This window comes from Leucobacter komagatae, assembly GCF_000834055.1.
GTDB classification, from domain to species: domain Bacteria; phylum Actinomycetota; class Actinomycetes; order Actinomycetales; family Microbacteriaceae; genus Leucobacter; species Leucobacter komagatae_A.
In genome coordinates, this window is record NZ_JXSQ01000003.1 from 56,707 (window position 1) to 264,831 (window position 208,125).

Consider the following 208,125-nt stretch of genomic DNA (forward strand, 5'->3'; position numbering starts at 1 on the left):
CGCCGCGGGTAACAAGTGCGGCTACGACTCGACGAGCGCCTTCTCGGCTGCATTCAAGGGGCGCTTCGGGATGACCCCACGGCAGTACGCGGCGCGCGCCAAGGCCGACGACGCGCACCGCGCGTACTGGCGGTAAATCGGATGTTTGGCGGTTTTGCGGTAGAAGTCGTCCGCTCGGCAACACACGGGGGAGTCCTTCGCTCCTAACGTTGATGTGTTAGGTAAGGCTTGCCTAACTTGCTGCCGCGGGTTCGCGGCCACGACCACCCCTCTTCCCGCAAGGAGAATCATGTTGCACGCCTCTTCGCGTTCACACACCAGGCGCCTCTTGGGCGTAGCTGCGCTCGTCGCTGCCGCCGCGATCGCCCTCGCAGGCTGCTCTGCCCCGGCAGACACAGCCCAGGACACGGGCGCAGAAACCGGCGTCACGATCGAGCACGCGCACGGCTCAACGAACATCCCCGAAAAGCCGAAGCGGATCGTCGCCCTCGGCTGGATGACGCCAGACATTGTTGCCGCGCTCGGTGAGAACCCGGTCGGTATCGAAGAGGTGTGGGGAGCGGACGAGAGCGGCTACCAGCCCTGGTTCAAAGACTTCGTCATGGAAAACTACGGCGAGACCCCCGAGATCATCCCCTACGCAAAGGAAGGCCCGAACTACGAGGGCATCAAGGAGCTCAAGCCCGACCTCATCCTCAGCCTGTACTCGGGAGTGACCGACGTTGAGTACGAGCGGTTGAGCGAGATCGCTCCGACCGTGCCCTACATCAAGGGCCCGTGGGATCCGAGCACCTGGGAAGACATGACGCGCACCGTCGGCAAGGCGATGTGGGAGGACGAAAAGGCGGAGGAGCTCGTCGCTGAGACCGACGAACTCGTCACCTCGCTCGCAGCAGAGCACCCGGAGTTCGAAGACAAGGTGTTTGTTTGGGGCCTCACCCTCAACGAGGGCGGAACTGATCTCGGCGTCTACCTCGAATACGATCCCCGCGTGCGCATCACCGAATCGCTCGGCTTCAAGTCGACGAGCGCGATGGACAGCTTCCTCGCGACCGCCGAGGGTGACAACTGGTACACGGGCGTGAGCCTCGAGAACCTCTACGACGTCGAGGCTGACCTCTTCGCCGCGTGGGGCGGAAGCAAGGCCGAGGGCACCTACACGGTCGAGAACAAGATCGTCTCGCGCTGGAACCCCATCGCCAACAACGCCTACGTCATCTACAGCGACCAGGCGGAGGCCTCAGCGATCAGCGCACCCACGGTGCTCTCGCTGCAGTACATGCTGCCGAAGTACGTCGACGACCTTGCCGCTGCGCTGCAGGGCAAGCCGACAATCAACGGCGAGTGACACCCACTCTCTCGGAGCGGGGCCGCGTCGCGGCCCCGCTCCCGGCGGTTCGCCGCCCGATCGCCCGCCGCAGACACTGGGCCCTTGTGCTCGGTCTCGTGGTCTGCGTCGCCCTGCTTGCACTCACCGCGGTCGCCTCGCTCGCGGTTGGCAGCAAGTCCATCGACCCGGCGACGGTGCTCGCCGCCCTCACCTCGTATGACGACGAGAACGCGCTGCACCTCATGGTGCGGGAACTGCGTGTGCCGCGCACGGTGTACGCGATCCTCATTGGGGCGGCGCTCGCGGTCTGCGGCGCGCTCATTCAGGCATTTACCCGCAACCCGCTCGCGGATCCTGGCATCCTCGGCGTGAACGCTGGCGCATCGTTCGCCGTGACCTTTGCGGTTGGCGTGCTCGGCTTCAGCGAGCCAGGAGCATATGTGCCGTTCGCGCTCGCGGGCGCGTTCGTGCTCACCGTGCTCGTCTACGCCCTCGGCTCCTTCGGCCCGACGGGCGCGACCCCGATGAAGCTCACGCTCTCGGGCGTCGCCCTCGGCGCAGCCTTCACGGGCTTCACGACCGCGATCGTACTGCAGAACAACAGCACCCTCCAGATCATGCGGTTCTGGGGTGTCGGGTCCGTCGCCGGGCGCGAACTCGAGCAGCTCGCGTGGGCGGCCCCCCTCATCTTTGCCGGGCTCCTGCTTGGCCTGCTCAGTGCTCGCTCGCTCAACGCACTCGCCCTCGGCGACGACCTCGCCCAGGCGCTCGGCGCCAGGATCAGAGTCACACGCATCTGCGTCATCATCGCCGTCACGCTCCTCGCCGGGACCGCGGTCGCGGCCGTTGGGCCGATCGGGTTCGTTGGCATCATGATCCCGCACGCGGTGCGCTGGTTCACGGGCCCTGACCAGCGCTGGGTGATTGCGTACTCGCTCGTCGTCGGCGCGATCTTCCTGCTCCTCGCAGACATCCTTGGCCGCGTCGTGCTCCCGAACGGCGAGCTCCGCGTCGGCATCGTGACGGGGCTGCTCGGCGCTCCCGTGCTCATCGCGCTCGTGCGCCGCAGGCAGGTGAGTGGACTGTGAACACCCAACACAACGTCGTTGATTTCGGCAGGCGTGAGTTCCGCGTCGAAGCCAGCCGCTTCGCATTCGCCGTCCGCGCCCGCAGCGTGTGGGTGAGTATCGCGCTCGTCGCCGTCATCATCGTCTTCGGCGTGACCTCCATGACAATCGGGGCGTATGACGTGAGTTTCGGCGAGGTACTGCGCGCGCTCTTCGACCCAACCACCGACCCAGACACGCGACAGGTCGTCTTCGAGTGGCGCTTCCCGCGCGTCCTCTTCGCGATCCTCTGCGGCGGCGCGCTCGCGCTCTCCGGCGGCATCTTCCAGTCGCTCACCCGCAATCCGCTCGGCTCGCCAGACATCATCGGCTTCGGTGTTGGCGCGCAGTTCGGCGTGACCCTCATGATGGTCGCGCTCGGTCTGAACACCTACATGTACAAGGCGGCAGGAGCCCTCGTTGGCGGTCTCATCACCGCGCTGCTCGTCTACGTGCTCGCGATGAAACGCACCGTTTCCTCGTTCCGGCTCATCATCGTCGGCATCGGCGTCTCCGCAGGTCTCGGCTCGCTCACCTCGTGGATCCTCATCTCGGTGAGCGTCGAAAAGGCGATGATGGCGGCGACCTGGGGTGCCGGATCGCTCGCATCGCTCGGCTTCGACCAGCTCCTCCCCGCCGCCGGGGTGTTCGTGCTCGTCGCCCTCGCGGCGCTGCCGCTCAACCGCACGCTGCCCGTGCTCGAGATGGGTGACGACGCCGCAACGGCGCTCGGCGTGCACACGGGGCGCACCCGCTTCACCGCGATGGTGCTCGGCGTCGCGCTCGTCGCCCTCGTGACCGCCGCCGCCGGCCCGATCTCGTTCATCGCGCTCGCGGCCCCCCAAATCAGTCAGCGGCTGCTGCGCACCAACACCCCAATGGGGACAGTGCCGCTCATGCTCACCGGGTCGGCGCTCGTCGTCGTTTCTGACACCGTCGCGCAGTTCATGATGGTGCCAGTTGGCGTCGTCACCGTATCCGTCGGCGGGCTGTATCTCGCCTGGCTGCTTGCCACACAGTACGCGCGCCGCGCGTGAAAGGAATGCTATGACTGCCACGCTCATCGCACGCGATGTTGCCCTCGGCTACAGCGACGAGCCCGTCATCAACGACCTCACACTCGAGGTGCCTGACGGTTCGTTCACGATCATCATCGGACCGAATGCCTGCGGTAAGTCGACGCTGTTGCGCGGGCTCGCAAGGCTCCTCAAGCCGAGCGCCGGCAGCGTGCTGCTCGACGGCTCCGAGATCCACTCGCTGAAATCGAAGGAGGTTGCGAAGCGGCTCGGTCTGCTCCCGCAATCCTCGATCGCCCCCGACGGGATCACGGTCGCCGATCTCGTCTCGCGCGGCCGGTTTCCCCACCAGAACGCGATGCGCACCTGGAGCCGCGCCGACGAGGCCGCTGTCGCGGCAGCGATGGAGGCGACGGGCGTCACGGAGCTGTCGCGACGCCTTGTCGACGAGCTCTCGGGCGGGCAGCGGCAGCGGGTGTGGGTGGCGATGGCGCTCGCTCAGGAGACCGGGCACCTGCTGCTCGACGAGCCGACGACCTTCCTCGACATCGCACACCAGATCGATCTGCTTGAGCTGTTCGCAGGGTTGCACCGCGACGGCGCGACGCTTGTCGCCGTGCTCCACGACCTCAATCACGCTGCACGCTACGCCTCGCACCTCGTAGCGATGCGCGAGGGCGAGATAGTCGCGCAGGGTGAGCCGCGCGAGATCATCACCGAGGAGATCGTCGAGGCGGTCTACGACCTGCCGTGCAGGGTCATCACGGACCCGGTTTCTGGGACGCCGCTCGTGCTGCCGCTCGGCGGTAAGCGGCGGTAGTGCCGCTGCTACTGGGGGCGAAGCGGCGCGCGCTCTTGCCGCGCTGGTGACGCCCCCAGGCCCCGCCGATGAGCCACAGCAGCACGCCGGTGACAAACGCACCTCCGCCGGCTACGTACATCCAGTCCATGTCTCCACCGTATCCGCGGCACGGGCGCACTGAACACCCGCGCCGACAGATTGTCAGCGGACTCGGGGAGGGAGCGTGAGCGCGAATACGGCACCAGCGACGCTCACGACCGCGCCGATCACGAACAGGGCGGAGAAGGATCCGAGCGTGCTCGCCCCGCTCGCTGCGACCGCGACGCTCGTGAGCACGGCCGTGGAGATCGGTGCCCCGAGCGCTGAGCCGACCGTGCGGAGCACGCCGTTCACACCGAGCGCCGCGGCGATCTCGTCGCGCGGTGCGAGGCCCGCGACGAGATCCGAGACGACAGCGAAGCCGATGCCGTTGCCGAGACCGACGAGCGAGAAGAACGCGACGATGGCCCACAGGCTGTCGGGCATGACGGCGATCCCGATGCTGCCGATGCCCATCACGGAGAGCGCGAGCAACGCGGTGAGCTTCGAGCTCGTGCGTGCGATGAGCCAGGGGGCGAAGCGTCCGCCGAGGAACACGAGGATCGCGCCTGGCAAGAGCGCGAGGCCCGTCTGCGTGACCGTGAATCCCTGACCGAAGCCGGCGGCCGGGTCTCCCTGTAGCAGCACGGGGAGGCCAACGTAGAACAGGTAGGGGATGAATCCGAGGAACAGGGTGAGCCCGTTCGTCACTGCGAGCGCAGGCCGCGCGAGCGTGCGCACGTCGATGAGCGGAGCCGCTGTGCGCCGCTCGACGAGCACGAGTGCTGTCAGCGCGACGGCGGCCAGCAGGAACAATCCGAGCACGGCTGCCGACGCCCAGCCCCAGGATGCGCCCTGCGAGATCGCGAGTAGAAGCGCGAGCAGCCCGACTGTGAGCAGCGCGGTCCCCGGCCAGTCCGTGCGTGCGGCATGACCGCGCGTCGATGCCGGCACGAAGAACAGTACGAGCGCGATCGAGAGGACGCCCATCGCAGCACCGGCGACGAACAGGTAGTGCCACGACGTGTGCTCGACGATGACGCCGCCGATGACCAGCGCGGCACCGGCGCCGAGGCCGAGCGTGCCGCTGAGCCAGCCTGTTGCGCTGCGCTGACGCTGACCGTCGGTGTGGCGGCGCACGATCGCGAGCGCGAGCGGGAACGTCGCAGTGCTCGCACCCTGGAGTACGCGGCCGACGAGCAGCGCGGGGAGCGACCAGGCGAGTGCGGCGAGCACGCCGCCGGCTACGAAGATCGCGAGCGTGAGGAGCAGGATCCTCCTGTGCCCGTAGCGGTCGCCGAGGGATCCGAGGATAGGGGCCGCGACCGCGCCGCAGAGCAGGTAGCTCGTGAGTATCCATCCGGCGAGGGAGGCGTCGATGTCGAACTCGCGCATGAATGTCGGGAGCGCGGGAACGAGCAGCGTCTGCATCATCGAGAAGCCGAGCACCGCAATCGCGAGCGAGAAGACGAGGCCGCGCGACGTGGGCACGGGCCCTACCCTCTTGGGCGCAGGCTGGCGCGTGCCGCCGCCGACCGTTGGGGTGGGCGCGGTGCTGGGGGAGTGTGCTTGGGTGTTCTGCATGGCTGCTCAACTTCTCTTCGCGGGCAGCGACGCCCTTAGTTATCGGAACGGAATGCTTCGTTCCGATAGAAGTGTATGGCAAATCGCGGTAGCTTGGAAGCGTGAGTTCCCCCGACACCGAAGCAGACGCGACACCGCTGCGCGGACGCGCCCGCGAGGCGCAGAGCAACGACGGCGCGATCCTGCGCGCAGCGCGCGAGGTGTTCAGCGAATGGGGGTGGGGTGCGCCCATGTCTGAGGTCGCTGCACGCGCGAACACCGGTGTCGCCAGCATCTACCGCCGCTACCCAAGCAAGACCGAACTCGTCAACGCGATCCGCGTGATTGCGCTGGAAAAGATCTGCGAACTCGCCGAGGACTGCGCCGCGACGGCTGGCACCAACGACAACCCTGCGTCTGCGGTCGAGCACTTCCTGCGCAGGCACATCTCCGAGGCAAACGGGCCCCTGATGCCGCTCCTCGGCAGGCGGGTGGGATCGACAGACGAGATCGACGCGCTCTCAGACAGGCTCGAGGTCGCGCTCGCCGCAGTCATCGCGATCGACCGCAGGCTGGGGCTCGCCCCAGACCATTACGGGCCTGGCGACCTCATGCTCACCGTCACCCACCTCAGGCCAGCGCTCACGCTCGACCGCGAACGGGCAAACGAGATCCACCTCCGCGAGCTCGACTATGTGCTCGCAGGCATCCGCGCGTTTGCTGCGAGCGGCGCGGAGCCCAGTGGCCGCGCCTCTGACTGGGACGAATGGCTGCGGATGAACAACGCAGATGAACGAGCATAGCCATTCCTGTGAAGACGTCCAGTGTGGATATTGGAGATCAGTGTCGGGGTGAGGGGAAGCTTGCCCAGGCGTGAGGTCGCTGTCGACGTAACCCGGTAGTGTCCTGGCCTGCATCGCAGGCGTTGCTCGCAATGACAGGGGAGAAGCTTGACAACCAGTTGGTCGGCCACCGAAACTCGTCAGGGCGGACGCAGGGTTTCTCCGTTTCGCACAGTGAGGAACAACCGGGGCTCGAAACTGAGTCGCCGCGCTCAGCGCGGCCGTAGCTCTCGTCGCGGGATCACTCGTCGTCGCTGCGCCACTGCTCACCCCCGACCCTGCGCAGGCGGTGTTCGCCGAGGGCGGCGAGGGCAAGTACCGCTCATCGATCGACTGGTTCTCCTTCGGGCAGGAGGGGCCGATCGTGCCAGCCGCGGACGGCACCGTGAGCTACTCGAACGACCGCGTCGTCGGGCACCACACGCTCCGCACCACCTGCACCATCGGCAACATCGTCGAGGCGGCACCCACGCCAGGCGCGCAGGCGCTGTCGACTTACCGCTCTGGCTGGTACCAGGGCGACGGACTCTCGCAGCTCTACAACATCGGCGGAGCTGGGTGGAGTAACCAGCTCGTCAACGGCATCACGAACACCACGAGCGGAGCGAACGTCACGTTCCGCATCCTCTGCGGCGCCGAGATCATCGACGAACAAGGTGGAAGAAGCACCCCGATTCAGCTGCAGGGCCCCGTCGTCGCAGACGCGGAGTCCAGCAACGAGGTCTCGGGGGAGTACATCGAGGTCTCCCCGATCACGAACACCGCAATGGCAGGCGCTGCGGAGCCAGCACTGGACGCAACCTGGCGCGTCATCGACCGCTATCGCCCAGCGGCGTGCGCCACAAACGTCTACGCCGTCGTGACCGAAGGCACGAACGGGCTCCGCTTCCAGCCGTCAGGAAACGAGTGCATCGGGTTGCCAGAGGGCAACCCCGGCAGGGGCCCAGGGCCCATGGCGATGGGGTTCATGGAGGGCGCGACGAGTGCTGACGTGATCCTCCAGGGCGGCGGCGCAAGCGCCGTGGCGATCGGCATGGTCATCGACACCGACTTCGCTGACGCCCCCGAGAGCTACGGTGAAGCCGGCGCACTGTTCTCACCAACGTGGTCGGGCGGGGAAATCCCCGTCGGTACCGGGCAATACGTCTCAGGTGACGACTTCGTGCTCGGCACGCCGGGAGACCCAGCACAGATGCTCGGCACCCGCATCGACTCCGAGGTTGAGCACGTATTCAGCTGGGACGCCCTGCTCGACGACGAGAGCCCGGCCGGGAGCGAATCCGACGAGGATGCGCTCGACGTCGACAACCCGCCAACCGTGAACTACGGCGCGGGAGAGACCACTCAGATTACGCTGGCGTGCACGGTCGCCGAAGGTGCCGAGGGGCATATTGCCGGCTGGATCGACTGGGCGCGGGACGGCGTATTCTCGGACGGCGACAAGTCTGACCCTGTGCAGTGTGTCGGTGGCTCGGCGACACTCACGTGGGTCGCCCCGGAAGGGTCCACCGCGCCGGTCGCAGGCGAACAGACGTTCCTCCGCCTCCGCATCGCCGCGGACCCCGGAGAACTCCTCCCCGTCGGAATGAGCAGCACTGGTGAGGTGGAAGACTACGCGCTCGATGCGCCGCTCATCACCGCAGTGAAGACCTCGGACCCGGTGCAGGGAAGCGTGCTGTACCCCGGCAGCGAGGTCACCTACAGGCTCACCTTCCATAACGAGAGCGAGGTGGCAGGCCCGATCCTCTACAGCGACCAGCTCGCCCAGGTCTTCGACAACGCCACCCTCATCGCCGGGCCAACGGTTTCGGGCCCGCCGGGCGTCACCGCGACGCTTGCTGGGACCCAAATCGACGTGGCAGGTACGCTCGCGAAGGGCGAAATTGCCACGGTGAGCTACACCGTGCGCGTCGATGAGACGGCAGAGCACGGCCAGCGTCTCACCAACCACCTGCTCCTCAACGATGGTGCTGGCGGCATCATCGAGGAGCCACAGCCGGTGTGCCTCCCAGAGAACCCGCGGTGCACGGATCATCCGATCGCAATCCCGGAGCTCGAGGTCACCAAGATTGCCAACCCGCCGAGCGGTGAATCCGTCAGCGAAGGCCAGCGGATCACCTACCAGGTGCTCTTCCATAACTGGGGCACTGCCGCGGCGCAGATCGACTGGGTTGATAACCTCAGCGACGTCCTTGACGATGCCGACTGGGGCGACAGCCTGAAGCTAAGCGGCGGTCTCAACGCAAACTTCGACCCGGCCGCGAAGGAGATTGCGGTCACCGGCACGCTCGGTGCGGGGGAGTACTCCGTCATGCGCTACACCGTGATCGTGAAAGATGACGACGCCCGCGACGGCAACAACCACCTCGCAAACTACGTGCTTGAGGCCGGGGAAACCCCGCCGGAGGTGTGCGATCCAGCAACGCGTACCTGCACCGAACACGAGATCCTCGTCGACGACATCACGGCCGTGAAATCCGCAGACCCGGCAACCGGCGAAGCTGTCGTCGCGGGGCAGGAACTCACGTACTCGCTCGAGTTCACGAACAACGGCGCCACGGGCGGCGAAGTCTCCTACATTGACAACCTCACCGCCGTGCTCGACGACGCAGACTTCGTCGCCGGCTCGGTCACTGCCCCAGACAACTGGACGATCGCTGGGCCGGAAGACGGCAAGCTCGCCATTGCGGGGTCGCTCGCAGCGGGCGAGACGGCGACCGTCAGCTACAGGGTAAAGGTCAAGGCGGAGGGCGAGCGTGGCGATGACACGCTCGCGAACTTCCTGTTCGAGGAAGGCGTCGAACCTCCGACGACGTGTGAGCCTGGAGACGACAGTTGCACCACGCACCCGGTCGGCAAGCCAGCACTGGTGATCTCGAAGCAGACCGACCCTGCGAACGGCAGCGTCGTCGCTGCGGGAGACAAACTCACCTACACGCTGACCTTCGACAATTCAGCCGGTGGCGCCCCCGCCCCGGTCGCGCACGTCGACGACCTGTCGGGCGTGCTTGACGACGCAACGCTCGACACCGGGTCAATTGTCGCCGGCGACGGGCTCACCACCACTGGCCCCGCTGCTGACGGGCTGTTGCACGTTAGCGGCGAGGTCCCAGCGGGCGAGACCGTCACGGTGACCTACGAGGTCACGGTGAACGCAGATGGCGCGGGCGAGGGTGACCACCTGCTCGCGAACTTCCTGTTTGAAGAGGGTGTGGATCCGCCAACCACGTGCGAGCCGGGCGACGACACGTGCACGACGCATCCGGTCGCTGAACTCGTCGTGACGAAGACGTCGAACCCGGATTCGGGTGAGGCCGTCGCGGCAGGTGACGAGATCACGTAAGAGCTGACGTTTGAGAACCGTGGCGGAGCAGCAGCGGCGGTGGACTACACGGATGACCTGTCTGGTGTGCTCGACGATGCTGACCTCGTTGGTGACCCGACGGTGACGCCAGCGGGTTCTCTCACGGGCAACGTCGTTGACGGAAAGCTCGGGATCACCGGCAGTGTTCCGGCCGGTGTGACGGCCGTCGTTTCGTACCCCCTGAAGGTGAAGGCGGACGGGGAGCGCGGCGATAACACTCTCGCGAACTTCCTGCTCGCGGGCGACGAGGAACCCCCGACGACGTGTGAGCCCGGCAGCGACCTCTGCACGGTCCACCCCGTGCCAGAGCTGACGGTGACGAAGACCTCGAACCCGAACTCGGGTGAACCGGTCATCGCGGGCCAGGAGCTCAGCTACACGCTGACCTTCACGAACGCGGGAACCGCTCCCGCGACCGTCGACCACCTCGACGACCTCACGGGCGTGCTCGACGACGCGGCGGTGAGCGCGGAGCCCGCCTCCGACCTCGCATCGGTCGAAGCGAAACGTGACGGTGCGAAGCTCACGATCACGGGCTCCGTGCCTGCCGGGGCAACCGCGAAGGTCACCTACTCCGTGACCGTCGGGGCCGACGGCGAACGCGGAGACGACGTGCTCGCGAACTTCGTGATCGGTGACGGTGAGACACCGCCGACCGAGTGCCTCCCCGGCGACGACAACTGCACAACCCACCCCGTGCTCCCAGCCGACGTCGGCGTCGTGAAGACCGCGACACCCGGCTCGGGCGAGGAAGTCGTCGCAGGCCAGGCCGTTAACTACACGCTCACGTTCCACAACGCGGGCGAGGCCCCCGGTGACGTTGACTACACCGACGACCTTTCTGACGTCCTCGACGACGCCGGCCTCACGATCCAGCCAGCCGCCTCCGACGCGGCGCTCACCCCCGCACTGACGGGCAGCGACCTCAGGGTCATCGGCAGGCTCCAGGCCGGTCAGACCGTCACGGTGACCTACCAGGTGACCGTGAACGCCGACGGTGAGCGCGGCAACGACCAGCTCGGCAACGTCGTCGTCGTGACGGGTGAGGATCCGCCGACAACGTGTGAGCCGGGAGACGATTTCTGCACAACGCACCCCGTCGTTGCCCCCGACATCAGCGTCGAGAAGTCGGCGAACCCCGAAAGCGGCACCGTGCTGCTCGCGGGCGACGCGGTCGAGTACACGCTCACGTTCCGCAACGACGGCGACGGTGCGGGCGACGTGAACTTCACGGACATTCTCGCCTCGGGCGGCAACAACGCTGACCTGCAGGGGAGCATCGCGGTCTCTGATCCGTCGCTCACCGCAACGGCGGGCCAGGGCACGGCAGGTCAACCGGAAGTGATCGTGACCGGCACCCTCGCCCCTGGCGCGGAGGTCACGGTGACGTACACGTACCGCCTGCACGCAGACCTGCCGCACGGCGCGCGACTCACGAACTTCCTCATAGAGGAGGGCGAGACGCTGCCGGGGCTGTGCCTGCCGGAGAACCCGCGCTGCACCGATCACCCGACCGTGATGCCTGGCCTGGAAACGGGCAAGTCCTCGACGCCGGCCTCGACCGAGGCGGTCGCAGCTGGCGACGAGATCACCTACACGCTCACGTTCTCGAGCTGGGGCCCAGCCGACAGCTTCGTCGACTTCCGTGACTCGCTGAGCGACGTGCTCGACGATGCCGATCTCACGGCCGGGCCGACGGTTTCTGGCACCGAGCTGCGCGCAACGGTTGAGGGTGGCACCATCAGGGTGCTCGGCACCGTACTGGCCGGTCAGACGGTGACCGTGAGCTACACGGTGACCGTGAAGAGCGACGCGGATCGTTTGGAGGGCGGCAACAACCTCCTCGCGAACTACCTCATTGCCGACGGCGAAACGCCGCCGACCGAGTGCCTCCCCGAGGACTGGAACTGCACCGTGCACTCCGCGCCGAACGTGCAGGCGAAGAAGAGCTCGGACCCCGCAAACGGTGAGGCCGTGACCGAGGGGCAGGAGCTGAGTTACACGCTCACCTTCGAGAACTTGGGAACCGCGCCTGGCCCGGTCGCCTACCGCGACTCGCTCGCCGATGTGCTCGACGACGCGAACTACGTCGCCGGCTCGCTCACCGCGACCGGCGGCCTGACCGCAACGGGCCCGACGGGCGAGGAGATCGTCGTCACCGGCGAGCTTGCCCCCGGGGCGACCGCGCAGGTCACGTACCGCGTCACGGTCAAGCCAGACGCGGAGCGCGAGAGCGAGGGCAACAGCTCGCTCGCGAACTACCTGTTCGAGGACGGCGGGGAACCGCCGACGACGTGTGAGCCGGGCGACGACAACTGCACGGTGCACCCGACACCCGACCTCGTCGTCGAGAAGAGCGCCGACCCGGCAACGGGATCCGCGGTCATCGCCGGCCAGGAGCTCAGCTACACGCTGACCTTTGAGAACCGCGGGACCGCGGCGGGCGCCGTCGCCTACGAGGATCGCCTCGCCGGCGTGCTCGACGACGCGGACCTCGTCGGTGAGCCGCAGGTCGACGCTGACGCGCTGAGCGCGACGATCTCGGGCGACGTGCTCGCGGTCGCTGGCACCCTCGAACCCGGCGCGAAGGTGCACGTCACCTACACGGTGCGCGTGAAGGCAGACGGTGAGCGCGGCGACGACCTGCTTGCGAACTTCTTGCTGCGGCCCGGCCAGGATCCGCCACCCGTGTGTGACCCTGCGGTCACCGCGTGCACGGAACACCCCGTCGGGCAGATCGTCGCGAAGAAGAGCGTCGACCCCGCGAGTGGCACCGAGGTTGTTGCGGGGCAGAAGCTCACCTACACGCTGAGCTTCGAGAACGTGGGGCGCGGCGACGCCGCCGTCGCGTTCGTTGACGACCTCAGCGACGTGCTCGATGATGCGACGCTCACCGGCGGGCCGACCGCAACGGGCGGGCTCACCGCCTCCGGGCCCGAGGGTGACGCGCTGACGGTCTCTGGCACGCTCGCGGCTGGCGAGCGCGCGACGGTGCAGTACGAGGTGACCGTCTCCGCGGCCTCCGACGCTGGGAACGGGAAGCTCGCGAACTTCCTCGTCACCGACGGCCAGCAGCCGCCGACGACGTGCGAGCCAGGCAGCGACACCTGCACGGAGAACCCCGTGCGGCCGCCCGTCACGCCTGGCAAGCCCAGCCCGCCCGTCATCGGTGAGACGGGCGGCGCAAGTCAGCTGCCGTGGCTCCTCGGCGGGGGAGCGGTGGTGCTCCTCGGCGCCGCGCTGCTCACGATCCGGGCCATGCGCAAGCGTTCGGCAACGACCGCCGGCAGCAACGACGCGGAAGAGAGCACCGAGCTCTAACGACCACGACAACCGACGAGGGGTGGGGCGGATAACCGCCGCACCCCTCGTCGTCGTTGCTGCGCGGCATGGGTATGTTCGCCGCTCCAAATACTTGTCCTGAACTTGGCCGTCAGAGCAGTGGTCTTTCACTACTGGCCGCGATAGTGTGAGGCCTGCAAGTGATCCTTGCACGTGCTTCGACGGCGAAGACAACCACTCTTTGTTGCCGCGGCGCAGAGCGCCGACGGGTGCTCTAACTCCACACAAGCATTCCAAACAAGGAGCGTGAGCGAAAATGGGGATCAACATCAGTGATCCAGAACCCATTCAGTTTCTCGATGCAGACGGCGCATTTGCGCCCAACGAAAGTGCTGCAGAGTATCTGAGCGAGATAGAAGATCTCACACTCGAAGAAGTCCAGGAATGGTACCGCTCGATGGCGCGCAGTCGCGCATTCGACACCGAGTGCACCAACCTCCAGCGACAGGGTCAGCTGGCCCTGTGGGCGCCGAACCTCGGGCAGGAGGGCTGCCAGGTTGGGCTCGCGTACGCGACCGAACCGGAAGACCACCTGTTCCCGACGTACCGCGAACACGCTGTCGCCGATGTGCGCGGCGTACCCCTGCTTGACCTCGCAGCACAGTTCCGTGGGCTCACCCACGGCGGCTGGGACGTCAACGACCCCAAAAACGGCAACTTCCACCTGTACACGGTTGTACTGGGTGCGCAGGCGCAGCACGCGCAGGGCTTCGCGCTCGGCATGCTGCTCGACGCGAAGCGGAAGGCTGGCAACACCGCGCTCGACCCGAACGAGCCGGGCACCGCGACCGATCGCGCCGTCATGTGCTTCTACGGTGACGGCACCACGAGCCAGGGCGAGGCCAACGAGGCCCTCGTCTTCGCGCAGAGCTACCAGTCGCCCGTCGTGTTCGTCGTGCAGAACAACCAGTACGCGATCTCCGTGCCCGTCGCACGCCAAAGCCGCACCCCGCTGTACAGGCGTGCCCTCGGTTTCGGCATCCAGTCGGTGCAGATCGACGGCAACGACGCGCTCGCAGCGTACGCCGTCGGCCGTCGCTTCATGCGCGACGCCCGTGCTGGCCGCGGCCCCGGCTACATCGAGGCCCTCACCTACCGCATCGGCGCGCACACGACGAGTGACGACCCGACCCGCTACCGCGAGAACGAAGAGCTCGAGCAGTGGAAACTGAAGGATCCGCTTCGGCGCATCGCCGGCTACCTGCGCTCGCGCGGCGTCTCAGACGACACGATCTCCGAGATCGACGCTGAGGCCGCAGCGCACGCCCGCGTCGTGCGCGAGCAGATCCTCGCGCTGCCAGCATCGCAGCCGGACGAAATGTTCGACTACGTCTATGCGGAGCAGCACCCGCGCATCGAAGAGCAGCAGACCTGGTTGCACGCATACGAAGCATCGTTCGCAGAGGAGGTGGCTTCATGAGCCAGTCGCACGAAACCACATCACTCGCCATCGCGCGCGCCATCAACGCTGGGCTCCGCGAGGCGCTCTCTGGCGACGACAACGTCGTGTTGCTTGGGCAGGACATCGCCTCGCTCGGCGGTGTCTTCCGCGTCACGGAGGGGCTCGCGAAGGACTACGGCACCGCCCGTGTGCTCGACACCCCGCTCGCTGAGGCTGCCATCCTCGGCTCAGCCGTTGGCCTCGCCATGAGCGGGTTCCGCCCGGTCGCCGAGATCCAGTTCGACGGCTTCGTGTTCCCCGCGATGAACCAGATCGTCACGCAGCTCGCGAAGCTCCGCAACCGCTCGGCCGGCACCATGAACATGCCCGTCGTGCTGCGGCTGCCATACGGCGGCCACATCGGCGCCGTCGAGCACCACCAGGAGAGCCCCGAGGCTTACTTCGCGCACACCGCGGGTCTGCGTGTCGTCAGCCCGGCGAACGCGAACGACGCGTACTGGATGATTCAGCAGGCGATCAAGTCTGACGACCCGGTCATCTTCCTCGAACCGAAGGCGAAGTATTGGCAGAAGGGTGAGGTTCGCCTCGATCGCCCCGCAGCAGCGCTCCACGAGACGCTCGTCGCGCGCGAGGGCAGCGATGTCACCCTCATCGGTTTCGGTGCGATGGTGACGACGCTGCTGCAGGCGGCGGAGATCGCTGGCGGCGAGGGTGTGAGCGCCGAGGTCATCGACCTCCGCACGGTCTCGCCGATCGACTACGGCCCGATTGTCGCGTCGGTGCGCAAGACCGGCCGCGTCGTCGTCGCACAGGAGGCCCCGGAGAACGCGAGCGTCGGCTCGGAGATCGCCGCGACCCTCAGCGAACGCTGCTTCCACTCCCTCGAAGCGCCGGTGCTGCGCGTGTCAGGCTACGACACTCCGTTCCCGCCGGCCGGCAACGAGGCACACTACCTACCCGACGCCGATCGCGTGCTTGCAGCCGTCGACCGCGCAATGAACTACTAAGCGGCGCGCAGGCGCTGAGAGGGTAAGACATGAGTAACAACGAATTCGCGCTCCCCGACGTGGGAGAGGGCCTCACCGAGGCCGAAATCGTGAGCTGGGCCGTGAAGCCCGGCGACACCGTTGAGCTGAACCAGGTGATCTGCGAGATTGAGACAGCGAAGTCGCTCGTCGAGATCCCGTCGCCGTTCGAGGGCGAGATCGCAGAGCTCCTCGTCGAAACCGGGACGACGGTGCCGGTTGGTACGGCGATCCTCAGGATGGTCGGCGACGGCGATGGCGGCGACGCTGCGCCAGCAGGCGGAACGGAGCGGGCTACGGCGCCCGCTGACGCCCAGGCGGCAGACTCAGCCACGGGCCAGGTAGCCGACACAGCAGCGGCGCCGGCAGCGCCCGCTGCGGACGATGAGGAGAACTCCGGCGCGGTACTCGTCGGCTACGGCACTGGCGGCGCTGTCAAGAGCAGGCGCCGGCCTGGCGGGCAGCCGGTGATCAGCGTTGGTAAGGCCGAGACCGAGGAGCCCCCGGTTGCCGGCAAAGTGTATGTGAAGCCTCCGGTGCGCAAGCTCGCGAAGGATCTCGGGGTGGACCTCGCGCGCGTGCCGGGCTCCGGCGCTGGCGGCGAGATCCTCCGCGACGACGTGCTCGCAGCCGCGAACGGCAGCGCTGCACCGAGCGCCGCGGGGGGCGCGGCCGCAGCCACGATCCACACCCCTGCGAGCGGCTTCGGCGCCGGCCAGCCGCGCGAAGAGCGGATCCCAGTGAAGGGCATCCGCAAGGTCGTCGCGCAGGCGATGGTCGCGAGCAAGTTCTCCGCGCCGCACACCTCAGTGTTCGTCGAGGTCGATGCGACGCGCACCATGAAGCTCGTGCGACGCATGAAGGCGTCTGACACGTTCGCGGGGGTCCGCGTATCTCCGATGCTCATCATGGCGAAGGCCATCATCTGGGCGCTCGCGCGCAACCCAGAGGTGAACTCGGCATGGGGTGGCGACGAGATCATTCGCCGCAACTACGTGAACCTCGGTATCGCGGCCGCAACGCCGCGCGGGCTCGTCGTTCCCAACATTCGTGACGCACACCAGCTCTCCCTCGTCGAGCTCGCCGAGGCCATCGGCACGCTCACACAGCGCGCACGCGACGGGCTCACGCAGCCCGCCGAGATGCAGCAGGGCACGATCACGCTCACTAACGTCGGCGTCTTCGGCGTCGACTTCGGCCTGCCCATTCTCAACCCGGGCGAGACGGCAATCGTCGCGATGGGCTCGATCAAGGAGAAGCCGTGGGTGGTGAAGGGCAAGGTGAAGCCGCGCATGGTCACCACCGTTGGCGGATCGTTCGATCACCGCGTCATCGACGGCGACGTCATCAGCCGCTTCGTGTCCGATATTGCGGCCGCACTTGAACGGCCGGAACTACTCATCGGCTAATTTCGGGCAGCGGTCAAGAGGATGTGTACATTCCTGTTGACCGCTGCGCGGGTCGCTCTCGTAGGATCGCAGTATGACTGATGCAGTGTTGCTCACTATCGACAGCGGGATTGCCCGAATCACCCTGAACCGGCCCGAGCGGCTGAACGCGTTCAACGACGAGATGGCCGAGGGGTGGACGCGCGCAGCTGAGGCTGCCGTGCAGTCCGACGAGGTGCAAGCGATCATCATTGATGCGGCGGGGCGCGCGTTCTGCGCCGGCGGCGATGTTCAGGCGATGGCCACCATGGACGATCGCGGCGACATGATCCAGCGCCTGGCGCACCGCATCAACGTCGGCATCCTTGCCCTCACCGAATCGGCGAAGCCCGTCGTCGCGGCCGCGCACGGCACCACTGCCGGAGGCGGCCTCGGGATACTGCTCTGCAGCGACTACGCGGTGATCGGTGAATCGTCGCGTGTTGGCAGCGTGTACGGCGGCGTCGGGCTCACCCCCGACCTCTCGGTCTCGGCGCAGCTCGCAGCCGCGGTCGGGCAGCGCAGGGCACTGCAGCTGTTGTTGCAGGAGCGTCTCCTCTCCGCAGAGGAGGCGGTCGCCTGGGGGATCGCAGCGGAGAAGGTCGCCGACGACGACGTGCGCGGTCGAGCTGAGGCCATCGCGGCGTTCTGGGTGCAGAACGCGCACGCGTACGGTGAGGCGAAGCGGCTCATCCGCTCCCGCCCCGAGCGCAGCTTCACCGAGCAGCTCGCGGAGGAGGCCCGCACCATTGGGATCGCTTCGCAGAGCCCTGAGGGCGACAAGCGCATCAGGGCGTTCGCGGCGCGCTAGCTTCTGCCGTTGGCGCCGGCTGCTCGCGGCTGGCACCTCCCGGCGTCAGACGATGCTGTGCTCGGTGACCTGGCTCGCGAATGACGAACCGTTGCAGTCGACGTAGAGCTGCCCCTCGGTGAGGGAAACGGTCATCGTGTTGCGGCGGGCGAGCGTGCCGACGATGCCGTCGATGAACCCGGCGTCGAACGACCGCACGACAATTCGCTCCGCCTCGTGGATTGTCTTGCCCGCCCACGCGGTGAGGAGCTTCTCTGGCTCGCGATGCGTGTAGACGGCGGTGCGGTCTGCAAGCTTGCTGCCGTAGTGCAGCCGGTCGGCGTCTGGCGCACCGATCTCGATCCACGCGGTGATGGTTCCGGTGAGATCGCGCACCAGCACAGCGGGCTCGTCCGTCGAAGACACTCCCGCGCTGAACGCGATGCCCTCCTCGTATTCGAGGCAGTAGGCGAGCAGGCGCGTGACCATGAAGCGGTCGGTCTCGGACGGGTGGCGGGCTACGCGGAGCGACAGCTCGTCGTAGACCCCGCGATCCACATCTGCCAGCTGTATTTCGAAGGTGTGGATCGTTGCGCCTATTGCCATGGTTCCCGAGCTTAGCGGGCGGAGGGGCGCCGCAACTCGGCGACGAGCCGCGGCAGCTCACGCATATCCGTGAAAACCCGCACGCGGTCGCCCGAAGGAAAGTCCTTAGCGGTGAACTGGTCGGCGAATGCGAGCACGAACATTCCCGCGCGCTGCGCGGCGAGCACACCGGTCGGGCTGTCGTCCACCGCGATGCAGCGCCCCGGCGCAACACCGAGGAGGCGCGCGGCCGACAGGTAGACGTCGGGGGCCGGCTTGCCGTTCGCCTCGTCCTCCGCGCTGCAGATGCGACCCTCGAACCGGTCGAGCAGGCCGACGGTGGCGAGGCTCGACCGAATGCGTGCGGTGCGGCTGTTTGACGCGACCGCCCACGGGAGATCAATCCCGTCGAGCGCCGCAACGATCCCGGGGATCACCTCGAGGCGCCCAGCGAACGCGTCCTCGCGCCAGCCAGCGTAGGGCGCATCCCAGCCGGGCTCAAGCTTCCTGCCGAGGTGCTCTTCGAGCGTCGCAAGGAAGAACTCCGACGAGCAGCCGATGAGGAGCCGGCCAAGGCTCTCGACGTCGGTCTCCCACCCGAGGTCGGCGACAATGCGGTGCGTGACCTCGACCGCGAGTCGCTCGCTGTCGACCAGCACGCCGTCGCAGTCGAACACGACCGCGTCGTAGGCTGGCTTAGCAAGAAGCGTCATAGCTGCCACCCTAGGCCTCCCCGCTGGGCGCCCGGTAGGGGCACCCGGTAGGGGCACCCGGTAGGTGCACCCGATACGTGCACCCGCAGTGGGGCGAGGGAGGAAGGGCTACCGCGGCCGGGCGACGCCCGCGTGCGCGAGCGCCGCCGCGACCGCCAACCTGCCTGCCGGCTCGATCCCGCGCACCGGGTGCGGCAGCGTCCCCGGTGCGACGAGCCCCAGATCCTCAGCGACCGCTGCGGCCACCCGGTAGCTCCCATAGCGGGCGAACAGCGCGAAGAGCGGATCGAAGCGTGCCGAGAGCGTGCTCGCCGTCCCCGCGTCGCCAGCGAGGGCCGCCCGAGTGAGCGCGAGGCTCTCAGCCGGGAGGAGGCCCCCGAGCACGCTGTACCAGGCGTCGCAGCCGGCGGTAAGTCCCGCCGCCGCAGTGCCGTCGCCGCTGACGCCGAGGGTGACGGAATCAGGCAGGTGCGCACGGTAGGACGCCACCCGCGCCCGCGCCTCCGCCGGCGCGGTCGGCACGGCAGGAATCTTGATCGACGCGACGCTCGGGAGCGCGGCGACGCGTGCGTGGAGCTCACGCTCGAACGTGAAGCCGGTCGTGACGGGGTTGTCGTAGACGACGAGCGGCACCGAGAGCTCCGCGTCAACCGCCTCGAACAGCCCAAACGCCTCGTCCTGCGTGAGCGGCTGGTACGTCATCGGGGCGAGGAGCACGGCCGCCGCACCGGCAGATTGCGCTGCGGCGACGTTCGCGAGCACCTCACGGGTGCGGATCGCGCTCACCCCGACGATGACGGGAACCGGGCCCGCGTGCGCGACGGTGAGCGCTGCGGCGCGTGCGCGCTCCGCCGCTGAGAGATACGCGTAGCCGCCAGTGGATCCGAGGGCGCAGATCGAATCGACCCCGGCCGCCGCGCTGCGCTCGACAATGCGCGCGTAGTCGGACTCGTCGACCCCGGACGCGGTGATCGGGGTGAACGGAAAGGCGCTGAGGCCGGTGAACTCCACGCTTACCCCCGTCCAGCCGCGCCGCGGCCCCTGGTGCGTACGGCGATGGCCGCGCACGCGATCACGGCGAGCGCGCCGACCACGGTGCCCCAGCTGAAGGGCTCCCGCAGCATGAGGGCTGCCCAAGCGAGCGTGAGTACTGGTTGCACGAGCTGCACCTGGCTCACCTGCGCCATCGGCCCGATCTGGAGCCCGCGGTACCACGCGAAGAAGCCGAGGAACATGCTCACGACGCCGAGGTACGCGAACGCGGCCCACTGCGCTGGCGTCGCGCTCGGCGGCTGCTGGGCAACGGCGACGGCCGTGAGCACCGCCATGAGTGGGGCGGCGGCGACAAGTGCCCACGAGATCGTCTGCCATGCCCCGAGCTCGCGCGCGAGCAGGCCACCCTCCGCGTAACCGAACGCGGCCGCAATGACCGCGGCGAACAGCAGGAGGTCGTGCCAGGAGAGGCCCTCGAAGCCGCCGCCCTGGATCGCGACGAACGCGACGGTGACAGCGGCGCCGGCACAGGCCGCCACCCAGAATCCGGTGCCGGGCCGCTCGCCCGATCGCAGCACCGTCACCACGGCCGTGGCCGCGGGCAGCAGCGCGATGACCACGGCGCCGTGGCTCGCCGACGCGGTCTGCAGCGCGAATGAGGTGAGCAGCGGGAAGCCAGCGACGACGCCCGCAGCAACGACGGCCACCTTGAGCCATTGCCTGCCGCGCGGGAACTGCTGCCGGGTGAGCGCGAGCGCCGCGGCCGCGAGGAGCGCAGCGAGCACCGCGCGCCCCGAGGCGATGAACAGGGGAGAGAGCGCTTCGACGGCGATGCGGGTGAACGGCACCGTGAACGAAAACGCGAACACGCCAAGCAGTCCCCAGAGGAGGCCCGCACGAGAGCGTGATATCGCAGGCCGTTCAAGGACAGTAGCGCTACTATGTTGTCTCATGAATGATGATAGCAGTTCGCGGATCGTCGCCGGCCTGCTCGACTGGATCTCCGCGGCGCCCGCGGGGGCTCGCCTGCCGGCAACGCGCGCCCTCGTCGCCGAATACGAGGCGAGCCCCGTCACCGTGCAGAAGGCGCTCCGCACGCTCAGCGCTCGCGGACTCATCGAGACCAGGCCAGGAGTCGGCACCTTCGTTCGCGCCGTCCGCACCGCTCGACCACTCGACTACAGCTGGCAGACCGTCGCGCTGCGCTCGCCGCAGCACCGGCTCACAGAACCATCGGCGACGATGCGATCGGCGACGCCGGGCGCGATCGCGCTCCACGCCGGCTACCCCGACCGTGAACTCCTCCCCGAGCGGCTCATTCGCGCGGCGCTCACCCGTGCTGGCAGGAGCGAGGTCGCCGTCACCCGATCGCCCGTGGCTGGGCTGCCCGAGCTGCAGTCCTGGTTCGCCAGCGAACTCGCCGCTGCGATGCCGGTCGGCGTGACGCCCCCAACGGCGAACGACGTGATCGTGTTGCCCGGCAGCCAGAGCGGACTGAGCTCGACGTTTCGCGCGCTCGTCACCGCTGGCCAGCCGCTGCTCATCGAGTCGCCAACCTACTGGGGCGCGACCCTCGCCGCGGCACAGGCCGGCGTGCAGCTCGTGCCGGTGTCGAGCGGGCCGCACGGCCCCGATCCCGACACGCTCGCCCGAGCGTTTGAAGAGACAGGCGCGCGCGCCTTCTACGCGCAGCCCAACTACGCCAACCCGACGGGCGCACAGTGGCCGAAGGCGCGGGCGAAGGAGATCCTTGACGTCGTGCGCGCGCACGGCGCCTTCCTCATCGAAGACGATTGGGCGCACGACTTCGGCATCACGTCGGACCCGACCCCCGTCGCGGCGCAGGATGACGCCGGCCACGTCGTCTATTTGCGGTCGCTCACCAAGAGCGTGTCACCCTCGCTCCGGGTTGCGGGCGTGATCGCGCGCGGCCCAGCGCGTGAGCGGATTCTTGCCGACAGGAGCGCCTCGTCAATGTATGTGAGCGGAATCTTGCAGGCCGCGGCGCTCGACGTGGTCACCCAGCCTGGCTGGGGAACGCACCTGCGCGGCCTGCGGCAGCAGCTGCTTGCGCGACGAGACCTGCTCGTCGACAGCATTCGCAAGCACGCACCGGCGGCGCACATCACGGCGATCCCACACGGTGGCCTGAACCTCTGGGCGCAGCTCGCCGACGGGGTGGATCTTCCGCGCCTCGTGCGCGAGTGCGAGGATGCGGGCGTGCTCATCGCGTCGGGGAGTGAGTGGTTCCCCGCTGAGCCATCCGGAACGTTCGTGCGGCTGAACTACTCCGGCCCGAACCCGGGAGCGTTCCCCGAGGCCGCGAGGATCATCGGGCAGGTACTCGAGCGCCTGGAGTAGCGCACGCGCGCGTGTTACGCTACATCTGATGAATAGCGTATCGTGGTCGGCCCCTCGCTCGTTCCTCGGTGGCCGGTGCGAAACGACCCCGCCGCACGGGCCCGTTCGTCCGGGGATCGTCGCTTCGAACGAGACGAGGCAAGCGAATGGACCCGACACCCGCATCCCCAGGCGAGGGGCGGACACAGGTTCCACTGCTGCTCGCGATCGTCTTCCTCGTGTACCTCGCCCAGATGACGCTCAATCCCATCATCGCACCGCTTGCGCGCGAAGCGGGGCTCGCTGAGTGGCAGATCGGCGTCACGATCAGCACCGCGGCGGTGATGGTCGTGCTCGCGAGCCAGTGCTGGGGACGGCGCTCCCAGCGGCGCGGCGCGAAGTCGGTGCTGACGTCGGCACTCGTGCTCGGCGCGACAACCATGGGGCTCTTCGCGTGGATCGCCGCGCTCGGCATGCGCGGTGCTCTCGTCGGAGCCACCCTGTTCGCCCTCTTCGTCGTGCTCCGCGGCGTGGGTTTTGGCATTGCGATCTCTGCAGTCGCGCCGACCGCGCAAACCTACATCGCACGCGTGACGACGAGCGAGGAGACTCGCGTGCGCGGCATGGCCGGCGTCGGCGCGGTGCAGGGTGTCGCGATGATCGCGGGTGCGGTCGCCGGGGGAGCACTCGCGGTGTTCGGGCTGCTCGTGCCGCTCGTTGTCATCCCCGCACTGCTTGCCCTTGGGGCTGTGCTCGTCGCGGCAAGGCTGCGACCAGAACCGCGAAGCGATCTCATTGAAAACCCGGCGCGCATCCGCCCGAGCGATGGTCGCGTCTGGCCGTTTCTCCTCGCGGGGTTCGGCATGTTCACTGCGCTCGGGTTCTTCCAGATCATCGCCGGCTTTCTCGTGCAGGACAGGTTGGGGCTCAACGCGAACGAGACCGGCCTCACAACGGGCGCCGTGCTCCTCGCAGCCGGTGTCGGCATGGTGCTCGCGCAGGGCGTCATCGTGCCGCGCTCCGGGTGGGCCCCTGCGGTGCTGCTGCGCGTTGGCACGGTGATCGCCGCGCTCGGCTTCGCGGCGCTCGTGCCCGACGCCGGGCTTGCGCTCCTGATCGTCGGGACCTTTCTCATCGGCCTCGGTGTTGGCATCGCCATGCCCGGCTACACCGCAGGCCCGACGCTCCTCATGCGCCGCGACGAACAGGGCGGGCTCGCGGGGCTCATCGGGGCGACCAATGGGCTGACGTTCGTGCTCGCGCCGACGCTGAGCACGCTGCTCTACGGCGTCTGGCCGCTCCTGCCCGTGCTCGTGGCTGGGGCGATCATGGTGCTCGTCGCCGTCTTCGTCTTCACGCACCGCAGGTTTAGGCTGCTGCCGGAAGTCGCCGCTGCCACGTGAGCCTCGGCAGCTCGGCGAGGGGCACTGCGTTGGTGCCCCTCGCCGCTGGCTGCATGCTCAGCTTCCGGCGCCCGGTTCGCCGTCGGCCGCCGTGCCGGGCTCGGTGCCGGTTTCGGCACCGCGGGAGAGTTTCGACGGCCACCAGATCTTCTTGCCGATGTCGTAGGTCAGCGCTGGCACGAGTAGCGAGCGCACGATGAACGTGTCGATGAGTACGCCGAAGGCGACGATGAATGCGATCTGCACGAGGAACAGGATCGGGATCACCGCGAGCGCCGCAAAGGTCGCTGCGAGCACAAGCCCAGCCGAGGTGATCACGCCGCCCGTGATGGTGAGGCCGCGGACAATCCCGTCCCTGGTGCCGTGCTTCACCGATTCCTCCCGCACGCGGGTCATGAGGAAGATGTTGTAGTCGATGCCGAGCGCGACGAGGAAGATGAACCCGAACAGCGGCACAGCCGGGTCTGCGCCGGGGAACTGGAAGATGCCGTTGAACACGAGCGCGGAGACGCCGAGCGCCGTGCCGAACGAGAGCACTGTGGTGAGCACGAGCAGGATCGGCGCGACGACCGAGCGCAGCAGCAGCATGAGGATCACGAGGATCACCGCGAGCACGACGGGGATGATGAGGTTGCGGTCGTGGATCGATGCCGTGTTCGTGTCGATCGCTGTCGCGGTCACGCCGCCAACCAGGGCGCCCGGCACGGTGTCGGCGAGCTCGGTACGCAGCTCGCGCACGGTGTCTGCCGCAGCGTCGGAGTCTGCCGCTGCGGTGAGGGTTGCCTGCAGCATGACGTCGCCTTCGACAACGGTCGGCGCGGGCGCCGGCGTTCCCGGAGGGCCGAACGCGGAGATACCTTCGGCCGTCACCGGCGCGGATCCGCTCGGCGAATCCTTAGACACGACAGAGACACCGTCGATGCCCGAGTGGGCGAGCAGCGTATCGGCTGCGGCCTGCAGGTCGCCCTCGGGCACGACGACCTGGGCGGGGCTGCCCGACCCGCCAGGGAAGTGCTCGCCGAGCGCTGCCTGGCCGTCACGCGCCTCAGAGGAGCCGATGACGAGATCGGACTGCGGAACACCAACCGCGTTGAGCTGCGTGACGCCGAGGGCGCCGACGGCGAGCACGATCGCGGTGGTCACCCAGATCGCGCGCGGCCGTTTGCGGATGAGGCCTGCGAGCTTTGCCCACACGCCGTGCTTCGGCACCCCGTGCTCTTCGGCGACGACCGCGGGTTCGTACTTCGGTCGGCGCGGCCAGAATGCTGCGCGGCCAAACGCAAACAGCAACGCTGGGAGGAGGGTGAGGGCCGCGAGCATCGCGAAGACGATGCCGATCGCGGCGACTGGGCCGAGCGTGCTGTTCGACTTCAGGTCGCTGAGCAGCAGGCACAGGAGGCCCGCGATGACCGTGCCGCCCGAAGCGGCGATCGGTTCGAGAGAGGCGCGGACGGCGCGCATCGTCGCCTGCCACTTGTCGGTGGTGATCCGCAGCTCCTCGCGGAAGCGCGCAACGTACAGCAGTGAGTAGTCGGTTGCGGCGCCGATGACGAGGATGAACAGGATGCCCTGCGTCTGCCCGCTGAGCAGGATCACTCCCGCCTTCGCGAGCCACCAGACCGTGAGGAGTGCCACGCAGAGCGCGAACATGCTCGTCGAGAGCACCGCAACGGGCAGCAGGAGCGAGCGGTAAACGATGATGAGGATGACGAACACGGCGATGAGGGCAACACCGAGCAGCAGGCCGTCGATGCCCGAGAACGCGGCAGAGAGATCGGCGCTGAAGCCCGCCGGGCCGGTGACGTACACGGAGACCCCTGGTGGGGCCGCAGAGCGCAGCGAATCCCCGAGCGCGCCGACGACGTCGCTGAGTTCTGCGTTCGAGTCGATCGGTACGAACGCCTGCACCGCCTTGCCGTCCTTCGACGGGAGAGCGGGGGAGATGCCGTCTGCGATGCCGTCCGTGCCTGCGAGGTCGGTGAGCTGGGCCGAGATGCCGTCGAGTTCAGTGGTGGAGAGCTGCGCCTCGCCGGCGAATACGACAATCGCGGGGATCGTGTCGCTGTCACTGAACTCGGTGAGGAGCTTGCGTACCTGGGTCGCGTCTGCCGACTCGGGGAGGTAGGCCGTCGGGTCGTTCGATGAGACCTCGCTCACCTTGCCAAAGTACGGGCCGCCGATGCCCGCGCCGGCGAACCAGACGAGGATGAGGAGCGCAGGGAGCAAGATCCGCAGCCAGCGTGGGACGCGGCTGCGGTGCGCCGGGGTTGTGTCGGCGCGACGCTCGGTTGCCGGGCCGGCGTTAGGCTCGCCCTCGCCGGTCGCTGGCTTGAATGAGTGCTTCGGCCGCATGCTGCATCCTCTCTCACGGAACACGATATTGCTAGCTTAGCAAGAAACATGAAAGGGTTGTAGATAGGACAGCTTGAAGTATTCGCGCTGGGCTAGAATCGTGTTATGCAAGAGAGCCAAGGAAACGCCGAGGCGACGTCGTCGAACATCTACGACCTCGACTCGAGCGATCCCGACGGCAGGCTCGTCGACCGCGGGGGCCTTGATCAGGCTCACGTCCAACAAATCGGGCTGCTCATGGGAGCGCTCGGTCGGCTACGCAACGCAGAGCAGGAGCTCTCCGACGCTTCGCTCAAGTACATGAAGCTCAACGAGACCGATATGCGCGCGCTGCACTTCCTCATCGTGCTTGGCAACCGCAGTGAGATCGCGACGCCCGGGGCCATCGCCGGACACCTGAAAATCTCAAGCGCCTCCACAACGAAACTCCTCGACCGCCTCGAGCGCGGCGGTCATATCCAGCGCCGCCCCCACCCAACCGACCGCAGGGCGCTCGCGATCTCCATCACGCCGGAGACCCACGAGGCCGCCATGAACACGGTCGGCAAGCAGCACGCCAAGCGGTTCCACGCGGCTGCCAGGCTCACGCCGGAGGAGCGCGAAGTGGTGATCCGCTTCCTCGACGACATGGCCGCCGAGATCAAGATCGAGCCAGGGGATTGGCCCCAGCTCGGCTGACTGGCGTGGCCAACGCCGGGGCTGGCAGGGCCATGGCGCTGCCTGGGGCACCGATCGGCTAGCTCGGGGAAGGAAACGCGGGGATTCGGGCGGGCCGCGCCGCGCGGCCGATCCGTGCCGCGCGCAGCCCGTTTGCGATCACCGCGACCTCCGCGAGCTCGTGCACGAACACCACAGCCGCGAGGCTGAGCACCCCGGTGATCGCGAGCGGCACGAGGACCGCAATGATCGCGAGCGAGAGGCCGATGTTCTGGGTGATGATGCGGTGACCGGCCCGTGCGTGCGCGAGGGCCTCAGGGATGCGCCTGAGGTCGTGCCCCGTGAAGGCGACGTCCGCCGACTCGATCGCGGCGTCGGAGCCGGTCGCGCCCATCGCGATCCCGACGCTCGCAGCCGCGAGGGCTGGCGCGTCATTGATCCCGTCACCGATCATCGCGGTCGGGGCGGTGCTCGCGAGCTCCTCGACGAGCCGCGCCTTGTCTTCCGGCCGAAGCTCGGCGTGCACGCTGCTGATGCCTGCCTGCTCGGCGAGCGCACGCGCGGTGCGGGCGTTGTCGCCGGTGAGCATCGTGACGTCGATGCCCGCTGAGCGCAGCGCGCTCACCATGTCCTTGGCCTCGTCACGCAGTTCGTCGCGGATGCCGACCGCGCCGATCACCGTGCCGTCGCGCGACACCACGACGACGGTCTGCCCGAGCGCTTCAAGCTCGGCGACGCCCGCCGAGAGCGCGCCGGGAGCGATCCAGCGCGGGCTCCCCGCGGCGATGCGTTGCCCGCCGAGGAGCCCGGTCATGCCCTTCCCCGGAAGCTCCGCGACATCGTAAGCGCCAGGGGTGCTGTCCGCGATCCCGGGCGCCGCGGCGCGAATGGCCGCGGCAAGCGGGTGGGTCGAGTGCCGCTCGACCGCGGCAACCGCGGTGAGCACCTCAGCCTCCGTTGCGCCCGCGCTCGTGAGCACAGCCGTCACCGATGGTGCGTTGCGGGTGAGCGTGCCGGTCTTGTCGAGTGCGACGCGGCGGATCGTGCCCATCCGCTCGAATGCCGCACCGCTCTTCACAATCACCCCGAAGCGACTCGCGCCGCCAATCGCCGAGACGACCGTGACTGGCACCGAGATCGCGAGCGCGCACGGCGAAGCGGCGACGAGGACAACGAGGGCGCGCGTGATCCACATCTCGGGGTCGCCGAAGAGTGCGCCGAACACGACAACCGCGAGCGCGAGCAGCAGTACGCCTGGCACGAGCGGTCGTGCGATGCGATCGGCGAGCCGCGCGCGCTCGCCCTTCACCGCCTGCGCCTGCTCGACGAGCGCGACGATCTGGGTGAGCGAGTTGTCCGTGCCGGCGGCCGTCACGGTGATCTCGAGGACGGAGGACGTGTTGATCGATCCGGCGGCAACCCGGTCGCCCACACCAACGGAGACGGGGATCGACTCGCCTGTCACGGCGGAGGTGTCGAGGGCGGACGAGCCCGTCGCAACGATGCCATCGGTCGCGAGCCGCTCGCCTGGGCCGAGTATGAGCAGTTGGCCTGGTTGCAGTTCGGTCGCGGGGATGCGCGAGTGGGTGGAACCGGCGGGTCCGCCGGTTGCAATGGTTGCGGTCTCGGGGACGAGGTCGAGGAGGGCGCGCAGGCCGCCGCGCGCTCGGTCCATCGCGCGGTCTTCAAGGGCCTCGGCGAGTGAGTAGAGGAAGGCGAGCGCCGCAGCCTCCTGCACGTAGCCGAGGAGCACTGCGCCGATCGCGCTGATCGTCATGAGGAGCCCGATGCCGAGTGCGCGGCGCACAAACAGGCGTCGCACGGCGCCGGGAACGAACGTCGCTGCCCCAGTGAGGAGGCCGGCCCAGTAGGCGACGACCGCGACGGCGGGGAGCGCGAGCGCGTCGAACGACAGGCCGGCGAGAAATAGCACGCCCGAGGCTGCGGGCACGATGATCTGCGCATCGCGCCACCACGGCGTTGGCCGGTGCGGCGCGAGGGCTTGGCTCCCTTCGGGGGGAGCGGCGCCAGCTGCCGTGGCCGTTGCGGTATCGGGGGCGCAGCACTCGACGCTCACGTGTGGCTCGCCGGTGTTGGTGAAGCGTCCGAGCGTGCGGTTTCCGCGGCAGGCACACGCTCGCCCCCGAGCTCAGCGGGTTCAGTGTCGCAGCACCCGGGAACGGCGCACCCTGGGTCGACGCACGTCGCGCCTTCGTCAATGGCGAGGGTGACGTCGACGAGCGCAGTCAGCGCCGCAGTCAGGTGTGGATCCGCGATCTCGTACCGCGTCTTTCGGCCCTCGGGCTCAGCGACGACGATGCCGCAACCGCGCAGGCACGCGAGGTGATTGGACACGTTAGTGCGGGTGAGGCCGAGCGCTGCCGCGAGTTCGGCCGGGTAGCCTGGCCTGCCGGTGAGGGCGAGGAGGATCTGCGAGCGGGTCGGGTCGGCAAGGGCCCGCCCGAGCCGGTTCATGGCGTCGAGACGAGAGCTATTAGTCAGCATGTGCTGACTATACAGTGAATGCTGACCAAATATCAAGAGGGGGTTTGCGCCCGCGACTCGCCCGTGCCGGGAGGTCGAGCGCCCACCGCGTCGAGCAGCATCGCCTCGTCGAGCGTTGCCTCGGCCGCGGTGATGTGGACCGGCTCGGTGAGCCTGTCGAGCGCCGCAGCGACGTCGCTGCGAGAGACGCCAGGGACGCGGAGGGTGCGCCCGTCGAGGAGCACGGGAAAATCCGCCGCCCGCAGTAGTGTGAAGGCGCGCTCCCAGTGTGCGCTCTCAACGGTGAGCGATGTGTGCTTTTTGGTGATCTCTTCGACGGTGCCCGCCGCGGTCACGGTGCCGGCAGTGAGGATCACCAGACGATCGCACTGCGCAGCCTCCTGCATGTAGTGCGTGGTGACGAGGATCCCGGCGCCGGTATCCGCCTGAGTGCGCAGCTCTCGCCACAGCCTGGCGCGAGCGAGCGCGTCCATGCCCGAGGTCGGCTCGTCGAGGACGAGCAGTTCGGGGGCGTGCCCGGCGGCCGCGAGGTAGGCGAGGATGCGTTGGGCGCCGAGGGGAAGCGCCGAGATTGGAGCCTTTCCGAAGCGTTCGGCGAAGCGCCTGGACGCTGGAACGACCGGGGCACCGTTCACGGCGGCAGCAAACTCGAGGTTTTCCACAGCGGAGAGCGCCGCATAGAGTCCGAGGCCCTGTGCGACGTACCCGATCCGCCGGCGGGTTTCGAGCTCGGGGCGTGCGCCGAAGAGCTTCGCGCTGCCAGCAGAGGGCACCTCGAGTCCAAGCAGGATGCGCATGAGCGTCGTCTTGCCAGCCCCGTTGCCGCCGAGCAGCCCGACGACCTCGCCAGGCGAGACGTGGAGTGAGACCCCGGAGAGCGCCGCGAACGCGCCGTAGCTGCGTCGAATGTCGCTGCCCTCGACGAGCCGGTGCCGAGGTGCTGCGGCCGTGCCACGTGCTCGGAGCTTAGCGGGCGCGGACCCGCTGCCCGTCGCGGCGAGCGTCGTCGGAGCATCGGCCGCGAGCAGCGCGATGCTCGTGTTCTCGAGGTCGTCCGGTGCCGACCGGAACCCTGGGGGAGCTGCGGCGTCTGCCGAGGGGTCCCAGGCGTACACGGTGTCGCCGCGCCGCCACGCCTGTCGTGTTTCGAGCGCGAGTCTCGCCGACTGGTGCGACGCCGGGGCCTGCCAGATGCGTCCGGGCGTCTGCGTAACCACGGCCTCCGGCGTCCCCGCCGCGATGAGGGTGCCGCCGCTCAAGAGAAAGAGCTTGCTCGCGCGCTCCGCCTCGTCGAGGTACGTGGTCGCAAACACCACGGTTGCGCCGTCTGCGGCGGTCGCGGCGATCAGCGTCCACAATTCTGCGCGACTGATCGGATCGACCCCGGTCGTCGGCTCGTCGAGCAGCACCAGGCTCGGCCGGTGGAGCGTCGCGAGCACGACGCCGAGCTTCTGGCGCATGCCGCCAGAGAGCTTGCCCGCGACGCGATCGGTCACGCCCCCGAGGCCGGCGCGCTCAAGCAGGCGGCGCGTGTGTTCGGTCGCTTCTGCCCCCGTTGCGCCGTACGTACGGGAGACGAACTCGACGTTCTCCGCGACCGAGAGGTTTCGCCACACGCCGGCGTCTGCGGGCTGGTACCCGACGCGACGCTGGTCGACGGGGAGGCCCTCGGCCCTGGTCGCGTGAAGCGGGACCCGGCCAGCGAGCCCGCGCAGCAGCGTCGACTTGCCCGCCCCGTCGCCGCCGATGAGCGCACTCACTGTGCCTGGCGCGAATGCGCCGGTGAACTCGCGGAGCGCCTCGGCCGGCCCGAAACGCACCGCCGCGTGCTCGAGTGAGATGTGCACCCCGGCGCTCATCGCGCGCCCCCGTGAGAGAGTGAGCGGCGCATTCGCCAGGTCGCGGCGCCGAAGGCGAGGACCGCCATGATTGTGAGGATGACGAGCGGGAACCAGAGGCTGTCGATCTCAGCCCCGCGCACCATGACACCCTGGGTGATCTCGCGGAACCAGGTGAGCGGAAGGATGTACCCGATCCAGCGGACCCCGATGGGCATCGAATCGAGCGGGAAGATGAGCCCCGAGAGGAGCACCTGTGGCACGACGAAGAGGATCGCGAGTTGGATCGCTTGCCCGGTGTTGTGGGAGACCGAAGAGATGAGCACCCCGATCCCGAGCACGACAAAGAGGAACACGATGCCGGCGAGGCTGAACAGGAGCCAGCTCCCGGCGAACGGCACGCTGAAGAGCCACCAACCGAGGGCTGTGATGACGGCCATGTCGATGAGGGCGAGGAGAAAGTACGGGGTGATCTTGCCGAAGATGATTGCTGAGGGGGGCAGCGGCATGACCGCGAGTTGTTCGAGGGTGCCCGTCTCGCGCTCCCTGACAAGCCCGATGCTCGTGATGAGTGCGCCGATGAATAGCAGGATGAGGCCGATGAGGCCAGGAACCATCACCCACGACGTCTTCAGGTCTGGGTTGAAGAGCACGGTGACAAACTCGTCTGGGGCGAGGTCTGGCGCGGTGAGCTCTGGAGGGGAACCGGTCGCGAAGGCCTCGGCGATCCGATCGCCGAGGTCGTCGAACTGCTGCTGCATGTCCTCCGCAGCGAGGGCGACGAACATGCCCTGCGCGGTCTGGGTGGTGAAGAGGCTGCTGCCGTCGAGGTAGACGCGCATGCGCTCGCTGAGCGGGGCGCCGCTGTCGCTGTAATCCGCGAGGATTACCGCGTTAGCCTCCCTGTCGCGAAGCAGCACTTCGGCGTCGGCTGCCCCGAGTTCGGTGTCGACGACTTCGATGTCGAGATCCTCGGCTGCCTCGTAGCCTGCTAGGTCATCGACGAGCTCTTGCGCGTTCGGGCCGACGGCGATCGCTGTGACGCGATCCACCGAAAAGTTCGCCGCGTAGCCGAAGATGACGAGCAGCAGGATTGGCAGCACGACGAGCATCGCAAGCGTGCGGTGGTCGCGCGCAAGCTCGCGAAACTCCTTAATGATCAGTGCCCGCATGGACACACCTCCCTATTTCATCGTTTGATGAATTGGAGTGTACGCGAAAAGCAACAGGTGTGGAAGAGTAAAGTTAGATTGGTAGGCTTTTCGTGTTGAGGTGACCAAGGAGGGGCCTATGGCTGGCGCTGACACCGGTGGTTCGGAGTCCCATTCCGCGGGGCGCGGACGACGGCCTGGCCCGCCGCGCGGAAGGCACCTCGTGCTCGCCGCTGCGCACACGCAGTTCGGGGAGCACGGCTACCAGGGGACAACGATCCGTGGGATCGCTGCAGCCGCCGGCGTCGACCCGAAACTGGTCCACTACTACTACGGCACGAAAGCCGAACTGTTCACCGCGGTCATCGCCGAGACCTTCAGCACCAGGGGCCTGCCAGACATCCTCGCGGAGCAGGTGAACGACGGCCATGGGTCCGTTGGCATACGTTACGTGAACACGGTGCTCACCGCGCTTGAGCACTCCGACATGGGGCCGGCCTTCATCGGCCTCGTCCGCAACATCGGCACCCACGAGGAGTCACGGCAGATCTTTCTCAACTTCGTCTCCCGCGAACTCATCAGCAAGCTCGCACCGCGGCTCGACGCGGATCGGCCGGAGACGCGGGTGTCGGTTGCTGGCTCGCAGATGCTCGGCTTCGTCATCGCCCGCTACGTGCTCAGAGTCCCGCACGTCGCGGAGATGAGCATTGCCGAAGCCGCGAACGCGATCGGGCCAACCATGGACCGCTACATTGTTGGCGACATTGCCTGGGGTGGCCAGAACGGCGCTGCTCCACCACCCTGACCCTGCGCGAGCGGGGGCGGGTGGCGGAGCAGCGACGAGCTTGGTTCACCTACACCGTGGTGAGCGTGATCTCTCGTTTGAGAATCTTGCCCGTCGCGCCCTTGGGGAGCGCCGCGACGATCTCCACGACGCGCGGGTACTTGTAGGCGGCGAGGCGTTCCTTCACGAACTCCCGAAGCTCGGAAGCCGCAACCTCCGAGCCAGGCTTGAGCGCGACAACCGCCGCAATCTCGTCGCCGAACTCCGCGTGCGGAAACCCGATGACGGCGGCCTCGGCAACCGCTGGGTGCTCGTAGAGCACCTCTTCGACCTCGCGTGGATACACGTTGTAGCCGGAGCGGATGATGAGATCCTTCTTCCGGTCCACGATATACAGGAAGCCGTCCTCGTCGTGCTTCGCAAGATCGCCGGTGCGGAACCAGCCATCGGGAATCGCCTTCTCGGTCTCCTCCGGCTTGCCCCAGTAAGCCTTCATGACGTTGTGGCCGCGCACGATGAGCTCGCCGATATCGCCTACCGCAACGTCAACGGATGATTCGTCAACGATGCGCACGTCGACGCCGGAGACGGGCAAGCCGATCGATCCGGCGCGGCGCTGATCCAGCCGGTTGATGGCGACAACGGGAGACGTCTCCGACAGCCCGTACCCCTCGAGCACGATGCACGTGTAGGCAGCCTCGAAGGCCCCAAGCACCTCGACGGGAAGCGCGGCTCCGCCCGAGACGCAGACGCGTAGCGAGGTGGTGTCGTAGCTTTCACGGTCGGGGTAGCTCGCGAGCACCGTGAACATCGTGGGGACCCCCTCGAAGACGGTTACCCGGTCGCGCTGCACGGTTTCGAGTGCGCCCTGCGGGTCGAACTTTGGCAGGAGCGTGAGGCAGGCGCCGGCATAGACGGATGCGTTCAGGCTGGCCGTCTGCCCAAACACGTGGAAGAGCGGCAATCCGCCGAAGAGCACATCCTCTTCGGTGAGGAAGATGAGTTCGTCAGCGCAGATTTCCACGTTGCGTGCGATGTTTGCGTGGGTGAGCTCCGCGCCCTTTGGCTTGCCCGTTGTGCCAGAGGTGTAGAGGATGACCGCGGTGTCACCGGCCGCGCTGTCGATGACCTCGGCGACCGGTGCGAGGCCAGCGAGGAGACCGGGCCAGGTCGCCGGGTCGACGACGATCGCTTCAGCGCCGGCGAGGGCGGCTCCGGCTTCGCCTGCCTGGTCGAATCCCGTCCATACGAACAATAGCTTCGCGCCGGAGTCACTCAGGTGATAGCTCACCTCGCGCTCCTTCAGCAGCGGGTTCATTGGCACCACGACGGCGCCGATCCGCAGTGCCCCGTAGTAGAGCAAGGCGAAGTGCGGCACGTTGGGGAGCATGAGCGCGACCCTGTCGCCCGGCCCGACGCCGTGCTTGTGGAACAGTGCTGCGACGAGTTGGGTGGCCTGTTCGAATTGGCCGTAGTTGAGAACCGCGTCTCCGAGGCGAATCGCCGGGCGATCCGCGTGCAGTTCGGTGGTGTTGACGAGATTCATCGCAAGGTTGGTCATGCATCTCTCCTATGAGCTGTAAGCGAAGCCTTGGTTACTCCGCGTTGAGTTACCAATTCATTATCGCCGCAATGTGCTGAAAGGGCGTACAGCTACCTCGCGCAGTGCGAAGACCGTGCGTCGGCACATCGAAGGCACATCGCCCGCGCGAATTCGCTCTGGCCGAGCCCGCAATCTGAAGCCACGATCTAACTATGAATACTTCATCAGAGGCGGAACCGGTGGCTCACGGCGGCGGAGCGGATGCGCAAGGGCGCGACAACGTGCTGCAAATTCGGTGGATCGCGCAGTCGGACAGGCCGGCCCCGGTCGCAGCAGCCTCGGCGGCGGAGGCCCTCGAGCTGCTCAACCGTGGCAGCGAGGCCTTTGGTGCGCTCGGCACAACGGGCGGTGACGTCGAAATGCGGCCCGACCCCGAGGCCTTCGGCTTCGTGAACTCGTCCGACGAGGACGGGATTCTCAACCAGGACCCCTTCGCTGCGGTGCTGAGCTGTTCGGATGCACGCGTGCCCATCGAGCTCGCGCTTGGTCGCGGCGCGAACGACCTGTTCGTCGTGCGGATTGCGGGCAACGTGCCCGGCGCCGAGTGCTTGGCAGCCTGCACTATGCGTCTGATCATCTGCCGCGCGTGCAGCTGTTCTCGGTGATCGGGCACTCGCAGTGCGGGGCGGTCACGGCAGCCGTCGACGCGTTCCTCGATCCCGGCAGCTACCTCCCCGTCGCGCAGCTCGCGCCGCTGCGCGAGATCGTCGATTCGCTGTTTGGGAGCGTGCGACTTGCGGCCAACGCCCTGCAGCAGATCACCGGCAGGGCGGTGCTCCCAGCCGCAGCAGAGTCGGCTGAGCTGCGCGATGCGCTTATCGGCGTGAGCGCCGTCGCAAACGCCGCGCTGAGCGCAAACGTCGTGGCGCGCAACCTCGAGCGGGAGGCGGCGTTCGGGGTATACGACCTCGCGCAGCACACCGTGGGCACGATGACCGCAACGGGCTGGAAAACAGGGTTGCAGCCCGCTCCGAAAGACGACGAGGAGCTGCAGGCGGTACTCGCTGACGCTGCTGCGGGGTACTTCTCACCCGCAGCTGGATAGCTGTCCTGCCGACACTGTTTGCTTGACGCCCCCTGTCTTCCGACATAGTGTGAGGCAAGGCGTAAATTGGCGGAATCAATGATTAAGACGTCAATTCGCAATGGAGCGATTGGACTGGCGACCGTTGCACTGCTCGTCGCCGCGCCCGCGGCCGCGCTCGCGAACCCTGCTCCGGATTCGGGGCCCATCGACGGGGGAACCACCGTGACGGTGCCGGCTCCGGAGGGGGTGACGTTCACCGAACTGTATGCCGGAGGCTTCCACACACTCGCCACTGGATCCGACGGCAACACCTATGCGTGGGGGTACAACGAGGAGGGTCAGCTCGGCATCGGCGACAAAAGCGCCGCGAACCGGGTCAAGCTACTCCCCGTCCCCGTTGCCCAACCGGACGGCGTGAAGTTCACCGATATCCAGCCGGGCGGCTACCACACGCTCGCGCTCGGCGACGACGGCAGCCTCTACTCCTGGGGCAGAATGAGAAAGGGCAGCTTGGCACGGGCGACACCACAGCGTTGAACCTGCCGACGAAGCTCGCCGTACCCGGCGACCCGAAGTTCACCGAGATCAGCGGCGGTGAGTTCTACTCGCTCGCGCTCACCGACGCGGGTGTCGCCTACGGTTGGGGATTCAACCGTTCCGGCCAGACGGGCACGGGACTCGCGGCACAGTCCGTGCTTGAGCCGGCGCCCATCGCCGCACCCGACGGCGCCAAGTTCACACAGCTCAGCGCGGGCTCGCACCACTCGCTCGGCATCGCCGACAACGGCAAGGCGTACGGTTGGGGCAGCAACTCGAACGGTGCGCTCGGGAACGGCACGCCGATTCCCTCACCGACCCCGGTTGCCGTGCAACTCCCGGAGAACGTGGAGTTCACCATGATCGACGCCGGCGGGCAGCACTCGCTTGCCCTGGGCAACGATGGCCTTGTCTACGCCTGGGGCGGTGGCTCGCTCGGCCAAATTGGCAACGGCACCGGCACCGGGAGCCTGATCCCTGGGCCGGTCGACCTGCCGAGGGGGCTGCAACTTGTTGCGCTCGCGGCGAGCGGGTTCCAAAACACCGACGATGAGACACGCATCGACGACGCAACGCTCGGCGGCTACCACTCGCTCGTAATCACGGCCGACGGCAAGACCTGGGCTTGGGGCGGGAACCAGAACGGCCAGCTGGGCGATGGGAGCGTCGGCACGGCCGCGCTGGCCCCCGTCGAGGTGACGTTGCCAGCTGGCGTCGCCTTCACCTCGGTGTGGGCCGGCATATTCCATTCGCTCGCGCTCGGCGACGACGGGAAGACCTACGGGTGGGGCCACAACAGCTTCGGCCAACTCGCGCTCGGCGGAAACCAGGATGCCTATGTTCCAACGGAGATGCGGACCGCCCCGACGGTGACGGAGATCGACTTCGACGGAGTCGCTGGCACCGACCTCACACAGGCCGAAGACGGCTCGTGGTCGGTTGTCACCCCGGCACACGCCGCTGGCCCAGTCGACGTCACGGTCGCGTGGGAGCAGTTTGGTGTCGCGCAGGAGCCCATTGTCTACGCTGACGGCTTCACCTATGTCGCTGATGGGCCGACCGTGTCTGATCCGGCTGACGTCACCGTCACAGCAGGCAGCTCCGCAAGCTTCACCGTCGAGGTGACAGGGTCGCCGCAGCCCGTGGTGAGCTGGGAAGTATCGACCGATGGTGGCGAGACGTGGGGTCCGGCCCCGGACGAGTGGAGCGTTGTCGTTGACGGAAGTTCATCGACCCTGAGCTTTCCCGCCTCTGTGACACAGTCGGGGATGCTCGTGCGCGCCGTCGCAGACGACGGAGTGAACGAACCTGTCATCAGTGCCACGGCGAAGCTGACAGTGACTGAGGTTCCCGGTGAAGGGGGCAACGGAAACGGTAACGGAAACGGAAACGGAAACGGCAACGGGAACGGGGCTGGCGGCGGCGGTGGCTTGGCCGAAACGGGCAACACAAGCACTCCGTGGGCAACGATGCTCGCCGGGCTCCTCGTGGCGCTGGGTGCAGGCGCTGCGGCGCTGAGCGTCGTGCGTTCGAAACGAAACCGAGCGTAAACTACGGTGTTGCGCGCTGCGGCACCGAGAGACCTCGGTGCCGCAGCGGGACACGCACCGATCGCATACGAAGGAGCAGAATGCGCGAATACTCATTTGTTCGTGTCGCGGTGAAACGACGCCGCGAAGGGTCCGTCATGCAGAAGGACTACCGGGAGATCATCACCGAGCAGGCCGCAGCAGGCTGGAAATTTGTTCAGGCTATCCCGCTCGAGTCGCACTCAGAACCGCGACTCGACCTCGTGTTCACGCGAAAGGTAAAAAAATGAAGCATCCCCTCCGCCTGCTCCAGGCGTTTACTCTCTTCCTCGCCGGCCTCTTCGGCTTCTTCGTGTTCCTCGGCAACCTCATGGACTACGACTCGAACTTTCAGTTCGTGAAGCACGTGCTCTCCATGGACACCACGTTTGAAGGAAACGCCCTCATGTGGCGATCCATCACCACACCGTGGGTGTGGACGGTCGGCTACATCGGGATCATCATCGCCGAGGGCGCCTTTGCGGCGATCGCGATCACCGGCGCCGTCAAGCTCTTCCTCCGCCGCGACGCGAGCATCGCGAGCTACGACCGCGCACGCGGCTGGGGCTACACGGCATACGGTCTGGGATTTGCGATCTGGTTCATCGGCTTCATCATCATCGGCTCGGAGTGGTTCGCGATGTGGCAGTCGAGCACGTGGAACGGCAAGGAGACCGCGATGGGCATCGTGACGCTCTGGGCTGGCTTCGCCGTGCTCCTCGCGATGAACGAGCCCGCGCGTGAGGCCGAAACGCGGGTATGATCGCACAGTGAGCTCAGATCGGGAAGCGGCGGAACAGCCCGCGCCCGAGCACATTTCCAAGCGCCGTTTCGCGCTGCAGATGCAGCAGCCGCTGCCGCGCTCAACGGTGTTCGATCGCCTCGCCTTCCTCGTTGGCGCGGTCGCGGCTGGCTGGCTCGCCGTCATCATCTCGATCCAGAGCGTGCGCTCGCCTTGGGCGCTGTTCCTCTTCATCCCGGTGTGGGCGATCACCGCGTACTTGGTGCTGCCTCGGCTGCACAAGATGCTGTCTGACCTGTACGTTCCCGACTACTTTTTTGGTCGAACGCGCACGGGTGACGGGCTGCTCGGCGACCCGGTCAACCTCGGGGTTGACGGCGGCGCGGAGCAGCTCGACACCGTGATGCGGCGCGCGGGGTGGCACAGGGCCGACGAGATCACGCTCCGCTCAACGTGGGGAATCATCTCGTCGACGCTCACCCGCAAGAGCTATCCGACGGCACCGGTCTCACCGCTCATGCTCTTCGGCAGGCGGCACGACGTTGCCTACCAGCAGGAGGTTGCCGGGAACCCGAAGCAGCGCCACCACGTGCGCTTCTGGCACTGCCCGCCCGGCTGGCTGCTGCCAGGTGGCGCCCGCACCGACTGGCTCGGCGCAGGAACATACGACACCGATGTTGGCCTGTCGCTGTTCACCCTGCAGGTCACGCACCGCATCGACGAGAACACGGACGAGGAGCGTGACTTCGTCGTGTCGAGCGTGCGTGAGGCATCGCCGGAGATCACGGTGCGCACGCTGCGCGATTTCACGACGGGCTACCACTCGCGCAACGGCGGGGGCGACCAGTTCATCACCGACGGCCACTTGCCAGTGATCAACGTTGGCGAGGTGCAGCCAGACGGCGAGGAGCCCGACCGCACGCCCATCGCGCCGCAGACGGCGCAGGAAGTGGTGGATCGGGCACCGCTCAGCATCGCGCTCGCCGTGTTGCTCATCGGCGTCGGCGCGATCGTCGACGTGTTCGCGCTCATCTTCGAGCCCGAGCTGCGCAAGCTCTGGGGCGCCGAGGCCGGCAGTTTCGAGCAGATCTTCGCGGTCGGCCTGACGGGCGTTGGTGGGCTGCTGACCCTCGGGCAGCTCTTCCTCGCATGGCGGCTGCTCAGGCGCGGGCATCGCGCCCGCGTGCTACTCATCGTGTTGCTCGTGTTCACGATCCTTGGCACAGCCGTCGGCTACGTGCAGGGGCTTGAAGCGATCGGTTTGAACGGCACGCTGTTCTCGGCCTCCCTCATGTGCCTCGCGCTGCTCGCGCTGACGAGCGAGTCAGCCGCGGCGTGGACGCGCAGGCACAGTAAGCGCAGGCGCCGCCGCGACACCAGACTGCACACCCCCAACGGCGAAAGCGAGTCCACCCATGACTGACACGAATGAGTTCGGTCAGCCGGTCGGGGAGGCCGTCGACCTCGCGCTCCCCAGGCCAGCTCCGGGCCGCGTCACGCTGCGCGGGGAGTTCTGCACGCTGCAGCCGCTCGATGCCTCCGAGCACGCTGCCGCGCTGTTCGCGGCCTACGATGCGGCGGCCGACGACAGCGCTTGGACGTACATCGGCGTTGGGCCGTTCGGCACCCCAGCGGAGTATCGCGCGTGGGCCGATGGGGCTGCGGCGTCGGCGGATCCGCTGCACTTTGCAGTCATCGACAACGCGAGCGGAGCTCCCCTCGGAACGCTTTCTCTCATGCGGATCGACAGCGCGAACGCAGTGATCGAGGTCGGCTTCGTCGTGTTCTCTCCCGCAATGCAGCGCACGGCGCTCTCGACCGAGGCGCATGCGTTACTCATGCGATACGCCTTCGACGAGCTGGGATACCGGCGCTACGAGTGGAAGTGCGACGCGCTGAACGAACCGTCTCGCCGCGCTGCGGAGCGGCTCGGGTTCAGCTACGAGGGCACCTTCCGCCAAGCGGCCGTCGTGAAGGGCCGCTCGCGCGACACCGCGTGGTTCTCGATCGTCGATGCCGAGTGGCCTGCGCTCAGCGCGGCGTTCGATCGCTGGCTCGATCCCGCGAATTTCGGGCCGGCTGGCGAGCAGCTCAGCCCGCTGCGCGCTCGCTGATTCGCAGGTAGTCCCGGACGCCACGCGCCGCGGTGCGGCCCGCGCGGTTCGCGCCGATCGTGCTCGACGACGGGCCGTAGCCGACGAGTTGCACGCGCGGGTCGGCAACGGCCGCGGTGCCGCGGCCAGCGCTGTCCAACTGGATTCCACCGGCAGGGCTGCGCAGGTGCAGCGGCGCGAGGTGCGCGATGGCCGGCCGAAACCCCGTCGCCCAGATGATGGCGTCGACCTGCTCGAAGTCGCCGTTTGGCCAGCGCACGCCGGTTTCTTCGATCGCCTCGAACATGGGCATGCGGGCGCTGTAGGCGCCGAGTCGTTCCGCCTCGCGCTCCTGTTCGCGCAGCGCGAGGCCGGTGACGCTCACGACGCTCTCGGGTGGGAGCCCGACGGCGACGCGCTGTTCGACGAGCGCGACGGCCGCAGCCCCCGCCTCGGGCGTGAAGTCGTCCGTGCGCCAGACTGGCTCGCGGCGCGTCACCCAGAGCGTGTCGGTGATGGGTGCGAGCGCGCCGAGAAACTGCACGGCGGAGGCGCCCCCGCCGACAATGATGGTGCGCTTGCCGACGAAGTGCTCTGGCCCGGGGTACGCGCTGGTGTGGAACTGCTCGCCGCGGAACCGGGCAGCGCCTGGATAGTGGGGGAGGAATGGCTGCGTCCACGTGCCCGTCGCGTTCACGATCGTGCGCGTGCGCCACAGCCTGTCGCCTGCGTGTACCGCAAGCATCCCGCCGTCGTCCTCAACACGGTCGACCCTGACGGGGCGGAGAACGGGGAGCTCGTGCGCGCGCTCATACTCCGCGAAGTACGCTGGCACGGCCGCGTTTGCGCGGGCCTTCGTGAGCGGCGGCGGTGTCGATCCTGGCAGCTCAGCGACACCGTGGACGTCGCGCATCGTGAGCGCGTCCCACCGGTGCTGCCACGCGCCGCCCGGAGCGCTGTTCGCGTCGAGCACGACGTGGTGCACGCCGAGCCGGCGAAGATGAAAGGAGGCGGACAGTCCTGCCTGGCCAGCGCCTATTACGACGCTGTCGAACACCTCGGCTTGAGTCATTTGACAGTTATGCCTTGCGCTGGCGAACGGGGTGTTCGCTGAGGATCGAGATTCGGTTGAACAGGTTGATTGTTGCCGCCACCCACTCCGCGGCCACGAAGGCGTCGTCACCGAGTACGGTGCGTGCGCCGAACAGATCGGCCTGTGACTCCTCGCTCAGCGGAAGCAGCGTTGCCGCCTCGGCAACCGCGAGTGCTGCCCGCTCCCGCTCGGTGAAGAGTGACGTTTCTCGCCACGCGGCGAGGAGGTCGAGCTGTTGCTGGGAGACCCCAGCCTCGCGTGCCTCGTTCGTGTGAAGATCGAGACAAAACGCGCAGCCGTTGAGCTGCGATGCGCGCACTTTGATGAGCTCGCCCTCTGTCGCGAGCAGTCCACCGTCTGCCGCTGCCTTCGCTATGGCCTGGGAGTAGGCTCCCGCTGCCTTCCAGGCTTGGGGGGCGGCTTTGTCAAGATACGGGCGCATGGTGCTCCTCACTCTGGGTGGCGGTGCTCTCCAGTTAACCAGAGCCGCGCGCGATCCATGCTGGGCGGCTGCTGGGTGGGGACTTGGATGCTGCTGTGTTAGGCGCTGTGCTCGTGCGAGTGCACGCGCGCCCGTGGGGTTCTCGCGAGCCAGCGTCCCGCCGTGCGCTCGATGGCGATCGGGTAGTCGAAGCTCTGCGACACGAGTTCGGTGGTGAGCGTCTCAGCGACATCCCCGGCCGCGAGAACCGCGCCATCGCGCAGCAGCATCGCGTGCGTTGTCGTCTCGGGGAGTTCCTCGAAGTGGTGGGTGACGAGCACCGTGGCGAGCTCGGGGTGGGAATCGTGGAGGTCGTCGAGCGTGGCGAGGAGCTGCTCGCGGGCGGCAACGTCGAGGCCTGTTGACGGCTCGTCGAGCAGCAGCAAGGGAGGGTCGGGCAGCAGCGCCCTTGCGATGAGCGCGCGACCGCGTTCGCCCTGCGACATGGTCGGCCAGCGTGCCTCGCTGCGGTCGCCGAGCCCGAGGGTGTGGATCAGGGCGTCTGCCCGCGCGACGAGCGCTGAGTCTGCCTGCCAGCCCATCATGAGTTCCGTTGTGCCGGTCGCGCCAGTGAGCACGACCTCACGCACCGTGAGTGGCGAACGCAGCGGGTGTCTCGGGTTGACGTGGCCGATCTGTTCGCGGAGCTTGCGGATCTCGACTCGGCCGAGCTGCTGACCGAGCACGTATACGGCACCGCGGGTCGGGTGCCGTTCGGCGCCGCAGAAACTCAGAATCGTGCTCTTGCCAGCGCCGTTTGGCCCGATGAGTGCCCAGTGCTCGCCCGCGCCGATGGTGAATGACACGTCGCTGAGGATCGCGCGACCCTCGCGCACGAAGTTCACCTGCTCGAGCCGCAGCACCTCGCGCGCGGTCACGCTTTCGCCTCGGCGCCGTGTGCGGTGTGCGGGGCTGCGATCGCCTCGCCGAGGGATCTGAGGTGAGCGCGGCTGAGCGCCGCGGCGCCGGACGCATCGCGGTCCGCGATTGCCTGCGCGAGCTCAACGTGGTGGCCGTGATCGCGCGAGCCACTGAAGTCGTTGCTGCCGAACGTGCCGCGGAGCCTGAGCATCTCGATCATCGCGGGGCGGATGCGCGGGGTGAAACCGTCGAACAGTTCGAGCAGAATTGGATTGCCAGCGGCCTGAACGACCGCGCGGTGGAACGCGGTGTCTGCGTCGACGTGGGCTGCGATATCGTCGCGGTGGACGCCGCGGCCCTCGAGCGCGCGGCGGATCGCGCGGAGGTCTGCCGGGGTGCGCCTCGACGCCGCGAGCTCGGCGCTCTCCGCCTCGATCGCGGTGCGCGCCTCGATCACCGCGAGAATGTCTGAGCGGCGCAGCACGAGATCCCAGTCGTCGCGGGCGTCGAGGGCGGTCACGAAGACGCCCGATCCCTGGCGAGAGCTGAGCACGCCGAGACCGGCGAGCTGTCGTATTGCTTCGCGAGCGGTCGATCGGCCGACGCCGAGCTGTGCGCGCGAGCGTCGTCTCGCCCGGCAGTTTTGCGCCGAGTACCCACTCGCCCGCACGGATGCGGTCGAGCAGCACGTCGGCTGCCTGGTCGGCGAGCGAGGAGCGTTGCACCTGGGCCATGAGCGTCTCGTTTCGGTCTGGTCGTTGCGCGCATCTCGGTGGCAGAGTGCCGACCGAAGTGCGCTACTTGTCTGAGGAGTTGTGTTACAGTCTACGCATGTTCTTCCACGGACTCCTTCTTCGCCGCCACGGCGGGGCGTAGCCAGACCGGCTCCCCGGCGTGGGGAGCTGTCGTGCCGGTCACCGTTTGCTTCGCAGAACAGGAACCGACCTCATGACCACGCCCACCGCCCCAGCAGCAGCCCCATTCTGGAACCGGCAGCGCCCCTCCGGCATGCCCTCGAATCGCTACCGCGACGCCCACGCCCGCGTCGACCTGCCGCTCACCGAGCGCGAGTGGCCCACCAAGCGGCTCACCCAGGCGCCGCTCTGGGTGCCCGTCGACCTCCGCGACGGCAACCAGGCGCTCGCCGAGCCCATGGACCCCGAACGCAAGCGCCGCTTCTTCGAGCGCATGGTCGCGATGGGCTACACAGAGATCGAGGTCGGCTACCCGTCGGCATCGCAGACCGACTTCGACTTCGTGCGGCTCATCGCAGAAACCGACATCGCGCCAGACGACGTCACAATCGTCGTGTTCACGGCCGCAAGGCGCGACCTCATCGAGCGCACGGTCGCCTCGATCGCTGGGATCTCGAACCCGGTCGTGATCCACATGTACACCGCGACCGCCCCCATGTGGCGCGACGCCGTCCTCGGGCACAGCCGCGAGTCGCTCAAGGAGCTCATCCTCGCAGGCGGCCGCGACATGCTCGAGCTCGCCGGGCACCTGCCGAACGTGCGCTTCCAGTTCAGCCCGGAGGTCTTCAACCTCACCGAACCCGACTACGTGCTCGACGTGTGCGACGCGATGACCGAGCTGTGGGATGCGCGGCCAGAGCGCCCCGTGATCCTCAACCTGCCGGCGACCGTCGAGATCGCCACCCCGAACATCTACGCCGACCAGATCGAGTACATGCACAAACGGCTTGCGCGCCGCGACGGCGTGATCCTCTCGGTGCACCCGCACAACGACCGCGGCACCGGAATCGCGTGCGCGGAGCTCGCCGTGCTCGCCGGAGCGCAGCGCGTCGAGGGCTGCATCTTCGGCAACGGCGAGCGCACGGGCAACGTCGACATCGCAACCCTCGCCCTCAACCTCCACGCGCAGGGCATCGATCCACAGATCGACTTCTCCGACATCGACGAGATCCGCCGAACCGTCGAGTACTGCAACCGCATCGAGGTGCACCCGCGGCACCCCTACGTCGGCGACCTCGTGCACACCGCGTTTAGCGGCACGCATCAGGACGCGATCAAGAAGGGCTTCGCCGAGCACCGCTCGCGCGCTGCTGCAGCGGGGCTTCCCGAGAGCGACATCGAGTGGCGGGTGCCGTACCTGCCGATCGACCCGGCAGACATCGGGCGCAGCTACGACGCTGTCATCCGCGTGAACTCGCAGTCGGGCAAGGGCGGCATCGCCTACCTGCTCGAAAGCGAGTACGGGATCGAGCTGCCACGCAGGCTGCAGATCGACCTTGCGCGTCGCGTCCAGCAGCACACCGACGCGAGCGGCGAGGAGGTGACCGCGGCAGCGATCTGGGAGATCTTCACCGAGGCCTACCTTGGCCGCGCCGCCGGTGCTCGCCCGAGCGGAAGCGCGGAACCTGCCCCGATCGCGCTTGCCGCGTTCGCGAGCTCAGAGGCCGGCGGAAAGCCCAGCACATCCCTCACGCTGAGCGTCTCTGGCGAAGCGGTCTCGAGCGAACACGAGGGCGTCGGCCCCGTCGAGGCCCTCACAGCGGCCCTCACGGCCTGCGGCGTCGCGATCGAAGTGCTCGAGCTCCATCAGAGCAGCGTCGGCGCGGGCAACGCGAGCGAGGCGATCACGCTCATCGAATACCGCACCCAGCGCGGGGACGCTTGGGCGGCCGGGCGCGACCGGTCAACGCTCGCGGCGACGCTTGCAGCGGTCGTTGCGGCCGCGAACCGCGCGAGCGCGAACCGCGGGAGCGCGGGCACCGTCTCCTAGCCTGCGCGCGTGCGACGCGGGTGGCTCCGGAGCGCACGGGGTGCACGCGGGGTGTGAGCGGGGCGTAATGAACGCCCCGCTGGCGCCCTGCGCCGCTACAGTGGAAAGCACACCCAGCAACGAAGTGGAGACGACGCCATGAGTGACGCCGCACGTATTGGTCTCGGTATGATGCGCATCGAGACCCTCAGCCCCGACGAGATCCGTGAGCTCTACGCAGGAGCGCGCGAGGCCGGCGTGACGCTGTTCGACCACGCAGACATCTACGGCGGCGGCGAGCACGGGTGCGAGCGCCGCTTCGGCGAAGCGCTGCGGCTCACCCCAGCGGAGCGCGAGGAGATCGTGCTGCAGTCGAAGTGCGGCATTCGCCCAGGCAAGCACGGCTTCGACTTTTCCGCTGAGTACATTGTTCGGCGTGCGGAGGAATCGCTCGAGGCGCTCGGCACCGAATACCTCGACGTACTCATGCTCCACAGGCCCGACACGCTCGTCGAGCCAGAGGAGGTCGCCTCGGCGTTTGACCAGCTCGAGCGCGCGGGCAAGGTGCGCGCGTTTGGGGTGTCAAACCACACCTCGCGACAGATCGAGCTATTGAAGACGAGCGTGACGCAGCCCATCGAGGTGAACCAGGTGCAGTTCGGTCTGGGGCACGCGGCGCTCGTTGCGCAGGGCATCGCTGCAAACATGGAGGGCCTGAAGCAGTCAGCCGACCGCGACGGCGGCCTCCTCGAGTACGCCCGCATCAACGGGATCACGCTTGAGGCGTGGTCGCCGTTCCAGCGCGGGTTCTTCAGCGGATCGATTTTCGAGCAGGGCGGGCTGCGCGACCTGCAGACAGTGCTCGGCAGGATTGCTGCGGAGCGCGGCACCACGCCAACCGCGATCGCGACGGCGTGGATCACCAGGCACCCGGCACGCATGCGCGTGGTGCTCGGCACGACGAAGGTACACAGAGTGGCCGAGGCCGTCGCCGGCGCGCAGATCGTGCTCACCCGTGCGGAGTGGTACGAACTCTTCGTCTCGGCTGGCTACGAGGTTCCCTAGGGTTCCGCCCGCTGCCGGGGTGCGCGTGCCGCGCCGTGGCCGCCCGTTGAAGTACACTTGACCCCCGAGACAGCGCACGCTGTCACCCGTGTTCGTCCAAGGGGGATCCCGCATGACCGCTGACCGTGAAGTACTCACCTGGGACGGGTTCGGAGCTGCCACACGCGAGCTTTCGCGTCAGATCGTCGCCGACGGTTTCGCGCCGGAGGTCGTCGTGGCCATCGCCCGCGGAGGGCTGCTCCCCGGGGGCGCGATCGCCTACGGCCTCGGCGCCAAGAACTGCGGCGCGCTCAACGTCGAGTTCTACACGGGCATCGGCACCGTACTCGAGAACCCAGAGGTGCTGCCTCCGGCGCTCGACATGGGGTACCTCAAGGGGCGGCGCGTGCTGCTCGTTGACGACGTAGCCGACTCGGGCCGCACGCTCAAGCTCGCGGTTGAACTGCTCACGGCAGAGGGCGCTGACGTGCGCTCCGTGACGATCTACACGAAGCCTTCGACGGTGATTTACCCTGACTACGCGTGGAAGGACACCGACGCGTGGATCGACTTCCCGTGGTCGGCCGAGGGATCCGTCATCGAAGAGGACGCGAACGCCGCAACCCGCAGCGCCTAAGCAAGCTCCTCAGCGCGCAACGCGAACCAGAGTTCCGCGCGATCCGCCGCGCTTGCGAGCGACCTCCCGGTCAGGCGCTCGATGCGGGTGACGCGGTCGCGCAGGGTGTTGCGGTGGATCCCGAGCGCCGCCGCCGCGGGGCCGCGCTGACCGTCTGAGGCGAACAGCGCGGCAAGCGTGTCGCACAGCAGGTCGCGGTCGGGCTCCGCCGCGGCATCGCCACCCGCTGCGGCTGCCGACAGCGGGCCGAGCACCTCGCGGCTGAGCGCGACGGCCCCGTGCTCACGCGAGTGGCCGAGCGCGAGCACCGCCTCCAGAAACGGGGAATCCCTGTCGGCCCAGATGGCGTGTGCTCTGCGCGGTTCGGCGTAGAGCGACGCCCGGCCTGGGAGATCGCGCAGCCGAGAAACGGCGGAGCGCACGCTCAGTGGGAGGCCGCTCGGGGCGACCGCCCGACCCACGACGAGGTCAAGCCCGTGCTGTTCGATCCTGGTGACGGCTGGCTCAGGGAGCTCCCCGTCGACAATCTGCCAGGCGCGCGCGAGGCCGCCCGCGAGTTCCTCGGTCGACCCGATGAGCCTGTCGATGCCGAGCCGTGGCTCACGTCGCCAGGCCGAGATGTCCTCAGGGGCTCCCTGCACGGCAACGGCCCGGACGGTCGCGGGGAGGGAGAGTCCGGGGGAGAGGACTTCGGCGGTCTCCGCTGGGAAGGTTCCGTCGAGGATCCGCCCGGTGAGAAGCTCCCACCGTGCGCGTTCGGCGCGGTCCGACGCCCGGTCGCTGCGGACGCTGAAGCCGAGCGCCATCGCGCCAGCTGCGATCACTGAGCTCCCCTCCGGCGTCAGCGGGCCCGATCCAGCGATCGCGAGTCGCAGCGAGCCGTCCGTGTCGAGCGCGACGAGCTCGGCGCCGTCCCGCTCGAAGCCCTGCGTGCTTGCGAGGACCCGGTCCGGGCCAGAGAGGAGCGCGAGCTGTCGCCCGGTCGCCTGCGAGATGCTCGCGAGCACCTCGGCCGGGTCCTGGGTGCCGCGCGCGCTGTCGAGCAGCCGTAGCTGCACCTGCAGTGCGGATCGAGCCGCGCGGAGCTCGTCAGAGCGGAGGAGGCCCGCGACGGCCTTGCTCACCGCAATGAAGGGCACGGGCAGCGGGATCTCGAAGAGCGCGACGCGGTATGCACTTGCGGCGTGCAAGAGTGGCGCTGGCACGGTGTCGTGGTTCACTCCAACCCCGAAGCCGATGGCCGCGACCCGCGCACGGCTGAGGCCCGCGACAAAGTCGCGCCAGCCGGGATCGTCCGCGCCGAGTGAGAGCCCCGTTGTCATGATGATCTCGCCGCCCTCGAGATAGTCGCTCAGGCTGAGGAGCTCGGTGATGGAGACCCAGCTGAGCTCGGGATCTCCCGGGCCGGCCTGCAGGAGCGAGAGCCCGAGCGAGGGAACTTCGAGCAGTTGAGAGAGCGTCGCCATGATTGCATTCTCGCACAGTCTCGAAGAATTCGGCTGTGCAACTCTTGCGGAATATTGCGCCCCAAACCCGCATACAGTTGAGCTATGACAACACCAGGTCCGCTCGCGGGAATTCGCGTCGCTGACTTCTCGCGCGTGCTCGCTGGCCCTCACGCCACGATGCTGCTCGCAGACTTCGGCGCCGACGTTATTAAGATCGAGAGCCCCGAGGGCGACGGCACAAGGCAGTGGTCGCCACCGGAGAACGCAATCGGCCAGAGCACGTACTTCGCTGGAGTGAACCGGGGCAAGCGCTCGGTCGTCTGCGACCTGCGCAGCGAGGACGGCCTCGCCAGCGCCCGCGAGCTTGCCGCGACCGCCGACGTCGTCATCGAGAACTTCAAGCCGGGCACCATGGACAAGTTCGGCCTGAGCTATGAGGCACTCGCCGAGCAAAACCCCGGCGTCATCTACTGCTCCATCTCGGGCTTCGGTGACGCAGAAGGCCGCGACCTGCCCGGCTACGACCTGCTCGTGCAGGCCGTCGGCGGGCTCATGAGCATCACCGGACAGGCCGACGATGCTGGCGGTGAGCCGACCAAGGTTGGCGTCGCGCTCGTCGACATCCTCACCGGCCTCAACGCGGTCATCGGCATCCAGGCCGCCCTGCGCGCCCGCGACGGCGAGGGCGGGACGGGCCGCGGCCAGCACGTCAAGGTCACCCTGCTCGGGTCGCTGCTGTCGGCGCTCGCGAACCAGGCCTCGTCAACGCTCGAGACCGGCGCTTCGCCTGGCCGCATGGGCAACGCGCACCCATCGATCGCGCCCTACGAAACGTTCCACGCCGCCGACCAGTCCGTCGCGCTTGCTGTCGGCACCGACGGCCAGTTTGCGAGGCTCTGCGAGGTGCTCGGCATTGCCGAGCTCGCGACTGATGCGCGCTTCACTAACAACCCGGCACGCGTCGCAAACCGCGTCGAGCTTCGCTCGGCGCTCGAGGAGCGCCTGCGCACCCGTAACGCAGACGAATGGATCACCGCGTTCACCGCCGCAAATATTCCGGCAGGGCGGGTGAACACCATCGCACAGGCGATCGAACTCGCCGAGTCCCTCGGCATCGACGCCGTCGCAGAAACGACCGGCATCGCCGCGGACGGCAGTGAGCACACGCTGCGCTCGATTGCGGCCCCGATCCACTTCTCTGCAACCCCAGCACGTTACACGTCGCCGCCTCCCGGCGTCGGCGAGCACCAGGGCGCAACCTGGCTTCCCCGCTCAACCCGCTAGACCCGCTGCACACCCCGAACAAAGGAAACTCATGACCACCACGATCGACCAACTGTTCAACGTCGCCGACTTCGTAACCGAAGAAGAGCGCGAGTGGCAGCTACGGGCCCGCGAGTTCGCACAGACCAAGATCAACCCGATCATCGACGAGGCGTTCGAAGACCGCCGCCTCCCCGTCGAACTGCTGCCCGCCGTCGGCGAGTTCGGCGCGTTCGGCATGTACATGGAGGGCTACGGCCTGCGCGGCGCGTCCTCGGTCGCGTACGGCCTCGTCGCGATGGAGTTCGAGGCGGCAGACTCCGGCTTCCGCACCGCGCTCTCCGTGCAGGGCTCGCTCGCAATGGGCGCGATCTACAAGTTCGGCTCCGAAGAGCAGAAGCAGCAGTGGCTGCCAGCAATGGGCCGCGGCGAGGCCATCGGCTTCTTCGGCCTCACCGAGCCGCAGGGCGGCTCCGACCCCAACACGATGCTCACCTCGGCACGCCGCGACGGCGACCAGTGGGTACTCAACGGCAAGAAGCGCTGGATCGGCCTCGCAACCATCGCGCAGGTCGGCGTCATCTGGGCGAAGGACGAGGAGGGCGTCGTCCGCGGCTTCGTCGTGCCGACCGAGACCGAGGGCTTTAAGGCGACCGCTATCGAGAACAAGCTCTCGATGCGTGCCTCGCTGCAGACCGAGATTGAGCTCACCGACGTGCGCCTGCCAGCAGACGCGATCCTCCCCGGAGCGAAGGGCCTCTCGGCTCCGTTCAAGTGCCTGAACGAGGCGCGCTACGGCATCGCCTGGGGCGTCATGGGCGCCGCGCGCTCGTGCCTCGAGGCCGCTGTTGAACGCTCGCAGACCCGCGAGGTCTTCGGGGCTCCGATCGGTTCGAAGCAGATCATCCAGGCGCAGCTCGCCGACATGTTCGTCGAGTACGAGAAGGGCATGCTGCTCGCACTGCACCTCGGCCGGCTCAAGGACGCGGGCCAGCTGACCTACGGCCAGATCTCGGTCGGCAAGCTGAACAACGTGCGCGAGGCTATCAAGATCGCCGGCAACTGCCGCTCGATCCTCGGTGGCGACGGCATCACGAGCGATTTCCCCGTGATGCGCCACATGGCGAACCTCGAGTCGGTCCGCACCTACGAGGGCACCGACGAGGTCCACCAGCTCGTCATCGGCCGCGAACTCACCGGCATCGCAGCCTTCTAAGCTGTCACGCGAAGTGCCCGTTGCCCCTCGGGGTGGCGGGCACTTCTGCTGTTCCTGGGCGCAGCTGCGCTGCGCGCTGCGCGCTGCGCGCTGCGTGGACAATTTGGCCTGCTCGGCGGCGATATCTCTGAAATCTGCGATTCCAAGGCAAAACTTCCGGATTTTTGGGTGAGTAATCGCAGATCCCCTATGAATTGCCGCGAGGACCGGGTGCTCCGCCGCCTCAGCCCGCTTCCGAGACCACCGCTGACGCCGCCCACACTCCGCCCGCCCGCCGCCCACGGAGCTTCCACAAACAACCCACGGAGCTTCCACAAAGAACCCACAAAGAACCAACAAACCTCCCACAAACCGCCCACGGAGCACCCAAAGACGCGTCGCGCATCGTCCGCGGGCACACCCTTTGGCAGCCCGCAGGCGTTTCCTTCGGCGACCCGTGGCCAGCCGAGGGCGTTCTACTCGGGGGGGGGGGGGGGGGGGGTAGGGTGCTCTCTACTCGATGAGGCCGGAATCGATAAAGCGGTCGTCGTTCTCGCGCGGGTCCACCCTGCCGTCGGTGTTGTTGCTCAACAGCCAGAGCTTCCCGTCAGGCGACACCACGACGTCGCGGATGCGGCCGTACTCCTCGACGAAGTGGTCCTGGCTCGCTGTGAGGTCGGCGAGCGGAACGGTGCGCACCCGCTGCCCACGTAGGTTCGCGATGTAGATCGTGTCTCCCGCGATCGCGATGCCGCTCGGGCTCGCGTCTGCCGGCCGCCACTGCTGCACGGGGTCGACGAAGCGCTCGTCGCCCGCGATGCCCTCGACCGTCGGCCAGCCGTAGTTCGCGCCGGCCGTGATGACGTTGAGTTCGTCCCAGGTGTCCTGGCCGAACTCGCTCGAGTACATGGTGCCGTCTTTCGCCCACGCGATGCCCTGCGGGTTGCGGTGCCCGTAGCTGTACACGGGCGAATCGTCGAACGGGTTGTCGGACGGGATCTCGCCTTCCGGTGTGAGCCTGAGGATCTTGCCAGCTGGGCTGGAGAGATCCTGGGAGAGCTCGGGCTGCGAAGCGTCGCCAGCTGTGACGTAGAGCATCCCGTCTGGGCCGAAGGCGATGCGGCCGCCGTTATGCGAGGACGCGCTCGGGATCCCCTGGATGATCGACGTCGGTTCTCCGATCGCGAGGCTTCCTGGCTCACCCGTGATGGGGAAGCGCTGCACGCGGTTGCCCTCGGCCGCGGTCGAATACGCGTAGAGGAACTCGGGTTGCTCGCCATCGGTCGCCGGGGAGACGGCGAGCCCGAGCAGCCCGCCCTCGCCGCCGTGGACGACGCCGGCGATGGTCGCAACCTCGCGCACCTCCCCGTCTTCCGTGAGTTCGAGGAGACGCGCGCTGTCGCGCTCGCTCACGAGTGCGGAGTTGCGCACGAACGCGACAGACCACGGCGCTCCGAGGTTGAGTGAGGGCTCGCGCGGGCCGAGAGGCTCGGGCGTCGCCGGTGCTTCCTCGCTCGGTGATGGCGTAGTCGTCGGTGTCTCCGCGGGCGGCGGAGTGGGCGTAGCCGTGCACGCGCTGAGCGCGAGAAGCAGGCCGGCCGAGGCTGCGATGAGCCCGAGTGTGCGTCGCGAAGTAGTCATAGTGTCCTCCAACAACACACGGTACTTCATCGGGGTGTGATCCCACGCAGGATTAGTTATAGTTGAAATAGAATTACTGGCGTAGGGAGGGTGCATGCTCATCAGAATCGACGAGGCGAGCGACCGCGATATCTACGCGCAGATCGCCGACTCCGTGCGCGCTGACATTGCGAGCGGAAGGATGGTTGCGGGCGCGACGCTCCCCGCAGCCAAGCGGCTCGCGGAGGCGCTCGACATCAACGTGCACACCGTGCTGCGTGCTTACCAACAGCTCCGCGACGAGCGGCTCATCGATTTGCGCCGCGGCCGGGGCGCGGTTGTCACACAACTAGCCGGCACGCTCGTCGAGCTGTCTGGCGAGGTGCGCGCGCTCGTCTCCCGCGCCCAGTCGCTCGGCGTGAGCCAGGAGACCGTCGCCGCGATGGTTGCCCACGTCGGCCCTGACGCGCCACCGCCCGCTGGCAACGAACCCGTCCCACTCCGCCTCGCCGAGGGGCTGGCCGCCGCATGAGCGCACAGGCATCATCGCCCGCCGAGCCCGCCGAGCCCGCCGAGCACCCGGAGCTGCCGCGTGCCCGCACGGCCGCGCGAGTCATTGGCCTCTACATCCCGCTCGGGCTCGTCGTCACCGAGGTCATGGTGTTTCTCCTCTGGCTGCCCCGGCTGCCCGACGAAGTCGCGGTGCACTGGAACGGCGCGGGCGTCGCAGACGGCTTCGCGAGCCCGATCCTTTCGCTCGTCATGTTCCCGCTCAGCGGCCTCATCATCGCGTCGCTGTTCTTCACGACGAAGGTGTTCGACCTGCAGGCGAAGCTGTCGCCGAGCCGGGGCCGCGACGTGTGGGGGCCCATAAACAGGATCCTGCCAGCGATCATCCTGAGCTCTGCCGTGGGGATCTTCCTCCTCGGGATGATCACCACCTGGCTGCAGCTCGACCTTGCCGACGGCCGCGACCTCGCGCCGAACGCGGCCGCCATGATCGTGCCCTGGGCTATCGCCGTCCCCGTCGGCGCGCTCGCGTATTTCGCGCAGCCCAAGCTCGTGGTGCGCGCAGACGTCGCAGCTGACCGGGGCGAGCCGCTCGAGCTCGCCAGGCAAGAACGCGTCGCCTGGCTTGGCACGGTGGCCGCCTCGAAGCCCTACCTGTGGGTGATGGCCTCGGCGCTCGTCGTTGTGGTGGCGAGCCTCATTTTCTCACTGTCCCTCCGGCCGCTGAGCCTGGCCGTACTAGTGGTGAACATCGCGGCGCTCGTGCTCGTGCTCGTGCTCACGGTGACGGGCCTGCGCTTCAACGTGCGGATCGACGAGCGTGGCTTCGAGGCCCGATCGTTCATCGGCTGGCCGGTGGTTCGCGCGACAGCGGCGAACGTCGCCGACGTGGCCGTCGGTGACGTGGACCCCTTCGGGGAGTTCGGCGGCTGGGGGCTCAGGCTCTCGGTCGACGGAAAGGTCGGCATTGTGATGCGCAGGGGAGAGGGGCTGCGGATCGAACGGCGCACGGGGCGCCCGATCGTCGTAACGCTCGACGACGCCGATACCGCAGCCGCGGCGCTCGCGACCGCCGCACAGTCCGCGCACACGCAGCACACGCAGCAAACGCAGAACCCAGGAGATCACCATGAGTCTTAGTCCACAGCTTGCGACCGCGAAGCGTGCGGCCCTCATCGTCGGCACCGCCCTGCCGCTCCTCATCCTGCTGGTCTCGGCGGCGCTGCAGCTTGCCTGGCTCCCGCGGATGCCGAGCCCTGCCGCCGTGCACTGGGGAGCGTCCGGGCTGCCTGACGGCTTCGGCTCTCCGTGGCAGAATCTGGGGCTTTTTGTGGGTGTGAACGTGATGATGCTGGCGCTGCCGCTTGTCGGGCGCTTCCAGGCGAGCCGTCCGTCGACCGGGCTCCCGAAGGCGACCTGGGCGTCGGGGAGCAGGTTCTTGCCAGCGTTTGTACTTGGCATGACGGTTTCGTTGCAGACGCAGGCCATCGGGGTCTCCCTCGCGCAGCTCGACGCCGCAGACGCCCGCGACACGGGTTCGACGCTGTGGGCCCTCATCGGCGGCTTCGCGGGCGGCGCAATCGTTGGTGTTGTCGCGTATCTGTTGCAGCCGAAGCTGCAGCTCGACCCTGAGACGGGTGAGCCGGCCGCAGAGCCCCTCCCGCTCAGCGGCGCAGAGCGCGCGGTGTGGGTGGGGGACGTCACCCCGTCGCGCACAATGTCGCTGGTCGTCACGAGCATCCTTGTGCTGCTCGTAGCGCTCAGCGTCTGGATGTTCACGATCGAGGCCGTCGCAGGGTGGATCACGCTCGGCACGCTCGTGTTCTTCGCCGCACTCATGCTCATGGGAATGCGCTTCAGGGTGCGGATCGGACCGCAGGGCTTCGAGGCGAAGTCGGTGATCGGCTTCCCAGTGTTCCGGGTGCCGGCGGCGGACGTCGCCGGCGTCGTTACCGCCGAGATCAACCCACTCGGCGAGTTCGGCGGCTGGGGGCTGAGGTTCTCTGGCAACCGCACGGGCATCGTGCCTCGCGGTGGTGAGGGGATTGTCATCACCAGGCGCGACGGCCGCGTGCTCGTCGCCACGCTCGCGGGGGCAGAGGAGGCAGCCGCCGTGCTGAGCGCCGCAGCCGCCGGCGCGAGCACACAGCAGACAGGACCCGCGCCAGGTCCGCGCGGGGTACTCAGCATCGCACCAGAAATCGAAGGAGATTCGCAATGAGTTTGGATCCACACGCCGCGCAGCAGGTGCCGCCGGTGCACACCCAGGTGCCGCCCGTGCACCAGCCAGCACAGCCAGCGCCCGAACCGCTCACGCGGGTGCCCTGGGGGAGCGTTGGGCTCTTCGTTGCCCTCGCGCTCGGCCTCGCGTGGATCGTCGCGCTGCCGATCTGGCTCCTCGACCTGAGCAACCCCGCTGGCATAAGCATGGGCACGCAGCTGCTCATCCAGTTCACCCCCGTTGCGATGATGTTCACCCCGGCGATCGCGATGCTCGTTGTCGTGTTCCTCGCGCAGACCCCGCGAACCGGGCGGGCGCGCTTCCTCGGACTGTGGCCGCTGCGGCCGGCGAAGCGTGTGGTCTGGTTTATCGTGCTTGGCGCGCTCGCGCCCGCCCTGCTCGTCGCCCTCGCGCTGCTTGTCGCGACCCTGTTCGGATGGTTCACCCCAGATTTCGAGAACCTCTCGGGGTTCACGGCGGCGCTCGGGCCAGCTGCGACGTCTCCGGAGGCTGTGCGAACGATCCTTTACGTGCAGCTCGCGATGCTTCCGATAGCCGGACTCCTCAACCTGCTGCCCGCCTTCGGTGAGGAGATCGGCTGGCGCGGCTGGCTCCTCCCCGCGCTGCGGCCGCTCGGCACCTGGCGCGCGCTGGTGCTCAGCGGAGTGATCTGGGGTGTGTGGCACGCGCCGCTCACCCTCATGGGCCACAACTTCCAGCTCTTCGACTGGCGAGGCGTCGCGCTCATGACCGTCGGCAGCGTGATCTTTGGCGTGCTGTTCGGGTGGCTGCGCCTGCGCAGCGGCTCGGTGTGGCCTGCCGTCCTCGCGCACGGAGCCCTCAACGGGGCTGGGGCGCTGTTCGCGCTGTTCGCAATGGCTGGCGTCGAGCAGCCGCTCTGGCTCGTGAACCCGCTCGGGGTGTCCGGGTGGATCGCTGGCGCGATCGTTATTCTCGTGCTGTTCGTCACCAAGCAGTTCGGCAAGGAGCCTGGGCTCGCGCCGCCGCGTCGCTAGGGAATCCTCGCGGTAGCGCACACAACAGCAGGAGCCCCGACGAATTCGTCGGGGCTCCTGCTGTTCGTGGTGGCTGTGCGGCTGCCTAGCCGTTGTCTGAGGCGAGGAACCAGGCAGGAAGCAGCTGCGGGAGGTTCTCGAAGAAGCGCTCGCGCGACATGTCGCCCTCGAGGATCCACACGCGGATCGCTCCCGTTGCGCCGTTCGCGAGGAACGCGGCCGCGACGTCGAGGTCGATGTCGGGAACCGCTGGCTTCCGCTTGCGGCGCTTCGTGAGGTACGTCTCAGCGATGTTCGTGAGGAAGCGCGAGAGCATCATGGGCACGGTGCCGTCGACCTGATCGTTGAACGCGATCGTGTACAGCTCGCGTCGCGCCTCGAGGTGATCGAGCGCGGTGTAGATGCAGTGCGTGAACGGATCGACCGAACCGTTCGGAGCCGCAGCGTCGCAGGTCTCCTTGAGTTCTGTTTGCAGGGCGTCAGCGAGGGCCTCGGCCGGGGTCGTGTAGTGCTTGTAGAAGGTCACACGGTTAATTCCCGCGGTTTCCGCGAGTTCGGAGACGGTGATTTCTCCGACAGGCTTTTGGGTGGCAAGATCGGTGATCGCCCCATGGAGAGCGGCACGGGTCCGCAGGATGCGCGCGTCAGTCATAGCCTTAGCCTAGCGGGGATTCATGGAGGAATTGCAATACAGGAAAACTTTTCTGTTGTCGGATATGTAGGAAATCTACGAACAAGTCCGGTTACGGTTGTTGAGTTCTCATGTTGCCACTGTTGTTGCCTTGTGAAGGCGGGCCCCCAAGTGGCGCGCCACAGCGCACCGGCGCTGCGTAGACAGTGCGCCGCGTGTCGCCGCCGCTCAACGCCTTACCCCCTCGTCAGCGTGTCGACAGCTCCCATTTACCTTCGAAGCGTACCGTGTGCTGTACCGGGCACCGTGCCCGGTTGAGGAGGCCGCAGCCACCCTCGTAAGCTACGGCCGACTCGTTTCGCCGGGGCCGCCCCGGCAGAACGAAGGAGCCGCCGTGGCAGATATCCGAGAAACTATCCAGCAGCCTTCGGTCGGCCTGAGCGATTCGCTCGCGCAGGCAGAGCGCACGTACGTGCTTGACACGTCGGTGCTGCTCAGCGATCCAGCTGCGATCTTCCGGTTCGCGGAGCACAGCATTGTGCTTCCCGTCGTCGTGGTCACCGAACTGGAAAAGAAACGGCACGACCCCGAGATCGGGTACTTCGCGCGGCGGGCGCTTCGCCTGCTCGATGGGCTCCGCGAGAAACACGAGCGCCTCGATTTCCCCGTGCCGGTCGGTGAGCTCGGCGGTACGCTGCGAGTTGAGCTGAACCACTCGAGCGCAGAGGTGCTCCCCAGCGGGATGCGACTCGGCGACAACGACACCCGCATTCTCGCGGTCGCGCAGAGCCTCGCGGACGAGGGGCTCGCGGTCACCGTGATCTCCAAGGATCTCCCGATGCGGGTGAAGGCCGCAGCCCTCGGCCTTGGAGCTGAGGAATACCGCAACGACCAGACCGGCGATGACAGCTATCTCGGCACTGCCGCGGTGGAGCTTACCGACGCGCAGATGGACGCGCTCTGGGAGGACGAGCAGCTCGATGACGTGCTCGCGGTGCGGGAGCTCACCCCGGGTATCGGGCTCATCATGAGCTCGCCGGGTGGTGGATCGGCGCTCGGTCGCGTCGATGGCGAGACGTCGCTCCGGCTCGTCCGCGGAGACCGCGACGTATTCGGGTTGCACGGCAGAAGCGCAGAACAGCGATTGGCCATCGACCTGCTCCTCGACCCAGACGTTGGGATCGTCTCGCTTGGTGGGCGCGCAGGGACCGGCAAATCGGCGCTCGCGCTCGCCGCCGGCCTCGAGGCGGTGCTCGAGCGGCAGCAGCATCGCAAGGTGATGGTGTTCCGGCCGATGTACGCGGTGGGTGGCCAGGAGCTCGGGTACCTGCCTGGCGACCAGCAGGACAAGATGAACCCCTGGGGTCAGGCGGTGTTCGACACGCTGGGCTCGATCGTCTCGCAGAATGTGCTTGATGAGGTCGTCGCACGCAACCTGGTTGAGGTGCTGCCACTCACGCACATCCGCGGGCGTTCGCTGCACGATGCCTTCGTGATCGTTGACGAGGCGCAGTCGCTCGAGCGCAACGTGTTGCTCACCATGCTCAGCCGGATCGGTCAGCGATCGCGCGTCGTGCTCACCCACGATGTTGGGCAGCGTGACAACCTGCGGGTCGGTCGCCACGATGGCATCGCCGCCGTGATCGAGAAGCTCAAGGGACACTCGCTGTTTGGTCACGTGACGCTGACTCGCAGCGAGCGAAGCGACATCGCGGCGCTCGTGACGGAGTTGCTCGACTTCTAAGGAGTGCGCCGCCGCGATCCGTTCGCGGCGGCGGTAGCTGCCCTGCGGGCCAGCGTTAGCGTAAAGCTGCGCTGGCCCGCTCCGTTTCATCCCAGCGTTCGGTTGCCGCAAGGTTGGCAGCGGCGCTCTCTCCCGCTGCGTCGCTGTCGCGTCTGCGGATCGCATCGAGCACTTCTTCGTGGCCGCGAGGGTCGTTGCGGGAGAAGCCGTCACGGGTGATCGCGGCGCGAACGGACTCCTGGAGGCGGGGGAGGAGTGCGGTGTAGACCTCGAAGAGGATCGGGTTGTGGGCCGCGCGCGCGATCTCCTCGTGCACAGCTGAGTCTGCGGCTGCCCAGAGCGCGGCTGAGGCTGGGGTGGGGTGCTCCGAGGTGACCCGCGCGCGGTGTTCGAGTGCTGCCTTGATGCGCGCGATGTCTGCTGCGTCGGCGCGCTCCGCAGCGAGCCTCGCGAGCTGCGGTTCGATTGCTGCGCGTGCCTCGAGTACGTCGCCGATGGTGCCTCCCGAGCGTGCGAGTGCGCCGGGGACTTCACTGCGCGCGCTCACGAAGGTCCCGTCACCGCGGCGGATGTCGAGCATGCCGCTGTACTGGAGTGCGCGGAGCGCTTCCCTGAGGGTGCCGCGGGCGATGCCGAGCTTGGCGATGAGTTCGGGTTCGGGTGGGATCCGTTCGCCGACCGCCCAGCGCCCCTCGACGATCTCCGCGCGGAGGCGTTCGACGACCTGATCGCTGAGTGACGACTGGCGTACCGGTTCGAGGCTCATGTATGCAATGATAGTACGGCCCAAAGGTTAGACGTTAGATGTTTGGATGAATATGCCCCTCTCCACCCGTGCCCGCAGTCAACGCGGGCGCAGCGCGCTCATGATCCTCGCGCTGATCCTCGTCGCGCTCAATTTGCGCCTCGCGATCACCAGCGCGGCTGCGCTCCTCACGCTCCTCACCCAGGCCGGAGCGCTCAGCCCGGCAACGGTGGTGCTCATCCCTGCCATCCCCACAGCGGTGTTTGCGATCGCCGGCGTGAGCACCGCACGTATCGCCGCTCGCTGGGGCGCGGAGCGTACCGTCGCCGTCGGGATGGCCATGCTCGTCGCGGGCCTCATCATCCGGGCGATCCCGCTGCCGGCCGTCGTGGTGCTCGGCACCGTGATCGCGACCGGCGGACTCGCAGTCGTGAACATCCTGCTCCCCGCCGTGGTCCGCGCCCATTTCGGCAGAAACATCAGCGCCATCACCACCGTCTACTCGACATCCATGTCGCTCGGAGCGGCGACCGCGGCCGCGACCGCCGTTCCGATCGCGCAGGCGATCGGAAGCCCATCGCTCGGCCTCGCAGCGTGGGCACTGCCAGCGCTCGCGGGCCTCGCAGTCTGGGTGCTCGTCATGCCGCTCGCTCGGCCGAAAACCGTGCGGGAAACACCGCTCGATTCCGGGAACGCACCCGGCGCGGCGGAGGCTCCCAAAACACAGCCGCTGCCCGCAGGCACCTGGCTTCTTGCCGGATTCTTCTCGATCCAATCCCTGCTGAGCTACGTCATCATGGGGTGGCTGCCGAGCATCGCAACAGGTGCCGGGCTCACCGCTGAGCGCGCGGGCCTCCTGCTCGGTATCGCGATGGCCGTCGGGGTTCCCGCGACCGTGCTGATCGTGCCACTGACACGCGGCCCGCACCGGATGCGGGCAGGCTTCGCGCTTGTCGGTGCGGCGAGCATCACGGGTGTGCTCGGGTTCCTCATCGCCCCCGCAGCCATTCCCGAGGTGTGGGCAGCGTTCCTCGGGCTCGGCATGTGCGCGTTCCCGCTCGCGCTCGCGCTCATCGCGAGCCTCGGTAGTAACGCCGCGGAGGCAGCTCGCGTCTCCACGACGGTGCAGTCCATCGGGTATACGGTCGCGACGCTCGGCCCCCTCGGCGCCGGCGCCATGCATCAGGCGACGGGGACGTGGACTCCGGTGCTGGTGCTGCTGCTCGTCGGCGCGACCGCGCAGGTTGCGGTCGGCGTGGTACTCACGGGTGTGGTCTGGCGGCAGCGCTCCGCGTAAGAAACACGCGGAGCGCGCAGACGCCAATGGGCGGGGGCACCGGCAAATTCGCCGACACCCCCGCCCATCGCTGTCGGGTTAGACGCCGTGGTCGTCCGACGCCGCAGCGTTCGCGAGGATCCTGCGTCGCGACACGAGCAACGCCGCACCGGCGGTGAGGAGCACGGCAGCAGCGATCCCGATCGGCAGGAACATGCTCACGCCGGTCTGCGCGAGCGGTGTCCCGTCGCTGCCTGAGCCCTTGCCGCTTTCGGCGCCGGTTCCGGCATCCGGCGTGGGGGAACCCTCGCCCGGCTTGGTTCCGCCCTCGCCCGGGTTGGTTCCGCCTTCGCCCGGGTTGGTTCCGCCTTCGCCCGGTTCAGGCTCTCCTGTGCCAGCTGCGGTCACCGTAAGCGGCGTCGAAAGTGACTTCCCATTCGGGAGCACAACGACAAGAGCGTGCTCGGTGTCTGTCGCTGTGTCGGCTGGAATGGTCACGCGCGCAGTGAACGCGCGATCCGCTCCCACCTCGACGGTCCCAAGCGACACTGGGTCGGAGTGCAGCTCGATGGCGAGCTTCGATCCCGGGGCGAAGCCGGAGCCGGAGAGCTCAAGCGTCTCTCCCTGCTTCACCGAGGCAGCGCCGAGGGTGAGCGACGGACCCGCGGGGGCGACGAGGCCAGCCTCGGTGACCCACTTCTCGCCGGTGTCGTACTTGGTGACAGTGAATTCGTCGTACAGGTCGCCGACGTTTGGCACGTCCTGCGCTGCATACACTGGCCGCTCGCCGCTCGCGTCAGCGAGCTTGAAGCTCTTCGCGCCGTTCCCCTTCTCCGCGACATACGAACGGTAGACAAGCTGGTCGCCCGACACATCGATGACCTGGTACGTCGTCACCTTTTCGCCGCGCAGCACCTGCGTCGCGCCGTTGTTTGTCCACACGTTCTTCTGCTCGGTCTCGAGGTTGTAGTGCTTCGCGCCCGAGTTCGAGACGGCGTAGACGGGGCCGACGGTCTGGCCGACCGTATCGGTCGTATCGGCGTTGTTGTAGCCGCGGCCGTAGGTGTGATCGTGGCCCATGAGCACGAGGTCGATGTTGTTCTCCTCGAACACGGGGACCCAGTGCTTGCGCAGCACAGCCTCGTCGCGGCCCTCCGACGTCGAGTAGACCGGCTGGTGGAAGGTCACAACGTTCCACTTCGATGGGCTCTGCTTGAGCACGAAGTCGAGCCAGGCGGCCTGGTACTCGGTCCACAGCTCCTGCACCTTCGCGCTTGGGCAGGCGCCGCCGGTGCAGCCCGGGAGATCATTCGGCTTGAGGAACGCGGTGTCGCGCGTGGCGTTGAGCGTGATGAAACGCACGCCCTGGTAGTCCGTGTAGTAGACGGTCTCGGCCGCGAACTCTGCCCAGTGCGCGAAGTAGGACGCGTACTGGCGCGCCTCGTCGGTGTCGCCCTGCGCGAGCTTCGCGAGCTCGCCGATGGTCTCGGTCGACGGCTGGTTCAGCGGGTACTCGAAGTGCGCCTTCCAAGCGGCGAGTGTCTTGTCGCCGGAGTATTCGTGGTTCCCTGGGGCGGCCATGACGTTCGTGCTCGTCGCCGACTTCTCCATACCCTTGAACCAGTTCCTCCACTGGGTGTCGTCGTTGCTCTTATCGATGAGGTCGCCAGCGTGCACCGAACCGATCGAACGCGTCGCGCGCTCCTCGGCCTGCTTCACGACCGCCGGCCACGTGCTGTCGAGGCCGATCTGGGCGTCACCGTAGTAGACGAACTGGAAGTCGGTCGCGCCCGGAGTCTCCGTCGTGAAGGTAAACCATTCGCTCCAGCTGCCGGACAGGCCGACGCGGTAGCGGTACGCCGTCGCGGGCGTGAGCTCGGTCACTGTGGCGGAGAAGTGCTGGTTCGGGTTGCTGCCAGCGGTGCCCGCAGAATACGCGTCGACGGTGCGAGTGTCGCCGCCTGCTGCGAGGCCGATCTCGACCTTGCGTTCGCCGTGCGACGTGTCACCAGCGAGCCAGGAGAACGACTGCGACACGGACGGCGTCTCGGTCGGGGTGAGGATCACGCGGGTCGGCGCGGCAACAACCGGGCCGGTCTCTCCCGGCTGCGAACCGGGGTCGCTCTTCGCGGTGAGCGCGAACCGCGTCATATCGAAGTAGATGTCCGATGAGCTCGCACGATCCTGGTAGAGCGCAACAGCGATGGTGTTGGTGCCGTCCTTCAGCAGCGACGGGTCAATGGTGAAGTCGCTGACCACTGGGTCGCCCTTCGACTCGCCTGCGTACTGCAGATTCGTTGACAGCGTGTCGTCGACGCGCGAGTCGAGGAAGTTCGCGGCGAGCGTTCCGTTGACGAAGACGCGCAGCGCATCATCGTGGATCGCGGTCGAGGCGACAGCAGCGACCTGGTCGGCGACGCCCTCCGCCAAATCGAATGAGGTGCGGAAGAAGTAGGTTGGTACCGTGTTCTTCGAGTCGCCGTCGATGTAGTGAGCGAGCTTCGTGACGGGCATGTTTGGCCCCACAGCGATGAGCTGGTTCTGCTTCGCGCCGAACCCACTCGGCGCGGACGGCCACGTTGAGTCGTCAAACGCGGGGGCTGCCCACGCGTTCCGATCAGCTGCCCCTGCGGCAGGGTCAACGTTCGTGTCGAGATACTTCCACTTTGTACCGGTGCTCACGAGCGAGTTCTTCGGCACCTCGGGTGGCTGGGCAGCGGCGGTTTCCGCCGGCTCCGCAGCGTTTTGGGGCGCCAATGTGGCTGGAGTTTCTGTCGTAGTCGCGGTCGCTGGGCTGGCCATGGGAATGGCCAATCCGCTTCCGACGAGGGCGGCAAGCGCAATGGCGGTGGATCCCCGCCGCAGCCGCGATACGCGGGCTGGGTTCGTCATTTCGTTCCTTTGGAATTCGCAGGCGTCGTGTTCGGGCGGCCCAACAGGGCGGCCCCACCTATTCCATCGAGCCCAGGTGGCTCTGCGATCTCCGACAGGTAGCGGCGTGCTGTCTCGGAGGTGCCTCCTGGGTGAACGAGCCTTCGCGAGCGTGCGTCGCTTGCCCGCAGCTGGCTAGCGTGCCGGGCTGGGGGCCCCGTCCGCGTCCGCGTCGTCTTCGTCTTCGTCTTCGTCAGCTTCGTGCGATCCGCCAAGGTCTGGGAGCACGATGACGCCCGTCTGCAGCGCCTCATCGATGACCGCCTCGACCTGGCGCTGGCGGCGCAGCTGCACACGGCTGAGCGCTCGCTGCTCGGGGAGGCTCCAGCCGAATCGCACGGCGAGCAACCGGAGGAGCGTGGTGACGACGACGCAGGCGATGCCGGCGATGAGCACTGGAACGTCGAACGCGAGGAGCCCAAGCATCACCACGATGCCGCCCATCGACGCAACGGCGTAGAAGGAGCCGACGTGCATGAGTGCGATCGGGATGTTGAGGATGAGGTCGCGGAGTACGCCACCACCGACCGCGGATACGGTACCGATAAACAGCGCTGGGATGACGGGCAGCCCGAACGACAACGCCTTGGTTGCGCCGATCGCGCCAAACATGCCGATGCTCACGGCGTCGAGCAGCGAGACGACCGGGTCAACCTTGCGAAACAGTCGCGGCACGAGCATGCCAACGAAGGCCGCGAGTGTTGCGGTGATGAGGTACCAGTCGATCGAGAACGCGGCGGGGGTGGTGCTCAACAGAATGTCGCGGAGGAAGCCGCCGCCGATACCTGACGCGATCCCGAGGATCGCTACGCCGAGCAGGTCGAGCCGCTTGAATCCGGCGGCAAATAGCGCGCCCTGGAGGCTTCCAACGCCGACCGCGGTGAGCTCTGCCCAGAGTGGCAGCGTGAATGTTTCGTCGAGCACACCACCATTCTCCCGCATTGCCGGGGCGGCTCTGGGTATGCGTTGCCGATCGAGCTACGCGCCTGCGGCGCTGGCGCCGCGCTCGCGCCTGTCCTCGTCGAGCCTGAGCTCGGCCGCGTAGCCGGTGAGCGAGCGGTGGTACTTCGGGAGGAACGGAATGAGCGCCTCAAGCGCCACGGCAAGCGCATCTCCTGGCCGGCCCGCCGAGTGGAGTGCGAGCGCGAGGAACGCGTCGGGGGCGGCGCCCAGTTCTGGAGTCCTGTGCGACCCCTCGAGGACGGCAATTGCCTCGGCCATGCGCCCGAGGTTGCGCAGCGTCGACGCGTACTGAATGTCGAGTTCGGCGCGAGAGACTCCAGAGAGTCCGAGCTCGATGGCGCGTTCATAGAGTTCGGCGGCGGCTGCCTCGTTTCCCGCTGAGTCGTTCGCACCGCCAAGCTCGAATGGGCCGCGCGGGTCGTCTGCCGGGAGCTCGGCCACGAGCGCGAAGATGCGATCGAGCACCTCCTGCTCATTCGCCGCGGGATCCGCCCACACCGCGTCCACCCTGGACTGCCACGTGCTTTCCGCTGCGCTATCGCCGCCTGTGCTTTCCATCCCTCAAGCGTAATGGAGTGTGCTGGCGTGACGCGAAGGCCAACACGCGCTGCTGCGGCATGCCGCTCCAGGCCGTGGCAGCAGAAAAGGGGTGCCGGGCATAAGCCCGACACCCCTCCTGCGACGACTCAGTGCGTCGAATGAACTACTTTGCGACGCCCGGGTGGGTCATCGAGAGCAGGTCGAGTGCCTTGTCGAGGTCGGCTTCGGTGACCTCGCCGCGCTCCACGTAGCCGAGGTCGATGACTGCCTCGCGCACGGTGATGCCAGCAGCAACCGAGTGCTTGGCGATCTTCGCCGCGGCCTCGTAGCCGATGAGGCGGTTGAGCGGGGTGACCGTCGACGGGCTCATGCCAGCAAGCGTCGCCATGCGCTCAGTGTTCGCTTCGAGTCCGGCGATCGTCTTGTCGGCGAAGACGCGCGACACGTTCGACAGCAGGCGGATCGACTCGAGCAGCGCGGTGCCCATGACGGGGATCATCACGTTGAGCTCGAAGTTCCCGCGTGCGCCGCCCCAGGCGATGGTTGCGTCGTTGCCGATGACCCGAGCGCAGACCATGAGGGTTGCCTCTGGGATGACCGGGTTGACCTTGCCCGGCATGATCGATGAGCCGGGCTGCAGGTCGGGGATGTGGAGCTCACCGAAGCCGGTGTTCGGGCCTGAACCCATCCAGCGGACGTCCTCGGCGATCTTCGTGAGCGACACCGCGATGGTGCGCAGCGCGCCCGACGCCTCGACGAGGCCGTCACGGTTCGCCTGTGCCTCGAAGTGGTTGCGTGCCTCGGTGATCGGGAGGCCGCTCGAGGCGGCGATCTCAGCGATGACCTTCTCGGGGAAGCCGAGGGGCGTGTTGATGCCGGTGCCGACGGCGGTTCCGCCCTGCGGAACCTCTGCGACGCGGGGGAGTGCTGCGTCGATGCGCTCGATGCCGTAGCGGATCTGCGCTGCGTAGCCACCGAACTCCTGGCCGAGGGTGACCGGGGTCGCATCCATGAGGTGTGTGCGGCCGGGCTTCACGGCCGACTTCCACAGCTCCGCCTTCTCCTCGAGCGCCTCAGCGAGGTGTGCGAGTGAGGGCTTCAGCTGCTCAATGAGCGCACCGGTCACGGCGACGTGAACCGAGGTCGGGAAGACGTCGTTTGACGACTGCGACGCGTTCACGTGGTCGTTCGGGTGCACGGGGGCGCCGAGGTGCTTCGTCGCGAGCGCGGCGAGAACCTCGTTCGTGTTCATGTTCGACGAGGTGCCAGAGCCGGTCTGGTAGGTGTCGACGGGGAACTGGTCGTGGTGCGCGCCGCCGATGACCTCGTCGGCTGCGGCCTCGATCGCCTTTGCGATGTCGGCTTCGAGGATGCCGAGCTCAGCGTTCGCCATCGCAGCTGCGCGCTTGATGCGAGCGAGTGCGACGATCTGGGCTGCCTCGAGGCCCGAGCCCGAGATGGGGAAGTTCTCGACGGCACGCTGCGTCTGCGCCGCGTAGAGCGCGTTCTTCGGCACTCGTACCTCGCCCATCGTGTCGTGCTCGATGCGGTACTCGATCTCTTCGGTCACAATTGTCCTTTGCTTGTCGTGCTTCGGTGTATGGAGAACTAGTTCAGGGGTGCGAGCTCAAGCTCGACGGGTCCAACGACGGTGTACGGGACGGCGCGCCCCTCAGTAAGCCGGTACTGGCAGCCGACGATGGCGAGCTTGCCGGAGTCGACAGCGTCGCTGATCGCCCGCGAGGTCCGCAGCAGCTCGTTCACGGTCGCGGAAAGGTGGAGCCTGCCGACGGCGTTCGCATCGATCTTCGCTGCGTCGGCGTACGGTGTGTCGGTGTTGTCACGCAGCCACAGCTGCTGCACGGCTGGCTGTATCGGGGCGAGCGTGTGCTTCACCGACTTTGTCGTCGCGGCGGGGGTGCGGCTCGACTGGTCGATCGCCGCCGCAACCGCGCCGCACGAATCGTGGGCGAGGACGACGATGAGTGACGCGCCGAGCTCGGTGACGGCGTACTCCATCGAGGCGGTGATCGACTCTGCGACAACGTGGCCCATGTTGCGGGCAATGAAGAGGTCGCCGAGGCCACAGTCGAAGATGATTTCGGCCGCGAGACGTGAGTCGGAGCAGCCAAAGAGTGCGACGTCTGGGGTCTGCTGGTTTACGAGCTCGCTGCGGCGCTCAACGTTTTGGTTCGGGTGGGCTGAGCCCCCCGTGATGAAGCGTTCGTTTCCGGAGATCAGTGTGTCCCACGCCTGCTGGGGTGTGACACGAGGTGACTTGTCGCTCATGCTGCTCCCTCACTCGTTTCGGTACTGTTCTTGTGTTCGAAGTCGGCGAGCGAGTCACCAACTTGCGTTGCGAGGACGCGGATCGTTGCCGCGTCGTCGGTGCCGTAGACGAGCACCGAGTTCGTCTCGACCGTGCCCGCGAGGCCGAAGCGCATGTTCACCTGATCCGCCTTGCGGTTCTGGTGGTCGTAGACCTGCCAGTCGATACCGCCGAGCTGTTCGGTGCCCGTGGCCTGCTGCTCCTCAAGCTTGCCTGCGATCCACTTCGCGGGAACCGGGTCCCCGTTCACGGTGTAGGCCTGCACGACAGTGGCGTAGGCGTTGTTGTCGGTGGTGTAGTGGATCTGCCAGAAGGTCACTCCACCGTTGATGGAGAGCGATGCCTGCTTGGCTTTCCACGTGTCTGGCACCGCAGGAACCGCGAGCGTGTAGTCGGCCCCTGCTGTGGCTGCGGCCTGCGCAACATCGACGGATCGTTCGGCGTAGTCGCCGACGCCGCGTGGCACCATGAGGTAGATCACGAAGACGAGCCCCACGGTCACGAGCAGTGAGAACACCAGGTTGTTCACCGTCTTGCGCGACCGGTACAGGCGGCTACCCTCCGCCTTGCGCGCGGCCGTCTCTGCCGCCGTCTCTGGCCGGCCGAGCTCCGCGACAATGTTCCGACGTTTCTGTTTCGCCATAGTTAGAATTCTTCGCCGTTCTCGGGCTGGGTTGCGGTGCGCTCTGCACCGGAAGCTGCGCCGCCCTGGCGCGCGTCTTCGAGTCGTTTGCGGGCGCCAATGAGCCACTCTTCGCAGCGGGTGGCGAGGGCTTCGCCTCGCTCCCACAGTTGGAGCGATTCCTCGAGCGTGGCGCCACCCTGTTCCAGGCGGCTTACCACCTGGATGAGTTCGTCGCGGGCCTGCTCATAGGAGAGCGAGGCGACGTCTGCATCGTGCTGGGCAGTCATGCATGCAAGTCTACCCGCAGCGCTTGGGGGCTCGTGATACGTCGATTGCGGGCGTGATCGCGGTACAGTGGGAGCTAGCATTGCGCCGCACTCCGTCCCGCCTACTGCTTCTGCACCCCAGGGCTCCACAACTGACCGCGCCAGGGGGTCTTCAGCGAGCCGGCCAAGGACCTGGGTGATCCCGGCCTCGGTGTTTGGCAGTGGTCGGTCGTAGAGTTTTTCACGTGACGGGTGAGCGCGACTGCGGGGTGTTCGTGTTTCCCGACGTCGAGACCGATGAAGACAGCGACAATGTTATCGTGAGTGATGCTGTCCAAAGCGTGTTCCTCCGTCCTGGTGCTGGGGTGGCAGTCAGGTGGTGGTGGGCGTCGGTATCCATGTCACGAGCAGCCGTGCCACTGTGGTGCGGCGTGGGTTTTGCCACTATGAGCGAAAACTCACATCCAGGCCGGGCCCGGTGACAACTCCGCCTCCGGATCATATCTGCGACAGGGGCAACAATCATGCCCGCCCCGGCCGGCTGCCTTGCCCTTCATTTTGACGGAATACTGGCTACCGACAAAGTAACGGGTCAGCGCCCGCTTCCTTCGACAGCGGTTATATCGGGATCAAGCGCGCTGGAGAGGGCGCGGGGCTGCGCACCTCCGCCGAGACTCACGACCGCGTTCATCGATAGCGCTACCAGCGCGTTTGCAGAGGGCACTGGGTGGAGCACGCCTTGGTGCCAAATGGTGCTTGAATCAATCACGAATCCGGTTTAAAATCATACAAATGTTTGTTTAAGGCGAAATCACAAGAAGGGAAAATGGCATGTTTGAACACAACGAAGTGGTCACCGAGGTGTCTGAGGTTCTGCTGGAAGAACTTGAGGCCGAAGCGCCGGCTCTTATTCAAATGGGAAACGTCATGCGGTAGTCAACTACCAAAGCTGATACTAGGTCATGGAAGACAAGTCAGTTGGGGAAGGTGGAGTTTCAGGGCAGGTGCTATCGACCGCAGCTCAGGTGAGAGTCACTTTCAGTGATGCTCGAGGGTGGGTGATTGCCGACCTTGGAACACGAAAAAGCTACCGTATTGATGCGCGACAGGCTGCGATTGCGGTCGCCTTTATGTCCCCGTGCACTCGAGCGGAGGTGAAGTCGTTTCTGCAGGACCTCGTGGGTGTTCGTGAGCTTGACGAGAGGATTGACGCCTTGATCGCGGAGCACCTTGTGCAGGACGCTTCGGCTTCCGCGATCGCCTTCTCGACGTATCGCAAGTGGAACGAACTGGGCTGGTCCGAGGCACACGACTATCTTGTGGCCACGTCGAACTTTCCCTTCGTTGACTACTCGAAGGGTGGGCAAGAGGTTGACAAATCTCGAATGCGTGGCTTCGCGCTCGAAAGTCCAGATGAGACCCGGTCCCTTGCCCGCAAGGGGGCCAAGGTCGCCACGTTGCCTACAGTTCGCTCGGCCTTAGAAGAGCTTTCATTGACATCTGAGGGTGGGGCTCTGAAGGAGAAGCTCCTTCGTACCGCGGCGGTTGCAGTCCTTCCGCTGGAGTGGAGGCGGTCTAGAACTCCGGGACGAAGTCATATGCGGCGGACGAGTCCCTCGGGAGGATCGAGACATCCAACGGAGCTCTACCTCCTTGCGCTCGATGTTCCAGATCTTGCACGGGGAATATATCATTTCTCGATCGAATCTGGCGACATTGGATTTGTTGCGGAGGCTCCTTCCGACGAGATCCTGAGCCGAAATATGATTGGTGCGTTTCGGCTGGCAGCACCGCCGCGTGCCGTGTTCATCTTGACCACGCATTTCCAAAGAAACATGTACCGATATAGGGAGCCGAGAACTTTTCGCACGCTCTACCTAGACGCGGGACATCTTGGTGGCTTGATCGAATCTGTATGTGAGGCCCAGGGGTTGATGGCGCACGGGCACCATGGCTTTCAGGATAGTTTCGTCGCTGATCTCGTGAAATCGGACGGCCTTGCGATTGAGTCACCGACGTATCTCGTCTCCGTGGGTCTTGCCTCAGAAGTAAGGGATGGCGTGAGAATCATTGGCGAGTCGAGGCTGCGACCGTGAAAAGGATCCGTTTTCGGCCAGTCATGCGTCGTGGGGAACGTGCCGTCGAGGTGCGAAACATTGGAATTGGAAGAGCCTTCACTGCTTCGAGCAAGCACATGGCGCGGGCGGTCCTGCAAGACTCACTCGGCGAGGTCGCGAGTACTCCTGGGCAGGATCTTTCGGCCTATCAAGAATGGATTGAGAACGGATGGGAACGGTCCTTGGACTACTACCAATCCACTCTCGACCAAAGATACGCCGATGAAAGAGCGGACTTCCTTCAGCAACAAGCCTCAATGCTCGACCATTACCATGCTGTCAGTCCGATGGCGCGAGAGCACTACCCTTCGAACCTGCAGTGGGAGAAGCTTCCTGAGCCAGCAACGCCGGAACAAAAGACGGTGTCACAGATCCTGTCGGCCAGGAGAACAACATTGGTCCCTGCAGCGCATTCTCTCTCGATGCCTGACCTGTCTGCGATCCTCTGGGAAGGGTTCAGGAAAATTGCCAGTTTTCGTGTTCCTGAGCTCCAAACTGACCATAGGCAAGCGATGGTTAACTTCGGGTCTTCACTCGACATCTACGTTGTAGTATTCGCCATTTCTGAACTGGAGTCGGGCGTATACCGATATAACGTTACGTCCCACAGTCTCGGCCTAGTTGCTGCAGGAGACTATAGGGGGGAGACGCAAGCCGCGCTCGTCGGACAACCGGCACCACGAACGGCGGCCGTCACACTGTTCTACGTGTCGGATGTCTATCGACACCAGTGGCGCTACCGTCACGAGAGAGCTCTCCGAGGGCTGTGGATCGACACAGGCAAGGCCGTAAACGAGATGCTGTGGACACTTGCCTTGCGAAACATCTCTCCGCACATCTCGCCCGCCCTTGGCGACGACGTAGCGTTGAAGCTTCTTGGGCTCCCGGTCGGGATTGACCGACAAGTTATCTATGCCGTGAGTTTCGCTGGAGCTCTCCCCGATGCTTCGTGATCAGCTCTCCTACAGTAGCCTGTTTCGATACGCTGGTCCGGCTGCACTTGCATCAGTGGGAAGTATCGTGGTGAGCATCACCGATACAGTGATCGTTGGCTACTACTCGTCAGAGGCACTAGCGGGAGTAGCTTTCGGGAGTGCGCTGTACGAGCTCCCCTTGAACTGTTTACTGGGGGGCCTAATGGCCTATCGTATCCTTGCCCCTCGTGTCGCAGGAAATTACCCGGGGACTAGGCCCACGGGTGGGATCGTGCTCATGCTTAGAGGACTTCTTCCATGGGCGGTGCTCGCCTCGATACTTCTCTTCGGAGCGGCGATATTGCTTCGATCATCTGGTTTCTTCGATGCATTCCAAGCCTCACAAGCGTCCAGTCAGTACGTCGCGGGCCGGGCATGGTCGATCTTGCCTGAGATCGCTACGACAGCGATCGTCGTTACTCTCGTCACCTGGGGCCGGACGAAGACGCCTCTCATAGTGCTCCTGGTGGCTTCGGCGGTGAACCTCGTACTGGACTATTTTTTGGTGTATGGCGTCTGGGTGTTTCCGGAACTCGGCGCGTTTGGGGCCGGCCTTGCTGGGACTATCGGCATGTTTGCGGTCGTGCCCGTGGTTCTCGCCGTCTTACTGAAAGAAAAAGCAGCAGAGACGGACCACGTTGAACAACAAACAGTGCTCGCGCAGTTTTCTGGCTGGACACGGCTCACCCTCCCCGCGGTCGGATCGGCGGCAGTTGACTATGCGGGAAACCTTGTCTTTTTCGCGATCGTTTCTTTGGGAGGCGTGAGTGGCTTGGCCGCCACGAGAATCGCGTCCAACGCACATCTGCTGGCTTTTGTGCTGGCCTCGTCGCTGAGTTCTGCCCTGCTTTACGTTGTGGGGGGCGGGGATATTTCCGTTGCCCAAAGCCGTAATGCCCGGTTAGAGCTGAGACGGAAATTCCTGCGCATTGGGATGCTCCTCGGCGGTGGGATAGCTATTCTCGCGTGGCCAGTCTCGTTTGCCGCAAGTCCAGATCAAGAGGTGCGGCGGTTCTCGTTGGTCTTAGTCTTGGTTGTTGCTGCGATGTGCCCAGTGATCACTTGGGCCTACGTCAATGTCTCGTTCCTGCGAGCGATGGAACGAACTGGCTCGGATTTCTTGAGCAACACTGCGGGAGTCTGGGGGGCTCAAATCCCGGTTGCTTACGTCGGTTTGCTCATGTTTCAAGCTCCGGGCGCATTTTTGGGTCTGGCTGCGTACTGGTTGTGTCGGGGGGCGATTGCTTCATTTCAAGTCAAACTGGCGTTGCAGATCGAGGCTGACCGTGACTAGACGCCTGCTGGACGAAATAGTATTCGGAAGATGGTGGGAGATTTCCGATCTCGAAGAGCAAATTGAGATGGCGACTCCTGCCGAACGAGGGTTCCTTCTCAAAATGGCAACTGCCTACCGAGTCAATGGGCCCCCATATGTTCGTGCCCTTGCGGGACGGCTCGTCAAACTCAGCCTGGAAACGCCCGAGGTAGTACCTACGTCTGAGTTCGCAGACGGCCACCCAAGCGATAGGCGTAGCGCGAGGACGCAGCCACGCGTGAGACGCTTGCATGCGTCTTCCCAAGACGGTGTCGAGTATGTGATCTCGCTGTTCCGGAGGGCAGCAGCAGTTGCGAGAGGCGATTTGGGGCAACTGTCAACGCGCATTATTCGAAAGTGGAACGTCGAAGACCCGTTTGAAACGAGTTTTCTGCAGGCGACTGTTGAACGGCTACTTCACCGCCCACTCCGGCTCGCCTTGGGGAGGATGCCCTCCGTGCTGGAACAGGACGTCGATCAAGCGATGTTTTTACCATTACCCCTTACTGAGCCAGCAACCGTTTTGTTCTCGGAGCGGTTCCGCCAGCTAACGTACACAGATCCGGGCGCACGTGCTCGGATTTTGCTAGCTATCGCCCATGAAATCGTTGGTCATGCACATGACTACGCCGTGGTTTCTGAAGTGAGGTTGGATTCGAGGAAGCTGGATAGAAGTGCCATGGAAGGCTGGGGCATATTTGCGGAGCGGCGCCTTGAAGCGCTGGGCAGTGAAGAAGGAGCCCTTGCCGACCTTTACCAGGTCAAAAGACTTCTGCCTCTCATACGTGGAACGATGGATGACGCCCGTTGGGGCACTGTGCGACGCCGAATCGAAGCAGTCTGGCCGGGATTCTTCTCGGATCCGGCTACGCTCATCCTGAGGCGCACGACAGGCACACACGCGCGAGGCTTCGCCCGGGTGCTCCACGAAGTACACACTGAGGGTGAATCTGCAGCAAGGCAAACAATGCCAATTTGGCGCTAGCTGAGCCCTCAACACTCACGGCACGTCGACTGCGGGTAGGCGCGAGGTCGAGGCGTTAGGCTTTTTGGTGCTTCGCTCGGCCTTGCGCGCTACGGTCTCGGCCGCCGTCTCGGGCCTGCCAGGCTCGGCGACAATGCTGCGACGTTGCTGCTTCGCCATACCTAGGACGCTTCGCCCATCTCGGACCCGGAGGTCTCGTCGGTTGCTGTGTCGGACGCGGTGGATCCGCCCTTGCGGGCGTCCTCGAGCCGCTTCCTTGCCCCAATGAGCCACTCTTCGCAGCGGGTGGCGAGGGCTTCGCCTCGCTCCCACAGTTGGAGCGATTCCTCGAGCGTGGCGCCACCCTGTTCCAGGCGGCTTACCACCTGGATGAGTTCGTCGCGGGCCTGCTCATAGGAGAGCGAGGCGACGTCTGCATCGTGCTGGGCAGTCATAGCTTTCAGTCTAGCCGTTGCGTGCTGCACGATCACGGCACGCCCACAGCTCTGGCACGGGCGCACCGCGGGAATCTACGAATCACCGCTGCCGCGGGGCGGCGCATTCATCGGGAAGGTTAGGATTTTCCAGTGCTTCGACTGCTTTTCTTCATTGGCGCCGGGATTGTACTCGGCGGGATTGTTGCTGTGATCGTTGGCCCGCCAGGCGCAGCTACGTGGGCGTTCCCCGTCGGGATGCCTGCGATGATCATCGCAGCGACGCTCGTGCTCGTCGGCCGGTCGTTGCGCGGCGTGAGCTTGCCACCACGAGAGCTCGTTGACGGTGCGCTCGGCGACGGCCGTGTCGGGCTCGCCCGCGTCGACAAGCTCACCCAGACGGGTACCTACATCAACGAACAGCCAGTGTGCGACATCGAGATCACGGTCCGCCCGGTCGGCGGCGGCGTGTACCGCACCGTCGTGCGACGCATCGTGCAGCTCACCGAGATCCCTCGGTTCCAACCGGGCACCAGGCACGTCGTCGCGATCGTGACCGAGGGCAAGCCAGATGTGATCTTCACTGACGAGAACGCGCACGCCGATATTTGGGCGGACACCGAGTTCCCGCCAGCAGTGGCAGCCGGGGACGTGTTGCCCCCGGGCGCAGGGAACCTTCGGGCAGACGGCAGCAGGCGCACCCCGCTCATCGGGGTGGGGAAGCGTGGCAGGCCCGTGCGGATCGCCGCCTTCGTGCTCGCCGGGGTGCTTGCTGCCGCGGCCGTCGTGCTCCCGTACCGGACTGGCCTCAGTGAGACGCTTGCGGCGATCCCCGAGGGGCGCCTCCACGCTGACCTGCGCGACGCTGCTTCCCTTGATCGGGCGCTGTCGGCCCTCGCGGCCGAAATTGGCCACGACCGGGTCGTGAGCGTCACTGTCGCCGACGATCTCGTGAACGTCGACGCTCCGCTCACCCCGGAGAGCCTCAACGTTGACGCGTGGACGTACCGGCGCGGGGCGGTGACGCACCGCGGCCCCGCGTCACCACAGCCGGAGACGCTCAGCGAACAGTTTGCGATGACTGAGATCGACGGAGCAGCGATCCTTGGGCAGGTGCGCGTAGCTGCGACCGAGGCGGGTGCCACGAACCTCGACGGCGTGATGTACCACGTGAGTCGGGCGCGCGGCGTCACCGAAGACGACCCCTGGAACATGGAGCGTTCGGGCCCCGTGTCGGTGTCGTTCATGATCGACGACGGCTACCGAAGCGCATCCTTCAGCGTGCTCGCGGACGGCAGCGGGCTCGAGCGAACGGGCTAGCGCCTCCTGCGGGCACTTCCGGCAGCGAGCGCTACTGCGCCTCACCCGTAGAGGTCGCCCCGATCCGCCCGCCGACAACACTCACCCGCAGCGACGTGCCATCGGGAGCGTCGGCCGGGTCCCGCAGTACGTCGCCAGATGGCAGCTGCACGATCGCGTAGCCGCGCTCGAGCGTCGCCTTGGGTGAGAGCGCCCGGAGGTGTGCGCGGGTCTCGGCGAGCGCGCTCGCACGATCCACGATGGCGCGATCGGCGAGCTCTGAGCCGCGGGCGACCCAGCGCACGAGCTCCTCTGCGCGGTCGTCGACGATGCGCTCTGGGGTCGCAAGCACTGGCCGCTGGCGGAGCTGTGAGATGCGGTCTGCCTCGTACGAGAAGAGCTGGCTGACGCGACTCGACATCCGGCTGCGCGCCTGGTCGATGCCAGCGAGCTCCTCGCCGACGTCGGGGACGACGCGCTTCGCCGCGTCCGTTGGGGTGGACGCGCGGAGGTCTGCGACCTCGTCAAGCAGTGGGCGATCCGCCTCGTGCCCGATCGCGCTCACGATCGGGGTCTGCGCTTCGGCCGCTGCACGCACAACCGCCTCGTCCGAGAACGGTAGGAGGTTCTGGAAGTCGCCGCCGCCGCGCGCGACGATGATGACGTCGACCTCAGGGTCGGCATCGAGCGCGCGAATACCAGCGGTTACCTCCTTCGCGGCCCGGTCGCCCTGCACCGCGGCGTAGTGGACCGCGAACTGCACGCCGGGCCAGCGCAGCGTCGCGTTGCGCACGACATCCTTTTCGGCGTCGGAGTCGCGGCCCGTGACGAGCCCGATCTTGCCGGGGAGGAAGGGGAGCGGCCGCTTGCGCTCGGCGGCGAACAGCCCCTCGCTCTGGAGCTGGCGCCGCAGCCGCTCGAGCCGCTCAAGCAGCTCGCCGAGGCCGACGTGCGAGAGGTCGAAGACCTGCATCGTGAGCGATCCGCCCTTGACCCAGAAGTTCGGCTTCACGAGCGCGATGACGCGGTCGCCCTGCTTGAACTCTGCGGTGAGGCGCTGCGCGACTGAACGCCAGACGGTGAAGCTCACTGTCGCGTCCTGCGTGAGGTCGCGGAGCTTGCCGTAGACGTGACCGCCGCGCATCTGCCACTGCGTGACCTCGCCCTCGACCCAGACCTGCCCGAGCTTGTCGATCCACCCGGCGACTTTCTCGCTCATGAGGGCGACCGGCCACGGGGCGTCACGGGTTGCTGGTGCGTCAGATGCCATGCATTCGAGCCTACTCGGGCGGACCGACGCCGTGTCGCGATGTCCCCGCAAGCCGGCACAGCGCTCGGACTGATTGCTCAGCGATGCAGCGTAGACTTATGCGCATGACTCAGCAGGCTTCCGTTGTGAATCAGCGCACTATTGGCGCACCGGTTGTGAGCCTGGCGATGCCGCGTATGCGCCGCCTGGGTGGCAGGCTCAAGAACATGCCGGTCGAGGGCGAAAAGCGCGTGCTGCTCGCCGCTCCGCGTGGGTACTGCGCCGGGGTGGATCGCGCGGTCGTCGCCGTCGAGAAGGCACTCGAGCGCTACGGCGCCCCCGTCTACGTGCGCAAGCAGATCGTGCACAACGTGCACGTCGTGCAGACGCTCGAAAAGCTCGGTGCGATCTTCGTCGAGGAGGTCGAGGAGGTGCCGGAGGGCGCGAATGTCGTCTTCTCGGCGCACGGCGTCTCACCCGCTGTCGTGCAGGAGGCAGCGGATCGCCACCTCCACGCGATCGACGCGACCTGCCCGCTCGTGACGAAGGTGCACCGCGAGGCCGTGCGCTTCGCGAAACAGGACATGGAGATCCTGCTCATCGGCCACACCGGCCACGAAGAGGTTGAGGGTACCGCCGGTCAGGCCCCGGAGCTCATCACCGTCGTGAATTCGCCAGACGATGTCGATGACCTCGTGGTGAAGGATCCGGATCGCCTCGTCTGGCTCTCGCAGACCACGCTCTCGGTTGACGAGACGATGGAGACGGTGCGGCGCCTGCGCGAGCGCTTCCCGAACCTGCAGGATCCGCCCTCCGACGACATCTGCTACGCGACGCAGAACCGCCAGGTCGCGATCAAGAAGATCGCGCCCGAGGCAGACCTCGTGCTCGTTGTTGGCTCGACGAACTCGTCAAACTCGGTGCGCCTCGTTGAGGTCGCGCTCGAGTACGGCGCGAAGGCCGCGTACCTCGTCGACTTCGCCGAAGAGGTGAAGCAGGAGTGGCTCGAGGGCGTACAGACGATCGGCATCTCGAGTGGCGCATCGGTCCCCGAGGTGCTCGTGCAGGAGCTCCTCGACGACCTCGGCGAGGCCGGCTACGAGGATGTTCGCGCCGTGGTCACCGCGGAAGAGGATCTCGTGTTCTCGCTGCCGAAGGAGCTCCGCCAGGACGCCTCCGGCAAGCGCGACGCGCGCGCCCTCGGCGGTCGCGTCAGGTAGTGACCGCTCGGAGGCCATGCCTCCGGTGCCAACGGCAGGCGACGGCGCGCACGCAACGCCCTGCGCTTACGGCTCACTCACCCGCGCGAGCAACTCGCTGAGGATCGCCTCGGCGACCGGAGCTGGCAGCTTCTCGGCGAGCGCCATGAGCGGCGCGAGCCTGCCGGGCAGCGAGGACCCCTTGCCGCCCGCGCTGCCCCCGGCCCCGGCAATCTTCAGGATCCGCCACGCCATATCCGGCGACGGCACGCGGAAGGGGCCGCCCTCGCGCTTCGGGGCGTAGCCGAGCGCCTGGAGCGCGCCGTACTCGATGCGCGGGTTCGCGCGCGGCTTCCCGCGCACCGCGTCCGCGGCGGCCTTGAGCGCGGGAACGAGCTCGGGGAGCGTCTGCTCGGTCACTGGGGTGATCGTGAGGTGCGCGGTGTGGGGGAGTCGCACGCCGTTTGCCTGCGTGAAACCCGGCTGGTGCTGGATCCGGAAGCCCGATCGCGCAAGCTCGTCGGCGAGGTGGTGCGGATCAACCTGGTCGGCCTCGGGGAGGCCCGTGTCGGTGACGAGCGCGACCGACGGCCCGGTGGGTGCGCCCCACACGTTCAACCCGCGAATCGTCGAGGTTTCTCGGATGATGGTGTCCGCGGAGCGAACGCACGACGCGGTGAGCCTTGCGTAGCCGCCGTCGCCGAGCCGCTTCGTGATCGCCCACGCTGCGGCGAGGGGTGAGGCGGGCTTCGAACCGAGCAGCGTCGGGTTCACGACGGGGTAGCCCGGCCAGCTCGTCGTCGCGAAGAACTGCGCGCGGTGCCGCCTGCGGCCGCGGTGCAGGAGCACGGAGACGCCCTTTGGTGCGTACCCGAACTTGTGTAGGTCAGCAGAGATGCTCGTGACGCCGGCGACGCGGAAGTCCCACGGGTCAACCGCAGGCCACCAGGGCAGCACGAGGCCGCCGAAGCAGGCGTCAACATGGCAGGACAGCCCGAACTCTTTCGCCGCGCCAGCGACCTGCGCGATGGGGTCGATCGCTCCCGTCGGGTAGGCGGGCGCGGAGACCACGACGAGGGCGACGTCTGCCCCGAGCCGCTGCTCGAAGGCCGCGGCCCGCACCGATCCATCCGCCTCGCACGGCACCGGATCCCAGTCGAGGTCGAAGAGCCGCGCCGCCTTCTGGAAGGCGGCGTGCGCCGTCGCCGCCGTCACGAGCCGCGGCCGCTTGCCTGCCCGGGCGAGCTGTGCGGCGAGCTCGGGGTGCTCCGCCCGCCAGAGATCCCTCGCTGTCTTCACCGCGAGCAGGCAGCTCTCGGTGCCGCCGCTCGTGACGCTGCCAACGACGGGCCCGCCGCCGAGCTTCGTCGCCGAGCCGTTGAGCGCCTTGCGCATGAAAGCGATGAGTTCGCGCTCCATCGCAGCAACCGACGGAAACGTGGTCGGGTCGAGCGCGTTGAGGGGGCGTGTGAGCTCGGCGGCGTCGCGCGCGAGCTCGTCGAGCTCCGCGAGGCCTGAGTCGTAGACGTAGGAGAGTACGCGCCCGCCGTGTGTCGGGGCGTCGCCCGCGCGCAGCTCAGCGAGGGCGGCGAGGATCTCAGTGGCCGCAGGCCCGGCAAACGGAGACGCCGTCGCAGCCGTGCTCACGCGCGCCTCCCCGCTGCGGCCTCAACATCGTTTTCGCCCAGCCGGTAGCCGCGGAGGGTCGCGAGACTCGCGAGCATGAGCAGTGCGGGGAACAGGCTGAACGCGAGCGCGATGCCAGATACGGCGGTCGCAGGCTGGGTGACCGTCACTGATGCCACCGATTCGATGTACCCAGTCGCGGCGAGCACGAGGGCGAGAGTAGTGGAACCGAGGGCCATTCCAGCGGTCTCACCGGCGGTCCACACCCCGCCGAACACTCCTGCGCGCCCCTCGGGGTCGCCCGTGGTGGCCGCGTCGTGGCCCATCACGTCGGGGAGCATCGCCATCGGCATGGTCTGCATGCCGGCGTAGGCTGCGCCCGCAACCGCGACGGGCCCAAGGATCCACATCCCAGGCCACATGAGCATCCCTATGAGCGCGATCGTTGCGACGAGGAACACGAGGCTCGCGATGCGGAACGTGCGCACTTTGCCGAAGCGATCCGCGATCCACCGCCACACGGGGGCGAAGAGCAGCGCAGGGGCGATGAGCGAGACGAACAGGATCGTGACGGCTCCCTGCTCACGCAACACCCACGTCGCAACGTACTGTGCGCCAGCGAGCATGAGCCCGGTTGCGAGGCCCTGCAGCATGAACGTCGCGAGCAGTGCGCGGAAGGGCTGGCTGTCGCGCAGTACCCGCAGGCCCTCGCGGTAGTGGGTGAGGGAGAGTGCTCGCCTGCCGGAGGACGCCGTGGCGATCGGGATGCCGCGCGGCGCAACGGACGACCCGATCCACAAACTCACCCCGATGACTCCGGCCGCCACGATCGCCATCAGGAGGTAACCGAGCAGCGGATTTGTGGGGAACAGATCGCGGATCTCTGGGCCGCCTGCGCCGAAGAGAAGGATCGCAACGGTGAGCACGACAACCCGCCAGGTGAGTAGCCTGGTGCGCTCCTTGTAGCCGTCGGTGAGCTCAGCCGGGAGCGAGATGTATGGAATCTGGAACATGCTGAAGAACGTCGCGGCGGCGACGAACGCAATGAGCACCCACGTTGCTGCCGCCGCCGGGGAGAGGCCTGGCGGCACGGAGAACATGAGCACGAACGTGATCGGCAACCCGATGGCGCCGATGAGCATGGGACCTCGCCGCGTGCCGGTGCGGGCGAGGGTGCGGTCGCTCAGGCCGCCGATGATGGGGTCGATGAGCACGTCCCAGATCTTCGCGAGCGTCACGATGAGCCCGGCAGCGAGCGCGGTCACCCCGAGCGAATCGGTGAGGTAGTAGACCAGCACGAGTCCCGGAAGGGTTGCGAATCCACCGGTCGCGAGTGAGCCTGCGGCGTAGCGGGCGACGGTGCTGGCGGGGAGTGCGGCTGCGGTCTCCGCCCGTTGGCTCCCCGGAAGGGAGGGCACGGCGGCAGGCTCAGAACTCGGCGGTGAACTCATGGGCTTATCGTAGCCGACTCGGAGGATCGCGGCGGGCTGCTGGTGGGCGTGGGTGAGCGTGGGCGGGGATGATGGGCGCTGGTGGGCGCGAGTGACCGCTGGTGGGCGCGGGTGACCGCTGGTGGTGCCCGGCGGTCGCCGCGGAAATGCGTCGCGCCGCCTGGCAGGGAAGCCAGGCGGCGCGACCGCGGGGGTATTCGGGGTTACGCCCCGGGTGCACCCTGCAAATACTTCAGTAGCTTCGTTGAGGCCTCTGGATCCTGCATGATGGTCATGAGCTCCGGGGTCTGGAGCATCGCAGCGGAAACGATCACCACGACGGTGATGAACGCAACAATGCCCGCAGCGAGCGGCGCCCAAAACGCGATCTTTCTGGCGCGAAGCCTGCGCAGTGAGAACACGAGCACCAACACATACATCAGCATGAGCGCCAAGCCGGCGAGCTTGCCCGTGAGGTCGAGCCAGCCCGGAGGCGTGAGCGTCGTCACCCCCGGGGCGTCTTCCAGCACCGTGAACATCGACTTCAGGCCAACGAGCGCGAGCATCGAATACAGCGCCCCTGCAGCACCGAAGACGAGCAGCAGGATGGTGATGACTCGATCAGCCGTGTTCGCTGGCTTCTGCTGCAGGGCAGGAGCCCCACCCTGCTGCGCCTGGCCCTGCTGCGCCTGGACTGCGGACGCTGCGGCTGGCGCTGCGGCCCGATAGGGTGCGCCGCTGCCACCCTGCGAAGCCCCCTTGCGGGACGGCCGAGGCAGGTCAGCGCCGAGATTGTGCGGAACTCCCTGGACGTTGGGTGACGCTGCCCCAACGGCTGCGCCGCCCTGGCGGACTCCCGAGCCCTGCGCTGCTGGGGTTGCCGGGGACTCCTCGCCCTCGGGCTTCCACTCCCAGCCCTCAGGCGCGTACTCACCGTACTCAGGACGAGGGCGCGTGTCCGGCTTGGCCGCCTGCGCAGTCTCCTGGGCGGGCAGGGGTAGCGTTGACGATTCCTGCGCTGCGGGGTCGACCGGCGCCGGGTGCTCCTCGCTCGCTGGCTGCGGCGCCCCCGGGGCAGCCGCGGGCTGTTCCGAATCCGTTGGCTGCTCGGGCGTCGTTGGCTGCTCGGGCGTTTCGCCGGGTGTCGCAGCCACTAGGCGCTCACCGACTTCCCGGCGGAGCCGAGTTGCTCGGCAGCGAGCGCAATGCGGGCAGCCATGCCGCTCTCAGCAACCTTGCCCCAAGCGCGCGGGTCGTACACCTTCTTGTTGCCGACCTCGCCGTCGATCTTGAGGATCTCGTCGTAGTTCTTGAGCATGTAGTCGACGACGGGGCGCGTGAAAGCGTACTGCGTGTCCGTGTCGATGTTCATCTTGATCACGCCGTTACGCACCGCCTCGGCAATCTCCTCGGCAGACGATCCCGACCCGCCGTGGAAGACAAGGTCGAGGGGGTTCTTGCCCGTGCCGTACTTCGCCTGCAGGCCGTCCTGGATGACCGCGAGCAGTTCCGGGCGCAGCTTCACTCCACCGGGCTTGTAGACGCCGTGGACGTTGCCGAAGGTGAGCGCGGTGAGGTAGCGGCCCTGATCGCCGAGGCCAAGCGCCTCAACCGTCGCGATGCCGTCCTCGACTGTTGAGTACAGGCTGTCGTTGATTTCGTGGCTGATGCCATCTTCTTCGCCGCCAACGATGCCGATCTCGACCTCGAGAATCACGTCGATGGCCGCGAGGCGGGGGAGCAGTTCCTTCGCGATGTCAAGGTTTTCCGCCAGCGGCACGGCCGAACCGTCCCACATGTGTGACTGGAAGTAGGGCAGACCGCCTTCGCGCACGCGCTCCTCGCTCGCGGCGACCAGCGGCAATACAAAGCTCTCAAGGTGCTGCTTCGGGCAGTGATCCGTGTGCAGCGCAACGGTGACGTCGTATGCTTTCGCGACCTCCTCCGCGTACTTCGCGAAGGCAATCGCGCCGCCGGCACGGTTCTTGACGGTGTGCCCGGCGAGGTAGTCGGCGCCGCCGAAGCTCACCTGAATAATCCCGTCGGAGCCAGCCTCAGCGAAGCCCTGGATCGCGGAGTTGATGGTCTGTGAACTCGAGACGTTGACAGCGGGGAACGCGAATCCACCAGCCTTGGCGGCGTCAAGCATCGCTGCGTACTGTTCCGGAGTTGCGACTGGCATGTGTGCTCCTTGGAGTCTGTGGTGGTTGCGCGCTGTATGAACGGCAACGAACGGTGAGTCTTGGCAGTGCCGCCGCTGGGTTCCACGAACCGTCACCGAGCCGCACTGCGACCCCCAGTCTACGCGGTAGTCTTATGGGTATGACTGATCCTCTTTCGCTCGACGAGTGGCAGCCCGACCGGAACCTCGCGATGGAGCTTGTCCGCGCGACCGAAGCTGCAGCAATGCGTTCTACTCCGTGGATTGGCCGCGGCGACAAGAACGCGGCTGACGGCGCTGCCGTTGACGCGATGCGACGCTTCCTCGCAACCGTGAACATGAACGGCACCGTCGTCATTGGTGAGGGCGAGAAGGATGATGCGCCCTGGCTGTACAACGGCGAGCGCGTAGGCAACGGCCTCGGCGCTGACTGCGACGTCGCGGTGGATCCGATCGACGGCACCCGCCTGACCGCTGAGGGTCGCCCCGGCGCGCTGTCGGTGATCGCGGTTGCGGATCGCGGCAGCATGTACGACCCCTCTGCTGTGTTCTACATGGACAAGCTCGTCGCGGGGCCCGAGGGCGTCGGCGTCGTCGACATTCGTAAGCCCATTGGCGAAAACATTCGCGCACTCGCGAAGGTGAAGGGCGTTGACGTCTCTGACATTCGCGTCGCCGTGCTCGATCGCCCGCGCCACGACCAGCTCATCTCAGACATTCGCGAGGCCGGCGCTGGCACGCGCCTCATCATGGACGGCGACGTCGCAGGCGGCGTGAACGCTGCTCGCTGGGACTCCGGCATCGACCTGTGTGTCGGCATCGGTGGCACGCCAGAGGGCATCATCACCGCGTGCGCAGTGAAGGCTCTCGGCGGCGTTATCCAGGGTCGCCTTTGGTCGCAGGACGCCGAGGAGCGCGAGCGCGCCCTCGCCGCGGGACACGATTTCGACCGCGTGCTCGAGGCAAACGATCTCGTATCGAGCGACAACTGCTACTTCGTGGCGACCGGCATCACCGACGCAGACTTCGTATCCGGTGTGGAGCGGCGCGGGCCGTTCGTCCGCGCTGAGAGCATCGTCATGCGCTCGCACTCGGGCACGATCCGCCACATCATTAGCGATATGGATCCGAACCGCTGGGACTAATCCCGGCACAGCAGTGAGGAGTTTCACATGGGTTTCATGACACGTACTGCGCGTCTGGTCGCGTGGACTGGACTGACAGCAGCCGGAGCGCTTCACGCGGTCTGGGCGGCAGGCTCTCCGTGGCCGGAACGAAACCACAAGCGCCTCGGTGACGCGGTCATCGGAAACTCCAAGCAGCTGCCGGACAGTCAGACGACCGCAATCATCTCTGGTGCCGCCTTTGCCGGCGGCGCGGTTGCCGCTGGCGGCCTTGGAGAGGGCAAGTTCATCGTGGGTGTCAGGCGGATCGCCGGGCTCACGTTCATCGCGCGCGCCGCTTTCGGCGGAGGCGCTGCGCTGAAGGTGCTCGGTCTGCCCGAGCCGGGAAAGCAGTTCGAGGAGCTCGACCGACGCTACTACCGGCCACTGTTTGGCGTGCTCGGCGCGGCGATGCTCATCGGCGCCAAGGACAAGAAGAAGCGCGCGCGGAAGCTTTCGGCGTAGCCCGGGAGGCGGCTCCCCGCGCCGATGCGAGGGAGCTCCCTTCGGAGCGCGCGTCAGCGGGGCCTGGCCTTGTCCGGCCCGGCCTCAGCCCAGCCTGGCGGCCTTGCCCGGCCTCAGCCCGCGCCGGGCACCGTTTGCGGTTGGGGTAGCGTGGGGAGCATGCTCAAAGTCATCGCCCAGGACTTCATTCGCCTCGACGCCATTGACCTCGTGATGCCGCTCTACCGGGAGCTTGTCGAGCTCACACGCCTCGAGCCGCTGAACATCGACTACGAGCTGTGCATCGATCGCGAGGATCCAGGGCACTTTATCTTCCTGGAGACCTGGCCCGATCGCGCGGCCCTCGACGCACACTGCGAGACGGAACACTTCAGGCGTCTCGTCCCGCAGATCGATGCGTTCCAACGCTCAGCTGACACGTACATTCAGATGCGACCCGCGTTTGCCTAGCGAGGGTCTTTGGTAGGTGCAGGGCAGCCCGTCAGGCTGTGACCAGTTGCGCGCTCGTCCGCAGCGCGTGGAGGAACGCCTCCGACAGCGGGCTGGTATCGCTCTCCCGAAGCGCCGCGATGATGCGTCGGCTTGGCGGTGGGTCGACGAGCTTGAGCACCGCTACCGCCTCGCTCCGCCCCTGCAGCGATATCCGCGGCATGAGGGCGATCGCGAGACCTGAATCGACAAGGCCGAGGATGGTGCCGGGATTGTTGCTGTGAAACGCCACTTCGGGCGTAAACCCAGCTGTTGCCGTGAACGTGTGGAGGCACCGGTTCGCCGGCGTATCGGAGAGATGTGCTGCCCAGGTCTCATCACGCAGCTCAGCTAGGTGCACGCTCTGTTTCGCGCTCAGGCGATGCTTTGCTGGAGCCACGATCAGCAAGTCCTCGGTCGCTACCTCTTCAAGCCGCAGGCCGGGAGGAAAAGACGCGGGGACGAGCTCGTATTCGAAGCCAAGCGCAATGTCGATTGAGCCGTCGGCGACCTTCGGAAACAGCTCGTGCGGTTCGCCCTCGTCGAGGGTGATCTCGGTGTCTCGTCGCCGCACCAAGAATTGTGCGATGGCTTTCCCGAGCAGCCTGCCGCCCGCACTGTGAAAGCTTCCGATGCGGAGGCGGCCCGCCTGGCCTGCGCCGAGCCTGCCAACGTCGAGGTCGATCTGGCGGAGCAGCGCGAACAGCTCTGCGGAGCGTTGGACGAGGTACTCGGCAGCCTCCGTTGGCACAATGCGCTTGGCCTCGCGCTCGAAGAGTTGAATACCCAACGAACGTTCGAGCCCGGAGATCTGCTGCGAGAGAGCGGAGGCGGTGTACCCGAGTTCCCGCGCTGCTGCGGCAAAGGAGCCGTGGCGCATGACCTCGCGCAGCGTGGACAGCGTTCTGACGTCGATCGGCATCTGAAGAGAACCTCCTCGTTCGCATCGTTGCGGTTCGTAAGTGATATTAATGCATAGCCCAGAAAAGTGTCGCTCTAGCCGTAATTTCGGGGTCTGAGTCCTCGATAACGTTAATGCTAGTTGCAGTGCACCGAACCTCTGGCTTGAGGAACAAAGGAGTTTTTCAAATGTCTACTGACGTGAACCCGTCCACAGTGATTGTGTTTGTGGTGTATCTCGCCGCAGTGCTCGCAATCGGAATCTGGGCCTATAAGCGAAACAACACCATGGGTGACTTCGCGATCGGAGGCCGCACGCTTGGAACCTTTGTTACCGCGGTAAGCGCGAAGGCGACGGACTCCAGCCAGTGGGTGTTCTTCGGATTGCCCGGCGCGTTTTACATCAGCGGTATGCGCAACGTCTGGATGATCATCGGCCTCACCGCCGGCTTCTACCTCAGCTGGCGCTTCCTCGCCGCGCGGCTCCGCACCTACTCGGAGCGACTGAACGACTGGCGCGACGCCACCGATACGAACGAGTCGGTAACGCTGCCTGGCTTCTTCGCCAACCGCTTCCACAGCAATTCACTTCGCTCAGTGACAGCGATCTTCATCATCGTCTTCTACATCATCTACCTCGGCTCTGCCTTCATCGCGACCGGCGTGATCTTCTCGCAGATTTTCGGTTCGACGATCCTTGTCGGAACCATCGTCGGGGCGATTGTCGTCACCGTCTACTCGTCGCTCGGCGGATACCTGGCCAGCAGCTACACGGACCTCGTCCAGGGCTTCCTGATGTTTGGCAGCCTTGTTGCGATCTCGATCGCGGCGGTGATTCGGCTCGGAGGCCCCGGTGGGTTCTTCGCTGCGGTGACGGATCACAACCCCGACCTCCTCAACCCGTTCAAGGGTGTCGAACTGGTCGGCGACAGCTGGATGACGACGAGTTCGGTGCCGTTCGTCGCGATCATCTCGGCGCTCGCCTGGGCCGTTGGCTACTTCGGCTCGCCACACATCCTCGCAAGGTTCATGGGCATGCGTTCCGCGAAGTCTGCCCGTGGCGGCGCCCGCATCGGCATCGTGCTGTCGATCACGCTGCTCGGCTCAGCAGGCATTATCGGTTTCGCAGCGATCGCACTCTTCGGCCCAGGGCTCGAAAACCCCGAGGACGCCTACATGCTCCTCGTTGGAGAACTCTTCCCAAGTTGGGTCGCGGGCATCTTCCTCGCAGGGGTGCTCTCGGCGGTGATGAGTACTGCCGATTCGCAGCTCGTTGTCGCGTCGGCGACCCTCACCGAAGACTTCTACCGCGCATTCATCAACAAAGATGCGCCGGCGAAGACGCTCGTCTGGATGAGTCGACTGGGCGTCTTGCTGTGCGCAGGCGTCGGCCTGTTCGTCGCGCTCCAGGGCGGATCGATCCTTGACCTCGTCGGGTACGCATGGGCCGGGTTCGGCGCAGCGTTCGGCCCCGCCATCCTCGCCGCCCTGTATTCGAAGAAGGCGACCTGGTTCGGGGTAATGCTCAGCATCATCGCTGGCGGGCTGACCGTCATTCTCTACCGCGAGTTCGACACGATCGGCCTGTATGAGCTTGTGCCGGGATTCCTCGCAGGTCTCCTCGCCCTCTGGCTCGGCAGTGCGTTTGGCCCGAAGCAGCGGGCCCCGGTCGGCGCGGCATTCGACACGCTGACCGGAAAGACACCGGTCGTATCGCCGTAACCACGTTCGTTTGACCCCCTCATTCACTCATCACAAAGGAGATTCCATGGCCCAGCTCGATATCGCGAAGAACGACGGCATCGCTATCCTCACCATCAACAACCCGGCTGCGATGAACGCCTGGACTCAGGCGATGCAGCGCGACATGAAGGTGAAGCTCGATGAACTCGATCGTGATCCCGAGGTTGAGGCGATCGTCCTCACCGGGGCGGGGGATCGCGCGTTCTGCGCTGGGCAAGACCTGAACGAGGTCGCCGATTTCACTGCCTCAGATGTCGGGGAGTGGCTCGACACGTTCTACGAGGTGTACGACGCCGTGCTCTCCAACTCGAAGCCCGTGATTGCCGCGCTGAACGGCGTGACAGCGGGGTCGGGCTACCAGCTGTCGCTGCTCTGTGACGTGCGGATCGCGCACGCAGGGGTGCGCATCGGCCAGCCCGAAGTGAAGTCTGGAATTCCGAGCATCACCGGCATGTACCTGACCTGGCAGTCCGTCGGATACAGCAAGACCGCCGAAATGATGCTCACCGGCGAGCTGCTCACCGCCGAGGCAGCGGCAGCGCTCGGCATGATTGCGGAGGTCGTGCCGGAAGATCAGGTGCTGTCGCGCAGCGTCGAACTCGCGCGCAGCCTCGCGAACCTTCCGAAGCAGGCTTTCGCGTTGACGAAGCAGCGCGTCCGCGCGACTCTCATGCCCGGGCTCACCGAGGCGTTTGCGGCCGCGCTGGAAGCCGACAAGCAGGCCTACGGTGACGGCGAACCGCAGCGCACCGCACACAGCTTCGTTGCGAAGAAGAGCAATTGACGGCAGCGGAACGGGCTGACGGCAGCAGCGACGCCGTCGCCCGCGCGGCAGCGTTCGTACACGGTCCGGCACTGCCTGATGCCCTGCGGGCGCTCGCCTCTCGGGAGCCCGACCGGGTCTACCTGAAGGATGCTGGCGCCCCCGTCACGGCCGCCGAGCTACTCCGCCGGGTCCAGCACATGGCGGATCAGCTCCGCGCCCGCGGAGTGACAGCGGACTCGCGTGTCGCGCTGTCACTCCCGGTCGGGGCTGACCATGTGGTCTCGATCTTTGCCCTACTCGAGCTCGGGGCGCTGTGGATCCCGCTCAACACGCAACTCATTGGTGCGCCGCTTGCGCACCAGCTCGAGGACTCGGGCGCAACGCACATCGTCGCGGACCCGGCGGCAGCTCTGACGCAGGACCCCGTGGTTCGGGACGCTGGCAGCGTCGCAGATTTTCCCGGGGCGCTCTCGCAACAGGTGTGCTTCGTTGTGCTGGCCGGCGCGCATCGGTTGCAGCAGGAACCTGATGAGCGTGCTGGGGCGTGCCTGCTCATGTACACGTCAGGCACGACGGGCCCGCCGAAGGGGGCACTCGTCACTGAGGCGATGCTCCGCGCCGCGGTGCTTGGCGCGCTCGAGGTGTCGGCACCGATCGCTGGCGACGTGTTTTTTGTGTGGGAGCCGCTGTTCCACATCGGCGGCGCGCAGGTCGTATTCCTCCCGCTCTTCGCGGAGGTCTCTCTCGCGCTCGTGCCAAGGTTCAGTGCTTCACGCTTCTGGAACGACGTCCAGGCATACGACGCGACCCACATTCACTACCTGGGGGGCGTATTGCAGATATTGCTCCAGCTCCCGGTTGACCCCGCCGAGCGGGACAACCGAGTGCGGGTTGCGTGGGGCGCCGGGGCGACGCCCGAGGTACAGACGGCCTGCCGTGAGCGTTACTCATTCGCGCTGCACGAGTGCTACGGGATGACCGAAGCCTCAAGCATCATCACGGTGAACGCTGACGACCAGGAGGGTGGCGTCGGTGTGCCACTCCCGTGGGTCGAGGTGGCGATCCGGCCACACGCAGGAACGAGCCAGACAAGCACAGCGCCAGGCAGCGTCGGCGAGATCGTGGTGCGCGGGCGCATCGGGGGAATCGTCACTCCCGGGTATCTCGGGAACGCGGAGGCGTCCGCCAAGATTCGTGACGGTGAGTGGTTCTGCACCGGCGATCTGGGGTCCCTCGACGCAGCAGGAAGGTTGCACTTCAGGGGCCGCGCGAGCGACAGTATCCGGGTCCGCGGGGAGAACATTTCTGCATGGCAGATTGAGAGCGTCTTTGGCCTGCACCCTGCGATTGACCGGTGCGCGGTGATCGGGGTCGACGCAGCTGTGGGTGAGCAAGAGATGGTGCTCTGCTACACGGTTGACGCTGGCGCCTCAGCTACTCCGCAAGAGATCCTCGAATGGGGTGCCGCGCGGCTGGCGAAATTCCAAGTCCCGCGCTACGCGCGGCGCGTGGAAGCAATGCCACTCACCCCGAGTCAGCGCGTCGCGAAGCACAAGCTGTCGCACACGCTTGAGGGTGCCACCGACCGAGCACGGTGACCCGAACGCCGTGGGCGCGCGTCAACGGCCGAGCGAGGGATCGCTCGGCCGTTGGGTCTCCGGCTCAGGGGAAGACCACAGGTCTGGCGTGAGTTCGGGGGCGGTGAGCGGGCGCACCGCGTCCTCGAGTTGCACCGGCGGGCTTTCGAGCGCGTCGCCGTTGAGCGCGCTGATCTTGCGCGCGGTCGGCAGCACCTGGCGTTCGAGCGAGCCGACGTAGGCGTTGTAGCCCTGCACACTGCGGGAGAGCGTGCGTCCGAGCTTGTCGAGGTGCGTCGCGCTCACTCCGAGCCGCTTGTGGAGTTCGCGGCCGAGGTCGAAGAGTGTCCGCGCCTCGCTCGTGAGGGTGTCCTGGCGCCAGCTGAAGGCGACCGACTTGAGGATCGCCCACAGACTCACGGGCGATGCGAGCGCGACCCGGCGCTCGAACGCGAACTCGAGGAGCACGGGGTCGGTGTCGAGCGCTGCGGAGAGCAGCGACTCGCTCGGGACGAAGGCGATCACGAACTCGGGGGAGTCTCCGAGCGCGTCAGCGTAGTCGCGGCTGCTGAGCTCGATGACGTGATCGCGGAGCGCCCGCGCGTGCCGAGCGAGTAGCTCCTGCTGCCTGACACCGCGGTCGGGGTCCCCGTCGACTGGTCGCTGGGTGGCGAGGTGCTGTGCCTCAAGGTACGCGTCGAACGGCACCTTCGCATCGATCGCGATGGACTTGCCGCCCGGCAGCTTCACGACCATGTCTGGCCGCACGGCACCGGTCGCGGTCGCAATGTGCTGCTGCACCTCGAAGTCGACGTGCTCGAGCATGCCGGAAGCCTCGATGATGCGCTTGAGCTGGGTCTCGCCCCAAATGCCGCGGGTGTTGTTCGAGCGCAGCGCTGAGGCGAGACTCTCCGCAGTCCCGCGGAGCTTCTCCTCTGCCCGCGCCGCCTGCCTGAGCTGTTCTGCAAGTTCGCCGTGTTGCACCGCCCGCTGCTGCTCAATGCCGACAACGGTGCGCTCGAGCTTGCCAAGGGTGTCGCGCAGGGGAGTGAGCTGTTGCAGCACACGCTGCTCTTCGCGGTCGAGCTCGATGCGCCGTTCGGTGTTTGCCTGAGCGTCGCGCAGCCGCTCGTTGAGCCCCTGGGCCCGAGTCTCGGCGACCGCGAGCTCCTCGCGCAGCCGCCCGGATCGCCTGGACGTGACGAACGCGCCGACCAGGGCGCCGACTGCAAGGGCGGCAAGAATGATCGCGGTGAGTGCGAGGGCGGGAATGGTCATGTATCTATGGTGTCAGGAGCCACAGACATTTGCGGCTGGGCCACGGTTAAGCCCCGCCAAGCGGCGCACCATGGCGTCGCGGGCGCTAGGTCTCGCGGCGTGGTGCCTTCGGACTGCTGGGTAGCGTGACGGAGACGTGCGTTAGGAGGAAGCAGCGGTTGCGATCCGCCACAGCGCCGTTCGTAGCACGGCGCCCTCGTCAGCGGGCAGCGCGTTGAGCCTGTCGGCAACCGCGCGATCCCGCGCTTCCATCACTCTGTCGAGCACCGCAGTGCCAGTCGGAGTGATCGAGGGAATTCGAACCCTTCTATCAGTGAGGAGGTGCTCGCGCGTCAAGAGCCCCTGTTTCTCGAGCCGATCGAGGATCGCTACCAGCGTGGTCTTGTCGATCCCGAGCGAGCGAGAAATCTCGAGCTGAGTTCGTTCGGCGCCGTCGCCAACGACGGCCAAGACGAGGCAGTCGCGAAGATCGGATAGCCCTTCATTGCGCGCCAACTCGTCAAAGTCGTCGCTGAGCACTCGCGTTGCTCGTTGCATGAGCCATGTGAGGTCGGCTGTCACTGGATCATCGATTGTGGCACACGGCTTTACCGCGTCCGATTCGGGGTCCATTTGAGGTAGCACGCTGTCAGTCTACAGCACTCAATCCGGATCATCCGAAAGTATTTGATCCGAACTCGGATGATCCGGTAGTGTGTGTATCTCCCGTCCTGTTCGGCCGGGCTACTGGATGGAGTTGGCAATGCAAGTCGATATGTGGGCGGACGTAGTCTGCTCGTGGTGCGGGATCGCGAACCGCAGAGTCAAACAGGCGATCGCTGCCTTCGAACACGCGGATCAGGTGACGCTCGTGCACCACTCGTTTAGGTTGCTCGACAGCGCCGAAGAGGGGACCTCGTTGTCCTTCGGTGAGTATTTCGCAACGCTTGGCATGACGCAGGCCCAGATGAGGCAGGCCGCAGGGCAGGTGGAGCGAGTTGCTGCGAGCGATGGGATTGACGAGTATCACGTCTCCGACAACACCATCGGAAACACCACGCTGGCGCACGAGTTCTTGGCATTTGCGAGTGAACACGGTGACCACAATGCGGCCTGGGATCTCATGCTTGAGTCTCACTTTGCAGTTCGTGCGCCGCTGTGGTCCATCGCTGATCTCACTGCCTTCGCTGCTCCGCTTGGACTCGATCCCGTGGCGGCGCGCACTGCACTCGAAGCTCGGACCTACCGCGATCGTGTGGTCGCGGAGCACCAACAGCTGGTGTCGTTTGGCGCCAACGGAGTGCCGTTCCTTGTGATCGACAACAAGTATGCCGTCGCCGGCGCCCAGCCGGTGTCGGTGATCACCGCCGCCCTTGAGCGGGCGTGGAACGAAGGAGTGCAGGCATGAGCGCATCGGCCCAGGCACCAACACCCGAACCTTCCACGCTCACGATGATCGGCGCACCCGCCGATGATATGTGCGGCGTCGACGGCTGCGCCCTGCCGCAGTACCAGCCCGCCGAATCCAACCCCACCACCAATCAGGAGTAATCACACATGGCAAACATCGGCATCATCATTGGCAGCACCCGGCCGGGGCGCGTCGGACCTCAGGTCGCGGCATGGGTACACGAGCTCGCGGCGAAACGCTCAAGCGCAAACTACGAAGTCATCGACATTCAGGAGTTCGAGCTCCCGCTCTATGCAGAGGCAGTTCCCGCTGCGATGTCTCAGGGATATGAGTTGGCTCAGGTGCGACAGTGGTCGGAACGCATCAACGCACTCGACGGCTTCGTCTTCGTCACTCCTGAGTACAACCGAAGCATCCCAGGATCCCTGAAGAACGCGATCGATTATCTTGCCGGAGAGTTCGCCAACAAGGCCGCAGGCATTGTGAGCTACGGCTCCTCAGGTGGCGTGACCGCGGCAGAGCATCTGCGCATTTCGCTCTCGACGTTGCAGGTAGCAACCGTGCAGTCGGCACCGGCGTTCAACCTGTTTACTGACTTCGAGAATTTCAGCACATTCACCCCTTCTGCAGTTCACGAGCCCGCGGTAAGCCGGCTCCTGGACCAGGTCGAAGGGTGGACGCACGGGCTATCCCACGTCAGAGCGCTCTCGGCGCTCGCGGCTTGAAAGCCGTATTTCACACCACAACGCGCTCGTGGCTACCACCAGCGCACATCCGAAACACTGAAAGGCGCCCCATTATGAGCGCATATGCCATTATCAATGCCCGCGTCCTCGATGAGGAAGCAGGCGCCGCGTACGTTCCGCTCGCTGCGCAGTCCATCGCCGCGCACGGCGGCCGGTACCTCGTCGCGGGCCCCACACCGGTTCCTATCGAGGGGTCTTGGGACGCACCGCAGATCATCATCGTGGAGTTCGACAGCATGCAGCAGCTTCGTGACTGGTATGACTCTGCCGAGTATCGAGTGGCTCGTGAGCTTCGGGCAGGCAAGATTCAGGTAGACATGCTCTTCGCAGACGGCGTACCGGGGGCTTGAGCGTGAGCAACGTCGCCGTACCGACACATATGCGCGCGCTCACCACTACGCCGCCCGCACTGGCCCGTGTGGCTGAGGTGCCCGTGCCCCGCCCAACTGACGGCGAGGTGCTCGTGAGGGTCATCCTGTCTGCGGTCTGCCCACACGATCGCCCGGTCATGAGCGGCAGCTATCACGACGCCGGTCTGATCACGTTGCCGACCGTCGGGCTCGGGTGGGATGTTTTAGGTGAGGTAGTTTCGGCGAACGGCTCCAGGCAGTTCCTCGTTGGCGACCGCGTGGCAGGCACGGTATCCTCCTACGATCTGCCTAGCCGCGCCATCGCCGAATACGTTTCGCTACCCGCTGACTCGCTCGCGCACGTCCCTGAGAGCGTGGCCGATGAGGACGCAGTGGTGTCATTGATCAGCGGAATTACTGCGATTCAAGCTCTCGAGATATTCGGTGACACGCGGGGCCGTCTGTTGATCACTGCTGCGGCAGGCAACGTTGGTTCCTTCGCGATCCCGGTCGCTTTGGGCCTCGGATTCGCGGTCACCGGACAGGGTCGTGACACGGACAGGGAGTTCATCGAGGGACTCGGGGCGACGTTCACAGCCTCGGTTCACGGCGAGTACGACGCGGTCTTTGATGCAGCGGCTCTGGGGGCTGAGCTGTTGGGGGTGCTCGCAGATGGGGGCACGTATGTAGGGGTGCACCCGGGTGGCGAGCCAGTCGCACAGCGAGGCATTCGTGTCTCCGCGGTCGACGCGAAGCCGAGCGGCAGCGACATCGCCGAGATCCTTGACCTGATCGCGGTAGGCCGTGCGCAGCCACGCATCATCGAGCGGGTGTCGATGGAGGAGTCTGCACAGCTGCTCAATGGGCCGGCACCGCGGGGCGCGCGCGGGCGGGTTATCGTCACAATCTGACGGCTGTGGCTGTGGCTGTGGCTGCGGCCGCGGCCGCCTGACAGGGGTGCGTCCGGCAACTCGATGTCAGTTTGGGCGGAGGAGCGGCTTTATAGGCGGAGCTTCGCGCCCAAAGTGACACGAAGATGGTGCGGGGACGTTGCGGGGATGGTGCGGGGACGGTGACGAGGACGGGGTGGTGCGGGGGATAGGTCGTCGGTCGGTGAACGGGGCCGGGCGGCGGGTCAGCTGCCGGCCGGGTCCTTCGGGATAGGGGTGACGATGACCTGGTTGAACAGTTCCGTGTCGCGCCCGAGGCCAGAGATCGGCTCGAGGATCGCACGCACCTCTTGCATGTCGGCAAAGCTCGTATCCGGGAGATAGCGCGCTGAGAGGGTCAGCTCATCGCCCCTGATATTCATTCGGAGGGTTCCGCCCTCCGGGAGCTCGGCGTGCGCCCGTTCGGCCGCGGCGTATGCGGCGGCGGGGAACGCGCTGAGCGCGCCGACCGACGGACCAGCGGGGGAGAAGGAGACGGCGAAGCCGTCGGGCTCGGGAGACCAGACCTCGAAACTGGCTTTGAAGTCGCTGCTTGCGAAGAGGAGTTCGGCGGCAGCGCGCGTGCCCTCCAGGGTATACGTCTGCACGACGAGGTCGGTCTCACGGGTGGCGCTTACGGCAACGCCGCCTGGAACCGCGCGCACTGCGTCAAGCAGCTCCCGTTCTCCCGAAGGATCCCCGGATTTCAGCAGGATCGGGCTCACGCCAGCTGCGATCCCTGCCGCGTCTGCCGCAGCGAGGAACGCGGCTGCCTCCGGCGAGCTGAAGTTGGCGTCGGCTGCCAATCGTACGGTGATGGAGTCGTCTGTCGCGAGGATCCCTGTGTATGGCAGGGCGAGGGCCGCAGCCAGCGCCGGAGCGATGCGCTCGAAATCTGCGTCGGGTGTGAGCCACACATCCACCCGCGCCCCGCCGTCGTTCCAGAGGTCACCGTCGGACACCTCTGTGCCGCGAACGCTCAGCGGCACGTCGGTGATGCGGGCGGTGAGTTCCCTGATCGCATCGATGAGCATGGCGCCTTCGGTGACGGGCACGTTGACGCTGTAGCTAGCCGCGGGAAAGTTCCAATCTCGGCTCATATCCGCAGGATCGATTTCAGACCAGCCCGCCTGCTCGAAGTTCCCCACAAAGTCAGGCCCGAGCGCGGCCATGGCCGCCATGGCGTGTGAGAACCGTGCGAGTTCGTCGGCGTCGATACACGCCCTCGTCGCGATTTCGTACTTGTCGACGCGTCGCTCGCCGACCACGCTGCCGCTCGTTGAGACGCTGATGGAGGTAATCGTGGGATCCGACTCGCAGCTCACCGCTGCGATCTTGCGTGCCTCAGCCTCGGAAATACCGGGAGCCAGGACGAGCGTGACGTCGTGCTTGACACCGCCGTTTGGCCAGGTGTTCGCATAGATGAGCTTGAGAGATTCGACGCCGGGGAGCGCCTCGACCCTGTCTGCCCAGGCACGCTGCTTGATCTGCCAGCTCGCGCAACCACTCAGCACAAGCGCGGCGGCTGTGAGCAAGGTCACAGCTGCTCCTGCGCGGGCCATCCGTAGAATCATAGGAACAGCCTACGCAGCACCCGCATCCCGCGTCTCCATACGCCGCGTCACAGCTTCAGCGGAATCGCCTTGAGTTGGTTGAGTCGCACGCCAGTGGCTTTCGCGAGGGAGACCACGTCGGGCGCCTCGTGCCGCCGCGCCGAGTCGATGATGATCGACGCGCAGGCCTCAGCGTCGGCGAGGGCCTCGTGGTGCGAAAAGTCCCCGTAGCCGGCAGCCGCTGCTGAGAGGGGGAGCCGGTGAGACGGAATGTCGTAGGTCTTTCGCGACACCTGCACGCTGCACAGATACTTCAACCGTGGCGTCGGGAGTACCGCCTCCGCACACGCGGCGCGGATCACACCCATGTCGAACGATGCGTTGTGCGCGACGGTGACGTCATCACCGATGAACGCGAGGAGATCGTCGAACTGCTCACTCCACGTCGGAGCGTTCGCGACCATATCGGCTGTGATGTTGTGGATCTTCACGTTGAAGGAGAGGAACCTCGGGTGGCTCGCTGGCGGCTTGATGAGCCACTCTGTGCGATCCACCACGACACCATCTCGCACCCGCGCGAGCCCGACGGAGCAGGCGGAAGACGGGTGTCCGTTGGCGGTCTCGAAGTCGATCGCGGTGAAGTCAATTGGCACCGAATGATCCTCCCACACCCCGCTGACATCCTCCGGCGATGACCGCGCACCGCCTGGGCGGGTAGACTTAACCCCCGTGGCTCTAACTATCGGAATCGTGGGTCTGCCCAATGTTGGCAAGTCGACCCTCTTCAACGCTCTCACGCACAACGACGCGCTCGCAGCGAACTACCCGTTCGCGACGATCGAGCCGAACGTTGGCGTCGTCAACCTCCCTGATCCGCGGCTGGACAAGCTCGCCGAGATCTTCGGCAGCGAGCGGATCCTCCCCGCCCCCGTCAGCTTCGTCGACATCGCCGGCATTGTGCGCGGCGCGAGCGAGGGCGAGGGGCTCGGCAACCAATTCCTCGCGAACATTCGCGAATCTGACGCGATCGCTCAGGTTGTTCGTGGCTTCTCCGACCCCGACGTGATCCACGTCGACGGCGGCGTGAACCCCGCGAGCGACATGGAGACGATCAATACCGAGCTGATCCTCGCCGACATGCAGACCATCGAGAAGGCGCTTCCGCGCTACGAGAAGGAACTCAAGGGCAAGAAGATTGACGCGGCCGTCGTCGATTCAGCGAAGGCCGCGATGGCGGCACTGAACGATGGCACGCCGCTGTCGCTCGCCGGTGTGGATCTCGAGCCGATCCGCGAGCTCGGGCTGCTCACCGCGAAGCCCTTCCTCTACGTCTTCAACGTCGACGAGGGTGTGCTGCAGGACAAGGCGAAGCTCGCTGAGCTCGCGGACCTCGTTGCGCCAGCGAAGGCGATCTTCCTCGACGCGAAGCTCGAGAGCGAGCTCATCGAGCTCGACGACGATGACGCTGCGGAGCTCCTCGCCTCGATCGGCCAGGAGGAGAGCGGCCTCGACCAGCTCGCCCGCATCGGCTTCGAGACGCTCGGGCTGCAGACCTACCTCACAGCTGGCCCCAAGGAGGCGCGCGCCTGGACCATCCCGAAGGGCGCAACCGCACCGCAGGCCGCAGGCGTGATCCACGGCGACTTCGAGAAGGGCTTCATCAAGGGCGAGATCATCTCGTTCGAAGACCTCGTCGAGACCGGCTCGGTTGCCGAGGCCCGCGCGAAGGGCAAGGCCCGCATGGAGGGCAAGGACTACGTTATGCAGGACGGTGACGTCTGCGAGTGGCGGTTTAACGTCTAGTCGCATTGCGATAGCCCGTCACAACGGGTGACACAGGCGCCGGATCCCACAGCGGGGTCCGGCGCTTGTGCGTTCTGCCGCGGCCGCCTCCGTGGCCGCGGAGCCGGAAATCCACTCATGCGAGAAGAAACTCCGGCGTTTGACCGTTCGGCTTCATTCATTGCGGAGGGCGGCACGATGGTGCAGCAGCAAAGTGCAAGCTCCCTCGAAGCAGCTCCCGCCGATCTCAATCTATAGTCGAGCCATGGCCGACATGACGAATTGCGTTACTGCACCGATGACATGTAAACATCCATGAGCTTGCCTGCCCACTCCTCATACGTTGCCATCTGGCCTTCGGTGCCCTTGGCCTTGAACATGTACTCAGCCATCTTGCTGACACCCTCATTTGAGAGTTCTGCACACTCTGTCATCGAAAGGACTTGGCATTCCTCAGTTAGCCTTGCAGAATACTCGTCATAAATCGCTTGGTAGCCCTCTGGCGAGGCTTCAGGCTGGACTACCTCTTCTTCAGCCTCTTCTTCAACTGCTTCGGCGGTCGGCGTAGTCGGTTCAACTTCCTCCACTGAGTCTTTGACCGGGGGTGCTTCGGTGCTGGGAGAGCTACAGCCCACGAGGAGCAACGCAGAGGCTGCGGCCATCGTGGCCAGCGTGCTTAACTTCAGAGTGTTCGTCATAGTTTCATGCCGCTGAAGACCAGCGACCTCCTTTTTCTCTCACGCACGGACTGTGCAGTTGGGTGCCAGGCTTACCCGGCATTTATCTCCACGAGTGGCTTTCCTGACGAGGTGATGCGAAAAGACAACTATGGTGGAGCTTTAATCTTCACATGTAATGGCTATGCGAACAAGGCAAGCAAGCTCCTTGGAGGCAAGCGCAGAATTGAGGCGGGTCTTCACGGTATCTGGATCGAACGTTGTGTGTCTTCGCGGGGCGGGTAGTGCAGCTTTGGTTCCACGAGCGCTCTCACCAGTGCCCTCTCGACGTCGAGATTTTGCCCCTGAAGCGTTTGCCAGCGCTGGAAGCCGCCTCCGCCGCCAGTAGCGGGCAGGTGAGTCGCGGCGCATTGCCGACCGCCGCGGGCGACTCAGTGACCGGCGATCCGATTGAGCGTGGCCACAAGAGTGCTAAAAGTCTGCACGCCCTCAGGGGTGAGCCTCACGACGGTTGCTCCGTAGCGGGACCGGCGCTCCTTCGACATCTGGACTAGGCCGCGCTCCTCGAGATCACGAAGGATCTTCGAGAGATCTGGCATCGATAGGCCCGTCGACTCCTGCAAGGCAGGGTAGTCTGCCTGCTCCACCTTGCTGAGGTGAGACAGCGTGACGAAGCGCTTGGGTGCGACAAGGTGCGCATCTATTTCCGCGTAGGACATCGCAGTTAGCGGCGAATCAACAGCACGATGTAGAAGATCAACCAGGCGACCGGGGCGAAGCTCGCGGCGAGAATCGCTTCGGGGAAGGGGACTGTGTCGCCGTACATGATGCCGCGCCACACAGGGATCAATACCCAGACGGTGAATACCGTCAACACCACCCTCCCCTTCAAGCGCGGTTCGTTGGGGCGGGTGACCCTGTTGTTCAGCCACCAGTGAGACGAAAGAATCGCCGCCAGTGCAGGGGTGAGTGCCCACCAAGGAAATCCGCCAACTGCCAGGAGTCCAGCTGCGAAAGAGAGCGCGATCGTGGCGGCCGCGCTGACGCGGTCACCGATTCCGAATGCTCTCCGTGGCCGGTCCGGCACTGAGTTGAGCAGGTGCTGCGCTTCGGCAGCAGAAATGGGATGCTGCCCACTGTGCTCTGTGTTGATCATAATGCGAGACTAGCAACTGGTTGCAAATAATGAAAGTAGGCCTTTGGTCATGTGATCGATCGGCCGCAGGGAAGCGGTGGATCGGCGAAGCCGCTCGTGCGAGTGTCAGACTGGTTGCATGACGAGCTCACCGACCCAGGTCGACATTCGTTCCTACGGGAGCGCCGCCGCGGCGTATCAATGAGATCGTTCATGGCAAGCGTGGGGTCAGCGCTGACACCGCGTTGCGGTTGTCAAAGTACTTCGGTACGTCGCCCGAGTTTTGGATCAATCTGCAAAGTCACTATGAACTCGATCGCGCAGAGGACGCAGCTGGGAGCGAGATTGCCGCGATTGTGCCGTTGCGAGCGGCGTGAGTAATCCCACCGGCGAAGCCGCGCGGTCCGCACCGCGTATGCGCTGCGTGCGAAGGAATATATTGAGGTGCTCGGAACCCTCGAAGTGATGTCTGCGGTGGATCGACTTGCGATTGCAACATGGGCTCGTCAGGTAGACGGCCGAATTATTGACGCAGGCTGCGGGCCGGGGCACTGGACTGATTACCTGCGTGATCTCGGAACGGGGATCGTGGGTGTCGACATCGTGCCTGCGTTCATCGAAAGCGCTCGAAGTCGGTTTCCAGACACGACGTTCAAACTCGGGGAGCTGAACTCGTTGCCGGCAGAGTCGGCTAGCCTGGGCGGGATCCTCGCCTGGTACTCCGTGATCCATCTGTCGCCGACTCTACTGCCCGCGACCTTCCAAGAGTTCGCCCGTTGTCTTGCGCCGGGGGGAAAGTTGCTCCTCGGATTCTTCGAAGGACATCGGGTTGAGGAATTCGATCACGCGGTCGCCACTGCTTATTTTTGGTCGGTGGATGAGATGACTCGGCTCCTTGCTGATGCAGGTTTCGAGGTCACCGAGGTGCAGACGCGGATCGACCCCGGTGCTCGACCGCACGCCGCGATAGCTGCGCAGCGCGCGCATGGACCATCCCGAAGGGTGCAACCGAACCGCAGGCCGTAGGCCTGATCCACGGCGACTTCGCGGAGGGCTTTATCAGGGGCGAGCGGCTTTTGCGTTCGTGGGGTGTGCCTCCCGAACTCTTCAGGGCCCTACCGCGAGGCCGCAGCTGGTGATATTTCCGCACTGAGGCGGGGTATTTGGTGCGCGCGAACGAAAATGTGACTCAGTGTTACGGGCCGCAACCCATGCGTCTGGCTTATTCAATATATTAGCTACGCCTATGTGGCGGGTTTTGTTTGCGACTACCGACTGTCGTGCGCCCGCGCAGGGAACGTATGGAGCGAACGACCCAAGTGATAGAGATCAGAGACGCCAGAAAGTCGTTCGGGAGCCACACGGTACTCGACGGAATTAACCTCTCGATAGCCCGCAACGATATCTTCGGTCTGATTGGCGTAAGCGGCGCGGGGAAGTCAACCCTGCTGCGCTGCCTGAACAGACTCGAAGAGCTCGACTCTGGGCAAATCATTGTTGACGGCGTCGACATTGGTGGGCTTCGCAAAGCTGAACTACTTGAGTTCCGCCGCAGCATCGGCATGGTATTTCAGCAGTTCTCGCTGCTCGAACGTAAGAGCGTATACGACAACGTTTACTTCCCGCTGAAGTGCACGGGAGCGAAGCGCCAACGTGTGGACTCCCGGATCAAGGACATCCTTGATCTTGTGGGTCTTGGCGACAAGATGCACGCACTACCGAGGGAGCTCAGCGGCGGTCAAAAGCAGCGTGTCGCCATCGCTCGTGCGCTTGTCAGTGAGCCGTCGATCCTGCTGAGTGACGAGGCCACCTCCGCTTTGGACCCCAACATCACCGAAAGCGTGCTCGGGCTGCTGCGGCGCATCAACAGGGAGCTGGGCCTCACGATCGTTGTCGTAACGCACGAAGTGTCCGTGATGAAAGCGGTATGCACACGGATGGGGTTGCTCAACCACGGGCAACTGCAAGCACTTGGAACCTCGGAGGAGTTCTTTCTCGAGCGCCCCGAACTGCTCACCGAGTTCACCCGTGATGCCGGTTGGCTCCCCAACGTGTCGTCGGACGAGGCGCTGCTGCGAGTTGTGCTTCGTGGCGACCGCGATGCGTCCCTTATCTCCGAGCTGGCGATCCGCACCGGTGTGCGATTTGAAGTTTCGTGGGGCGGGCTAGATCGTTACGGTGAGTCGGTCGCGGGGTCGTTCGTGCTCAAGGCCCCTCGGCCGCAGCTCGGTGAAATTACGCGCGGGCTCGAAGCCCTCGGCGCACAGTGGCGGGAAGTCTGAACATGTACGACTATTCATTCTGGGATCTCTGGGAAAACATCATTTTCCCCGGCCTCATCGACACGCTCATCATGCTTGCCGGCTCCGCCATCACTTGCGGGATCGTCGGGTTCATCGTCGCGCTTGTGCTCGTCACCACTGATCCACGAGGGCTGCGACCGAATCGCGCTGTCTACGAGGCAACGAGCACGATTGTCGGACTCCTGTGGTCGCTACCGTTCATCATTCTTGCGATCTCGATCATCCCGCTCACCCGGTTCGTTGTGGGGACTTCCATCGGGGTCTGGGCTGCGGTATTCGCGATTACGTTCGCTGGCAGCCCTTTCATCGCCAGGCTCCTCGAATCCGCGTTTAAAGAGGTTAATCCGAGCCTCATTGAGGCCGCCCGCTCCCTCGGCGCGAGTGACTGGCAGATCACACTCAGAGTGATCGTGCCGGAGGCGGTTCCCGCAATGGTCTCCCAAATGACGCTCGGCGTGATTACGCTGCTCGGGTTCACGGCTATTGCCGGCACGATCGGGGCCGGTGGCCTTGGCGCCGTCGCACTCACATACGGCTACCAAAACTTCAATGACCAGGTGATGTACGGAACGGCGCTGCTGCTGGTGCTCATAGTCGTGATCATTCAGCTCGCCGGCAACGCGCTTTACCGCAAGATCAAATAACACCCAGCTCGGTCACGAGCATGACATCAGAAGGACCCCTTGTGAAGAAGAATCTACGCGCCATCGCCGCAATCACGGCGGCGCTCGGCCTCGCCGCGTCACTCGCGGCATGCTCCTCGGATGGGGCCGGCGACGCCGGCGCTGCCGACGAGCAAGACGTTACAGTGCAGGTCGGAATTCTCTCCCGCGAGCAACCCGAAATCGAGTTCCTCGCGAAGCACCTGAAGGAAGAGGGGATCACGCTCGAATTCAAGAGCTTCGATGACAACATCGCCTTGAACCGTGCCACGGCGGAGGGGAGCCTTGACGCGAACTTCTTCCAGAACGCAACGTACCTCAAGGCGCAAAACGAGAGCACAGGGCAGAACCTCCAGGCATATGGGGACTGGCTGCAGACGAGCGCAGTGCAGTTTGTCTCGAGTAAGTACGACTCCATCGACGCGCTCCCTGATGGTGCCTCGATCGGCATTGCGAACGACCAGGCCAACCGCGCGCGCGAGCTCCAGCTCCTCGAGAGCAACGGACTGATCGAACTTAAGGCCGGCGTCGAGTTGCCGTCCACGCTCGACATCACCGCGAATCCGAAAAACATCAAGTGGGTTGAGGTCGACCCGCGTAGCCGCGTTGGTGCGTTCCCTGACCTCGACGCAATGACAGCCCCGGCGATCACCGTGTATCTGATGGAGGATCCGTCGGTGAACGCGCTCGCGGAGGAGACCCCAGAGGTCTACGAAACCTACGGCGGGGTGCTCTGGGTCGTCGCAGAGGGAACTACGGATCTGCCGTGGCTCGACACCGCGATCGAGTTCATGCAGTCGGACACCTACAAGGACTGGCTTGCAGACCACTACAAGAACATCAAGAAGACGCCGCAGGCTTCCTAACCTGCACTCACGATAGGAATTCATCATGGTATCCGTAGTCGCAACAACCGACCTCCCACTTGAGCGAGTTGACATTCCGCAATTCGTTGATCGTCTTGGGGAGGCTGCACGCATCGGGCTGGGTCTCCCGCCAGGACTGCGCAGCGTCTATCTTGTGCCCCTCACGAAGGAGTACACGACAGCGAAGGACGGGTTCGAAGCTACGATTGTGCTCTACAGTGCTCCCGGAAAGACGCTCGAGCAGAAGCGCGCGGCGATCGCTGACCTGAACAGTGTGGTGCAGTCATACGACTGGGGCGGGGACGCAAAAGTTGTCGTGATCATCAAGGAACATGAGCCAGAAAACGTTGGCGTCAACGGGGTGCTGCGCTGGGACACGCTGAACCAACCGAGCGAATAGCACACCAGAGCAACGTAGGCGGGCGGCGGGGATTCCCGCCGTCCGCTCCGACGAGGAACGAGGAGAATGATGAAGTACCGCCAGATCGGTCACAGTGGGAAGCAAGCGTCGGCAGTTACGTTCGGTGCCATGGGCATTGGTGGGGGATTCCGCTACCCGGATGCTGACGACACCACCTCGATCGCCGCAGTGCACGCGGCACTCGATGCGGGAATCACGACGTTCGATACCGCGCCTGTCTACGGCTTTGGACACAGCGAGGAGGTACTCGGTCGCGCGCTCGCTGGGCGGCGCGATGACGTGGTGATCTCGACGAAGTGCGGCCTCTGGTGGGGCGATGATGAGGGCACCTACCGCTTCACGTGGGACGGTAACGAAGTGAAGCGTAACCTCAGCCCGCGCACGATCCGCATCGAAGTAGAAGAGAGTCTGCGTCGGCTCGACACCGACCACATCGATATCTACTACACCCACAATCCCACTGCGCCTCCGTTTGTGACACCCATTGAAGACACGATCGAAGTGCTCACGGAACTGCGCGACGAGGGCAAGATTCTCGAGATCGGCGCTTCGAACTGCCCGCGCTCCGACGTTGAAGCCTATCTCGCCCGCGATGCGATCCAGATCGTGCAGCGCAAATTCAGCCTGTTCGACCGTGGAGTGCGCACGGAACTGTTGCCGTTCCTCGAAAAACAGCAGCTCTCGCTCCACGCCTACTCGCCGCTTGGCAACGGGCTGCTTGGTGGTGGGTTCACAGTCGAAAGCGGAGCAGCGCCGGCAGGTTCGCGCGATACCGATCCACTCTTTGGCGAACACTTCGAGCGCTCTCTCGCGTTCGTTGACGGAGTGCGCGGTATCGCGAATGAGCTCGGCTCGACAGTTCCTGCGCTCTCAATCGCCTATCTGCTTGCCGTGTCAGAACGGGTCAACGTGATCACGGGTATTCGGAAGCCTTCGCACATCGCCGACGCGGTCTCTGGCGCTCAACTCGAGCTGCCTGAGGGCACCGTTGCTCGGCTCGATGCCCTCGCTGATGCTTTCGACGCCAGCATTGAGGCAGCCTAACGTGTCCGCCCCAACGCTGCGTGAGGCCTGGACGGCGGATCGCCTCGATACTGCGGTGCGAGACTACATCCACTTTCATCGCCATCCCGAACTGTCCGGCCAAGAGGAACGAACGGCGGCGGCGATCCGTGAGCGGCTCGTCGCGCTCGGGCTCGAGGTGCACGACGTCGGAACGCACGGTGTGGTGGGAGTGCTCCGAAACGGCGACGGCCCCGTCGTTGCCTACCGGGCAGATATAGACGGACTGCCGATCAGCGAGGACACAGGCCTTGACTACGCGAGCACGGACACTGCCGTACTCGACGGAACACAGGTTCCTACTATGCACGCCTGTGGGCACGATACTCACATCGCGGTCGCCCTCGCCCTCCTCGGGGCGCTTGCGGAATCACCAGCAGCGTGGTCCGGCACGGTTGTCTGGATCTTCCAACCCGCGGAGGAGACAGCAGCTGGTGCAGCAGGCATGATCGCGGACGGGCTCTGGGATCGTGTGCCGCGTCCGACGGTGGTACTCGGCCAGCACGTCACGGCGATCGCCGCCGGGCAGGTGAGCATTGGCGCGGGCAACATCATGAATCTGGGCGATTCTTGGCGGATCACGATCCGCGGTCGAGGTGCGCACGGTGCGAAGCCGCAGGACTCCATTGACCCGATTGTGATCGCTGCGCACACTATTGTGCGGCTGCAGACGATTGTCTCGCGTGAGACCGATCCGGCTCATCCTGTTGTGGTCACGGTCGGTCAGATACACGCTGGGCTCAAGGAAAACATCATCCCAGACGAAGCCGTCTTTGCGCTCAACGTGCGAACTCCAGACACTGTTGTGCGTGAGCGCGTACTCGATGCGGTGCGCCGCATCGTTGACGCCGAAGCGGCAGCCGGGGGCGCTGAGCCACCACGCTTCGAGAGCATTAGTCACTTCCCCCGTTGCTACAACGACCCTGAACACGCTGAGGTCGCTGCGCTTGCGCTCGACGAAGAATTCGGCGGTGCATCGGTGAGCAGGTCGCTTCGCGCGACCGGGAGCGAAGACGTCGGCGCTCTCGCCGACGCGATCGGCGTTCCGCTGGTGTTCTGGATGTTTGGTGCGTACGCTCCGGGCCGCGAGACGATGCCTGCGAACCACAGCCCGCACTTCGCGCCTGACGGGCGTGAAGCTGTTGATACTGGGGCGCGGGCTGGGCTGGCCGTACTCGGACGGTTCCTCGCAACCTGACTGTGGGCGTTCAAGCTCGTGGCGGCGTTCTCTCGCCACGAGCTTGAAGGCCTGGCGGCGCGCGTTTGCGGCGCCTGCTGGTACCAGCGACGGGGGCCAGCTCAAATACTGCTTTGCGTCTCCCGCTGCGCCGTCTGGCGGCGCGCGTCAGCGGTGTCGGGCCCGTAAAACTCCGGGTGCTGCGCTTTATACGCGATGAGGTCGCGCACGTTCTTCTGCACAACGACGACAGCGAACACGGCCATCGCGAAGGTCATGCCGTACAGGCCGTTTTCGCTTGGCAGCAGTGGGCTATTCCAGAGCCCCCACGCGAGCATTCCGAGGCTGATGCCGAGGCCGAGCCACGAGACTCCGAGATAGATCGAGGTCACCGGCACTCCCTCGTGGCGATCGCGCACCGACTTTTGTAGCCCGACCGCGCTGACGAGGCCGAAGAAGAAGGAGCCAAGGAAGAAGCCCTTCTCGAAGGGATCCATGTCGGCGCGCCAGAGGCTGACGAAGTAGACGATCACCGAGAGTGCGAGTGCGGCCCAGGCCGCCCCAACGAAGGCTCCTGTTGGCTTGCCGAATTGTTCGCGGCGGTTGGGTGTTGCCTCTTGATCCATGGTGATGCTCCTTTGCGTGAGATTAGGGAAACCGTAGCGAACACCATATGTACGCGGAGGAACATATGGGCGGACGGCGGTCCTGTGCCAAGGGCTTGCTACGCTGACGGGGTGCCATCACCTCAGCATTCAAAACGCCAGCAGATCTGCCTGCGGCGTGACGATCACAGCCCCCGCAGTGTGGTGCTACTCATCGAGACGCCCGTTGCCGCGCCGGCGGAACGCTGCTTTGAACTCAGCCTCTCGATCGACGCGCACTCGCTGTCGATGCACGACTCCCGTGAGCGCGCAGTCGCGGGAGTCACCTCCGGCGTCATCGGGGAGGGGGAAGAGGTCACCTGGAGTGCGCGACACTTCGGGATTCGCTTCCGGATGACGTCTCGAATCGTGGCCTTCGCTCCACCCACAAGCTTTGTTGACGCGCAGACCCGCGGTCCATTCGCCCACTGGTGGCACGAGCACGAATTTGTGGAGACGACCGAGGGCACCCTCATGATCGACCGGATCTCGTTTGCCTCACCGTGTGGTTTCATCGGGCGAGCGGTGGATCGGTGGATCCTGGCGCGCTACATGGCGAACCTCATCACCCGCCGCAACGACTGGCTCGTCGAAGAGCTGGAGTCCGAATCCGCTGGTGCATAAACCGGCCGTTACGGAATGCGCGTGTTCCCTGGGACCCCGTCGAAGCGCTGGACACAAGTCGGCGCGACCCACCCGCGGCAGTCCCGCCTGCAAGGGGGCCGCTGGCCGCGGAGGCTGCCCCGCACGGGCTACGCGGCCGGCAGGTCTTTCGCTTCAGCGACGAGTGCGCGAAGCAGCGCATTGACCTGATCAATGTCGTAACCCGACCGCCAGCGGCGCTGCGTCAGCGCTGCGTTGGTGACGAGCGCTTCAAGTTCGCTTCCGTCCGCGCCGGAGTTCAGCAGCGCGACCACCTCATCGAGGAGCAGGTCGATGGCATCCATGTCGTAGACCGGCCGAAAACTCGAGACCGTGAACTTATATGCCACAACCCGCATGGCGAGGTCGGTGCGCAGAGTGTTTGTCTGAGTCACATTGAACCTCCGGTTGGCGGAGCTGGCCGCAGCCTGCGGCCAGCCCAGCTGCCCCGCGTGCTTCGGTCCGGTTGGGGTGCTTGAACTATGGTCTGCGCGCCCGGATAATGCGGGGCACTGCAAGGGCCACAGATCCCGCGAGGAGGAGTGCAGCAGCCGCCAGGGTGGGCGTACTCAGTGAGCTTGGCTCCGCTCCGGACGCGGCAAGGTGCGTGTGCGGCTTGGCTGGGGTGGTGGGGAGCGGCTGCTCCGGTCCATCGCCGCCTGGATCCACAACCGCCGGCTGCTGCACAGTGAGGGTCGCGGGAGCTGTCGCGTGCGTCTCCCCGTATGCGTCATTCGTCCACACCGCGCGCACCTGGAGCCCGGACAGGCTCGCAGGTGCAGACGGAATGGCAAGCGACGCATCGTTTGCGGAGGCACCCGACACTGCTGTGCCGACCTCCGCGGGGGCCCAAGCATCAGCCTCGCTGGCGCGCGTCTCCCACTGCACTGCATTCACGCCGGTGTCGGAGGTTGCTGTCGAATGGAACGCGGCGTCGGCGCCAGCGGTGACCGTCAGCGAGGTCGGATCGGTTGCGCCGAGGTTTGCGGTCTCCGGGTCGACGGTAGGTTCTACACCCGCTCCGCTGAGCACTCGGTAGGGATCCTGCACCATCGCGACCGCATTCATCGTCGTAAAGATTGGCACGAAGGAACCTGTGTATGCCGCAACCGCCGGAGGAGTGAAGGTGACGTCGGCAGACCCCGAGTCCCCGGGGGCCAGTTCGAAGTAGGTCTCGGTTCCGGGCGCGAGCGTAAACTCCGGGCTGAGCGGGAGCGCGAACTTCAGATCGATCGCGAGTCGCCCGTCCGCTCGGGAGTTGGTGAAGGTCACGGTCTTGGTGAGGCTCTCACCGATCGGAACGTCCCCGAAGTCCACGGGGGTCACCTCGATGCCATTCCCGTGATAGTTGTAGGCCGTCTGATGGGGTGTCCACTCGCCGGGGGTCACTGGCTCGCCCGCCTCGGTTGCGGCGGTGCCCTCAAAAGTGATGCTCGTGAACGACGAGGGCAGCGCGGTGGTCGGGGAGAGCGTTGCGGTGAGCAGGCAGGTGTCACCGGGCTGCATGAGCGTGACCGAATCCGGTTCGCAACTGCCCGACGGGGTGACGATGAACCCTGGTGAAGTCGGGATGCTCGTCGTGAACCGGAACAGCATCCGTTCGTTTGCGGTGATGACGGTTTCGGAGATCGCCGTCTCGCCAACGAAAGCGGTGAGGGCCTGGTCTCCGGCGCTCACGGAGAACGGGGGAGCTGCCGCTGTCGCCGGGCTTGGGAGCAGCACGGCCGTCGGGAGGAGAAAGCAGGTTGCTGCCAGCAGGAGTGAGCCTCTGCTAGCGGCAACGCGAGTGCGTCGTGTGCGGAACCGAAGTGGGCTCTGGAGCGGGGAGGTCGACATGCTTGTTCCAATCGATACGAGATACGCAAGATTGCTAACTTCAGTATGCGACGCCTGGAGTTTATATGCGAAAACCCTGAGGCTTCCTACATCTTCATCACCGCAAAGTTGTGACTTTCCTATTAGAAGAGATGAACCGGCCGCCCCGCGCCTCCTGGCACCGGCCGGATCGACATCCAACTGGTGGTCGAAGAACGGAGCATCACGAGCGAGCAGGCCGTCGGCGAGTGCGCAGCGGAGCTGCCGCCATGGACAGAGCGCGCGAGCGAGTTCAGCTGAGCGGCTGGGGCGCTGATGACCTGTCAGATGTGGGGAGTGCGACGGGGTCCAACTGCTTGATCGAGCGCAGCTCGCTCGCCCAAAACTTCGCGACCGAGTTGCGGCGGCGCGAGTCGTCGCGGAGCACATCGGCGACGCCGAGTCCGCGTGACAGGTCGAGCGTTGTCTGAATCATCCGGTGCGTGCGGAGGTCGCTCGTGTCTGCGTTCAGTGCTGCGACGACCCTGTCGTAGACGGCGCGGGCAAGGCGGTCACCGTGCAACTGGAGCTGCTCGCTGAACTCAGGATCGCCAATGGCAGCCGTCCACATTTGCAGTGCCGCCTTGAAGTGATCGGACGCGTAATAGTGGAGCACCTGCTCGGCGATGTAGTCGAAGCGATCGACGCCAGCTGGCACCTCGGAATTGATCGAGAACTCGCTCGTGTTTCTGCTCTCGTACATGTACTCGAGCACCCCGCGCATCAGCGCTTCCTTCGTGGGGAAGTGGTGCTGGATTGCGCCTCGACTCACACCACTCTCGACAGCAACGACCGTGGTCGTCGTGGCGTTCCAACCGACGCGGGCGAGCGCCCGCAGCGTGGTCTCGAGAATGAGGTCGCGAGTGTCTCGGCTGCGGTCTTGCTGCGGGGCACGCGCGTTCTCAGTCAGGGTCATGGCCATTCAGTCGGGGTGTACGGAAGGGTGCTGCACTGCTAGCTATCAAGGTTCCACGGCGGGGCCGTGCGCTGTAGGAAGGATTGTATCCCGGCCTGCCCCTCCGCGCTCGAAAAGCCGGCAGCTGAGAGGTCGAGCATCTCCTCGGTCTCGGCATCGAGTCGCGCGAGCATCCCGCGGTTCACGAGCCGCTTCGACGCTGCGAGCGCCCCCGGCGCGGCCCGCCGCAGGTCGGCGAGGATCTCCCCGACCGCGCTATCTACCGACGTACCTTCGTCGCCTACTGCCCTGGTGATAAAGCCCGCGGCAGCTGCCTCGCCGGCGCTCACCGGCCCACCGCGGAGCAGCCACTCTGCAGCGACGCGATCGCCAATGCGGCTGAGCACGGGCGGTGAGATGATCGCCGCGACCACGCCGATTCGCACCTCGCTCAGCCCGAACGTCGCGCGCGGGCCGGCGACGACGAAGTCGCAGCTCGCGACGAATCCCATGCCGCCGGCCCGCACGTGCCCATTCACCGCAGCGATGATCGGCCGGGGGCTCTCGGCGAGCAGTCGCATCACCGCGGCGGCGCTTTCACCGCTCGCGCGCAGACGGGCGACGGGGTCGTCGGTCGCAGTCGCCTCCGACGTGCGCTGGGCGGTGAGATCCGCCCCCGCACAGAACGTGTTGCCCGTGTGAGTGAGCACGATCGCGCGCACCGCAGTGTTTGCCTCGGCGGCGGCGAGTCCGCTGGTGATCCCAGCGAGGAGCTCGGGCGTGATCGCGTTCCGCTTCTCCGGGTTGTCGAGGGTGATCGTCGCGGTGGATCCGGCAACCTCGTACCGAACCGCACTCATGCTGCGCTCCCCGCGGTAGCTGCGGTAGCCGCGGCACCTGAGGAACCCGCGGCACCGGCATCGCCGGACCCGCTCCCGCCGGCTCCGCTCTCATCCTCGCCCGCGATGACCGCGAGCAGCATGCCAACGTCGACCTGATCGCCAACGCCCACTCGCAGCTCGGCGACCACGCCGGCAGCATCCGAGCTGATGGTGTGGAGCATCTTCATCGCCTCAAGCCAGATGATGCCCTGTCCGGCGGCGACGGTCGCGCCGAGCTCAGCCTCAACCCGCACGACGGTACCCGGCATTGGGGCGAGCAGACTGCCAGGGGCCGCGATCGCGCTCGGGTCGGTGTAGTGGGGCAGCTCCCTGAGCGTGAGCGACCCCGCCGGTGAGCTTACGACGACGCTCGTGCCGCGGCGTTCGACCGCGAAGCGTTGCTCGACGCCTCCGATGCTCAGCCGCACAAGCGCCGGACTCGCAGCGACGACGTCGATGGCGGGCCCGCCTGCGATCGTCGCGGGGGAGAACTCCCACGCGCCCCGGCGCTCGCGGTACTCGACGGTCACTTCCGCACCGCCGGTGGCGAAGCTTCTGCTGCGGTAGTCGGGGTGGAAGAGTCGCCAGCCGCCGATGGCCGGCCGCGGATTGCGTTCGCGGATCGCGACAGCAAGCGCGTCCTGCGCGGTCGCGGCGCCAGCGCCAACCGGAGTGCCTCCGCCTGCGCCCACGGCGGCACCGCCTACGACAGCACCGCTCACGACCGTGCCGTCTGGGCCAGCCGGTGCGCCTCCCGCTACCGCTGCTGCCGTTGCGACCGCGGCCGCGACGGCAGCTGCACGCACCCGGGCGGCGTCCGCCCCCTTGGCGAATACTTCGGGGTGCTCGGTGAAATAAGCGGTGCTCGTCGCTCCCGCGAGGAAGTCCGCCTCACGGAGCACGTTGGCGAGCAGTTGCGCGTTCGTTGTGGGGCCGTCCCACGCCATCCGATCGAGCGCCGAGGCCAGGGCAAGTGCGGTCTGTGACCGGTCGCGCCCCACCCCGATGACCTTCGCGATCATCGGGTCGTAGAACGTCGAGATGCTCTCGCCAGGTGCGATGCCGGCGTCGAGGCGCACGCTTGGTGTCGCCGCTGGCGCACCGCCCGGGATCGAGAAGGCGCTCGCCGCCGATGGCATCGAGAACGCGTGCACGACCCCTGATTGGGGCTGCCAGTTCTCTGCTGGATCCTCGGCGTACAGCCGCACCTCGATCGCGTGGCCTGTCGTCACGGGCGGCTCGCCAACGAGCGCTGCCCCGGCTGCAACATCGAGCTGCAATCCGACGAGGTCGATGCCAGTGGTGCACTCGGTGACGGGGTGCTCGACCTGCAGCCTGGTGTTCATCTCGAGGAAGAAGAATTCGCCGCCTGCATCGGCGAGAAACTCGACGGTGCCAGCGCCAACGTAGCCGATCTGCATGGCGGCTGCGCGCGCAGCAGCGTAGAGCCGCTCGCGCATCTCGGCGCCGTGCCGTTCGACGAGCGGCGCTGGTGCCTCCTCGACGACCTTCTGGTGGCGGCGTTGGATGGAGCATTCGCGCTCGCCGAGCACCCACACGTTGCCGTGGTGATCGCCGAACACCTGCACCTCGATGTGGTGGCCGTCTAGAATGTACCGCTCGCAGAACACGGTGGGGTCGCCGAAGGCGCTCGCCGCCTCCTCCGCCGCGGTGCGGAAGGTCTCAGCGAGGTCTTCGACGCGCTCCACGACACGCATGCCGCGCCCGCCGCCGCCTGCGGAGGCCTTCACGAGCACGGGGAGCTGCGCGGCCGAGACGCTCGCTGGGTCGAACTCGCCGAGTACGGGCACACCAGCGGCCGCCATGAGGCGTTTTGACTCGACCTTCGAGCCCATCTCGTCGATGTTTTCGGGGTTCGGCCCGATCCACACGAGCCCGGCGGCGAGCACGGCACGTGCGAACGCCGCGTTCTCGCTGAGAAACCCGTAGCCGGGGTGGATCGCGTCTGCGCCCGCCAGCTTCGCTGCCTCGATGATGAGGTCGCCCCGGAGATACGTGTCGGCGGGGGCGGATCCGGGGAGCCGCACGGCGCTGTCTGCCTCGGCGACGAACGCGGCGTGCTCGTCGGCGTCGGAGAAGACCGCGACGGTGGTGAGGCCGCGATCGCGGCAGGTCGCGAACACGCGCCTGGCGATCTCGCCGCGGTTCGCAACGAGGACCCGCGAGAAGGGGCGGGGGTGAATGCGGTGGTCATGGCGCTTGTCACATCCTGAAGATTCCGAAGGATCGATCGGACTCAACTGGTCCGCTCGAGATTGCTGAAAGGGAGAGCCCCAACACGGTTCGTGTATCGCGGGGGTCGATGATGCCGTCGTCGTAGCCCATGCCAGAGAGGAACAGTGGGAGCGATTCGGCTTCGATCTGGTGCTCGATCGCCTGGCGGCGCAGCTCGTTTGCGTCGTCATCGAATGCCAGGCCGCGGGCCGTCGCCGAGGCCTTCGCGACCGAGGTGACGACATCGGCGAGTTGGGCCCCGCCCATCACGGCCGACTTTGAAGACGGCCATGCGAAGAGAAACCGGGGGTCGAATGCGCGGCCGCACATGCCGTAGTGCCCCGCCCCGTATGACGAGCCGATGAGCACGGATATGTGGGGAACCGTCGACGTTGAAACCGCGTTGACCATCGCGGAGCCGTGCTTGATGATGCCACCCTCCTCGTACTTCTTCCCGACCATGTACCCGGTCGTGTTGTGGAGGAAGAGCAGGGGAGTGGCCTGCCGGTTCGCGATCTGAATGAACTGCGTCACCTTCTGCGCTTCCTCGCTGAAGATCACGCCCTTCGAGTTCGCGATGATGCCGACGGGGTAGCCGTGGATCATGGCCCAGCCCGTAACCATCCCGGAGCCGTACAGTGGCTTGAACTCGTCGAAATCTGAGCCGTCGACGACGCGGGCGATGACCTCGCGAGGATCGAAGGGGATCTTCAGGTCGGGGGGCACGATCCCAACAAGCTCGTCCTCGTCGTAGAGCGGGGCGACCGCGGCAGCGGGCCGCGGCCCGTGCTTTTCGGAGTTGAGCCGTGCGACGATGCGCCTGCCGATGCGGATCGCGTCTTGTTCGTCGCGCGCGAAGTGGTCGGCGAGACCGCTCGTGCGCGCGTGCATCTCGGCGCCGCCGAGCGATTCCTCGTCGCTGATTTCGCCGGTTGCGGCCTTCACGAGCGGCGGGCCGCCGAGGAACACCATCGACTGCTTCTCGATCATGATGATGTGATCGCTCATGCCGGGGATGTACGCGCCGCCTGCCGTCGAGTTACCGAACACGATCGCGATCGTCGGAATGCCCGCCTTCGACAGCTCAGCGAGCCTGCGGAAGCTGTCGCCGCCGGGGATGAAGATCTCGCTCTGTGTTGGCAGGTTCGCCCCGCCTGACTCGACGAGCGAGATGAGCGGCAAACGGTTCTTCAGGGCGACGTCCATGATGCGCAGCTGCTTCTTGAGCGTGACCGGGTTTGAGGTGCCGCCCGCGATCGTCGGGTCGTTTGCGAGGATCACGCACTCGACGCCAGAGACCACACCGATCCCGCCGACGACGCTGCCGCCAACGGGGAAGTCACTGCCCCAGCCGGCGAACGCGCCGAGCTCGAGGAACGCGGTGTCGCGGTCGAGCAGCAGCTCGATGCGGTCGCGGGCGGTGAGCTTTCCGCGGCCCCTGTGCCGCGCGACGGCCTTCTCGCCGCCGGCGGCAGCGAGCTGCTCGAAGACGCCGTCGAGCTCGGTGAGCTTGTCGCGCATGGCAGCCGCGGCGTCGGCGAACTCCCGAGATCCGCTATCGAGCGCTGATGTGATGACGGTCATTGTGCGTTCCCCAGTCTCTCTGCAGTGCGTGTCGGTGGTTCGTGTGGCAGCGGCTCGGGATGAAGTCCGCGTTGCGCCGCAAGCCGCCTCGGCACGGAGACGTGCCTGCTGCGCAGCCACTCGCCGAGGCCCTTCGCCTGCGGGTCGAAGCGGGCGCCGTATGCGACGCCCTCGCCGAGAATGTCCTCGATGACGAAGTTCACGGCACGCAGGTTCGCGAGCTCGACCCTGGTGATCGGCAGCGCTGCGGCCTCGGGCAGCAGTTCGCGCAGCCGATCGATCGTGAGTTCCGTGCGCAACCACTCCCAGCCGGCCGCGCTGCGCGCCCAGACGCCGACGTTAGCCGTCGCGCCCTTGTCGCCGCTGCGCGCTCCGAAGAGTTCCCCGAGCGCGAGCGTGACGCCGTCGGGGGCCGCCGGGGAGGGGCGCACGGCTGTCTCGGGGGCGGCTGCGCCCGCGCTCCGCGTGTCGAGTTCGGTCGGGGCAAGCGCTAGGGCCTCGTCTGGCGGGGGAATTCGCAGCTCGCTCCCGTCGGCGAGGTGCGCGGTGTGCGCGGGCACGCGCTGCGGCACGAAGCCTGGCCGGAAGCGTCCGTAGACGGTGGCGTCTGCCGGTGGCCCGTCGGTGAAGAAACCCGGGATAGAGCCGAGCGCGAACTCGACTGCGAGGTTCGCGAAGGCGCGTCCGACAACCTTCGGGTTGGGATCGCGGGCGACGAGCGTGAGCCTGGCCGCTGCGGTCTCCTCGGTCGCTGCGTCCGGGTGATCGGTGCGGGCGAGGAACCACTCCATGCGTTCGGGGGAGGGGAGACCCGACTGCTCGAGGCCGTGGGCGTACTGCCTGGCAATGAGCTCGGCCTTCTCTGCAATGCGCAGCCCGACGAGCGGAAAAGTGAGCTGTTGCCGGAAGCCGCCGATCTCGGTCACGGATACCTTCAGATCGGGCGGCGGCGCCTCGCCGATCGCGCCGCTAATGCGTACGCGGTCGGGCCCGTCGGCAGCGAGGCTGAGTGAGTCGAGCCTGAGCGTAGCGTCGGGCCCCGGGTAGCGTGCCCCCGCTATCTCGTAGAGCAGCTGGGAGAGGACGGTCTCGGCGGTGACAGCGCCGCCGGTCCCGGCGGGTTTAGTGATGACGCTGTCGCCGTCTGCCGAGATCTCGGCGATGGGAAAGCCTGGGCGTAGCAGGTCGGTGATTTCCTCGAAGAAGGCAAAGTTGCCGCCCGTGGCCTGCATGCCGCACTCGATCACGTGGCCGGCGGCCATGGCTCCCGCGAGCCTGTCGTAGTCGGTGCGCCCCCACGCGTGAAACCATGCCGCTGCCCCCGTGATCACGGCCGCGTCCGTGACGCGCCCGGTCACGACAATCTGCGCTCCGCGCCGGAGAGCCTCGGTGATCCCCCACCCGCCGAGATAGGCGTTCGCCGCGAGCGGTGAGCCGAGGCCGAGCGCCTGGGCGCTGTCAGTGAGATCGTCGCCGTCGACGTAGGCAATGTCGAGGTCGACGTCGCGCTCGGCCGCGAGGTCCCGGAGCGCAGCGGCGAGGCCTGCGGGGTTCATGCCCCCGGCGTTCGCGACGACCCTGGTGCCCGCCGCGACAACGCGGTCGAGGGATCGGCCCAGCTGGGTGAGGAAGGTCTTCGCGTACCCGAGCGTCGGGTCTTGCTGCTTTTGCCGCGCGAGGATGAGCATTGTGAGCTCGGCGAGGTAATCGCCCGTGATGACATCGACGCCCGCCGCGACCATTTCATCGAAGCCGCTGAGCCTGTCGCCGTAGAAGCCAGAGGCGTTGCCGATCCGCACCGCTCGGCCCGCTCCGCCATCCGGGGCGGGGGTGTCGGCGCCAGTCCCGGCAGATTCCTCTTCGAATGTCATGCCAGCGGTCCTCTCCTGAACGAGTCGAGATTGGTGAGTTGGTTCACTATTCCACAGACTCTCAGGATAAACAATCAAGCATGAATGATTTTTAATTGGAAACCGGCTAGTGTGTCTCCAAAGCTCATGCGAATGGGAACTCGTGGGGTGGGGAGCAGGTCTTGCGATCCACCGTCCGACTCCATTCTCACCCGATCCACAACCGCCAGCAGCGCCGCTCGCGGGGTGCCGGGCAGGGCTCACTTATCACTCGCGCAAAGGAGCACACGAGGACAATGCAGAGCGAACTCGAGCAATTCCGGGCCATGGTGCGCTCGGTCGTATCCACCGAAATTGAGCCGCACATCGACGCGTGGGAGGCCGAAGGCATCTTCCCGGCGCACGAGCTGTTTCCCAAACTTGCCGCTCACGGGCTGCTCGGGCTCGGCTTCGGGCCGGAAGACGGTGGAGAGGGCGCCCCGCTCGAATACCAAATGGTGTTCTCGGAAGAGCTGGGGCGCGGCAATGCCGCCGGAGTGACCATGGCGATCAACGTGCAGATGCACATGGCGACGCCCTCCCTTGCACAGTTCGGCACCCCAGCGCTCAAAGCGAAATATCTCGCGCCGGCGATCCGGGGCGAACACGTTGCGGCAATCGCGGTGACCGAGCCTGACGCCGGATCCGACGTCGCGGGCATCACCACGAAGGCCGAGCGCGACGGCGACGATTGGGTCATTAGCGGCGCGAAGACGTTCATCACCAACGCGACGCAGGCCGACTGGTTCTGCATGCTCGTGCGTACCAGCGACGAGGGTGGGTACAGGGGGATGTCACAAATCATCGTCCCGGCCGACACCCCGGGCTTCGAGGTTGTGCGCAAGCTCGACAAGGTGGGCAACCGGTCGAGCGATACCGCGGAGCTTCGGCTCGATGGCGCGCGCGTGCCAGTGTCGAACACGATCGGCGAGATCGGGCGCGGATTCCAGCAGCAGATGAGCCAGTTCGTGATCGAGCGGCTCTCGGCCTGCTTCTCGATCGCCGGCAGCGCGGAGTGGGCGCTCGCGAAGACCAGGGACTATCTGAAGCTCCGCGAAGTTTTCGGGGAACCGCTCGAACGGCGGCAGTACCCGGTATTCAAACTCACCGAGCTGTCCGCAGACGTCGAGCTACTCAAAGCGCTCAACGAGAAGATGTGCCGCATGCTCAACAACGGCGAGGACATCACCCGCGAGGCGACCGTCGGCAAGCTCCACGCTGGCCGCACCTACCGCAATGTCGCCGATGCGGCGATGCAGTTCCACGGCGGCATCGGCTACATGGAGGAGAGCTGGACCGCCAGGTACTACCGCGACGCTCGCCTGAGCTCGATCGGCGGCGGCGCAGACGAGGTCATGCTTCAGGTGCTCGCTCGCATGGACGGCTACACCGTTTAACCCACACCCACCAGCCCAGTCAAAGGAGACAGGACGATGCAACCAGACACGAGTACCGTCGACCCGCAAGACCTCAACATGGCCGTGCGCAACACCGTGGGTGACATGCTCACGCGAGCCGCCGACGTCTCACCGCGCAAGACCGCCGTGATCGACGGCGAACGACGGATCAGCTACGAGACGCTTGAACGCGACGCCGAGGCCGTCGCGCACGCGATCGTCGGCATGCCGCACGCCTCCCAGCAGCGCGAGCCCGTCGCGCTCATCATGCCCAACTCGTACGAATTCCTCGCAACCTACTTCGGGATCGCGAAATCGGGTCGCGTTGTGCTGCCAATCAACTATGGGCTCGCGCCGGATTCAGTTGCGTGGATTCTCGGAGACGCCGAGGCGCGTCTCGTGTTCGTCCACGAAACGCTGCTCCCCATCGTGCAGGGCGCCGTCGCGGCTGGGGCGGTGATCGACACGCTCGTGGTGCACAGGGTGAGCGACGCCGAGATCGAGCTCGACGGGGTCACCGTATTGGCGCTTGCAGACATGCTCGCGACGGATGCGCAGGACGAGCTGCGCCTCATCATTCACAGCGACGACGTGGTGCAGTGTCTGTACACGTCTGGCACCACGGCCACGCCGAAAAGCGCGCTCGCTACGCACAACGCCGTTGTTACGGGGGTCATGTCGAACGCGCTCACCGTCGGCGACTCGTGGGTGCGGCAACCTCCCACAGCGCTCGTCGTGCTCCCGCTTTTCCACGTCACCGCCCTGAACGCTGTGACGAAGCCTGTGCTCGCCGTTGGCGGCACCGTCGTGCTGCACAACGGCTTCAATCCCGTCGCGGTGCTCGACGGCATGGAAGCGGAGAAGGTCACCATTTTCACCGGCCTCCCAATGATGTGGGCGGCGATGATCGCAGAATACGCACGAAAGGCCCGCGACCTCAGCAGCATGGCGATGGCCATGTACGCGATGGCGCAGATGCCGGAGCGCGTGCTCACGGGAATGGACGAGATGATGCCGAACGCGCTCAAGCTCCTCGGCTCGGGCCAGACCGAAGTGATTCCCGCGACGACGTTTCAACGCCCCGAGCACCGCCACGGAAAGAACGCGTCGTGGGGGATGTCTGCATCGACCGTGCGCACGCGCATCATGGACGAGGAAGGCAACATTCTCCCGCCAGGGGAAACCGGGGAGATCGTCTATCGGGGACCCCACGTCACCGCCGGCTACTGGAAACGGCCCGAAGCGAACGAGGAGGCATTCCGGCACGGGTGGTTCCACAGCGGCGACCTCGGCTACATGGACGAAGAAGGCGTTATCTGGTTCACTGACCGCTCGAAAGACATCATCAAGTCGGGAGGGGAGAATGTCTCCTCGATGAAGGTCGAGCGGATCATGTCTGACGGCCCAGGCGTGCTGGAGTGCTGCGTCGTCGGCACGAGCCACGACTACTGGGGCGAGGCGGTGACGCTCGTCGCGGTGACGGACTCGTTGCCAGATGAGGGCGAGGTCGGCGAGGCCGCGTACCGAGAGGCGCGGCAGACGCTCGAGAACAACCTCGTCGCCCACGCGAAGCAGCACCTGGGCACATTCGAGGTGCCGAAGCGCTTCGAGTTCGTCTCCGAGCTGCCGAAGACGACTACGGGCAAGGTGCGCAAGAACGTTGTGCGCGACCTCGTGAGCGGGTAGCGGCGGCGCGGCCGGGGCGGGGCGGCGGACTGCGCGGCCGCCCCGCCCCGGCCTCGGTGGCCCCTGGCCTAGGCTGGATCGAGATCCAACTGTTGGTCGAAGAACGGAGCATCATGAGCGAGCAGGCCATCGGCGAGAGCGCAGCGGAGTTGCCGCCGTGCCCAGAGTGCGCGAGCGAGTTCACCTACGAGTCAGGGGCGCTGCTGACCTGTCCGATGTGCGGTCACGAGTGGGCCCCCAATGAGTCGCGAGGCGACGCGGACGGCGATAGCGCGGACGGAGACGAGGGGATCCGTGACGCGGTCGGTAACCTTCTCAGCGACGGCGACACCGTCACGCTCGTGAAGACGGTGAAGGTCTCTGGCGGGGGTGGCGGCACTATTAAGGTCGGCACGAAGGTCGCGGGCATTCGGCTCGTGCCAGGCGGCGCCGGCGGCCACGACATCGATGCAAAGGTTCCCGGCTTCGGCAAGATGCAGCTCAAATCGAGCGTCGTGAAGCGCGCGTGACGACGGCGGCCACAGCCGAAGACTGACCGCGCCAGCTCGGCTGCCTCCCATGGCCGCTCACGCGTTGCGTGCCAGGGCGCTCAGCGCGTCGCTTCCGAACCGGCGGTTGCGGCGTAACGGTTGCTGAGGGCTGCGCCGATTGTCGCCAGGTGCTCGCGCACGCTGTCTGGACTGGTGATGTCGAGCCACTCGACGAGGCCGGCGAGGTGGCCAGCGATCCCATAGGCGCTCGGGGTATGGATCACGACCGGAACGCGACCATCGTGCGCGGCAGGCCCAATCTGGAGGTTGTCGCCGACAGCCGTTTGGAGAAAGCTGAGCCCTTCTGGGGCGCAGGTCGCGTGCACCTCGACGACGGTGCGGTGCCGCTCGGCCTCGTCGGTGAGCTCGCGCCAGCTTGCGGTGAGATCGAAGTTCTCGGGTCTGTCAACGGGATCGTCACTCGGGAGAACACCAGTCACGCGGTCGAGACGGAACGTGCGCCGGCCGGCCTCCGTGTGCGTCACGAGATACCAGTGAGGCCCCTTCGCCACGAGGCCAAGCGGGTGCATGACCCTCTGAGTCTCTGTGCCGGCGCCATCGACGTAGCTGAGTCGCGCTTGCACGCCACGGATCACCGCGTCCTGCAGCGGGTCGAGAAACTGTGGGGGTGGTTGCGTTGGACCTGTGGCGCCCCACGGTTGCGCGTCAACGATCAGTGACGAAGCTGCGGCCTCGGCCTGCGTGCGGAACGTCTCAGGCAGGGCCCTGACGAGCTTTCGCAGCGCCGCTTTGAGCTCAGGCCCCGCAGCTGCCGAGGTCGCCGCTGGACCGGCCACGAGGAACAGGGCGCGGGTTTCGCTCGCGGTCAGGCCCGAAAGGTCTGTGCGTCCGCCACCAAGCAGCCGCCATCCACCCGAGCGCCCCTGAACCGAGTAGATGGGAACCCCCGCGACGCCGAGCGCGTCGAGGTCGCGGCGAGCCGTTCGCTCAGAAACCTCAAGCTCTTTGGCAACCTCCGCGGCGGTGACCTGCTCGCGCCGTTGCAGCATCAGCAGGACGGCAACCAGGCGATCAGATTTCATGATTCGTATCTTGACATAAAACCGGTCAATAGGTGTCCTATTAATGTCATTACCGTTGAATTATGCACCCAAACACCCATGAAATCCCCTTCCCGAACGCCACCATGATTTCCGTGAACGGCGTCGATCTCGAAGTATTCGAAGCCGGCCAAGAACACGCAGGAAACCCGGTTGTGCTCTGCCACGGCTGGCCCGACCTTGCGTACACCTGGCGCTATCAAATCCCAGCGCTTGTCGCCGCCGGGTATCACGTGATCGCTCCCAACCAGCGGGGCTTCGGCAACTCGGCCAGGCCAGACGATGTCGTCGAGTACGACATCGAACACCTGACGGGCGATCTCGCTGCCCTGCTCGACCACTTCGGGTACGAGCGCGCCACGTTCGTCGGCCACGACTGGGGCGCCTTCGTCGTGTGGAGCTTCACCCTGCTCAACCCGCAGCGGGTCGACAGGGTCGTGGCGATGAGCTTGGCCTACCTCGAGCGTGGCGAAATACCCTGGCTCGACTTCATGGAGGCCGTGCTCGGGAGCGACTATTACTTCGTGCACTTCAACAAGCAGCCCGGTGTTGCAGACGCGGTATTCGATGCGGATCCAGCACGATTCATCAACAACCTCTACCGCCGTGACGAGCCGCTCCTGCCACCCAAGCCGGGCATGGCGCTCATTCAGATCGCCGAGGACGACGCCCCTCCCGGTGAGCCGCTGCTTACCCAGCAGGAGCTGGCGGTCTACGACGCAGCGTTCACACGCTCAGGGTTCACCGGCGGCATCAACTGGTACCGCAACCTCAACCGCAACTGGCACCGGCTCGCCGATGCCGATCCCGTCATCCAACAGCCCGCGCTCATGATCTACGGCCTTCGCGATGCTGTCGCCCGCTCGGAAAGCCTGTCGACATTCGTGCCGAATGTCGAGGAGCTGAGCTTGGACAGCGGCCACTGGGTGCAGCAGGAACGACACAGCGAGACGACAGGTGCGATCCTTGAGTGGTTAGCCCAGCACCCGAGCAGCTAGGAGACGGCGATGGTCGACACGCTCTTTTTCGACGACGCGGACGCGTTCAGCGAGTGGCTCGAGGTACATCACAAGCACACACCCGAGGTGTGGGTGCTGTTCCACAAGAAGGGCTCAGGCAAGACCAGCCAATCGTGGTCGGAAGCCGTGGACATTGCGCTGTGCTTCGGGTGGATTGACGGGCTCAGAAAAAGCGTCGACGGCGACAGCTACCGGGTGCGCTTTACGCCACGCAAGCGAAATAGCGTGTGGAGCGCCGTCAACGTTAAGAAAGTCGAGGCGTTGACCCAGCTGGGCAAGATGCGTCCCGAGGGGCTTGAACTGTTCAACTGCCGAACGGACGCTGAGGGCTACTCCTCCGACACTCGAACGGCTGAGCTCGACCCCGCGTACGAGAAGCAGTTCAGGGAACACCAGGAGGCGTGGGAGCGCTTCTCGGCGTTCGCCCCGTCGTATCGGCGCGACGCAGCGTGGTGGGTGATGAGCGCGAAGAGAGAAGAGACGCGCGTCAAACGGCTCGACACGCTGATTTCTTCGTCGCGCGAGGGGCTGCGGGTCCCCGCGTTCAGAGCACAGCGTGCCTCGACGGTCTGACGCGCGGGCAGCCAGCCCTGCTAGCCCGGCTGGCTGCCCGACGCCTCGGCGGTGAGCTGCGCGAGCTTGGCGCGCATCCGGGCGAGGGTGCGCTCGCGGTCGCGGAGTACGTACGCAGGCCAGGCGGAACGCCTGAGGGTCAGTGGGCTCGCGATCCAGGCGGCCCCGATGAACCCGAGTGCGTACCCGATCGGCACGATAATCGGGCGGATCTCGGCGAGCACGAACCACAGGTTGTAGAGCACGAGCAGCCCGACTCCCACCGCGAGGATGACGCCGCCGACGAGTTCGAGCTTGCTCCGCACTTCGTGGCCAGCAAGCTTCGCAAGCCGCGAGGCGATGAGCTCGAGCTGGATCATCGAGATGACGAGGAACACGAGCGCCCCGACGGCAGCAACGTAGATCGCCTCGAGCACTGCCGTCGATACAGGCTCGTCGTGCAGCAACCAGAACGCGAAGAACACGACAACGGCGAGGCAGCCCTGCACTAGGAGCGGGCGCTTCCATGGCGACCGAACAGTGTGCTCAGTGACCCGCGGGTCCCCATAGAAGCGGCCCGTGTCTGCGAGGTGCTCGTGCTCGCGTTCCAGCCGTTCGATTGCCGCCTGCAGCAGCTGCGCCCGCTTCGCGACCGGGCGGAAGTCGAGCCGACCGAGCACGAGAGCCAGCACCACGGAGACCGGGGTGATGAACAGCAGCCCCCACAGCTGCTGCCCGCCCTCACTTGTCGCTGTGGGGCCGTGCGTCGACAGGACGACGACCGCGAGCACCGTCCACGCCAGCATGAAGCCGCCGATGAGCGCGGCGACAAACGGTAGCGGGCGGAGCACCGACTGGCTATCGATGTCGGCGTTGGGGGTCACGAGAAACCCGAGCCCAACGAGCAATGCGAGCAGCGACGGCGCGACCCAGCCGACGTAGCTCCCCGAGATCGCGACGATTTCGATCGTCTCCTGCCACGCCCCGCCGTAGTGCGGCACGCTTGAATTCTCCGCGGCGAGCATTGCCGCGCGGGCGAAGAAGGCAAGGAAGAACACGAGCGGCCAGAGTAACGAACCCGCGCCGAACAACACTGCCGAGGCGCCCCAGCTGTCTGACATCGCCTGCGTGCTCGTCGAGACAGCGGGCGGCGGCACGGCCGAAGCCGATCCGGTGGTGGCCGCTCCGACGGGCGCGGGCGCGGGCACCGCTCCGGGCGGGGGATCAGCAGGGAAGTGTTGCGTCATAGCTCTCTAGAGCGATAGTACCCAGAGCCGGGCGAGGCTGCGCAACACCGGCCGACGCCAGCTCGCTAGTTGCTGTCGGCACACAGGCAGAACGGGTGTCCAGCCGGGTCGGTAAAGACGATGAACGAGCCGCTCTCGCTCGGCTGAACGGCATGCCGGTGGGCGCCGAGGCTCGCCGCGGTCGCCGCTGCCTCCTGCAGATCGGCGACGTAGAAGTCGAGGTGGGCCTGCTGGGGTGTTGCGCCATTCGGCCACTCTGGCACGCGATAGTCGGCCACACGCTGGAACGCGAGAAAGTGTGTCGCGCCTTCGCCTCCGGGCGGGTGCACCTCGACCCATTCGGGGTCGCTCTCGCTCGCTTCATCGACGACGACGTCCCAGCCGAGGAGCGCCGCGTAAAACGTGGCGAGTCCGAGGGCGTCGGGGCAGTCGACTGCGAAGGTCATCCGGGTTGCCGCGATCGATGCGTTCATGCGAAAAGTGTAGGCGCCATGCTGCATTCGGTCTAGGCCTGAAAATCCTCTGAGGAATCTTCAACGCGGGGCTGCGCGCGTCGGCGTTTCCGGGGATACTGAGAGGGATCCAGTCACCGTCGAAGGAACCGCCCATGGCACACATGCTCGCGACATACATTGCTCTTCCAGGAACAACCGCAGAAGCGATGGAGCACTGGCAGGAGGTCTTTGGTGGCGACCTTGAGATCATCCGCTATGGCGAGGCCCAGCTGAAGGATCTGCCGTTCGATCCGCCACCGAACGCCGTCGCGCACGCCTCTCTGACCCTTCCCGCTGGCATCATCACGGGCGGCGACGCGATGGACGTGGGCACCGACCATCCCATCCGCGGAACCGCGTACTCGCTGCTCTACACAACCGACACCCCCGAGGAGGCGCAGGGGTACATCGACCGCCTCACCGCTGGCGGCGGTTCGCTCGGCATGCCCTTCGAGCAGGCGCCATGGGGCGACTGGTACGGGCAGGTGTTCGACCGCTTCGGCGTGATGTGGGCGTTCTCCTGCGCGGTGACGTAGAGCCGTGTCGTTTGAAGACTCCTACCTGGGGAAGCTGCGCAAGCACGTTGGCAACGCCGAGCTACTCGTGCCCGGTGCGCAGGTCCTGCTCCTCACAGACGAGGATCACGCGATCTTTCAGCGGCGGGCCGACTCCGGCCTGTGGGAGATACCGGCAGGCAGTGCGGAACCGGGTCAGAGCTTCCTAGACACCGCCGTTGCGGAGGTCGCCGAGGAGCTCGGGCTGATCCTGGACGGCGAAGCCCTGACTGCGTTCGCGACGTTCTCGGACCCCGTCGAGCATCGGCTCGTCTACCCGAACGGGGACATCGTGCACGCCTTCGCGCTGTGCTTCGTCGCGCGAGACTGGAGCGGGGACATCCGGCCGGACCCGAGCGAGGTGCGCGAGTGGGGCGTCTACCCGCTGACTGCCCCGCCGGACGGGCTGCAGCGCGCGACGCGCCTCGTGCTCGACCTGTATCTCGCGTTCCGGGGGACAGGCCGTTTCCAAGCGATGTAGCGGCGTGCTACCTTCAGACTCCGAAACGAGTGCAACAAGGAGCCAGCATGACCGAGCAGGTGAAGGGCCCAAAGTCGTACTTCCCGGCGATTGAGGCGAAGTACGGCAGATCGATTGACGAGTGGATCGCGCTGCTGCGCCCGCACGCCGGTGAAAAGCACATGGATCAGGTCGCGGTGCTCAAGGAACTCGGCATGGGGCACGGCCACGCGAATGCGCTCGTGCACGTGTTCCGCGCAGAATTCGACGGTGCCTGATGGCCGAGAAGCAACCCGCAATGTCGCCGTCAGAGATGCCGGTGGCCGAGGTGCTCGACCGGGTCTCCGGGCCGCGCCGGGCCGAGGCGGATGAACTGCTGGCGATCCACCGCGAGATCAGCGGCTCCGAGCCCGTGGTGTGGGCGGGGAGAATTATCGGCTTCGGCGAGCACGAGTACCGCTACGAGAGCGGGCGAGGCGGCCGGGTGCCTGAGCTTGCCTTCGCAACGGGCGCGCAACGCCACACGCTCTATCTCACGGAGGACTTTGCTGAGCGCTGGCCCGAGCTGCTCGCAGCGCTCGGGCCGCACCGCTCCAGCAAGGTGTGCCTGTACCTCACGCGTCTCTCGAACATCGACCGCGGCGTTCTTCGGCAGATACTCGAACGCACGTTCGCGGCGACACGCGGGGCGCGGGAGATCACAGGCGAAGGCGAAGCCACCTAGAAACCGAGCCGGCGCCTCGCGAGCGGTGGGACGCGAACCCCAGCGAAAAGAAACGCCAACGAAGTCACAGGTGATTCAAAAGGCCCGGAGTTAGCCTCAGATTATGAGCACCTCCGCACCCGTACCGCGAGCTCCACTCTCCGCAGTTGGAGACGAGATTACGATTTCGCCGAGCGCCCTGCGTTCCCTTGGCGGTGAGCTCCAACGATTCATGCTCGAGTACCGCTTCGCGATGCAAGAGATCGAGACGAAGCTCGCGATCCTCCGCGAAGAATTCGTGCACATGCACGAGTACAACCCCATCGAGCACGTCTCCAGCCGGGTCAAGAGCGCAGACAGCCTGCTGTCGAAAGTTGAGCGCCGCGGAGTGACCCCGGAGATCTCCGAGATCCGCCGCGAAATTCAAGACATTGCTGGGGTGCGCGTTACCTGTGCGTTCATCCGCGACGTATACCGACTGTTCGGCCTCCTCACGCAGCAGGACGACATTACGGTGCTCGAAGTCGAGGACTACATCGAGCACCCAAAGGACAACGGCTACAAGAGCCTGCATGCGATTCTCTCGGTTCCGGTCTATCTCTCCAGCGGACGCGTCGACGTTCCGGTCGAGGTGCAGTTCCGTACGATCGCGATGGACTTCTGGGCAAGTCTCGAGCACAAGATTTACTACAAGTACCAGCGGCAGGTGCCAGAGGAGATGATGGCCGAGCTGAAGCAGGCCGCGGACTCGGCCGCCGAGCTCGACACGCGCATGCAGAGCCTGCACGTGCAGATGCACGGCGAACCGCCGCCGACCTCGCCGATCAACCTGCAAGAGATCCGCGAGGTGCGCGAGCGCATCAGACGCGTCTGAGATCGCCGCCACCGCTCAGGCGACGAACCACGCAATCACGCACGTGCGCGCACGCGAAGGCCGTAGGCTCGACGTGTGGAACACAGTGAACATTTGCCAGGCGGGTCAGGCGGCGTGTGGCGCATACGCGATGCGCACGGTGCGGTGAGGATCCACCGACCAACCGGGCCGTGGACGCCGGCCGTGCACGAACTTCTGCGCCACCTCGCAGCGAAGGGCCTCGACGGCATTCCTCAGGTGCTCGGGTTCGACAGCGAAGGGCGTGAGGTACTGAGCTACCTCCCGGGGGACACGCTGAACCCCGAAACGGCGCAGGTGAGCGACGGCGCGCTCGCCGCAGCTGCGGCGTGGTTGCGGCGCTTCCACGAAGCCGTCGCCGATTTCTCACCCACGAGCGACGAGTGGCGGCAGGGCGAGCACCGCGTCGACCGCGCACGCGGAGAGATCATCTGCCACAACGACCCAGGACTCTACAACTGGGTGGTCGTTGAAGACGAGTTTGCCGGGATGATCGACTGGGACAGGGCGGGCCCCGGGCTGCCGATCGACGACCTCGCCTTCCTCGTGTGGTCAGGGGTGCCGCTCCTGCGCGAGATTCCCGTTGCCGACGCCGCGCGGCGCATCAGCGTGGCCGCCGCGGCGTACGGGGGTGTCGATGGATCGACACTCCTCGACGCAGTCACGCGGCGCATGGGCCTCATCGCCGAACGCTGGCGGGCGGGCATTGAACGCGGGGACCCAGGCACCCTCGCGCTTCGCGACGCCGGGATTATGGACACGCACACGGCCAGGGTTGCAGGTTTCGCTGCACGCAAGGAACACGTTCGGGCGATGTTGGGCACATCCCGTTAGCCGCCGCATCGCTCGGCAGAATGGCCGCTGCGCAAGCGCAAGACGCGCGGTGGGGGACGCGTTAGATAGGTACTGGATCCTGGATTTCAGCCACTTTCGTTTAGGCTGTTCATGTGAGTAGAGACCCCCTGGAAGAACTCTTCGGTCCTTTGGACTCGGACGAACCTGAAACCGGCTCCTTCGAAACCGGAGCGGACGCTGCCTCAGGCGAAGCAAATAGCGAGGCCGCGACGCAGGCTTTTGAGCCGGCGCCGGCCGTTCGCCCGCGCGCTGGGCGCGCGGCCGCAGATCCACGAAGCGATGCTGATGCGCCAACCGCCGCGTTTGACGCGGCAGTGACCGGTGCCGCTCCGACGGCCGCCGCTCCGACCGCTGCCGCACCAGTCGGCGCAGCTCCGACGCGCGCCCAGTCACAGCCGCTCACCCCTGGCGGGTCACCCGCTGGGGCGCCGGCGCCGGCACCGGTCAGGCCGCGTATTCAGCGCCCCCAGGGTGCTGAGCCGCCGACGCAGCCCGTCCCCGCGGACGCAAAGCGCTCGAACAGCGCGCTGCCATGGATCATCGTCGCCGTCGTCGCCGTGCTCGCACTCGTGGGATCCCTGCTCGTGGTGAACGCCATCGGCAAGGACGATCCCAAGCCAGAAGAGACCACTGAGGCGCCAGCGCCAACTCCCTCCGAGACGGACGGGCAGGAAACCGAAACCGCACCACCAGAGGTGGAGGAGCCAGAAGAGGAAAAGGCTCCCGTTGTTGACGTCGGCGCGGATCCGCTCTCGCTCCCGATCTCCTTCGCGAACATCACCGTTGAGACGTCGCGCAAGCTGACGAACCCGCAGTGGTTCTATCACGCTGGCCCGCCAGAGCGCGTCATGTTTGAGTCTGGGCTCATGAACTCCTTCCCTGACTCCTGCGCTGCGATGCGCAGCCCTGTCGGGCAGAGCCCGTGGGGCATTGAGAAGGGCGAGGGTGACACGTGGGAAGTCGTTCGGCCAGAGGGCACGTGCGCTGCTGATCCGGATCTCTACAACGAGGTCTGGGGACTGATGCAGGCAGTCGCCGACAGTGTGAAGCCGCTGTAGCGCTCACCTGCCGCACTTCCGTGGGGGCCGCACCGCCGTTTGGCGGTGCGGCCCCCACGTTGTTGCTGGGCGAGCTGCGCGGCCAGTAGCCCCGCCCGCGCCGCTGCGTTAGCCGAACAGCGACGGCCAGAGGGCCAATGCGAGGGGGTACCCCACGAAGCTCACGATGTCGAGGAGCAGGTGCGCGACGATGAGGGGGAGTGCGCGACCCCAGCGCTGGTACGCCCACCCGAACACGACGCCCATGACGACGTTGCCGATGAAGCCTCCGAAGCCCTGGTACAGGTGGTAGCTGCCGCGCAGCAGCGCGCTCGCGATGATGGTCGCCCATGGGCCGACCCCGAGCCGCTTGAGCCTGTCGAACAGGTAGGCGACAACGATGAGTTCTTCGCTGAGTGCGGCGCGCAGCGCTTGCAGGATGAGCACAGGAACGGTCCACCAAAACGCGTCGAGGGTCGTCGGAACAACGGTGGTGTTGATGCCGATCCACTTTGCGAACAGGTAGAACCCGAGGCCGGGGATACCGATCACCGCCGCGAGGACGAACCCGTTGCCGGTCTCGCTGAGCCAGGGCCAGCCGCGCCCTGAGCGCATCGGGGCAAACGATGAGGGGTCCGCTGGCCTCGTGCCCGCGTCGCGGCGGGCGCCGAGGCCGAGGTCGCCGAGGTGCGGTCGCTGCGTGCGCCAGAGCAGGAAGACGACGAGCGCGACTGGCGCTAGGCCACCGATGATCCCGAGCAGTTGGTAGGCGAGGTCGAAGTACTGCTGGCTCGACAGCGGGCGGTGGATCGTTGCCGTCTGATTCTCGAGCGCGGTGTCCTGCGCGAGGCGTTCGAGGATCGTGATGATGGCTCGCGCGCCCGCGTACCCGAAGGACAGCGCGAGCACGATCGCGAGCTCCCAGCGGAGCCTTGCGCGCTGGGGGAGGGGCACGGTGTCGCGGCGGTGTTCGTTCACGAACTCAGCGTAGCGGGGCTTTACGGGTCGCAACCTGAAACTTTTGGTCAGAAATCGAGCGTTCGTTCGCAAGACCGCATATTGAGGTCGGTAGGCGCTGTATGGTGCAAAAACTGCGTGAATCCCACAAACCCGTGATCAGCGGGGGCTATTTCCCTGACGAAAGGCTCGTTGCGGTCACGAGTGAGTCACGGGCAACCAGGCGATTCGTTGTGGGGAACGAGGTTGCCCTAAACTGATCCCCGGAAATACCTAGATACCCTGCCAGCCTTTTCCGGCGTGCTTCTCGCGTCTTTCATGATCTCGGCAGGGTCAATACAAGGAGGAAACCAGTGAAGCGTTCACGCATTGGGCTGGGCATTGTTGCTCTAGCCGCAGCGAGCTCCCTGGCGCTCGTCGGGTGCTCAACCGGCGGCGGCGACAATGGTGGCAACAAGGGTGGCGACGGAATCGTCACCGTAAACAGCACTGAGCCACAGAAGGGCCTCGTCCCGGCCGACACGACCGAGGTTGGCGGCGGCAAGGTCGTCGACGCACTCTGGGAAGGCCTCGTCTACTACGACGCAGACGGCGCAACTCAGATGGGTGTTGCTGAATCAATCGAGTCCGACAACGGAACGACCTGGACCGTGAAGCTCCGCGACGACGCAGTCTTCTCGGACGGCACGCCAGTGCTCGCCAAGAACTTCGTTGACGCATGGAACTACGCGGCGAACGTGGACAACGCGCTCGGCAACCAGTACTTCTTCTCGGCGATCAAGGGCTGGAGCGAGGACGAAGCTGTCGAGTCACTCGAGGGCCTCAAGATCGTTGACGATCACACCTTCACCATCGAGGCAACCCCGGACTTCCCGGACCGCCTTGGCTACTCGGCTTACTACCCGCTTCCTGACGTTGCGTTCGAGGACATGAACGCATTCGGTCAGAACCCGGTTGGTAACGGCCTGTACAAGTTTGCTGACGACGGAGCGTGGAAGCACGACGTCGAGATCAAGCTCGTGAAGAACGACACCTACGTCGGCCCCCGCGAGGTTGCCAACGCAGGCGTTGACTTCAAGATCTACGCATCGCTCGATGCTGCCTACACGGACCTCCGTTCGGGCAACCTCGACGTTCTCGACCAGATCCCGGACACCTCGTTCGCGGTATTCCAGGACGAGCTCGGCGACCGTGCGATCAACCAGGCTGGCGCGCTCATGACGACGCTGACGGTATCGGCAAACCTCGACCACTTCACCGGTGAAGAGGGCAAGCTGCGCCGTCAGGCACTGTCGATGGCTGTTGACCGCGAAGAGATCATCGACGTGATCTTCGAAGGCACCAACCTCCCGGCAAAGGACTTCACGTCGCCGATCGTTGACGGCTACACCGAAGACCTCAAGGGCGCTGACAAGCTTGAGTTCAACCCCGAAGAGGCTCAGAAGCTTTGGGCAGAGGCTGACGCGATCAGCCCGTACGAGGGAACCCTCGAGGTTGCGACCAACTCGGACGGCCCGCACCAGGTGTGGATCGAAGCTGTTGCGAACCAGTGGGCAAACACCCTTGGCGTGACCGCTGCTCCGAAGCTCTACCCGACCTTCCAGGCATTCCTCGACGACCGTGAGTCGGACACCGTTGGTGGCCCGTTCCGTGCAGGTTGGCAGGCAGACTACCCGGGTGCGTACAACTACCTGCAGCCGCTCTACTACACGGGCGCAAGCTCGAACCACGGCTACTACAGCAACGCCGAGTTCGACAAGCTCCTCGACGAGGCAGTGCAGGAAGCAGATCACGACAAGTCGATCGAGAAGCTGCACGCGGCTCAGGAGATCCTCCTCGACGAAATGCCGTCGATCCCGCTCTGGTACCAGGGCACGACCGGTGGCTTCGGTGAGAACGTTGAGAACGTGAAGTTCGGCTGGAACTCCGTGCCGATCTTCAACGAGATCACCAAGAAGTAACCCTTCAGTAGCAGGCCCCGGAGCACGCTCCGGGGCCTGCTCCTTGTCGCGGCAACACCGAGCCGCGGCAGGGTACCCAAATCGTAGGCAGGAACACCGAAGTTCTTAGCCCGCTGCGCACCACAACTGCGAGAGAATTACAACATGCATAGCCTCATCAACAGGGAAGGGATCAGCCGATGCTGAGATACATCCTCTTCCGCGTATTGCAAGTGATCCCCGTGCTGCTTGGCACGACGTTCCTTATCTACTTCATGGTATTTGCCATGCCGGGCGATCCGATCGCTGCGATGTTCGGGGAAAAGGTTCCGAGCCAGGCAGTGCTCGACCGACTCCGCGAGCAATACAACCTGGATAAGCCATTCTTTATCCAGTACCTGCTGTACCTCAAGGGAATCCTCACCGGCGACTTCGGTGTGAGCTTCTCAGGTGAGCCCGTCTCAGAGGTACTCGCGCGCGCGTTCCCTGTAACGATCCAGCTCGCCATCATGGCGATCATCATCTCGCTCGTCCTCGCTATCGTGATCGGCCTCTTCTCGGGTCTGCGCAAGGGCAAGATGTTTGACAACGTCAACCTCATCATCGGCCTCGTGTTCATGAGTGTCCCGATCTTCGTGATCGCCTTCATCGCGCAATACGGACTCGGGCTCAAACTCGGACTGTTCAGCCCGACCGTTGGCACGGGTGCACCCCTGAAAGACATGCTGCTCCCAGCCATTGTGCTCGGTGTCAGCCTCTACGCGACGAGCATGCGGCTCACGCGATCGTCGGTCATCGACACGCTCAACCAGGACTTCGTTCGTACCGCGTACGCAAAGGGCCTGAGCCGGAACCGGGTGATCCCCGTGCACGTGCTCCGTAACTCGCTTATCCCAACGATCACGAACACTGCGACCGACTTCGGTACGCTCATGGTCGGTGCGACCGTCACCGAGGGAATCTTCAACGTTCCCGGCGTCGGTAACGTCCTCTTCAAGGCGATCCTCAAGGGAGAGAACACCACAGTGGTCTCTTTCGTCACCGTCATGGTGCTCATCTATCTCGGCGTCAACCTCGTCGTCGATCTCCTCTACGCCGTTCTCGATCCGAGGATTCGTTATGCCTGACACTCAGCACACCCCACCACACGGTGCTCGCCCCGTCATCGAACATTTTGTTGCCCCGGTAGACGAGACACCTGTAGCGTCCGTCGACGCAGTTCGCATCTCCGAGAAGAAGTCCTCGCTGTGGCGTGATGCCTGGCGCGACATGCGCCGCAGGCCCATGTTCTGGATCGCGGCCGTGATCCTGTTCTTCGTGATCATCATCTCGGCGTTCCCCACCCTGTTTACCCAGATCGATCCGCGCGCGTGCTCGTTGGCATTCTCGAACGGTGCGTCTGCAGCAGGGCACCCGCTCGGCTTTAACAAGCAGGGTTGCGACGTCTACTCGCGAATCATGCACGGTACCTCGACGTCTGTCTCAGTCGGGCTCATTGTTATCGCCCTGACCTTCGTTGTCGGAACCGCTGTTGGCGCGATCGCAGGCTTCTTCGGTGGGACCACCGACGCTGTCCTGTCACGAATCGGCGATGTCTTCTTCTCGATTCCGTACATCCTTGCCGCTGTTGTTGTGATGAGCGTGCTCTCGGACCACCGGAACCCACTCGTGATTGCGCTGGCGATCGGCGGGTTCTCCTGGCCGATTACCGCGAGAATCGTGCGAAGCGAGATCCTTCGTGTGAAGAACGCGGACTTCGTTATGGCCGCGGAGGCCCTGGGTCTTTCGCGCATGGCGACCATGATGAAGCACGTGATCCCGAACGCGATCGCACCCGCGATCGTGGTGACGACCATCTCGCTTTCTTCGGCGATCGTCGCGGAATCGGTGCTGTCGTTCCTTGGCGTCGGCTTGCCTCCGGGGGACTTCATCAGCTGGGGTAACGACATCAGTGCGGCTCAGCTGTCGCTGAGAACCGACCCCATGCCGCTTATTTACCCCTCGCTCGCGCTGACCATCACCGTGCTGGGATTCATCCTGCTCGGTGAGGTTGTCCGCGACGCACTCGATCCGAAGGCGAGGGCGAGGCGATGAGCGACGTGTCCGCAGGAAAAGAAGAACAGACCATGAAACCAGTGCTCAGCGTGCGCGACCTCAAGGTGGCGTTTAACGTAGACAAGAACCTCAAAGAGGTTGTGCACGGCGTCAACTTCGATGTCTTCCCGGGGGAAACCGTCGCCATCGTTGGCGAGTCCGGCTCCGGTAAGTCGACGACGATGCACGCCGTCATGAACCTGCTCCCGGGAACCGGACGCATTACTGACGGCTCTGTCCTGTGGCAGGGGCGTGAGCTGGTTGGCATTGGACGACGCGACATGGAGACAATCCGTGGCCGCGAAATCGGGCTCGTTCCGCAGGACCCGATGTCGAACCTCAACCCGGTGTGGTCTGTCGGGTTCCAGGTGGAAGAGGCGATCCGCGCGAACGGGCTTGCCTCGAACAAGAAGGATGTTCGCGCGCGCGCGATCGAGGTCCTCGAGCAGGCGGGTCTGAGCGACGCCGAGAAGCGGATGAAGCAGTATCCGCACCAGTTCTCCGGCGGTATGAAGCAGCGCGCGCTCATCGGTATCGGCCTATCAGCGAAGCCCGATCTGCTCATCGCAGACGAGCCGACAAGCGCGCTGGACGTTACCGTGCAGCGGGTTGTTCTCGACCACCTCGCCCAGCTCACCAGTGAGCTTGGCACCGCTGTGGTGTTCATCACTCACGATCTGGGGCTCGCTGCCGAGCGCGCTGAGAAGCTCATCGTGATGTACCAGGGCAACATCGTGGAGTCTGGACCGAGTCGTGAGATTCTCCAGCACCCGCAGCACCCGTACACGAAGCGTCTCGTTTCGGCAGCTCCGAGCCTTGCGTCGCGGCGTATTGGTTCGGACGCTGGCATGCCTGCCGCCCCTACGGGAACGTTTGACGTCGCGGCTCTCGCCGATGCGGAAAGCCGCGGCGGCAAGGTAGGTGAGCCGCTCATCGAGGTGGAAAACCTGCGCAAGGTCTACAAGCTGCGCAAGGGCAACTTCCGCAGCGAGGATTTTGTCGCCGTCGAGGGGGCCTCCTTCACGATCAACCGCGGTGAGACACTCGCGCTTGTTGGCGAGTCGGGCTCGGGCAAGTCCACCATCGCAAAGATGGTGCTCCAGCTCGAGGAGCCGACCGGTGGCAAGGTGACGATCGCGGGGAAGGACACTGCGAAGCTCAACAGTCGTGAGCTTTTCGACCTCAGGCGTACGCTGCAGCCGGTCTTCCAGGACCCGTACGGCTCGCTTGACCCGCTGCACAACATCGGCAACACCATCATGGAGCCGTTGAACATTCACAAGGTGGGCGATACCGCCAGCCGCAAGCGCCGCGTGCACGAACTCCTCGACCAGGTGTCGTTGCCGCGTGAACTTGCGACGCGATACCCGAACGAGCTCTCGGGTGGTCAGCGGCAGCGCGTCGCCGTTGCGCGTGGTCTCGCGCTCAAGCCCGACATCCTCGTCCTTGACGAAGCGGTGTCTGCGCTTGACGTGCTCGTTCAGGCGCAGATTCTCGATCTGCTCGCCGAGTTGCAACGCGACCTCGGGCTGACGTATCTCTTCATCACGCACGACCTCGCTGTTGTGCGCCTGATTGCGGATCGCGTCTGTGTCATGCAGCAGGGCAAGATCCTCGAGCAGGCGACCACGGAAGAGGTCTTCGAGAACCCGCAGATGGAGTACACGAAGAATCTCCTTGCGGCGATTCCCGGAGCCTCCATCGAGCTCGGTATTAGCTGAGGCAAGGTCGGCTGAGCTCCTCGGCTCACCGCAGATGGGCGGCGCACGTCGGTGCGCCGCCCATCCGCGTATCATCCGCTTGTAGCCGTGGTTTCCATACCGGGTGTCAAGGGGTGGCCTATACGGTTACTTTCCACATTATTCGACCACGCAGCAGTCACCCTTGTGTAACTTTTCTTCAAGCCTATTTAACCTTGCCCCTCACGGGCCTAGCCTTGATCCCAATCACATACGCCTGCGGCCTGCTCCAACGTCGGAGCAACGTCCTCGGGTGGTTTATCAAGGAGGAAATGTGACTAGAGTCTCATCGCGCAGATCGCGCATAGCCGTCGCTGTCGCCATGACAGGCGCCGTCGGACTGTTGCTCGCCGGTTGCTCAACAGGCAATAACGGCGACGCAACGAATAGTGGCGGGGAGGGCGGCACCATCTCCATTGCCGTGACTAACGCCGTAACGTCGTTCAACGGGGACACCCCACAGGGCAACCTCGACAGCAACGGCATGGTCGGCTACCTCACCGGTGTGTCGGGCAGCCTCGGTCTCGGAAGCTTCTTCACGCTCGACCCTGAGTTCAATGTCGTGCCAGAAGAGGGCTTCGGCTCGATCGAGAAGCTCTCTGATGACCCGCTGAAGGTTGAGTACAAACTCAACGAGGGCCTGAAATGGTCTGACGGCGAGCCCATCACCGCCGACGACATGCTCTTCGCTTGGGTGCAGAGCTCCGGCTGGTTCGACGATGCCACAATCGACCCCGAGACGGGCGAGCCAACATCGGGCAACCAGTACTTCTCGCTCGCGGGAAGCACGTCTGGCCTCGATATGACGGCATTCCCAGAGATCAGCGACGACAACCTGTCCATGACGCTGACCTACTCGGAGCCGTTCGTTGACTGGCAGTACGTCAACCCCGTGAGCAAGCCGGCCCACATCATGGCTAAGCAGGCCGACCTCACAGTTGAGGAGCTCCGCGCGCTGTTCACCGACTCGCCACAGGGCGACCCAGCTAAGCCAGCGGCCGAGCCAATCCCAGAGCTCAAGCAGATCGCAGACTTCTGGAACTCCGGATACGACACCGCCTCCATGCCTGAGAACGAGGACCTGCTGGTGGCCTCGGGGCCGTTCGTCGTCACCGACTTCGTCCCAGAGCAGTCACTGACGCTCTCGAAGAACCCCGAGTACCAGGGCGATCACGAGATCGGCTACGACAACCTGATTTTCCGATTCATCGGCGACTCCAACGCGCAGATCACCGCGCTGCAGAACGGCGAGGTCAACGCCGTCTACCCTCAGCCCTCAGCTGACACGAATGCCGCGCTCGAGAAGATCGGCGCAACGCTCTACCCCGGCGACCAGATGGCGTACGATCACCTCGACCTGAACATGGGCGGCGACACCTTCAAGGATCCGAAGGTCCGTGAGGCATTCATGAAGACGGTGCCGCGCCAGCAGATCCTCGATTCGATCATCACGCCGATGAACCCCGAGGCTGAGGTGCTCAACTCGCAGATCTGGGTGTCAGCGAACCCCGAGTACGAGAACACGATTAAGGAGAACGGCTACGACGCGTTCACCGAGCCCGATATCGATGGCGCGAAGGCGCTGCTGAACGGCGCAACCCCAACGGTAAGGATTCTCTACAACAACGAGAACCCGAACCGTGTCGACACGTTCCAGCTCATCAAGTCCAGTGCTGAAGAGGCCGGCTTCGTTGTCGAGGATCTCGGCGACCCGAACTGGGGCGCGCTGCTCTCCGGTGGCGAGTATGACGCATCGATCTTTGGGTGGGTATCGCCAGGCGTTGGTAACTCGGCGCTCGCACAGATCTTCAAGACTGGCGGCGGAGGCAACTACAACGGTTACAGCAACGCTGAGTCCGACAAGCTCGTAGATGAGGCTCAGACCACGCTGGACGAGGCAGAGCTCGAGAAGAAGAAGATGCGAATCGACGCGATTACCGCCGAGGAGTTCTACGGACTGCCCCTGTTCCAGACGCCCGGTCTGTTTGCAGACAACGGCACGATCACCGGAGTCGAGTACTTCGGTGGCCAGACGGGAATCGTCTGGAACGCGCAGGACTGGAAGCTGAACTAGCAGCAACCGGCAACACCGCGCGGGGGCGAGACGGTCAACAGCCCGTCTCGTCCCCGCCGGTGGCTCCACTTCTAACGGAGAGCCGGTGGAGCCCCTACCCGGGGCCGAGCTGGCTTTAGCCTCTCGAGAATCGAAGCCATGACCAGTTTTATTGTGAGACGAATCCTCGTCTCCGTCCTCATCCTCATCGCCGCATCGTTCGTGATGTATATGCTCGCCGCATACTCGGGCGACCCACTCAAAGACCTTCGGGGCTCCAACGCCCCAAACATCGATCAACTGATCGCCGCCAGGACTGCAGCGTTGCACCTGGACGTTCCCCCGCCAGCGCGCTGGCTCATTTGGCTCGGCGGTGCAGCCGGTTGCCTCGTCCCATTTGCTGACACTTGCAACCTCGGGTTGAGCGTGACCAACGCCTCGGTCACCAGCCTGGTACCGATGGCGATGGCCTCAACAGTGCAACTTGTCACCGTCGCGCTCGTCGTCGCTGTACTCCTCGGAGTCGTTGTCGGAATCGCAACAGCGTTGCGGCAATACAGCGGGTTCGACTTCAGCGTCACGTTTATCAGTTTCTTTCTCTTCTCACTCCCGTCGTTCCTGATCGCGGTGCTGTTGAAGGAGTTCGTCGCCATCGGCTTCAACAACTTCCTGCAGAAGGACCCGACGATAGGCATCGTCGCCCTGCTCGGGATAGCGATCGTCAGTGGCCTCATTTGGCAGGTATTCATCGGCGGAGACGGACGACGTCGGCTCATCGTGTTCGCCGTATCAGCCCTGGCGACGGGCGGTCTGCTCGCCTTCCTCTCCGCGACGAACTGGTTCATCAACCCGGGTCTCGGACCGGTCGGCATCTTGCTGCTCATTGCTGCGACGGTGGCCGCAACGGTCGGGGTGCTTGCCGGCCTGCGTAATCGCCGCTCGCTGCTCATCGGGTCAATCGTTGGCGCCCTGGGTCTTGTCTCGTATTTTGCGCTGCAGGGTGTGCTGAACAACGCGAGCCTCGGGCTCATCATTGGGCTCGCCCTCGTCGCGATTCTCGTCGGCTGCGCCGTTGGCTTCGGGCTTGGCGGCTTTGATAAGGGCCAGGGGATGCGAATCGGTGCGATCGTCGCGTTCTTCTCCGGAGCGTTTGTGCTCATCGACCGTTTCATGCAGGCGTGGCCAAGCTACATCAACCACTCCCGCATTAACGGGCGGCCAATTGCCACGGTGGGTTCTGAGACGCCAGGCTTCACAGGCGACTTCTGGCAACTGTCCATCGACAGCTTCGCCCACCTCCTGCTGCCGACAATCGCGCTGCTCCTCATCTCGTTCGCGGGGTACACACGATACGCGCGCGCTGGGCTGCTCGAAGTGATGAACCAGGACTACATCCGCACGGCTCGCGCGAAGGGACTGCCCGAACGGGTGGTCATCGTCCGGCACGCGCTGCGGAACATGCTGATCCCGATTGCGACGCTCGTCGCTACGGATGTTGGCGCGCTGCTTGGCGGCGCAGTGATCACGGAATCGGTCTTCGCGATTCCCGGCATGGGGCAACTCTTCAATGCCTCGCTCAAGCGGGTCGACCTCAACCCGATCATGGGGTATTTCCTTGTGATCGCGATCATGGCGATTCTCTTCAACTTCCTCGCGGACCTCGCGTACGCGGCACTCGACCCGAGGGTGAGGGTGAAGTGATGCGCGAATTCTCGAAGTACCCGACCGCTGCACCAATCACAGCAGTACCCGTCTCCACCGAGAGGACGAGCCGATGAGCCTCACGAATACGCCGGAAACTCCGGCCCCAACGCAAGCTCCGTTGCGGGTGAAGGGTGAGAAGCAGGGCACGCTGGTGTTGCGCAGGTTCCTGAGCAACAAACTCGCGCTCGTGTGCATGGTGCTCTTCGTCGCACTCATCGTGTTTGCCGGCTCGGCGACTGGCTTTGGTCCGTTCCCCGGCTGGTGGAAGCACGGCTACACTGCGGTGAATCCGCAGTTCCAGGGCGGCGCGGCAACGATCTCGATCATCCCGAAGTGGTTGGGCGGCGAAGGCGTTCACCTGGGTGAACACCCCTTCGGCCAAAGCCGAATCGGCGTCGACTACTTTGCGATGACGATGCGGGGGATCAGTAACTCGGTGCTCGTGATGGTCGTCATTGGCGGTTTGGGAACCATCGTTGGAACCGTGATCGGCGCCATCGCCGGGTATTACCGCGGCTGGGTTGATGCCGTGCTGATGCGCATTACAGACGTGTTCATCGTGATCCCAGCGATCGTGATTGGCTCGGTCGTCGGTAACACGGCTGGCGGGCTCGGAATCTGGTTCCTCGCCGCGCTGCTTGCGCTGGTGTCGTGGATGGGGATCGCACGACTGGTTCGCGCCGAGTTCCTCTCATTGCGCGAGCGCGAATTCGTCGAGGCGGCCCGCGTAGCTGGTGCGAGCGATGCGCGCATCATTTTCAAGCACATTCTGCCCAACGCCGTCGGCGTCGTCATCGTCTCCGCAACGCTGCTCGCAGCCTCTGCAATCCTGCTCGAGACCGGGTTGAGCTACCTTGGCTACGGTATCCAGCCGCCAGAGGTTTCGCTCGGCAGGCTCATCTCTGACAATCAGTCAGCGTTCAGCACGCGGCCGTGGCTGTACTGGTGGCCGGCGGTGTTTATCGTGTCGCTTGCGCTGCTCGTGAACTTCGTCGGCGATGGTCTGCGCGACGCGTTCGACCCGAGACAGAAGCGGTTCAAGTTGCGGAAGATGCGCGAGATGGATGCTGGGGCGTAGCGTGATGTCGTCTTCTGTGCGGCAGCGGGCGGTCGCGGGTCGCCAACTCACGACGGCGCGCTCACCAGAGCAGCAGCGCTGCCGCAGACAGCACGACGCCGCCGACGATCACGGCGAGCGTGCCAGTGTTCCACTGGCTGATCACCGGCGTGGTGTCGGCGACGCCTGCGGCTACGCGCTCGCTGTGCTGCAACTCAGCCCAGCGAGTGCGAACGAGCGCCGCGGCGTCACCGGAGTCGGTGCCAGACAGGTCGCCGGGCCGGGGCGCGTCCAAGCTGCGGCCCTCACGCTTACTGCGGCGTGCCAGCCGGGCCGCGGTGACGGTGCCCGGGGCTGGGGCAACAAACACGTTCACCGTGCGCCCCGGAACGTGCAGGGTGAGGTTGTACTTGGTGTCGACGTGCACGAGAGCATTCCACGGGATGGTGACGGTGCGCAGTACGTTGCGAACGGTGATGCTGTCGTCACCAACGCGCAGGTAGGGCAGCCAAAGCCCAACGTAGCTCAGGGCTGCAAGCGCGGCGAGTGGGACGAGCCCCACGAACCGCTCTGGCCCGCCTGGCAGCCACACCGTACTGATCGCGAACACGAGCAGCACCGCACATATGGCGACGCTCATTCCCCTGTTGAAGCGGGACACGAACACACTGGAGCGGGGGGTATCGGTGGGCACACCCCCATCGTGTCACCGCGCAGGATGCAAACACAACCGGCGCGGCAACCCCGCACGCGGTATATCGAAAGGGAAGACGGATGACGACGAGCACGGAGGCGGGCACACAGTCCGTCCTAGAGTTGAACGGGCTCTCGGTTGACTTCGCGGTGGACGGGGTGTGGAACCCCGCCGCAATCGACCTGAACTACCGGATCCGACCGGGCGAGATCGTCGCTGTTGTCGGGGAGTCCGGCTCTGGCAAGAGCGCGAGCTCGATGGCGATTCTCGATCTGCTGCCAAAGTCGGCGAGGATCAGGGGTAGCGTGACGCTGAACGGGGAGGAGCTTGTTGGAGCGAGTCCCAGGCGCATGCGCGAACTGCGTGGCTCGGCGATTGCCGCGATTTTCCAGGAGCCGATGACCGCATTAAACCCGGTGCTGACGATCGGGTCGCAGATTGTCGAGGCGATCCGCACCCACACCGACCAGAGCCCAAGCGGGGCAAAGCAGCGCGCAATCGAACTGCTGACGCTCGTGGAGCTTCCCGATCCGGAGAAGGCGTTCAATTCCTACCCGCACCAGCTCTCCGGCGGGCAGCGCCAGCGCGCGATGATTGCGCAGGCGCTCGTGCTCGACCCACAGCTCCTTATTGCAGATGAGCCGACCACAGCGCTCGATGTGACGGTGCAAGCGGAAATACTCGAGCTGATCCGCTCGCTGCGTGACAAGTTGCAGAGTGCGGTGCTGCTCATCACCCACGACATGGGCGTCGTTGCGGATCTTGCCGACTGGATCGTTGTGATGCAGCAGGGCCGGATCGTTGAGCAGGGTGAGGTACTGCAGATCTTCCAGGATCCGCAGCACCCGTACACGAGGGCGCTCCTCGCGGCGGTGCCGCACCTTGGCGGGGACAGCGAAGTCGACCTGTCGGAGAGCCTCGAGCGAGTCGTCGAGGATCGCGTGCACGAGGCCGTCCACACGGAGGCCGTTGCCGTGACGCCTGGCACCGCGGTGCTGTCGTTCGAGGACGTGTCCATTGAGTACGGTCGCGCTGGCAAACTCGGAACGTTCAAAGCCGTGGACAGTGTCAGCTTTGAGATCAATCCGGGAGAGATTGTTGGGCTCGTTGGCGAGTCAGGCTCGGGTAAGTCGACGATCGGCCGTGCGGCTATCGGGTTGCAGCCCGTCTCGGCTGGCCGGCTTGACGTCGCTGGGACGGACCTCTCGAAGTGGAGCAGGAAGACCGTGCGCGAACTGCGCAACCGGGTGGGGATCGTCTTCCAGGATCCATCGTCGTCGTTGAACCCGAGGCTCCCAATCGGGGAGTCGATCGGTGAGCCGCTGCTGCTCGCTGGGGAAGCGAAGGGTGCCGCGCTCGACCGGCGGGTCGAGGCCCTGCTTGACAGCGTGAATCTTCCGGTCGCGTATCGCAATCGGTTCCCGCACGAGCTCTCTGGCGGTCAGAAGCAGCGTGTCGGAATTGCCCGCGCTCTGTCCCTGAAACCGGAGCTCCTCATCGCCGATGAGCCGACGAGCGCACTCGATGTGTCCGTGCAGGCGAAGGTGCTTGAGCTGCTCAGGGACCTGCAAGCGGAGATGGGCTTTGCGTGCCTGTTCATTAGTCACGACCTCGCGGTCGTCGACGCGCTCGCCGACCGGGTGATCGTGCTCCACAGGGGGAAGATCGCTGAGCAGGGTACGCGCAACCAGATCCTGCGCGCCCCGAAGGACCCGTATACGCAGCGCCTGATCGCCGCGATCCCGGTCCCCGATCCCATCGAGCAGCGCTCGCGTCGCGAGCTGCGTCAGCGCATCCTGCAAGACACCGAGGGGGCGTAGCCGCCCGCGAAGGTCACGATTGGATAGGACATTGCGCACGAGACTTTTCGCTCGGCGCGGTGGCCTACTAGTGTGTGGAGTGTTCTGAAGACAATTTCCGCGGGCAGCGTTGCACGCGTGTGTTTCCAATGGAGGAAGAATTGAAGAAGAGACAGCTTTTTACCTCGGTAGCTCTCGCCGGAACAGCCGCGCTGCTGCTCAGCTCATGCGCATCGGGCAACGGGTCTGAGGGCGGTTCGGGTAACGCCGGGGGTGCCATTACCATCGGGACGACCGAAGTGGTCACGTCCCTTGACCCAGCAGGGGCCTATGACAACGGCTCGTTCGCAGTGATGACGAACGTCTACCCGTTCCTGCTCAATAACCCCGTGGGGGAGTCCACCGTCGAGGGCGATATCGCGGAGTCAGCTGAGTTCACCGCCCCAACGGAGTACACGGTCAAGCTCAAGCCTGGCCTGAAGTTCGCGAACGGCAACGACCTCACGAGCTCGGACGTGAAGTTCACGTTTGACAGGCAGGTAGCTATTGGCGACCCGAACGGCCCCTCAAGCCTGCTCGCGAACCTCGACAGCGTCGACGCGCCAGACGACACCACTGTGGTGTTCAACCTCAACTCGGAAAACGACCAGACCTTCCCGCAGGTGCTCTCGAGCCCCGTTGGTCCCATCGTTGATGAGGACGTGTTCCCCGCAGACGCAATTCTCGACGACCAGGAGCTCGTGAAGGCCAACCCCTTCGCCGGGCCGTACGCCGTCACTAACTTCGATAAGGGCAACCTCATCGCGTACAAGGCCTTCGACGGGTATCAGGGCCTCTGGGGCGCACCAAAGAGCGACTCCATCAACGTGAAGTACTTCGCGAACGAATCCAACCTCAGCCAGGCCATCGAAACCAAGGCCGTCGACGTCGCGTTCCGAAACATCTCGGCGACCGATGTCGAGAAGTTCGAGGGAACTGACGGCCTCAACGTCGTCAAGGGGCCAGGCGGCGAGATCCGCTACATCGTCTTCAACTTCAACACCATGCCGTTCGGTATCTCCACTGAGGACGCCGACGCGGCGAAGGCCCTCGCGGTGCGGCAGGCGGTCGCTGATTCAATCGACCGCGAGAAGATCTCAAGCGAGGTCTTCAAGGACACGTACACGCCGCTCTACTCGTACATCCCTGAGGGGTTGCTCGGCGCGAATGAGTCGCTCATGGGCCTCTACGGCGATGGTGAGGGCGGCCCGGACGCCGAGCGTGCGGCAAAGCGCCTCGCGGATGCTGGCGTTGAGACGCCGGTCAAGATCAACCTGCAGTACGCGGGGGAGCGTTACGGCGCAGCCTCCGCCGAGGAATACGCGCAGATCAAGTCGCAGCTCGAGGCCGATGGGCTCTTCACGATCGAGCTGCAGTCCACCGAGTGGGGTCAGTACACGGAAGACCGCGTCAAGGACCTCTACCCGGCACACCAGCTCGGCTGGTTCCCCGACTACTCGGATCCGGACAACTACCTCACGCCGTTCTTCTCGCCTGACAACTTCCTCGTGAACCACTTCGAGAACGCTGAAGCAGTCAAGCTCATTGACGAACAGCGCGTCACCGGCGACGAGGGACAGCGGGCGGCACTGCTCGAAGAGGTGCAGGACCTCCTCGCTGCGGATCTGTCGACGCTGCCAATGCAGCAGGGCTCGCAGGTTGCTATCGCGGTCGATGGTGTGGACGGTGTGACGCTTGACGCGTCATTCAAGTTCCGCTTCGGCTCGCTGACAAAGTAATTCTGGGTGTGCAGCGGGCGGGCGCGTGACGTCCGCCCGCTGTCACCGTGTCTGAGGACCCACACATGGCTATTATTGAGGCCGTTCCGGCGGCAACCGCTCAAGCAAAAGCGAAGGGCGGCGGGCTCGGCAGATTCATTCTCTGGCGGGCCATCCTGATCATCCCAACCGTCTTCATTCTCGTGACGATGGTGTTTCTTCTGATGCGGACGCTCGGCAACCCGATCACCTCGGCTGTCGGCGACCGCTTGCCCCCTGCGGAGCTCGCGAAGCGCGTCGCTGAGGCCGGCTATGACCGGCCCATTCTCGTCCAATACTTCGAGTACTTGGGGCAGATCTTCACCGGCAACTTCGGTGTCACTTTCAGTGACCGCCGCCCGGTGACCGAGGTGCTCGTCACGTTCGGTGCAGCGACGCTCGAGCTTGCGGTGTACACCCTGATCGTCGCGCTTCTCGTCGGTATCCCGCTCGGGATGCTCGCGGCGTACTACCGCGACCGCGGCCCCGACGCGTTTTTGCGGGTGTTCGCCATTTTCACCTACGCCACCCCAGTGTTCTTCTCCGGCCTGATCATGAAACTGATCTTCGGGGTATGGCTCGGCTGGCTCCCGGTCTCCGGGCGCGCATCCATCGCCACCGAGCTGCAGCTGCAAACGCTAGCGAATCCCACGGGAATGTATCTCATTGATGCGATCAGAACGGGAAGCGCCGCGAACGTTGTCGACGTGCTCATGCACGCGGTACTGCCGGCGCTGACGCTCGGCATGATGACCGCAGGGATCTTCTTGCGGCTCGTGCGAACAAACATGATCGGCACTATCGGTCGAGAATACGTCGACTCTGCGCGGTCGCGCGGTGTTCGTGAATTCCGCCTGGTCAGCAAGCACGCGTTTCGTCCCGCGTTGATTCCGATCATCACCGTCATCGGGCTCCAGATCGCGATGCTGCTCGGAGGGGCAGTGCTCACCGAGACCACGTTCGAGTGGAAGGGGCTCGGGTTCCAACTCGCGCACTACCTGAGCGCGCGCGACTTTGTCGCCGTGCAGGGCATCGTTGCCCTGCTCGCCGTGATCGTCGCGCTGAGTAACTTCATCGTCGACGTTGTCGCCGCCCTCATCGATCCACGAGTGAGGTACTAACCATGACTACTCAGCTCATTCCTACCGTCGCCCCGCGTGAGCGCGGCTGGCACAACCTGCCGCTCATCAAGCAGTTCCGGCAGAGCGTCGGGCTGCAGCGCGGCATGCTCATTGCCGGGCTCGTGCTCGTCGCACTGTTCGCGATCGTAGCGCTGTTCGCGCCGCTCATCGCGCCCTACTCGTACTCGGCGCTCAGCGGTCCAGACGGCGGATTTGGTTCGCTGTCTGCACCCTCGCTGGCGCACCCGCTCGGCACGACCATCGCGGGATACGACGTGCTGTCGCGCGTCATCTGGGGCGCGCGGACAGCGTTCCTCGTCATTGTGATCGCGGTGCTGAGCTCGATCTTCGCTGGCACCCTCCTCGGGCTCCTGTCTGGCTACGTCGGCGGTGCGCTCGACCGGGTCCTCGTGATGATCGCCGACGCGATCTACGCGTTTCCCTCGCTGCTGCTCGCCATCGTGCTGTCCATCGTGATCTCCGGGGGCCAGTCAAGCCTGTGGGGAGGCATTTGGGCGGCGTCACTGTCGATCACCGTCGTGTTCATCCCCCAGTACTTCCGCGTTGTCCGCTCCGAGGTGGTGCGTGTGAAGGCCGAGGCCTTCGTCGAGTCCGCCCGCGTGGTCGGCGCGAGCCGCTCGCGCATCATGTTCCGACACGTGCTGCGAAACTCGACCAGGTCGCTCCCGCTCGTGTTCACGCTGAACGCGTCCGAAGCGATTCTTACGCTCGCGGGGCTCGGCTTCCTCGGTTTCGGCATCGAACCGAACTCCGCGGCGGAGTGGGGCTACGACCTGAACAAGGCGATCGCAGATGTCACGAACGGTGTCTGGTGGACGAGTGTCTGGCCAGGCCTCGCGATCGTGCTCGTGGTCATGGGGCTCACCCTCACTGGTGAGAGCCTGAATGACCTCTCCGATCCACGGCTGCGCAGCCGCAGGCGGGCGACGGCAGGCGGCGGCGTTGTCGCAGACACTGCGACGCTCCGCACCATCGAAGCTGGCAACGACGAAGCGCCGGAGGTTGGGGACACCCCGCCGACCGGCGGTGCTGCAGAAGAGGGGGACAACCGATGACGAACGTGCTCGATATTCGTGCGCTCGAAGTGACATTCTCCACCGACCACGGCGACGTCAAAGCCGTGGACGGTGTGTCCCTCGCCGTGCAGCCGGGCCGCGTGCTCGCGGTCGTCGGCGAGTCAGGCTCGGGCAAGACAGTGTCTGCGCGCACCGTGCTCGGGTTGCTGCCAGACACCGCGGTTGCTCGGGGCTCGGTGCTCCTGACCTCGCGCGACGGCGGGGAGACGAACGATCTGCTGCACCTCAGCGGCGACCAGCTCAGGGCGGTGCGCGGGCGCGACGTCGCGATGGTGTTCCAGGAGCCGTCAACGGCGCTCAACCCCGTCTACACGATCGGGTGGCAGATTGCGGAGGGGTTGCGCGCTCACGAGAAGCTGTCGAAGCAGGCGATGCGGCAGCGCGTCGTCGAGATGCTCGAGCTCGTTGGCCTGCCAGACCCGGCCGAGCGAGTTGACTACTACCCGCACCAGCTCTCTGGCGGCCAGAAGCAGCGCGTGATGATTGCGATGGCGCTCGCGCTGAAGCCCGGCCTGATCGTTGCGGACGAGCCAACAACGGCGCTCGACGTGACCGTGCAGGCCGAGATCCTCGACCTGTTGCGCTCGCTCCGCGATGAGCTCGGCACCGCGATCCTGCTCATCACGCACAACATGGGAGTGGTGGCGGATCTCGCTGACGATGTTGCCGTGATGTATCAGGGCGAGGTCGTTGAGCAGGCGACCGTTGCTGAGATCTTCGCGAACCCGCGCGAGGAGTACACGAAGCGGCTGCTCGGGGCCGTGCTGAAGCTCGGTGACGGCAGGATTCAGCCGCGCGATCGCGGGCAGGATCCCGCTGGTGCGAGCGGGCCTGGTACCGCCGCGATCGCCGTGGTGGATCGTGATGGCGCACCGATCGTGAGCGCACGCGGGCTGGAGATCCAATACCCTGGCAGGCTCGGCCGTCCGGGGTTCACCGCAGTTCGCGGGGTCGACTTCGATATTCGACCGGGCGAAGTGTTTGGCTTGGTGGGGGAGTCTGGGTCAGGCAAGTCCACCATCGGCCGCGCCATCGCGGGGCTCACCGACGCAACGGGCGGATCGCTCACGGTGCTCGGCCACGAGATGGTCGGGTTCAAGGAGCGCAGCTTCAAACCGCTGCGCAAGCAGATCGGTTTCGTGTTCCAGGATCCCGCTTCGAGTTTCAATCCGCTGCTCACCATCGCCGAGAACGTCGCTGAGCCCCTCATCGTGCACGGTCTCGCCCGCAACGTTCGTGGCGCGCAGCAGCGCGTCGATGAACTGCTCGAGGCGGTGCAGTTGCCGCGGGCCTACGGGGAACGCTTCCCGCACGAGCTCTCCGGCGGGCAGCGACAGCGGGCCTCGCTCGCGCGCGCACTCGCGCTGGATCCGATGCTGCTCATTGCAGACGAGCCGACGAGCGCGCTTGACGTGTCCGTGCAGGCGAGGGTGCTCGAGCTGTTTACGGAGTTGCAGGCAGAGCTGGGATTCGCCGCGCTGTTCATCACTCACGATCTCGCGGTCGTCGATGCCCTGGCCGATCGTGTTGGGGTGCTGTACCGGGGGGAGCTCGTCGAGACGGGCCCGACGAGCGAGGTGCTGCTTGCGCCCCGCGAGCGGTACACGCAACGGCTGCTCGCATCGCTGCCCGTTCCCGAGCCAGCGGAGCAGGCGGATCGACGCGAGCTTGCGCGCGCGCTCAGGGAAGCGGAATCCGCCGTATAGAGTTACTCATAAGGCGCGCTCGACGCGCACCCGCACGCCGGGGTCGGAGGCCGAAAAATTTGGCATCGACCTCGGCGTGTTCTGCGGGTATGATAGAACGTTCGCTAATTTATGATCGTGAGGATCCACCCATATGGCTCTCGCCACACGCGAAGACATTCGTAACGTCGCCATCGTCGCACACGTCGACCACGGCAAGACCACCCTCGTTGACGCCATGTTGCGTCAGACGAACTCCTTCGATGCTCACGCCGACGTCGACGACCGCGTCATGGACTCCAACGACCTTGAGCGCGAAAAAGGCATCACCATTCTCGCGAAGAACACCGCCATCAGCTATGAGGGCGAGCACGCGAAGAACGGTCCGATCACGATTAACGTGGTCGACACCCCCGGCCACGCCGACTTCGGTGGCGAGGTTGAGCGCGCACTGTCGATGGTTGACGGTGTCGTGCTGCTCGTTGACTCCTCTGAGGGGCCACTGCCGCAGACGCGCTTCGTGCTGCGTAAGGCCCTCGAAGCCAAGCACCCGGTGATTCTCGCGGTCAACAAGACTGACCGCCCCGACTCGCGCATCCCCGAGGTTGTCGGCGAGGCGCAGGATCTCCTGCTCGGCCTTGCTTCCGACATCGCTGAGGAGCACCCAGACCTCGACGTCGACGCGATCCTTGACGTTCCCGTCGTTTACCTCTCGGGCCGCGCTGGCGCGTCGAGCCTCACGGAGCCCGCAAACGGTACGCTGCCTGACGGCGACACCCTCGAGGCACTCTTCGGCGTGATCCTCGAGCAGGTTCCCGCCCCGAAGTACGACGACGAGCACCCGCTGCAGGCGCACGTCACGAACCTCGACTCGTCGCCGTTCCTCGGTCGTATCGCGCTGCTGCGCGTGCACAACGGATGGATCCACAAGGGCGAGACCGTCGCTTGGGTGAAGAGCGACGGCACGCAGCAGAACGTGCGCATCACCGAGCTCATGCTCACCAAGGCGCTCACCCGTTTCCCGGCTGAGAAGGCTGGCCCCGGCGACATCGTCGCGATCGCCGGCATCGAGAACATCACCATTGGTGAGACCATCGCTGATGCTGAAGATACGCGTCCGCTGCCGCTCATCGAGATCGACGAGCCAGCAATCTCGATGACCATCGGTGCAAACACGTCGCCGCTCGTCGGCAAGGTGAAGGGCCACAAGCTCACCGCCCGCATGATCAAGGATCGCCTCGATCGCGAGCTCATCGGTAACGTTTCGCTGAAGGTCGTCGACACCGGTCGCCCCGACGCGTGGGAAGTTCAGGGTCGTGGCGAGCTCGCCCTCTCGATCCTCGTCGAGAACATGCGCCGCGAGGGCTTCGAGCTCACCGTCGGCAAGCCGCAGGTTGTGACGAAGGAAGTCAACGGCAAGACGCACGAGCCGTACGAGCACCTCACCATCGATACGCCAGAGGAGCACCTCGGCGCGATCACCCAGCTCCTCGCTGCTCGTAAGGGTCGCATGGAGAACATGGTGAACAACGGCACCGGCTGGGTACGCATGGAGTTCATCGTTCCCGCTCGTGGCCTCATCGGCTTCCGCTCGGAGTTCATGACCACGACTCGTGGCACCGGCATCGCCAACGCGATCTCGCACGGCTACGCCGAGTGGGCCGGCCCGATCGTCACGCGTAACAACGGCTCGATCGTCGCAGACCGCTCCGGCGTAGTCACCCCGTTCTCGATGATCAACCTGCAGGAGCGCATGAGCTTCTTCGTGCAGCCGACCCAAGAGGTCTACGAGGGCATGGTCATCGGCGAGAACTCGCGCTCCGAGGACATGGACGTGAACATCACCAAGGAAAAGAAGCTCACCAACATGCGTGCTGCGAGCTCCGACACCTTCGAGTCGATGACGCCGCCGCGTATCCTCACGCTCGAGGAGAGCCTGGAATTCGCTCGCGAAGACGAGTGCGTTGAGGTCACCCCTGAGGTTGTCCGCATCCGCAAGGTTGAGCTTGACGCGTCGCTGCGCGCGCGCTCGGTCTCACGCCTGAAGAACCAGAAGTAACCTTCTCGCGTTGCTGCGCGAACGCCCGCCCCTGAGCCGTGCTCGGGAGGCGGGCGTTCGTCATTGGGGGCGCGTATGATCAGGGCATGGCACTCATCTACGCTGACACGACACTTGTCCCATCAAAGCTTGAGCTCCTCGCCGAGTGGTTGCCGACGCAGCCCTGGTTCACGGGGGACCCAACGAAGCTCACCCGCGTCTCCGGCTACCGGCTCGACGACCCTGAGGGTGAGGTGGGGATCGACGGCATCCTCGTCTCGGCCGGCGATGACAGGGTGTACCACGTGCCCATCACCTACCGTGGCGCACCGCTCGACGGCGGCGAGGCCCACCTCATCGGCACGATGGAGCACGGCGTGCTCGGCACGCGCTGGGTGACGGAAGCAGCGGGCGATCCCGTGTTCCGCGCGGTTGTCGCGCAGGTCATCGCGCAGGGCGGATCGGGCAGCGAAGAGCTCATACACCAGCCCGACGGGGGCACTATTGCCCGCGAGCAGCAGATGCCGATCCACGGGTCAGGGCAGCCTGGAGCGCAGGTGCCTGAGCTCTGGGCCGCGGAGGTGTCGCTCGGTGACGGCGCGAGCGTCGCGGCTACCGGCTTGGCAACGATGCGAGTGATTCACGCGGTCGACGCTGGGTCTGCCGCTGCGCGCGGTGCCGCGGGCACGCTCACCGCGACGTGGCCCGGCCAAGATACTCCGGTAGTTATCGCCACCCTCGACTAGCCGGTGGCGCGCTGGGGCCTGTCGTTTTCGTTTTTCCCGGACGAAGCGATAGAGTAGACCCTGCGCGAAAGCGTAAATCGGGATGTGGCGCAGCTTGGTAGCGCACGTCGTTCGGGACGACGGGGTCGCAGGTTCAAATCCTGTCATCCCGACGAAATGGCCCGGAACATCGTTGAAATCTCAACGAAGTTCCGGGCCTTTATCGTTCCGGGGTGCGGTGACGCCGCGGAGCGACGGAAGCGCCGCTACAGGTTGTACGGTGCGGCGTTCTTGTCGCCCTTGTCTGGGTGCCGAATGAGGGCTGGGTCTGCTTGGCCTTTGCGTGGGTCAACACCGGCCTCGGCGTCCTCCCCAGCGCCGTCCATCACGGGCTCGTCGATGGTCTCCCCGTGGCGTTCATCGTCCTGGTGCTTCTCGTTACTCATTGAATGCTCCAATCCGTGTGTTGGCTGCCTACGATATTCCCCAAAGCTCAACGGGGCATGTGTGGCGAGCAAGGTGCCTGGGAGTGAGCCGTCTTCGCGGAGTTCCCGTTGTTGCTTGGTCAATTGAAAAGAAACATATCTTTTATTGATACCCAAGGCTAAGGTTCGACATATGAACAGCAACGTCGATGTGCCATTTCCGCCCCGCAGGCGCTCTGCCGCCCTCGGGCTCATGGCTGGTGTGCTGTTTGCCGCACTTGCCGCGCCAACTGCCGCCCTCGCCGGGCCGGCCGACCCTGTGGCCTTTTCGGATGCGGCCCTCGAATCGTGTGTGTTGGACACGCTGGAACTCCCCGAAGGTACTCCTGTGACGGAGGCAGACCTTGCGCAGCTCACGAATCTCAGTTGTCGGTCAATGGGTATCTCGGATATCGGGCCGCTCGTCTTTGCGACAGGTCTGACCCGGATAGATCTCGCAGACAATAGCGTCTCGGATCTTCGACCGGTCTCGGGGCTGAGCTCGCTCGTCACGCTGCTCCTCGTTAGCAACCAGGTGTCAGACGTCACGCCCCTGAGCGGTCTCCCGGCGCTCAGCGACCTGTACCTGAATCGGAACCAAGTCAGCGACATCACCCCGCTCGCGAGTATTCCGACGCTGCGTGCATTGCTGATCCACTCGAATCAGATATCTGACGTGACCGCTCTCGCCGGGCTCTCGAACTTGGAAATCGTGTACGTGGCGAACAACGCGATTCGTGATATCTCGCCGCTTGGTGCGCTCCCGCGCTTGCTGACCGTGGACGCGACGCTCCAGCAACTCCCAACCGTTGAACTCTCAACCGGAATACCGACACCATCACCGATAGTCGCGGAGAACGGCGAGCTCATCCCGGTACGGATCACTGCCGGCGACGGAGTCGCATCCGGCACCGATATCACCTGGAACACCGACGGCAGCGGATTGGCAGCGTGGGAATACACGTACCCCATCGGCACATCCCGCGGCCAATTCTCAGGGGTCGTCGGTGTGAACGCAACGACACAGCCGGAGGTGTCGCTCGCTGGCAGTCCGGTGGACGGCGTCGTCGGCTCCGCCTACAGTTTCGACTTCGCGCTTACCGGAAAGCCCACAGCTCCGCAGTCCACGATCGTCGGCGGCAGGCTCCCTGCTGGGGTGTCGCTCTCGGCAGACGGGAAGCTCACGGGCACGCCTACTGAGTCGGGAGTATTCAGTTTTGATATTGCAGTGTCGAACGGGGCTGCCGAGCAGACCTACAGCCGGACGTTGACGGTCGCGGCGGCAGCGGTGCCACCGAAGGAGGAAGAGGGTGGGGGCGTCGTCGATGGTGGTGTAATCGGCGGCAAGGTCCCCGGAAGCGGAACGCTCCAACTCGCTGATAGCGGCGCGGGTGCGCCTCACTCCGGCGCCTGGGTGACCGCAGTGTCTCTCCTGGCCCTTGGCGGTGCCGCTGTGGCGTTCGCACGCCACGGCAGGCCGAAGCGCGCTGGCATACGCCAGCGTTGACGGCGCTGTTCGTTCGCGGGATCATCGGCCAAAGACACCAAGGGTCAGCGTCGCCCGTTCGCGGGCCCCGCGTTCGCGAGCGACGTCTGTGTGACCGTCGAGGTGTCCCAAAGCACTGACCCGTTCGCCTCCTCGAGTGTGTCGTGTTGCGACACCACTCGGCGCTTGGAGGGTTCGGGGTGCCACGTCATGACGAAGAACAGCGGCACGTTGTCGCGGTTTGCGAGGCCCTGAATCATGGCGACCGGTCGGTCCTTTGGGTAGCGCATGACCGCCCACAGGTTCGTGTCGACCTGCACGTACGGCATGCGTTCACGCTCGGTTTCTTTCTCTCGATCGTTTCGATACATGTCCACTACCCCCATTCGAATGTATGTTCGAGTAGTGTAAGAGCTTGTTCCGACATTCAGGAGATAGGGTCGTGACTGCTATGAAAATCCGGGCAAGTAACAATATTGGGGGAGCGTCGCGCTACGACGCGGCCGCCGCCGAGGAGACCCTGCGTGAACTCGACGAACAGTACGCGCGCGGTGAGATCGAGCGGCACGCGTACTTCGAGAAGAAGCGCTCGCTCGTGCGCCTGTTTCTGAAGGCGACAACTTCGCCGCAGCGCAAGCCGCGCGGGGATTTCGACTACTAGCCCGACCGCGCTGCGAGCGCGATCCAGCAGGGTGCGCAGTCCTGAGTCTGAGCTTTGAATATTTCTCTCATAGCGGATACACCGTTTATTCACTTGACCATCAGGGCCAGAGCGGGCAGATTAGAAGCCCACTCGAAAGGAGCAACACCATGGGTTTCCTGGAAGATGCAAAAGAGACGGCAGAGGCTGCGGCACAGAAAGTCGGTCGGGCTGTCGAGGACGGTGTCGACCGCGCGAAGGACAAGCTCGACGAGGTGAAGGCTGAGGCCGAGGTCAAGAAGGCCGAGGCTGAGCGCGACGCGACCAAGGCGCGCAACGACGCGAAGGAAGACCTCCGCGACAACTAACCGCGGTTCTCTCGGCCCCGTGCCAGCCCCGAAACGGGCAGGCACGGGGCCGTTTGCGTGTCCGCACCGGGTCCGGGCTCCCCGGTGATCGCCGCGTCCCAGGCCGCGATGAGGTCGGCCGTCTCAGCCGGGGCCTCGTAGGGGAGCAGGTGGCCGTAGTCGGAGAACACGTGAACCGCGGCGTCGCGCATTCCGCTCGCCGCTGGCGCGAACGCCCGCGCGGGGCTCAGCGGGTCGCGGCCTGCCCCAACGAGCAGCGTCGGCCCCCTGAGCCCGCCCGCGAAGTGCGCAACCGTCGAGGTCGTCGACGCGCGGTACGTGTCGAACACCACTTCGCGCGACGCGAAAGCCGAGGCCTGTCGGCGGTGCTCCAGCCTGATTACCCGCCTCATGCCCCGGTCGGGACTCGACGTCATGAACATGCCGCTGATCTCCGCAATCGTTCGGCTGCCGAGCAGCGCGAGCCCGAGCGGGGCGGGCAAGCGCCGTGCGAGCGCGTAGTAGCCACGTGCGAGCGCGGTCGCCGCCCACTTTGGGCCGGAGAGCGGTGGCGTGAGGATCGGGTTGAGCAGCACCGTCCCCCGCGCTGTGGCCCCACCAGCAATCGCTGCGGCGACGATCACGGTGCCGTAGGAATGCCCGAGCAGGGTCGGGGCTCGATCGCACCGGTCGACGAGCTCGCTCAGCCACGCAGCGTAGCCAGCGGTGTCGTGCGGAGATCCGAGCGCGGCGGATGCGCCCGAGCCAGGGAGATCTGGTGCGAGCACCCGGTACCCGAGAGAGGCGAGCGCCTGCGCGAGCGGCTCGAGGCCCGCGTGGGTGCCGCGGAAGCCGTGGACGGCGATGATCACTTGCCCCGTTCGCGGGCCGTACTCGAAGACGGCCGTCGCACTGCCAGCGGCGAGCACCGTCAGCCGTCTGGGGGTTCCGGCAGCCGCGGCCGTTCCGCCCCCGCGAGCCACCCCATCATGCGGCACGGCGCCTCACCGCCATCGACGCAGAGCCCGCGGCGTGACGCCCCCTGGCGAGCGCGTACAGCTCCTCTGCGCGCTCGGTGAGCACGCTCTGCAAAAAGGCATCGTTTGCTGGCTGCGGTTCACGCTGCGCGGTGAGCTCGCGCACACCCGTCGCGAGCGTCTCCGCGAATGCCGTCACGGACGGATCCGCAGCCGTGTACCGCAGGCGCGGCGGTAGCTCCCGGCTCACCGCACTGTCGCGGAGGATCACGGGGGTGCCGAGGCTCACCGCCTCATACGCGGTGAGCCCCTGCGTCTCATACCCGCGCGAGCTCAGCACGACGGCGTCGGCCTGCCTGATAGCGTGCAGCACCTCCAAGTGCCCAACGGGGCCGTGAAACGTGAATTGGTCGCCCACCCCGAGCGCGGTTGTGAGTCGCTTGCTGCGCGCCAGGTCGCTCCCGGTACCGTAGACGTCGACGTCGACGTCGAGCCTCGCCCGCGCAAGCGCCTCAACGAACGTGCCGAGGTGTTTCTCCGGGCTCACCCGGCCCGGCCACACGAGCCTCGGACGCTCGCGCGGCCACCGCGGCGTCGCCCGCACGGCGGCCAGCGCGTCGTCGTCGACGCCCGTCGGCAGCACGAAAAACTCACCGGGCACACCGGAGCGCGCAAGCCGGTCAGCGAAGTGTGCGCTCGGTGCGATCAGCAGGTCGGCGCGCTCCACAAACGCTCGCGTGTATGCGGCGAGCGTGCGCACCTGGCCACAGTGCAGATACCGCTGCTGCGCCGCGAAGAGCAGCCGGGTTGCGGTGCGCGGAAACGGGAGGATCGCCGGGAGCCCAACCTCAATGTTCGTGTGCATCGTGTGCGCGACGGGGAGGCCGTGTCGCGCGGCGAAGCGGTACCCGTTCCATGCGCCCCACACGTCGGCCTGGATGTGCACGATGTCGACGGGCGGCTTCGACGCGAACGCTGCGTCAATGATTCTGTCGAAGCGCTCACCCGCGAGACAGAACGCGTGCTCACCGAACTGCGTCGACGGCAGCAGCACATCGCCGTCCCTGGCGTATTCGGGGGTCGGCACGCGCCGAGAGCCGGGGGCGCACACCGTGACCGTGTGCCCGCGATGCTCGAGGTGTGAGCGTTGGGTGCCGAGCGACACCTGCAACCCGCCGAGCGTGCCAGGGTGTTGATCGCTGAAGAATGCGACGTGCATGATCCTCCTAGAGATGAGCGGTGCTGTCGGTGGTCGAGTGGGGTGGCCGTGGTTCGCGTTGCCCGGCGCTCGCCGCAGGCGGCACGGCAGGAGGCTGCGCCGCCCGGCGGATCTTCGTGAGCGCGAGCACCCCAGAGCAGGCGAACGCCCCGAAGGCCGCCAGCCCGGCGGTGAGCCAAGGGGTGAGGTCGACCTCGCCGAGCACGCTGATACCGATGACGGCCGCGGTGAGGGGATCCACAATCGTGATCGCGGCGACCACCACGGGCGCCGCGAAGCGGTGGTGCGAGCGCTGCAACAGCACGTTCGCGATGATGCCGCCCGCGGCGACCGTCGCGAGCGCGAGAAACGGGCCTGACCCTGCCGCGAGCGCCGAAACGCCGTCTTGGAGTACGAGGGCGACGAGCACCTTGAACACCGTCGTGATGCTCCCGAAGACGAGTGGGGCGGTGATGAGGCCGAGCCCCAATGCCCAGCGCGGCGCCTGAGTAGCGCGCCTGCTCGCGCCAGCCGCGACGGCGAACAATCCGAGCGTCGCCAGGGCGGCGAGGATCGCGGTCACCGCGCTGAGATCCGCGACCGGATCGCCGCCGGGATCGTCGGCGACGGCGCCTCCGACGAGCACCACAAAGCCGACGATCCCGATCGCGCACAGCCCAGCCGCCCCCGCACCGGCAAGCCCGACCCTGGCCCGGCCCGACACGTGGGCGAACGCGACGGAGATCGCGAGCGCGACGATGCTCACCGACTGCACGACGGTCACGGGCGCGAGCGCGAGGGCAAGAAAGTTGCTGGAGACGGCGGTGCCGAGCAGGAGGAGCCCGATCCACCACCGCGGCGAGCGCGCAAACACCCGCCAGCGGCCGCCGGCCTCGAAGACCGCCCGCGACTGCATCTCCGATCCGCCGGCGAGCAGCAGCGCGCCGCCGAGCGCAACCGCGAGGCCGAAGACAAACCCCTGTGTCACCGCGATCCACCGCCGTCTCGCGCAAGCTCCTGGCGCAGCACGGGCGCCGTCGCCGCGACGCAGACGGCGACCAGCGCCAGCCCGCACAGAAGCACCGCGGCCACGGTGAGCGTGAAGAGTGGCGAGGTGACCGCCCCGGCGAATATCACCGGCGCGGTGAGCGCCGCCGTCGCAGCGAGCGCGATCGTCACCGCCGCCACCGCTGGCAGCGTGGCGCTGCGCAGACGGGAACGCTGCATCGTCGGAAGCTGCATCCCGATGCGGTGCAGCGCGATGAACAGCTCGCGGCGTTCGATGATGCTTGCCACCTGCGCCATCGCGAGCTGGCACGTCGCGACGAGAAATGCGACAGCCGCAAGCACAACGAGGAGCGACCTCGCGTCGCGCAGCAGGAACAGCTGCTCTTGTGTGAGGAGCGCGCCGCTCTCAGAACGCTGGATCGCGTCAAGGTACCCGAGCAAGCTACCGACGGGGACGACGATGAACGTCGCGAGCGCGATCACTGAGACGCCGCGCCAGGCTGCGCGCGGAGCATCCGCTACGGTGCGAAAGGCGATGAGCTTCGCTGGATCGGCCGCGCGCGCGGCCCGCCGCCTGGCGAACCACAACAGCACGAAGGGGCCGAGCGCGCTCAGCGCCGCCATGCTCGCCAGCAGCGCCAGGCTCAGCGCCGCAACCGCCGCCGGCAGCCCCCAGCCCGGTGACACCGCGCGGGTGACCGCAACGGCGGCGCCGACGGCCCCGACCGTGAGGAACACCCGCGCCCAACTCATCCGCGGAGCATCCGTCCGCGCGCTCACACCGAGCGGGGAGAGGATCACCTTGCGGAGGCCAAGCAGGCCGCTGAGCGCCGCGACGCCGATGAGCGCAAGCGGGATCACGAGGGTGAGCCACCAGGGAAGCGCGAGATCTGCGGGGCCCAAACGGCTGCCGTGAACGGGAAAGAACTGCAGCGCGAAGGGCAACAGCGACCCGAGCGCCGTGCCGACAGCGACACCGATCGCGGCGACGGCCGTCGACTCCGCGACGGCGAGCCGCCGCACGCGGGGAGCCGACACCCCAAGCAGCCGGAGTGTCGCGAGCCGCTCCTCCCTGCTCCTCGCCGACAACCGCGCTGCGGCCGAACTGAGTGCGGTGAGCGGTAGCGCGAGCAGTACCGCGAGCGCAAGCGCGAGCACACGGTACGCGGGCTCCGCTGCTGGGACACGCCAGAACGTGAGCGCGACGATCGCAACGGCGAAACTCAGGAGCGTCGCGACGGCCGCCGCGACGACCTGCATCGCGAACACCGCAGTCGAGCCGCCCCGCGGGCGCACGAGCAGCCACGTCGCCGAAGGATACCGGTCGCCCCTCACAGCGTGCTCGCGATCCGGCCGTCCACCAGGCGAAGCGTGCGATCGCACCTCGCGGCAACCCGGTCGTCGTGGGTGACGATGATGAGCCCGGATTCCGGTCGCGCTGCCCCCGCGATGAGCGCATCAAGCACGGCCGAAGCGGTGTCTGAATCGAGTGCGCCAGTCGGCTCATCAGCAAAGACCAGTGTCGGCTCCGTCGCGAGCGCGCGGGCGATCGCGACGCGCTGCGCCTCACCGCCGGAGAGCTCGCCAACTCTGCGGGCGCCAGAGCCCAGCAGCCCGAGCGCGCTGAGGCCCGCATCAGCAGCCCGAAACGCCGCTGCCCGATCGTGGCCGAGCAGCAGCAGCGGCAGCGCGACGTTCTCGCCGGCGCTGAGCTCGGGGATGAGCATGCTCTGCTGAAACACGAAACCGAAGCGGGCAAGGCGCAGCGCTGAACGCGCTGCATCGCCGAGCTGCCCCAGATCGCTCGTCGCCTCGCCAGCGCGGCCCCTGAGCAGCACGCTGCCGGAATCGGGGGCGGAAATGCCTGCGAGCGTGTGCAGCAGAGTCGACTTCCCCGACCCGCTCGGCCCCATGATCGCAAGCGATTCGCCAGGGGTGAGGTCGACGCTCACATCGATGAGGGCGCGGCGCTCGCCGAAGGCCTTGCAGAGGTTCGTCGCGCGCAGCAGCCACTTCGGGGGAGCGGCGGCGGAATCGTTGCCTGCGCTGCCTGGGCTGCCTGCGCTGTCTGGGCTGTTGGCCGCAGAGGGGGTGGTGAGAGTTGGCATGGTTCCACGCTAGATTTTGCCGAGGTGGCGCGGCACCACCCACGGTTTGAAAACCGTTGGGCGAGCGGGCGGCCCCGCGCCGCAACCATTTCCAACCCAGGGTGGTAGTCGAATGCGCGACAACCGCCTATCGTCGTAGGAAAGAACGTTCCGCACCGGGTGCCTAGCGCGGCGTCGGCGAAAGGAAGAGGCGGAAGAGCCAAGTGAGCTACAACACCGCGCACGCTGAACCACTCGTGCGACGATCGCGGATCCACGGGTGGTTTGCCGCGCGCCCGAGGGTGCTCGACGTTGCGGTGATCCTCATGAGCACCGTCCCGCAGAGCATCGGCGTCGTGCTGCAGCAGGAGGCGAACGGGTGGATCGCCGGTCTCTGCCTCGTCGCGGTAGCGATTGCGCTCTGGTGGCGCAGATCGCATCCCCTCGCGGTGTTCCTCGTTCTCAGCTGCCTTGTCGCGATCAACCCGTTGTATTTCGGGACTCTGACCTCGGGCGCCCCGGAACTCTGGTTCGCCGCATACGCGCTCGCGGTGCACACGCCACTGCGCGTCACTATCCTCGGGTTCCTTGGCGGCATACTCATCGTCTCCCTGCTCGGGGGAAGCGTGACCGCACTGATGGGCGCTCGCCCGCCTTCGATGGCGGGACTCGACCTTTTCGGCTTCGTTGCGCTCGCGATGGGGGTTGCGGTGCGCGCGAGCAACTCGCGGCGAGACGCGCTCGAGGAGCTCGCGGCACTGAGAGAGGAACGCGCGGTCGCCGCCGAGCGGGCGCGGATCACCGCCGAAATGCACGACGTTGTCGCGCACTCGGCGACCGTGATGATCGCCCTCGCAGGGGGAGCACGTGCAGGCTGGGAGAAGCACCCGGAGCGCGCTCGGGAAGCGCTCGAACAGTTGGGCACGGTCGCGGCGCAGGCGCTCGAGGACATGCAACGAACGCTGCGGCTGATGCGGGAGGGTGACGAGAAGCTCGACGCGGATCTCGCGCACTCAGGCCACAACATTCCGCCGCTCGACGAACTTGTCGGAGGGTTCAGGGCCGCGGGCATGCCGGTCACCCTCAACGCCCCAGCGGTGCTTCCGGAAGACCAGGCGCTCCGCACCACGCTCTATCGCATTGTGCAGGAGTCGCTTACGAACGCGCTACGACACGCGTCTGGCGCGACGCACGTCGAGGTGAACGTCGACTGGCAGGGCGACGCGCTCACGGTCACCGTGACGGACGACGGCGGGCCGCACCCGGCCCGCGCAGGCGAGCCCGCGTCGACTGGCTTCGGGCTCCTCGCGATGCGTGAGCGCACGGCGGCGTTCGGCGGCGTCCTCGAAGCCGGGCCGCTGCGCGCGAGGAGCTGGGCGCCCCCGAGGCGGCTGGCGCACGCGTGCGACGCTGCCGCTCGCCCCAACGGGAGGTCAGGATGAATGACACGGTTCGCGCGAACAAGGTTCGGGTGGTGGTCGCAGACGACCAGCGCTACGAGCGGACAGGGATCTCGCTGATCCTCGACTCTGATGACGGCATTGAGGTCGTCGGCGAGGCCGCTAGCGGCGAGGAGGCGGTCGCGGTCGTCGCTCAGCAGGTTCCAGACGTTGTACTCATGGACGTGCGGATGCCAGGCATGGGCGGGATCGCGGCGACGGCGATCATCACCGAACGGCACCCCGAAACGCGAGTCATCGTCTTCACCACCTTCGACCTCGACGACTACGCCTTCGGCGGGCTGCGCGCGGGGGCGAGCGCGTTTCTGCTGAAAAGCGCGACCCCGGAGGCCCTCGTCGAGGCCGTGCGAACGGTCGCGGCTGGCGCGGCCGTCGTCGAGCCCCGAGTGACCTCCCGGCTCATCGAGCACTACCTGCGCTCCGGGGACAGCCCGGCTACGGGCATGCCTCAGGGAAAAGTCGGGGCCTGGGCTGGCGGCGGTGCCGGTGACTCGCCGGCGGATGGGGGTCGCGCCGCGAAGCGCGCCGGGGCAGCGGGGCTGGACGGCGCGGGCGCTGCCGCCGAGGCGAGACTTTCCGTGCTCAGCCAGCGGGAGCGCGTCGTCTTCGCGGGGATGGTGCGGGGGCTCACGAACGCGGAGATTGCGGCTGAGCTTCACCTCGCACAGTCCACGGTGAAGTCATACATCAACTCCATCTTTGCGAAGCTCGGCCTCCGCGACCGCGTGCACGCGGTGATCCTCGGCTACGAGCTCGGGCAGCCACGAGGCCGGTCTGCGAGCGCGATCACGGCGCAGCACGACACGCAAAGACGCGCGGGCCCGCAGTAACTCTGAAATCTGCAGAAGAAAGGTGCCTAGGCTTCGCTGGCGTCCTTGGAAGTGCAGATCTCCGAGTTATCGCCGCGATTCCAGCCGCGAGCCAGCGCGAGAGCAAGCGCGAGCCCCGGCCCGCCTAGCTTGCCGGCTGCCCGAACGTCGAGGGATCCACTGGGCGCTGCGCGCGTGGCAGCGTCTCGACGACGAGCAGGTATGACTCGGTCACGAGGTCGCGCACGAGCGCCTCTTCGAGCGTTCCGCCCGTCGTCAAGCTAATCCAGTGCCGCTTGTTCATGTGGTATCCGGGGGAGACGTCGTCGAACGCTTCGCGGAGCGTATTCGCGTCGGCCGGGCGCGCCTTGAGCGTCACGTACGGCCCGCCAGGGGCGTTGGAAAACAGGAGGAACATCTTGCCGCGCACCTTGTACACGGTGTGGTCGGGGCCGAACGGCTGCTCGGCACCGGCCCCAGGGAGTTCTTCGGCGCGTTCGGCTGCCCACTCCCGTAGCGTGCGGGTCGACATGTGCTGCTCCCTCCTGCCTGCGTGACGGTCGCACCGGCGTTCCGAGCATAGTGCACCGGTGCTTGGGCGGTGACGGCTACCCGAGGCCGGTCGCGAGGAACGCGGCGGCCTCGGATGCGGTGGCGATCCGCCCGTCCTGCACCACGACTGTTCTGTCGCTCACCGCGGAGAGCGCTGCGAGGTCGTGCGACACGAAGACCACGGCGACGTCGCCGCGCAGCGACCGCAGCAGGTCGAGGATCCCGGCCTGGGTGACGGTGTCCAGCGCTGACACGGCCTCGTCGCAGACGAGCACGTCGGGCCGGGCGGCGAGCGCTCGGGCGATGGCGACCCGCTGCCGTTCACCGCCTGAGAGCGTCGCAGGTTTGCGCTCGAGCAGGGCAGGGTCGAGCCCAACCCGGCGCAGCAGGGTTGCGGGGGTCGGGGCGCCATCGGTGGTTCGCCCTGCGGGGTAGGCGCGGCGGATCGTCGCCTCAAGGATCCGCCCGACCCGCCAGCGCGGGTCGAAGGTTGCGAGCGGGTCCTGGGGGATGAGTCGCACCCTGCTCCCGCCGCGAACGTGAGGGATCCGGAGTCTGGTCGTTCCGCCCCGGCGAGCAGGCGGGCGAGCGTCGTTTTTCCCGCACCGGATTCGCCGGCGACGCCGAGGATCTCGCCGCGGTGGATCTCGAGATCGACGTCGCGGATGCCGGTGAAGCGGCCGCCGCGGTCGCCGTAGCTGCGGGTTGCAGACGCGAAGGTTGCGACGGGGGTGCCACCGGGCCGTTCGGGTTCGCGCTCCCGGAGAGCGGGGCTCGCCCCCGGCCGGCTCACCTGGGGGATGGCCGCGACGAGGGCGCGGGTCGCCGGCTGCTCAGGTGAGGCGAGGAGCCGGGCGGCGGGGCCTGTCTCTACGATGCGGCCGCGATCGAGCACCGCGATGCGGTCGGCGATGCTTGCGACGGCGCCGAGGTCGTGGCTGACGACGATCAGGGCGACCCCCGAGTCGCGGAGCCTACCGAATTCGGTGAGCACCTGCCGTGAGGTTGCCGGATCGAGTGCTGTCGTCGGTTCGTCTGCGACGAGCACGGCGGGGGAGCCGATGAGCGCCGACGCGATGAGGGCGCGCTGTCGCATGCCCCCCGAGAGTGCGTCTGAGGTTAACCCCAGCAGGGACTCGGGGTCTCGCAGGCCCGCGGCAGTGAGGGCTGAGATCACCGCGGAACGCCGCGCCCTGCGCGGAACGCCGCGGAGGGCGACTGCCTCGCCGACCTCGGCTTCGATTGTGCGGAGCGGGTCGAGTGACTGCAGCGCGTCCTGCAGCACCAGCGCGATCTTGCTGCCGCGCAGTGCGCGCCAGCTCCGCCCGCTCGCGTGACTCATGTCGTGACCGGCGATCTCGAACCTCTCGGCCGCTGAGCGCCAGCCAGAGTTCCCCGCGGGGTCTGCGAGCCCGAGGAGCGATCTGGCGAGCACCGATTTGCCTGCGCCTGACGAGCCGACGATCGCGAGGCATTCGCCCGGCGCGACGCGAACGCTGACGCGGTCGAGCACGGTGATGCGCGAGCCTGAGCGTCCGCGGCCCGGCATGGTGACCGTGAGATCCGCGACCGTGAGCGCGGGATCCGCAGCGGTGCTCTGCGCTGCAGTTGGGGGTGCGGAATTCACTTGGATCCTCCTGCTGCGAGGCGTCGGCCGATGACGGTGAGCGCGGTCGCGGTAGCTACGATCGCGAGCCCGGGGAAGAACGTCATCCACCAGGCGTTCCCCAGGTACACGCGCCCGGCGTCGAGCATTGCACCCCACTCTGGGGCTGGCGGCTCGGTGCCGAGGCCGAGGAAGCCGAGGGCCGCGACCCAGACGATGGACTGGCCGACGCCTAGGGTTGCGGCCGAAACGAGTGGCCACAGCGAGTTCGGGGCAATGTGTCTGGTGAACACGGAGACCCGCGGTGCGCCGTCGAGGCGGGCCCACTCGACGTAGCTGCTCGCGGCGATGCCGCGGACGCGCGCGCGAATCATGCGGGCGTAGCCGGGGATCGTCGCGAGGCCGATCGCGAGCGTCGCCGACCAGGCGCCGCCGCCCATCACGGCGACGAACAGCAGCGCAATGACGAGCGTTGGGAGCGCGAACAGCACCTCGAAGACGCGGGCGAGCGCGCGGTCGACGAGCGGCGGGCCGAGTGCGGCGACGAAGCCGAGGAAGCCGCCGAGGATGACACCGATCGCCGTTGCGGCAACGCCGATGCCAACTGAGGCCGCTGCGCCGTGCGTGACACGGGTGAGGAGGTCGCGCCCGGACTCGTCGGTGCCGAAAGGGTGCGCGAGCGACGGCGGCTGGAAAGCGGATGCCGGTGCGATGGCGAGCGGATCGCCCGGGGCGAGCCACGCGGGGACGAGGGCTGCGAGGAGCACGAGTCCGAGTGTTGCTGCTGCGAGCGTTGGCGGGAGCCAGCGGAGCCTCATGCGATGACCTCCGCTGCTGTGGCGGTTCCGCGTGCGGCCGCTGTGGCGGTGCCGCGCGGATCCACGAACCGTTCGACGAGCTCTGCCGCGATCATCACCACGACGTAGAGCAGCGCGATGATCACCACCGCCCCGATCACGACGGGTACGTCGCGCACGGTTGCGGCCTCGAGCAGTAGCCTGCCGAGGCCCTGCCTTGCGAACAGCACCTCGACGACGACCGCGCCGGAAAGGAGCGAGCCGTATGCCCAGCCGGAGAGCGCGACAGCTGGCAGCGCTGCGTGCCTGAGGGTGTGCCTGAGGAGCACGCGTGACTCGCCCGCACCGCGTGCGCGGGCCGTCGTTGCAAAGGGCGCCCGATCCGCCTCGGCGAGGGGGCCGTGGATCACGTGGGCGAGGTACCCCGCGACGGGAACGGCGAGGGTGATCACCGGGAGCACGAGCGCACGCGCCCCGCCGGCCGCTGCGCCCGTCGCTGGGAGCCAGTGCAGTCCGGTCGCGAACACGAGGATGAGGATCGCGCCGAGGAAGAACTGGGGGATAACGCTCGCGACGGTCTCCACCCCGGTGAGTAGTGACCGCATGGCCGCACCGAAGGCGCCGCGGGCGTTCGCCGCGATGAGCGTCCCGACGAGGGCGAGGACCCAGGCGAGGATGAACGCCAGCGTGGCAAGCACGAGCGTTGGGGGCACGTTCGCGGCGAGCAGGTCAGCGACCGGCTGCTTCCGCGAGTATGAGTCGCCGAACTGGAGCGTCGCGATGCGCCAGAGCTGCTGCAGGTACTGCACGAGCAGGGGCTGGTCGAGGCCGTACTCCGCGGTCGCTCGCGCCGCAGCTTCCGGGCCTGCCTGCGAGCCTGGGCCCCCAAGGATCGCCTCAAGCGGGTCGCCAGAGGCGCGGAGGGCGAGGAACACGACGGTTGCCGTGATCCACACGACGAGCGCCGCCGCGCCGAGCTTTCGCAGCACGGCAACGGCGGCGCTGGACAGTCGTGACACCCGCGGCCTACGCTACGAGCTTGGCGTTCACGAACGTCGGCGTTGCCACGGTGCCGAGTGTGACGACGCCGGTGACGCCGCGAGTGAGGAAGTGGTTCTGCTGATCGTACAGCGGCAGGACGGTGAAGCTCTCGAGAATGCGCTGCTGCGCGTCTGCGTAGAGCTTGGCGCGCTCCGACTCGTTCGTGGTTGTCGCAGCCTCTTCGAGGATCGCGTCGAGTTCAGGGCTTGAGAGCTGCGCGTGGTTCGCGAAGTAGCCTGAGGGCGCCGGAACCATGCCGCTCGAGTGGTACAGCGTGCGCAGCACGTCTGGGCCGACCTTCGTGTACGGCGCGCTCACGGCCTCGTACGCGTTCGCGCCGAGCCGCTTGTGCCAGGTGCTCAGGTCGACAGGCTCAAGCTGCACATCGAACCCGACTGCGGCGGTGTTTGCCTGGATCTGCTCGAACAGCGACTGCTCGGCAGCCGTTGACTGGTTCGTGCTCACGGGGAAACGGACGGTGAGCCGCTCGCCGTCTTTCTCGCGGATGCCGTCGCTCCCGACCGCCCAGCCGGCCTCGTCGAGGAGTGCTGCTGCCTGCTTCGGGTCGGTCCGCAGGGTCTCATCGTTTCCCGCAGCGAGCGGCTCGACGCTTGCCAGTGGTGAGGTCGCACGCTTCGCGGTTCCGAGGAACAGCGTTTCGATACCGGGTGCGGGGTCGGCGGCGCGAATGAACGCCTCGCGCACCTTCGCGTCATCGAAGGGGGCCTGCCCGGCGTTGAGCTCGATCCGGTTGACGGAGCCGGGGCGCGGGGCGTCGATGTGTTCGCCGTCGCCGGACTGCTCGACCGCGACGATGTCTGAGGGGAGTGGGTTGTCAATCACGTGCACCTCGCCAGACTGCAGCGCGGCGAAGCGGGTCGCGGAGTCTGGGATGAAGCGCCACTCGATGCGGTCGAGGTAGGCGCCGCCGTCGTGGTCGTTTTCGGGGCCTGGGGTCTGGTAGTTCTCGTTGCGCACGAGCGTGACGTGATCCTGCGGCACCCACTCCTCGACGATGAACGGCCCCGTGCCGATGGGCAGCTGGCAGTTCGCTTCCATGCCGCGGGCGATGCCAGCCGGTGACTGGATCGCGGTCCACTGCTGGCTGAGGGACTCGAGCAGCGCCGAGTCTGGTTCTGACAGGTGGAAGCGGGCGTGGGTGTCGTCGACGACCTCAACTTCGCGCACCTTCTGCAGGGCGATGAAGCCCGTTGACGACTGCGTCTCTGGGTCTTGGAGGTGGTCGATGTTGGCCTTGATCGCGGCGGCGTCGAGCGGGGTGCCGTCGGTGAAGGTGATGCCGTCTGCGAGCGTAAAGTTCCAGGTCAGGCCGTCTTCGCTCGCCGCCCAGTCCGTGGCGAGCCACGGCACAATTTTGCCGGTTGCGTCCCTGCCTACGAGCGGCTCGATGTACTGGGTGCTGATGAGCGCCTGCGGGTAGTTGCCGCCGACGTGCGGATCGAGGCATGCCGGCTCGGCGTCCCCTGTCGCATAGACGAGTGTTCCGCCGTCGCGGGTTTCCGCCTGCTCTTGGGGGCCGGTCTCACCCGCGGCGCATCCCGCGAGGGTGAGTGCGGCGACGGTGGCGACGCCCAGCGTGAGCAGTCTTGGTGTGCGCATAGTGAGTGATCCTCGGTTCCTTGGGTTGGGGCGTGGATCCGGCGGAGATTTCGCCGAACAACGGTTAATTGGACGCCGTGCAACAAAGAGAGCCTAGCCTATTCTCGCGTCCGGTTCCAACGCGCCAATGCACGGTAAACTTGCCCCATGACATCGGTATCGCGTGGGCGGCCCCCGGCCTCGTCGCGGGAGACGCTCGCCGACGCCGCAAGCGAGCTGTTTCTCGAGCAGGGCTACGACGCGACGACGGTGGCCGACATTACGCGGCGCGCCGGCGTGAGCCGCTCGTCGTTCTTCAACTACTTCGACGGCAAGGCCGCGACGTTCTGGTACGCCCTCGACGAGCAACTCGACCGCTTCATCGAGCGCGGCCACGGCGGCGCTGCGGAGTCGGTCGAGGAGCTCGCCGCCGCGCTCGGGAGCGCGGCGCCGCACACGCTTGCGCTCGCAATCACGAACGCTGAGGTAATGGGCGTCGAGGCTGAGCTCGCGACCGGCCGTGCACTGCGCCAGGCGGCGCTCGCGACCGCGCTCGCAGCGGACGCACACAGGCGCGACAGCCGCACCGGTGTGCTCGCCTGCGAGGTGAACGCTGCGGCGCAGGCGGCGGCGATCTTCGCCGCGATTTGGCGCTGGGCCGAGCTCGGGGCGGGAACGCACCTGCTCGATGCGGAGATCAACGCCGCGATCGCCGCAACGCCCGGCGCAGCCAACCGTGCCGCGGGCGAACTCCGCGTGGCCGTCATCGGCTCCGGTGCCATCGGTGCGCGCGTCATTGCCGCGCTTGCCGCTGGCGGTATCGACGGCGCGGTGCTCGCGGGCGTTGTCACGCGCAGGCCGACCGCACTCGCCGAGGCGCTCGGCGCACTGGCCGAAGACGTGACCGACTTTGGCGACGACCTCTCCGGGGCGATCGCCGCGAGTGACCTCGTTGTTGAGTGCGCAGGGATCGCGGCCGCGCGCGACGCGGGCCTGACCGCCATTGTGGCTGGAAGGGACCTCCTCGTCGTGTCGATTGGCGCGCTCGCTGATCCGCACGCGCGAGCGGCGCTCACCGCGGGGCCTGGCGTGCTGCGGCTCGCCACCGGCGCCGTCGGCGGGCTCGACCTGCTCGGCGCCGCGGCCAGGCATGGCGGGATCCCCGGGGGCATCACGCAGGCGAGCCTCACGTCGACGAAGCAGGCGGCCGCACTGGTGCAGCCGTGGATGGCAGACGCTGAGGTCGCGCGGCTGAGCGACGCGACGGCACCGTTTGTGCTCTTCGAGGGGACGGTGTCCGATGCCGTCGACCGCTTCCCCGGATCCCTGAATGTCGCGTGCGCTCTCGCGCACGCGACGGGGCTCTGGGAAGACACGGTCGTGCGGCTGGTCGCCGACCCGGCGGCGGAGCGCACCACGCACGAGATTGCGGCGTCCGGCGCTGCGGGCGACTACCGCTTCGTCATGACGAATGCGGTGTCGGACGTGAATCCAGCGTCGAGCGCGGTTGTCGCCGAGTCGGTGTTGCGCGGCATCGCGGAGCTTGCGAGGCCAAGCGCATCCTTCGCGTAGCCGTACCTCAGATCTCGAACGCCCCACCCTCGAGGCGGCTCTTCACGTGGCTCAGGAAGCGGGCGGCGTCCGCGCCGTCGACGAGCCGGTGGTCGTAGCTCAGGGATAGGTACATCATGTCGCGGATCTCGACGCTCTCGCGGCCGTCGGCGCCCGTGACAGCGACCGGGCGACGCGTGAGCGCTCCCGTCCCGAGGATCGCAACCTGCGGTTGGTTGATGATCGGGGTGTCCATGAGCGTGCCGAGCGAGCCGTAATTCGTGACGGTGAACGTGCCGCCAGCGAGGTCGGCGGCTCCGAGCTTGCCCGCCTGTGAGCGTGCTGCGACGTCGGCGACTGCCTTCGCGAGCGCGCCGACGCTCATCGCGCCGGTGTCGCGGATCACCGGAACGAGCAGCCCCCGCGGGGTGTCGACCGCGATGCCGACGTGCTCGCCTGATGGGTAGCTGATCAGGCCGGCCGCAAGGTCGATGGTGGCGTTGAGCTTGGGGTAGGCCTGCAGCCCCTCGACGGCTGCCCTGATGATGAAGGGCAGGTAGCTGAGCCCTGCGCCCTCGCGGGCGCGGAATGCGTCCTTTTCGCTGGCGCGAATCGCGGAGATCGCGCTGAGGTCGACCTCGACGGTCGCGGTGAGTTGTGCCGAGGTGTCGAGGGATTCGAGCATGCGCTTCGCGATCGTTGCGCGGATGCGTGACACCTTCTCAGTGGTCCCGTGGTGGGGGAGAGCTGCTGCGGTGTCCTGGCCTGGATTGGCGGGGGGTGTGTGGGTGTTCACGGTGTACATCCTCATTGATAACGTCTGGTAGAACCAGAGGTATCCTGGCATGATAAGTGGTTGCAGGTCAACGTCATCCGAACGCAATGGAGCCCAAGGAGATCACGCGTGTTGCACGTACTGTCGGTCATCGCACCGATGTTTATCCTGCTCGGGGTCGGTATGGCCGCGGGTTTCGCCCCGCGATTTCAGAGCGCACAGGCCGGGCTCAACGCCTTCGTCTTCTATTTCTCGCTTCCGGCGTTCCTGTTTGTCGCGGTCACGAACGCGCCCATTCGCGACGGGGTGCCGCTCGCGTTCGTGTGGATCTCCCTCGGGGTGACCGCGGTCGTCTTTGCCCTCGTGCACGTGGTGGCCTGGGCGATTCGAGCGGCAAGCGCGAGCAAGGCAGCCGGGCTCATGCCTGGGCCCATGGCCGTTGCTGCCACCTACGGCAACGTCGGCTATCTCGGGGTTCCAATCGTGATGAGCGTCATCGGGCACGAGGCTGCGCTCGGCGCGGCCCTCGGGCAACTGCTGCACAACATGCTCTTCATGGTGGGCTACCCGCTGCTGCGCTCACTGCGCGGCGGTACTCCTGGCGGCACACCTGGCGACTCGCTTGATGGTGGCGGCACGCTTCGCGCGGTCGGTGCGCTGCTCTGGCGGGTTGCGAAGGGCGCGCTCCTGCTCAACCCCGTCGTGCTTGGCGTCGTTGCTGGCGTGCTCGTCGGCGCGCTCGGGATCGAGCTGCCAGGGGTGGTCACCGCGAGTATTTCGATGCTCGGCCAGGCCGCCGTGCCCGCCGCTATGTTCGCGGTCGGGCTGAGCATCAAGCCGGCGCTAGCTGGCATGCGCTCTGGCCACATTCCCGTGTCCGCGGTCGCCATCGCCTCGGCGGTGAAGCTCGGTGTGCTCCCGCTCGCGACATTCGCGGCGGTGCTCGTGTTCGGGGCGGATCTTGCCCCGCAGTGGGTCGGGGCCGCGGTGATCATGGCGGCGATGCCGGTGTCCTCTACCGCGAGCATCATCGTGTTTGAGTATGACGGTGACGTGCGGCTCGTTGGAGCAACGACGCTTGTCACGAGCGTGGTTGCGGTCGTGACGATTCCGCTCGTGCTCCTGCTGCTCGGCTGAAACTGCGCGGGGCGGCAGGCGGGTCTTGGCACGCATGGACGCAGCTCGCAGCGGGGGAGTTCGGGGTGTTTTCGCGCGGTTTTGCGTCAAATTCTCGTGAGTAGCCGGCACCGAGTTCCCGTGTCGACTTGTCTGGTTCTACCAGAGCGTGCATAATGATTCGAGCGCTCCGCTGACGGATGGTGGAAGCGCTCTGAGGACGGATATCCCGTGCCCTCGTTGCCTCATCTGGGCGGACACAACAATCCAACCAGCCACGAAATCTCAAGGAGGAGATTGCAGTGAAGAAGACGTCACTCGTAGCAGCCCTGGCTGTTTCCGCACTCGCGCTTACCGGGTGCTCAAGCGGCGGCTCACCCGCCGCTGAAGGCGCCGGTGAAGGCGAGAGCTACAGCTGGGACATGACCATCACCGTCTCCGAGGCTTCGGCCTGGTGGGCCGGTGCCGAAAAGTTCGCCGAGCTCCTCGACGAAAAGTCTGACGGCCGCATCGCCCTGAACCTCTTCGCGAACGAGCAGCTCTCCGGCGGCGACCCAGCCGCGGGCGTCGAGATGCTTGCGAACGGCGACAAGGCGTTCTCGTACAACTCGCCGATCATCTACTCGGGCATTGACCCGCGCTTCTCGGCGATCACCGCGCCGTTCCTCTACGCAGACTACGACGAAGCTGATGCGGCAATGGCCGACGGCGGCGTCGAAATCTACGAGCAGCTGACCGAGGACATGGGCATCAAGATGCTCGGCTTCGGCGAGTCGGGGTTCCGCCAGATCACCAACAGCAAGCACGAGATCACCGAGCCAGCCGACATCAAGGGCCTGAAGCTCCGCGTCGCGGGCTCGGAGCTCTTCCTGAACATCTACAAGGAGCTCGGCGCTGACCCCGTCACGATGAACTTCGCTGAGGTCTTCACGTCGCTGCAGAACGGCACGATCGACGGCCAGGAGAACCCGTTCGACGTGATCTACTCGAACGGCCTCATGGAGGTCCAGAAGTACCTCTCGGTGTGGAACTACGTCTACGACCCGCTGATCCTCGGCATGAACCAGGAGCTGTTCGACAGCCTGAGCGACACCGACAAGCAGATCGTCGAAGAAGCCGCAGCTGAGGCAAACGCCTACCAGGTGAAGCTCAGCCGCGACCGCGAGGCGGAGCAGCTCGCTGAGATGAAGGACCAGATGACCGTCACCGAGCTCAGCCCCGAGCAACTTGCTGTCTTCCGCGATGCGATGCAGCCCGTCTACGACGCCTACGCCGACAAGTGGACCCCAGAGGTCGCTGAGGCAGTGCAGCCGAAGTAGTTCTGATTGTGGGGCGGCGTGCTCGCCGCCCCACAACGAACTGGATCACTCATGCTTGATCTCATACTGCGCAGGCTCGAAAACACGATCATCGCGGTCACCTTCCTCTTCATCACGCTCCTGGCCTTCGCCAACGTGATCGCGCGATACGTCTTCCACGCCTCATTTTCGTTCACCAGCGAGCTGCTCATCAACCTCGCTGTGCTGCTGACCATGGTTGGCGCCGCCGCTGCAACGCGGCTCGGCACCCACCCGAGTTTCAGCCTGCTTCGCGACTCGAGTCGCGGAGCCCTGCACAAGATCGTCGTCGTGCTCGTCTGCGCCGGAATGCTCGTGTTCTTCCTTATCCTCATGTGGCTCGGATTCGAGACCGCGATGAAACAGCTCGAGTCTGGCCGGCTCACCCCCGCGCTCCAGATGCCGCAGTGGATCTTCTCGATGGGCTTGCCCCTCGGCGCGCTGCTCGGCGTGATCCGCACCATCCAGGTCGCCGTGATCGAGCTCCGCGGCGGCGAAGCATTCAAGGGCGAGGAAGCCGAAGCGCTTGAGGTCGCAGAGGCCGTCCAAGCTGAAACCGAAGCGCTCGAGGACGCCCAGCGTCAGCGCGTGACACCCACAGATACCCACACCACACCACAGGAGGGCGGCCGATCATGATTGAACTCGTTCTGTTCGGCACATTCCTCGTGTGCCTCTTCATCGGCGTCCCCGTCGCAATGTCAATGGGCCTGTCCGCGTTCGCCACCATCATGTTCACCGGCGGCATGAAGGCGCTCGCGCCAGCATCGAGCATTCTCTATGCCGGGCTGTCGTCCGAGACGCTGCTCGCGATCCCTTTCTTTATCCTCGCCGGTGTCATCATGGAGCTCACGGGGATATCCAGACGACTCGTCGAGTTCGCTGATGCCTGCTTCGGGCACATGAAGAACGGGATCGCGCTCACCGCGATCCTCACGGCGCTGCTGTTCTCATCGATCTCTGGCTCCGGTCCCGCAACCGTGGCAGCGATCGGCGGCATCCTCATTCCGGCACTCGCCAAGCACGGCTACAGCAAGCGCCACGCTGCCTCGCTCGTTGCCACGTCGGGCGAGCTCGGCATCATCCTTCCCCCGAGCATCGCGTACATCGTCTTCGCCGTTGTCGCAGCCGACTACGCAGGGCCAGGCGTCGACCGTGTCACCATTGGTCGCTTGTTCATGGCTGGCGTCGTACCAGGCCTTATCCTCGTCGTCGTGCTCTACTTCATCGCGAGGTTCCTGCCGCGCGACATGGAGATCGCAAAGGCGAACGCTGCAACGCACCTGAGTGAAGCGATGGGCAAGAACCCGCGCTCGCGCACCGCAACCGTCACCGCTACCGGTGCGGTCGCGAGCACGGCAGACAACACCGGTCTGCTCACGATCGACGACGTCACCCCGGCTAACGCGAGCTCGGGCGGCGGGATCGGGATGCGCGCAGAGCGTGCACCGGCCGGAGTCGTGTTCAAGGCATTCATGCGAGCGGTCCCTGGACTCCTCGTGCCGGTGATCATTCTCGGCGGCATCTACGGTGGTATCTTCACGCCAACGGAGTCCGCAGCCGTTGCCTCCGTCTACGCGCTCGTTGTCGGGCTGTTCGTCACCCGAGAGCTGAAGCTCCCAGAGGTATTCAAGATCTTCACCTCCGCTGGCATCATGTCCGGGCGCATCATGCTCATCATCGCCTCGGCGACGCTGTTCGCCTACGTGATCACGCGCAACCAAATCGCCAGGCACGTTGCCGACTGGATGCTCAGCATCACGGACAGCATGGTGCTGCTCGTGCTCATCATCAACCTCGCACTGCTCATCGCTGGCATGTTCCTCGACGCGATCTCGGCGTTCTACCTCTTCATCCCGCTGTTCGTTCCCGTGCTCCTCGAGCTCGGCATGAACCTCACCACCATTGGCGTGATGATGACGATGAACCTCGCGATCGGGCTCATCACACCGCCCGTCGGCATCGACCTCTTTGTCGCGGCGAGCATCGCGAAGATCCCGTTCGGCGAAGCGGTGAAGGGCGTCGTCCCGTTCGTCGTCTCCGGCATCGCGGTACTCATGCTCGTGACATTCATCCCCGCGCTCAGCAACTGGCTGCCGGACTTGCTCGGGCTGTAGCCCAACGAAGGAACAACGAACCATGTCACAAGAATTCGCAGGCAAGGTCAGCGTCGTTACCGGCGCTGCTGGCGGCATCGGCGCCGCGATTGCAATCGAGCTCGCCGCCCGCGGCTCCGACGTGCTCATCGTCGACGTCACGGATGGTGCAGCCACGGTCGCTGCCATCGCCGAGCGCACGGGAAACGCCGTTCGGGCCCGCAGCGAGGTCGTCGACATTCGCGACCGCACAGCGGTTCGCGCGTGCCTCGACGGTCTCGTGAAGGACTGGGGCTCACTCGACGTGCTCGTGAACAACGCAGGCACTGCCGGGAGGCTCAGCCTTGAGGAGATGACCGACGAGATCTGGGAGCGCGACATCCAGACGAACCTCACCGGTACCTTCCTCATGACGCAGAGCGCGGTGTACCCGCACATGCGCGATGCGGGTGTTGGGGCGATCGTGAACGTGAGCTCGATCTCTGGCATCATCGGCGGCGCGAACTCGGGCGGTGACGGGGCCGCCCGCACCGGACCAGCCTACGCAGCGTCGAAGGGCGGAGTCATCGCCTTCACCAAGTGGGTCGCGAAGGAGGTCGGGCCGCTCGGCGTGACCTGCAACACCGTCGCTCCCGGTCCGGTTGCGACGCCGATGACGGCGGGCGTCCCGTACCCGGTCGACGCGCAGCCGATCCAACGGATCGGACAGCCACAGGATATTGCCGAGGCCGTCGCGTTCCTCGCCTCACCGGGGGCTACCTACATCACGGGCGAAACTCTGAAGGTCTGCGGCGGCACCGCCATCGGCTAGCCAGCAGCAGACACGCCTCACCGATGGCGCGCTCCCCATCCCGGAGCGCGCCGTCACCGCCCCACACCGGGGGCGCCACGTGGAATCCCACGCTCCTCACGGTCACAAGCTGGAAGGAGGACACGATGCACCCATTAACGCATCCAGGTCCCCAAACCCAACCCAGAATCATCGCTCGGCCAGTCAGCACGAAGCGCGCGATCTGCGCACTCACCGGCGGCCGACCAGTCATCGATCAACTGCATGAGACACTCCAAGCGCTCGGCGCTGACAGCGGCTTTGCGGAACTCCATGGCGGAAACTACGCCCCGCTGAGCTACTGCGTGCCCGACGTCGCAACCGCGGAGAAAGCACTGAGCTTCTCGGAGACCCGCGGGCATGACCGGGCCCACCTCATGTACGGTTCCGTCACGCTCGGATGGCGCGACAACGCGCCGTATATGCACAGTCACTGCTTCTGGCAGGCCCCGGGCGGAGCCCTTGAGGGCGGACACGTCTGGCTCGAAACCGAGTCGGGTGCCGACGCGCCCTTTGCGATCGTCACCGCCGTATTCGGCGCGCAGTGGCGCAGCACAACCGACCCGGAAACCCTCATGCCGGTGTTCACGCCGGAAGCCAACAGTTACGAAGCAGAGCGGAGCACACCCATGCTGACAGCACACACGCCCCTCGTCGATGGCGCGCCTCCCGTCGGAGCACACGACACGATCATCGCCAGGGTGCTCCCGAACGTCGACATCACCGACGCGCTGCTGCGGGTGTGCCGCGAGTCCGGCTTCGAACGCGCATCGGTGCGCGCCGGCCTCGGCAGCTTCGTCGGAGCGACGTTCATCGACCGCGCGAGCGGTGAGCGCGTACTCATCGACGGCCCAGCAACCGAGGTCATCGCGCTCATCGGTGACGTGCGCACCAGCGACGGCGAGCTCACCGCTCGATTGAGCTGCACGCTCGTCGACCGGCACGGCGAGATCCGCGCGGGCGAGCTCGTGCCGGGGGAGAACCTCGTCGCGGCAACCTTTGAACTGACGGTGCAGCGCCTCGATGCGCCAACCGTCACCGTGAACTAACCACACCACCCACCACTGTTAAAGGAGAACACACATGGACGTCAACCTCACTAAGGATCTGCTCGGCGACGAAGAAGAGGCAGACCTGGGCGAGTGGCTCGTAGCCGACGGTGACACCGTCGCTGAGGGCCAGGCGATCGCCTCGATCGAGACTTCGAAGCTCGTCAGCGAGCTCGTCGCTCCCGCAGCCGGCGTCATCGCGCTGAAGAAGGAAGAGGGCGACCTGGTTTCCCTCGACGAAACCATCGCCACGATCGAATAGGGAGCCACATGACTGACTACCAGACAGCAGAGCACGGCCTCGCCGGGCTCGAACTCATGGCGAAGATCCGTGAGTTTGAGCGCCGTATGCCGCTGCTCTCAGAGGAGGGGCTGATCCGCGGATCAACCCACCCGTCGCTCGGCATGGAAGCGGTCGCCGTCGGCGTATCGCTCGCGCTGCGCGACGACGACGCGATCGCGAGCACGCACCGCGGTCACGCACACACGCTCGCCAAAGGCGCTGACTTTGGTCGCACGATGGCCGAGATCCTCGGCCGCGCCGACGGCTACTGCGGCGGCAAGGGCGGATCGATGCACATCGGCGTCAAGGAGATCGGCGTGCTCGGCACGAACGGGATCGTGGGCGCCGGCATCGGTATCGCGACGGGAGCTGCGCTCGCGTCGAAGATGAAGGGCGAAGACACCGTTGCCGTTTCGTACTTCGGCGACGGCGCCTCCAACCAGGGCGTGCTGGCTGAGGCGTTCAACCTCGCCGCCATCTGGAACCTGCCCGTGATCTTCGTGCTCGAGAACAACCACTACGCGCAGTCGGCGTCGATCGACGACATGGTCGCGCAGCCCGATCTCACGAAGCGCGGAGAAGCCTACGGCGTGCCGTCGTTTAGCGGCGACGGCATGAACCTGCAGGAGGTCTACGAGCTCGCGAGTGCCGCGGTTGCCCGCGCCCGCGCTGGCGAAGGCCCGACGCTGCTCGTGCTCGACACGTACCGCTACCTCGGCCACATGGCCGGCGATACCGAGATCTACCGCAGCGCCGATGAGGTCGAGGCCGCGAAGGCGAACGACCCGATCGATTCGCTGCTCGCGCAGCTCATCGAGCAGGGCGTCATCACCCAGGCCGAATGGGACACCAAGACGAAGCAGCTCTTCGAGGAGGTCGAGGCGGCGGAGCAGTTCGCGCGCAACTCGCCGTTCCCCGACGTGAGCGAGGCCTTCACCGATGTGTACGCGAAGGGAGCGAACGCATGAACGCGGCACCAAAAGAGATGGTGACCTGGCGCGCACTCAACGGCGCCATGCACCAGATCCTCGAGGATCACCCCGAGGCATTCGTGCTCGGTGAAGACATCACGACCTGGGGCACGGGCGGCGGCACCTACGGTGTGACGCGCGGCCTGCTGAAGAAGTTCGGCAAAGAGCGCGTGATGGACACCCCCATCAGCGAAGAAGTGCTCCTTTCAGCGGTCTCGGCCGCTGCGGCACGCGGCACACGCCCGATCCTCGAGATCATGTACTCCGACTTCGCCTTCCTCGGCTTCGACGGCATCATCAACCAGGCCGCCAAGGCCAGGTACATGTTCGGCGGCCAGTTCGACACTCCGCTGGTGATTCGCAGCAACGGCGGATCCGGCATCGGCAAGGCAGCTCAGCACTCGCAGTCGCTCGAGACGCTCTTCGCCCACATCCCCGGGCTTGAGGTCGTGCTCCCCGGCACCCCGGGAGACGCCTACGGCCTGCTCCGCACGGCGGCGGCGAGCGACAACCCGACGATCTTCCTTGAGCACAAGAACCAGTACTACGATCGGGGGCCGGTAGACCTCAAGCCCATCCCGTTCGGTGAAGCGCGCATCGCCCGCGAGGGCACGCACGCAACGATCGTCGCGACGCAGCAGATCCTCGCGTACGCGATGCTCGCCGCGGAGGAGCTGGCAGCGGATGGCATCGAGGTTGAGATCATCGACCCGCGCACGCTGTTCCCCTTCGACATGGACGCCGTCTACAAGTCGATCGGCAAGACGAGGCACCTCGTTGTCGGCCACGAGGCCGTCCGCGATTACGGCTGGGGCGCCGAGTTCGTCGCCCAAACCGTTGAGGCTGCCTGGGACAAGCTCGACGCGGCCCCCGTCCGCATCGGTGGCGCACGTGTGCCGATCCCGTATGCGCAGACGCTGGAAGAGGCCGTGATCCCGTCCAAGGACGACATCATCGCAGCGGTCAAGCGGACCCTCGCGTAAGTAAGCACCGAGTGGAGGGGCGGCCCAGCCGCCCCTCCACTCCGTTTCCCCCCAGTTTTCCTGGTGCCTCAAAGTGACGGGCGCCAGCTGTGTCATCCCCGAAAGGTTTCCCATGAATCGTCTGCTCAACAAGTCCTGCCTCGTCTTCGGCGGTGGATCGGTCGGGGGCGAAACGAACAACGGTGTCGCCGCCGCCATCACCTACGCCCGCGAGGGGGCACATGTCACCATCGTCGATATGAGCGCCGCAGCCGTCGACGACGGTGTGCAGCGGGTGCGGGAGGAGTGCGAGGCCGTCGGCGTTGTGCCCTCCGTGCTTGGCGTGGTTGGCGACGTGACGAGCGAGGACTCCGTTCGTGCTGCGGTCGACGCTGCCGTCGCGGAGTTCGGCGGCATCGATGTGCTCCACAACAATGTGGGGATCGCGCGGATGGGCGGGCCGGTCGAGCTGACGATGGACGAGTGGAACCTCTCGATCAACGTGAACCTCACGAGTGTGTTTCTCACCTGCAAGTACGTGCTCCCGCACATGCTCGAGCGTGGTGCAGGCAGCATCATCAACATCGGCTCGGTCGGCGGCATGCGCTACATCGGATACAACTATCCGAGCTACTCGGCAACGAAGGGTGCCGTCGCTCAGTTCACCCAAAACCTTGCCCTCGAATATGCCTCGCACGGTATCCGCGCGAACACGATCGCACCCGGGTACATCAACACCCCGATGATTTACCGCGACATCAGTTCCGCATACGACACGGTCGAGGAAATGGTTGCCGCCCGCGACGCACTGTCGCCGACGGGCAAGATGGGGGACTCGTTCGATGTCGCGAACGCGGCACTGTTCCTCGCCTCTGACGAGTCACGCTACGTGAACGGCGTGTGCCTGCCCGTCGACGGCGGGCTCGTCCAGAGCTCTGCACCGCAGGCGCAGGCTCACTGATCAGGCGCTGGGTTGCCCTGCCGCTCGCGGTCCATGAGGATCTCGAGCCACGCGAAGTGGCCGTCGATGGTTTCTGAAGCGGCGGCGGCATCACCGGCCTGAACGGCGGCGTAGATCGCCTGGTGCACGGTGCGCATCGTCGTGAAGTCGTGCTCAAGCGTGAGGTACTGCAACGTGCCCTTGAGTACCGGCTGCAGCATCTCCGAGAAGAAGATGAGCCCGGCCGAGCCTGAGGCGGCGAACAGGGCGCGGTGAAAGCTGCCGTCAGCTTCGAGGAGGAGTTCGCCGTCCTCCGTGGAGTGCATCGCATCGATGCTCGCTTTGAGCGCGGCTAACGCGGCCGCATCAGCGTTCGCGCACGCCTCGACCGCAGCCTGTCGCTCGAGCGCGTGCCTCACGGAGATGAGTGAGTCGAGCGTCATCTGCTGGAACATGAGGCTGAGGATGAGCACGTCGCCGGTCTGCTCTGGCTGCACCCCCGTGTAGTAGGTGCCCAGCCGCTCCCGACGCTGAAGCGCGCCCATCGACTCAAGCTTGCTCATCCTGTCGCGCAGGGTGTTGCGGCTCAGGTTGAGCTCCTGGCTGAGCTCCCGCTCGCTCGCGAGGCGCTGCCCTGGCTCCATCTGCAGGAGCATTTCGACGAGCGAGTGCAGCGGGGGATCGTTGATCAGGCTCTTCGCGAACCGGTGGTTCTTGAGTGCACCGGCTGTGTCATCGAGCTTTCGACTGTTCGTATCCACCGCGGTCTCTCTCCCTGGTTGTGCTGTCATAGGTATACCACGCCGCCAGGGCTCCAGCTGACACTCGCTGGAGCTCGTCGACAAGTTCCGCGGGTGCGGGCCATGGCGCGTAGGCGAACTACACTGACTAGGTGAGTAAGCCGCGCGTATCAAGACTGCCAGACCGGATGCCACGACGGATCCTGCAGCTGTCGATCGGTCTCGCGCTGTTCGGCATCGGGGTCTCGCTGATTCTCAAATCGAACCTCGGGGCCGCCTCCTGGGACGTGTTGACACAGGGGCTTTCCCACCACGTTCCCCTGAGCTTCGGCACGATCACAATTATCATGAGTGGGCTTGTGCTGCTGTGTTGGATCCCGCTGCGCCAGCGCGTCGGGGTGGGGACGATTGCGAACGCGATCCTTGTCGGCGTCTTCGCCGACATCGGGCTGGCGGTATTCCCAGCGCCGGGGCCGTTCTGGTTGCGCCTGCTCGTGCTGCTCCTTGGCGTCGTGCTCGTCGGCATCGCGAGCGGCATCTATATCGGTGCAGGGTTCGGATCGGGGCCGCGTGACGGCTTGATGATCGGCCTGCACCGGGTGACCGGGTTGCCGATTTGGGTGGTGCGCACGGGGCTCGAAGTTGTCGTTGTTGTGGCTGGCTGGTTCCTCGGCGGCACCGTCGGTATCGGGACGATCGCGTTTGCCCTGCTCATTGGGCCGCTGTGCCAGGTGTTTCTACCACTGTTCGCGATCACCGATGCCGCGTCAGCGGAGACCGAGGTCGATCCCGCGCTCGAGGCCCCGGTGGTTGTCAGCGACCCGGAGTTCGCGCCGATCGACACGGGGACCGTGAACATCGTCACGGGGACCGTGAACATCGTCACGGGCACGGGCACGGGCACGGGCACCGGCACCGGCGCCGACACCGCAGCGGGCCGCGGCGACGGGGCAACAGCGAAGCGTGAGCCGGCCGAAGCAGCACCTGCGCTCCCGAGCGATCCTGAGCGCCCGCTCGGCTAACCGAAGCCGGCGGCCCCGGCACTCGCGGGTCCGGCACTGGCACCCGCCTGCGCGGCACTGGCACCGGTGGCCATCGTGCCGGCGGATTCGCGCGCGCTGGGGAGCGTTGCAAGTTTCCCCGATCCGATGACACGTAGCGCGAGCCGCGCGACTTCGTGCTCGGGATCGATCCGCAGTGCCTCAGCGAGCTGCCGGTGCGCGACCGATTCGAGTCCGCGCGCCCACCAGGCGAGTGCGCAGAGCGCGATAAGTGCTGGCCGTGCTGCCGTCGCTTCGAACGGGACGAGGTAGGCGAGGTGGTCTGACGCCGCTGTGAGACGCGCACGCGCTCGGGCGACGGCCGCGGTGTCGCCCGCCCCGGGTTTCCCTGCGCCTGCACTCAACACCGCCTCGCTGTGCGCGAGCTCGTCAAACGCGCAGGCCCAGCCGGCGTCGGTGCTGAGCGCCGCCAACAGTTCAGCGGTCTCGTCAGCGCGGAGGGTGCGCGGGTCAGCGAGCCGGGATACCCGGTCGCGGATGTTCTCGGCCGGTGGCTCCACTCGGTCGGCTCCGTGCGCGTCTTGCCCTTGGCGTTCGGGCTCCGCGTCCGCGCCACACCCGTCGCGTTGCTGTGCGGGGTGCGCTATCGCGGCGCGCTCGGCCGCCGAGATATCGCGGAACGCCCCGAGTTCAGAGAGCGTCGGTACCTGGCCGCCGCCGTGTACGCGGCTCGCCATGATCTCGGCGAGCGGTCGGCCGAACCGCGGAGGCGTCTGGTCGTAGAAACTCACCCAAGCGTCTGGCGCGATGCAGCAGAGCTCGCGCGGGCGTTGGCCGTTGCGTGCCAGCAGTCGCTCGAGCGACTGCGCAAACCGCCGCCATGGCGCCCCACGCGCTTCGGCGAAACTCAGCGAGCTCGAGATCACCACCGCCGGCGGGCTCGCACCGAACCGGTCCTGGGCGCTGCGCAGGCAGGCCACGAGTTCGTCAAGGTACGCCGCAACCTCCGGGCCTGCCTCGCTGTCTGGCAGGTCAACGCGGACGGTGCTCTGGGCGCGGGAACCGGAGAACAACACGATGAACAGGCTGTCCGGTGCCGTAAAGCCGACGAGCCTTGGGAGGGCGGCGAGAAAGTCGGCAGTGGTGTCACACTTCAGCACCTCAGGGCGACGCTGCGGTGCGGCCGCCGAGTGTGAGACCACGCGGTCTGGGGGAGCGGGAGTAGCAGGTGAATGAGTCATGCCACCAGTGTGCGGGCGCGCTGGCACCGATCCGCGGCTATCCACAGCCCGCCAAGCCAGTCGCCCCCTCCACGGTACCTGTGGAGGGGGCGACTGGGGTGCTGCTAGACGGGAACTACCGCTGTGCGTCGACCTGTGTGAGGTCGGCCTCGAGCGCCACCCAGGCGAGCATTGCGCACTTCACCCGCATGACGAACTTCGAGACGCCCTGCAGCGCAACGGCATCCCCGAGGAGTTCCTCATCGGGTTCGCCCTCGGTCTTGCCGTGGATCATCTCCCTGAACGCGGCGATCCGCTCGCGTGCAGCCTCACCGTCAAGCGTCTCGTCGCGAACGATCTGCGAAAGGATCGACGCCGAAGCCATCGAAATCGAGCATCCCTGGCCATCCCACGCGAGCGAGGTGATTTCCCCGCTTGCGGGATCCACCGCGATTGACAAATCAATCTCGTCGCCACAGCTCGGATTGAACTCGTGATGCGATGCTGTGAGCGAGTGCTCAGCATGCGCAAGTTCCCCCTTGCCGATGGGTCGCTTCGAGTGGTCGAGAATAACCTCTTGATACAGTCCGTCGAGCGCGCTCACGCGGACACCTCCATTCCAAAGTACTGCTGGGCGCCGCGCACTGCGGCAAGAAAACGGTCAACCTCGTCCTCGGTTGTTGTCACGTGCACGCTCGCGCGCGTCGACGACGCCATGCCGAGTGCCCGGTGCAGCGGCTGCGCGCAGTGATGGCCGACGCGCACGAGCACACCCTGCTCATCAAGGTACTGCCCGAGATCATGCGCGTGTAGCCCCTCGACAGCCACCGACGTCAGCGCAATGCGCTGTGAGGTGTCTGATGGGCCGAGCAGGCGTACCCCTGGCAGCTCCTCGATTCCCGCGACGAGCCGTTCGACGAGCTCGTGCTCGCGGGCCGCAATACGATCCATCCCGATCTTCGTGAGGAACCCCACTGCGGCGCCGAGGCCGACGACCTGCGAGACGGGCTGCGTTCCCGCCTCGAAGCGCAACGGCGGCGGCATGAACTCGGCGGTCTCCATCGTGACCCGAGTGATCGCCGAGCCACCCGTGCGCGCCGCGGGGAGCGCGCTGAGCATCTCGGGGGTGCCGTACAGCACGCCGATACCGTTCGGGCCGAGCATCTTGTGGCCGGAGAACGCGGCAAAGTCGACGCCGAGCTCAGCGAAGTTCACCGGGATGTGCGGGACGGACTGGCAGGCGTCGAGCACCGTGACTGCGCCGACCGCGCGCGCGAGTTCAACGAGCTCGGCGACCGGTGCGACAAACCCGGTGACATTTGAAACGTGCGCGAATGCGAAGAAGCGGGTCCGCTCAGTGATTGCCGCGCGTGCATCATCAATGGTCCACGTGCCGTCCTCGCGCACCGGAATGTAGGTGAGCGTCGCGCCCGTCTTCGTCGCAAGACGCTGCCACGGGATAAGGTTCGCGTGATGCTCGGCCTGGGTGATGAGTATCTCGTCACCGGCGCCGAGCGCGAACCGTTCGGAGCCTGCCACGCCATTGCCAAGGTTTGCCTCGGCGATGCCGAGCGTGACGAGGTTTAACGCGTCCGTCGCGTTTTCTGCCCACACGATCTGCTCCGGGGTCGCGGCGCCAACGAATTCGGCGACGAGGGATCGGGCGCCCTCGAATGCGCCGGTTGCCGCACCGACGGCGCCACTCGTGCCGCGGTGCACTGCGGCGTTCGAGTGCGCAAGGAACTCGCGTTCCGCGTCGAGCACCGCGAGCGGGCGTTGCGAGGTGGCAGCCGAATCGAGGTATGCCGGGGCGAGCGCGGCGGCCGCGCCAGCAGCGGCTCGCTCATCGATCGCAGCGAAGTAGGGAAATGCGGCGCGAAGGCCTGCAACTTCAACCGGGGACACAGAGGCATGCATGGGAACCATTCTTCCACTTTCGGCCCCCGCGCGGTCGGTGAGCGGGGCGAGAATCGTACGCTGCAAGCGAATGCCGGGGTGCAGCTGACGCGTCACGCGACGGGGCCGCGCATCCCATAGGATCAGGATCGTGCTCGGTGATGTGATCTATGAAGCCCTGCAGCTCGCGGGGATCCTCGCGTTCGCGCTCTCGGGTGCGCTCGTTGGTGTCCGCCGCAACCTTGATATTCTCGGTGTCGTCGTTGTCGGCGCAGCAACGGGAACCGGGGGAGGGATCCTCCGCGACATTCTCCTCGGCGTCCACCCGCCCGTGTCATTTCTGCACTGGCCCAACCTTGTGGTCGCCGTCGCAGGCTCCCTCGTCGTGTTCTTCGTGCACCCGCGGCTCACAAGGATCCGCCGTTTCGAGGTGGTGTTTGACGCCTTCGGGCTCGGGCTTTTCTCTGCAAACGGGGCGGCGCTCGCACTCGCGAGCGGCCAGGCGCCGATCACGTCGGTGCTCGTCGGCACCATCGCGGCGATTGGCGGCGGCGTCATCCGCGATGTCCTCGTCGACACCGTGCCAGGGGTGCTCACACGAGAGCTCTACGCGGTATCGGCGCTGCTCGGCGCAGGACTCGCTGTCGCCGTCGTCGCGCTCGGCGGCGGAGTGATTGCGGGTTCGCTCGTCGGCGGAACGACCGCGATCGTGCTGCGGCTCACGTCTGTCGCGCGCGGCTGGCACCTGCCGCGGCCGAAGTTCGCGCCGGAAACGGGCAAAGCAAGCCCCGACGCCCCGTAGCCAGCGCGCTGGTAGGGGTGCTCGCCTCCGCGCTGAGTGCGCGCTGCTTGGGGTGCTCGCCTGCGCGCTGGCCGCGTACCGCCGCGCCTCAGCTAGACGTCGCGGCCGCTGCCCGAGGGGGTGAGGAGCCAGTTGACCACGCCAGCGAGCATGGTGAACGCCGCTGCGAGGAACGGCAGCGCAAGCGCGGCAGCGACCCCAACATTCTCGGCGATCGTTCCACCAACGGCCGACGAAAGCGACTGGCCGAGGATGACCCCGGAGCCGAGCATCGTCATCACCGTCGCGCTCCGCCCCTCTGGGCTGCGCGCCGTGCCGAGCCCGTACAGGGTGACGAGCAGCGGCCCGATACCGATGCCGGTGATCGCGAGGCCGAGCGCAATCTGGCCCGTGCTCGACGCGGTGGCCAACAGTGCCTCGCCAGCGACGACAAACACCCCAAAGACCAGCCAGCGGTAGCGGAGCGTGAACTTCGGGGAGAAGAACGAGACAGAGATGGCGAGGATCGCCGAGCCGATGCCCATGATCCCGTAAAACAGCCCGGCGGCCTCCGGCTTCCCGAGATCCTGCATGAACGCGGTCAGCGCAGTCAGCGTAGAACCAAACACGAGGCCAACTCCGGCGATGCCGGCGACAACAACGAGCAGGGAAGGTCGTGCGAGCTCCGCAGCCGGAGCAAGCGTCGCCGCACGCTCAGCCACGCTCTTCGCCGGCGCGCTGGTGTGGTGCATCGCGAACGCAATGATGAACAGGATCGTGAGCGCAGCGGCGGCGAGAATCGGCGTACGCGGCCCAAAGAACGTCGCAAGGACGCCGACGATAACCGGCCCGAAGACGAACACGACCTCGTCGGCGGCGGACTCGTACGCGAGCACCTGCGACATGACCTTCGGCCTGCGGGCTGGCGGGAGGAAGTTCTGGATAATGAGCACCAGCCGCGACCGAGACATCGGTGACGTCTGTGGGCTCGTCGCGCCCACGGTAAACGCGACAGCGAGCATCGCCCAGTCGGGGGAGCTCGAATACGCGATGAACGCCAGGGCAACGAGTGCCGCGCTGTGCGTGACCGCGGCGATGAGCAGCGCGACTCGCTGCCCGTACCGGTCGGCTGCCGCGCCGATGAACGGCCCGACGATCGCGGAACCGATGCCGACGACGGCGGACGAGATCCCGCCGAGCTGGAGCGAGTCGCGCGCGGAGACAACGAGTGTGAGAACACCGACCACCATCATCGCGAACGGGAGGCGTGCGACGAGCGCGAGGGGGAAGTAGGCAACGCCTGTGCGCTCGATGAGCGTGGGTGCCGGCTGGGAATTGTGCATAGCCGCCCTAGCTTACCCGACCCGAACCTTTCGCGAACGGTTGTTCATCGCACGGCCCCCCGAGTACCATGAAACCGATGAGTGTAAACCTCTTGTGAACCTTCTGTTGCAGATGAGGGGGTGCGTGGTTGTGAACAGCACCGAAAAATCGCCCGATGTGCGCTTCCTGAGCGCGGTCGAAGTGCGCACCGCCGGCGGGGTCACATGGATCGCCGCAGCGTTCCACACCAGACTCGGTCTGCTCGAAGCGGTCTATCGAGTGCACGCCGAACGGACCTCGTTCGAAACGGCCTACCTCGGCGCCGTCGGATACTGGGACACCAACCACCCCTTCTGGCGTGAACTTGTCGTGCTCACGGTGCACGAGGCGCCCCCGAACACACAGCCGGGTATTCCGGCGAGGGTGCTCCGCGAGCTCGGAATGGCTGGATCGCCCGTGTCGAGCGCGCGCCCGTTCATGTGGGCGCGAGGGGGCGGTCGAACGGGAGGGCGCAGAGCCGTGTTCCCCATCGGGAGGAGACCGCGCTGAACGGCGCGGGTCGACAGTGGATCGAAACGGGGGTACAGCCACGTAGCATTAGGGCATGATCCTTCTTGCTGCGACCCCGATTGGCAACCTCGGCGACGCGTCGGTCCGACTGCGTGAGACGCTCGCAAACGCCACTGTGATTGCGGCAGAGGACACGCGCCACACGGCCCAGCTGCTCCGCCTGCTCGACATCGAGGCACGCCCGGAACTCGTTGCCCTCCACGACCACAACGAGCATGACCGGGCGGCCAGCCTCGTGGAGCGCGCGAAGCACGAGGACATCGTGCTCGTGAGCGACGCCGGAATGCCGACCGTGTCAGACCCCGGGTTCCGCGTCGTGCAGCTCGCCGCTGAGGCCGGTGTGCAGGTGAGCGCGATCCCGGGGCCCTCCGCTGTGATCACCGCGCTCGCCGTATCGGGGCTGCCGACCGATCGGTTCGCGTTCGAGGGGTTCCTGCCGCGCAAGGGCGGCGACCGCAACCGCCTGCTCCGCGAACTCGCTGGCGAGCGACGCACACTCGTGTTCTTCGAAGCGCCGTCGCGGCTCGCCACGTCGCTCGCCGACCTTGCCGATGTGTTCGGGGCGGATCGTCCCGCTGCTGTCTGTCGCGAACTCACGAAGCTCTACGAGGAGGTCAAGCGCGGCGGTCTCGCCGAGCTCGCCGAGTGGGCGCGGGCCGGGGTGCGCGGAGAGATCGTGATCGTCGTCGGCGGTGCGAGCGCAGGGGCCGCATCGCCTGAAGCCGCGCTCAGCGAGGTGCTTGAACGCGTCGCAGCTGGGGACCGCCTGAAGGACGCTGCGCGAGAGGTAGCTGAAGCGTCTGGGCTGTCGAGCAAAGCGCTCTACGCCGCCGCGCTCGCCGCAAAATAGCAGCGCGTCAAGGCCCCTCCCAGGCTTGCGGCCACCCCATAGCGCAGACTTGGAGGGGTGCCGGACCGAGACCACGTCACCCACCCACCAAGAATTTAGGATCCAAGTGAAACTTTCACACGTACTTCTGCCCACAGCTATCGTTGGCGCGCTGCTGCTTTCCGGCTGCGGCGCGAGCGGTGGCCCCACCAAGGACGCTTCGGGCGATGAGTGCCTCGCGTCCGGCTCCGCCAGCGAGTCCATCGAAGTCAAGGGCGACACCGGTGTTGACCTTGAAATCACCAGCAAGCTGCCGCTGAAGGCCGACAAGCTTGAGCGTTCGGTCCTCACCGAGGGCGAGGGCAAGGTCATCGAAGACGGGCAGACAGTGGATGTCGCGCTCTCGCTCTTCAACGGCAAGGACGGGACGGTCTTGCAGCAGCAGCCCGAAGCCCCAATGCCGTTCACCAAGGGCGCACTCGTTGGCTGGGCAAATGACGCGTTCCGCTGCGCGGTACCCGGCCAGCAGGTCGCGATCACAGCGTCGTTCGCTGAGATGTACGAGGGCGCGGAGCCCGAGCAGATGGGTCTCACGGACGTCACCAACAAGGACGCCATCGTCGCGGTCATGGAATTCGGCAAGATCGAAGATTCGGTCGCGGAGCCCGGCACGCTTGAGCCGGGCGACCTGCTGAAGAAGGCCGAGGGCAAGGCGCAGGCAGCACCGAAGGGCTTCCCGACGGTGAAGCTTGCTGACAACGGCGAGCCGACCATCACCATCCCCGAGGGCGTCGAGCCGCCGAGCGAGCTCTCGGTTGCGACCCTCATCGAGGGTGACGGTGACGTCGTCGAGCCGGGCGATCGCGTGTACGTGAACTACCGCGGCATCATCTGGAGCACCGGCGAAGAGTTTGACTCGAGCTGGAGCCGCGGCGAGCCGATCCCGTTCCGCACCAACGAGGTCATCGGTGGCTTCACCAAGGCGCTGGAGGGCCAGAAGGTCGGCTCCCAGGTCATCTCGATCGTGCCCGCAGAAGACGGCGGCTACGGCGCGGCGCAGCTTGAGAGCATGGGGCACAAGCCGGACGACGTGATGGTCTTCGTGCTCGACATCCTCGGAACGGTTCACTCCGAATAACCCCGACGGGTCACACCTCCCAGCGCGCCTCATGCAGAATAGATGCATGAGGCGCGTTGTGATTTTGGGGTCAACAGGTTCGATCGGTGAGCAGGCGCTCGACGTCATCAGGCGACACCCCGACCGGTTTGAGGTCGTTGGCTTGGTGACGGGGTCAAACGCGGCGCGGCTTGCCGAGCAGGCGGCGGACTTTGGGGTCGAGCACACCGGGCTTGGCGTGGATGCCGCAGTGCAGCTCGTGCGCGACGTCGACGCAGACGTGGTGCTCAACGGCATCACCGGTTCCGTCGGTCTCGCGCCGACGATCGCGGCGCTCGAGTCGGGTCGCACCCTCGCGCTCGCGAACAAGGAGTCGCTCATCGTCGGCGGCGACCTCGTGAAGCGGCTCGCACGGCCCGGGCAGATCGTGCCCGTTGATTCGGAACACTCTGCGCTTGCGCAGGCGCTCCGGTCAGGCACCAACGAGGAGGTGCGTAGGCTCGTGCTCACTGCATCCGGTGGGCCTTTCCGCGGACGCACACGCGCGGAGCTTGCGAACGTAACGCCGGCTGAGGCGCTCGCGCACCCGACGTGGGACATGGGCAGGGTCGTCACAACGAACTCGGCGACCCTCGTGAATAAGGGCCTCGAAGTGATCGAGGCGCACCTGTTGTTCGACGTCGCGTTTGCGCAGATCGATGTCGTGGTGCATCCGCAGTCGGTCGTGCACTCGATGGTGGAGTTCATCGACGGATCCACCATCGCACAGGCCTCCCCGCCCGACATGCGCCTCCCGATTGCGCTCGGCCTCACGTGGCCCGAACGGCTCACGAACATTGGTGTGCCGCTTGATTGGACCCAGGCAACGAGTTGGGAATTTGAGCCCGTGGATCACGAAGCGTTCCCCGCGCTGAACCTCGCCAAGCACGTCGGCGAGGCGCGCGGCACCTACCCTGCAGTGTTCAACGCAGCCAATGAGGAGGCCGTCGACGCCTTCCACGACGGCAAGATCCCGTTCACCGGTATCGTCGACGCGGTGCGCGAGGTCGTCGACCGGCACGATGCCCCGGCCGACCTGACGCTCGAGTCGCTCGCCGCGGCAGAAACCTGGGCTCGGGCCGAGGCGCACCGGGTGTTCGGCGCGTAAGAACCTGCCCAGTCTGCGGATCCGCCCCACCGCCACCCGCCGCCGCGCACGCCAACTTCGTGTCAGTTTGCCCCGGAAACTCGGCCGATCTGGCCGGCAAACCGGGGCAAACTGACACCGACTTCGCGGGTGGCACCAAATCGGCGGCGAGTTCCCACGGCCGGCAGGGTAGACTCTGGCGTAACAACTGAACACGCCGTTTAGGCATTGCGGGAGAGACCGGGTGAAGCCCGGCGCCGTAGGAGCAAACCCTCCCCGGGAAACTCTCAGGCACCTGTACCGCAACGCGTAGGCAACTCTGAAAAGCAGCGGGTCGACCGCTCACCGAAGGTGCAAGGGCGCAGGTGTTGTAGTTGACACTCGCTTGAATCTCTCAGGTCACAGTACAGAGCGGGGAGGATCTTGAGTTGGTCGCGCGCGGCCCTGACATCGGAGATCCTCTTTTGACTTCATCAGCCCCTTCAGTACCCTTCGCAGACCGCCACATCGGTGTCGCGTCTGACGCAGACCAGCGCAGCATGCTCGATGTGCTCGGCTTCGGCACACGCGCAGAACTCGTCGACGCGGCAGTGCCAGCCGCGATCCGCAGCGAACGCGCGCTCGACCTCCCAGACGCGCTCAGCGAGGAGGGCGTGCTCGCGGAACTCCGCGGCCTGGCGTCGCAGAACGTCGTGAAGACGCAGCTCATCGGCCAGGGCTTCTACGGTACGCACACGCCGCCAGTGATCCGCCGCAACGTGCTCGAGAGCCCCGCCTGGTACACCGCCTACACGCCGTACCAGCCCGAGATCTCGCAGGGCCGGCTCGAGGCGCTCCTGAACTTCCAGACGATGGTCGCAGATCTCACCGGGCTCCCCGTCGCGAACGCATCGATGCTCGACGAAGCGTCCTCAGCCGCAGAAGCAGTGCTGCTCATGCGCCGAGCCAACAAGGCGAAGGCCGACGCGAAGACCGTGATCGACGTCAACCTCTTCCCGCAGACCACCGCGGTGATTCAGGGCCGCGCCGAGGCGCTCGGCTTCGAGGTCGAGATTGCGGATCTCTCCCTGGGCCTGCCCGACGGCGAGATCTCGGGCATCGTGCTGCAGCAGCCAGGCAACGACGGCGCAGTTGTGGATCACTCGGCCGTGATCGCCGCAGCCAAGGAACGCGGCGCGATGGTCACCGTCGCAGCGGATCTCCTCGCGCTCACCCTCATCACCTCACCGGGTGAGCAGGGCGCCGACATCGCCGTCGGCAACACGCAGCGCTTCGGAGTCCCGCTGTTCTTCGGCGGCCCGCACGCGGCCTTCCTCGCCGTGCGCGAGGGCCTCGAGCGTTCCCTCCCGGGCAGGCTCGTCGGCGTTTCGAAGGACGCGGAGGGCCGCACCGCGTACCGCCTCGCCCTGCAGACCCGCGAGCAGCACATCCGCCGTGAGAAGGCCACGAGCAACATCTGTACCGCGCAGGCGCTGCTCGCCATCACGGCGTCGATGTACGCCGTCTACCACGGCCCTGATGGGCTGAAGCGGATCGCGCAGCGCACCCACGCGCACACCCGCTCGCTCGCAGCTGCGCTCACGGGCGCAGGCGTCGAGCTTGCGCGCGATGCGTTCTTCGACACGCTCTGGGCGAGCGTTCCTGGCAAGGCCGCCGCGACCGTCGCCGCAGCGGCAGAAGCCGGCCTGAACTTCCGTCAGGTCGACGCCGACACCGTCGGCATCGCGTTCGACGAGACCACGACGGCGGCAACCGTCGCAGCGGTCGCTGCGGTGTTCGGCGCGAAGGCTCCCGAGGCAGTCGCTGCGGGCGAGTATGCGTTCTCGGGCGCGCTCGTCCGCGAGAGCGAGTACATGACGCACCCGATCTTCCACCAGGTGCGTTCGGAGACACAGATGCTCCGCTACCTGCGCCGCCTCGCCGACCGTGACCTCGCGCTCGACCGCACGATGATCCCGCTCGGCTCCTGCACCATGAAGCTCAACTCGACCGCCGAGATGGAGTCGATCTCGTGGCCCGAGTTCGCTGGGATCCACCCCTACGTTCCGGCCGACCAGAGCCGGGGCTGGCGCGAGCTCATCGGCCGCCTCGAGAACTGGCTGCTTGAGATCACCGGATACGCCGGCATCTCGCTGCAGCCCAACGCCGGCTCACAGGGCGAGTACGCTGGCCTGCTCGCGATCCGCAGCTACCACCTCGCCAACGGCGATACCGATCGCGACATCTGCCTCATCCCCGAGTCCGCGCACGGCACCAACGCGGCGTCTGCCGTGCTCGCAGGCATGCGCGTCGTCATCGTGAAGAACACCGAGTCAGGCGCGATCGACCTCGCAGACCTCGACGCGAAGATCGAGAAGCACGCCGACGCGCTCTCGGCCATCATGATCACGTACCCCTCGACCTACGGTGTGTACGACGCCGACGTGCGCGACGTCTGCGACCGAGTGCACGCAGCCGGCGGCCAGGTCTACATCGACGGCGCGAACATGAACGCGCTCGTCGGCCTCGGCAAGCCGGGCGAGTTCGGCGGCGACGTGTCGCACCTCAACCTCCACAAGACCTTCGCGATCCCGCACGGCGGTGGCGGACCAGGCGTCGGCCCGGTCGCGGTCGCAGAACACCTGAAGCCGTACCTCCCGGGCAACCCGACGCGTGCGGCTGGCGCAGAGGGGATCCAGACGACAGACGGTATCCCCGTCGCAGCGACGCTCTTCGGCTCCGCCGGTGTGCTCCCGATCTCGTACGCATACGTCGCCATGATGGGGGCCGACGGCCTCACCCGCGCGACCGAATCCGCGCTGCTGTCGGCGAACTACATCGCCAAGCGCCTCCGCGACCACTTCCCGGTGCTGTTCACGGGCGAGACCGGCCTCGTTGCGCACGAGTGCATCCTCGACCTCCGCGAGCTCACAGCGAAGTCAGGGGTCACGGCGGAGGACGTTGCAAAACGCCTCATCGATTTCGGCTTCCACGCCCCGACCCTCGCGTTCCCGGTGCCGGGCACACTCATGGTCGAGCCAACCGAGTCTGAGGATCTTGGCGAGATCGAGCGCTTCATCGAGGCGATGATCCAGATTCGCGCCGAGATCGACGAGGTCATCGCCGGCAGCGTGGAGATCGCCCAGTCGGTGCTGCGCAACTCTCCGCACCCCGCGGCCGTCGTCGTGAGCGACAGCTGGGACCGCGCGTACACCCGCGAGCAGGCCGCGTTCCCGAGCGAGCGCCTGCGCGTCGACAAGTATTTCCCGCCAGTGGCGCGCATTGATGGCGCGTTCGGCGACCGCAATCTTGTCTGCTCCTGCCCGCCCATCGAAGCTTACGAGGACTAACCATGACTGCGACCACCACACCACAGCACACGGCGCTCCACGCCGAGCACGAGAAGCTTGGCGCTTCGTTCACCGACTTCGGCGGCTGGGATATGCCGCTGAAGTACGCGAGCGAGCTCGCCGAGCACCGCGCGGTGCGCGAGGCTGCAGGCCTCTTCGACCTCTCGCACATGGGCGAGGTGTGGATCTCGGGCGCTGACGCGGCCGTGTTCCTGAACACCGCGCTCGTCGGTAACTTCGCGGTCACCGCGGTTGGTAAGGCGAAGTACTCCCTCATCTGCAACGAGGAGGGCGGGATCGTCGACGACCTCATCGTCTACCGCGTCGCAGAGACGCGCTTCCTCGTCGTGCCGAACGCCGGCAACGCCCCCGTGGTCGCGCAGCTGCTCACCGAGCGCGCCGCTGGCTTCGACGTCGAGGTGACCGACGCCTCAGCCGAGACGGGGCTCATCGCCGTGCAGGGCCCCAACTCTGCGGCCATCGTGAGCGGAGTCGTTGCTGACGACGCCGAGCGCGCCGCCGTCGCAGACCTCGCCTACTACGCGTGGACGGCGGTCACGGTCGGCGGAATCGACGTGCTCCTCGCACGCACCGGTTACACCGGGGAGGACGGGTTCGAGCTGTTCATCCCGGCTGACCGCTCGCCAGAGCTCTGGCAGCTGCTCATCGCGGCGGGCGAGGACAACGGCCTCGTGCCGTGCGGTCTCGCTGCGCGCGACTCGCTCCGCCTCGAAGCCGGAATGCCGCTGTACGGCAACGAGCTCGGCCTCGACACCACCCCGTTCACCGCCAATCTCGGCGGCGTCGTCTCCTTCAAGAAGGCAGAAGACTTCGTCGGCCGCGCAGCCCTCGAGGCCGCGAAGGAGGCGGGCCCGCGCCGCGTGCTCGTCGGGCTCAAGGGCCTCGGGCGGCGTGCCGGACGCGGCGGCTACGCAGTGTTTGCGCCCTCGAGTGGCGCCACCGATGAAGCGCCGCGCGAGATCGGCGTCATCACGAGCGGCCAGCCGAGCCCGACGCTCGGCTACCCGGTCGCGCTCGCGCAGCTCGACGTGCCCTACTCAGAGGTCGGCACGACCGTCGACGTCGACCTCCGCGGTAAGCGCGAGCCGTTCGAGGTCGTCGCCCTCCCGTTCTACAAGCGAAACGCGTAACGCCGCACCGGCCAACGCACCCAACCCACGAGAAAGACAAGAAACAACATGAGCCAGGTACACGCAGGATTCCGTTACTCCGAAGAGCACGAGTGGATCGACGAGAACAGCCCAGCAACCGTTGGTGTGAGCCAGGTCGCAGCCGACGCGCTCGGCGACGTCGTCTACATCGAGCTCCCCGAGGTGGGCAAGCAGCTCACCGCCGGCGAAGTTTGCGGCGAAATCGAGTCGACGAAGTCGGTCTCCGATCTTTACAGCCCGGTCACGGGAGAGGTCGTTGAGATCAACGACGCCGTCGTCTCCGACCCGGCACTCGTGAACAGCGACCCCTACGGAGCGGCGTGGCTGTTCAAGGTCGCCGTCACCGAGTTCGGGCCCCTGCTGTCGGCTGAGGATTACGCCGCAGCAAACGACGCAACCGTTTAATTTACGAACCGAAAGGCAGGCCGCAGCGTGGCGATCAGCGTATTCGACCTTTTCACCGTCGGCATCGGGCCATCGAGCTCGCACACGGTGGGTCCGATGCGTGCGAGCCACGCCTTCGCGGCGGGGCTCGTGAACCACGGCCTGCTTGACCGTGTTGCCGGGCTGCGGGTGGACCTCTTCGGTTCGCTCGCGGCCACCGGCCACGGACACGGCACGTTCACCGCGATCCTGCTCGGGCTCGAAGGCTTTGACCCCGAGCGGGTGCTGCCGACCGAGGTCGAGGCGGCGCTCGAACGTATCGAGGAGACCGGCGAACTCCGTGTCGGCGCTGAACTCGGCGCCGCACCCGCCGTGGTGCGCTTCGGCGTCGCCGACATGGTGCTGCGCCCCCTCACCGTGCTCGAAGCGCACACCAACGGTATGCGTTTCGCCGCCATCGATGCGGCCGGCGAGGTGCTTGACGAGCAGACCTACTACTCCGTCGGCGGCGGCTTCATCGTGCGCGAGGGCGCAGAGGAGAAGATCCTCGACCGGCTCGAGCAGCAGCTCGCCGAGCAGCCATACCCCTTTACCACCGGGGCCGAACTTCTCGAGCACGCGGCGACGAGCGGGCTGAGCATCGCGGGCGTGATGCTCGAGAACGAACTCGTCACGCGCGATGAGGAGAGCGTCCGCGCTGGCCTCGCCCATATTTGGGACGTCATGGAGGAGTGCAAGAACTCCGCGCTAACCCGCACCGGTGTCCTCCCCGGCGGGCTCAACGTGCGCCGGCGAGCGCCGGAGTGGCATCGCAAGCTCTCCGAGCAGGATCCACATCGCGACCCCGTCTTCTGGCAGGAGTGGATCAACCTCGTCGCGCTCGCCGTGAACGAGGAGAACGCCTCTGGTGGCCGCGTCGTCACCGCGCCGACGAACGGTGCAGCCGGGATCATCCCCGCCGTGCTCTTCTACGCAACGCACTACGCGCAGATCCCCGAGCTGGGTACGGCGCGCACCCCGGGTATCGGTGGGGGATCGGCCGCGCCGCGAGCCGTCTCCCTGAGTGCCGAGCAGAAGCAGCGCGTCGTCGTCGACTTCCTGCTCGCAGCCGCTGCGGTCGGTGTGCTCTACAAGGAGCAAGCATCAATCTCGGGCGCAGAGGTCGGCTGCCAGGGTGAGGTCGGATCCGCGTCCTCGATGGCGGCTGCTGGCCTCGCGCAGATCCTCGGGGGCACCCCGGAGCAGGTCGAGAACGCCGCAGAGATCGCGATGGAGCACAACCTCGGACTCACGTGCGACCCCATCGGCGGGCTCGTGCAAATCCCGTGCATCGAACGCAACGCGATCGCCGCATCGAAGGCGATCAACGCCGCGAAGATGGCGCTCATGGGCGACGGCTCCCACCACGTCACCCTCGATGAGGTCATCATCACGATGCGCGAGACCGGCAAGGACATGAGCGACAAGTACAAGGAGACCGCCCGCGGCGGGCTCGCCGTCAACGTTATCGAGTGCTGAGCGCGTCACACCGCGGCGGAACCGGGAACTCTGAGGGTCGAAACACAGCCTCCGCGGGTACGCTAATGCGGTGACTTCCGTCTTGCTCTATGCCCTCGGCATCCTGATTATCGTGCTCCTGCTCGGTATCTCAATCGCGCTGCACGAAATTGGGCACTTGCTGCCCGCGAAACTTTTCGGCGTGAAGGTGACGCAGTACATGATCGGCTTCGGGCGCACCCTCTGGTCGCGCAAGAAGGGCGAGACCGAATACGGCGTAAAGATCCTCCCACTTGGCGGCTACGTCGCGATGATCGGCATGTACCCGCCGTCAAAACCGGGGGAGGCCCCGCGCGAATCGACGACGGGCTTTCTCAACTCGGTCGTTGAGGAATCACCCGTCAAGGTGTCCAAGGGGCACGGCGAGCACATCGTTGACGAGATCACGCGCGTCGGCGACGTCGGCGAGCTGCCCGATGCGGATCGCGCGGCGCCCGGCGCTCCTGCGAGCATGCCGGCTGAGGGAAATGCCTCGGCTGAGAGTCTCTCGGCTGACGGCCTGACGCCCGAAGCGGTTGAGGAGGCCGAGTACCGCCGCGGCCTCGCGGGCTGGGTCGACGAGGCGCGCGACGCGAGCGCCGAGACGATCGCCGACGGTGAGGATCACCGCACGTTCTACCGGCTTCCTGTCTGGAAGAAGATTGTCGTCATGGCTGGCGGCCCGCTCATGAACCTGCTGCTCGCGTTCCTGTTCTTCGGGATCGTGATCTCCGGCTTCGGTGTCGCCCAGACGAGCACGACGCTCGGGGCGGTCAATGAGTGCCTTGTGCCCGCATCGAGCACGCAGACGACCTGCGGCTCTGACGACCCTGCGGCCCCCGCCGCGGCGGCCGGTCTGCTTCCGGGCGACAAGCTGCTCGCGGTCGACGGCGAGGCAATCGACAGCTGGGAACAGTTCCGGTCGATCGTTGCTGCGTCACCTGCACAGCCGCTGTCGCTTGAGATCGAGCGAGCAGGATCCACCGAGAAGCTCTCCCTCACCCCCGAACCCAACGAGGCCGTGGTCGTCGATAAGAACGGGCAGACGGTGCTTAACGAGGACGGCACGCCGAAGACGGCAACGGTCGGCATGATCGGTGCATCGGCGGCGACTGAGACCGTGCGCCTTCCCATCACCGAGGTGCCCGCGTTCGTCGGGGAAAACGTGAAGAACGTTGCGGGGATCATCGTCAAGCTTCCCGCACGGATGGTCGACGTCTGGAACGCCGCGTTTGGCCCCGACGAGCGCGACCCCAACGGCCCGATGGGCCCCGTCGGCGTTGGCCGGCTCGCCGGCGAGGTCGTGAGCATGGAGCAGGCGCCCATCGCGGCGCGCGCGCAGTTCATCTTCAGCCTGGCGGGCTCGCTGAACGTCGCGCTGTTCGTGTTCAACCTCGTGCCGCTGATGCCGCTCGACGGCGGCCACATCGCTGGCGCGATCTACGAGGCGATCAAGCGCGGCTGGGCGAAGCTGCGCCGCAAGCCAGACCCCGGACCCGTCGACACCGCGAAGATGGTGCCGATCACGTTCGTCGTGGTGATCGCCCTCGGGGCGATGGGCATCCTGCTCGCCTACGCTGACATCGTCAAACCGGTCGCCCTCTTCGGGTAGCCTGAGCGTCGAAGCTGGCTGAAGGGATCGGCAATGGCTGAGTACATCGACCTCGCACACCAGGGCGCGCTCACGGGGCGCCGCATGGTGGTCGCCTGGCAACCGGCGGACGCGGTGCTGGCAGGCATTGAGCAGGCGCTTGCACAGGGCTTCACGCGGCACGCTGTCGATCTTGCGGCGAAGCTCAGCGCCGAGGGGTCGGACTGGGTCGGGCATGCGGCGGTCATTGGCGAGCGCCGCAAGTCGTGGCGGCGCGGTGTGATTGCGGACCTCGTCGAGGAAGTGCTGCCGATCGACCTCATTCCCGGGCTGCGACGGACGGTGGCACCAACCCTCGTGGTGGTTGCCGCGCGACCCCTGCCCGATGGTGCGACCGAATTGCTTGTCATGCCGCATGCCTCGCGCACCGGCGACCCGGAGGCGGCGTTTGGCGCAGCCCCGCGGGTGCGCGCTGCCGCAGACGCGCTCGTTGAGGCGGCGCGCGCGGCCGGCGCGCTCATCGAGGTGGATCGCCGCTCGCTCGGCGTCGCCGACCCAGGGTGCCCCGCCTCGCGGGAGGCCGCCAAGCGGCTCCTTGGCTGGAAATAGCCGGTACATACTGTGAGGGCACCAGGGAACGGTGCCTGTATGGCGGTAGACTCCTTTCTGTGGCAGCAGTGAATTTGGGAATGCCGAAGGTACCGGAAGTTCTGGCCCCGAGGCGCAAGACCCGACAAATCAAGGTCGGTTCAATCGGCGTGGGCAGCGACTCGCAGGTATCTGTGCAGTCGATGACCACGACTCCGACGACCGACATCAACGGAACACTTCAGCAGATCGCCGAGCTTACGGCGGCCGGCTGCGATATCGTGCGCGTCGCGGTGCCGAGCCAGGACGACGCTGATGTGTTGCACATCATCGCGAAGAAGAGTCAGATCCCCGTGATCGCCGACATCCACTTCCAGCCGCGCTACATCTACGCCGCGATCGACGCCGGCTGCGCTGCGGTGCGCGTGAACCCGGGCAACATTCGCGAGTTCGACGGCAATGTCGGAGCTATCGCGAAGGCAGCGAAGGACGCGGGTGTGTCGCTTCGCATCGGCGTGAACGCCGGTTCGCTCGACCGCCGGCTGCTGCAGAAGTACGGCAAGCCGACGGCAGAGGCGCTCGTCGAGAGCGCCGTCTGGGAGGCGTCGCTCTTCGAGGAGCACGACTTCCACGACTTCAAGATTTCGGTAAAGCACAACGACCCGATCGTCATGACCAAGGCCTACCGCCAGCTTGCGGCTGCGGGCGACTGGCCGCTGCACCTCGGCGTGACCGAGGCCGGGCCGGCGTTCCAGGGCACGATCAAGAGCGCAACAGCGTTCGGGATCCTGCTCTCCGAGGGCATCGGCGACACGATCCGCGTTTCGCTCTCCGCACCGCCCGTCGAAGAGGTCAAGGTTGGTCTGCAGATCCTGCAGTCGCTCAACCTCCGTGAGCGCAAGCTCGAGATCGTCTCGTGCCCCTCGTGCGGTCGCGCGCAGGTCGACGTCTACACGCTCGCCGACGAGGTCACGAAGGGCCTCGAGGGCATGACCGTGCCGCTGCGCGTCGCCGTCATGGGCTGCGTCGTCAACGGTCCGGGCGAGGCCCGCGAGGCCGACCTCGGCGTTGCGAGCGGCAACGGCAAGGGACAGATCTTTGTGAAGGGCGAGGTCATCAAGACCGTGCCCGAGGCGGAGATCGTCGCGACGCTCATCGAGGAGGCGAACCGTATCGCCGAGGAGATGGGGCACGAGCGCGAGTCCGGCGCCCCAGAAGTCGTCACCATGAAGTAACTTCCTGGACGCGCGCGAGCGCGCCCCAGCTTCGTCAATCGGCGGAGGCTCACCCGCGGTTCGCCGTGAGTGGCCTCCGCCGATTGCGTTGGTGTGGAGGAAATGTTCGCGTGCGAAGCGCCAGCCTCTGATGCGGCGCGTACCGAGTGCGGATGCCAATCCCTGACTGGGATCGAGCGGCCTTCTTGCGCGACTATACACTCAGCGTATAGTGTGTTCACATGGCAACAATGGATTCCTCCAACGCGCTGCTCGGGCTCCTCGGCACAGGCTCGGGATACGGGTACGACCTCAAGCACGACTACGACAGGCACTTTGGCAGTGAGAAGCCGCTCGCCTTTGGACAGGTCTACGCGACCCTTGCCAGGCTGGTCAAGCACGGGCTCATCGAGCTGCTCGGCGACGAGGCGGGGGGAGGACCAGACCGCAAGCGTTACGCGATCACCGAGTCAGGGCGGGGAAGGCTCGAGGACTGGCTCTTCTCCGCCGAGGTCCCATCAGCGACGCTCCAGAGCAACCTCTTCGCCAAGACGATCATCGCGCTCTTGCTGGGAGACGACGCTGAGCGGCTACTCGATGTGCAGCGGGCCGAGCATCTGCAGCGTATGCGCGAGCTCACACGGAAGAAGCGGGGAGCGGAACTTTCGACCGTGCTCATGTGCGACCATGCGCTGTTCCACATCGAGGCCGACCTGCGCTGGATCGAGCTGACGTCTGCCAGGCTCGGCGAGCTCGGCGCGGAGGTGACGCGATGAGAGAGACTCAGCTATTTCGGGGGAGTGTTTTGCCCGAGGAATCAGACGCTTCCGGCTCTGGCGACACCACGCTCGTCACGCCTGTGCTAGCCGTTCGCGGGGTGCACCGCTCATTCGGCATGGACGTCGCCCTCCGCGGCGTCGACCTTGAGGTGATGCCGGGCGAGATCCTCGCGATCATGGGTCCCTCGGGCTCGGGCAAATCGACGCTCCTGCACATTCTCGCGGGAGTGCTCACTCCCAACTCCGGTAGCTCACACTACGGCGCGACGACTGTCAGCGACCTCAGCGAGGGCGAGCGCGCGAAGCTCCGGCTCAGCGATTTCGGGTTCATCTTCCAGTTCGGCCAGCTGCTGCCCGACCTCAGCGCAGTCGACAACGTCTCGCTTCCGCTGCTGCTCGCCGGGCAGCGGCGGAAGGTGGCGCTACGCCAGGCACGTAGGTGGTTGGAGCGACTTGGCCTCGCCGAACACGCCTCGAAACTGCCGTCCGAGCTCTCCGGCGGCCAGGCCCAGCGCGTTGCAATCGCCCGCGCGCTTGTGACCGCGCCGCGCGTGATCTTCGCCGACGAGCCGACCGGCGCGCTCGATTCGCTGACGGCTGAGCAGGTGATGCTCACCCTGACCGAACTTTCCAGAGCATCGGGAACGACCGTTGTGCTCGTCACGCACGACGCGAGAACGGCAGCGTACGCTGACCGCGAGGTCATCGTGCGTGACGGCAGGATCTCGGGAGTCGCGCGATGAAGACGCTCACGCTCAGCGCAGTGCTCGCGGGGCGGGAACGGGGCGGATCGAGGCGGCTCGCTGGCATCGTGCTCGGAGTTGCCGTCGGGGTCGCGCTATTGCTGCTCGTGCTTGCGGCACACAGTGCGCTCGGCGACCGAGCCGCTCGCACGACCTGGCCCCTCGGCGACCACATGACGGCGGCCGATCGCGAGATTCCCCTCACCGACGACACCGTGTTCGTGAGCGCTACTGGGTATTACGGCGAGCCAGACGACTACTTCGAAGGCACCGCGATCCAGCGCGTGATGATCGCTGCGACCCCCGGATCCACCGTCGCGGTCCCCGGCGTTGGGGCACCGCCGAGGCCGGGCGAATTCTACGCGTCCCCCGCGCTGCAACAGCTCCTCGCCGAGACTCCGTCCGACCAGCTCGGCGACCGTTACGGCAATCTCGTCGGCACGATCGAGCCAGCAGGCCTGCTCGGCCCGGAGCAACTGCTTGCGGTCGTCGGCGCGACAGTTGACGAGGTCGCCGCGTACCGCGGCGCGGCCGTGCGCGAGGAGCTCACCGGTTCGACATACCCCAATCAGAACTACCAAATCATCGCGATCGTCGGCGGCATCGCCGTACTGTTTCCCGTCGTCGTGCTCATCTCGATCGTCACGAAACTCGGCCAGGCCGCGCGCACCGAGAGGTTCGCAACGATCCGGCTCATCGGGGCGGAGCCGCGACTCGTCGCGAAACTCGCAGGGCTTGAAGCCCTCCTGCCTGCGCTCGTCGGCGCGGTAGCCGGCATCGCACTGTTCTTCGCGCTGCGCCCGCTCGCCGCGCTCGTGCCCATCGAGGGGTCGCGCTTCTACGTCACGGACCTTTCAGTTCCGTGGCTGGTCGCTGCGGGCGTCGCCTGTGGAACGGCCGCGCTCGCTGCCCTCGTCGCCTACCTCACAGCCCTGCGCGCCGATCTCGGTCCGCTCGGCGGGAGTCGCGACCAGCGCGAACGTGCCCCGCGCTGGTACAGCCTCGTGCCGCTCTGTATCGGAGCGGGGGTGCTCACCGCGCAGGCAGTCATGGTAACGCTCGGTCTTCCCGTTCCCATGCCCTCAGTGCTCATTCTCGGCGGGTTCGTGCTTGTCACCATTGGGCTCCTCGTCGCGGGCCCCTACATCGCGAGGCTCGTGAGCCGCGTCGGCGTCGCGCGCACCAAAGGAGCCGCGAGCCTTCTGGCGATGAGCCGCATCGCCAGGCACCCGCGTGCTGTGTTCCGTTCGGTGAGCGGCCTCATGCTCGCCCTCTTCGTCGTCACGGTCTTCGCGGTCGGGTCGACGACGGAGGAAGAACCCGTCATCGCCGACGCGCCCGCCTCAGAGCTCGTGCCACTCGACGCGCTCGTCATGGGACTTGGTGCGGGCATCGACGTCACCGCTGCGGAGACGCGGCAGGCGCTCGCAGCTGACGTTGCTGCGCTCTCGGAAGTCGAGGGAGTCGCGCGCACGATACTCGTCTACTGGACCGACGCCGACGTTCCTTCGCGGGACGGGTTCGTCATGACAGCCGGCGACGCGCGATCGCTCGGGCTGCGCGTCGCGGAGGGCGAGGAGGGCCGATTGCTCGTCGATAGCGCCTACTTTGCCGGGTACGCCACCGGTGTGCCCGCCGAAACGAGCCCGGTTACGGCGGCCGAGGAAGTAGCAGCCTATCCGTCGCTCGCGGTCGTCGTGGCAGACGGGAGCCCCGGCTCCCTCGAACGCGCCCGCACGGCCGTCGTTGCGAGCGATATTCCGCTCGCTGGGGCGCCGGCGACGCGCGCGGAGGGTGCGGACGCCGCATCGACCTCGTGGGCAGCCCGATACTCGAGCCTCGCGTGGGTAGGCATCGTCATTGCGACGCTCATCTCGGTTGTCTCGCTCGCAATCTCAACGATCGCAAGCATGCTCGACCGCAAGCGCGTGCTCGGGCTGCTCCGGCTGAGCGGCATGCCTGCGGCGACGCTTCGGCGCATGATCCTCGTGGAGACTGCCCTGCCGCTCGCTTCGGTGTTCCTACTCACCATTGGCCTCGGATTCGTGGCAGCGTGGGCAGTCGTCGTTGGGCTCAGCGGCGGATACCGCGACGTGCGGCTGCCAGACGCGAGCTATCTCGGGCTGCTCGGAATCTGCTTCGCGCTCGCGGCAATTGCGATCCTTGTCGTGTTCCGCAGCGTGCGCGCCGAGCTGCCGCTCGCTGCGACGCGCTTCGAATAGCGGAGCGCTCAGCGTCTGCGGCCCCGCCTCACACCTGCTGGGAAGCGGCCGCAGCCGGCATGGCGGGCTCGAGTTCGACGGACCCGGTCGCGACGTCGACCTGCGTGACGCGCACCGTGGCGACGGTGCCGGCCGCGAGCACGCCGTCCGGGTCGGGGCAGCGCGTGGTGATGGGTGGATCGGTGATCTGCACGCGTGCGCTCCCACCCTGCGACTCAATCACCACGACACGAAACGTTTCGCCAACGCGATCCCGCACGAGCGCCGCCTCGACCCGGTCGAGCGCTGCGGAACCGAGGCGACTCGCGAGCCCCGACGACGATCGCATCAGAGACGGCACCTCAGCGAGGCTTGCAAGCGCCCACTCCGGCACGGGCTCGCCCGCGCTCAACGCCTCGCAGATGACGAGCCCCCAGCGATCCACCAGGCGCCTGAGTGGGGCCGTGACGTGCGCATACGGGGCAGCGATCGCGGCCTGCTCCGGCTGTGCAGGCGCAGGCACGATCTCGCCATCCCGGCTCACACCGAACGCCGCGTAGTCTGCACCCCGAAACAGGCTCGACGCGGCGTGCAGCACGGCTGCGGCCTGCGGCGTGCCGCGCGGCAGCTCCCGCAGGTACTCGCCGTATGAAATGCCCTCGCGCCAGGGCACGCCGAGCACAGCAACCCGCTCGCGGAACTCAGCAAGCGACTTCGCGTCAGGCGCCGACATGGTGCGGAGGATCCCGATGCCGGCGTCGAGCATCAGACTGCCAGCGAACATGCCCGTAAGAAGCGACAGCTGCGAATTCCACTCCTCAACGGGGAGCGGGAAACGACGTTCAATCCGGTAACCGGTGTCGTCGCGGACGATCTCCTCATCAGCCATGTTCAAGCTCGCGCCCCCACGACGTTCCTCCTGCGCGATTCGGAGTGCGGCAAACTCGCCCAACAGGGCGAGCGGCCCGGACGCCTCGCCAGCGTCGATGCGCCGCTGGGCGCCGACGTAGTCGAGCTTCGCCCGCGAACGCACGAGCGCGCGCTCCACCCGCGCAGCAGCGGCCGAGCCGCCCTCGAACGCGGCGGCCCCGTCCGCGTCGACGGGGATGGTCCAGACGAAAGCAGACCGATCCTCATCTGGCAGCAGCGACGCGCGTCCCTCGCTGAGCTCCCGCGGATGCAGCGGGACTGATCCGTCGGGAAGATACAGCGTCTGCCCACGCCTGCGTGCCTCAGCATCAAGCGCGCCACCGGGCACGACAAAGCCCGGCACATCGGCGATCGCATAGCGCAGCACGAAACCATCAGCCGTCCGCTCGATGTGAAACGCCTGGTCAAGGTCGCGTGACTCGAGCGGATCAAGCGTCACGAAGTCGACCTCGCGAAGGTCGAGCGGCGGGGTCGGCGCGGCCGCATGCTCGGCCTCGGCCGTGACCTCCGGCGGGAAGTTGTCCGCGACGTCGTTCTTCTCGCGGAGCGCGGTGAGCGATGCAGCGAGCGCGCCGTGCGTCGTCTCTGGGGCAAGGTGTGTGCGCCGTGCTGGCATGGTTGTAGCCTAGCCCGTTACACCGGACAAACTCCTAGACTGGGGGCATGACAGCCCCAGCGAATCCGCAGACGACCGAGGCAATCGATGAACTCCTCCGTGTGGCAGGGGTGACGCAACAGCGCGGGCTCGTGCGCCGAATCATCCTGGCAGGGCTCGGCCTCGCCGACGACGAAGCGTCGCGTCTCGACCTGAAGATCTCCGCCGCGGCCCTCGAAGAGATGCGTCAGGCGTTCGCACTCTTCGCGCCCTACGTAGGCGTGCGCAAAGCGACAATCTTCGGGTCGGCGCGCACGAAGCCCGGCGACCTGCTCTATGACGCCGCCGAGGCCAGCGCCAAGGCGCTCTCGGAGGACGACTGGATGGTCGTGACGGGTGCTGGTCCCGGGATCATGGAGGCCGCGGCAGTCGGCGCCGGGCACGAGCACTCGCTTGGGGTGTCGATCCGCCTCCCGTTCGAGGAGGAGCCGAATGCGTTCGTCGCGAACGACGAACGGCACGTCGCGATGAAGTACTTCTTCACGCGCAAGCTCATGCTCGTGAAAGAGTCCAGCGCGTTCATCTGCCTGCCGGGCGGCTTCGGGACCATGGACGAGACGTTCGAACTACTCACCCTGCAGCAGACCGGCAAGATGGTGCCGGTACCGATCGTGCTGCTCGACCGGCCTGGCGGCACCTACTGGGCGGGATTCAAGAGCTTCGTCGTGGACGAGCTCGAGCGCGGCGGCTACGTCACGCCGGGCGACCTCGACCGGGTGCTCGTCACGGACTCCGCCGAGGCCGCCGTCGAACACGTGCACGCCTTCTGGAGCAACTACACCGACCTGCGCTGGTTCCCGACCGACGAGCCGGGGGAGCGCGACGCGCTGCTGCTCTACACTCGGGTCGCCCCAACAGAAGCGCAGCTCGCAGACCTCAACGAGCGCTTCGGTTACATGCTCGATTCTGGGGCGATCACGCTCGCGGAGCCATACCCGGAGGAGGGGGCGGAGCGCGCGAACCTCGCGCGCGTGAGGCTCGTGCCGCGGCCCCACGCGATCGGTGAACTTTATCGGCTCGTCGGAGCGCTCAACGAGTTGCCAGCGGTGGATCCGACCGGTGCGGTCGGGGCCGCGGGGTCGGAGCGGTAGTCGTGGCCGCGCCGGGGCGTGAGTCCGGTCCTGGGCCTGACCGGCTGCGCGTGATCCTGCTCGCCGAGCGGGAAACCGTGTTGAATCGCGTCGCCTCCCTCGACGCCACGCTCGCTGAGCTCGTGCGTAGCCGCGAATCCTCGAACGATGACGACGAGCACGATCCCGAGGGCGTCACGTTGTCCTCAGAATGGTCGAGGCTCAGTGGCCTCGCCGACGATGCCCGAGCCGAGCTCGCGCAGATCGACGCGGCCCTCGGGAGGTGGGCTGCTGGTCACTACGGCATCTGCGAGCGCTGCGGCAACCCGATCCCCGCCGAGCGGCTTGAGGTGCGTCCCTTCGCGACGCGCTGCGTGCGGTGCGCGAGCGAGCGGCGCCCGTAGCAGCCCGCCAGCCC

190 protein-coding genes, 1 tRNA gene, 7 pseudogenes and 1 riboswitch (1 of these 199 only partly in view) are annotated in these 208,125 nt (G+C 66.2%); of the genes and pseudogenes, 123 read left to right on the forward strand and 75 right to left on the reverse strand.

The genetic code is table 11. The features are described 5' to 3' along the window. The 5 genes from SD72_RS03260 to SD72_RS03280 form a co-directional block, all read left to right on the forward strand. On the forward strand, positions 1 to 136 hold the 3' end of the coding sequence (locus SD72_RS03260; protein WP_042543009.1) for a helix-turn-helix domain-containing protein. Its footprint begins 707 nt before the window's first position; the window shows 136 of its 843 coding nt (coding positions 708–843); its start codon lies beyond the left edge, outside the window; it ends in the stop codon at positions 134 to 136. A 153-nt stretch (positions 137 to 289) separates the two neighbouring features. Continuing rightward, a complete protein-coding gene (locus tag SD72_RS03265) occupies positions 290 to 1,348 on the forward strand; it encodes an ABC transporter substrate-binding protein (protein ID WP_042543010.1) in 1,059 nt (352 codons plus the stop codon). Further along, positions 1,345 to 2,418, forward strand: coding sequence for a FecCD family ABC transporter permease (locus SD72_RS03270; protein ID WP_052492431.1), 1,074 nt, complete (start codon positions 1,345 to 1,347; stop codon positions 2,416 to 2,418). Before SD72_RS03265 ends, SD72_RS03270 begins: the two co-directional genes overlap by 4 nt. Then, complete coding sequence (locus tag SD72_RS03275) at positions 2,415 to 3,473, forward strand: FecCD family ABC transporter permease (RefSeq protein WP_042543011.1); 1,059 nt, start codon at positions 2,415 to 2,417, stop codon at positions 3,471 to 3,473. The genes SD72_RS03270 and SD72_RS03275 overlap by 4 nt, the downstream gene beginning before the upstream one ends. A gap of 10 nt (positions 3,474 to 3,483) precedes the next feature. Continuing rightward, on the forward strand, positions 3,484 to 4,272 hold the full coding sequence (locus tag SD72_RS03280; RefSeq protein WP_084766734.1) for an ABC transporter ATP-binding protein: 789 nt from the start codon (positions 3,484 to 3,486) through the stop codon (positions 4,270 to 4,272). Positions 4,273 to 4,455: 183 nt separating this feature from the next. On the opposite strand, the gene SD72_RS03285 is transcribed toward SD72_RS03280, so the two are convergent. Further along, the gene (locus tag SD72_RS03285; protein ID WP_042543013.1) at positions 4,456 to 5,823 is read right to left on the reverse strand and encodes an MFS transporter; all 1,368 of its coding nucleotides are present in this window, start codon (positions 5,821 to 5,823) and stop codon (positions 4,456 to 4,458) included. Positions 5,824 to 6,017: 194 nt separating this feature from the next. Between SD72_RS03285 and SD72_RS03290 the strand changes: the two genes are divergently transcribed. From SD72_RS03290 to SD72_RS03320, 7 genes are all read left to right on the forward strand, one after another. Beyond that, the gene (locus SD72_RS03290; RefSeq protein ID WP_052492432.1) at positions 6,018 to 6,698 is read left to right on the forward strand and encodes a TetR/AcrR family transcriptional regulator; all 681 of its coding nucleotides are present in this window, start codon (positions 6,018 to 6,020) and stop codon (positions 6,696 to 6,698) included. A 328-nt stretch (positions 6,699 to 7,026) separates the two neighbouring features. Further along, positions 7,027 to 10,080 carry a CshA/CshB family fibrillar adhesin-related protein gene (locus SD72_RS03295; RefSeq protein ID WP_042543014.1) on the forward strand — a complete coding sequence of 1,018 codons (3,054 nt, stop codon included), beginning with the start codon at positions 7,027 to 7,029 and terminating at the stop codon, positions 10,078 to 10,080. A 3-nt stretch (positions 10,081 to 10,083) separates the two neighbouring features. Then, positions 10,084 to 13,422, forward strand: coding sequence for a DUF7927 domain-containing protein (locus SD72_RS03300; protein WP_442914940.1), 3,339 nt, complete (start codon positions 10,084 to 10,086; stop codon positions 13,420 to 13,422). A 277-nt stretch (positions 13,423 to 13,699) separates the two neighbouring features. Then, positions 13,700 to 14,863 (forward strand): thiamine pyrophosphate-dependent enzyme, encoded by a 1,164-nt coding sequence (locus SD72_RS03305; protein ID WP_042543016.1) that lies wholly within the window; start codon positions 13,700 to 13,702, stop codon positions 14,861 to 14,863. After that, positions 14,860 to 15,852: an alpha-ketoacid dehydrogenase subunit beta gene (locus SD72_RS03310; protein ID WP_042543017.1), complete on the forward strand. Its 993-nt coding sequence runs from the start codon at positions 14,860 to 14,862 to the stop codon at positions 15,850 to 15,852. Before SD72_RS03305 ends, SD72_RS03310 begins: the two co-directional genes overlap by 4 nt. A gap of 29 nt (positions 15,853 to 15,881) precedes the next feature. Next, entirely contained in the window at positions 15,882 to 17,279 is a 1,398-nt protein-coding gene (locus SD72_RS03315) for a dihydrolipoamide acetyltransferase family protein (RefSeq protein ID WP_042543018.1), read from the forward strand. A gap of 73 nt (positions 17,280 to 17,352) precedes the next feature. Further along, on the forward strand, positions 17,353 to 18,108 hold the full coding sequence (locus SD72_RS03320; RefSeq protein WP_042543019.1) for an enoyl-CoA hydratase/isomerase family protein: 756 nt from the start codon (positions 17,353 to 17,355) through the stop codon (positions 18,106 to 18,108). Between the two features lie 45 nt (positions 18,109 to 18,153). On the opposite strand, the gene SD72_RS03325 is transcribed toward SD72_RS03320, so the two are convergent. From SD72_RS03325 to SD72_RS03340, 4 genes are all read right to left on the reverse strand, one after another. After that, positions 18,154 to 18,693, reverse strand: coding sequence for a YaeQ family protein (locus tag SD72_RS03325; RefSeq protein ID WP_042543020.1), 540 nt, complete (start codon positions 18,691 to 18,693; stop codon positions 18,154 to 18,156). Between the two features lie 11 nt (positions 18,694 to 18,704). Then, positions 18,705 to 19,385 carry an HAD family hydrolase gene (locus tag SD72_RS03330; RefSeq protein ID WP_042543021.1) on the reverse strand — a complete coding sequence of 227 codons (681 nt, stop codon included), beginning with the start codon at positions 19,383 to 19,385 and terminating at the stop codon, positions 18,705 to 18,707. Positions 19,386 to 19,493: 108 nt separating this feature from the next. Further along, complete coding sequence (locus SD72_RS03335; protein WP_042543022.1) at positions 19,494 to 20,396, reverse strand: dihydrodipicolinate synthase family protein; 903 nt, start codon at positions 20,394 to 20,396, stop codon at positions 19,494 to 19,496. Positions 20,397 to 20,398: 2 nt separating this feature from the next. Next, a complete protein-coding gene (locus SD72_RS03340; RefSeq protein ID WP_042543023.1) occupies positions 20,399 to 21,331 on the reverse strand; it encodes a DMT family transporter in 933 nt (310 codons plus the stop codon). Here SD72_RS03340 and SD72_RS03345 point away from each other — a divergent pair. Together SD72_RS03345 and SD72_RS03350 are read left to right on the forward strand one after the other, a co-directional pair. Next, on the forward strand, positions 21,330 to 22,739 hold the full coding sequence (locus SD72_RS03345) for an aminotransferase-like domain-containing protein (protein WP_042543024.1): 1,410 nt from the start codon (positions 21,330 to 21,332) through the stop codon (positions 22,737 to 22,739). The genes SD72_RS03340 and SD72_RS03345 overlap by 2 nt on opposite strands. Positions 22,740 to 22,885: 146 nt before the next feature. Next, positions 22,886 to 24,121, forward strand: a complete 1,236-nt coding sequence (locus tag SD72_RS03350) for an MFS transporter (RefSeq protein WP_042543025.1) — start codon at positions 22,886 to 22,888, stop codon at positions 24,119 to 24,121. A gap of 57 nt (positions 24,122 to 24,178) precedes the next feature. Here SD72_RS03350 and SD72_RS03355 read toward each other — a convergent pair whose 3' ends face one another. Next, positions 24,179 to 26,473, reverse strand: a complete 2,295-nt coding sequence (locus tag SD72_RS03355) for an MMPL family transporter (protein ID WP_084766736.1) — start codon at positions 26,471 to 26,473, stop codon at positions 24,179 to 24,181. Between the two features lie 105 nt (positions 26,474 to 26,578). On the opposite strand from SD72_RS03355, the gene SD72_RS03360 reads away from it, so the two are divergent. Next, positions 26,579 to 27,151 carry a MarR family winged helix-turn-helix transcriptional regulator gene (locus SD72_RS03360; RefSeq protein WP_042543026.1) on the forward strand — a complete coding sequence of 191 codons (573 nt, stop codon included), beginning with the start codon at positions 26,579 to 26,581 and terminating at the stop codon, positions 27,149 to 27,151. Between the two features lie 58 nt (positions 27,152 to 27,209). Here SD72_RS03360 and SD72_RS03365 read toward each other — a convergent pair whose 3' ends face one another. The 4 genes and pseudogenes from SD72_RS03365 to SD72_RS03380 form a co-directional block, all read right to left on the reverse strand. After that, entirely contained in the window at positions 27,210 to 29,207 is a 1,998-nt protein-coding gene (locus tag SD72_RS03365) for a heavy metal translocating P-type ATPase (protein ID WP_042543027.1), read from the reverse strand. Positions 29,208 to 29,296: 89 nt separating this feature from the next. Next, a pseudogene (gene cmtR / locus SD72_RS03370) lies at positions 29,297 to 29,635 on the reverse strand (Cd(II)/Pb(II)-sensing metalloregulatory transcriptional regulator CmtR); the annotation flags it as partial. A gap of 32 nt (positions 29,636 to 29,667) precedes the next feature. Next, positions 29,668 to 31,494, reverse strand: a complete 1,827-nt coding sequence (locus SD72_RS03375; protein ID WP_042543029.1) for an ATP-binding cassette domain-containing protein — start codon at positions 31,492 to 31,494, stop codon at positions 29,668 to 29,670. Then, positions 31,491 to 32,645: an ABC transporter permease gene (locus SD72_RS03380; protein WP_084766737.1), complete on the reverse strand. Its 1,155-nt coding sequence runs from the start codon at positions 32,643 to 32,645 to the stop codon at positions 31,491 to 31,493. The genes SD72_RS03375 and SD72_RS03380 overlap by 4 nt, the downstream gene beginning before the upstream one ends. A 118-nt stretch (positions 32,646 to 32,763) precedes the next feature. Between SD72_RS03380 and SD72_RS16795 the strand changes: the two genes are divergently transcribed. Further along, on the forward strand, positions 32,764 to 33,429 hold the full coding sequence (locus SD72_RS16795) for a TetR/AcrR family transcriptional regulator (protein ID WP_052492433.1): 666 nt from the start codon (positions 32,764 to 32,766) through the stop codon (positions 33,427 to 33,429). 49 nt (positions 33,430 to 33,478) lie between these two features. Here the strand turns inward: SD72_RS16795 and SD72_RS03390 are convergent, their stop codons facing one another. Further along, positions 33,479 to 34,969 carry a long-chain-fatty-acid--CoA ligase gene (locus SD72_RS03390; protein WP_042543030.1) on the reverse strand — a complete coding sequence of 497 codons (1,491 nt, stop codon included), beginning with the start codon at positions 34,967 to 34,969 and terminating at the stop codon, positions 33,479 to 33,481. A 401-nt stretch (positions 34,970 to 35,370) separates the two neighbouring features. Between SD72_RS03390 and SD72_RS17890 the strand changes: the two are divergent. From SD72_RS17890 to SD72_RS03420, 7 genes and pseudogenes are all read left to right on the forward strand, one after another. Next, positions 35,371 to 36,056, forward strand: a pseudogene (locus tag SD72_RS17890) (carbonic anhydrase). Positions 36,057 to 36,134: 78 nt separating this feature from the next. Further along, positions 36,135 to 36,575, forward strand: coding sequence for a hypothetical protein (locus tag SD72_RS18155; protein WP_052492436.1), 441 nt, complete (start codon positions 36,135 to 36,137; stop codon positions 36,573 to 36,575). Next, positions 36,572 to 38,125: a hypothetical protein gene (locus tag SD72_RS16810; protein ID WP_052492437.1), complete on the forward strand. Its 1,554-nt coding sequence runs from the start codon at positions 36,572 to 36,574 to the stop codon at positions 38,123 to 38,125. Before SD72_RS18155 ends, SD72_RS16810 begins: the two co-directional genes overlap by 4 nt. 80 nt (positions 38,126 to 38,205) lie before the next feature. Next, the gene (locus SD72_RS03405) at positions 38,206 to 38,394 is read left to right on the forward strand and encodes a DUF4177 domain-containing protein (RefSeq protein WP_042543031.1); all 189 of its coding nucleotides are present in this window, start codon (positions 38,206 to 38,208) and stop codon (positions 38,392 to 38,394) included. After that, positions 38,391 to 38,906 carry a DUF2165 family protein gene (locus SD72_RS03410; protein ID WP_042543032.1) on the forward strand — a complete coding sequence of 172 codons (516 nt, stop codon included), beginning with the start codon at positions 38,391 to 38,393 and terminating at the stop codon, positions 38,904 to 38,906. The genes SD72_RS03405 and SD72_RS03410 overlap by 4 nt, the downstream gene beginning before the upstream one ends. A 7-nt stretch (positions 38,907 to 38,913) precedes the next feature. Then, positions 38,914 to 40,308: an LssY C-terminal domain-containing protein gene (locus tag SD72_RS03415; protein ID WP_052492438.1), complete on the forward strand. Its 1,395-nt coding sequence runs from the start codon at positions 38,914 to 38,916 to the stop codon at positions 40,306 to 40,308. Further along, a complete protein-coding gene (locus SD72_RS03420; protein WP_042543033.1) occupies positions 40,301 to 40,999 on the forward strand; it encodes a GNAT family N-acetyltransferase in 699 nt (232 codons plus the stop codon). The genes SD72_RS03415 and SD72_RS03420 overlap by 8 nt, the downstream gene beginning before the upstream one ends. Here the strand turns inward: SD72_RS03420 and SD72_RS03425 are convergent. The 5 genes and pseudogenes from SD72_RS03425 to SD72_RS18560 form a co-directional block, all read right to left on the reverse strand. Then, entirely contained in the window at positions 40,977 to 42,050 is a 1,074-nt protein-coding gene (locus tag SD72_RS03425; RefSeq protein WP_042543034.1) for an NAD(P)-binding domain-containing protein, read from the reverse strand. The two genes, SD72_RS03420 and SD72_RS03425, sit on opposite strands and share 23 nt — an antisense overlap. 7 nt (positions 42,051 to 42,057) lie before the next feature. Beyond that, a complete protein-coding gene (locus SD72_RS03430; protein ID WP_042543035.1) occupies positions 42,058 to 42,513 on the reverse strand; it encodes a carboxymuconolactone decarboxylase family protein in 456 nt (151 codons plus the stop codon). Between the two features lie 98 nt (positions 42,514 to 42,611). Further along, on the reverse strand, positions 42,612 to 43,430 hold the full coding sequence (locus SD72_RS03435) for an ABC transporter ATP-binding protein (RefSeq protein ID WP_042543036.1): 819 nt from the start codon (positions 43,428 to 43,430) through the stop codon (positions 42,612 to 42,614). Beyond that, complete coding sequence (locus SD72_RS03440; RefSeq protein WP_332307490.1) at positions 43,427 to 43,933, reverse strand: FadR/GntR family transcriptional regulator; 507 nt, start codon at positions 43,931 to 43,933, stop codon at positions 43,427 to 43,429. The genes SD72_RS03435 and SD72_RS03440 overlap by 4 nt, the downstream gene beginning before the upstream one ends. Positions 43,934 to 43,978: 45 nt before the next feature. Further along, positions 43,979 to 44,083, reverse strand: a pseudogene (locus SD72_RS18560) (hypothetical protein); the annotation flags it as partial. Positions 44,084 to 44,361: 278 nt separating this feature from the next. Here SD72_RS18560 and SD72_RS03445 point away from each other — a divergent pair. The 3 genes from SD72_RS03445 to SD72_RS03455 all read left to right on the forward strand — a co-directional run bounded on the left by SD72_RS03445 (position 44,362) and on the right by SD72_RS03455 (position 47,818). After that, on the forward strand, positions 44,362 to 46,158 hold the full coding sequence (locus SD72_RS03445) for a 2-isopropylmalate synthase (protein WP_042543037.1): 1,797 nt from the start codon (positions 44,362 to 44,364) through the stop codon (positions 46,156 to 46,158). A 138-nt stretch (positions 46,159 to 46,296) separates the two neighbouring features. Continuing rightward, positions 46,297 to 47,202 carry an aldo/keto reductase gene (locus SD72_RS03450; RefSeq protein WP_042543038.1) on the forward strand — a complete coding sequence of 302 codons (906 nt, stop codon included), beginning with the start codon at positions 46,297 to 46,299 and terminating at the stop codon, positions 47,200 to 47,202. Between the two features lie 112 nt (positions 47,203 to 47,314). Next, positions 47,315 to 47,818, forward strand: coding sequence for a phosphoribosyltransferase (locus tag SD72_RS03455; protein ID WP_042543039.1), 504 nt, complete (start codon positions 47,315 to 47,317; stop codon positions 47,816 to 47,818). On the opposite strand, the gene SD72_RS03460 is transcribed toward SD72_RS03455, so the two are convergent. Beyond that, entirely contained in the window at positions 47,815 to 49,284 is a 1,470-nt protein-coding gene (locus SD72_RS03460) for a PucR family transcriptional regulator (RefSeq protein WP_042543040.1), read from the reverse strand. The genes SD72_RS03455 and SD72_RS03460 overlap by 4 nt on opposite strands. Positions 49,285 to 49,368: 84 nt before the next feature. On the opposite strand from SD72_RS03460, the gene SD72_RS03465 reads away from it, so the two are divergent. Further along, a complete protein-coding gene (locus SD72_RS03465; protein WP_042543041.1) occupies positions 49,369 to 50,550 on the forward strand; it encodes a CaiB/BaiF CoA transferase family protein in 1,182 nt (393 codons plus the stop codon). Between the two features lie 31 nt (positions 50,551 to 50,581). Next, positions 50,582 to 51,745 carry an acyl-CoA dehydrogenase family protein gene (locus tag SD72_RS03470; protein WP_042543042.1) on the forward strand — a complete coding sequence of 388 codons (1,164 nt, stop codon included), beginning with the start codon at positions 50,582 to 50,584 and terminating at the stop codon, positions 51,743 to 51,745. A 492-nt stretch (positions 51,746 to 52,237) separates the two neighbouring features. Here SD72_RS03470 and SD72_RS03475 read toward each other — a convergent pair whose 3' ends face one another. Then, positions 52,238 to 53,365, reverse strand: a complete 1,128-nt coding sequence (locus SD72_RS03475) for a PQQ-dependent sugar dehydrogenase (RefSeq protein WP_042543043.1) — start codon at positions 53,363 to 53,365, stop codon at positions 52,238 to 52,240. A gap of 94 nt (positions 53,366 to 53,459) precedes the next feature. On the opposite strand from SD72_RS03475, the gene SD72_RS03480 reads away from it, so the two are divergent. Genes SD72_RS03480 through SD72_RS03495 form a run of 4 tightly spaced genes read left to right on the forward strand, consistent with a single transcriptional unit; the run spans position 53,460 to position 57,091 of the window. Continuing rightward, positions 53,460 to 53,876 carry a GntR family transcriptional regulator gene (locus tag SD72_RS03480; protein ID WP_042543044.1) on the forward strand — a complete coding sequence of 139 codons (417 nt, stop codon included), beginning with the start codon at positions 53,460 to 53,462 and terminating at the stop codon, positions 53,874 to 53,876. After that, positions 53,873 to 54,994 carry a DUF1648 domain-containing protein gene (locus SD72_RS03485; RefSeq protein ID WP_042543045.1) on the forward strand — a complete coding sequence of 374 codons (1,122 nt, stop codon included), beginning with the start codon at positions 53,873 to 53,875 and terminating at the stop codon, positions 54,992 to 54,994. Before SD72_RS03480 ends, SD72_RS03485 begins: the two co-directional genes overlap by 4 nt. Continuing rightward, the gene (locus tag SD72_RS03490; RefSeq protein ID WP_042543046.1) at positions 54,984 to 56,075 is read left to right on the forward strand and encodes a DUF1648 domain-containing protein; all 1,092 of its coding nucleotides are present in this window, start codon (positions 54,984 to 54,986) and stop codon (positions 56,073 to 56,075) included. Before SD72_RS03485 ends, SD72_RS03490 begins: the two co-directional genes overlap by 11 nt. Beyond that, on the forward strand, positions 56,072 to 57,091 hold the full coding sequence (locus SD72_RS03495) for a CPBP family intramembrane glutamic endopeptidase (RefSeq protein WP_084766739.1): 1,020 nt from the start codon (positions 56,072 to 56,074) through the stop codon (positions 57,089 to 57,091). The genes SD72_RS03490 and SD72_RS03495 overlap by 4 nt, the downstream gene beginning before the upstream one ends. An 85-nt stretch (positions 57,092 to 57,176) precedes the next feature. Here the strand turns inward: SD72_RS03495 and SD72_RS03500 are convergent, their stop codons facing one another. Then, positions 57,177 to 57,743 (reverse strand): TetR/AcrR family transcriptional regulator, encoded by a 567-nt coding sequence (locus SD72_RS03500; protein WP_042543047.1) that lies wholly within the window; start codon positions 57,741 to 57,743, stop codon positions 57,177 to 57,179. Between the two features lie 382 nt (positions 57,744 to 58,125). Between SD72_RS03500 and SD72_RS03505 the strand changes: the two genes are divergently transcribed. Beyond that, a complete protein-coding gene (locus SD72_RS03505; protein WP_232299639.1) occupies positions 58,126 to 59,466 on the forward strand; it encodes a PhoH family protein in 1,341 nt (446 codons plus the stop codon). A 55-nt stretch (positions 59,467 to 59,521) separates the two neighbouring features. Here SD72_RS03505 and SD72_RS03510 read toward each other — a convergent pair whose 3' ends face one another. Continuing rightward, positions 59,522 to 60,232, reverse strand: coding sequence for a FadR/GntR family transcriptional regulator (locus tag SD72_RS03510; protein WP_042543048.1), 711 nt, complete (start codon positions 60,230 to 60,232; stop codon positions 59,522 to 59,524). Between the two features lie 46 nt (positions 60,233 to 60,278). Here SD72_RS03510 and SD72_RS03515 point away from each other — a divergent pair, with 46 nt between their 5' ends. Beyond that, on the forward strand, positions 60,279 to 61,508 hold the full coding sequence (locus SD72_RS03515) for an MFS transporter (protein WP_084766741.1): 1,230 nt from the start codon (positions 60,279 to 60,281) through the stop codon (positions 61,506 to 61,508). A gap of 78 nt (positions 61,509 to 61,586) precedes the next feature. On the opposite strand, the gene SD72_RS16815 is transcribed toward SD72_RS03515, so the two are convergent. The 7 genes from SD72_RS16815 to SD72_RS03550 all read right to left on the reverse strand — a co-directional run bounded on the left by SD72_RS16815 (position 61,587) and on the right by SD72_RS03550 (position 69,162). After that, on the reverse strand, positions 61,587 to 64,379 hold the full coding sequence (locus SD72_RS16815; protein ID WP_052492439.1) for a purple acid phosphatase family protein: 2,793 nt from the start codon (positions 64,377 to 64,379) through the stop codon (positions 61,587 to 61,589). A 174-nt stretch (positions 64,380 to 64,553) separates the two neighbouring features. Continuing rightward, entirely contained in the window at positions 64,554 to 65,342 is a 789-nt protein-coding gene (locus SD72_RS03525) for a trimeric intracellular cation channel family protein (RefSeq protein ID WP_052492456.1), read from the reverse strand. A gap of 54 nt (positions 65,343 to 65,396) precedes the next feature. Beyond that, on the reverse strand, positions 65,397 to 65,939 hold the full coding sequence (locus tag SD72_RS03530) for a tetratricopeptide repeat protein (protein WP_042543050.1): 543 nt from the start codon (positions 65,937 to 65,939) through the stop codon (positions 65,397 to 65,399). 145 nt (positions 65,940 to 66,084) lie between these two features. Continuing rightward, positions 66,085 to 67,491 carry a class II fumarate hydratase gene (locus SD72_RS03535; RefSeq protein ID WP_084766743.1) on the reverse strand — a complete coding sequence of 469 codons (1,407 nt, stop codon included), beginning with the start codon at positions 67,489 to 67,491 and terminating at the stop codon, positions 66,085 to 66,087. Positions 67,492 to 67,529: 38 nt separating this feature from the next. Continuing rightward, entirely contained in the window at positions 67,530 to 68,210 is a 681-nt protein-coding gene (locus tag SD72_RS03540) for a carbonic anhydrase (protein WP_042543051.1), read from the reverse strand. Beyond that, positions 68,207 to 68,893 carry a DUF4245 family protein gene (locus SD72_RS03545; RefSeq protein ID WP_042543052.1) on the reverse strand — a complete coding sequence of 229 codons (687 nt, stop codon included), beginning with the start codon at positions 68,891 to 68,893 and terminating at the stop codon, positions 68,207 to 68,209. Before SD72_RS03545 ends, SD72_RS03540 begins: the two co-directional genes overlap by 4 nt. Positions 68,894 to 68,895: 2 nt before the next feature. Next, positions 68,896 to 69,162 carry an exodeoxyribonuclease VII small subunit gene (locus SD72_RS03550; RefSeq protein WP_042543053.1) on the reverse strand — a complete coding sequence of 89 codons (267 nt, stop codon included), beginning with the start codon at positions 69,160 to 69,162 and terminating at the stop codon, positions 68,896 to 68,898. Between the two features lie 941 nt (positions 69,163 to 70,103). Here SD72_RS03550 and SD72_RS03555 point away from each other — a divergent pair. The 4 genes from SD72_RS03555 (at position 70,104) to SD72_RS17645 (ending at position 74,532) form a co-directional block, all read left to right on the forward strand. After that, positions 70,104 to 71,237 carry a SagB/ThcOx family dehydrogenase gene (locus SD72_RS03555; RefSeq protein ID WP_157000434.1) on the forward strand — a complete coding sequence of 378 codons (1,134 nt, stop codon included), beginning with the start codon at positions 70,104 to 70,106 and terminating at the stop codon, positions 71,235 to 71,237. A 203-nt stretch (positions 71,238 to 71,440) separates the two neighbouring features. Further along, entirely contained in the window at positions 71,441 to 72,211 is a 771-nt protein-coding gene (locus SD72_RS03560; RefSeq protein ID WP_157000435.1) for a SagB/ThcOx family dehydrogenase, read from the forward strand. Beyond that, positions 72,201 to 73,526, forward strand: a complete 1,326-nt coding sequence (locus tag SD72_RS03565; RefSeq protein WP_084766744.1) for an MATE family efflux transporter — start codon at positions 72,201 to 72,203, stop codon at positions 73,524 to 73,526. Before SD72_RS03560 ends, SD72_RS03565 begins: the two co-directional genes overlap by 11 nt. 478 nt (positions 73,527 to 74,004) lie before the next feature. Then, positions 74,005 to 74,532 carry a hypothetical protein gene (locus tag SD72_RS17645; RefSeq protein WP_157000436.1) on the forward strand — a complete coding sequence of 176 codons (528 nt, stop codon included), beginning with the start codon at positions 74,005 to 74,007 and terminating at the stop codon, positions 74,530 to 74,532. Between the two features lie 15 nt (positions 74,533 to 74,547). Here SD72_RS17645 and SD72_RS17650 read toward each other — a convergent pair whose 3' ends face one another. Beyond that, a complete protein-coding gene (locus SD72_RS17650) occupies positions 74,548 to 74,691 on the reverse strand; it encodes a hypothetical protein (RefSeq protein ID WP_157000437.1) in 144 nt (47 codons plus the stop codon). Between the two features lie 2 nt (positions 74,692 to 74,693). After that, complete coding sequence (locus SD72_RS03570; RefSeq protein WP_042543057.1) at positions 74,694 to 74,966, reverse strand: exodeoxyribonuclease VII small subunit; 273 nt, start codon at positions 74,964 to 74,966, stop codon at positions 74,694 to 74,696. Positions 74,967 to 75,098: 132 nt separating this feature from the next. Between SD72_RS03570 and SD72_RS03575 the strand changes: the two genes are divergently transcribed. After that, positions 75,099 to 76,265, forward strand: coding sequence for a hypothetical protein (locus SD72_RS03575; protein WP_042543058.1), 1,167 nt, complete (start codon positions 75,099 to 75,101; stop codon positions 76,263 to 76,265). Positions 76,266 to 76,296: 31 nt separating this feature from the next. Here the strand turns inward: SD72_RS03575 and xseA are convergent, their stop codons facing one another. Then, complete coding sequence (gene xseA / locus SD72_RS03580; protein WP_042543059.1) at positions 76,297 to 77,514, reverse strand: exodeoxyribonuclease VII large subunit; 1,218 nt, start codon at positions 77,512 to 77,514, stop codon at positions 76,297 to 76,299. A 167-nt stretch (positions 77,515 to 77,681) separates the two neighbouring features. Here xseA and SD72_RS03585 point away from each other — a divergent pair, with 167 nt between their 5' ends. After that, positions 77,682 to 78,713, forward strand: a complete 1,032-nt coding sequence (locus SD72_RS03585; protein ID WP_042543186.1) for a 4-hydroxy-3-methylbut-2-enyl diphosphate reductase — start codon at positions 77,682 to 77,684, stop codon at positions 78,711 to 78,713. A gap of 66 nt (positions 78,714 to 78,779) precedes the next feature. On the opposite strand, the gene SD72_RS03590 is transcribed toward SD72_RS03585, so the two are convergent. The 4 genes from SD72_RS03590 to fbaA all read right to left on the reverse strand — a co-directional run bounded on the left by SD72_RS03590 (position 78,780) and on the right by fbaA (position 83,930). After that, on the reverse strand, positions 78,780 to 80,339 hold the full coding sequence (locus SD72_RS03590) for a pyridoxal phosphate-dependent decarboxylase family protein (RefSeq protein WP_042543060.1): 1,560 nt from the start codon (positions 80,337 to 80,339) through the stop codon (positions 78,780 to 78,782). Further along, positions 80,336 to 81,769: an MFS transporter gene (locus tag SD72_RS03595; RefSeq protein ID WP_084766745.1), complete on the reverse strand. Its 1,434-nt coding sequence runs from the start codon at positions 81,767 to 81,769 to the stop codon at positions 80,336 to 80,338. Before SD72_RS03595 ends, SD72_RS03590 begins: the two co-directional genes overlap by 4 nt. A gap of 203 nt (positions 81,770 to 81,972) precedes the next feature. After that, entirely contained in the window at positions 81,973 to 82,902 is a 930-nt protein-coding gene (locus SD72_RS03600) for a DUF6264 family protein (RefSeq protein WP_042543061.1), read from the reverse strand. Further along, positions 82,902 to 83,930 (reverse strand): class II fructose-bisphosphate aldolase, encoded by a 1,029-nt coding sequence (gene fbaA / locus SD72_RS03605; protein ID WP_042543062.1) that lies wholly within the window; start codon positions 83,928 to 83,930, stop codon positions 82,902 to 82,904. Before fbaA ends, SD72_RS03600 begins: the two co-directional genes overlap by 1 nt. 140 nt (positions 83,931 to 84,070) lie before the next feature. On the opposite strand from fbaA, the gene glpX reads away from it, so the two are divergent. The 3 genes from glpX to SD72_RS03620 all read left to right on the forward strand — a co-directional run bounded on the left by glpX (position 84,071) and on the right by SD72_RS03620 (position 85,987). Continuing rightward, positions 84,071 to 85,054 carry a class II fructose-bisphosphatase gene (glpX, locus tag SD72_RS03610; RefSeq protein ID WP_157000438.1) on the forward strand — a complete coding sequence of 328 codons (984 nt, stop codon included), beginning with the start codon at positions 84,071 to 84,073 and terminating at the stop codon, positions 85,052 to 85,054. A 27-nt stretch (positions 85,055 to 85,081) separates the two neighbouring features. After that, positions 85,082 to 85,537 (forward strand): DUF3995 domain-containing protein, encoded by a 456-nt coding sequence (locus SD72_RS03615; RefSeq protein WP_042543064.1) that lies wholly within the window; start codon positions 85,082 to 85,084, stop codon positions 85,535 to 85,537. A gap of 159 nt (positions 85,538 to 85,696) precedes the next feature. Continuing rightward, positions 85,697 to 85,987 (forward strand): putative quinol monooxygenase, encoded by a 291-nt coding sequence (locus tag SD72_RS03620; RefSeq protein ID WP_042543065.1) that lies wholly within the window; start codon positions 85,697 to 85,699, stop codon positions 85,985 to 85,987. A gap of 31 nt (positions 85,988 to 86,018) precedes the next feature. On the opposite strand, the gene SD72_RS03625 is transcribed toward SD72_RS03620, so the two are convergent. Continuing rightward, positions 86,019 to 86,927 (reverse strand): LysR family transcriptional regulator, encoded by a 909-nt coding sequence (locus tag SD72_RS03625; RefSeq protein ID WP_042543066.1) that lies wholly within the window; start codon positions 86,925 to 86,927, stop codon positions 86,019 to 86,021. A 167-nt stretch (positions 86,928 to 87,094) separates the two neighbouring features. On the opposite strand from SD72_RS03625, the gene SD72_RS03630 reads away from it, so the two are divergent. The 3 genes from SD72_RS03630 to SD72_RS03640 are packed head-to-tail and all read left to right on the forward strand — an operon-like array spanning position 87,095 to position 91,012. After that, positions 87,095 to 88,627 carry a sodium/proline symporter gene (locus SD72_RS03630; RefSeq protein ID WP_042543067.1) on the forward strand — a complete coding sequence of 511 codons (1,533 nt, stop codon included), beginning with the start codon at positions 87,095 to 87,097 and terminating at the stop codon, positions 88,625 to 88,627. 46 nt (positions 88,628 to 88,673) lie between these two features. Then, positions 88,674 to 89,432, forward strand: coding sequence for an enoyl-CoA hydratase/isomerase family protein (locus tag SD72_RS03635; protein ID WP_042543068.1), 759 nt, complete (start codon positions 88,674 to 88,676; stop codon positions 89,430 to 89,432). Next, positions 89,429 to 91,012, forward strand: coding sequence for a class I adenylate-forming enzyme family protein (locus SD72_RS03640; protein ID WP_052492440.1), 1,584 nt, complete (start codon positions 89,429 to 89,431; stop codon positions 91,010 to 91,012). Before SD72_RS03635 ends, SD72_RS03640 begins: the two co-directional genes overlap by 4 nt. Before the next feature lie 21 nt (positions 91,013 to 91,033). On the opposite strand, the gene rmuC is transcribed toward SD72_RS03640, so the two are convergent. Both rmuC and SD72_RS03650 read right to left on the reverse strand, forming a co-directional pair. Continuing rightward, the gene (gene rmuC, locus SD72_RS03645) at positions 91,034 to 92,269 is read right to left on the reverse strand and encodes a DNA recombination protein RmuC (protein WP_042543069.1); all 1,236 of its coding nucleotides are present in this window, start codon (positions 92,267 to 92,269) and stop codon (positions 91,034 to 91,036) included. A 141-nt stretch (positions 92,270 to 92,410) separates the two neighbouring features. Then, positions 92,411 to 92,893, reverse strand: coding sequence for a MarR family winged helix-turn-helix transcriptional regulator (locus SD72_RS03650; protein ID WP_157000439.1), 483 nt, complete (start codon positions 92,891 to 92,893; stop codon positions 92,411 to 92,413). A 118-nt stretch (positions 92,894 to 93,011) separates the two neighbouring features. On the opposite strand from SD72_RS03650, the gene SD72_RS03655 reads away from it, so the two are divergent. The 5 genes from SD72_RS03655 (at position 93,012) to SD72_RS03670 (ending at position 95,666) form a co-directional block, all read left to right on the forward strand. Next, positions 93,012 to 93,656, forward strand: a complete 645-nt coding sequence (locus SD72_RS03655; RefSeq protein WP_042543071.1) for a DsbA family oxidoreductase — start codon at positions 93,012 to 93,014, stop codon at positions 93,654 to 93,656. Next, positions 93,653 to 93,799 carry a hypothetical protein gene (locus tag SD72_RS17655; RefSeq protein WP_157000440.1) on the forward strand — a complete coding sequence of 49 codons (147 nt, stop codon included), beginning with the start codon at positions 93,653 to 93,655 and terminating at the stop codon, positions 93,797 to 93,799. The genes SD72_RS03655 and SD72_RS17655 overlap by 4 nt, the downstream gene beginning before the upstream one ends. Before the next feature lie 6 nt (positions 93,800 to 93,805). After that, the gene (locus SD72_RS03660; protein ID WP_042543072.1) at positions 93,806 to 94,384 is read left to right on the forward strand and encodes an NADPH-dependent FMN reductase; all 579 of its coding nucleotides are present in this window, start codon (positions 93,806 to 93,808) and stop codon (positions 94,382 to 94,384) included. Between the two features lie 74 nt (positions 94,385 to 94,458). Then, complete coding sequence (locus SD72_RS03665; RefSeq protein ID WP_042543073.1) at positions 94,459 to 94,755, forward strand: DUF1330 domain-containing protein; 297 nt, start codon at positions 94,459 to 94,461, stop codon at positions 94,753 to 94,755. A gap of 68 nt (positions 94,756 to 94,823) precedes the next feature. Then, complete coding sequence (locus SD72_RS03670) at positions 94,824 to 95,666, forward strand: alcohol dehydrogenase catalytic domain-containing protein (protein WP_157000441.1); 843 nt, start codon at positions 94,824 to 94,826, stop codon at positions 95,664 to 95,666. 224 nt (positions 95,667 to 95,890) lie between these two features. Here the strand turns inward: SD72_RS03670 and SD72_RS03675 are convergent, their stop codons facing one another. Continuing rightward, entirely contained in the window at positions 95,891 to 97,225 is a 1,335-nt protein-coding gene (locus tag SD72_RS03675; protein ID WP_157000442.1) for a hypothetical protein, read from the reverse strand. An 80-nt stretch (positions 97,226 to 97,305) separates the two neighbouring features. Continuing rightward, positions 97,306 to 97,890, reverse strand: coding sequence for a 3'-5' exonuclease (locus SD72_RS03680; protein ID WP_042543076.1), 585 nt, complete (start codon positions 97,888 to 97,890; stop codon positions 97,306 to 97,308). A 76-nt stretch (positions 97,891 to 97,966) separates the two neighbouring features. Between SD72_RS03680 and ychF the strand changes: the two genes are divergently transcribed. Continuing rightward, positions 97,967 to 99,040, forward strand: coding sequence for a redox-regulated ATPase YchF (gene ychF / locus SD72_RS03685; RefSeq protein ID WP_042543077.1), 1,074 nt, complete (start codon positions 97,967 to 97,969; stop codon positions 99,038 to 99,040). Positions 99,041 to 99,306: 266 nt separating this feature from the next. On the opposite strand, the gene SD72_RS03690 is transcribed toward ychF, so the two are convergent. The 3 genes from SD72_RS03690 to SD72_RS03700 all read right to left on the reverse strand — a co-directional run bounded on the left by SD72_RS03690 (position 99,307) and on the right by SD72_RS03700 (position 100,852). Then, a complete protein-coding gene (locus SD72_RS03690) occupies positions 99,307 to 99,717 on the reverse strand; it encodes a hypothetical protein (protein WP_042543078.1) in 411 nt (136 codons plus the stop codon). Positions 99,718 to 100,127: 410 nt separating this feature from the next. Continuing rightward, the gene (locus SD72_RS03695) at positions 100,128 to 100,415 is read right to left on the reverse strand and encodes a transcriptional regulator (RefSeq protein WP_042543079.1); all 288 of its coding nucleotides are present in this window, start codon (positions 100,413 to 100,415) and stop codon (positions 100,128 to 100,130) included. Positions 100,416 to 100,420: 5 nt separating this feature from the next. Further along, entirely contained in the window at positions 100,421 to 100,852 is a 432-nt protein-coding gene (locus SD72_RS03700) for a hypothetical protein (protein ID WP_042543080.1), read from the reverse strand. A 149-nt stretch (positions 100,853 to 101,001) separates the two neighbouring features. On the opposite strand from SD72_RS03700, the pseudogene SD72_RS17295 reads away from it, so the two are divergent. Next, positions 101,002 to 101,208 (forward strand): annotated as a pseudogene (locus SD72_RS17295) (HigA family addiction module antitoxin); the annotation flags it as partial. Positions 101,209 to 101,296: 88 nt separating this feature from the next. After that, a pseudogene (locus SD72_RS03710) lies at positions 101,297 to 101,695 on the forward strand (class I SAM-dependent methyltransferase); the annotation flags it as partial. On the opposite strand, the gene SD72_RS18650 reads toward SD72_RS03710, so the two are convergent. Further along, positions 101,576 to 101,818, reverse strand: coding sequence for a hypothetical protein (locus SD72_RS18650; RefSeq protein ID WP_420038412.1), 243 nt, complete (start codon positions 101,816 to 101,818; stop codon positions 101,576 to 101,578). The pseudogene SD72_RS03710 and the gene SD72_RS18650 overlap by 120 nt on opposite strands. Here SD72_RS18650 and SD72_RS18655 point away from each other — a divergent pair. From SD72_RS18655 to SD72_RS03740, 7 genes and pseudogenes are all read left to right on the forward strand, one after another. Beyond that, a pseudogene (locus SD72_RS18655) lies at positions 101,809 to 101,901 on the forward strand (DUF933 domain-containing protein); the annotation flags it as partial. The gene SD72_RS18650 and the pseudogene SD72_RS18655 sit on opposite strands and share 10 nt — an antisense overlap. 249 nt (positions 101,902 to 102,150) lie before the next feature. Beyond that, positions 102,151 to 103,113: a methionine ABC transporter ATP-binding protein gene (locus tag SD72_RS03715; protein WP_042543190.1), complete on the forward strand. Its 963-nt coding sequence runs from the start codon at positions 102,151 to 102,153 to the stop codon at positions 103,111 to 103,113. A gap of 2 nt (positions 103,114 to 103,115) precedes the next feature. Beyond that, a complete protein-coding gene (locus SD72_RS03720; protein ID WP_042543082.1) occupies positions 103,116 to 103,778 on the forward strand; it encodes a methionine ABC transporter permease in 663 nt (220 codons plus the stop codon). A gap of 41 nt (positions 103,779 to 103,819) precedes the next feature. Then, positions 103,820 to 104,662 carry a MetQ/NlpA family ABC transporter substrate-binding protein gene (locus SD72_RS03725; protein ID WP_052492442.1) on the forward strand — a complete coding sequence of 281 codons (843 nt, stop codon included), beginning with the start codon at positions 103,820 to 103,822 and terminating at the stop codon, positions 104,660 to 104,662. Between the two features lie 25 nt (positions 104,663 to 104,687). After that, positions 104,688 to 105,062: a tautomerase family protein gene (locus SD72_RS03730; RefSeq protein WP_042543083.1), complete on the forward strand. Its 375-nt coding sequence runs from the start codon at positions 104,688 to 104,690 to the stop codon at positions 105,060 to 105,062. Positions 105,063 to 105,128: 66 nt separating this feature from the next. Next, positions 105,129 to 106,127, forward strand: a complete 999-nt coding sequence (locus SD72_RS03735; RefSeq protein ID WP_052492443.1) for an aldo/keto reductase — start codon at positions 105,129 to 105,131, stop codon at positions 106,125 to 106,127. A 1-nt stretch (position 106,128) separates the two neighbouring features. Next, entirely contained in the window at positions 106,129 to 107,343 is a 1,215-nt protein-coding gene (locus SD72_RS03740; RefSeq protein ID WP_232299629.1) for an amidohydrolase, read from the forward strand. Between the two features lie 101 nt (positions 107,344 to 107,444). Here the strand turns inward: SD72_RS03740 and SD72_RS03745 are convergent, their stop codons facing one another. Further along, complete coding sequence (locus tag SD72_RS03745; protein WP_042543084.1) at positions 107,445 to 107,948, reverse strand: YiaA/YiaB family inner membrane protein; 504 nt, start codon at positions 107,946 to 107,948, stop codon at positions 107,445 to 107,447. 111 nt (positions 107,949 to 108,059) lie between these two features. On the opposite strand from SD72_RS03745, the gene SD72_RS03750 reads away from it, so the two are divergent. Further along, positions 108,060 to 108,590 (forward strand): SRPBCC family protein, encoded by a 531-nt coding sequence (locus SD72_RS03750; RefSeq protein ID WP_232299630.1) that lies wholly within the window; start codon positions 108,060 to 108,062, stop codon positions 108,588 to 108,590. Positions 108,591 to 108,718: 128 nt separating this feature from the next. Here SD72_RS03750 and SD72_RS03755 read toward each other — a convergent pair whose 3' ends face one another. The 7 genes from SD72_RS03755 to SD72_RS03790 all read right to left on the reverse strand — a co-directional run bounded on the left by SD72_RS03755 (position 108,719) and on the right by SD72_RS03790 (position 117,928). After that, positions 108,719 to 109,003, reverse strand: coding sequence for a hypothetical protein (locus SD72_RS03755; RefSeq protein WP_042543086.1), 285 nt, complete (start codon positions 109,001 to 109,003; stop codon positions 108,719 to 108,721). 85 nt (positions 109,004 to 109,088) lie between these two features. Further along, entirely contained in the window at positions 109,089 to 110,444 is a 1,356-nt protein-coding gene (locus tag SD72_RS03760) for a hypothetical protein (RefSeq protein WP_052492444.1), read from the reverse strand. Between the two features lie 271 nt (positions 110,445 to 110,715). After that, positions 110,716 to 111,378: a TetR/AcrR family transcriptional regulator gene (locus SD72_RS03770; protein ID WP_042543089.1), complete on the reverse strand. Its 663-nt coding sequence runs from the start codon at positions 111,376 to 111,378 to the stop codon at positions 110,716 to 110,718. A gap of 38 nt (positions 111,379 to 111,416) precedes the next feature. Then, on the reverse strand, positions 111,417 to 112,217 hold the full coding sequence (locus SD72_RS03775) for an enoyl-CoA hydratase-related protein (protein WP_042543090.1): 801 nt from the start codon (positions 112,215 to 112,217) through the stop codon (positions 111,417 to 111,419). Then, positions 112,214 to 114,499, reverse strand: coding sequence for an ATP-binding protein (locus SD72_RS03780; RefSeq protein WP_442914939.1), 2,286 nt, complete (start codon positions 114,497 to 114,499; stop codon positions 112,214 to 112,216). Before SD72_RS03780 ends, SD72_RS03775 begins: the two co-directional genes overlap by 4 nt. Further along, positions 114,462 to 116,057, reverse strand: coding sequence for an acyl-CoA carboxylase subunit beta (locus SD72_RS03785; RefSeq protein WP_042543091.1), 1,596 nt, complete (start codon positions 116,055 to 116,057; stop codon positions 114,462 to 114,464). The genes SD72_RS03780 and SD72_RS03785 overlap by 38 nt, the downstream gene beginning before the upstream one ends. Beyond that, a complete protein-coding gene (locus tag SD72_RS03790) occupies positions 116,054 to 117,928 on the reverse strand; it encodes an acyclic terpene utilization AtuA family protein (protein ID WP_157000444.1) in 1,875 nt (624 codons plus the stop codon). Before SD72_RS03790 ends, SD72_RS03785 begins: the two co-directional genes overlap by 4 nt. 275 nt (positions 117,929 to 118,203) lie before the next feature. Between SD72_RS03790 and SD72_RS03795 the strand changes: the two genes are divergently transcribed. The 3 genes from SD72_RS03795 (at position 118,204) to SD72_RS03805 (ending at position 121,538) form a co-directional block, all read left to right on the forward strand. Then, positions 118,204 to 119,343 carry an acyl-CoA dehydrogenase family protein gene (locus tag SD72_RS03795; RefSeq protein ID WP_042543092.1) on the forward strand — a complete coding sequence of 380 codons (1,140 nt, stop codon included), beginning with the start codon at positions 118,204 to 118,206 and terminating at the stop codon, positions 119,341 to 119,343. 36 nt (positions 119,344 to 119,379) lie between these two features. Next, positions 119,380 to 121,029 carry an AMP-binding protein gene (locus SD72_RS03800; RefSeq protein ID WP_042543093.1) on the forward strand — a complete coding sequence of 550 codons (1,650 nt, stop codon included), beginning with the start codon at positions 119,380 to 119,382 and terminating at the stop codon, positions 121,027 to 121,029. A 113-nt stretch (positions 121,030 to 121,142) separates the two neighbouring features. Continuing rightward, entirely contained in the window at positions 121,143 to 121,538 is a 396-nt protein-coding gene (locus SD72_RS03805; RefSeq protein ID WP_042543196.1) for a zinc ribbon domain-containing protein YjdM, read from the forward strand. 80 nt (positions 121,539 to 121,618) lie between these two features. On the opposite strand, the gene SD72_RS03810 is transcribed toward SD72_RS03805, so the two are convergent. Further along, complete coding sequence (locus SD72_RS03810; RefSeq protein ID WP_042543094.1) at positions 121,619 to 122,602, reverse strand: helix-turn-helix transcriptional regulator; 984 nt, start codon at positions 122,600 to 122,602, stop codon at positions 121,619 to 121,621. A 62-nt stretch (positions 122,603 to 122,664) separates the two neighbouring features. On the opposite strand from SD72_RS03810, the gene SD72_RS03815 reads away from it, so the two are divergent. Both SD72_RS03815 and SD72_RS03820 read left to right on the forward strand, forming a co-directional pair. Then, positions 122,665 to 123,618, forward strand: coding sequence for an alpha/beta fold hydrolase (locus SD72_RS03815; protein WP_042543095.1), 954 nt, complete (start codon positions 122,665 to 122,667; stop codon positions 123,616 to 123,618). Between the two features lie 9 nt (positions 123,619 to 123,627). Further along, positions 123,628 to 124,212 carry a YdeI/OmpD-associated family protein gene (locus SD72_RS03820; protein ID WP_042543096.1) on the forward strand — a complete coding sequence of 195 codons (585 nt, stop codon included), beginning with the start codon at positions 123,628 to 123,630 and terminating at the stop codon, positions 124,210 to 124,212. 20 nt (positions 124,213 to 124,232) lie between these two features. Here SD72_RS03820 and SD72_RS03825 read toward each other — a convergent pair whose 3' ends face one another. Then, positions 124,233 to 125,438 carry a hypothetical protein gene (locus SD72_RS03825; protein ID WP_042543097.1) on the reverse strand — a complete coding sequence of 402 codons (1,206 nt, stop codon included), beginning with the start codon at positions 125,436 to 125,438 and terminating at the stop codon, positions 124,233 to 124,235. Between the two features lie 65 nt (positions 125,439 to 125,503). Beyond that, positions 125,504 to 125,911, reverse strand: a complete 408-nt coding sequence (locus SD72_RS03830) for a VOC family protein (RefSeq protein WP_042543098.1) — start codon at positions 125,909 to 125,911, stop codon at positions 125,504 to 125,506. Between the two features lie 134 nt (positions 125,912 to 126,045). Between SD72_RS03830 and SD72_RS03835 the strand changes: the two genes are divergently transcribed. From SD72_RS03835 to SD72_RS03865, 7 genes are all read left to right on the forward strand, one after another. Then, positions 126,046 to 126,468 (forward strand): VOC family protein, encoded by a 423-nt coding sequence (locus SD72_RS03835; protein ID WP_042543099.1) that lies wholly within the window; start codon positions 126,046 to 126,048, stop codon positions 126,466 to 126,468. A 4-nt stretch (positions 126,469 to 126,472) separates the two neighbouring features. Then, complete coding sequence (locus tag SD72_RS03840; RefSeq protein WP_042543100.1) at positions 126,473 to 126,967, forward strand: NUDIX domain-containing protein; 495 nt, start codon at positions 126,473 to 126,475, stop codon at positions 126,965 to 126,967. Between the two features lie 47 nt (positions 126,968 to 127,014). Then, complete coding sequence (locus SD72_RS03845; RefSeq protein WP_042543101.1) at positions 127,015 to 127,224, forward strand: DUF4287 domain-containing protein; 210 nt, start codon at positions 127,015 to 127,017, stop codon at positions 127,222 to 127,224. A gap of 20 nt (positions 127,225 to 127,244) precedes the next feature. Continuing rightward, entirely contained in the window at positions 127,245 to 127,670 is a 426-nt protein-coding gene (locus SD72_RS03850; protein ID WP_232299632.1) for a DUF1801 domain-containing protein, read from the forward strand. A 103-nt stretch (positions 127,671 to 127,773) separates the two neighbouring features. After that, the gene (locus SD72_RS03855; protein WP_042543103.1) at positions 127,774 to 128,523 is read left to right on the forward strand and encodes a GTP pyrophosphokinase; all 750 of its coding nucleotides are present in this window, start codon (positions 127,774 to 127,776) and stop codon (positions 128,521 to 128,523) included. A 75-nt stretch (positions 128,524 to 128,598) separates the two neighbouring features. Continuing rightward, entirely contained in the window at positions 128,599 to 129,375 is a 777-nt protein-coding gene (locus SD72_RS03860) for a phosphotransferase (protein ID WP_042543104.1), read from the forward strand. 113 nt (positions 129,376 to 129,488) lie between these two features. Further along, positions 129,489 to 130,454 (forward strand): hypothetical protein, encoded by a 966-nt coding sequence (locus SD72_RS03865; protein ID WP_157000445.1) that lies wholly within the window; start codon positions 129,489 to 129,491, stop codon positions 130,452 to 130,454. A gap of 108 nt (positions 130,455 to 130,562) precedes the next feature. On the opposite strand, the gene SD72_RS03870 is transcribed toward SD72_RS03865, so the two are convergent. After that, positions 130,563 to 131,411, reverse strand: coding sequence for a CPBP family intramembrane glutamic endopeptidase (locus SD72_RS03870; protein ID WP_042543197.1), 849 nt, complete (start codon positions 131,409 to 131,411; stop codon positions 130,563 to 130,565). A 332-nt stretch (positions 131,412 to 131,743) separates the two neighbouring features. On the opposite strand from SD72_RS03870, the gene SD72_RS03875 reads away from it, so the two are divergent. From SD72_RS03875 to SD72_RS03905, 7 genes are all read left to right on the forward strand, one after another. Next, entirely contained in the window at positions 131,744 to 133,351 is a 1,608-nt protein-coding gene (locus SD72_RS03875) for a peptide ABC transporter substrate-binding protein (RefSeq protein WP_042543106.1), read from the forward strand. A gap of 179 nt (positions 133,352 to 133,530) precedes the next feature. Beyond that, on the forward strand, positions 133,531 to 134,457 hold the full coding sequence (locus tag SD72_RS03880; protein ID WP_042543107.1) for an ABC transporter permease: 927 nt from the start codon (positions 133,531 to 133,533) through the stop codon (positions 134,455 to 134,457). Further along, positions 134,450 to 135,424 carry an ABC transporter permease gene (locus tag SD72_RS03885; protein ID WP_042543108.1) on the forward strand — a complete coding sequence of 325 codons (975 nt, stop codon included), beginning with the start codon at positions 134,450 to 134,452 and terminating at the stop codon, positions 135,422 to 135,424. The genes SD72_RS03880 and SD72_RS03885 overlap by 8 nt, the downstream gene beginning before the upstream one ends. After that, positions 135,421 to 137,145 carry a dipeptide ABC transporter ATP-binding protein gene (locus tag SD72_RS03890; protein ID WP_042543109.1) on the forward strand — a complete coding sequence of 575 codons (1,725 nt, stop codon included), beginning with the start codon at positions 135,421 to 135,423 and terminating at the stop codon, positions 137,143 to 137,145. The genes SD72_RS03885 and SD72_RS03890 overlap by 4 nt, the downstream gene beginning before the upstream one ends. A 292-nt stretch (positions 137,146 to 137,437) precedes the next feature. Next, positions 137,438 to 139,237, forward strand: a complete 1,800-nt coding sequence (locus SD72_RS03895) for an ABC transporter family substrate-binding protein (protein WP_332307488.1) — start codon at positions 137,438 to 137,440, stop codon at positions 139,235 to 139,237. Positions 139,238 to 139,375: 138 nt separating this feature from the next. Next, on the forward strand, positions 139,376 to 140,917 hold the full coding sequence (locus tag SD72_RS03900; protein ID WP_042543111.1) for an ABC transporter permease: 1,542 nt from the start codon (positions 139,376 to 139,378) through the stop codon (positions 140,915 to 140,917). Between the two features lie 73 nt (positions 140,918 to 140,990). After that, on the forward strand, positions 140,991 to 141,998 hold the full coding sequence (locus SD72_RS03905; RefSeq protein WP_042543112.1) for an ABC transporter permease: 1,008 nt from the start codon (positions 140,991 to 140,993) through the stop codon (positions 141,996 to 141,998). Positions 141,999 to 142,059: 61 nt separating this feature from the next. Here SD72_RS03905 and SD72_RS03910 read toward each other — a convergent pair whose 3' ends face one another. Then, positions 142,060 to 142,638: a PH domain-containing protein gene (locus SD72_RS03910; protein WP_157000446.1), complete on the reverse strand. Its 579-nt coding sequence runs from the start codon at positions 142,636 to 142,638 to the stop codon at positions 142,060 to 142,062. Between the two features lie 113 nt (positions 142,639 to 142,751). Between SD72_RS03910 and SD72_RS03915 the strand changes: the two genes are divergently transcribed. The 8 genes from SD72_RS03915 to SD72_RS03950 all read left to right on the forward strand — a co-directional run bounded on the left by SD72_RS03915 (position 142,752) and on the right by SD72_RS03950 (position 153,105). Further along, positions 142,752 to 144,491 carry an ABC transporter ATP-binding protein gene (locus tag SD72_RS03915; protein WP_042543114.1) on the forward strand — a complete coding sequence of 580 codons (1,740 nt, stop codon included), beginning with the start codon at positions 142,752 to 142,754 and terminating at the stop codon, positions 144,489 to 144,491. A 128-nt stretch (positions 144,492 to 144,619) separates the two neighbouring features. Continuing rightward, complete coding sequence (locus SD72_RS03920; RefSeq protein ID WP_042543115.1) at positions 144,620 to 146,248, forward strand: ABC transporter substrate-binding protein; 1,629 nt, start codon at positions 144,620 to 144,622, stop codon at positions 146,246 to 146,248. A 65-nt stretch (positions 146,249 to 146,313) separates the two neighbouring features. Further along, entirely contained in the window at positions 146,314 to 147,387 is a 1,074-nt protein-coding gene (locus SD72_RS03925) for an ABC transporter permease (RefSeq protein ID WP_042543116.1), read from the forward strand. A 2-nt stretch (positions 147,388 to 147,389) separates the two neighbouring features. After that, a complete protein-coding gene (locus tag SD72_RS03930; protein ID WP_042543117.1) occupies positions 147,390 to 148,463 on the forward strand; it encodes an ABC transporter permease in 1,074 nt (357 codons plus the stop codon). Further along, positions 148,460 to 150,190, forward strand: coding sequence for a dipeptide ABC transporter ATP-binding protein (locus tag SD72_RS03935; protein WP_042543118.1), 1,731 nt, complete (start codon positions 148,460 to 148,462; stop codon positions 150,188 to 150,190). The genes SD72_RS03930 and SD72_RS03935 overlap by 4 nt, the downstream gene beginning before the upstream one ends. A 133-nt stretch (positions 150,191 to 150,323) precedes the next feature. Continuing rightward, positions 150,324 to 152,228: a translational GTPase TypA gene (gene typA / locus SD72_RS03940; protein WP_042543119.1), complete on the forward strand. Its 1,905-nt coding sequence runs from the start codon at positions 150,324 to 150,326 to the stop codon at positions 152,226 to 152,228. An 86-nt stretch (positions 152,229 to 152,314) separates the two neighbouring features. Then, positions 152,315 to 152,953 (forward strand): CG0192-related protein, encoded by a 639-nt coding sequence (locus SD72_RS03945; protein WP_042543120.1) that lies wholly within the window; start codon positions 152,315 to 152,317, stop codon positions 152,951 to 152,953. A gap of 78 nt (positions 152,954 to 153,031) precedes the next feature. Further along, positions 153,032 to 153,105, forward strand: a tRNA-Pro gene (locus tag SD72_RS03950). A gap of 93 nt (positions 153,106 to 153,198) precedes the next feature. On the opposite strand, the gene SD72_RS03955 is transcribed toward SD72_RS03950, so the two are convergent. Then, positions 153,199 to 153,378 carry a hypothetical protein gene (locus tag SD72_RS03955; RefSeq protein ID WP_042543121.1) on the reverse strand — a complete coding sequence of 60 codons (180 nt, stop codon included), beginning with the start codon at positions 153,376 to 153,378 and terminating at the stop codon, positions 153,199 to 153,201. Between the two features lie 172 nt (positions 153,379 to 153,550). Between SD72_RS03955 and SD72_RS03960 the strand changes: the two genes are divergently transcribed. Next, positions 153,551 to 154,903 carry a leucine-rich repeat domain-containing protein gene (locus SD72_RS03960; RefSeq protein WP_042543122.1) on the forward strand — a complete coding sequence of 451 codons (1,353 nt, stop codon included), beginning with the start codon at positions 153,551 to 153,553 and terminating at the stop codon, positions 154,901 to 154,903. A gap of 44 nt (positions 154,904 to 154,947) precedes the next feature. Here the strand turns inward: SD72_RS03960 and SD72_RS03965 are convergent, their stop codons facing one another. Continuing rightward, positions 154,948 to 155,259 (reverse strand): hypothetical protein, encoded by a 312-nt coding sequence (locus SD72_RS03965; RefSeq protein ID WP_052492446.1) that lies wholly within the window; start codon positions 155,257 to 155,259, stop codon positions 154,948 to 154,950. Positions 155,260 to 155,333: 74 nt separating this feature from the next. Here SD72_RS03965 and SD72_RS03970 point away from each other — a divergent pair, with 74 nt between their 5' ends. Both SD72_RS03970 and SD72_RS03975 read left to right on the forward strand, forming a co-directional pair. Next, on the forward strand, positions 155,334 to 155,543 hold the full coding sequence (locus SD72_RS03970) for a hypothetical protein (RefSeq protein WP_042543123.1): 210 nt from the start codon (positions 155,334 to 155,336) through the stop codon (positions 155,541 to 155,543). A 149-nt stretch (positions 155,544 to 155,692) separates the two neighbouring features. Then, positions 155,693 to 155,890 carry a hypothetical protein gene (locus SD72_RS03975; RefSeq protein ID WP_042543124.1) on the forward strand — a complete coding sequence of 66 codons (198 nt, stop codon included), beginning with the start codon at positions 155,693 to 155,695 and terminating at the stop codon, positions 155,888 to 155,890. On the opposite strand, the gene SD72_RS03980 is transcribed toward SD72_RS03975, so the two are convergent. The 5 genes from SD72_RS03980 to SD72_RS04000 are packed head-to-tail and all read right to left on the reverse strand — an operon-like array spanning position 155,887 to position 161,160. Next, a complete protein-coding gene (locus SD72_RS03980) occupies positions 155,887 to 156,852 on the reverse strand; it encodes an alpha/beta fold hydrolase (RefSeq protein WP_198141848.1) in 966 nt (321 codons plus the stop codon). The genes SD72_RS03975 and SD72_RS03980 overlap by 4 nt on opposite strands. Positions 156,853 to 156,856: 4 nt before the next feature. Further along, positions 156,857 to 158,065 carry a glycosyltransferase gene (locus tag SD72_RS03985; RefSeq protein ID WP_052492448.1) on the reverse strand — a complete coding sequence of 403 codons (1,209 nt, stop codon included), beginning with the start codon at positions 158,063 to 158,065 and terminating at the stop codon, positions 156,857 to 156,859. A gap of 7 nt (positions 158,066 to 158,072) precedes the next feature. Continuing rightward, entirely contained in the window at positions 158,073 to 159,032 is a 960-nt protein-coding gene (locus SD72_RS03990) for a hypothetical protein (protein ID WP_042543125.1), read from the reverse strand. Further along, positions 159,029 to 160,387: an FtsX-like permease family protein gene (locus SD72_RS03995; RefSeq protein ID WP_042543126.1), complete on the reverse strand. Its 1,359-nt coding sequence runs from the start codon at positions 160,385 to 160,387 to the stop codon at positions 159,029 to 159,031. Before SD72_RS03995 ends, SD72_RS03990 begins: the two co-directional genes overlap by 4 nt. Next, positions 160,384 to 161,160, reverse strand: coding sequence for an ABC transporter ATP-binding protein (locus SD72_RS04000; RefSeq protein WP_084766755.1), 777 nt, complete (start codon positions 161,158 to 161,160; stop codon positions 160,384 to 160,386). The genes SD72_RS03995 and SD72_RS04000 overlap by 4 nt, the downstream gene beginning before the upstream one ends. 203 nt (positions 161,161 to 161,363) lie before the next feature. Between SD72_RS04000 and SD72_RS04005 the strand changes: the two genes are divergently transcribed. After that, positions 161,364 to 162,581, forward strand: a complete 1,218-nt coding sequence (locus tag SD72_RS04005; RefSeq protein ID WP_042543127.1) for a sensor histidine kinase — start codon at positions 161,364 to 161,366, stop codon at positions 162,579 to 162,581. Then, complete coding sequence (locus tag SD72_RS04010) at positions 162,578 to 163,429, forward strand: response regulator transcription factor (RefSeq protein WP_042543128.1); 852 nt, start codon at positions 162,578 to 162,580, stop codon at positions 163,427 to 163,429. The genes SD72_RS04005 and SD72_RS04010 overlap by 4 nt, the downstream gene beginning before the upstream one ends. 124 nt (positions 163,430 to 163,553) lie before the next feature. Here the strand turns inward: SD72_RS04010 and SD72_RS04015 are convergent, their stop codons facing one another. The 5 genes and pseudogenes from SD72_RS04015 to SD72_RS04035 all read right to left on the reverse strand — a co-directional run bounded on the left by SD72_RS04015 (position 163,554) and on the right by SD72_RS04035 (position 169,024). Further along, entirely contained in the window at positions 163,554 to 163,940 is a 387-nt protein-coding gene (locus SD72_RS04015) for an MmcQ/YjbR family DNA-binding protein (RefSeq protein WP_042543129.1), read from the reverse strand. 331 nt (positions 163,941 to 164,271) lie between these two features. Further along, positions 164,272 to 165,509, reverse strand: a pseudogene (locus SD72_RS04020) (ABC transporter ATP-binding protein); the annotation flags it as partial. A gap of 74 nt (positions 165,510 to 165,583) precedes the next feature. Next, positions 165,584 to 166,384 (reverse strand): ABC transporter permease, encoded by an 801-nt coding sequence (locus SD72_RS04025; protein WP_042543130.1) that lies wholly within the window; start codon positions 166,382 to 166,384, stop codon positions 165,584 to 165,586. After that, entirely contained in the window at positions 166,381 to 167,382 is a 1,002-nt protein-coding gene (locus tag SD72_RS04030) for an ABC transporter permease (RefSeq protein ID WP_042543131.1), read from the reverse strand. Before SD72_RS04030 ends, SD72_RS04025 begins: the two co-directional genes overlap by 4 nt. Before the next feature lie 7 nt (positions 167,383 to 167,389). Next, positions 167,390 to 169,024, reverse strand: a complete 1,635-nt coding sequence (locus tag SD72_RS04035) for an ABC transporter substrate-binding protein (RefSeq protein ID WP_042543132.1) — start codon at positions 169,022 to 169,024, stop codon at positions 167,390 to 167,392. A gap of 147 nt (positions 169,025 to 169,171) precedes the next feature. Here SD72_RS04035 and SD72_RS16820 point away from each other — a divergent pair, with 147 nt between their 5' ends. Next, entirely contained in the window at positions 169,172 to 170,575 is a 1,404-nt protein-coding gene (locus SD72_RS16820) for an aspartate dehydrogenase domain-containing protein (protein WP_052492450.1), read from the forward strand. A gap of 7 nt (positions 170,576 to 170,582) precedes the next feature. Here the strand turns inward: SD72_RS16820 and SD72_RS04045 are convergent, their stop codons facing one another. After that, complete coding sequence (locus SD72_RS04045; RefSeq protein WP_232299633.1) at positions 170,583 to 171,350, reverse strand: 2-oxo acid dehydrogenase subunit E2; 768 nt, start codon at positions 171,348 to 171,350, stop codon at positions 170,583 to 170,585. A gap of 108 nt (positions 171,351 to 171,458) precedes the next feature. Here SD72_RS04045 and SD72_RS04050 point away from each other — a divergent pair, with 108 nt between their 5' ends. The 10 genes from SD72_RS04050 (at position 171,459) to SD72_RS04095 (ending at position 180,933) form a co-directional block, all read left to right on the forward strand. Continuing rightward, positions 171,459 to 172,466 carry an AEC family transporter gene (locus tag SD72_RS04050; protein ID WP_042543133.1) on the forward strand — a complete coding sequence of 336 codons (1,008 nt, stop codon included), beginning with the start codon at positions 171,459 to 171,461 and terminating at the stop codon, positions 172,464 to 172,466. A 281-nt stretch (positions 172,467 to 172,747) separates the two neighbouring features. Next, on the forward strand, positions 172,748 to 173,764 hold the full coding sequence (locus SD72_RS04055; RefSeq protein WP_042543134.1) for a DctP family TRAP transporter solute-binding subunit: 1,017 nt from the start codon (positions 172,748 to 172,750) through the stop codon (positions 173,762 to 173,764). Between the two features lie 51 nt (positions 173,765 to 173,815). Continuing rightward, positions 173,816 to 174,421 (forward strand): TRAP transporter small permease, encoded by a 606-nt coding sequence (locus tag SD72_RS04060; RefSeq protein ID WP_052492451.1) that lies wholly within the window; start codon positions 173,816 to 173,818, stop codon positions 174,419 to 174,421. Next, a complete protein-coding gene (locus tag SD72_RS04065) occupies positions 174,418 to 175,899 on the forward strand; it encodes a TRAP transporter large permease (protein ID WP_042543135.1) in 1,482 nt (493 codons plus the stop codon). Before SD72_RS04060 ends, SD72_RS04065 begins: the two co-directional genes overlap by 4 nt. Positions 175,900 to 175,921: 22 nt before the next feature. Next, positions 175,922 to 176,689: an SDR family NAD(P)-dependent oxidoreductase gene (locus tag SD72_RS04070; RefSeq protein ID WP_042543136.1), complete on the forward strand. Its 768-nt coding sequence runs from the start codon at positions 175,922 to 175,924 to the stop codon at positions 176,687 to 176,689. A gap of 125 nt (positions 176,690 to 176,814) precedes the next feature. Beyond that, positions 176,815 to 177,756 carry a PCC domain-containing protein gene (locus tag SD72_RS04075; RefSeq protein ID WP_042543137.1) on the forward strand — a complete coding sequence of 314 codons (942 nt, stop codon included), beginning with the start codon at positions 176,815 to 176,817 and terminating at the stop codon, positions 177,754 to 177,756. Between the two features lie 34 nt (positions 177,757 to 177,790). Then, positions 177,791 to 178,018 carry a biotin/lipoyl-containing protein gene (locus tag SD72_RS04080; RefSeq protein WP_042543138.1) on the forward strand — a complete coding sequence of 76 codons (228 nt, stop codon included), beginning with the start codon at positions 177,791 to 177,793 and terminating at the stop codon, positions 178,016 to 178,018. A gap of 8 nt (positions 178,019 to 178,026) precedes the next feature. Further along, on the forward strand, positions 178,027 to 179,007 hold the full coding sequence (locus SD72_RS04085; protein ID WP_042543139.1) for a thiamine pyrophosphate-dependent dehydrogenase E1 component subunit alpha: 981 nt from the start codon (positions 178,027 to 178,029) through the stop codon (positions 179,005 to 179,007). Next, positions 179,004 to 179,993, forward strand: coding sequence for an alpha-ketoacid dehydrogenase subunit beta (locus SD72_RS04090; protein WP_052492452.1), 990 nt, complete (start codon positions 179,004 to 179,006; stop codon positions 179,991 to 179,993). Before SD72_RS04085 ends, SD72_RS04090 begins: the two co-directional genes overlap by 4 nt. 112 nt (positions 179,994 to 180,105) lie before the next feature. Next, complete coding sequence (locus SD72_RS04095; RefSeq protein ID WP_042543140.1) at positions 180,106 to 180,933, forward strand: SDR family NAD(P)-dependent oxidoreductase; 828 nt, start codon at positions 180,106 to 180,108, stop codon at positions 180,931 to 180,933. Here the strand turns inward: SD72_RS04095 and SD72_RS04100 are convergent. Beyond that, the gene (locus SD72_RS04100) at positions 180,927 to 181,703 is read right to left on the reverse strand and encodes a FadR/GntR family transcriptional regulator (protein WP_084766757.1); all 777 of its coding nucleotides are present in this window, start codon (positions 181,701 to 181,703) and stop codon (positions 180,927 to 180,929) included. The genes SD72_RS04095 and SD72_RS04100 overlap by 7 nt on opposite strands. A gap of 101 nt (positions 181,704 to 181,804) precedes the next feature. Between SD72_RS04100 and yczE the strand changes: the two genes are divergently transcribed. Then, positions 181,805 to 182,674 (forward strand): membrane protein YczE, encoded by an 870-nt coding sequence (gene yczE / locus SD72_RS04105; protein ID WP_198141849.1) that lies wholly within the window; start codon positions 181,805 to 181,807, stop codon positions 182,672 to 182,674. On the opposite strand, the gene SD72_RS04110 is transcribed toward yczE, so the two are convergent. From SD72_RS04110 to SD72_RS04120, 3 genes are all read right to left on the reverse strand, one after another. Next, complete coding sequence (locus SD72_RS04110; protein WP_157000448.1) at positions 182,671 to 183,894, reverse strand: DUF4192 family protein; 1,224 nt, start codon at positions 183,892 to 183,894, stop codon at positions 182,671 to 182,673. The two genes, yczE and SD72_RS04110, sit on opposite strands and share 4 nt — an antisense overlap. A 115-nt stretch (positions 183,895 to 184,009) precedes the next feature. Continuing rightward, positions 184,010 to 184,477, reverse strand: a complete 468-nt coding sequence (sufU, locus tag SD72_RS04115) for a Fe-S cluster assembly sulfur transfer protein SufU (RefSeq protein WP_042543143.1) — start codon at positions 184,475 to 184,477, stop codon at positions 184,010 to 184,012. Continuing rightward, a complete protein-coding gene (locus tag SD72_RS04120) occupies positions 184,474 to 185,790 on the reverse strand; it encodes an aminotransferase class V-fold PLP-dependent enzyme (RefSeq protein ID WP_232299634.1) in 1,317 nt (438 codons plus the stop codon). Before SD72_RS04120 ends, sufU begins: the two co-directional genes overlap by 4 nt. Before the next feature lie 130 nt (positions 185,791 to 185,920). Here SD72_RS04120 and SD72_RS04125 point away from each other — a divergent pair, with 130 nt between their 5' ends. Beyond that, positions 185,921 to 186,571 carry a trimeric intracellular cation channel family protein gene (locus SD72_RS04125; protein WP_198141851.1) on the forward strand — a complete coding sequence of 217 codons (651 nt, stop codon included), beginning with the start codon at positions 185,921 to 185,923 and terminating at the stop codon, positions 186,569 to 186,571. Between the two features lie 92 nt (positions 186,572 to 186,663). On the opposite strand, the gene SD72_RS04130 is transcribed toward SD72_RS04125, so the two are convergent. After that, positions 186,664 to 187,893 carry an MFS transporter gene (locus SD72_RS04130; RefSeq protein WP_042543145.1) on the reverse strand — a complete coding sequence of 410 codons (1,230 nt, stop codon included), beginning with the start codon at positions 187,891 to 187,893 and terminating at the stop codon, positions 186,664 to 186,666. 130 nt (positions 187,894 to 188,023) lie between these two features. Here SD72_RS04130 and SD72_RS04135 point away from each other — a divergent pair, with 130 nt between their 5' ends. From SD72_RS04135 to SD72_RS04200, 14 genes are all read left to right on the forward strand, one after another. Then, on the forward strand, positions 188,024 to 188,422 hold the full coding sequence (locus SD72_RS04135) for a hypothetical protein (RefSeq protein ID WP_157000449.1): 399 nt from the start codon (positions 188,024 to 188,026) through the stop codon (positions 188,420 to 188,422). A 55-nt stretch (positions 188,423 to 188,477) separates the two neighbouring features. Beyond that, entirely contained in the window at positions 188,478 to 189,293 is an 816-nt protein-coding gene (gene rsmI / locus SD72_RS04140; RefSeq protein ID WP_042543147.1) for a 16S rRNA (cytidine(1402)-2'-O)-methyltransferase, read from the forward strand. Positions 189,294 to 189,399: 106 nt separating this feature from the next. Further along, positions 189,400 to 190,410: an FKBP-type peptidyl-prolyl cis-trans isomerase gene (locus tag SD72_RS04145; RefSeq protein WP_042543148.1), complete on the forward strand. Its 1,011-nt coding sequence runs from the start codon at positions 189,400 to 189,402 to the stop codon at positions 190,408 to 190,410. A gap of 46 nt (positions 190,411 to 190,456) precedes the next feature. Next, positions 190,457 to 191,536: a 1-deoxy-D-xylulose-5-phosphate reductoisomerase gene (gene dxr / locus SD72_RS04150; RefSeq protein WP_042543149.1), complete on the forward strand. Its 1,080-nt coding sequence runs from the start codon at positions 190,457 to 190,459 to the stop codon at positions 191,534 to 191,536. Positions 191,537 to 191,736: 200 nt separating this feature from the next. Continuing rightward, a riboswitch (glycine riboswitch) is annotated at positions 191,737 to 191,828 on the forward strand. Between the two features lie 151 nt (positions 191,829 to 191,979). After that, entirely contained in the window at positions 191,980 to 194,844 is a 2,865-nt protein-coding gene (gene gcvP, locus SD72_RS04155) for an aminomethyl-transferring glycine dehydrogenase (protein ID WP_042543207.1), read from the forward strand. Positions 194,845 to 194,846: 2 nt separating this feature from the next. Then, positions 194,847 to 195,995: a glycine cleavage system aminomethyltransferase GcvT gene (gene gcvT / locus SD72_RS04160; protein ID WP_042543150.1), complete on the forward strand. Its 1,149-nt coding sequence runs from the start codon at positions 194,847 to 194,849 to the stop codon at positions 195,993 to 195,995. A 48-nt stretch (positions 195,996 to 196,043) separates the two neighbouring features. Next, positions 196,044 to 196,421 (forward strand): glycine cleavage system protein GcvH, encoded by a 378-nt coding sequence (gcvH, locus tag SD72_RS04165; RefSeq protein ID WP_042543151.1) that lies wholly within the window; start codon positions 196,044 to 196,046, stop codon positions 196,419 to 196,421. Positions 196,422 to 196,448: 27 nt separating this feature from the next. After that, a complete protein-coding gene (locus SD72_RS04170) occupies positions 196,449 to 197,918 on the forward strand; it encodes an L-serine ammonia-lyase (RefSeq protein ID WP_042543152.1) in 1,470 nt (489 codons plus the stop codon). A 70-nt stretch (positions 197,919 to 197,988) separates the two neighbouring features. After that, a complete protein-coding gene (locus tag SD72_RS04175) occupies positions 197,989 to 199,548 on the forward strand; it encodes a M50 family metallopeptidase (RefSeq protein WP_042543153.1) in 1,560 nt (519 codons plus the stop codon). A 33-nt stretch (positions 199,549 to 199,581) separates the two neighbouring features. Then, positions 199,582 to 200,136 (forward strand): hypothetical protein, encoded by a 555-nt coding sequence (locus SD72_RS04180; protein ID WP_042543154.1) that lies wholly within the window; start codon positions 199,582 to 199,584, stop codon positions 200,134 to 200,136. Positions 200,137 to 200,216: 80 nt separating this feature from the next. Next, a complete protein-coding gene (gene ispG / locus SD72_RS04185) occupies positions 200,217 to 201,350 on the forward strand; it encodes a flavodoxin-dependent (E)-4-hydroxy-3-methylbut-2-enyl-diphosphate synthase (RefSeq protein ID WP_042543155.1) in 1,134 nt (377 codons plus the stop codon). 221 nt (positions 201,351 to 201,571) lie between these two features. Continuing rightward, positions 201,572 to 202,105, forward strand: coding sequence for a PadR family transcriptional regulator (locus tag SD72_RS04190; protein ID WP_232299635.1), 534 nt, complete (start codon positions 201,572 to 201,574; stop codon positions 202,103 to 202,105). Further along, entirely contained in the window at positions 202,102 to 202,851 is a 750-nt protein-coding gene (locus SD72_RS04195; protein WP_084766759.1) for an ABC transporter ATP-binding protein, read from the forward strand. Before SD72_RS04190 ends, SD72_RS04195 begins: the two co-directional genes overlap by 4 nt. After that, positions 202,848 to 205,073, forward strand: a complete 2,226-nt coding sequence (locus SD72_RS04200; RefSeq protein ID WP_042543158.1) for an ABC transporter permease — start codon at positions 202,848 to 202,850, stop codon at positions 205,071 to 205,073. The genes SD72_RS04195 and SD72_RS04200 overlap by 4 nt, the downstream gene beginning before the upstream one ends. A gap of 28 nt (positions 205,074 to 205,101) precedes the next feature. Here SD72_RS04200 and SD72_RS04205 read toward each other — a convergent pair whose 3' ends face one another. Further along, positions 205,102 to 206,598: an RNB domain-containing ribonuclease gene (locus SD72_RS04205; protein WP_042543159.1), complete on the reverse strand. Its 1,497-nt coding sequence runs from the start codon at positions 206,596 to 206,598 to the stop codon at positions 205,102 to 205,104. Positions 206,599 to 206,645: 47 nt separating this feature from the next. Between SD72_RS04205 and SD72_RS04210 the strand changes: the two genes are divergently transcribed. Then, positions 206,646 to 207,728: an LOG family protein gene (locus SD72_RS04210; protein WP_042543160.1), complete on the forward strand. Its 1,083-nt coding sequence runs from the start codon at positions 206,646 to 206,648 to the stop codon at positions 207,726 to 207,728. Positions 207,729 to 207,730: 2 nt separating this feature from the next. After that, positions 207,731 to 208,111, forward strand: a complete 381-nt coding sequence (locus SD72_RS04215; protein WP_232299636.1) for a TraR/DksA family transcriptional regulator — start codon at positions 207,731 to 207,733, stop codon at positions 208,109 to 208,111. Positions 208,112 to 208,125 lie beyond the last annotated feature (14 nt).

Bases quoted from the DNA above. Each gene is read 5' to 3' on its own strand.
- SD72_RS03830 (WP_042543098.1), bottom strand. From the start codon at position 125,911: ATGAACGCATCGATCGCGGCAACCCGGATGACCTTCGCAGTCGACTGC.
- SD72_RS03695 (WP_042543079.1), bottom strand. From the start codon at position 100,415: ATGTCCTACGCGGAAATAGATGCGCACCTTGTCGCACCCAAGCGCTTC.
- SD72_RS03745 (WP_042543084.1), bottom strand. From the start codon at position 107,948: ATGGATCAAGAGGCAACACCCAACCGCCGCGAACAATTCGGCAAGCCA.
- SD72_RS03800 (WP_042543093.1), top strand. From the start codon at position 119,380: ATGCAACCAGACACGAGTACCGTCGACCCGCAAGACCTCAACATGGCC.
- SD72_RS03785 (WP_042543091.1), bottom strand. From the start codon at position 116,057: ATGACCGTCATCACATCAGCGCTCGATAGCGGATCTCGGGAGTTCGCC.
- SD72_RS03410 (WP_042543032.1), top strand. From the start codon at position 38,391: ATGAAGCATCCCCTCCGCCTGCTCCAGGCGTTTACTCTCTTCCTCGCC.
- SD72_RS03360 (WP_042543026.1), top strand. From the start codon at position 26,579: ATGCAAGAGAGCCAAGGAAACGCCGAGGCGACGTCGTCGAACATCTAC.
- SD72_RS17650 (WP_157000437.1), bottom strand. From the start codon at position 74,691: ATGGCGAAGCAGCAACGTCGCAGCATTGTCGCCGAGCCTGGCAGGCCC.
- SD72_RS16795 (WP_052492433.1), top strand. From the start codon at position 32,764: ATGGCTGGCGCTGACACCGGTGGTTCGGAGTCCCATTCCGCGGGGCGC.
- SD72_RS04015 (WP_042543129.1), bottom strand. From the start codon at position 163,940: ATGTCGACCCGCACGCTACGGGAGTGGGCAGCCGAACGCGCCGAAGAA.
- SD72_RS03945 (WP_042543120.1), top strand. From the start codon at position 152,315: ATGGCACTCATCTACGCTGACACGACACTTGTCCCATCAAAGCTTGAG.
- SD72_RS03425 (WP_042543034.1), bottom strand. From the start codon at position 42,050: ATGACTCAAGCCGAGGTGTTCGACAGCGTCGTAATAGGCGCTGGCCAG.
- SD72_RS04130 (WP_042543145.1), bottom strand. From the start codon at position 187,893: ATGCACAATTCCCAGCCGGCACCCACGCTCATCGAGCGCACAGGCGTT.
- SD72_RS03490 (WP_042543046.1), top strand. From the start codon at position 54,984: ATGAGTCTTAGTCCACAGCTTGCGACCGCGAAGCGTGCGGCCCTCATC.
- SD72_RS03305 (WP_042543016.1), top strand. From the start codon at position 13,700: ATGGGGATCAACATCAGTGATCCAGAACCCATTCAGTTTCTCGATGCA.
- SD72_RS03920 (WP_042543115.1), top strand. From the start codon at position 144,620: ATGGAGGAAGAATTGAAGAAGAGACAGCTTTTTACCTCGGTAGCTCTC.
- SD72_RS03810 (WP_042543094.1), bottom strand. From the start codon at position 122,602: ATGAAATCTGATCGCCTGGTTGCCGTCCTGCTGATGCTGCAACGGCGC.
- SD72_RS03565 (WP_084766744.1), top strand. From the start codon at position 72,201: ATGCTTCGTGATCAGCTCTCCTACAGTAGCCTGTTTCGATACGCTGGT.
- SD72_RS03625 (WP_042543066.1), bottom strand. From the start codon at position 86,927: ATGCCGATCGACGTCAGAACGCTGTCCACGCTGCGCGAGGTCATGCGC.
- SD72_RS04080 (WP_042543138.1), top strand. From the start codon at position 177,791: ATGGACGTCAACCTCACTAAGGATCTGCTCGGCGACGAAGAAGAGGCA.
- SD72_RS03340 (WP_042543023.1), bottom strand. From the start codon at position 21,331: ATGAGACAACATAGTAGCGCTACTGTCCTTGAACGGCCTGCGATATCA.
- SD72_RS03510 (WP_042543048.1), bottom strand. From the start codon at position 60,232: ATGAGCCTCGAACCGGTACGCCAGTCGTCACTCAGCGATCAGGTCGTC.
- SD72_RS03405 (WP_042543031.1), top strand. From the start codon at position 38,206: ATGCGCGAATACTCATTTGTTCGTGTCGCGGTGAAACGACGCCGCGAA.
- SD72_RS03375 (WP_042543029.1), bottom strand. From the start codon at position 31,494: ATGAGCGCCGGGGTGCACATCTCACTCGAGCACGCGGCGGTGCGTTTC.
- SD72_RS03350 (WP_042543025.1), top strand. From the start codon at position 22,886: ATGGACCCGACACCCGCATCCCCAGGCGAGGGGCGGACACAGGTTCCA.
- SD72_RS03885 (WP_042543108.1), top strand. From the start codon at position 134,450: ATGCCTGACACTCAGCACACCCCACCACACGGTGCTCGCCCCGTCATC.
- glpX (WP_157000438.1), top strand. From the start codon at position 84,071: ATGACTGATCCTCTTTCGCTCGACGAGTGGCAGCCCGACCGGAACCTC.
- SD72_RS03850 (WP_232299632.1), top strand. From the start codon at position 127,245: ATGTCGCCGTCAGAGATGCCGGTGGCCGAGGTGCTCGACCGGGTCTCC.
- SD72_RS03700 (WP_042543080.1), bottom strand. From the start codon at position 100,852: ATGATCAACACAGAGCACAGTGGGCAGCATCCCATTTCTGCTGCCGAA.
- SD72_RS04095 (WP_042543140.1), top strand. From the start codon at position 180,106: ATGAATCGTCTGCTCAACAAGTCCTGCCTCGTCTTCGGCGGTGGATCG.
- SD72_RS03570 (WP_042543057.1), bottom strand. From the start codon at position 74,966: ATGACTGCCCAGCACGATGCAGACGTCGCCTCGCTCTCCTATGAGCAG.
- SD72_RS03935 (WP_042543118.1), top strand. From the start codon at position 148,460: ATGACGAACGTGCTCGATATTCGTGCGCTCGAAGTGACATTCTCCACC.
- fbaA (WP_042543062.1), bottom strand. From the start codon at position 83,930: ATGCCAGTCGCAACTCCGGAACAGTACGCAGCGATGCTTGACGCCGCC.
- SD72_RS04180 (WP_042543154.1), top strand. From the start codon at position 199,582: ATGGCTGAGTACATCGACCTCGCACACCAGGGCGCGCTCACGGGGCGC.
- SD72_RS03480 (WP_042543044.1), top strand. From the start codon at position 53,460: ATGCTCATCAGAATCGACGAGGCGAGCGACCGCGATATCTACGCGCAG.
- SD72_RS03595 (WP_084766745.1), bottom strand. From the start codon at position 81,769: ATGAGTTCACCGCCGAGTTCTGAGCCTGCCGCCGTGCCCTCCCTTCCG.
- SD72_RS03280 (WP_084766734.1), top strand. From the start codon at position 3,484: ATGACTGCCACGCTCATCGCACGCGATGTTGCCCTCGGCTACAGCGAC.
- SD72_RS03975 (WP_042543124.1), top strand. From the start codon at position 155,693: ATGGGTTTCCTGGAAGATGCAAAAGAGACGGCAGAGGCTGCGGCACAG.
- SD72_RS16820 (WP_052492450.1), top strand. From the start codon at position 169,172: ATGACATCGGTATCGCGTGGGCGGCCCCCGGCCTCGTCGCGGGAGACG.
- xseA (WP_042543059.1), bottom strand. From the start codon at position 77,514: ATGGCATCTGACGCACCAGCAACCCGTGACGCCCCGTGGCCGGTCGCC.
- SD72_RS03355 (WP_084766736.1), bottom strand. From the start codon at position 26,473: ATGCGGCCGAAGCACTCATTCAAGCCAGCGACCGGCGAGGGCGAGCCT.
- SD72_RS03835 (WP_042543099.1), top strand. From the start codon at position 126,046: ATGGCACACATGCTCGCGACATACATTGCTCTTCCAGGAACAACCGCA.
- SD72_RS03900 (WP_042543111.1), top strand. From the start codon at position 139,376: ATGACCAGTTTTATTGTGAGACGAATCCTCGTCTCCGTCCTCATCCTC.
- SD72_RS03970 (WP_042543123.1), top strand. From the start codon at position 155,334: ATGAAAATCCGGGCAAGTAACAATATTGGGGGAGCGTCGCGCTACGAC.
- SD72_RS03630 (WP_042543067.1), top strand. From the start codon at position 87,095: ATGTCTACTGACGTGAACCCGTCCACAGTGATTGTGTTTGTGGTGTAT.
- SD72_RS03815 (WP_042543095.1), top strand. From the start codon at position 122,665: ATGCACCCAAACACCCATGAAATCCCCTTCCCGAACGCCACCATGATT.
- SD72_RS03960 (WP_042543122.1), top strand. From the start codon at position 153,551: ATGAACAGCAACGTCGATGTGCCATTTCCGCCCCGCAGGCGCTCTGCC.
- SD72_RS03380 (WP_084766737.1), bottom strand. From the start codon at position 32,645: ATGCGGGCACTGATCATTAAGGAGTTTCGCGAGCTTGCGCGCGACCAC.
- SD72_RS18650 (WP_420038412.1), bottom strand. From the start codon at position 101,818: ATGCGCGCGCTGCGCAGCTATCGCGGCGTGCGGTCGAGCACCGGGGTC.
- SD72_RS03445 (WP_042543037.1), top strand. From the start codon at position 44,362: ATGACCACGCCCACCGCCCCAGCAGCAGCCCCATTCTGGAACCGGCAG.
- SD72_RS03470 (WP_042543042.1), top strand. From the start codon at position 50,582: ATGACCACCACGATCGACCAACTGTTCAACGTCGCCGACTTCGTAACC.
- SD72_RS04000 (WP_084766755.1), bottom strand. From the start codon at position 161,160: ATGCCAACTCTCACCACCCCCTCTGCGGCCAACAGCCCAGACAGCGCA.
- SD72_RS03500 (WP_042543047.1), bottom strand. From the start codon at position 57,743: ATGACTGACGCGCGCATCCTGCGGACCCGTGCCGCTCTCCATGGGGCG.
- gcvT (WP_042543150.1), top strand. From the start codon at position 194,847: ATGACTGCGACCACCACACCACAGCACACGGCGCTCCACGCCGAGCAC.
- SD72_RS03585 (WP_042543186.1), top strand. From the start codon at position 77,682: ATGCCGCGTATGCGCCGCCTGGGTGGCAGGCTCAAGAACATGCCGGTC.
- SD72_RS04195 (WP_084766759.1), top strand. From the start codon at position 202,102: ATGAGAGAGACTCAGCTATTTCGGGGGAGTGTTTTGCCCGAGGAATCA.
- SD72_RS03265 (WP_042543010.1), top strand. From the start codon at position 290: ATGTTGCACGCCTCTTCGCGTTCACACACCAGGCGCCTCTTGGGCGTA.
- SD72_RS03760 (WP_052492444.1), bottom strand. From the start codon at position 110,444: ATGTCGACCTCCCCGCTCCAGAGCCCACTTCGGTTCCGCACACGACGC.
- SD72_RS03550 (WP_042543053.1), bottom strand. From the start codon at position 69,162: ATGACTGCCCAGCACGATGCAGACGTCGCCTCGCTCTCCTATGAGCAG.
- SD72_RS03985 (WP_052492448.1), bottom strand. From the start codon at position 158,065: ATGCACGTCGCATTCTTCAGCGATCAACACCCTGGCACGCTCGGCGGG.
- SD72_RS04110 (WP_157000448.1), bottom strand. From the start codon at position 183,894: ATGACTCATTCACCTGCTACTCCCGCTCCCCCAGACCGCGTGGTCTCA.
- SD72_RS03330 (WP_042543021.1), bottom strand. From the start codon at position 19,385: ATGACGCTTCTTGCTAAGCCAGCCTACGACGCGGTCGTGTTCGACTGC.
- SD72_RS03485 (WP_042543045.1), top strand. From the start codon at position 53,873: ATGAGCGCACAGGCATCATCGCCCGCCGAGCCCGCCGAGCCCGCCGAG.
- SD72_RS03420 (WP_042543033.1), top strand. From the start codon at position 40,301: ATGACTGACACGAATGAGTTCGGTCAGCCGGTCGGGGAGGCCGTCGAC.
- SD72_RS04205 (WP_042543159.1), bottom strand. From the start codon at position 206,598: ATGCCAGCACGGCGCACACACCTTGCCCCAGAGACGACGCACGGCGCG.
- SD72_RS03805 (WP_042543196.1), top strand. From the start codon at position 121,143: ATGAGCGAGCAGGCCATCGGCGAGAGCGCAGCGGAGTTGCCGCCGTGC.
- SD72_RS03465 (WP_042543041.1), top strand. From the start codon at position 49,369: ATGACAACACCAGGTCCGCTCGCGGGAATTCGCGTCGCTGACTTCTCG.
- SD72_RS03825 (WP_042543097.1), bottom strand. From the start codon at position 125,438: ATGACGCAACACTTCCCTGCTGATCCCCCGCCCGGAGCGGTGCCCGCG.
- SD72_RS03905 (WP_042543112.1), top strand. From the start codon at position 140,991: ATGAGCCTCACGAATACGCCGGAAACTCCGGCCCCAACGCAAGCTCCG.
- SD72_RS04075 (WP_042543137.1), top strand. From the start codon at position 176,815: ATGCACCCATTAACGCATCCAGGTCCCCAAACCCAACCCAGAATCATC.
- SD72_RS04090 (WP_052492452.1), top strand. From the start codon at position 179,004: ATGAACGCGGCACCAAAAGAGATGGTGACCTGGCGCGCACTCAACGGC.
- SD72_RS04100 (WP_084766757.1), bottom strand. From the start codon at position 181,703: ATGACAGCACAACCAGGGAGAGAGACCGCGGTGGATACGAACAGTCGA.
- SD72_RS03615 (WP_042543064.1), top strand. From the start codon at position 85,082: ATGGGTTTCATGACACGTACTGCGCGTCTGGTCGCGTGGACTGGACTG.
- SD72_RS03315 (WP_042543018.1), top strand. From the start codon at position 15,882: ATGAGTAACAACGAATTCGCGCTCCCCGACGTGGGAGAGGGCCTCACC.
- SD72_RS03855 (WP_042543103.1), top strand. From the start codon at position 127,774: ATGAGCACCTCCGCACCCGTACCGCGAGCTCCACTCTCCGCAGTTGGA.
- rsmI (WP_042543147.1), top strand. From the start codon at position 188,478: ATGATCCTTCTTGCTGCGACCCCGATTGGCAACCTCGGCGACGCGTCG.
- SD72_RS03310 (WP_042543017.1), top strand. From the start codon at position 14,860: ATGAGCCAGTCGCACGAAACCACATCACTCGCCATCGCGCGCGCCATC.
- SD72_RS04085 (WP_042543139.1), top strand. From the start codon at position 178,027: ATGACTGACTACCAGACAGCAGAGCACGGCCTCGCCGGGCTCGAACTC.
- SD72_RS03540 (WP_042543051.1), bottom strand. From the start codon at position 68,210: ATGAGCGACAAGTCACCTCGTGTCACACCCCAGCAGGCGTGGGACACA.
- SD72_RS03730 (WP_042543083.1), top strand. From the start codon at position 104,688: ATGGTATCCGTAGTCGCAACAACCGACCTCCCACTTGAGCGAGTTGAC.
- SD72_RS16815 (WP_052492439.1), bottom strand. From the start codon at position 64,379: ATGACGAACCCAGCCCGCGTATCGCGGCTGCGGCGGGGATCCACCGCC.
- SD72_RS03820 (WP_042543096.1), top strand. From the start codon at position 123,628: ATGGTCGACACGCTCTTTTTCGACGACGCGGACGCGTTCAGCGAGTGG.
- SD72_RS04120 (WP_232299634.1), bottom strand. From the start codon at position 185,790: ATGCATGCCTCTGTGTCCCCGGTTGAAGTTGCAGGCCTTCGCGCCGCA.
- SD72_RS03845 (WP_042543101.1), top strand. From the start codon at position 127,015: ATGACCGAGCAGGTGAAGGGCCCAAAGTCGTACTTCCCGGCGATTGAG.
- SD72_RS04210 (WP_042543160.1), top strand. From the start codon at position 206,646: ATGACAGCCCCAGCGAATCCGCAGACGACCGAGGCAATCGATGAACTC.
- SD72_RS04060 (WP_052492451.1), top strand. From the start codon at position 173,816: ATGCTTGATCTCATACTGCGCAGGCTCGAAAACACGATCATCGCGGTC.
- gcvH (WP_042543151.1), top strand. From the start codon at position 196,044: ATGAGCCAGGTACACGCAGGATTCCGTTACTCCGAAGAGCACGAGTGG.
- SD72_RS03915 (WP_042543114.1), top strand. From the start codon at position 142,752: ATGACGACGAGCACGGAGGCGGGCACACAGTCCGTCCTAGAGTTGAAC.
- SD72_RS04190 (WP_232299635.1), top strand. From the start codon at position 201,572: ATGGCAACAATGGATTCCTCCAACGCGCTGCTCGGGCTCCTCGGCACA.
- dxr (WP_042543149.1), top strand. From the start codon at position 190,457: ATGAGGCGCGTTGTGATTTTGGGGTCAACAGGTTCGATCGGTGAGCAG.
- SD72_RS03665 (WP_042543073.1), top strand. From the start codon at position 94,459: ATGAGCGCATATGCCATTATCAATGCCCGCGTCCTCGATGAGGAAGCA.
- SD72_RS03430 (WP_042543035.1), bottom strand. From the start codon at position 42,513: ATGCGCCCGTATCTTGACAAAGCCGCCCCCCAAGCCTGGAAGGCAGCG.
- SD72_RS03320 (WP_042543019.1), top strand. From the start codon at position 17,353: ATGACTGATGCAGTGTTGCTCACTATCGACAGCGGGATTGCCCGAATC.
- SD72_RS04025 (WP_042543130.1), bottom strand. From the start codon at position 166,384: ATGAGGCTCCGCTGGCTCCCGCCAACGCTCGCAGCAGCAACACTCGGA.
- SD72_RS03690 (WP_042543078.1), bottom strand. From the start codon at position 99,717: ATGACGAACACTCTGAAGTTAAGCACGCTGGCCACGATGGCCGCAGCC.
- SD72_RS03775 (WP_042543090.1), bottom strand. From the start codon at position 112,217: ATGAGTGCGGTTCGGTACGAGGTTGCCGGATCCACCGCGACGATCACC.
- SD72_RS18155 (WP_052492436.1), top strand. From the start codon at position 36,135: ATGATTAAGACGTCAATTCGCAATGGAGCGATTGGACTGGCGACCGTT.
- SD72_RS17655 (WP_157000440.1), top strand. From the start codon at position 93,653: ATGAGCGCATCGGCCCAGGCACCAACACCCGAACCTTCCACGCTCACG.
- SD72_RS04010 (WP_042543128.1), top strand. From the start codon at position 162,578: ATGAATGACACGGTTCGCGCGAACAAGGTTCGGGTGGTGGTCGCAGAC.
- SD72_RS04065 (WP_042543135.1), top strand. From the start codon at position 174,418: ATGATTGAACTCGTTCTGTTCGGCACATTCCTCGTGTGCCTCTTCATC.
- SD72_RS03530 (WP_042543050.1), bottom strand. From the start codon at position 65,939: ATGGAAAGCACAGGCGGCGATAGCGCAGCGGAAAGCACGTGGCAGTCC.
- SD72_RS04200 (WP_042543158.1), top strand. From the start codon at position 202,848: ATGAAGACGCTCACGCTCAGCGCAGTGCTCGCGGGGCGGGAACGGGGC.
- SD72_RS03955 (WP_042543121.1), bottom strand. From the start codon at position 153,378: ATGAGTAACGAGAAGCACCAGGACGATGAACGCCACGGGGAGACCATC.
- SD72_RS03795 (WP_042543092.1), top strand. From the start codon at position 118,204: ATGCAGAGCGAACTCGAGCAATTCCGGGCCATGGTGCGCTCGGTCGTA.
- SD72_RS03635 (WP_042543068.1), top strand. From the start codon at position 88,674: ATGGCCCAGCTCGATATCGCGAAGAACGACGGCATCGCTATCCTCACC.
- SD72_RS04070 (WP_042543136.1), top strand. From the start codon at position 175,922: ATGTCACAAGAATTCGCAGGCAAGGTCAGCGTCGTTACCGGCGCTGCT.
- SD72_RS03345 (WP_042543024.1), top strand. From the start codon at position 21,330: ATGAATGATGATAGCAGTTCGCGGATCGTCGCCGGCCTGCTCGACTGG.
- SD72_RS03390 (WP_042543030.1), bottom strand. From the start codon at position 34,969: ATGACCAACCTTGCGATGAATCTCGTCAACACCACCGAACTGCACGCG.
- SD72_RS03450 (WP_042543038.1), top strand. From the start codon at position 46,297: ATGAGTGACGCCGCACGTATTGGTCTCGGTATGATGCGCATCGAGACC.
- typA (WP_042543119.1), top strand. From the start codon at position 150,324: ATGGCTCTCGCCACACGCGAAGACATTCGTAACGTCGCCATCGTCGCA.
- SD72_RS03890 (WP_042543109.1), top strand. From the start codon at position 135,421: ATGAGCGACGTGTCCGCAGGAAAAGAAGAACAGACCATGAAACCAGTG.
- SD72_RS03880 (WP_042543107.1), top strand. From the start codon at position 133,531: ATGCTGAGATACATCCTCTTCCGCGTATTGCAAGTGATCCCCGTGCTG.
- SD72_RS03460 (WP_042543040.1), bottom strand. From the start codon at position 49,284: ATGGCGACGCTCTCTCAACTGCTCGAAGTTCCCTCGCTCGGGCTCTCG.
- SD72_RS03495 (WP_084766739.1), top strand. From the start codon at position 56,072: ATGAGTTTGGATCCACACGCCGCGCAGCAGGTGCCGCCGGTGCACACC.
- SD72_RS03735 (WP_052492443.1), top strand. From the start codon at position 105,129: ATGATGAAGTACCGCCAGATCGGTCACAGTGGGAAGCAAGCGTCGGCA.
- SD72_RS03930 (WP_042543117.1), top strand. From the start codon at position 147,390: ATGACTACTCAGCTCATTCCTACCGTCGCCCCGCGTGAGCGCGGCTGG.
- SD72_RS03720 (WP_042543082.1), top strand. From the start codon at position 103,116: ATGTACGACTATTCATTCTGGGATCTCTGGGAAAACATCATTTTCCCC.
- SD72_RS03620 (WP_042543065.1), top strand. From the start codon at position 85,697: ATGCTCAAAGTCATCGCCCAGGACTTCATTCGCCTCGACGCCATTGAC.
- SD72_RS03455 (WP_042543039.1), top strand. From the start codon at position 47,315: ATGACCGCTGACCGTGAAGTACTCACCTGGGACGGGTTCGGAGCTGCC.
- SD72_RS03515 (WP_084766741.1), top strand. From the start codon at position 60,279: ATGAATATGCCCCTCTCCACCCGTGCCCGCAGTCAACGCGGGCGCAGC.
- SD72_RS04035 (WP_042543132.1), bottom strand. From the start codon at position 169,024: ATGCGCACACCAAGACTGCTCACGCTGGGCGTCGCCACCGTCGCCGCA.
- ispG (WP_042543155.1), top strand. From the start codon at position 200,217: ATGCCGAAGGTACCGGAAGTTCTGGCCCCGAGGCGCAAGACCCGACAA.
- rmuC (WP_042543069.1), bottom strand. From the start codon at position 92,269: ATGACCATTCCCGCCCTCGCACTCACCGCGATCATTCTTGCCGCCCTT.
- SD72_RS03790 (WP_157000444.1), bottom strand. From the start codon at position 117,928: ATGACATTCGAAGAGGAATCTGCCGGGACTGGCGCCGACACCCCCGCC.
- SD72_RS03925 (WP_042543116.1), top strand. From the start codon at position 146,314: ATGGCTATTATTGAGGCCGTTCCGGCGGCAACCGCTCAAGCAAAAGCG.
- SD72_RS03545 (WP_042543052.1), bottom strand. From the start codon at position 68,893: ATGGCGAAACAGAAACGTCGGAACATTGTCGCGGAGCTCGGCCGGCCA.
- SD72_RS03660 (WP_042543072.1), top strand. From the start codon at position 93,806: ATGGCAAACATCGGCATCATCATTGGCAGCACCCGGCCGGGGCGCGTC.
- SD72_RS03770 (WP_042543089.1), bottom strand. From the start codon at position 111,378: ATGACCCTGACTGAGAACGCGCGTGCCCCGCAGCAAGACCGCAGCCGA.
- SD72_RS03555 (WP_157000434.1), top strand. From the start codon at position 70,104: ATGGAAGACAAGTCAGTTGGGGAAGGTGGAGTTTCAGGGCAGGTGCTA.
- SD72_RS03325 (WP_042543020.1), bottom strand. From the start codon at position 18,693: ATGGCAATAGGCGCAACGATCCACACCTTCGAAATACAGCTGGCAGAT.
- SD72_RS03475 (WP_042543043.1), bottom strand. From the start codon at position 53,365: ATGACTACTTCGCGACGCACACTCGGGCTCATCGCAGCCTCGGCCGGC.
- SD72_RS03655 (WP_042543071.1), top strand. From the start codon at position 93,012: ATGCAAGTCGATATGTGGGCGGACGTAGTCTGCTCGTGGTGCGGGATC.